225 protein-coding genes, 4 pseudogenes and 1 riboswitch (2 of these 230 cut by a window edge) are annotated in these 226,698 nt (G+C 61.3%); of the genes and pseudogenes, 49 read left to right on the top strand and 180 right to left on the bottom strand.

The features are described 5' to 3' along the window. Nucleotides 1–1,008, top strand: the 3' portion of a protein-coding gene (gene uraA, locus BMZ79_RS22955; protein ID WP_090644333.1) for a uracil permease. 303 nt of this gene lie to the left of the window's left edge; the window shows 1,008 of its 1,311 coding nt (coding positions 304–1,311); its start codon lies off the left edge, out of view; its stop codon occupies nt 1,006–1,008. Nucleotides 1,009–1,084: 76 nt separating this feature from the next. On the opposite strand, the gene BMZ79_RS22950 is transcribed toward uraA, so the two are convergent. The 15 genes from BMZ79_RS22950 to BMZ79_RS22890 all read right to left on the bottom strand — a co-directional run bounded on the left by BMZ79_RS22950 (nt 1,085) and on the right by BMZ79_RS22890 (nt 12,713). Further along, on the bottom strand, nt 1,085–1,567 hold the full coding sequence (locus BMZ79_RS22950) for a hypothetical protein (RefSeq protein ID WP_090644330.1): 483 nt from the start codon (nt 1,565–1,567) through the stop codon (nt 1,085–1,087). A 27-nt stretch (nt 1,568–1,594) separates the two neighbouring features. Next, entirely contained in the window at nt 1,595–2,026 is a 432-nt protein-coding gene (locus BMZ79_RS22945; protein ID WP_090644328.1) for a hypothetical protein, read from the bottom strand. Then, on the bottom strand, nt 2,023–2,169 hold the full coding sequence (locus tag BMZ79_RS34415) for a hypothetical protein (protein ID WP_177222282.1): 147 nt from the start codon (nt 2,167–2,169) through the stop codon (nt 2,023–2,025). Before BMZ79_RS34415 ends, BMZ79_RS22945 begins: the two co-directional genes overlap by 4 nt. A gap of 31 nt (nt 2,170–2,200) precedes the next feature. Beyond that, nucleotides 2,201–2,353, bottom strand: a complete 153-nt coding sequence (locus BMZ79_RS34410) for a hypothetical protein (RefSeq protein WP_177222281.1) — start codon at nt 2,351–2,353, stop codon at nt 2,201–2,203. A gap of 13 nt (nt 2,354–2,366) precedes the next feature. Next, a complete protein-coding gene (locus tag BMZ79_RS22940) occupies nt 2,367–3,257 on the bottom strand; it encodes a hypothetical protein (RefSeq protein WP_090644325.1) in 891 nt (296 codons plus the stop codon). A gap of 18 nt (nt 3,258–3,275) precedes the next feature. Next, complete coding sequence (locus BMZ79_RS22935) at nt 3,276–4,223, bottom strand: type II secretion system F family protein (protein WP_256253026.1); 948 nt, start codon at nt 4,221–4,223, stop codon at nt 3,276–3,278. After that, nucleotides 4,208–5,671, bottom strand: coding sequence for an ATPase, T2SS/T4P/T4SS family (locus BMZ79_RS22930; RefSeq protein WP_090644320.1), 1,464 nt, complete (start codon nt 5,669–5,671; stop codon nt 4,208–4,210). Before BMZ79_RS22930 ends, BMZ79_RS22935 begins: the two co-directional genes overlap by 16 nt. After that, nucleotides 5,671–6,534 (bottom strand): CpaE/TadZ family protein, encoded by an 864-nt coding sequence (locus tag BMZ79_RS22925; protein ID WP_090644318.1) that lies wholly within the window; start codon nt 6,532–6,534, stop codon nt 5,671–5,673. Before BMZ79_RS22925 ends, BMZ79_RS22930 begins: the two co-directional genes overlap by 1 nt. Beyond that, nucleotides 6,531–7,256, bottom strand: a complete 726-nt coding sequence (locus tag BMZ79_RS22920) for a CpaB family protein (RefSeq protein ID WP_090644468.1) — start codon at nt 7,254–7,256, stop codon at nt 6,531–6,533. The genes BMZ79_RS22925 and BMZ79_RS22920 overlap by 4 nt, the downstream gene beginning before the upstream one ends. Nucleotides 7,257–7,429: 173 nt before the next feature. Then, a complete protein-coding gene (locus tag BMZ79_RS22915; RefSeq protein ID WP_090644315.1) occupies nt 7,430–8,101 on the bottom strand; it encodes a hypothetical protein in 672 nt (223 codons plus the stop codon). A 15-nt stretch (nt 8,102–8,116) separates the two neighbouring features. Continuing rightward, nucleotides 8,117–8,809 (bottom strand): hypothetical protein, encoded by a 693-nt coding sequence (locus tag BMZ79_RS22910; RefSeq protein WP_143089048.1) that lies wholly within the window; start codon nt 8,807–8,809, stop codon nt 8,117–8,119. Nucleotides 8,810–9,001: 192 nt separating this feature from the next. Next, nucleotides 9,002–9,352: a type II toxin-antitoxin system PemK/MazF family toxin gene (locus BMZ79_RS22905; protein WP_090644310.1), complete on the bottom strand. Its 351-nt coding sequence runs from the start codon at nt 9,350–9,352 to the stop codon at nt 9,002–9,004. A gap of 2 nt (nt 9,353–9,354) precedes the next feature. Next, complete coding sequence (locus BMZ79_RS22900) at nt 9,355–9,636, bottom strand: CopG family ribbon-helix-helix protein (RefSeq protein ID WP_090644307.1); 282 nt, start codon at nt 9,634–9,636, stop codon at nt 9,355–9,357. A 374-nt stretch (nt 9,637–10,010) separates the two neighbouring features. Further along, on the bottom strand, nt 10,011–11,201 hold the full coding sequence (gene alr / locus BMZ79_RS22895; RefSeq protein WP_090644304.1) for an alanine racemase: 1,191 nt from the start codon (nt 11,199–11,201) through the stop codon (nt 10,011–10,013). A gap of 165 nt (nt 11,202–11,366) precedes the next feature. Beyond that, a complete protein-coding gene (locus tag BMZ79_RS22890) occupies nt 11,367–12,713 on the bottom strand; it encodes an outer membrane lipoprotein-sorting protein (protein WP_090644301.1) in 1,347 nt (448 codons plus the stop codon). Nucleotides 12,714–13,148: 435 nt separating this feature from the next. On the opposite strand from BMZ79_RS22890, the gene BMZ79_RS22885 reads away from it, so the two are divergent. After that, nucleotides 13,149–14,075, top strand: a complete 927-nt coding sequence (locus BMZ79_RS22885) for a Rossmann-fold NAD(P)-binding domain-containing protein (RefSeq protein WP_256253025.1) — start codon at nt 13,149–13,151, stop codon at nt 14,073–14,075. Nucleotides 14,076–14,173: 98 nt separating this feature from the next. On the opposite strand, the gene BMZ79_RS22880 is transcribed toward BMZ79_RS22885, so the two are convergent. Further along, on the bottom strand, nt 14,174–14,593 hold the full coding sequence (locus tag BMZ79_RS22880; RefSeq protein WP_090644296.1) for a DoxX family protein: 420 nt from the start codon (nt 14,591–14,593) through the stop codon (nt 14,174–14,176). Between the two features lie 308 nt (nt 14,594–14,901). Between BMZ79_RS22880 and BMZ79_RS22875 the strand changes: the two genes are divergently transcribed. The 3 genes from BMZ79_RS22875 (at nt 14,902) to BMZ79_RS22865 (ending at nt 17,761) form a co-directional block, all read left to right on the top strand. Continuing rightward, entirely contained in the window at nt 14,902–15,864 is a 963-nt protein-coding gene (locus BMZ79_RS22875) for an MFS transporter (protein ID WP_256253024.1), read from the top strand. A gap of 451 nt (nt 15,865–16,315) precedes the next feature. After that, nucleotides 16,316–17,302, top strand: a complete 987-nt coding sequence (trpS, locus tag BMZ79_RS22870; protein WP_090644463.1) for a tryptophan--tRNA ligase — start codon at nt 16,316–16,318, stop codon at nt 17,300–17,302. A gap of 147 nt (nt 17,303–17,449) precedes the next feature. Then, entirely contained in the window at nt 17,450–17,761 is a 312-nt protein-coding gene (locus BMZ79_RS22865) for a putative quinol monooxygenase (RefSeq protein WP_090644293.1), read from the top strand. Between the two features lie 112 nt (nt 17,762–17,873). On the opposite strand, the gene BMZ79_RS35265 is transcribed toward BMZ79_RS22865, so the two are convergent. From BMZ79_RS35265 to BMZ79_RS22855, 4 genes are all read right to left on the bottom strand, one after another. Next, nucleotides 17,874–18,209: an ABC transporter substrate-binding protein gene (locus BMZ79_RS35265; protein WP_256253023.1), complete on the bottom strand. Its 336-nt coding sequence runs from the start codon at nt 18,207–18,209 to the stop codon at nt 17,874–17,876. After that, nucleotides 18,137–18,538 carry an ABC transporter substrate-binding protein gene (locus BMZ79_RS35260; protein ID WP_256253022.1) on the bottom strand — a complete coding sequence of 134 codons (402 nt, stop codon included), beginning with the start codon at nt 18,536–18,538 and terminating at the stop codon, nt 18,137–18,139. Before BMZ79_RS35260 ends, BMZ79_RS35265 begins: the two co-directional genes overlap by 73 nt. Beyond that, entirely contained in the window at nt 18,523–18,834 is a 312-nt protein-coding gene (locus tag BMZ79_RS35255) for a hypothetical protein (RefSeq protein ID WP_256253021.1), read from the bottom strand. Before BMZ79_RS35255 ends, BMZ79_RS35260 begins: the two co-directional genes overlap by 16 nt. 211 nt (nt 18,835–19,045) lie before the next feature. Beyond that, nucleotides 19,046–19,576 carry an SgcJ/EcaC family oxidoreductase gene (locus BMZ79_RS22855; protein WP_090644291.1) on the bottom strand — a complete coding sequence of 177 codons (531 nt, stop codon included), beginning with the start codon at nt 19,574–19,576 and terminating at the stop codon, nt 19,046–19,048. 74 nt (nt 19,577–19,650) lie between these two features. On the opposite strand from BMZ79_RS22855, the gene BMZ79_RS22850 reads away from it, so the two are divergent. From BMZ79_RS22850 to BMZ79_RS22835, 4 genes are all read left to right on the top strand, one after another. Then, nucleotides 19,651–20,760, top strand: coding sequence for an undecaprenyldiphospho-muramoylpentapeptide beta-N-acetylglucosaminyltransferase (locus BMZ79_RS22850; protein WP_090644289.1), 1,110 nt, complete (start codon nt 19,651–19,653; stop codon nt 20,758–20,760). A gap of 275 nt (nt 20,761–21,035) precedes the next feature. Beyond that, entirely contained in the window at nt 21,036–21,317 is a 282-nt protein-coding gene (locus BMZ79_RS22845) for a chorismate mutase (RefSeq protein ID WP_090644287.1), read from the top strand. Nucleotides 21,318–21,490: 173 nt separating this feature from the next. Next, nucleotides 21,491–22,390, top strand: coding sequence for a helix-turn-helix domain-containing protein (locus BMZ79_RS22840; protein ID WP_090644285.1), 900 nt, complete (start codon nt 21,491–21,493; stop codon nt 22,388–22,390). Between the two features lie 65 nt (nt 22,391–22,455). Continuing rightward, nucleotides 22,456–23,862, top strand: a complete 1,407-nt coding sequence (locus BMZ79_RS22835) for an ADP-ribosylglycohydrolase family protein (RefSeq protein ID WP_090644283.1) — start codon at nt 22,456–22,458, stop codon at nt 23,860–23,862. Between the two features lie 133 nt (nt 23,863–23,995). On the opposite strand, the gene BMZ79_RS22830 is transcribed toward BMZ79_RS22835, so the two are convergent. Further along, nucleotides 23,996–24,511: a hypothetical protein gene (locus tag BMZ79_RS22830; RefSeq protein ID WP_090644281.1), complete on the bottom strand. Its 516-nt coding sequence runs from the start codon at nt 24,509–24,511 to the stop codon at nt 23,996–23,998. Nucleotides 24,512–24,629: 118 nt separating this feature from the next. After that, nucleotides 24,630–25,730, bottom strand: coding sequence for a CobW family GTP-binding protein (locus tag BMZ79_RS22825; protein ID WP_090644278.1), 1,101 nt, complete (start codon nt 25,728–25,730; stop codon nt 24,630–24,632). A 179-nt stretch (nt 25,731–25,909) separates the two neighbouring features. On the opposite strand from BMZ79_RS22825, the gene BMZ79_RS22820 reads away from it, so the two are divergent. Next, nucleotides 25,910–27,055: a CobW family GTP-binding protein gene (locus tag BMZ79_RS22820; RefSeq protein ID WP_177222280.1), complete on the top strand. Its 1,146-nt coding sequence runs from the start codon at nt 25,910–25,912 to the stop codon at nt 27,053–27,055. 278 nt (nt 27,056–27,333) lie between these two features. Further along, the gene (locus BMZ79_RS22815) at nt 27,334–28,515 is read left to right on the top strand and encodes an MFS transporter (RefSeq protein WP_090644273.1); all 1,182 of its coding nucleotides are present in this window, start codon (nt 27,334–27,336) and stop codon (nt 28,513–28,515) included. Nucleotides 28,516–28,758: 243 nt separating this feature from the next. Here the strand turns inward: BMZ79_RS22815 and BMZ79_RS22810 are convergent, their stop codons facing one another. The 3 genes from BMZ79_RS22810 to uxaC all read right to left on the bottom strand — a co-directional run bounded on the left by BMZ79_RS22810 (nt 28,759) and on the right by uxaC (nt 31,310). Beyond that, nucleotides 28,759–29,397, bottom strand: a complete 639-nt coding sequence (locus BMZ79_RS22810; protein WP_371263773.1) for an SdpI family protein — start codon at nt 29,395–29,397, stop codon at nt 28,759–28,761. Then, complete coding sequence (locus tag BMZ79_RS22805) at nt 29,387–29,671, bottom strand: autorepressor SdpR family transcription factor (RefSeq protein ID WP_090644268.1); 285 nt, start codon at nt 29,669–29,671, stop codon at nt 29,387–29,389. The genes BMZ79_RS22810 and BMZ79_RS22805 overlap by 11 nt, the downstream gene beginning before the upstream one ends. Before the next feature lie 229 nt (nt 29,672–29,900). Next, nucleotides 29,901–31,310: a glucuronate isomerase gene (gene uxaC, locus BMZ79_RS22800; RefSeq protein ID WP_090644265.1), complete on the bottom strand. Its 1,410-nt coding sequence runs from the start codon at nt 31,308–31,310 to the stop codon at nt 29,901–29,903. Nucleotides 31,311–31,454: 144 nt separating this feature from the next. Here uxaC and BMZ79_RS22795 point away from each other — a divergent pair, with 144 nt between their 5' ends. Further along, complete coding sequence (locus BMZ79_RS22795; protein ID WP_090644263.1) at nt 31,455–32,312, top strand: helix-turn-helix transcriptional regulator; 858 nt, start codon at nt 31,455–31,457, stop codon at nt 32,310–32,312. Nucleotides 32,313–32,442: 130 nt separating this feature from the next. Beyond that, on the top strand, nt 32,443–32,610 hold the full coding sequence (locus BMZ79_RS34405) for a hypothetical protein (protein ID WP_177222279.1): 168 nt from the start codon (nt 32,443–32,445) through the stop codon (nt 32,608–32,610). Nucleotides 32,611–32,708: 98 nt separating this feature from the next. Here the strand turns inward: BMZ79_RS34405 and BMZ79_RS22790 are convergent, their stop codons facing one another. The 11 genes from BMZ79_RS22790 to BMZ79_RS22740 all read right to left on the bottom strand — a co-directional run bounded on the left by BMZ79_RS22790 (nt 32,709) and on the right by BMZ79_RS22740 (nt 43,371). Further along, the gene (locus BMZ79_RS22790) at nt 32,709–33,578 is read right to left on the bottom strand and encodes a hypothetical protein (protein ID WP_090644260.1); all 870 of its coding nucleotides are present in this window, start codon (nt 33,576–33,578) and stop codon (nt 32,709–32,711) included. A gap of 9 nt (nt 33,579–33,587) precedes the next feature. After that, nucleotides 33,588–33,947 carry a VOC family protein gene (locus tag BMZ79_RS22785; protein ID WP_090644258.1) on the bottom strand — a complete coding sequence of 120 codons (360 nt, stop codon included), beginning with the start codon at nt 33,945–33,947 and terminating at the stop codon, nt 33,588–33,590. Continuing rightward, nucleotides 33,944–34,975, bottom strand: a complete 1,032-nt coding sequence (locus BMZ79_RS22780; protein WP_090644255.1) for an alpha/beta hydrolase family protein — start codon at nt 34,973–34,975, stop codon at nt 33,944–33,946. Before BMZ79_RS22780 ends, BMZ79_RS22785 begins: the two co-directional genes overlap by 4 nt. Before the next feature lie 230 nt (nt 34,976–35,205). After that, the gene (locus BMZ79_RS22775) at nt 35,206–36,651 is read right to left on the bottom strand and encodes an ABC transporter substrate-binding protein (protein WP_090644253.1); all 1,446 of its coding nucleotides are present in this window, start codon (nt 36,649–36,651) and stop codon (nt 35,206–35,208) included. A 91-nt stretch (nt 36,652–36,742) separates the two neighbouring features. Further along, on the bottom strand, nt 36,743–37,555 hold the full coding sequence (locus tag BMZ79_RS22770; protein ID WP_090644460.1) for a carbohydrate ABC transporter permease: 813 nt from the start codon (nt 37,553–37,555) through the stop codon (nt 36,743–36,745). A gap of 23 nt (nt 37,556–37,578) precedes the next feature. Further along, nucleotides 37,579–38,523: a carbohydrate ABC transporter permease gene (locus BMZ79_RS22765; RefSeq protein WP_090644251.1), complete on the bottom strand. Its 945-nt coding sequence runs from the start codon at nt 38,521–38,523 to the stop codon at nt 37,579–37,581. Nucleotides 38,524–38,817: 294 nt separating this feature from the next. After that, nucleotides 38,818–39,651 carry a sugar phosphate isomerase/epimerase family protein gene (locus BMZ79_RS22760; protein ID WP_177222278.1) on the bottom strand — a complete coding sequence of 278 codons (834 nt, stop codon included), beginning with the start codon at nt 39,649–39,651 and terminating at the stop codon, nt 38,818–38,820. Between the two features lie 16 nt (nt 39,652–39,667). Then, nucleotides 39,668–40,747, bottom strand: coding sequence for an oxidoreductase (locus tag BMZ79_RS22755; RefSeq protein ID WP_090644246.1), 1,080 nt, complete (start codon nt 40,745–40,747; stop codon nt 39,668–39,670). Further along, nucleotides 40,744–41,496 carry a sugar phosphate isomerase/epimerase family protein gene (locus BMZ79_RS22750; RefSeq protein ID WP_090644244.1) on the bottom strand — a complete coding sequence of 251 codons (753 nt, stop codon included), beginning with the start codon at nt 41,494–41,496 and terminating at the stop codon, nt 40,744–40,746. Before BMZ79_RS22750 ends, BMZ79_RS22755 begins: the two co-directional genes overlap by 4 nt. A gap of 42 nt (nt 41,497–41,538) precedes the next feature. Next, on the bottom strand, nt 41,539–42,645 hold the full coding sequence (locus BMZ79_RS22745) for a Gfo/Idh/MocA family protein (protein WP_090644242.1): 1,107 nt from the start codon (nt 42,643–42,645) through the stop codon (nt 41,539–41,541). A gap of 153 nt (nt 42,646–42,798) precedes the next feature. Beyond that, entirely contained in the window at nt 42,799–43,371 is a 573-nt protein-coding gene (locus BMZ79_RS22740) for a hypothetical protein (RefSeq protein ID WP_090644239.1), read from the bottom strand. Between the two features lie 434 nt (nt 43,372–43,805). Between BMZ79_RS22740 and BMZ79_RS22735 the strand changes: the two genes are divergently transcribed. Together BMZ79_RS22735 and BMZ79_RS22730 are read left to right on the top strand one after the other, a co-directional pair. Further along, nucleotides 43,806–45,098, top strand: a complete 1,293-nt coding sequence (locus BMZ79_RS22735; RefSeq protein WP_090644457.1) for an arsenic transporter — start codon at nt 43,806–43,808, stop codon at nt 45,096–45,098. A gap of 192 nt (nt 45,099–45,290) precedes the next feature. Beyond that, the gene (locus BMZ79_RS22730; RefSeq protein ID WP_090644237.1) at nt 45,291–45,671 is read left to right on the top strand and encodes a hypothetical protein; all 381 of its coding nucleotides are present in this window, start codon (nt 45,291–45,293) and stop codon (nt 45,669–45,671) included. Nucleotides 45,672–45,927: 256 nt separating this feature from the next. Here BMZ79_RS22730 and BMZ79_RS22725 read toward each other — a convergent pair whose 3' ends face one another. Next, on the bottom strand, nt 45,928–46,971 hold the full coding sequence (locus tag BMZ79_RS22725) for a YheC/YheD family endospore coat-associated protein (RefSeq protein WP_090644235.1): 1,044 nt from the start codon (nt 46,969–46,971) through the stop codon (nt 45,928–45,930). Nucleotides 46,972–47,341: 370 nt separating this feature from the next. Here BMZ79_RS22725 and BMZ79_RS34775 point away from each other — a divergent pair, with 370 nt between their 5' ends. Next, nucleotides 47,342–47,539 carry a hypothetical protein gene (locus BMZ79_RS34775; protein WP_218154759.1) on the top strand — a complete coding sequence of 66 codons (198 nt, stop codon included), beginning with the start codon at nt 47,342–47,344 and terminating at the stop codon, nt 47,537–47,539. Continuing rightward, nucleotides 47,536–48,069 (top strand): hypothetical protein, encoded by a 534-nt coding sequence (locus BMZ79_RS34770; RefSeq protein ID WP_218154758.1) that lies wholly within the window; start codon nt 47,536–47,538, stop codon nt 48,067–48,069. The genes BMZ79_RS34775 and BMZ79_RS34770 overlap by 4 nt, the downstream gene beginning before the upstream one ends. Nucleotides 48,070–48,561: 492 nt before the next feature. On the opposite strand, the gene BMZ79_RS22715 is transcribed toward BMZ79_RS34770, so the two are convergent. The 7 genes from BMZ79_RS22715 to BMZ79_RS22690 all read right to left on the bottom strand — a co-directional run bounded on the left by BMZ79_RS22715 (nt 48,562) and on the right by BMZ79_RS22690 (nt 54,887). Then, nucleotides 48,562–48,846 carry a WGxxGxxG family protein gene (locus BMZ79_RS22715; protein WP_090644230.1) on the bottom strand — a complete coding sequence of 95 codons (285 nt, stop codon included), beginning with the start codon at nt 48,844–48,846 and terminating at the stop codon, nt 48,562–48,564. Between the two features lie 717 nt (nt 48,847–49,563). Then, the gene (locus BMZ79_RS22710; RefSeq protein WP_090644227.1) at nt 49,564–50,265 is read right to left on the bottom strand and encodes a stalk domain-containing protein; all 702 of its coding nucleotides are present in this window, start codon (nt 50,263–50,265) and stop codon (nt 49,564–49,566) included. A gap of 217 nt (nt 50,266–50,482) precedes the next feature. After that, nucleotides 50,483–51,238 carry a hypothetical protein gene (locus tag BMZ79_RS33730; protein ID WP_143089046.1) on the bottom strand — a complete coding sequence of 252 codons (756 nt, stop codon included), beginning with the start codon at nt 51,236–51,238 and terminating at the stop codon, nt 50,483–50,485. A gap of 38 nt (nt 51,239–51,276) precedes the next feature. Beyond that, a complete protein-coding gene (locus BMZ79_RS22705) occupies nt 51,277–51,984 on the bottom strand; it encodes a DUF4179 domain-containing protein (RefSeq protein ID WP_090644224.1) in 708 nt (235 codons plus the stop codon). Then, complete coding sequence (locus tag BMZ79_RS22700; protein ID WP_090644222.1) at nt 51,974–52,516, bottom strand: sigma-70 family RNA polymerase sigma factor; 543 nt, start codon at nt 52,514–52,516, stop codon at nt 51,974–51,976. Before BMZ79_RS22700 ends, BMZ79_RS22705 begins: the two co-directional genes overlap by 11 nt. A gap of 232 nt (nt 52,517–52,748) precedes the next feature. Next, nucleotides 52,749–53,423 carry a hypothetical protein gene (locus tag BMZ79_RS22695; RefSeq protein ID WP_143089045.1) on the bottom strand — a complete coding sequence of 225 codons (675 nt, stop codon included), beginning with the start codon at nt 53,421–53,423 and terminating at the stop codon, nt 52,749–52,751. Between the two features lie 177 nt (nt 53,424–53,600). Further along, nucleotides 53,601–54,887 (bottom strand): adenylosuccinate synthase, encoded by a 1,287-nt coding sequence (locus BMZ79_RS22690; RefSeq protein WP_090644216.1) that lies wholly within the window; start codon nt 54,885–54,887, stop codon nt 53,601–53,603. Between the two features lie 109 nt (nt 54,888–54,996). Between BMZ79_RS22690 and BMZ79_RS22685 the strand changes: the two genes are divergently transcribed. Both BMZ79_RS22685 and BMZ79_RS22680 read left to right on the top strand, forming a co-directional pair. Beyond that, the gene (locus tag BMZ79_RS22685) at nt 54,997–55,872 is read left to right on the top strand and encodes a LysR family transcriptional regulator (protein ID WP_090644454.1); all 876 of its coding nucleotides are present in this window, start codon (nt 54,997–54,999) and stop codon (nt 55,870–55,872) included. A gap of 202 nt (nt 55,873–56,074) precedes the next feature. Beyond that, nucleotides 56,075–56,407, top strand: coding sequence for a hypothetical protein (locus BMZ79_RS22680; protein WP_143089044.1), 333 nt, complete (start codon nt 56,075–56,077; stop codon nt 56,405–56,407). Between the two features lie 115 nt (nt 56,408–56,522). On the opposite strand, the gene BMZ79_RS22675 is transcribed toward BMZ79_RS22680, so the two are convergent. The 32 genes and pseudogenes from BMZ79_RS22675 to BMZ79_RS22525 all read right to left on the bottom strand — a co-directional run bounded on the left by BMZ79_RS22675 (nt 56,523) and on the right by BMZ79_RS22525 (nt 80,229). Further along, nucleotides 56,523–57,452 (bottom strand): GH25 family lysozyme, encoded by a 930-nt coding sequence (locus tag BMZ79_RS22675; protein ID WP_090644211.1) that lies wholly within the window; start codon nt 57,450–57,452, stop codon nt 56,523–56,525. Further along, nucleotides 57,430–57,933, bottom strand: coding sequence for a phage holin family protein (locus tag BMZ79_RS22670; RefSeq protein ID WP_256253005.1), 504 nt, complete (start codon nt 57,931–57,933; stop codon nt 57,430–57,432). The genes BMZ79_RS22675 and BMZ79_RS22670 overlap by 23 nt, the downstream gene beginning before the upstream one ends. A 57-nt stretch (nt 57,934–57,990) precedes the next feature. Continuing rightward, nucleotides 57,991–58,269, bottom strand: a complete 279-nt coding sequence (locus BMZ79_RS22665) for a hypothetical protein (RefSeq protein ID WP_090644206.1) — start codon at nt 58,267–58,269, stop codon at nt 57,991–57,993. 33 nt (nt 58,270–58,302) lie between these two features. Continuing rightward, nucleotides 58,303–58,671, bottom strand: coding sequence for a hypothetical protein (locus BMZ79_RS22660; protein WP_090644203.1), 369 nt, complete (start codon nt 58,669–58,671; stop codon nt 58,303–58,305). Between the two features lie 6 nt (nt 58,672–58,677). Continuing rightward, entirely contained in the window at nt 58,678–60,282 is a 1,605-nt protein-coding gene (locus BMZ79_RS22655) for a hypothetical protein (RefSeq protein ID WP_090644200.1), read from the bottom strand. Next, on the bottom strand, nt 60,283–60,747 hold the full coding sequence (locus tag BMZ79_RS22650; protein WP_143089043.1) for a hypothetical protein: 465 nt from the start codon (nt 60,745–60,747) through the stop codon (nt 60,283–60,285). A gap of 11 nt (nt 60,748–60,758) precedes the next feature. Further along, nucleotides 60,759–61,403 (bottom strand): hypothetical protein, encoded by a 645-nt coding sequence (locus BMZ79_RS22645; RefSeq protein ID WP_256253004.1) that lies wholly within the window; start codon nt 61,401–61,403, stop codon nt 60,759–60,761. After that, complete coding sequence (locus BMZ79_RS22640; protein ID WP_256253003.1) at nt 61,400–62,173, bottom strand: baseplate J/gp47 family protein; 774 nt, start codon at nt 62,171–62,173, stop codon at nt 61,400–61,402. Before BMZ79_RS22640 ends, BMZ79_RS22645 begins: the two co-directional genes overlap by 4 nt. Before the next feature lie 67 nt (nt 62,174–62,240). Next, a pseudogene (locus tag BMZ79_RS35250) lies at nt 62,241–62,468 on the bottom strand (hypothetical protein); the annotation flags it as partial. Between the two features lie 112 nt (nt 62,469–62,580). After that, entirely contained in the window at nt 62,581–62,925 is a 345-nt protein-coding gene (locus BMZ79_RS22635) for a contractile injection system sheath initiator (protein WP_090644195.1), read from the bottom strand. Beyond that, nucleotides 62,913–63,299, bottom strand: a complete 387-nt coding sequence (locus BMZ79_RS22630) for a Gp138 family membrane-puncturing spike protein (protein ID WP_090644193.1) — start codon at nt 63,297–63,299, stop codon at nt 62,913–62,915. Before BMZ79_RS22630 ends, BMZ79_RS22635 begins: the two co-directional genes overlap by 13 nt. Beyond that, complete coding sequence (locus BMZ79_RS22625; protein WP_090644190.1) at nt 63,296–64,081, bottom strand: phage protein; 786 nt, start codon at nt 64,079–64,081, stop codon at nt 63,296–63,298. Before BMZ79_RS22625 ends, BMZ79_RS22630 begins: the two co-directional genes overlap by 4 nt. Then, a complete protein-coding gene (locus BMZ79_RS22620) occupies nt 64,074–64,394 on the bottom strand; it encodes a phage baseplate plug family protein (protein WP_090644188.1) in 321 nt (106 codons plus the stop codon). Before BMZ79_RS22620 ends, BMZ79_RS22625 begins: the two co-directional genes overlap by 8 nt. Further along, a complete protein-coding gene (locus tag BMZ79_RS22615; RefSeq protein ID WP_090644185.1) occupies nt 64,395–64,880 on the bottom strand; it encodes a phage baseplate protein in 486 nt (161 codons plus the stop codon). Next, nucleotides 64,867–66,774, bottom strand: coding sequence for a phage tail tape measure protein (locus tag BMZ79_RS22610; RefSeq protein ID WP_090644183.1), 1,908 nt, complete (start codon nt 66,772–66,774; stop codon nt 64,867–64,869). The genes BMZ79_RS22615 and BMZ79_RS22610 overlap by 14 nt, the downstream gene beginning before the upstream one ends. A gap of 124 nt (nt 66,775–66,898) precedes the next feature. Then, nucleotides 66,899–67,225 carry a hypothetical protein gene (locus tag BMZ79_RS22605; RefSeq protein WP_090644180.1) on the bottom strand — a complete coding sequence of 109 codons (327 nt, stop codon included), beginning with the start codon at nt 67,223–67,225 and terminating at the stop codon, nt 66,899–66,901. 19 nt (nt 67,226–67,244) lie between these two features. Beyond that, nucleotides 67,245–67,637: a phage structural protein gene (locus BMZ79_RS22600; RefSeq protein ID WP_090644177.1), complete on the bottom strand. Its 393-nt coding sequence runs from the start codon at nt 67,635–67,637 to the stop codon at nt 67,245–67,247. Between the two features lie 14 nt (nt 67,638–67,651). Next, entirely contained in the window at nt 67,652–68,665 is a 1,014-nt protein-coding gene (locus tag BMZ79_RS22595; RefSeq protein ID WP_090644175.1) for a DUF3383 family protein, read from the bottom strand. Continuing rightward, entirely contained in the window at nt 68,652–69,128 is a 477-nt protein-coding gene (locus tag BMZ79_RS22590; RefSeq protein ID WP_090644172.1) for a phage neck terminator protein, read from the bottom strand. The genes BMZ79_RS22595 and BMZ79_RS22590 overlap by 14 nt, the downstream gene beginning before the upstream one ends. 13 nt (nt 69,129–69,141) lie before the next feature. After that, entirely contained in the window at nt 69,142–69,483 is a 342-nt protein-coding gene (locus BMZ79_RS22585) for a hypothetical protein (RefSeq protein WP_090644171.1), read from the bottom strand. Then, nucleotides 69,483–70,007, bottom strand: a complete 525-nt coding sequence (locus tag BMZ79_RS22580; RefSeq protein ID WP_090644166.1) for a hypothetical protein — start codon at nt 70,005–70,007, stop codon at nt 69,483–69,485. The genes BMZ79_RS22585 and BMZ79_RS22580 overlap by 1 nt, the downstream gene beginning before the upstream one ends. Continuing rightward, nucleotides 70,004–70,522 (bottom strand): phage gp6-like head-tail connector protein, encoded by a 519-nt coding sequence (locus tag BMZ79_RS22575; RefSeq protein WP_218154757.1) that lies wholly within the window; start codon nt 70,520–70,522, stop codon nt 70,004–70,006. Before BMZ79_RS22575 ends, BMZ79_RS22580 begins: the two co-directional genes overlap by 4 nt. A 49-nt stretch (nt 70,523–70,571) precedes the next feature. Next, nucleotides 70,572–71,768 carry a phage major capsid protein gene (locus BMZ79_RS22570; RefSeq protein WP_177222277.1) on the bottom strand — a complete coding sequence of 399 codons (1,197 nt, stop codon included), beginning with the start codon at nt 71,766–71,768 and terminating at the stop codon, nt 70,572–70,574. Between the two features lie 2 nt (nt 71,769–71,770). After that, entirely contained in the window at nt 71,771–72,349 is a 579-nt protein-coding gene (locus BMZ79_RS22565; RefSeq protein WP_090644159.1) for an HK97 family phage prohead protease, read from the bottom strand. Beyond that, nucleotides 72,336–73,505 carry a phage portal protein gene (locus BMZ79_RS22560; RefSeq protein WP_177222276.1) on the bottom strand — a complete coding sequence of 390 codons (1,170 nt, stop codon included), beginning with the start codon at nt 73,503–73,505 and terminating at the stop codon, nt 72,336–72,338. The genes BMZ79_RS22565 and BMZ79_RS22560 overlap by 14 nt, the downstream gene beginning before the upstream one ends. Nucleotides 73,506–73,621: 116 nt before the next feature. Beyond that, nucleotides 73,622–75,292, bottom strand: a complete 1,671-nt coding sequence (locus tag BMZ79_RS22555) for a terminase large subunit (protein ID WP_256253001.1) — start codon at nt 75,290–75,292, stop codon at nt 73,622–73,624. A gap of 97 nt (nt 75,293–75,389) precedes the next feature. Next, nucleotides 75,390–75,872 (bottom strand): phage terminase small subunit P27 family, encoded by a 483-nt coding sequence (locus BMZ79_RS22550; protein WP_256253000.1) that lies wholly within the window; start codon nt 75,870–75,872, stop codon nt 75,390–75,392. Between the two features lie 145 nt (nt 75,873–76,017). Further along, nucleotides 76,018–76,896, bottom strand: coding sequence for a putative phage abortive infection protein (locus BMZ79_RS22545; RefSeq protein ID WP_090644149.1), 879 nt, complete (start codon nt 76,894–76,896; stop codon nt 76,018–76,020). Nucleotides 76,897–76,949: 53 nt separating this feature from the next. Next, nucleotides 76,950–77,138 carry an HNH endonuclease signature motif containing protein gene (locus BMZ79_RS35635; RefSeq protein ID WP_371263772.1) on the bottom strand — a complete coding sequence of 63 codons (189 nt, stop codon included), beginning with the start codon at nt 77,136–77,138 and terminating at the stop codon, nt 76,950–76,952. 417 nt (nt 77,139–77,555) lie between these two features. Next, nucleotides 77,556–78,104, bottom strand: coding sequence for a site-specific integrase (locus BMZ79_RS22535; RefSeq protein ID WP_090644449.1), 549 nt, complete (start codon nt 78,102–78,104; stop codon nt 77,556–77,558). Nucleotides 78,105–78,699: 595 nt separating this feature from the next. Continuing rightward, nucleotides 78,700–79,074: a hypothetical protein gene (locus BMZ79_RS22530; protein WP_218154756.1), complete on the bottom strand. Its 375-nt coding sequence runs from the start codon at nt 79,072–79,074 to the stop codon at nt 78,700–78,702. A 156-nt stretch (nt 79,075–79,230) separates the two neighbouring features. Continuing rightward, the gene (locus BMZ79_RS22525) at nt 79,231–80,229 is read right to left on the bottom strand and encodes a DNA cytosine methyltransferase (protein WP_090644141.1); all 999 of its coding nucleotides are present in this window, start codon (nt 80,227–80,229) and stop codon (nt 79,231–79,233) included. 88 nt (nt 80,230–80,317) lie between these two features. Between BMZ79_RS22525 and BMZ79_RS22520 the strand changes: the two genes are divergently transcribed. Beyond that, complete coding sequence (locus BMZ79_RS22520) at nt 80,318–80,803, top strand: hypothetical protein (protein ID WP_090644139.1); 486 nt, start codon at nt 80,318–80,320, stop codon at nt 80,801–80,803. Nucleotides 80,804–80,824: 21 nt separating this feature from the next. Here BMZ79_RS22520 and BMZ79_RS22515 read toward each other — a convergent pair whose 3' ends face one another. The 9 genes from BMZ79_RS22515 to BMZ79_RS22480 all read right to left on the bottom strand — a co-directional run bounded on the left by BMZ79_RS22515 (nt 80,825) and on the right by BMZ79_RS22480 (nt 85,663). Beyond that, nucleotides 80,825–81,100, bottom strand: a complete 276-nt coding sequence (locus BMZ79_RS22515) for a hypothetical protein (RefSeq protein ID WP_090644136.1) — start codon at nt 81,098–81,100, stop codon at nt 80,825–80,827. Between the two features lie 12 nt (nt 81,101–81,112). Continuing rightward, nucleotides 81,113–82,441 (bottom strand): replicative DNA helicase, encoded by a 1,329-nt coding sequence (gene dnaB / locus BMZ79_RS22510; RefSeq protein ID WP_090644447.1) that lies wholly within the window; start codon nt 82,439–82,441, stop codon nt 81,113–81,115. Nucleotide 82,442: 1 nt separating this feature from the next. Next, complete coding sequence (locus BMZ79_RS22505; protein WP_090644133.1) at nt 82,443–82,796, bottom strand: hypothetical protein; 354 nt, start codon at nt 82,794–82,796, stop codon at nt 82,443–82,445. Nucleotides 82,797–82,798: 2 nt separating this feature from the next. Next, nucleotides 82,799–83,542 (bottom strand): DnaD domain protein, encoded by a 744-nt coding sequence (locus BMZ79_RS22500; protein WP_090644131.1) that lies wholly within the window; start codon nt 83,540–83,542, stop codon nt 82,799–82,801. 179 nt (nt 83,543–83,721) lie between these two features. Continuing rightward, nucleotides 83,722–84,051, bottom strand: a complete 330-nt coding sequence (locus BMZ79_RS22495) for a hypothetical protein (protein ID WP_090644127.1) — start codon at nt 84,049–84,051, stop codon at nt 83,722–83,724. Nucleotides 84,052–84,053: 2 nt separating this feature from the next. Next, nucleotides 84,054–84,551 carry a helix-turn-helix domain-containing protein gene (locus tag BMZ79_RS22490; protein WP_090644124.1) on the bottom strand — a complete coding sequence of 166 codons (498 nt, stop codon included), beginning with the start codon at nt 84,549–84,551 and terminating at the stop codon, nt 84,054–84,056. A gap of 179 nt (nt 84,552–84,730) precedes the next feature. Continuing rightward, a complete protein-coding gene (locus tag BMZ79_RS22485) occupies nt 84,731–85,048 on the bottom strand; it encodes a hypothetical protein (protein ID WP_090644121.1) in 318 nt (105 codons plus the stop codon). Nucleotides 85,049–85,085: 37 nt separating this feature from the next. Beyond that, nucleotides 85,086–85,415: a DNA-binding protein gene (locus BMZ79_RS33725; RefSeq protein WP_143089040.1), complete on the bottom strand. Its 330-nt coding sequence runs from the start codon at nt 85,413–85,415 to the stop codon at nt 85,086–85,088. Nucleotides 85,416–85,429: 14 nt separating this feature from the next. Next, a complete protein-coding gene (locus BMZ79_RS22480; protein ID WP_256252995.1) occupies nt 85,430–85,663 on the bottom strand; it encodes a helix-turn-helix transcriptional regulator in 234 nt (77 codons plus the stop codon). Between the two features lie 165 nt (nt 85,664–85,828). Here BMZ79_RS22480 and BMZ79_RS22475 point away from each other — a divergent pair, with 165 nt between their 5' ends. From BMZ79_RS22475 to BMZ79_RS22455, 5 genes are all read left to right on the top strand, one after another. Continuing rightward, nucleotides 85,829–86,209, top strand: a complete 381-nt coding sequence (locus BMZ79_RS22475) for a helix-turn-helix domain-containing protein (RefSeq protein ID WP_090644116.1) — start codon at nt 85,829–85,831, stop codon at nt 86,207–86,209. A 47-nt stretch (nt 86,210–86,256) separates the two neighbouring features. Next, nucleotides 86,257–86,451: a hypothetical protein gene (locus BMZ79_RS34765; protein WP_218154755.1), complete on the top strand. Its 195-nt coding sequence runs from the start codon at nt 86,257–86,259 to the stop codon at nt 86,449–86,451. Nucleotides 86,452–86,520: 69 nt separating this feature from the next. Further along, complete coding sequence (locus tag BMZ79_RS22465) at nt 86,521–87,144, top strand: ImmA/IrrE family metallo-endopeptidase (RefSeq protein WP_090644111.1); 624 nt, start codon at nt 86,521–86,523, stop codon at nt 87,142–87,144. After that, the gene (locus BMZ79_RS22460) at nt 87,137–87,553 is read left to right on the top strand and encodes a hypothetical protein (protein ID WP_090644108.1); all 417 of its coding nucleotides are present in this window, start codon (nt 87,137–87,139) and stop codon (nt 87,551–87,553) included. Before BMZ79_RS22465 ends, BMZ79_RS22460 begins: the two co-directional genes overlap by 8 nt. Beyond that, a complete protein-coding gene (locus BMZ79_RS22455; protein WP_090644104.1) occupies nt 87,540–88,763 on the top strand; it encodes a tyrosine-type recombinase/integrase in 1,224 nt (407 codons plus the stop codon). The genes BMZ79_RS22460 and BMZ79_RS22455 overlap by 14 nt, the downstream gene beginning before the upstream one ends. 79 nt (nt 88,764–88,842) lie before the next feature. On the opposite strand, the gene groL is transcribed toward BMZ79_RS22455, so the two are convergent. From groL to BMZ79_RS22415, 8 genes are all read right to left on the bottom strand, one after another. Beyond that, entirely contained in the window at nt 88,843–90,480 is a 1,638-nt protein-coding gene (groL, locus tag BMZ79_RS22450) for a chaperonin GroEL (RefSeq protein WP_090644101.1), read from the bottom strand. Between the two features lie 72 nt (nt 90,481–90,552). Continuing rightward, a complete protein-coding gene (groES, locus tag BMZ79_RS22445; RefSeq protein ID WP_090644098.1) occupies nt 90,553–90,834 on the bottom strand; it encodes a co-chaperone GroES in 282 nt (93 codons plus the stop codon). 207 nt (nt 90,835–91,041) lie between these two features. Beyond that, nucleotides 91,042–91,782, bottom strand: coding sequence for a twin-arginine translocase subunit TatC (gene tatC, locus BMZ79_RS22440; RefSeq protein WP_090644442.1), 741 nt, complete (start codon nt 91,780–91,782; stop codon nt 91,042–91,044). Nucleotides 91,783–91,939: 157 nt separating this feature from the next. Further along, on the bottom strand, nt 91,940–92,176 hold the full coding sequence (tatA, locus tag BMZ79_RS22435) for a twin-arginine translocase TatA/TatE family subunit (protein ID WP_090644096.1): 237 nt from the start codon (nt 92,174–92,176) through the stop codon (nt 91,940–91,942). A 57-nt stretch (nt 92,177–92,233) separates the two neighbouring features. Next, a complete protein-coding gene (locus BMZ79_RS22430) occupies nt 92,234–93,259 on the bottom strand; it encodes a molybdopterin-binding protein (RefSeq protein WP_090644094.1) in 1,026 nt (341 codons plus the stop codon). Next, the gene (locus tag BMZ79_RS22425; protein WP_090644091.1) at nt 93,256–93,750 is read right to left on the bottom strand and encodes a MogA/MoaB family molybdenum cofactor biosynthesis protein; all 495 of its coding nucleotides are present in this window, start codon (nt 93,748–93,750) and stop codon (nt 93,256–93,258) included. The genes BMZ79_RS22430 and BMZ79_RS22425 overlap by 4 nt, the downstream gene beginning before the upstream one ends. Nucleotides 93,751–93,807: 57 nt before the next feature. Continuing rightward, complete coding sequence (gene moaC, locus BMZ79_RS22420; protein WP_090644090.1) at nt 93,808–94,284, bottom strand: cyclic pyranopterin monophosphate synthase MoaC; 477 nt, start codon at nt 94,282–94,284, stop codon at nt 93,808–93,810. Further along, on the bottom strand, nt 94,265–94,960 hold the full coding sequence (locus BMZ79_RS22415) for a 5-formyltetrahydrofolate cyclo-ligase (protein WP_256252994.1): 696 nt from the start codon (nt 94,958–94,960) through the stop codon (nt 94,265–94,267). The genes moaC and BMZ79_RS22415 overlap by 20 nt, the downstream gene beginning before the upstream one ends. A 158-nt stretch (nt 94,961–95,118) precedes the next feature. Between BMZ79_RS22415 and BMZ79_RS22410 the strand changes: the two genes are divergently transcribed. Further along, nucleotides 95,119–97,059 (top strand): ABC-F family ATP-binding cassette domain-containing protein, encoded by a 1,941-nt coding sequence (locus BMZ79_RS22410; protein ID WP_090644087.1) that lies wholly within the window; start codon nt 95,119–95,121, stop codon nt 97,057–97,059. A gap of 274 nt (nt 97,060–97,333) precedes the next feature. On the opposite strand, the gene BMZ79_RS22405 is transcribed toward BMZ79_RS22410, so the two are convergent. The 12 genes from BMZ79_RS22405 to BMZ79_RS22350 all read right to left on the bottom strand — a co-directional run bounded on the left by BMZ79_RS22405 (nt 97,334) and on the right by BMZ79_RS22350 (nt 109,427). Next, nucleotides 97,334–99,580: a YhgE/Pip domain-containing protein gene (locus tag BMZ79_RS22405; RefSeq protein WP_177222275.1), complete on the bottom strand. Its 2,247-nt coding sequence runs from the start codon at nt 99,578–99,580 to the stop codon at nt 97,334–97,336. A 479-nt stretch (nt 99,581–100,059) separates the two neighbouring features. Then, the gene (locus tag BMZ79_RS22400; protein WP_090644082.1) at nt 100,060–101,676 is read right to left on the bottom strand and encodes a 2-isopropylmalate synthase; all 1,617 of its coding nucleotides are present in this window, start codon (nt 101,674–101,676) and stop codon (nt 100,060–100,062) included. Between the two features lie 780 nt (nt 101,677–102,456). Beyond that, entirely contained in the window at nt 102,457–103,248 is a 792-nt protein-coding gene (locus BMZ79_RS22390; RefSeq protein ID WP_090644078.1) for a serine/threonine-protein kinase, read from the bottom strand. A gap of 83 nt (nt 103,249–103,331) precedes the next feature. Further along, entirely contained in the window at nt 103,332–104,369 is a 1,038-nt protein-coding gene (gene tsaD / locus BMZ79_RS22385) for a tRNA (adenosine(37)-N6)-threonylcarbamoyltransferase complex transferase subunit TsaD (RefSeq protein WP_090644076.1), read from the bottom strand. Then, entirely contained in the window at nt 104,359–104,856 is a 498-nt protein-coding gene (rimI, locus tag BMZ79_RS22380; RefSeq protein WP_090644073.1) for a ribosomal protein S18-alanine N-acetyltransferase, read from the bottom strand. Before rimI ends, tsaD begins: the two co-directional genes overlap by 11 nt. After that, entirely contained in the window at nt 104,843–105,706 is an 864-nt protein-coding gene (gene tsaB / locus BMZ79_RS22375; protein ID WP_090644071.1) for a tRNA (adenosine(37)-N6)-threonylcarbamoyltransferase complex dimerization subunit type 1 TsaB, read from the bottom strand. The genes rimI and tsaB overlap by 14 nt, the downstream gene beginning before the upstream one ends. 3 nt (nt 105,707–105,709) lie before the next feature. Further along, on the bottom strand, nt 105,710–106,189 hold the full coding sequence (gene tsaE, locus BMZ79_RS22370) for a tRNA (adenosine(37)-N6)-threonylcarbamoyltransferase complex ATPase subunit type 1 TsaE (RefSeq protein ID WP_256252993.1): 480 nt from the start codon (nt 106,187–106,189) through the stop codon (nt 105,710–105,712). A 12-nt stretch (nt 106,190–106,201) separates the two neighbouring features. Then, nucleotides 106,202–107,311, bottom strand: a complete 1,110-nt coding sequence (gene thiL / locus BMZ79_RS22365; protein WP_090644068.1) for a thiamine-phosphate kinase — start codon at nt 107,309–107,311, stop codon at nt 106,202–106,204. A 167-nt stretch (nt 107,312–107,478) separates the two neighbouring features. Beyond that, nucleotides 107,479–108,345, bottom strand: coding sequence for a YitT family protein (locus BMZ79_RS22360; RefSeq protein WP_090644066.1), 867 nt, complete (start codon nt 108,343–108,345; stop codon nt 107,479–107,481). A 365-nt stretch (nt 108,346–108,710) separates the two neighbouring features. Then, nucleotides 108,711–108,866 carry a hypothetical protein gene (locus tag BMZ79_RS34400; protein ID WP_177222274.1) on the bottom strand — a complete coding sequence of 52 codons (156 nt, stop codon included), beginning with the start codon at nt 108,864–108,866 and terminating at the stop codon, nt 108,711–108,713. A 184-nt stretch (nt 108,867–109,050) separates the two neighbouring features. Then, nucleotides 109,051–109,239: an H-type small acid-soluble spore protein gene (locus BMZ79_RS22355; RefSeq protein WP_090644064.1), complete on the bottom strand. Its 189-nt coding sequence runs from the start codon at nt 109,237–109,239 to the stop codon at nt 109,051–109,053. A 2-nt stretch (nt 109,240–109,241) separates the two neighbouring features. Continuing rightward, the gene (locus BMZ79_RS22350; protein WP_090644062.1) at nt 109,242–109,427 is read right to left on the bottom strand and encodes a hypothetical protein; all 186 of its coding nucleotides are present in this window, start codon (nt 109,425–109,427) and stop codon (nt 109,242–109,244) included. A gap of 168 nt (nt 109,428–109,595) precedes the next feature. On the opposite strand from BMZ79_RS22350, the gene BMZ79_RS22345 reads away from it, so the two are divergent. The 3 genes from BMZ79_RS22345 to ligD are packed head-to-tail and all read left to right on the top strand — an operon-like array spanning nt 109,596 to nt 112,585. Beyond that, entirely contained in the window at nt 109,596–110,522 is a 927-nt protein-coding gene (locus BMZ79_RS22345) for a non-homologous end joining protein Ku (RefSeq protein WP_090644060.1), read from the top strand. Next, nucleotides 110,523–111,695 carry an ATP-dependent DNA ligase gene (locus BMZ79_RS22340; RefSeq protein WP_090644058.1) on the top strand — a complete coding sequence of 391 codons (1,173 nt, stop codon included), beginning with the start codon at nt 110,523–110,525 and terminating at the stop codon, nt 111,693–111,695. After that, nucleotides 111,692–112,585 (top strand): non-homologous end-joining DNA ligase, encoded by an 894-nt coding sequence (gene ligD, locus BMZ79_RS22335; protein ID WP_090644056.1) that lies wholly within the window; start codon nt 111,692–111,694, stop codon nt 112,583–112,585. The genes BMZ79_RS22340 and ligD overlap by 4 nt, the downstream gene beginning before the upstream one ends. A 196-nt stretch (nt 112,586–112,781) precedes the next feature. On the opposite strand, the gene BMZ79_RS22330 is transcribed toward ligD, so the two are convergent. Continuing rightward, complete coding sequence (locus tag BMZ79_RS22330) at nt 112,782–113,720, bottom strand: aldo/keto reductase family protein (RefSeq protein WP_090644054.1); 939 nt, start codon at nt 113,718–113,720, stop codon at nt 112,782–112,784. Between the two features lie 184 nt (nt 113,721–113,904). Between BMZ79_RS22330 and BMZ79_RS22325 the strand changes: the two genes are divergently transcribed. Next, entirely contained in the window at nt 113,905–114,237 is a 333-nt protein-coding gene (locus BMZ79_RS22325; RefSeq protein WP_090644051.1) for a winged helix-turn-helix transcriptional regulator, read from the top strand. Between the two features lie 81 nt (nt 114,238–114,318). Here the strand turns inward: BMZ79_RS22325 and BMZ79_RS22320 are convergent, their stop codons facing one another. The 20 genes from BMZ79_RS22320 to BMZ79_RS22225 all read right to left on the bottom strand — a co-directional run bounded on the left by BMZ79_RS22320 (nt 114,319) and on the right by BMZ79_RS22225 (nt 139,869). After that, nucleotides 114,319–115,323 carry an HD-GYP domain-containing protein gene (locus BMZ79_RS22320; protein ID WP_090644049.1) on the bottom strand — a complete coding sequence of 335 codons (1,005 nt, stop codon included), beginning with the start codon at nt 115,321–115,323 and terminating at the stop codon, nt 114,319–114,321. A 212-nt stretch (nt 115,324–115,535) separates the two neighbouring features. Continuing rightward, nucleotides 115,536–116,114: an RNA polymerase sigma factor gene (locus BMZ79_RS22315; RefSeq protein WP_090644046.1), complete on the bottom strand. Its 579-nt coding sequence runs from the start codon at nt 116,112–116,114 to the stop codon at nt 115,536–115,538. 171 nt (nt 116,115–116,285) lie between these two features. Beyond that, the gene (locus BMZ79_RS22310) at nt 116,286–117,509 is read right to left on the bottom strand and encodes a copper amine oxidase N-terminal domain-containing protein (RefSeq protein WP_090644045.1); all 1,224 of its coding nucleotides are present in this window, start codon (nt 117,507–117,509) and stop codon (nt 116,286–116,288) included. Between the two features lie 114 nt (nt 117,510–117,623). After that, nucleotides 117,624–118,238, bottom strand: a complete 615-nt coding sequence (locus tag BMZ79_RS22305; RefSeq protein ID WP_090644042.1) for a phosphatase PAP2 family protein — start codon at nt 118,236–118,238, stop codon at nt 117,624–117,626. A 198-nt stretch (nt 118,239–118,436) separates the two neighbouring features. Continuing rightward, nucleotides 118,437–124,490 (bottom strand): S-layer homology domain-containing protein, encoded by a 6,054-nt coding sequence (locus BMZ79_RS22300; protein ID WP_143089039.1) that lies wholly within the window; start codon nt 124,488–124,490, stop codon nt 118,437–118,439. Between the two features lie 377 nt (nt 124,491–124,867). Further along, nucleotides 124,868–125,719, bottom strand: coding sequence for a protein phosphatase 2C domain-containing protein (locus BMZ79_RS22295; RefSeq protein WP_090644037.1), 852 nt, complete (start codon nt 125,717–125,719; stop codon nt 124,868–124,870). 134 nt (nt 125,720–125,853) lie between these two features. Next, the gene (locus BMZ79_RS22290; protein ID WP_177222283.1) at nt 125,854–126,858 is read right to left on the bottom strand and encodes an acrylyl-CoA reductase family protein; all 1,005 of its coding nucleotides are present in this window, start codon (nt 126,856–126,858) and stop codon (nt 125,854–125,856) included. Between the two features lie 211 nt (nt 126,859–127,069). Next, nucleotides 127,070–127,348: a hypothetical protein gene (locus tag BMZ79_RS22285; protein ID WP_177222273.1), complete on the bottom strand. Its 279-nt coding sequence runs from the start codon at nt 127,346–127,348 to the stop codon at nt 127,070–127,072. 5 nt (nt 127,349–127,353) lie between these two features. Then, the gene (locus BMZ79_RS22280) at nt 127,354–128,841 is read right to left on the bottom strand and encodes an alpha-N-arabinofuranosidase (protein ID WP_090644032.1); all 1,488 of its coding nucleotides are present in this window, start codon (nt 128,839–128,841) and stop codon (nt 127,354–127,356) included. Between the two features lie 105 nt (nt 128,842–128,946). After that, nucleotides 128,947–129,552: a YfjL-like protein gene (locus tag BMZ79_RS22275; RefSeq protein WP_090644029.1), complete on the bottom strand. Its 606-nt coding sequence runs from the start codon at nt 129,550–129,552 to the stop codon at nt 128,947–128,949. 939 nt (nt 129,553–130,491) lie between these two features. Continuing rightward, nucleotides 130,492–132,168: a class I adenylate-forming enzyme family protein gene (locus BMZ79_RS22270; RefSeq protein WP_256252989.1), complete on the bottom strand. Its 1,677-nt coding sequence runs from the start codon at nt 132,166–132,168 to the stop codon at nt 130,492–130,494. A gap of 48 nt (nt 132,169–132,216) precedes the next feature. Beyond that, nucleotides 132,217–133,461 carry a beta-ketoacyl-ACP synthase II gene (gene fabF, locus BMZ79_RS22265; RefSeq protein ID WP_090644026.1) on the bottom strand — a complete coding sequence of 415 codons (1,245 nt, stop codon included), beginning with the start codon at nt 133,459–133,461 and terminating at the stop codon, nt 132,217–132,219. A 6-nt stretch (nt 133,462–133,467) separates the two neighbouring features. Beyond that, nucleotides 133,468–133,935 carry an acyl-CoA thioesterase gene (locus BMZ79_RS22260; protein ID WP_090644025.1) on the bottom strand — a complete coding sequence of 156 codons (468 nt, stop codon included), beginning with the start codon at nt 133,933–133,935 and terminating at the stop codon, nt 133,468–133,470. 193 nt (nt 133,936–134,128) lie between these two features. Further along, the gene (locus BMZ79_RS22255; protein WP_090644021.1) at nt 134,129–135,202 is read right to left on the bottom strand and encodes an ABC transporter substrate-binding protein; all 1,074 of its coding nucleotides are present in this window, start codon (nt 135,200–135,202) and stop codon (nt 134,129–134,131) included. After that, complete coding sequence (locus BMZ79_RS22250) at nt 135,199–136,041, bottom strand: ABC transporter permease (RefSeq protein WP_090644018.1); 843 nt, start codon at nt 136,039–136,041, stop codon at nt 135,199–135,201. The genes BMZ79_RS22255 and BMZ79_RS22250 overlap by 4 nt, the downstream gene beginning before the upstream one ends. Nucleotides 136,042–136,047: 6 nt before the next feature. Next, complete coding sequence (locus tag BMZ79_RS22245; protein ID WP_090644429.1) at nt 136,048–136,803, bottom strand: ABC transporter permease; 756 nt, start codon at nt 136,801–136,803, stop codon at nt 136,048–136,050. Between the two features lie 80 nt (nt 136,804–136,883). Then, nucleotides 136,884–137,984 carry an ABC transporter ATP-binding protein gene (locus BMZ79_RS22240; protein WP_090644016.1) on the bottom strand — a complete coding sequence of 367 codons (1,101 nt, stop codon included), beginning with the start codon at nt 137,982–137,984 and terminating at the stop codon, nt 136,884–136,886. A 172-nt stretch (nt 137,985–138,156) separates the two neighbouring features. Next, nucleotides 138,157–138,690, bottom strand: coding sequence for a zeta toxin family protein (locus BMZ79_RS22235; RefSeq protein WP_177222271.1), 534 nt, complete (start codon nt 138,688–138,690; stop codon nt 138,157–138,159). 100 nt (nt 138,691–138,790) lie between these two features. Then, entirely contained in the window at nt 138,791–139,363 is a 573-nt protein-coding gene (locus BMZ79_RS22230) for a hypothetical protein (RefSeq protein ID WP_090644011.1), read from the bottom strand. Next, complete coding sequence (locus BMZ79_RS22225; protein WP_090644008.1) at nt 139,360–139,869, bottom strand: GNAT family N-acetyltransferase; 510 nt, start codon at nt 139,867–139,869, stop codon at nt 139,360–139,362. The genes BMZ79_RS22230 and BMZ79_RS22225 overlap by 4 nt, the downstream gene beginning before the upstream one ends. Before the next feature lie 187 nt (nt 139,870–140,056). On the opposite strand from BMZ79_RS22225, the gene BMZ79_RS22220 reads away from it, so the two are divergent. The 3 genes from BMZ79_RS22220 to BMZ79_RS22210 all read left to right on the top strand — a co-directional run bounded on the left by BMZ79_RS22220 (nt 140,057) and on the right by BMZ79_RS22210 (nt 141,785). Next, nucleotides 140,057–140,545 carry a chromate efflux transcriptional regulator ChrS gene (locus BMZ79_RS22220; protein WP_256252982.1) on the top strand — a complete coding sequence of 163 codons (489 nt, stop codon included), beginning with the start codon at nt 140,057–140,059 and terminating at the stop codon, nt 140,543–140,545. Between the two features lie 84 nt (nt 140,546–140,629). Continuing rightward, nucleotides 140,630–141,178: a chromate transporter gene (locus BMZ79_RS22215; protein WP_090644003.1), complete on the top strand. Its 549-nt coding sequence runs from the start codon at nt 140,630–140,632 to the stop codon at nt 141,176–141,178. Between the two features lie 328 nt (nt 141,179–141,506). After that, nucleotides 141,507–141,785 carry a hypothetical protein gene (locus tag BMZ79_RS22210; protein WP_090644000.1) on the top strand — a complete coding sequence of 93 codons (279 nt, stop codon included), beginning with the start codon at nt 141,507–141,509 and terminating at the stop codon, nt 141,783–141,785. Between the two features lie 144 nt (nt 141,786–141,929). Here the strand turns inward: BMZ79_RS22210 and BMZ79_RS22205 are convergent, their stop codons facing one another. Then, nucleotides 141,930–146,429 (bottom strand): M20/M25/M40 family metallo-hydrolase, encoded by a 4,500-nt coding sequence (locus BMZ79_RS22205; protein WP_143089037.1) that lies wholly within the window; start codon nt 146,427–146,429, stop codon nt 141,930–141,932. A gap of 682 nt (nt 146,430–147,111) precedes the next feature. Between BMZ79_RS22205 and BMZ79_RS22200 the strand changes: the two genes are divergently transcribed. Both BMZ79_RS22200 and BMZ79_RS22195 read left to right on the top strand, forming a co-directional pair. Then, on the top strand, nt 147,112–147,750 hold the full coding sequence (locus tag BMZ79_RS22200) for a GntR family transcriptional regulator (RefSeq protein ID WP_256253042.1): 639 nt from the start codon (nt 147,112–147,114) through the stop codon (nt 147,748–147,750). A gap of 240 nt (nt 147,751–147,990) precedes the next feature. After that, complete coding sequence (locus BMZ79_RS22195; RefSeq protein WP_090643993.1) at nt 147,991–148,911, top strand: GH25 family lysozyme; 921 nt, start codon at nt 147,991–147,993, stop codon at nt 148,909–148,911. Between the two features lie 142 nt (nt 148,912–149,053). Here the strand turns inward: BMZ79_RS22195 and BMZ79_RS22190 are convergent, their stop codons facing one another. Next, a complete protein-coding gene (locus BMZ79_RS22190; protein WP_090643990.1) occupies nt 149,054–149,632 on the bottom strand; it encodes a hypothetical protein in 579 nt (192 codons plus the stop codon). A 328-nt stretch (nt 149,633–149,960) separates the two neighbouring features. On the opposite strand from BMZ79_RS22190, the pseudogene BMZ79_RS22180 reads away from it, so the two are divergent. Further along, nucleotides 149,961–150,223: pseudogene (locus BMZ79_RS22180) on the top strand (ATP-binding protein); the annotation flags it as partial. A 170-nt stretch (nt 150,224–150,393) separates the two neighbouring features. Here the strand turns inward: BMZ79_RS22180 and BMZ79_RS22175 are convergent. From BMZ79_RS22175 to BMZ79_RS22165, 3 genes are all read right to left on the bottom strand, one after another. Then, nucleotides 150,394–152,100 (bottom strand): glycerol-3-phosphate dehydrogenase/oxidase, encoded by a 1,707-nt coding sequence (locus tag BMZ79_RS22175; protein WP_090643982.1) that lies wholly within the window; start codon nt 152,098–152,100, stop codon nt 150,394–150,396. A 218-nt stretch (nt 152,101–152,318) separates the two neighbouring features. After that, entirely contained in the window at nt 152,319–153,830 is a 1,512-nt protein-coding gene (gene glpK / locus BMZ79_RS22170; protein WP_090643980.1) for a glycerol kinase GlpK, read from the bottom strand. A gap of 48 nt (nt 153,831–153,878) precedes the next feature. Then, nucleotides 153,879–154,433, bottom strand: a complete 555-nt coding sequence (locus BMZ79_RS22165; protein ID WP_090643977.1) for a glycerol-3-phosphate responsive antiterminator — start codon at nt 154,431–154,433, stop codon at nt 153,879–153,881. Nucleotides 154,434–154,653: 220 nt separating this feature from the next. Between BMZ79_RS22165 and BMZ79_RS22160 the strand changes: the two genes are divergently transcribed. Then, nucleotides 154,654–154,887: an H-type small acid-soluble spore protein gene (locus BMZ79_RS22160; RefSeq protein ID WP_090643974.1), complete on the top strand. Its 234-nt coding sequence runs from the start codon at nt 154,654–154,656 to the stop codon at nt 154,885–154,887. Nucleotides 154,888–155,123: 236 nt separating this feature from the next. Here BMZ79_RS22160 and BMZ79_RS22155 read toward each other — a convergent pair whose 3' ends face one another. Together BMZ79_RS22155 and BMZ79_RS22150 are read right to left on the bottom strand one after the other, a co-directional pair. Continuing rightward, complete coding sequence (locus BMZ79_RS22155; protein WP_090643972.1) at nt 155,124–155,789, bottom strand: hypothetical protein; 666 nt, start codon at nt 155,787–155,789, stop codon at nt 155,124–155,126. Between the two features lie 21 nt (nt 155,790–155,810). Beyond that, nucleotides 155,811–157,145 carry an arsenic transporter gene (locus BMZ79_RS22150; protein WP_090643969.1) on the bottom strand — a complete coding sequence of 445 codons (1,335 nt, stop codon included), beginning with the start codon at nt 157,143–157,145 and terminating at the stop codon, nt 155,811–155,813. A 439-nt stretch (nt 157,146–157,584) separates the two neighbouring features. Between BMZ79_RS22150 and BMZ79_RS22145 the strand changes: the two genes are divergently transcribed. Further along, a complete protein-coding gene (locus BMZ79_RS22145; RefSeq protein ID WP_256252970.1) occupies nt 157,585–158,499 on the top strand; it encodes an alpha/beta hydrolase in 915 nt (304 codons plus the stop codon). Between the two features lie 194 nt (nt 158,500–158,693). Here the strand turns inward: BMZ79_RS22145 and BMZ79_RS22140 are convergent. Further along, nucleotides 158,694–158,967 (bottom strand): annotated as a pseudogene (locus BMZ79_RS22140) (DUF805 domain-containing protein). A gap of 179 nt (nt 158,968–159,146) precedes the next feature. On the opposite strand from BMZ79_RS22140, the gene BMZ79_RS22135 reads away from it, so the two are divergent. Then, the gene (locus BMZ79_RS22135) at nt 159,147–159,707 is read left to right on the top strand and encodes a GNAT family N-acetyltransferase (protein WP_177222270.1); all 561 of its coding nucleotides are present in this window, start codon (nt 159,147–159,149) and stop codon (nt 159,705–159,707) included. On the opposite strand, the gene BMZ79_RS35245 is transcribed toward BMZ79_RS22135, so the two are convergent. Beyond that, complete coding sequence (locus BMZ79_RS35245; protein ID WP_256252969.1) at nt 159,680–159,808, bottom strand: hypothetical protein; 129 nt, start codon at nt 159,806–159,808, stop codon at nt 159,680–159,682. The genes BMZ79_RS22135 and BMZ79_RS35245 overlap by 28 nt on opposite strands. Nucleotides 159,809–159,975: 167 nt before the next feature. Further along, nucleotides 159,976–160,770 carry a phytanoyl-CoA dioxygenase family protein gene (locus BMZ79_RS22130; RefSeq protein WP_090643964.1) on the bottom strand — a complete coding sequence of 265 codons (795 nt, stop codon included), beginning with the start codon at nt 160,768–160,770 and terminating at the stop codon, nt 159,976–159,978. 372 nt (nt 160,771–161,142) lie between these two features. Between BMZ79_RS22130 and BMZ79_RS35240 the strand changes: the two are divergent. After that, nucleotides 161,143–161,355 (top strand): annotated as a pseudogene (locus BMZ79_RS35240) (ATP-binding protein); the annotation flags it as partial. Between the two features lie 258 nt (nt 161,356–161,613). Here BMZ79_RS35240 and uvrA read toward each other — a convergent pair. The 18 genes from uvrA to BMZ79_RS22035 form a co-directional block, all read right to left on the bottom strand. Beyond that, on the bottom strand, nt 161,614–164,538 hold the full coding sequence (gene uvrA, locus BMZ79_RS22120; protein WP_090643961.1) for an excinuclease ABC subunit UvrA: 2,925 nt from the start codon (nt 164,536–164,538) through the stop codon (nt 161,614–161,616). Between the two features lie 18 nt (nt 164,539–164,556). Continuing rightward, nucleotides 164,557–165,495, bottom strand: a complete 939-nt coding sequence (locus tag BMZ79_RS22115; protein ID WP_143089034.1) for a hypothetical protein — start codon at nt 165,493–165,495, stop codon at nt 164,557–164,559. 180 nt (nt 165,496–165,675) lie between these two features. Then, complete coding sequence (locus tag BMZ79_RS22110; protein WP_090643956.1) at nt 165,676–166,671, bottom strand: carbohydrate ABC transporter permease; 996 nt, start codon at nt 166,669–166,671, stop codon at nt 165,676–165,678. Between the two features lie 21 nt (nt 166,672–166,692). After that, complete coding sequence (locus BMZ79_RS22105; protein WP_090643954.1) at nt 166,693–167,562, bottom strand: carbohydrate ABC transporter permease; 870 nt, start codon at nt 167,560–167,562, stop codon at nt 166,693–166,695. 3 nt (nt 167,563–167,565) lie between these two features. Further along, on the bottom strand, nt 167,566–169,851 hold the full coding sequence (locus tag BMZ79_RS22100) for a DUF5696 domain-containing protein (protein ID WP_090643951.1): 2,286 nt from the start codon (nt 169,849–169,851) through the stop codon (nt 167,566–167,568). Between the two features lie 12 nt (nt 169,852–169,863). After that, a complete protein-coding gene (locus BMZ79_RS22095; protein ID WP_177222269.1) occupies nt 169,864–170,511 on the bottom strand; it encodes a Yip1 family protein in 648 nt (215 codons plus the stop codon). Continuing rightward, nucleotides 170,508–171,929 carry an NHL repeat-containing protein gene (locus tag BMZ79_RS22090; protein ID WP_090643946.1) on the bottom strand — a complete coding sequence of 474 codons (1,422 nt, stop codon included), beginning with the start codon at nt 171,927–171,929 and terminating at the stop codon, nt 170,508–170,510. The genes BMZ79_RS22095 and BMZ79_RS22090 overlap by 4 nt, the downstream gene beginning before the upstream one ends. Before the next feature lie 13 nt (nt 171,930–171,942). Then, nucleotides 171,943–172,806, bottom strand: a complete 864-nt coding sequence (locus BMZ79_RS22085; RefSeq protein WP_208851018.1) for a carbohydrate ABC transporter permease — start codon at nt 172,804–172,806, stop codon at nt 171,943–171,945. Between the two features lie 14 nt (nt 172,807–172,820). Next, complete coding sequence (locus BMZ79_RS22080) at nt 172,821–173,774, bottom strand: carbohydrate ABC transporter permease (protein ID WP_090643943.1); 954 nt, start codon at nt 173,772–173,774, stop codon at nt 172,821–172,823. Between the two features lie 24 nt (nt 173,775–173,798). Continuing rightward, complete coding sequence (locus BMZ79_RS22075; RefSeq protein ID WP_256252968.1) at nt 173,799–176,762, bottom strand: extracellular solute-binding protein; 2,964 nt, start codon at nt 176,760–176,762, stop codon at nt 173,799–173,801. Between the two features lie 112 nt (nt 176,763–176,874). Then, nucleotides 176,875–178,326 carry an ABC transporter substrate-binding protein gene (locus tag BMZ79_RS22070; protein WP_090643938.1) on the bottom strand — a complete coding sequence of 484 codons (1,452 nt, stop codon included), beginning with the start codon at nt 178,324–178,326 and terminating at the stop codon, nt 176,875–176,877. 188 nt (nt 178,327–178,514) lie between these two features. Continuing rightward, nucleotides 178,515–179,930 (bottom strand): ABC transporter substrate-binding protein, encoded by a 1,416-nt coding sequence (locus BMZ79_RS22065; protein WP_090643935.1) that lies wholly within the window; start codon nt 179,928–179,930, stop codon nt 178,515–178,517. A 67-nt stretch (nt 179,931–179,997) separates the two neighbouring features. Then, nucleotides 179,998–181,797 carry a cache domain-containing sensor histidine kinase gene (locus tag BMZ79_RS22060; RefSeq protein WP_090643932.1) on the bottom strand — a complete coding sequence of 600 codons (1,800 nt, stop codon included), beginning with the start codon at nt 181,795–181,797 and terminating at the stop codon, nt 179,998–180,000. Nucleotides 181,798–181,815: 18 nt separating this feature from the next. Then, nucleotides 181,816–183,531: a response regulator gene (locus BMZ79_RS22055; RefSeq protein WP_177222268.1), complete on the bottom strand. Its 1,716-nt coding sequence runs from the start codon at nt 183,529–183,531 to the stop codon at nt 181,816–181,818. A gap of 76 nt (nt 183,532–183,607) precedes the next feature. Then, on the bottom strand, nt 183,608–185,836 hold the full coding sequence (locus BMZ79_RS22050) for an ABC transporter ATP-binding protein (protein ID WP_090643927.1): 2,229 nt from the start codon (nt 185,834–185,836) through the stop codon (nt 183,608–183,610). A gap of 34 nt (nt 185,837–185,870) precedes the next feature. Beyond that, on the bottom strand, nt 185,871–186,434 hold the full coding sequence (locus tag BMZ79_RS22045) for a DUF1854 domain-containing protein (RefSeq protein ID WP_090643924.1): 564 nt from the start codon (nt 186,432–186,434) through the stop codon (nt 185,871–185,873). After that, the gene (locus tag BMZ79_RS22040) at nt 186,431–188,701 is read right to left on the bottom strand and encodes an ABC transporter transmembrane domain-containing protein (protein ID WP_090643920.1); all 2,271 of its coding nucleotides are present in this window, start codon (nt 188,699–188,701) and stop codon (nt 186,431–186,433) included. Before BMZ79_RS22040 ends, BMZ79_RS22045 begins: the two co-directional genes overlap by 4 nt. A gap of 611 nt (nt 188,702–189,312) precedes the next feature. Beyond that, nucleotides 189,313–189,807, bottom strand: coding sequence for a cysteine hydrolase family protein (locus tag BMZ79_RS22035; RefSeq protein ID WP_090643919.1), 495 nt, complete (start codon nt 189,805–189,807; stop codon nt 189,313–189,315). Between the two features lie 366 nt (nt 189,808–190,173). Between BMZ79_RS22035 and BMZ79_RS22030 the strand changes: the two genes are divergently transcribed. Next, nucleotides 190,174–191,343, top strand: coding sequence for a hypothetical protein (locus BMZ79_RS22030; RefSeq protein ID WP_090643916.1), 1,170 nt, complete (start codon nt 190,174–190,176; stop codon nt 191,341–191,343). Between the two features lie 67 nt (nt 191,344–191,410). Here the strand turns inward: BMZ79_RS22030 and BMZ79_RS22025 are convergent, their stop codons facing one another. Then, a complete protein-coding gene (locus BMZ79_RS22025) occupies nt 191,411–192,631 on the bottom strand; it encodes a GTP-binding protein (protein WP_090643914.1) in 1,221 nt (406 codons plus the stop codon). A 379-nt stretch (nt 192,632–193,010) separates the two neighbouring features. On the opposite strand from BMZ79_RS22025, the gene BMZ79_RS22020 reads away from it, so the two are divergent. Both BMZ79_RS22020 and BMZ79_RS22015 read left to right on the top strand, forming a co-directional pair. Further along, nucleotides 193,011–193,736: an SDR family NAD(P)-dependent oxidoreductase gene (locus tag BMZ79_RS22020; RefSeq protein WP_090643910.1), complete on the top strand. Its 726-nt coding sequence runs from the start codon at nt 193,011–193,013 to the stop codon at nt 193,734–193,736. 14 nt (nt 193,737–193,750) lie between these two features. Then, complete coding sequence (locus tag BMZ79_RS22015) at nt 193,751–194,383, top strand: ThuA domain-containing protein (RefSeq protein WP_090643909.1); 633 nt, start codon at nt 193,751–193,753, stop codon at nt 194,381–194,383. A gap of 181 nt (nt 194,384–194,564) precedes the next feature. On the opposite strand, the gene BMZ79_RS22010 is transcribed toward BMZ79_RS22015, so the two are convergent. From BMZ79_RS22010 to BMZ79_RS21990, 5 genes are all read right to left on the bottom strand, one after another. Further along, nucleotides 194,565–195,413 carry a bifunctional 5,10-methylenetetrahydrofolate dehydrogenase/5,10-methenyltetrahydrofolate cyclohydrolase gene (locus BMZ79_RS22010; protein WP_090643907.1) on the bottom strand — a complete coding sequence of 283 codons (849 nt, stop codon included), beginning with the start codon at nt 195,411–195,413 and terminating at the stop codon, nt 194,565–194,567. Between the two features lie 63 nt (nt 195,414–195,476). After that, nucleotides 195,477–195,558: riboswitch (ZMP/ZTP riboswitch) on the bottom strand. A gap of 76 nt (nt 195,559–195,634) precedes the next feature. Then, on the bottom strand, nt 195,635–196,111 hold the full coding sequence (coaD, locus tag BMZ79_RS22005) for a pantetheine-phosphate adenylyltransferase (RefSeq protein ID WP_090643904.1): 477 nt from the start codon (nt 196,109–196,111) through the stop codon (nt 195,635–195,637). Beyond that, nucleotides 196,108–196,620, bottom strand: a complete 513-nt coding sequence (locus BMZ79_RS22000; protein ID WP_090643902.1) for a phosphoesterase — start codon at nt 196,618–196,620, stop codon at nt 196,108–196,110. The genes coaD and BMZ79_RS22000 overlap by 4 nt, the downstream gene beginning before the upstream one ends. Nucleotides 196,621–196,643: 23 nt before the next feature. After that, entirely contained in the window at nt 196,644–196,976 is a 333-nt protein-coding gene (locus tag BMZ79_RS21995) for a cupin domain-containing protein (RefSeq protein ID WP_090643899.1), read from the bottom strand. Beyond that, entirely contained in the window at nt 196,976–198,016 is a 1,041-nt protein-coding gene (locus BMZ79_RS21990; RefSeq protein ID WP_090643897.1) for a zinc-dependent alcohol dehydrogenase, read from the bottom strand. Before BMZ79_RS21990 ends, BMZ79_RS21995 begins: the two co-directional genes overlap by 1 nt. A gap of 265 nt (nt 198,017–198,281) precedes the next feature. Here BMZ79_RS21990 and BMZ79_RS21985 point away from each other — a divergent pair, with 265 nt between their 5' ends. Together BMZ79_RS21985 and BMZ79_RS21980 are read left to right on the top strand one after the other, a co-directional pair. Further along, a complete protein-coding gene (locus BMZ79_RS21985; protein WP_090643894.1) occupies nt 198,282–199,025 on the top strand; it encodes a G1 family glutamic endopeptidase in 744 nt (247 codons plus the stop codon). A gap of 110 nt (nt 199,026–199,135) precedes the next feature. Continuing rightward, complete coding sequence (locus BMZ79_RS21980) at nt 199,136–200,719, top strand: phytoene desaturase family protein (protein WP_090644421.1); 1,584 nt, start codon at nt 199,136–199,138, stop codon at nt 200,717–200,719. Nucleotides 200,720–200,866: 147 nt separating this feature from the next. Here the strand turns inward: BMZ79_RS21980 and BMZ79_RS21975 are convergent, their stop codons facing one another. Further along, nucleotides 200,867–202,072, bottom strand: coding sequence for an alpha/beta fold hydrolase (locus BMZ79_RS21975; RefSeq protein ID WP_218154753.1), 1,206 nt, complete (start codon nt 202,070–202,072; stop codon nt 200,867–200,869). Nucleotides 202,073–202,308: 236 nt separating this feature from the next. Here BMZ79_RS21975 and BMZ79_RS21970 point away from each other — a divergent pair, with 236 nt between their 5' ends. Next, a complete protein-coding gene (locus BMZ79_RS21970) occupies nt 202,309–203,271 on the top strand; it encodes an aldo/keto reductase (protein WP_090643892.1) in 963 nt (320 codons plus the stop codon). A 166-nt stretch (nt 203,272–203,437) separates the two neighbouring features. Here BMZ79_RS21970 and BMZ79_RS21965 read toward each other — a convergent pair whose 3' ends face one another. Next, entirely contained in the window at nt 203,438–203,944 is a 507-nt protein-coding gene (locus BMZ79_RS21965; RefSeq protein WP_090643889.1) for a GNAT family N-acetyltransferase, read from the bottom strand. Between the two features lie 159 nt (nt 203,945–204,103). Between BMZ79_RS21965 and BMZ79_RS21960 the strand changes: the two genes are divergently transcribed. After that, nucleotides 204,104–204,427, top strand: a complete 324-nt coding sequence (locus BMZ79_RS21960) for an ArsR/SmtB family transcription factor (protein WP_208850734.1) — start codon at nt 204,104–204,106, stop codon at nt 204,425–204,427. Next, nucleotides 204,420–204,872: an SRPBCC family protein gene (locus tag BMZ79_RS21955; protein WP_090643887.1), complete on the top strand. Its 453-nt coding sequence runs from the start codon at nt 204,420–204,422 to the stop codon at nt 204,870–204,872. Before BMZ79_RS21960 ends, BMZ79_RS21955 begins: the two co-directional genes overlap by 8 nt. An 83-nt stretch (nt 204,873–204,955) precedes the next feature. Here the strand turns inward: BMZ79_RS21955 and BMZ79_RS21950 are convergent, their stop codons facing one another. The 4 genes from BMZ79_RS21950 to BMZ79_RS21935 form a co-directional block, all read right to left on the bottom strand. Continuing rightward, nucleotides 204,956–205,537 (bottom strand): maltose acetyltransferase domain-containing protein, encoded by a 582-nt coding sequence (locus BMZ79_RS21950; protein ID WP_090643885.1) that lies wholly within the window; start codon nt 205,535–205,537, stop codon nt 204,956–204,958. Nucleotides 205,538–205,628: 91 nt separating this feature from the next. After that, on the bottom strand, nt 205,629–206,090 hold the full coding sequence (locus BMZ79_RS21945; protein WP_090643882.1) for a hypothetical protein: 462 nt from the start codon (nt 206,088–206,090) through the stop codon (nt 205,629–205,631). A 223-nt stretch (nt 206,091–206,313) separates the two neighbouring features. Continuing rightward, nucleotides 206,314–206,553, bottom strand: a complete 240-nt coding sequence (locus BMZ79_RS34395; RefSeq protein WP_090643880.1) for a hypothetical protein — start codon at nt 206,551–206,553, stop codon at nt 206,314–206,316. Between the two features lie 17 nt (nt 206,554–206,570). Continuing rightward, the gene (locus tag BMZ79_RS21935; protein WP_090643877.1) at nt 206,571–207,137 is read right to left on the bottom strand and encodes a GNAT family N-acetyltransferase; all 567 of its coding nucleotides are present in this window, start codon (nt 207,135–207,137) and stop codon (nt 206,571–206,573) included. 249 nt (nt 207,138–207,386) lie between these two features. On the opposite strand from BMZ79_RS21935, the gene BMZ79_RS21930 reads away from it, so the two are divergent. Continuing rightward, complete coding sequence (locus BMZ79_RS21930) at nt 207,387–208,238, top strand: alpha/beta hydrolase (protein ID WP_256252966.1); 852 nt, start codon at nt 207,387–207,389, stop codon at nt 208,236–208,238. 148 nt (nt 208,239–208,386) lie between these two features. Here BMZ79_RS21930 and BMZ79_RS21925 read toward each other — a convergent pair whose 3' ends face one another. The 14 genes from BMZ79_RS21925 to BMZ79_RS21860 form a co-directional block, all read right to left on the bottom strand. Beyond that, nucleotides 208,387–208,578, bottom strand: coding sequence for a hypothetical protein (locus BMZ79_RS21925; protein WP_090643875.1), 192 nt, complete (start codon nt 208,576–208,578; stop codon nt 208,387–208,389). Beyond that, entirely contained in the window at nt 208,575–209,549 is a 975-nt protein-coding gene (locus BMZ79_RS21920) for a TIR domain-containing protein (RefSeq protein WP_090643873.1), read from the bottom strand. Before BMZ79_RS21920 ends, BMZ79_RS21925 begins: the two co-directional genes overlap by 4 nt. Nucleotides 209,550–209,864: 315 nt before the next feature. Next, nucleotides 209,865–210,773, bottom strand: a complete 909-nt coding sequence (locus tag BMZ79_RS21915; RefSeq protein ID WP_090643871.1) for a hypothetical protein — start codon at nt 210,771–210,773, stop codon at nt 209,865–209,867. Nucleotides 210,774–210,851: 78 nt separating this feature from the next. Further along, entirely contained in the window at nt 210,852–212,465 is a 1,614-nt protein-coding gene (locus BMZ79_RS21910) for an ABC transporter substrate-binding protein (protein ID WP_090643868.1), read from the bottom strand. A gap of 62 nt (nt 212,466–212,527) precedes the next feature. Beyond that, the gene (locus BMZ79_RS21905; protein WP_090643866.1) at nt 212,528–213,490 is read right to left on the bottom strand and encodes a carbohydrate ABC transporter permease; all 963 of its coding nucleotides are present in this window, start codon (nt 213,488–213,490) and stop codon (nt 212,528–212,530) included. 20 nt (nt 213,491–213,510) lie between these two features. Continuing rightward, nucleotides 213,511–214,458 (bottom strand): ABC transporter permease, encoded by a 948-nt coding sequence (locus BMZ79_RS21900; protein ID WP_256252964.1) that lies wholly within the window; start codon nt 214,456–214,458, stop codon nt 213,511–213,513. 151 nt (nt 214,459–214,609) lie between these two features. Next, nucleotides 214,610–216,235 carry a response regulator transcription factor gene (locus BMZ79_RS21895; RefSeq protein ID WP_090643864.1) on the bottom strand — a complete coding sequence of 542 codons (1,626 nt, stop codon included), beginning with the start codon at nt 216,233–216,235 and terminating at the stop codon, nt 214,610–214,612. Next, nucleotides 216,228–218,003 (bottom strand): sensor histidine kinase, encoded by a 1,776-nt coding sequence (locus tag BMZ79_RS21890; protein WP_177222267.1) that lies wholly within the window; start codon nt 218,001–218,003, stop codon nt 216,228–216,230. The genes BMZ79_RS21895 and BMZ79_RS21890 overlap by 8 nt, the downstream gene beginning before the upstream one ends. Nucleotides 218,004–218,161: 158 nt before the next feature. Then, the gene (locus tag BMZ79_RS21885) at nt 218,162–219,409 is read right to left on the bottom strand and encodes a peptidyl-prolyl cis-trans isomerase (RefSeq protein WP_143089033.1); all 1,248 of its coding nucleotides are present in this window, start codon (nt 219,407–219,409) and stop codon (nt 218,162–218,164) included. Between the two features lie 154 nt (nt 219,410–219,563). Beyond that, entirely contained in the window at nt 219,564–222,509 is a 2,946-nt protein-coding gene (locus BMZ79_RS21880; RefSeq protein WP_090643856.1) for a golvesin C-terminal-like domain-containing protein, read from the bottom strand. A gap of 3 nt (nt 222,510–222,512) precedes the next feature. Then, complete coding sequence (locus BMZ79_RS21875) at nt 222,513–224,240, bottom strand: S-layer homology domain-containing protein (protein ID WP_177222266.1); 1,728 nt, start codon at nt 224,238–224,240, stop codon at nt 222,513–222,515. Between the two features lie 204 nt (nt 224,241–224,444). After that, nucleotides 224,445–225,734 carry a DUF5050 domain-containing protein gene (locus BMZ79_RS21870; protein WP_090643852.1) on the bottom strand — a complete coding sequence of 430 codons (1,290 nt, stop codon included), beginning with the start codon at nt 225,732–225,734 and terminating at the stop codon, nt 224,445–224,447. Between the two features lie 199 nt (nt 225,735–225,933). Continuing rightward, nucleotides 225,934–226,608: a TerC family protein gene (locus tag BMZ79_RS21865; RefSeq protein WP_090643849.1), complete on the bottom strand. Its 675-nt coding sequence runs from the start codon at nt 226,606–226,608 to the stop codon at nt 225,934–225,936. 88 nt (nt 226,609–226,696) lie between these two features. Then, nucleotides 226,697–226,698: a 2-nt sliver of an ABC transporter ATP-binding protein gene (locus tag BMZ79_RS21860; RefSeq protein WP_371263770.1), read on the bottom strand. 1,852 nt of this gene lie beyond the right edge of the window; just 2 of its 1,854 coding nucleotides fall inside the window; the start codon falls outside the window, past its right edge; only part of the stop codon is in view: it crosses the right edge, with 2 bases visible at nt 226,697–226,698.

Genomic DNA, 226,698 nt, shown 5'->3' with positions numbered 1-226,698 from the left:
GCGGCCGGCGTCGTCTTTACGATCGTCGCGCTGATCATCAAGGCGGCGGGCACCGGCTGGATTCACGTCCTCTTCCCGCCGGCCGCGATGGGCGCGATCGTCGCCGTCATCGGCCTCGAACTCATTCCGACCGCCGCGGGGATGGCCGGCTGGATCAAGCCGCCGGGCGCCGCGCCGGCCGACGTCTGGACGCCGGATTCGACGGCCATTACGATCTCGATCGCGACGCTGCTCGTCACCGTGCTCGGATCGGTGCTGTTCCGCGGCTTCATGCGCATCATTCCGATTCTCGTCGGCATCGTCTGCGGCTACGTGCTGGCGTACGCGCTCGGCTATACGTCCTTCGACGCGGTTGCGGATAAAGGTTGGCTGGAAGCGCCGGCCTTCACGCTCCCGACGTTCGAATGGGCCGCCATCCTGACGATCGTGCCGGCCTCGCTCGTCGTCATCGCCGAACATATCGGCCATCTGATCGTAACCGGCAACATCGTCCGCAAGGACTTGTCCAAGGATCCCGGCCTGCATCGCTCCATGCTGGGCAACGGCGTCTCGACGATCCTCTCCGGCTTCCTCGGCTCCACGCCGAACACGACGTACGGCGAGAACATCGGCGTGCTCGCGATCACCCGGGTCTACTCGACCTTCGTCATCGGCGGCGCGGCGGTCTTCGCCATCGTGCTGTCGTTTCTCGGCAAATTCTCCGCGCTCATCTCGGGCATTCCGGGTCCGGTCATGGGCGGGGTCTCGCTGCTGCTGTTCGGCGTCATCGCCGCGTCCGGCCTGCGGATGCTCGTGGAGTCGAAGATCGACTACAGCAAGCCGACGAATCTGTATTTGACGACCGTCGTGCTCGTCACCGGCCTAAGCGGCGCGAAAATCACGATCGGCGACTTCTCGCTCTCCGGCATGGCGCTCGCGACGGTGACGGCCATCGCGCTCAGCCTGCTGTTCAAGCTGTTCGAAATCACGCGCATGTCCAACGACGCCGAGGCGTCCTCCGGGCATTAATCCCTTTCCTCTAGCGCCGCAGCAAACAGGCCGCGCGGGCCCCCGTCCCGCCGGCCTGTTTTTTTGCGCTTCACTTCTACGACGTCAACTCCGCCGTCCCCTTGATCGTCCACGCGATCGGATCAATGACCGAGAACACGCGCGGGTACGCCAAGCGAACGATCAGCACGACGCCCGGACGCTGCAGCGTCACTTCGTAATCGTACGCCTCGTTCCGGTATGTATACGGATACGTCAGATCGTCGTTCAACACTTGAAAATCCACGACCTCGACCCGCTCCTTCCAATAGGTGCCCGGCAGCGGCAGGCCGTTCTCGTCCAGCTGCAAATTGCGCCGCAGGTACTCGCCGGCTTCCGCGCGGGCGGATGCTTCGTCGATATGCAGCCGGCCGTCGGCGAGCGCGGCGGCGTCGATCTGCTGGGCGGCGGCATGGGCGGCCCGGTTGACGGCGTGCTTCCCTTGGAACAACGCGGCCACCGCCATTTCCTCGTCCGTCTGCAGCGCGTGCAGCAGCATCCACACGACCGCCATCAGCATCACCAGCACAAGCTTGTACATGACACTCGGTTCCTTTCGCCGAATCGTCTACCGCAAGGGCACGTATTCGCTCATCTTCGTGCCGGATGCTCTCAGCCTGGCACCGTCCGCGGGCGGCGCGACGCCGATCAGGCGATCGATGTTGAACAGCCCTTCGACGGGATAGCTGGCCGTCACCGTGAGCGGCGCGCCGCGAAGAAGCGGGCGCGACGGATCCGTCGCGGTCGCCCCGCCGTCCGTGGCGATCTCGAAGTCGACGGACGCGGGATCGAGCCCGTACGCGGCCAGCCGCTCCTTCGCCGCCTCCAGCATGGCGGCATCGACATAGCCGTAGTCGCCGCTCGCGCCGACCTCCAGCAAGTAGTCGACTTCCTGTTGAAGCACGGCTTGGCGAACGATAAGCACGTGTTTATAGATGGGACTGAACATGAACCAGCACATCATGGCGGCCAGCAGCACGAACACGAGCAGGCTCTTCACGGACTCATCCTCCGGATGCCGTCGCTCATATGATGGCCGGACCGCTCCAGCTGGCGGTCCATGCCGTCGTCGCCGCCCGTCACCTCGTCGTACACCACGACGGCGACGATGATGAGCAGCAGCGTCATGAGCAGGGATCGCATGGCGTCGCCTCCTTCTTGCGCCGATGCGCGGTTACGGGGTAAGCAGCGTGCTGATCTTCGTATTGGCGTTATCGCCCTGCGTTTGAATCTGGGCCTTCGTGCCCGTCGTGTCCTTCGCGACGATGGCGTTGAACAGCAGGATGACGACGACCAGCATCATGACGGTAATCAAAATATTGCGCATGCGCTCACCTCCTTCAATTCAGCGATTGGAACAGCTTCTGTCCTTCCCGAACCCAGGGATAGATGAAGATCTGGAACGTGTACATGATGGGTAGCCCCGCCAGCACGAACAAAAAGTACGACGTGGATTCCTTGCGGCTGTCCTTCGCGAGCTCCAGCTTCTCTTTGTAATCCTGGATTCGCTCGCGCAGCAGCTCGTAATAATGCTCGCTCTCGTGCAGCCGGAGCGAATCGATCGTCTCGACGAAGCTGAGCCCTTCCTCCGTGCCGAGCCGCAGCTTCAGCCGCCGGAGCGATCCCTCCGCGTCGTGGTACCATTCGCCGAGCAGCGTGTGCAAATCGCCCCGCATCGTGCGGGTGAACGGCAGGCAGCGCATCAGCTTCGTATGGATGTGCAGCGACGATCCCGCCAAATAAAGCAGCTGATTGCTGACGATGTAAATTTCCTTGGTCATGCGCTCCGCCCGCGCCTTGCGGAACGCTTCCAGCCACGGTTGGTCCCAAAATAAAAGCAGCATCAGCATGGCTAACGCGAGCGGCGCGCCCGCGGCAGGCACGGCGCCGAGGCGAAGCAGCGAGATGCCGTAAGCGGCCAGCGCCCACAGCGGCGTGCCGGCGAGCACGAATCTGCGCAGCAGCAAATACATGGCGGCGTCGCCCGTAAATCCGCAGCCGGCCAGCAGCCGCTCGCGCTCCTTGAAGACCGCGGATCCGCGGTCCAGCCGGGCCAGTCGCAGCCAGCGGTCGCCGATCCGGTGCGTCCGCCATCTCAGCAGCGCCAGATGCGCGAAACGCGGACGCTTGAAGGAGGCGGCCTTCAGCAAGGAGACGATCAGCGCGACGCCGAGCGCGTATTGGACGGCGAGCGCCGCCCACAAGAGAAGCTCGCCGAAACGGTCGTTCATCGAGACGGCACGCCCCTTTCACATTTTTTTGCGCGACAGCCACAGCCCCATGACGAAGGACAGGAAGATCATGACCGCCGCGTTCAGCAGCATGTTTCGGCCGCCGGAATCAAGCACGTAATACCGGTATGCGTTCTCCGGATTGTAATGAAAGTTGATGCCCATGAAGAGCGCCAGAAACAAGATCGGAGTGAAGTTGGCCACGCGGATCTCCAGCAGCTTATTGCGTTCCTGCTGGTTGGCTCTGCGCGCCTTGCGCATGTCCGTGATCAGGTCCCTCAGGTTGCCCGCGATGGGATGGCCCTCCGCGAGCCCCGCCCGAACGATGTTGATGAAGTAATCCGCCCAGACGTGGCCCAGCGACGCCGCGAAAACGCGCAAGCTGGCCTCGTCGTCCCCGCGGACGGAGAGATTGCGGTACAGCTGCTCGAATACCTCCTGCATCGGCCCGAGCATCCGCTTCTCCTCCACCGTGCGCTGCAGCGCCGTGCGGATCTGCCGCCCGCCGCTGACGAGGCAGCACTGGTAGAACAGCTCGATCGCCGGCAGGAAATCGATGCGCGTCTTCATCTGGCGGCGCACCTGCATCATGCGCAGCAGCAGGTACGGCAGCGTCCCGAGCACGCCGGCCGTCAGCAGCAGCCCCTTCGGGCTGCGGAAAAACATCGCGCCGAACGCGGCGCCGACGAGCAGCAGCAGCAGGGAGAGCACGACGACCGAACCGGGCCTCAGGCTGACCTGCAGCGATTCCAGCAGCTCGGCGAGATGCCGGTACGCCCGGTCGTAGCGCTGCAAATACCGGGCCAAGCGCTCGCCGAGCCGCTGCTCCCTGCGGTAGCTGAGCCGGCCGATGACCTGCTGGCGCTGCGCCCAGGCATCCAACAGGCCGCGGACGGTCACGAACAGCGTGCAAAAGAGCGCCGCCGCGAACAGCATCGTCGTCAGCCGCATCATGGCGCGTTCCACGCCCCCACCTTGCGAAGACCCGCGGCTCCGGCATGCGCCGGCACGGGAATCTGCGCGGGAGCCGCGCCGAGCTCCGGCCAAGCCGCCGCGCCCGCTAGAGGCGCGCCTAGCTTCAGCCGGGCCGTCGCCGCAGCAGAAGGCGAGCTCGGGTACCGCCAACTGCCCGCCGCTTCGTCGAAAACCGCCCATTCCCGCACGGCCGGCGCGCCGTCGGTCCAATACAGCTCCGCCAGGCGCGCGAGCCGGCGGCGCCCCCCGGCGAACCGCATCTCGATGCCGACCTGGGTCACGTATTCCGTGATCCGCTTGGTCAACCGCTCTGGATTCAAGCCCCGCCCGTCTTGGAGGCACATGTCCGAGATGGCTTCCGGGACGTCCTCGAGCGCGTTGGCATGAAGCGTCGTCATGCTCCCCGCGTGGCCGCGGGTACACGCCCGCACGTAGATGTTGGCGTCCTCGTCCCGAATTTCGGCGTGGATGATCCGCTGCGGCGACTGCCGGAGCGCGAGCTTGAACGCTTGGGCCGAGCGATGCTGCGGATCGTCCTCGTCCACCTCGTACTCGATGACGTTCTTCGCCGGGAAATCCCGCTGCAGCATCAGCTCGTGCCGGCTCTCGATCGTGACGAGCCGTTCCTCGTCCGGCATTTCGCCGATCAGCGCCTTGATCAAATTCGTCTTGCCCGAGTTCGTCGGCCCGATCACGACGACGTTGAACCGGGCGTGCAGCACGGCCAGCAGCATGTGCCGGACGCGGTCGCTGATCGTGGCGTATTCCGGCTTGCTCAGCTGCGCGAGCTCGAACCGCCGTACCGTATAGAACCGCAGCGTGAGCGTAGGCTTGGCCGTAAAGCCGAACCCCGTCATCGTCACCCGCGTGCCGTCGCGGAGCATGACCTCCGCCCACCGCTTCCGCGGATTGATCCGGTCGTTGTTGTACAGGACGAGGTTCTGCTGGATCCGCTCCACTTCGCGCAGCGATTCGAACGCGTAGGCCGACGGTCGGGCGACGCCGTCGCGCACCTCGAACACCGACGTGCCGACGACCTGGATCTCCTCCAGCCCTTCCCGCTTCAGCAGCACGAGCTCCAGCACGTTCATGCCGATGACTTCGGCGAACAACGCTTCCGCCAACGTCGCGTACGGGTGCCGGAAACCGGGCAGCTCGAGGATCCGCTGGCGGAGCAGCCGGTCGGCGATGACGGCCAGAATCCGCTCGCGGTCCGCGCCGTACCCCAGCACGGCGCGGTTCAAGCACTCGTTGTACTCCCGGCGCTCTTCCTCCGTCTCGCCGCGCGGCTGGGCCAGATACGTGCGCACGTCTTCCGCCAGGCGCCGGAAATCGCGCACCGCGTCGTGACCCGCGGCAGACGCCGCCGCCGGCGTCTCTTCATCCGCCCACAGCTTGGCCGAATAAGCGGCCGGCGAAAATCGAACGTCCTTGTTCATTACGAGTTCACCCCGCCGCGATGCGCGAGCAGTTTCTTGTACCAGGGCTGCAGCGCCGGCTTCCGCCTGCCCCGCAGGCCGTAGACGTCGGCGATGGCCTTCGCCGGCGCCTGCATCGTCCGCTTCCCCCGCTCGCTCCCGGCCAGCCATTCGTCCAGCGTTCCGCTGTCCAGCTGGGCCAGCAGCTCCTCCGTCAATGCGAGTTCGCCCAGCAGCGGCACGCCCAGCTCGTTGCAAATGTCTTTCACTTGAAATCCTCCTTTACCCCGCGGGGATTGAATCGCGATGCCTTGGAACGAGTCGGCCGGAATGCCGTAGAGCGGCGCCAGCTGCTTCAGCCAGCGCTGGCCGTCCTCCTGAAAATGGGACAGCGCCCCCGTCGTCGCGACGAGGCGCGTGCTCGCGCGGCGCAAGACGCAAATCGTCGCCGCGTTGTCCCAATATGCGCCGACGTCGGCGACGACGACGTCGAACGTCCGCGCCGCGACGGCGAGCAAATGCTCCATCTCCTCCATCGCGTAAAACTCCGCCTGGTCGCGCAGCAAATTGCCGAACAGCACCCGCAGGCCGGGCACGCCGCGGCACCGATGCGTCGAGCGCAGCAGCTTCTCGGCGTTCAGCGAACGCGTCGCCAGCTCCGGCCGCAGCCCGTCGAGCGTCGTCGACGGCTCGTCGACGCCGAGAAACCGGTGCGTCTTCGCGCTCTTCAGGTTCAAGCAAAGGAAGCCGACGCTGCATTCGCGCTCCGCCGCGAGCCGGCAGGCCGCGGCGAACGCGGCGGTCGTCGTGCCGATGTTCGGCGTGGTGCCCACGAACGCGATAAGCGGCGCCGCCTCCTCGGCGGACGGGCCGGACGCGCTCATGGCGAACCCTCCGCGGGCGGGGAGCCGACGTCGAGCGATTCCGGCGAATACGCGATCACGAGCTTGCTTTGGCCGCCCTTGCACAAGGAATCGAGCTTCAGCCACTCCGCCTCCGTCAGATTGAGATTAATGTAATCGATCATGCCGTTGGCGTCCCGCCTGGAGGCGTACATCGCCTCCTTGTCCCCGCTTGCCATCGACAACAGGCTGGAATTGTCGGCGTCGTCGATCTCCACGTTGCCCGCGGTCTTGACGGACGCGACCGTGACCGCTTCCGGGAACAGCCGCTCGGATCCCGCGGCTTCGCCCGAGACGTATACCATCACCTTGTCCCCGGCCCGAATGCCGTTCGACACGGACAGCACGTAATCGCGCGGGATGCCGAAGGTGGACTGGCTCTGGCTCGGCAGCAGGCGGAATTTATCGACCTTCCAGCGCAGCAAGGGCTCGTTCGCGCCCAGCGGCACGACGACCTCCATGCCGGCAAGCCCGTCGCGGCTGACCGCCATGTCGTCCGTATACGACGCCTTGGCGATCTGCTTCTCGCCCAGCATGTCCGGGGCAAGCCGCTCGCCGGCGGCGACGAAGCGCAGCGGCACGACGACGTTCACCGTTTCCTGGAATTTCACCTGGCGCAGCTGCAGCATGTAAACGCCGTAGACGAGCAAGCCCGACAGCAGCGCGGCCGTCACGGATAGGAGCAAATGTCGTTTTCGGTTCATGGCCATCCCTCCGGCAGCTTCCTTAGCGAAAACAAAAAAAACGCAAGCCGGGCGTATTGCCCGAGCTTGCGTTCTTCGCATAGCGTTCGCTAGTGATCTGCACTAGTAATATTGACCTCATCATAGCAGACATTATTTTGGCTGTCTACCACGAAATTGTCAGTTCTTGTCGTTCATCGTCTGATTTCGGCGTCGATCCGCGCGTCCCCGAGCCGTTTCAGCTGGTCGCGGTATTCGACGAGCCCGATCCGGCAGCCCGGGCCGATCGTCACGTTCGCGCCCCGCACGACGTCGGCGGTCGTGTTTTCCAAGTAGACGTACTCGCCCTCGATCAGCTCGGCCGTCAGGGACAAGGGCCCTTGTCCCGAGAACAGCTGCTTCAGTCCGCCCCACTTGCTCTGGCGCACGACCACGCGCCGGCCGCCGATTTCCTTCGCCCTGCACGGCCCCCAGGTGCGGATGTCGACCTCGCCCGCGTTCAGCAGCCCGCGGATGGCGAAACCGCCCCTCGCTTCGAACCGTTCGGCCTCGCACTCGCCGCGCACGTCGAGCTGGCCCCGCAATCGTACCGAACGTCCGCGCACGCTGCCCTGCACGTCGAGCTGGCCCACGACGTTCAACTGCTCGCCGACCAGATCGCCGTTCACGACGACTTCCCCGATTTGTTTGTAACGCCCGGCGGCCAAGGTGTCCGTCACGTCGAGCGTGCCCATGCAGTGCACGGATTCGCATTCGGTCGGTCCGAGGATCTTCGCCTCTCCCATGACCCGGACGTGACGGAAGCTGCCGCCGTGCATCGTGCCGTTGCCCGTAATGTTAATATTGCGTTTCATCGCCGCATGCATGCCGTTTCCCCCTCCTTAGGACTCGATCCGATAGCTCGCTCGCACCTGCGCCTGCGGATGCACGACGAGGTCGGACGAATAAGCCACGCAGTCGATGCTGCAGCCCGGGCCGACGATGACCGTGCGGCCGCGGACGGTTTCCGCGGTCGTCTCCTCGAGCTCGACGATATCTCCTTCGATGACGCGGGCGCGGAGGCGGGCCTGCCAGGCCGGCAGCAGGGAATCGAGCAGCTTCCGCAGCCCGCCCTTGCCGGAATGCCGGACGGCGATATGCCGCGCGCGGATGCTCTCCGCCTCGAACGGACCTTCCAGCTTCACGTCGAGTTCGTCCCCGGTCAGCCGGCCTTCGATTACCAGCGCGCCGCGCACCTTGGCCTGCAGCGCTTCGCAATCTCCGCGGACCTTCGCGTAGCCGTTCAGGTCCAACCGTTCCGCCTGCATCGGCCCGTTCACCGTTATTTGCCCTTCCAGCTTCATGCCCCCCGACCGCAGGCCGCCGCGGCAGGTGAATTTGCCGTTCGATTCCAGCCGCTGCTCCGCGCGCACGTCCCCGTCGACCGAGGTCATGCCGTTCGCTTCGAAGGTCAGGCAGTCGACGGTGCCGCCGACCTTGCAGACGCCGTCGAGCTTCACGCCGTAATATTCGCCGCCCCCGGCGTGGCCGATGCCCGAAATTTCCAAATCCGGCCGGCTTGTCGTTCTCATCATCGTTCATTCCTCCGCTTATTCGTTCTTATGTTCCCATTATGCGCCGCAAGCGTCGGCGCAGACAGCGGCGGGAGATGGAACTTGCGCTCCGTCCGCAGACGGATGGGCGGCCGGGAGCCGCGAAGCTTGTCCCGCGAACGCAAAAAAGAGCCCGCGCAGGGGCCCTTGTCTCCGTATTATGCGATTGGGAAACTAAAAATCGATGAGACCGACGCTGATCTGGAGCGCTTCGTCCACCTTGCGCATCATTTCGTCGTCGAGATGCGTGATTTTGTCGGTAAGCCGCTGTTTGTCAATCGTTCGAATCTGCTCGAGCAGCAGCACGGAATCCCGGTCGAAGCCATGGGACGCCGCGTCGATTTCGACATGCGTCGGCAGCTTCGCCTTTTGGATCTGGGCGGTGATCGCCGCCACGATGACCGTCGGGCTGAAGCGGTTGCCGATATCATTTTGAATCACCAAAACAGGACGCACGCCGCCCTGTTCGGAACCTACGACAGGTGACAAATCCGCAAAAAACACATCGCCGCGTTTTACGATCAAGCTTACACCCCGCTTACGAGTCGGCCGAGCGTGTCGCCGGCATCTTCCTCCGCTTGAAAAGCTTCCGAAGCCATTACCAGGTTGATCTTCGCCATCTCCAAATAGCCGCGCTGCATGGAATCCCGAATTTGACGCTTCTTTCGTTCAATCAAGTACAGCTTCATAGCCTGACGAATGAATTCGCTTCGGTTCGAGTTTTCTTTGGCGACGATTCCGTCGACTTCCTCCAGCAAATGATCCGGTAAACTGATCATAATCCTTTTGGTATTTTGCAAATTGGCCACCGAACTCGCACCTCCAAAACATTTCCAGCAAGGTGAAACCGCCGTCGCCGTCCCGAAGAAGGCGAGACGCGTTTCATCCCGGAGAAACATAAGCCGCGGACAGGCAAAAAAGGCTTATATTTCAAAAAACAGTAACAGTATGTCATTGTTTGGTCCGTCTTATACACCCTCATATGTATGCAACCCGTATATCAAGTATGCTGCATCCATAGCTGGCGGGACATGCCGGCAAGGAACCGGCGGCCGTCCCGTCGCGGCGCCCGGACCTCCCGGACTAACGATAAACAAAGTCTAACGAAAAGTCTACCCGTTCTTACTATTTCGCGATAAGACGATAAAATCCTCTTGCGACAATCGCATCTAATGCATGAAAATTATTCCTTCGCCCGCAGCAAAGGGTTCGCGACGGCGACGGCGTTCCCGTCCCGCGTATAGACGCGCGGCACCCGCGCGGCGACCATGCACGTCACTTCGTAGTTGAGGGTGCCGAGCTTCGCCGCCACTTCCTCGGCGGTGATGGACGCTCCGCCCTGCGCGCCGATCAGCACGACTTCCTCCCCGTTCCCGACGGGGCTGTCCCCGGCGAAGGCCTCGAGCGAGACCATGCATTGGTCCATGCAAATCGTCCCGAGCACCGGCACGCGGCGCCCGCGGACGAGCACCTCCGCCCGGCCCGTCAGCATCCGGCTGTAGCCGTCGGCGTAGCCGACGGGCAGCGTGCCGATCCGCTCCCCGGCCTTGGCGAAATAACGCGTGCCGTAGCTGATGCCCCAACCCTCCGGAGCTTCCTTGGTCATGACGACCGCCGTCTTGAGCGTCATGACCGGCTTCAAGGCAATCCGGCCGCCGTTCACTTCCGTCGACGGATACAAGCCGTACATGCTGATGCCGAGGCGCAGCATGCCCCCGCCCATCTCCGGCGTGTCGATGCCCGCGGCGCTGTTGGCCGCATGGACGATCGGGATGCGAATCCCTTCCGCCTTCAGCTGCCGCACGACCGTCTTGAACCGGCCGTATTGCAGTTCGGTATAGCCCTTATCGGCTTCGTCGGCCCGCGCGTAATGCGTGAACAAGCCTTCGACGTTCACGTTCGGGGCCGCGACCGCCCGGCGGACGAACGGCACCGCGTCGCCGACCGCGAGGCGGCCGAGCCGGCCCATGCCGGTGTCGACCTTGACGTGGACCGAGAGCCGCTTGCCGTTGTCCGGCAGCGACGCGGCCGCCTCGAGCACGTCGTCGCGGAACAGCGCGATCGCGACGTTCGCGTCGCGCGCCGCGGCGAGCCCTTCCGGGGGCACGTAGCCGAGCACGAGAATGTTCGTCTTCACGCCGGCCTCTCTCAGCTGGATCGCTTCGTCCAGGAACGCGACGCCGAGATAATCGACGCCGCAGCGCTCCGCTTCTCTCGCCACTTCGACGGCGCCGTGGCCGTAAGCGTTCGCTTTTACGGATGCCATCAGCAGCATCCCTTCCGGTATGGCCGCGCGAAAAGCTTGCAAATTATGCTTCAGCGCGTCTAACGATATTTCGGCCCGCGTCGGGCGATAATAGCCAGCCGTAGTCAACCTGCTCCACCTTCGTTTCCAAAAAAGTAAACGCCCCCCACGAATGGGCAGGCGTTTATCTCGTTAACCCGTAACCTTTATGTTATACGGTACGGCTTGGTCGTGTCAATGAATTCGCGGCCGCGCGGCCGGAGCAAGTGTTGGAAATCAAGCTTGCCGCCGGTACTATTTGGACATCTCGCCTTGTACGGACTGGGCGACCTTGATCATCTCTTCCTCCGGCAGGTTCGCGCTCGTGATCCGGAACTCCGTGCCGCCGTACGTCCAGGTCAGCGTGCGCTGTTCGTCTTCCTCGCCGCCGCTCAGCAGACCGTACGTGAAGCCCAAATCCTTCAGCTCGCCCTTCGTCGCGGATACGGCGACGTCCTTCGGCTGCGTCTCGATGAGCGTGTAATCGTACGTGCCCGAATAGCGGATCATGATGCCCGGGTTGCCGCCGAACACGATGCTTTGGTTATCCTTCTCCGACACGCCGTCCGGGAAGTACGCCGGATCCATGCCGGTAAAGGTGCCGTCCGCGTCTCCGCCGCCGGCCGGCGCCATCGCGTCGTCCGAATCGTCGGCCGCGTTGTCGTCCGCCGAATTGCCGTTGTTGTTCGCGCCGGTGCTGGCGTTGTCGTCCGGATTGTTGCCGCTGGCGTCGTTCGTGCCGTTCCCGTTATCGGCATTGCCGTTCGTCGCCGCGTTGTCGGCATTTCCGTTGGTGTCGGCATTGCCGTTCGTCGACGCGTTGTCCGCGTTGCCGTTCGTCGACGCGTTGTTGTCCGGCGAAGCGGACGCGTTGTCGCTGCTCGCGTTCGCATTGCCGTTATTCGAGTTGTCGGCGTTGCTGCCGTTGTCCGGGTACGCCATCGTCGGCTGGTCGCCGCCCGCTGCCGGCGTGCCCATGTTTTTCTGGGTATCGAAGACGCTCTTCTCGAGCTTGGAGCCGAACTTGAACGTATCGAACTTGACGGAAACCATGACCGCGTTGTTGGCGTCGCTGACTTCCACTTTGTTCGGCGCGTAATCCGATTTGTTCAGCCAGATTTTCTGCCGGGCCAGGGAGCCGTTCTGATAGTTCGCCATGACGTCGAACACGTACGCGTCGTTGTCGATCGCGAACTGGCGGGAGTTGTCCAGCAGAATGCTCTGAACGAGCGTTTGGTACAGGTACACTTGGCCTTGGTTCGCCGGCCAGTCGCTTTGGAAGCGGAACACTTTGTTCAGGCGCGGCGTCAAGACGAACACGCCTTCGTCGTTGCGCAGCACGATCTGGGTGATGTCCTTCTTGGCGTTCGTCAGGGCGATGCGGTAATACTGCGGCTTTTGGTAGGAAACGTCCACTTGATATTCCAGCGGTTGCTGGCCCGTGTAGAGCGTCATGACGCCTTTGCCGGTGTAGCTGTCCAAGCTGCTCAACGTTTTGTCCAAATCCTTGACTACCGATTCCGCGTCCTTCGTCCCGCAGCCTGCGAGCACCGCCGTGAGGCATAGCAAGATCGCTGCGAGGAAACTGAATCGACGACGCATGAGATCAACCCCTCATCACAATTTTTAAACGTATCCGGAGTTGTACGGCAGCCCGCGCGGATATCGCGCGCGGGTCGCGTACGGGACAAGAGCCGTTTACGCTTGACTTGTACCATTTGTATGAGGGGACTTGGACGAATATGCAGACAAGTTGCGGCTTGGACGTTTTCGCGTACGAGCCTGCCCACGGCAAACGCGCGCTATAATGAAAGAACGCTTCGGACGGCTCCGGGCGCTTCCCGAAGCCGCGCGGAAGGACGGAACGCGAACCGCGGACCCGCTCTCGCGCCTCCGCTGCATAATCTGAATATTTATTCACGCCGCAAACCCTTGGCGCGATCATCTTTAGGGTAAACGAACGATATTGACAACGGGGACGCAACAGCCTAGTATGAATATTAATTCACATATACGAATTATAATTCAATCCTGGGGGTGCCCGTTTTGAAACACTTGTTATCGTTGAAAGAATTTAACCGCGCCGAGTTGCTCGGCTTGATCCAAAAAGGAATCGCGATCAAGAAGCAGCCCGAGCGCTTCGCGAACGCCTGCGAGCGCAAAGGCGTCCTGATGCTGTTCCAGAAGACGTCCACCCGGACGAACCTCTCCTTCCAGTCGGGCATCAACCAGATGGGCGGTTATGCCGTGCCGATGGACTGGAACGCCAGCAATTTCAGCATTTCGCCCATTCAGTACGAAGCGCGCTACGTCTCGCGCAACATCGACTTCATCGTGGCGCGGCTGAAGAAGCACTCCGATCTGCAGGAGCTGGCCCGTTACGCGACCGTCCCGGTCATCAACGGCTGCTGCGAACGCTATCACCCGTGCCAGGCGCTCGCGGATCTGATGACGATCTACGAGGTATCGGGCTCGTTCGAGAACGTCACCGTCACGTACGTCGGCATCCAGAACAACGTCGCGAATTCGTTGATCGCGGGCTGCCTCGCGCTCGGCGTCCGGCTGCTGCTCGTCACGCCGATCGTGAACGAAGCCTCGTGGGACGGCGAGCTGATGGACGAAGCGTTCGCGAGCGGCCGCATTATGCGCATGGATTCGCTCGAAGCGGCGGCGGCCCAATCCGACTACGTGTACACCGACACGTGGATCGACATGGAGCATTTCCACAGCGCGGATTACGGCGCGGTCAAGGATTTTCGCATGAAGACCATGCTGCCCTTCCAGCTGAACCGCCGCGCGCTGAACGGCCACGCGCCGTACATCATGCACGACATGCCGATTCACCCCGGCTTCGAGATCGAAGAGGAGCTGATCGAATCGGCGAGCTCGATCATTTACCAGCAGGCGGAGAACCGGATGCACGCGCAGAAGGCGCTGCTGCTCCATCTCATGGAGCAGGCCTGACGCGATTCGGCGCGCTGCGAAAGCCCCGGCTTCGGACGACGAAGCCCGGGGCTTTTCGGCATGCGCGATCCGCCGGACCTCCGTATGACAGTAAGGAGTTAATAGCCTTGAAGTTCGCCGTTGGCTTTATTCACGCGCTGCGTTTCGCTCGATAAGCCCGATTTCGATCTTCGATGATAATAATAATAGGAGCCTGCGATCATGATGTATCCGATCAGGAAAATCAATCCGCTCGCAAGGCCGTCCACGGCGATCGTCGAAAACGTCGCGCCCGATAAATCGAAAAACAGTCCGGCATATGCCCATTCTTTGATTCGCGGGAAGACGGGAACAAGAATCGCCGCGACCCCCAACAACTTGGCGATTCCGAGAAACGGAAGGAGATAATCGGGGTACCCCAAATGCTTGAAGAGTTCAACCGCATCGCCGGACGACATAATATCGGGAATCGCTCCGATACCCATGAATGCCGCAAGCAACCCGGTGAAAATCCAGTAGGGAATCAACACTTTTTTCATTGAATTAGCCTCCTTAGATTCCTCATTGATTGGTTGACGCCTATTCAAACCTCGAATCAGCGCCTTCTAGCGAGCCGCGCTTCAAGGATGACCGCTTTTCTCCCTCGTTCACATCCCTTCATCGCAAATTCCCGCAGACAAGCTTCCGCTTGATCGGATCTCTTCCCGGCAATGACGATAGGGCTCCATGCTTCGGTGTCTAAGTCGCAGCAGCCGATCCGGTTAAGCCAGCACGCCATGCCAATTGCGCATGCCAAATATACCCTATAAGGAATATTCCCGTCAAGGAATATTTAAAACCAGGCATCTTGTTTGCATGTTGGCGAAGTTGGACCGGCGCCGCGACGCTCGTCGCCGCCCTGCTGTCCCTGCTGATGGCGCCGGTGCTGATCGACAACCTGGGCCTATCCTGGTCGTCGCCGCTCATCGTCGGCCTTCTGGCGCTGTCCGCCGCGCTGACGGCGCTGTTCGTCTTCATCGAGCGCCGCGCGAAGGAGCCGATCATTCCGCTGCGGCTGTTCCGGCACCGTTCGGTCGTCGTGCTGTCCTGCATCGTGCTCATCCTCATGCTCGGCATTATGGGCGGCATCGCCACGTTCCCGTTTTTCGCGCAGAACGTCATGGGGCTGACGCCGACGGCGGCCGGCTACCTGATGCTCGCGTTCATGGCCGGCGCGATTCCGTCCAGCATCGCGAACGGCTTCCTGATCACGAAAGTGCCGTACCGCAATTTGTTCATCGCCTGCTTCACGCTGCCGATCGTCGGCTTCTACTTGCTGACGCGCATCGGCCTCGACACGAGCGTCCTCTATGTCATCGTCACGTTCTTCATCCTCGGCCTCGGCATCGGCGTCCTGTTCGGCAGCGACAACCTGATCGTCCAGGAGTCCGTCGACAAGGCCGACAGCGGCGCCGCCCTCGGCACCGTGCAGCTGTTCCAGTCGCTCGGGGCGACGATCGGCCTCAGCGTCTTCGGCAGCCTGCTGGCCCGCCACATCAACCAAGGCGTATCTGGGATAGCCGACCGGCTACCGGCGGGCACGGCGAACACCATCGCGACCGGCGGCATTCCGAAAGGGCTCCCGCACGACCTGCTGATCAAGGTGCAAACCGTGTTCGCGGACGCGTTCCAAGGCATTTTCGGCATCTCGTTCGTCTTCGTCATCGCGGCGTTCGCCGTCTGCTGGTTCCTGAAGAAGGAAGTGCTGCGCAAGCGCGAGGAAACGCCGGGAACCGAGACGGTCGGGGCGACGGCGGCTTCCGCGGAATAAGCGGATGGGCTGCCGGACGGTTCCGGCGCGGCCGCGGCGCGGAGCGGTCGTTCGCATGGGGCGAAGCGCCCTTGACACCTCGCCGCTTTCCCGCTAGAGTTAGGGCTAACCATCACCAAAAACAGATACGCGACAGCTATGAACGGAAAGAGTACCCGCGACCATCGATGGTCCCAGCGAGCCGGCGGACGGTGCAAGGTCCGGCACGATCGAGCGCGGCGAATGGCTCCGTTCGCTTCAATCCGAACGCCGTTTCCGCGAAACGGCAAGTAGGCGTTGACGGCAGGTCCCTCCGTTATCCCGGGACGCATGTTAGTCGTTTTGACATGCGAGAGTCGCGGCGCGCTTGCGCCGAATTCGGGTGGTACCGCGGAGTCCAACACTTCGTCCCTTTGGGGACGGGGTGTTTTTTGTTTTGAAACGCGATGATATCGACCGGGGAGGAATGAACGTGAACCGAATCATTTCGGGCATCAAACCGAGCGGGGAGCTCAATATCGGCGGCTACGGCGGCGCGCTGCATCAGTTTCTCAAGCTGCAGGACGACTGCGAGTGCTATTTCTTCGTGCCGGATCTGCACGCCGTTACCGTGTACCAGGATCCGCGTCTGCTGCTGCGCCGCTCCAAGGAGATCGCCGCGTATTACGTCGCGGCCGGCGTCGATCCGAAGAAAGCCGCCATCTTCATGCAGTCGCAGGTGCCGGCGCATGCCGAGCTGAGCTGGCTGCTGGAGACGCAGGCGCATTTTGGCGAGCTCGGGCGGATGACGCAGTTCAAGGACAAGTCGCACGGGAAGGACGCCGTCAGCTCGGCCTTGTTCACCTATCCGGTGCTGATGGCCGCGGACATCCTGCTGTACCGGGCGACGCACGTGCCCGTCGGCGACGACCAGAAGCAGCATCTGGAGCTGACGCGCGACCTCGCCGAGCGGTTCAACAACCGGTTCGCGCCGGTGTTCGCCGTGCCCGAGCCGGTCATCCCGGAGATCGGCTCGCGCATCATGGGCCTCGACGATCCGTCCAAGAAGATGAGCAAGAGCAACCCGAATCCGAACGGCTGCGTGCTGCTGCAGGACGACCCGGACCTGATCCGCAAAAAATTCGCCAAGGCCGTCACCGATTCCGAAGGCGAGGTGCGCTACGACTGGGAGCGGAAGCCGGAGATCAGCAACCTGATCGAGATCTACGCGGTGTTCGCCGGCGTCGGCGTTCCGGAGATCGAGCGCCGCTTCGCCGGCGTCGGCTACGGGGCGTTCAAGCGCGAAATCGCGGAAGCGGTCATCGCCAAGCTGGCGCCGATCCAGCGGCGGTTCGCCGACATCGTCGATTCCGAGGAGCTGCCGGCGATGCTGCGGGACGGCGCGGAGCGGGCTGCGGCGACCGCGAACGCGACGCTTCGGAAGGCGAAGCAGGCGATGGGACTGCTCGCGTTCGGATAAGCGGCGAGGCTCGACGAGCTTCATGATCGATCTGAACGGCATAGCTTCAGGAGCGCTTCGGAAGGCGATTGCTCCCTTCGCTGACTGGTTTTGTCAGCCAGCGTTCGGTATGATGGAGGCAAGTCCAAGAGAACAGGATGTGTGGATATGAGCAAATTCGGCTTATCCGGCAAAATGATCGCGCAGCCCGGCAAACGCGACGAGCTGGCCGCGATTCTGATGGAGGCGGCCGCCGGCATGGATGCCGTTCCCGACTGCCAAATCTACGTCGTCAGCCTGCTGCCCGACGAACCGGACGCGATCTGGATTACCGAGGTGTGGGACAATGCCGAGGCGCACCGCGCCTCGCTCGCCCTCGAGGAGACGCAGGCGATGATCGCGCGCGCCAAGCCGCTCATCGCGGGCTTCGATCAGCAGGTGAAGCACGTGCCGCTCGGCGGCAAAGGCATGCGCGCGTAGCGGCCGCCTCGCCCTGCATTTGAAACGCCAAAAACCGCCCTGCCTCCGAACGGAGGCAGGGCGGTTTTTCATGCGATCATGAAGACCGCTTACTTGGACTGCGTCAAATCCTTCACCGCTTCGTCCATGATTTGCTCGCCGGCGATCCTACGGAATAGAGCCAGCTGCTCGTGCTCGGAATTTCGAACACATGTCCGTTCTTCACGGCCGGAATGCCCTGCCATACCGGATCCTTGAGCGAATCCTCGCCCGCGTTCTTGTCGCTGTTCACGAGGAAGACGTAATCCGCGTTCAGCGTCGCGAGCTTCTCGAGGGAGATCGGGTTCCACACGGCTTTGGATCCCTCCGGTAGGTCGCTGAGGAGATTCGGCGGCTTCAACCCGAGATCCTTGTAAAGCATCGCGCCGCTCGATCGCGTCTCGTCGACGAGGTAGAAGTTCTTGGACACGAGCCACAGCACCGCCGCCGTCTTGCCGCCGATAACCGCGGACAGCTTCGCTTGGCTTCCGCCGCTTTCGCGTCGTAATCCTGAAGCGCCTTGGCCGCTTCGTCCTGCTTGCCGAGGAGATCGCCGATCGTCGTCAGCGCCGCGCGCCAGTCCTTGTTGACTTTATCCCCGAGCACGTAGGTCGGCGCGATCTTCGCGTGCTGCTCGTAAAGCCCTTTCTGCACCGCCGACTCCGAGCCGATGATGATGAGGTCCGGCGAGAAGCTGAGCACGGATTCGACCGGCAGATCGTAGGCGATCGTCGGCACGTCCTTCAGCTGCGGCGCCAATCATCCTGAGTGCCGTTCGCGACGGACCACTGCGCGACGGGCTTCTCGCCCAGCGTCACGACCGGATCCTCCAAATACGACGCGAGAATGCGCCGCGGATGCGCCGGAATCGTCACTTGATGCCCCATGCCGTCCGTGACCGTCCGCTCCGGCGCCGCTTCGCCGCCCGCGTTCGCGCTATCGTTGGCGCCGCCGTTCGATTGCCCGGCGTTCGCGCCGTTGTTCGCTTGATTGCCGGCGTTAGCCCCGCCGTTGTTGCCGTTGTTGCCGTTGCCGCATGCCGACAAAACCAGCATGACCGCCAGCAAGCCGGCGAGAAGAACTCCCAATTTCCACCGTTCGAGCGTTGCGGATATTCGATGTTGCCCTCCCGGTTGATGGACAAAGTCCTTTTCTAAATAATAATGAATCTCATTATCAAATTTAGGGGGCAACTATTGAGAGCGGCGCGTTCCGGAAGGCACTTGCCTCCCGCGAACGCGCCGCTGCCGTTCGGACGATGCGCCTTCAGCGAAGGCCCGCGATCGGGAGCAGCGCGCGCAGCGCCGCGGTGATCTCGGCCCCCCGCTCCGGTTCCATGTGGAACTGCGCCGGCGTGTTCTGGAAGAGCGCGATCTCCCATCGGCCTTCCCGCTTCGCCGCGGTCAGCGCATGCTGCGCATTCAGCTTCGGGTCGATGTCGGCCGCGCCGTCCGCCACGAGACCGGAATAGGCGCGAAGGACGGCGGCGTCCGGGGCGATCAGCTTGACGGATGCCACGATGACGCAGTATCGGGGCGTCTTGTGATGCGCGAAGATCGGCGCCAGGTGCGCGAGAATGCCGGCTCTGCCCGACGCCTCGCTGCCGTCGAAACCGATGAGCTCGCCGTCCTCCGCGAACGGAGCCGCCATCGCTTCCGCGCTGCGATCGTTCCAGCCCGCGAGCATCGCCGCGTACAAGCGAACGATTTCGAGCTCGTCCGGCCGCGGCGTTCGGTCATGCGCGGCGCGGCTCTCCGCATATTGTTGAAGGACGTAATCGAATGACGATGCGGACATTTACCTTCCCTCCCGGACTCCATGCGGATTTTGTGTTACGCTGTTCATAACGATTGTAACAAGGAGAGCCGACTATGCCAAATGCAACCTCGCCTCGTCCGCCGGACGAGAAACCGCGCCGGATCCTCTTCACCGGAGGCGGATCGGCGGGACACGTGACCGTCAACCTGGCGCTGATCCCGCTTCTGCAGGACCAAGGCTGGGACGCCGCCTACATGGGTTCCAGCGGCGGCATCGAGAAGCAGCTGATCGCCCGGCTGCGCGATGTCGACTATTATCCGATTTCGACGGGCAAGCTGCGCCGCTACCTCGACGTGCAGAACGTCAAGGACCCGTTCCGCGTCGTGAAAGGCGTGTTTCAGGCGTACCGGACGATCCGGAAGCTGCGCCCCGACGTCGTCTTCTCCAAGGGCGGGTTCGTCTCCGTTCCCGTCGTGCTCGGCGCCTGGCTGAACCGCGTGCCGGTCATCATCCACGAATCCGATCTGACGCCGGGCCTCGCCAACCGGATCGCCAACCCGTTCGCCCGGAAAGTATGCGTCACGTTCGGCGAGACCGCCGCCCATATCAAAGGAGGCAAAGCGGTTCACGTCGGGCCGATCGTCCGCCGCGAGCTGCTGCGCGGCAGCGCCGTGAAGGGGCTGCAGTGGAGCAGGCTGCTTCCCGGCAAGCCGGTGCTGCTCGTCATGGGCGGCAGCCTGGGCTCGAAGCGGATCAACGACGCGATTCGCCGCAACCTGCCGGAGCTCACGAAGACGTTCCAGCTCATCCACCTGTGCGGCAAAGGCGAGCTGGACGACAGATGCGCCAAGGTAAAAGGGTATCGTCAGTACGAGTACGTCCACGACGAGCTGCCCGACCTGCTCGCCTGCTCGGAGCTCGTCGTCTCGCGCGCCGGTTCCAACTCGATCTTCGAATTCCTGGCCCTGCGCAAGCCGATGCTGCTGATCCCGTTGTCCAAGGAGGCAAGCCGCGGCGACCAGATCCTGAACGCGGAGTCGTTCCGCAAAGCCGGCTTCTGCGAAGTGCTGCAGGAGGAAGAACTGACGGACGAAGCGTTCCTTGCCGCCCTCGGCCGGCTGTACGCCGAACGCGACGCCGTCCGCGCGCGCATGCGGCAGCGCGATGCCGGGGACCCCGCGGGCAGCATCGCCGCGCTCATCGCGTCGACGAGCCGGCGCTAACGACCGGGCCCGCGCCAAGACCGGGCGGGAGCAGCGCCGCATCCAAGGATCCGCCGTTTCCGCCTCTCGGGACGGCGGCTTTTTTCGCTCCCGGCGTCCGTCGGCCCCCGTTCCGTCTCGCCGGCGTGCGGCGCGCAAGCCGGACGAGCCGCGCAACATTTTTGCCGGATTGGAAACGGAACCCGTTTACAGCTCTCGGCGGTCTATGGTAATGTGGTGTTGAACTTTATTGCGTAGAAGCGTCTACGTGCGAAAACTTGCGAGGAGTGCATCAGATGGCAGATTTGGCTGAACTGAGAGCGAACATCGACGAAATCGACCGGCAGATGATCGCCTTGCTGGCAGACCGTTTCAAATTTACCGAAGAGGTCGGCGTCTATAAAGAGCGGCACGGCCTGAACGCCCAGGACCCCGACCGCGAAGCGCAGCAGTTTCGGAAGCTCGCGACGTACGCGGAGCAGTGCGGTCTCAATCCGGCGTACGCGGAGAGCGTTTACCGGCATATCATGGATCTCGTCATCGCGCGCCACGTGGAGCTGCGGACGATCAAGAAGTAACGCATCGCCGCGGCGCGGACGACGCGGGCCGTTTCCGAACCTGTTCGGAGGCGGCTTTTTTCATGCCTTGGCAAGCGCCCCGACGAATTGTTGAAAGCGCCGTCATGGTGTATTCTAGTGGCAACGCGACGCGGCGAGCCCTCGCCGCATCCCGCAAGGAGGTCCTGCCGCGCATGAAGCTGACCATCACGTACGAGCACGACGTGCCCATCAACGCGTTCCGCTGGACGCCGCAGGCATACCGGCAGCCGCTCCATGCCCATGCCAGCCTGGAGATCGGGCTTTGCCTGTCGGGCACGGGACGGTTTTATTTCGGGCGCAAGGCGTACCGGGTGAACCGGGGAGACGTATTCCTCGTCAACAACGAGGAGCTGCATATCGCCCAATCCGACCCGGACGACCCGAGCCGCTTCCTCTTCCTGAATTTCGACGGCGCCCTGCTCCTGGCCGAAGACCCCGGCCTGCTGCTGCCGTTCGCCTACCGCTCGTCCCGCTTCCATAACCTGATCCCCGCGGGATCCGCGCTCGCGGAGGCTGTCACCCCGTGGATGCTGGCGGTCGAGCGGGAGCTGCGTGACCGCGAGCCCGGCTGCCTGGCGATGGCCAAGAGCGCCCTGATCCAGCTGTGCGGCCTGCTGCTGCGCCACTATACCCGCGAGCTGTCCGCCGAGCAGCAGCTGTCCGCCGCGCGGTCGGCGAACCAGACGAAGGCGCTCGCGCAGCTGGTCGAGCAGCGCTACCGCGAGCCGATCGGCCTGCGCGACGTGGCGGAGGAGCTCGGCATCAGCATGTCCCGCGCGAGCCGCGTGTTCCGCGAGACCACGGGCCGGCGCTTCGCCGATTACGTCGCGCTGCTGCGCGTGCAGGAAGCCAAGCGGCTGCTCGCCGGCAGCGACCGGCAAGTCGCGCATATCGGCTTCGATTGCGGCTTCCAGAGCCTCGCGACGTTTTACCGCGCCTTCAAGGACGCGACGGGCCTATCGCCGGTCCAGTTCCGCCAGACGTTCGGCCTCGGCGCGCCGGATGCCGCTCCCGCGCGCGCAAATAGTGAGAAGTCCGCGCCGCCTTCCTGAGAAGAACGCCGTCCGCCCATCCCGTACAATGAAAGCATCACGGACAAGAGAGGACGGTCGAAAACATGGCAGGTTGGGATACGCTTCAAGCGCTGGTGAAGGAAGAAGTGAAGCAGCGCGGGGAGGAAGGCTGCGACGTCGCGGGATTCGCGGAGCGCGCGGAAGCGGCGGGCGCGGACGAGGCGGAGCTGATGCAGCTGTACCGGGAGCTGGCGGCGCTGCCGGTCGCGGCGGATTTCCCGTACGACGAGCCGTCGGAGCTCGAGGAGATTCGGGCGAAGCGCCCGAAGGCGGCGGCCCCGGTCGCTTCGCCGACGCATACCGACGCGGAATGGCTGGATAAATTCCAAGGCGCGTGGCTTGGACGCGCCGCGGGCTGCGCGCTCGGCAAGCCGCTGGAATCATGGCCGTTCATGAACGGCTCCGGCGGACGGTCGGGCACCGCGAACGTGAAGCTCTGGTTCGAAGGCGCGGACGCATGGCCGATCGCCGGCTACACGCCGCTGGAGTCGGACGCCGCGCGGCGGTACCCGGACCTCCATATCGCCCAGTGGTGCAAGGCGAGCACGCGCGAGAACATCCGCTTCATGGAAACCGACGACGACATCCGCTACACCGTGCTCGGCCTCGTCATGCTGGAGGAACGCGGCCTCGGCTTCGACTCCTGGGACGTCGGCAAGCTGTGGCACGAGCGGCTCAGCTACGCCCAGGTCTGCACCGCCGAAACCCAGGCGTACCTGAATTTCGCGCAAATCACGTCGCACGTGCGCGGCGGCGAACGCGAAGGGCTGACGCCGGAAGCCAAGGACTGGGTCCGCACGCATCTGAACCCGTACCGGGAATGGATCGGCGCCCAAATCCGCGTCGACGGCTACGCCTACGGCGCGGCGGGGAACCCGGGGTTGGCCGCGGAGCTGGCCTGGCGGGACGCGTCGTTCTCCCACGTCAAGAACGGCATCTACGGCGCCATGTTCTGCGCCGCCATGATCGCCGCCGCGTTCGCGGAGACCGACGTCCGCCGCATCGTCGAGATCGGCCTCGAAGCGATTCCGGCGAGCAGCCGGCTGGCCGCCGACATCAAGCACGCGGTCGCCATCGCCGACGGGACGGACGACCAGGTCGAGCTGACCCGGCGCATCTGGGACGCGTTCTGCCACTACCACCCCGTGCACACCAACAACAACGCGGCGTTGTGCGCGGCGGCGCTCATCCACTCCGGCGGCGACTTCGAGAAGGGGATCGCGACCGCGGTGCTCGGCGGCTGGGACACGGACTGCAACGGCGCGACCGTCGGCTCCGTCCTCGGGGCGATGCTCGGGAGCGACGCCCTGCCGGCCTCGTGGACCGCGCCGCTGAACGACCGGCTGTACGCCGCCGTGAACGGCTTCCATCCGATCGCGATCTCGGCGTGCGCGCGCCGCAGCTACGAGACGTTCCGCAAGCTGCAGGCCGCGTCGGCCGCGAACGTCTGAACCGCAAACAGGGCCGTCATCCCGCGATGACGGCCCTGCTTGTCGTATTCGATCGATCGTGATGCGCGCCCCTCGCCGAAACGGCGATGCGCCCGGCTGCTCCAGGCTCGGCTGCCCTTGCGCTTGCGCCCGGCTATGCGCCCGGCTTGGCTTCCGGCTTCACGTCCGCGGACGGCTTGCCGCCCTTCTCCTTGATCATGCGGTTCTTGCAGGCTTCGCGGATTTCGTCGTGCAGCTGCTTCGCGGTTTTGCCCTCGGTCGAAATGCCGAGCCGCTTGGCCGTGTCCTGCAAACGGGCCAGGCGCTGCGCCTTCTTCGCCGCGATGAACTTGTCCCATTTGGCCGGATTCGCGTCCTTGGCCGCCTTCAATTCTTTCTTCAGTTGCTCGGCCGTCTTGCCTTCCGTGGAAATGCCGAAATATTGCGCGGCTTCCTTCATGAATTCCAGCTTGCGGGCTTCGCGCTCGCCGTGCTTATGGCCATGGCCGTGACCGCCGCCGAAGCGCCAGTGGTCGCGTTCCTGCTCGTGCTGCGCCTGCAGCTGTTCCGACGGCGGCGTCGCCGCCTGCGCGTATACGGACGTCGCGGCCAGCAGCAGCGCCGCCGTGCCGAGCGCAGCGATTTGCTTGCGCCAGGATGGTGTTTTCATCTCAAGTCAGCTCCCTTCGCGGGCCATGGTTCGACCCATTCTGTGGTAGCTTGTCCATCGGCGAACGCTTTTATCCAACAAAACCCAATTTATTTCGACGCTGCATCGCGGTTTCGTCCTACGATTCGAGCCCGGCCAGCTCGGCCAGCAGCGCGTCCTTGTCGAAGTGCTCCCCGATGAACACGGCCACGTCGTGCACGTCCCCCTGCGGCGTGATGCGGATGAACTCCGTTTCGCGGTACGCGAATTGGAACAGGAAGCGGCTGTTCGTGTCGCTGAACGTCACGATGCCTTTCGCCCGGTAGACGTCCTGCGGCAGGCGGTTCAGCAGCGCTTCGAACGCGTAGCTGTCGATCGGCCCGGCCAAATAATGCGTCAGCGTCATGACGTGCGCATGCGAGTCATGCGCGTGCGCCTCATGGACGTGTGACTCGTGCGCGTGCTCGTGCCCGTGCCCATGCCCATGATCGTGCTCGCCGTGCCGGCAGTCCGCCCCGCATACGTGGCTGCCGGCCGCCTCCGCCCGGCCGGCTCCCGCGGCGGCCTCCGGACGCGGCTTCGGATCCGCGCCGTCCGCGAGGTCGAAGATCGCGAGGTCGATCGCGCTGCGGACCGTGACCGTGAGCGGCGCGTACGCATTAAGCCCGCGCACGAGCTGCTGCGCCTCGACGAGCTCCTCCGGCGCCAGCTTGTCCGCCTTGTTCACGATCAGGTCCGTCGCGCAGCGGATCTGCTCCTGCATCAGCTTGAACGTGCGCCCGCCGCGCTTGCCGCGCGCGAGCAGTTCCGGCCCGTCGACGACGGTCGCGATCGTGCGCAAGTCGATGCGCAGGAGCAGCGCCGCTTCCGTCACGGCGTCGATGATCTCCATCGGATTCGCCGCCCCGGTCGATTCGATGAGCACCACGTCCGGCGCGTGCTCGTCGATCAGCGTCTTCAGCTCGAGGCTTAAGTCGCCGCGGATCGTGCAGCAGATGCAGCCCCCGAGCATTTCGGCCATCGGCACCTCGCCGCCGAGCAGCTGCCCGTCCAGATTGACGTCGCCGAGCTCGTTCATGACGACCGCGACGTTGATGTCCTGCGCTTTATAGTAATCGACGACCTGGTTGAGGAGCGTCGTTTTGCCGCTGCCGAGAAAGCCGGACAGCAGGTGCACGGTGACCGCGCGCCCTTGCGGCCCGTTCGCGGCCCGGTTCGGTCCGCCGTCTGTCGTTGCCATTGCGATTCCTCCCGCCTGTAAGCTGGCCTCATTATACCGCTCCCGCCGCGTTTTTAACAGCTTCGCCGAAATCGGTGTTAATTCCGGGCGCGGCCGCATACAGTTCTGGAATGTGGCGGCGTAACGGCGTTCAATGAATGCCGGCGCGCCGCCTTGACCTGGAAGGAGGACGTGGCCAAATGGAGCAACGTGCAATACCGGTGATCGTCTTGAGCGGCTTTCTGGGCAGCGGCAAAACCACTTTGCTGCTCAGGCTGCTGCGGCATGCCCACGCGAGCGGACTGCGCGCATCCGTTCTCATGAACGAAATCGGCGCCGTCGACGTCGACGGCACGCAGGTGAGCCGCGAATCCGCCTACGCCCTGATGGAGCGCATCACGGAGGGCTGCCTCTGCTGCAGCAAGAAGAGCGAGCTCGCGGGCTGCCTCGAGCGGCTCGCGTTGATGCGGCCGGACGTGATCGTCATGGAACTGACGGGCGTCGCGAATCCCGAGGAAATCGTCGAGGCGATGACCGAGCCCGAAGCGATCGGCAAAGTCGCGCTGCACCGCATCGTGACCGTGCTGGATGCCGAGCATGCGCTTGATTATAACAGCATCTTCTCGGCGGACCGGGAGCTGATCCGCACGCTACGGCGTCAGCTCGAGGTGGCCGACGTCATCGTCGCGAACAAGTTCGACCTGATCTCCGACCGCACCGCCGACAAGGTGCGGTCGCTCGCGCGGGACCGCAACCCGGCCGCCGCGTTCGTCGGCGCGGTGCGCTGCGACTTCGATCCCGCCAACGTGTTCGCGGGCATCGCCCCCGCGGGCGAGCTGCGGCCGCCCGGGATTCCGGCCGCGCGGCCGTCCGGCGCCGGCGTCCGGCCGGCCGGGGCTTCCGCGGCCGGAGGCTCGCCGGCGCGCCTCTCGTTCCGGCCGGCCGGCGGCCCGCCGGCGCCGGCATCGCCGCCGGGAGCGGCCGCGGCGCAGGCGCCGGGCAAAGCGGCCGCCGCCGGCCGCGCGGCGGGCACGGCGGCCGTCGCGAGCCCGGCCGGCTCGTTCGCGCGCATCCGGACGACGGCGATCTATCCCGGCGCCGAGACCGCGGGCATCGGCCGGCGCGAATTCGAGGCGTTCGTCGGCGGCCGCGGCAACGGCTGCCTGCGCGCCAAGGGCTACATGCCGTACGGCAAGGACGGGGCCATGATGCTGTTCCAGCTGGCGGGCAAGCGGATGGAATGGTCGCCGAGCACGTACGACGGCGCGCCGTACTTCGTCATGATCGGCATCGACCTGGACGAAGCCAAGATCCGGCAGGAATGGGAGCGGCTCGCGCGCAAATAACGCGGGTCCGTACCGCGTCACAAGCCCCTTTCGCCGCCCGCTTCCCGTTAGCCCGGCAACGCGCCGCGCCCGTTATCGACATTGCGCCGCGGTTGGCCGCGGTCGCTCCCGGGACCCTTCGCCTATCGTCCAAGGCCAGCCGCCGGCTGGCCTTTTCCCCCATGCCGGGACTGCCGCGCCGAATCAATTGCGCGTACGGGGGAGGAAATCGCGGCCGCGCATGGAACTACTTAAAAAAGCTCACATCCAGCGACGCACGAAGGAAGGTAACGCAAGCCATGCCGGTCAATCTCGCTTATTTTCTGTTTTTCTACGCGTTTTTCTACATGGGCAACGCCGTTTACGGCACGTTCATCCCGCTGTACTTCCAGCACGTCGGCTTCACGCAATCGCAAATCGGCACGCTGCTCGGCCTCGGCCCGCTCATCGCGATTCTCGCCCAGCCGATCTGGGGCCTGTTCAGCGACCGCGCGAAAACCAAGAACAGCATCCTGCTCCTGCTGCTCGCCTGCACCGGGCTGTCGGTGCTGCTGTACCCGCTGACGAACCAGTTCGCGCTGCTGCTCGCGTTCATCTGCGTGTTCACGTTTTTCCAATCCTCGATCTTCGCGCTCAGCGACGCCGTGACGCTGGAGGCGCTGGACAAGCGGGGACGGGGCAACTTCAGCCTCATCCGGCTCGGCGGCACGGTCGGCTTCGCGATCATGTCGATCCTCTTCGGGATCATCGCCGATAAGCGGATCGATCTTCTGTTCGGCGTTTATGCCGCGATCATCGCGATCTGCTTCCTCCTCGCGCTGCGGTTCCCCACGATCGAAGGGCATCAGGCCGGGAGCAAAAAAATGTCGGTCCGGGTGCTGTTCAAAAACCGCAAGCTGATGCTCTACATCGGCGCGAACTTCGTCTTCCAGGTCACACTGGGCTATTACTACGCGTTCTTCCCGCTCTACTTCAAGGAAATGGGCGGCGACAGCGCCTGGCTCGGCTGGTCGATGGTCATCTCGTCCCTCAGCGAAGTGCCGTTCCTGCTGCTCTCGAGCCGCATCTTCCAGCGGATCCGGACATGGCATATCCTGCTCGGCGCCGGCGCGGCCGCGGCGCTGCGGTGGTACCTGTTCTCGGCGATCCACGATCCGTTCTGGCTGCTGCCGTCCCAAGCGCTGCACGGCCTGATCTTCATCGTGCTGACCGTGACGCTGGCGAACGTCATCAACAAGGAAGTGCCAAGCGAGCTGAAGGCCAGCGGACAGACGCTGAACGGACTGCTGACCCTCGGCGTCGCGCGCATCATCGGCAGCCTGGTCGGCGGCGTGGCGAGCGAGGCGTATGGCATGCGCAGCGTGTTCCTGTACAATTCGGTGCTCGCCGTCGTCTGCATTATCGTGTTCGCGATCGTCTTCACGGTGCAGCAAAACAAAGAGGCCGCCCTGCTGAAGCGCGGCGTCAAGGCGGGCAGTTGAGGCAGGCGGTCGAGGCAGCGGCTGAAGCAGCCCGCTAAGGCAAGCAGCAGGCAAACTTGCCAAGCTGGCCAAGCCGCGCCCGACGCGCTGTCCGAGCAGCGCGCCCGCCGGGCGTCGCCGTCCGGGCGTGCCCCGCCTAATCCGCCACCAGGCTTAACCCGTCAATAAACGCCAAAAACCTCCGTGCCCCGTTAGGGCGTCCGGAGGTTTTTTGAATGACAACCGCTTGCTTCCGCGCATGCCTTAGCCTCTCAGCCGGCGGTAAAGGACGTACGAATACGCGACCGGAACGAGCGACGTCGCGAGGATGGCCGCCAGGAACAGGACGATCGGCGCCGTCCCTTCGAAGAACGCGGCGACGAGCGCGACGAGGCCGCCGAGCATCATGAGCGGCCCGCCGATCCGATGGGTCTTCCGCCACACTTCCTCGTTCGCGAGCGTCCACGGCGTGCGGATGCCGAACATGTAATTGTGCCGCACCTGCGTCACGTAATTGCCCATGACGGCGAACAGCAAGCCGACGGCCGCGAGGACGATCTTGCGCATGTCGACGTCGTAGCCGAGGTTGTAGGCGACCATCGCCCACCCCGCCGCGCCGAGCAGCAGCGTAATGCCGAAGCGGCTCGCCTCGAACGCCTTGCCGAAGCTTTGGAAGTTCGCCCGCTTCGGATCGAGGCTCCGCCGGATGCGCAGCAACAGCGGCACGAAGCCGAGCAGCGCCAGCACGAGGATGGCCGCGCCTTTGCCCATCGTGCCGTTCACTTCGTTGCCCGGCCCGAAATGCGTCGCCATCGTGTCCGGAAGCCGGTTATACAGCAGCAGCGCGCCGACCGCCGGCGACAGCCCGATCAGCAAATACAGCGCTTCGCGTTTATTTCTCATCGTCATGCCCCTTCCCTTCTTTCCCCAGTATGCCGAACATCCATCCGATCACGTCCTCCACGACGGTCGTATGCAGCGAATAAATGATGTTCTGGCCCTGCCGTTCGTCCAGCACGAGAGCCGCCTGCTTCAACAGATTCAGATGGTGCGAAATGCTGGGCTTGCTGATATGGAAATGGCCGGCCACCTCGCCGGCGCTCATGCTCCGGTCCCGCAGCAGCCGCAGGATTTGCCGCCGGGTCGGGTCGGCCAGCGCCTTGAACGCGTCGTTCAACGGATCGTCCTCCTTCGCGCTTCCTCGCTCGCGCGCGCTTCCAAGCCAAGCGCTTTAATTAAAAATTTAGAACATTATCTAAATATCTAATACCATAGTACCGCCCGCCGGCCGCCGCTGTCAACGGGCATTCGCCCGAACCGGAAGCGGGCGAGCCCGGCGCGCAGTCGGCAAACGCCAAAGAACCGCAGCCCCGTCCGGCGACGGAACTGCGGCCCTTGGCCCCGGCTTAGAAGCCGAAATACGTCTTCGCGTTCGCGTAGCTGACGCCCTGCACGAGCTCCCGCAGCAGCTCGGGATCGTCCGGCGCTTCGCCTTGCTCGACCCACTCGCCGACCAAGTTGCAGAAGATGCGGCGGAAATATTCGTGCCGCGTGTAGGACAGGAAGCTTCGCGAGTCCGTCAGCATGCCGACGAAGCGCGGCAGCAGCCCCATGTTGCCGAGCGACCGCAGCTGCGCCAGCATCCCGTCCTTCGTGTCGTTGAACCACCAGGCGGAGCCGAGCTGGATTTTGCCGGGGATGCCGCCGCCCTGGAAGCTGCCGATGAGCGCCGCCAGCACGTCGTTGTCCGTCGGGTTGATGGAATACAGAATCGTGCGGGGCAGCCGGTCGTGCTCGTCCAGCCGGTCGAGCAGGCGCGCGAGCGGCACCGCCACCGCGCCGTCGCCGATGGAATCGAAGCCCGTGTCCGGCCCGAGCTCCGCGAACCGGCGCGCATTGTTGTTGCGGTGCGCGTTGATGTGGTACTGCATCGCCCAGCCGAGCTCCGCGTAAAGCCGGCCTAGGAACAGCAGCGTGTACGTCTTGTACTTCCGCTCTTCCTCCGGCGTCACCCCGCCGCCGCTCAGCGCCTTCTCGTAGATCAGCGCCGCTTCCTCGTGCGTCGTCTCGGCCCACGGCACGTAATCGAGCGCATGGTCGGACACGCGGCCGCCGACGGCATGGAAGTACCGCGCCCGCGACTCCAGCGCGTGCAGCAGATCGTCGTAGGACGACAGCTTGCGCCCCGCCGCCTCGCCGAGCTTCTCGAGGTAGCCGAGGAACGCCGGGCGGTTGATCTCGAGCGCCTTGTCCGGGCGGAAGGAAGGCAGCACGCGGAAGCCGAGCTCCGGCGCCTGCGCCGCGAGCAGGACGTGATGCTCCAGCGAATCCGCCGGATCGTCCGTCGTGCAGATGACCTCGACGCCCGCGCCGCGGATGAGATCCTGCACGGAGAAGCCGCCGCCCCGCAGCTTGGCGTTCGCCTTCTCCCAGATGACCGGGGCGTTCCGTTCGTTGATCAGCTCGTCGATGCCGAACAGGCGCCGCAGCTCCAGATGCGACCAATGGTACAGCGGATTGCCGAGCGTCATCGGCACGGTGCGGGCATAAGCCAGGAACCGGTCGTAATCGCCGACGCCTTCGCCGCCGGTGATGTATTTCTCCTCCACGCCGTTCGCGCGCATCGCCCGCCATTTGTAATGGTCGCCGTAGAGCCAGACCTCCGTCAGGTTGTCGTAGCGGCGGTTCTCGTAGATCTCCTGCTGGCTCAGGTGGCAGTGGTAATCGATGATCGGCATGGCGGCCGCGTAGTCGCGGTACAGCCGTTTGGCGGTTTCGGTTTGCAGCAAAAAGTCATCGTCCATAAACGCTTTCATAAACAGGCGGACACCGTCCTTTATGAGGGATTCCCTTCCAGCATAGCGCAACATTTGCGCGGAAGCGCGGCTTTTCTTGCCGAATCCGTTCCGCTTTCGCTTATCTTGCGCTACAATCGAGTTAACCAGATCGGAGGCGGAGCCATGAAGCTCATCCCGGACAAGCCGTTCACGTACGGCGACGAAGACGGCGACTTCTACATCCAGCAGGTTCGCCGGACGAAGCCGTTCGGGCGGACGAATCACGATCATCCCACGTATGAAATCTATTATTTGGCCGCGGGCGAACGGGTCCACTTCCTCGACCGGCGGACCGTCCGGCTGACGGCCGGCGACCTTGTGCTCGTCAACAAGCACGTCGTCCATAACGCGTCGGATCTCGGCCCGCCGGAGCATGAGCGGATCGTCGTCAATTTCAGCGACGCCTTCCTCGGCGCGGGCCACCCGCTTCACGATCCGCTGCTGCTCGCGCCGTTCGCGCGGCAGGCCGCCGTGCTGCGGCTGGGCGCGCAGGAACGCGCCTTCGCGGAGCAGCTGTTCGCCAAAATGGTCGCGGAAGCCGCGCACGAACGCCCCGGCCGCGAGGTGTACCTCCGGCTGCTGCTCGCCGAGCTGCTGCTGCTCGCCGCCCGGCATCCCGCGGACGAGCCGAAGGACGTGGCCGCCGCGCAAAGCCCGCTCCAGCGGAAGATCGCCGAGGTCGTCGCGCACGTGAACGCCAGCTACGAGACGAAGCTGACGCTCGCCGGGCTCGCCGGGCGGTTCTTCGTCAGCCCGTATTACCTGAGCCGGTCCTTCCGGGCGGTGACCGGCTTCACGCTCATCGAATACGTGAACCTGACGCGCATCCGCGAAGCCCGGCGGCTCCTTCGGGAGACGGACCTCAAAATCATCGCGGTCGCCGAGCGGACCGGCTTCGATAGCGCCGGCCATTTCGACCGCGTGTTCAAGAAGCTGACGGGCACGACGCCGCACCTGTACCGGAAGCTGAACCGGCTGTAGGCCGAAGGGGCATCGGCAAGGGAGCGGCGCGGTTCATTGATGTCAGATTAGATGACATTGGAACTAGCCAAGGGGAACGGATTGCGCTATACTGCTTACAAAAGCCAATCGAAAACGAGGTGCGTCTCCCGTGAATCCGCGTCTGCTCGTCATCGTCAGCCTCTTCTTCATCGGCTACGGCATCATCGATATCCTGTTCGTAAACTCCCTGCTCGGCGTCCTGCTCCTGCTGGTCGGCGCCTGGATGAACTTCGGTGCCTACAAGAAGCGCAAGGCCGCCCGGGCGGCGAAGGAATAACGCCGCGCCAGCGAGCGCGAATAAAGAAGCAGCCTCCGTCATCGGGGGCTGCTTCTTTCGGCTTCGGCGCGCGTCTCGCTCCGCCCGTCCGCGCGCCGTTATTGCAGCAGCCGCAGCATCTGCACGACCGGCCGCCCGTCGCCGGACAACCGGATTTCCCGGCTGCGCAGCTGGGACGAGCCGTCGCCGTCGAGGAAGATGCCGCCCGCGAGCCGGCCCGCTCCGACGGTCTCGACGATCGCGGAGCGGAACTCGGCCAGCGTGCCCTTCGTCGTGCTGACGACGAGGTACAGCGTGCCGGCGTCGTCGTACACCGCCGCCGAACGAAGCCGGGCGTCGTCGATATTCGGCGCCCGCTCGGCCTCCGCCCGCGCCCGCCATTCGCCGTCCCGGCCCAGGCTCATGCCGATGCCGCCCTGGGCCCAGAAGCGGGAGCGGTCGCTGACGCGAAGCTCCGCCATGCGGCCGACGGTCTGCACGCTCAGCCGATCGGCCGCGCCGTCCCAGACGAGCGTGCCGCGGGCGTATTTGGCGTTGACGTCGCCCGCGCCGTAGCTGCCCGGCGCCGCGTTGACGGGCACGCCGTCGGCGACCGCGATGCTGAGCAGCGCCTCCTCGTAGAAGAACCCGCCGTTCACGCCGTAATACGGGCCGGCCGCCACGTTGGCATGGACCGCGGCCGGGCGGACGTTGCCCGGCCGCGTCGCCATGTAATGCAGCGCCATGCCGTTCGAGGCGGCCGCCTCGCCGTAAGCATAGCCGCGCGGCATGTTCGTTTCGTCGTCCTTCGGCTGCCCGCCGAACGGGGCGATGAACAGGAACAGCGCGGCCCCGAGCAGGAAAGCAAGCGCCAGTCCGCCGCAGAGCAGCGGCAGAAGCAGCGCTTGGCGATTCTTGCGGGCGGGCTCGAGGCCCTGGCCGCTGCCGGTGCCGGCGCCGGTCGTCCCATCACGGAGGCCGTCGTTCATGCCATCCGCTTAAACCGGCGCCGACAAATGCCAGCACACGCCCGCGGGATCGATCAGGTGCAGCTCGCGCTTGCCCCACGGATACGCCTGCGGCGCCTTCGCCCGCATCGGATAGTCCCCGCTCCGCTGCAGCCCGTCGATGCGCGCCCACCACGCGTCCAGATCGTCGACCGCCAGCTCCAGCATGTAATTCTCTTGAAACGCCTGATCATGAAAGTTCTGCAGGAAAAACTCCTGGTCCCCGATCCGGTAGACGGCGAGCGATTCGTCGCCGTACCGCTTCTCGAAGCCCAGCGCCTCGAAGAAGCGCTGCGCGAGCCCGAAGTCGGCGCCCGACGGCACGAACGGCCGCAGCTTGAACGCGCTCACGGCGCCACCTCCTCGCGGGACGCCCACAAACCGGCGAACCAGTCGAACGACAGCTCGCCCGAAATCTCGTGGTCGCCCTCGAAGCGGTCGTACGCGAGGGCCGGACCGGCGCCCAGCAGCGCGTACGCCGCCTTCAGCTTGCCGTGCGCCTCGTCGACGGCGCGCAGCGGGAAGATCGGATCCCGCGAGCCCGCTTCGATCAAGAGCGGCCGCGGCGCGATCAGCGCGAGCAAGTCGGGCATCTCCGCGAGCCGCGCCAGCCCCGGCACGAAATTATCGATGCAGTGCGGGATGGCCAGGATGCTTGCTTGAAACGTATTGGCGTAGCCGCTGACGACGACGGCTCCGAACCGCTCGTCGATCGCCGCCGCGAACGAAGCGACCAGTCCGCCGCCGGAGATGCCCATGGCGCCGATCCGCGCCGGGTCGACGTCGCCGCGCGCCAAGACGTAGTCCAAGCACCGCAGCGTCTCGTATACGCGATGGCCCGCCATCGTCTGCCCCAGCATGAGCAGGTTCGTGGACAGCCGGTGGCATGAGTCGCCCCGGTCGGCGTCCTCGGCGAGCTTGCGGTCGCCGAAGCCGAGCAGCTCCGGCACGACGACGAGATGGCCGCGGCGGACGAGCTCGACCGCGAAATTCTTCTGGTAGCCGGGATCCCCGGTCTTCGCCGTGCCGTCGGGATTCAGCCCGACGAGGTCGCGGCTCCCGTACCCGTGGCCGTGCAGCGCGATGACCGCCCCCCGCTCCCGGCGATACGCCTTCGGCTTCAGCACGTACATCGGCATCGCGAGATTGCCGTACGTGGCGATGCCGATTCGCTCGCGCGTGTAATCGCCGCAATCCGCGGCTTCAAGCAGGACCGGCGCCGGTTCGCGCCGGTTCGCCGGCTCGGCCAGCAGCTCCGCGAACTTGGCGCGCAGCCGCGCCTGCCACCCCCGCCACTCCTCCGTCGTCCGGGCCTCGAATGCCTCGGCCGGCCGGACATCGTCCAGCAGTTGCTTCAAATAATCGTCCGGATACCACATGTCCCGTCTCCTCCTCTGCCTTTGAAAACGCTGTAACGCGCTCAGAACCTTGTTCGCCTCCGGCCGCCGATCTCCTTCCGTGCCGCAAAATAAAACGACCCGTCCCGGACGCATTGCGCGCGCCGGAACGGGCCGTGATGATTCCACCCTGTTTATCCTATCCTATTTACCGAGCCTATTTGAGACGAGCCTATCCCATCCTATCCGAGCTTACCCGACCCAAAACCCGCTTATTTCACGGTCTTGTTGTACGTGTCGATCTTCTCCGTGATGGCCTTCGCCGCGTCGTCGAGCGCCTTCTTCGGATCCTTCTGGCCGCCGAACGCTTCTTCGATCGCGCCTTCCACCGTTTGGCGCGCTTCCGGGAATACGCCCATGACCGCGCCTTGCGTCGCCGGGATCAGCTTCGTGGCGTGCAGCTGGTCGACGGCCGTTTGGAATTGCGGGTACGCCGCCATGTTGTCCTTGACGATTTGCTCGTCGTACGCCTTCTTCGTGATCGGGAAGTAGCCCGTGTTGATGTGCCATTTCGCTTGCGTGTCCGGCTGCGCCAGGAACTTGATGAACTCCCAAGCGGCTTTTTGCTCTTCGGCCGGCTTGTTGTTCATGATCCACAGGCTCGCGCCGCCGACGACGACGCCGCCTTCCGTCGCGCCGTCCGGCTTCGGCAGGAACGACGTGCCGACTTCGAACTTGCCTTTCGCGCCGTCGACGATGCCGCGCAGCGAGGCCGTGGAATCGAGCGTCATGCCGATTTGGCCCGCCAGGAACGCCTTCTTCGTGTCGTCCGTCTTGCGGCCGAGGTTCAGCGCGACCTTGCTGTCGATCAGATCCTTCCACCAGGACAGCGTCTTCACGCCCGCGTCGCTCGCCACGAGCGATTCGGTCGCCGTGTCCGTGCGGCCGTTGCCGTTATTGACGTATTCCGCCCCTTGGTTCGCGAAGAACTGCTCCATGAACCAGCCGTAGATGGCGAACGAAGCGCCCGTCTTGCCGTCCTTCGTCAGCGCTTTGGCGGCGTTCTTCACTTCTTCGTACGTCTTCGGCGGGTTCTCCGGATCGAGGCCGGCCGCTTTGAACATGTCCTTGTTGTAGTAGAGGATCGGGTTCGACGTGTTGAACGGCATGGAGTACAGCTTGTCGTTGAACGTATAGTAGCCGAGAATGTTCTCTTCCAAGTTCGACACGTCGTAGTTCTCCGCGTCGATGAAGTCTTGGACCGGCGTGATGGCTTTCGAGTCGACCATGAATTTGGAGCCGATTTCGTAGACTTGGATCAGCGACGGGCCCGACTTGGAATCGAGGGACGCTTTCATCTTGTTCAGGCTGTCGTCGTACGTGCCTTGGTAGACGGCTTCGACTTTAATGTCGGGATGCGATGCGTTGAAATCGGACACGAGCTGGTTGACCGCGTCGCCGAGCTCGCCGCTCATGGAATGCCACCACGTAACCTTGATCGGCTCCTTCTGCTGGTTCGCGGACGCGTTGGCGTTCGCGCCGTTCGCCGCGCCGTCCGTGCCGGCCGCGGCGTTCGCGTTCGTTTGGTTCGCGGCGTTCGTCTGGTTGGCCGTATTCGCGTTCGCGTTATTGCCGGCATTGTTGCTGCCGCAGGCGGCCAGCACGGCCATCAGGCCGGCCATTGCCAGCGGTACCCCCGCTTGTTTCCATGCTTTCATTCTCGTTTCTCACTCCCGTAGTTTACTTTTTATATGGATGCACGTCCGAAGACGATTCCCCCGATGAAAGAACGCTTGAGGCCGGTCGGCCTCAGCCTTTGACGGCGCCGGCGGTCAAGCCGCGCACGAGCTGCTTCAAGCCCAGCACGAGCAGCAGCAGCGACGGCAGCAGCACGAGCGTGACGCCCGCGAGCACCAGGTTCCACACGGTGACTTCCTGGAACTGCAGCATGCTGATGCCGATCTGCACCGTCCGCTTCGCGTCGCTGTTCGTGATCAGCAGCGGCCACAGGTACATGTTCCACGCGCCGAGGAAGGCGTAGACCGACAGGGAGGCCAGCGCCGGACGCGACAGCGGCAGCACGACGATCAGAAAATGCCGGACGTGGCCGCAGCCGTCGATCCGCGCCGCCTCGAACAGCTCGCGGGGCAGCTGCATGAAAAACTGCCGCAGCAGAAACACGCCGAAGCCGGAAGCGACGAAGGGGATGATCAGCCCCTGGTACGTATCGAGCCAGCCCCAGGATTTGATCGTGAGGTAGTTCGGAATGATCGTCACTTCCCAAGGAATCATCATCGTCGAGACGAAGGCCGCGAACCAGAACGACCGGCCGCGGAACGCCACGTAGACGAACGCGTAGGCCGCCATGCTGGCGGTCAGGACCTGACCGATCATGACGAGCACCGAGATGCCGAAGCTGTTGAGCAGGAACGTGTCGAGCGGCACGAGCTCCAGCACCTTTTGGAAGCTGCCGAGGTACAGATGGGACGGGAACATTTTCGGCGGATATTGCGCCGATTCGTCCGACGTCATGAACGAAGCGAGCACGGTATACACGACGGGATACACCACGGCGATGGCGAGAACGATCAAAATCGCGTACTGCGCCAGGCGGCGAAGCATCCGGGGAGCCAGCGTCATCGTCGTCAATGGTAGTGCACCTTCCTCTCGAAGCGGAATTGCAGGAACGTCAGCAGCATGATGATGGCGAAGAGCACCAGCGACATCGCGCTGCCCGTGCCGAACTGGTAATTGATGAACGCTTCCTTGTAGATCGAGTAGACGAACACTTCCGTGGAGCCCGCCGGGCCGCCCTTGGTCAGGATGTTCATCTGGCCGAAGGACTGGAACGCGCTCATCACGGACACGACGGACAGGAAGAACAGCGTCGGCGACACGAGCGGCATGATGATCTGGAAGAACGTGCGGAACGGGCCGGACCCGTCGATGCGCGCGCTGTCGAAGATATCGTCGGCGATGCCCTGCAGGCCGCTCAGCAGCACGATATACTGAAAGCCGGAATTCATCCATACGGTCATGATCGAGACGGAGACGAGCGCCCAGGCCGGATCGGTCAGCCACTGCACCGGAGAAAGGCCGATTTTCGTCAGAAAATAGTTCAGCGTGCCGGTCGTCGGGTGGAACAGCATCATCCAGATGACGGAGGACGTGCTGACCGAGAGCGCCACCGGCAAGGAGAACACGAACCGGAACGCGCGCATCCCGCGCAGCTTGCCGAAGGTCAGCGCCGCGAGCAGCAGCGCCAGCAGGAGGCCGGTCGGCACCGTCAGCGCCGTGAATTTCAGCGTGACGAGCAGGCTGTTCCAGAAGGCGTCCGAGCGGAACAGCGAGCCGAAATTATCCAGTCCGACGAAGGCGGCCACCCGGCCGCGCGGATCCGTCAGAAAGAAGCTCAAGTAGATCGATTTCAGGAGCGGATAAAACAAAAAGATCGCGAACAGCACCAGCGACGGCGAGATGAACAAGTAGCCGACCGCGTTTTCTTTCGCCATGGCCGAGAACAGGCGCCCCGCCCGGCGCGTTCGGACGTCCGGGCGCGCGGCCACAAGACCCGCTTCCGTCGAATTCATCAACCATCCACCCTTTCAACTGTATTTCCCCTGATTAGGATAAGCCCCCCGTATTAGAACGGTGTTTTCCGAATTTAAAGAATTAGTAACCCAAAACCGCTATGGATGGAATGTGGCAAATAAAATGCAAACGTTCATGAAAATTTGAACAATGCGCTTTCATTTCAAATGCGCCGGTTCTTCTAGCAGCCTAAATAAACGCAAAAAAGCAGCCAGCATAATGCCGGCTGCTTTTTTCTCCCATCGTACGGATGAAGGCCTTATTCATAATCATTCAATTTTTCTAGAATTTACTTATTCAGCTTCCACGCGATAAGCGGCCTTCAGGTCCGCCAATCCTTTGGCGGCCACCTCCGCCGCCGTCTGTCCGCCGAAATCGGCGATGAACAGCTCCAGGGACAGGAAGCCGCGGTAGCCCGCGTCGTACAGCAGCCGCGCCAGCTCGGACGTCGGCGCCACGCCTTCGCCCGGGAATACGCGGTCCGCGTCCGTAATCGTCTCCCGCGGCGGCTCGGCCGGGTAGTCGTTGACGTGGTAGATGCCGATTTGGCTGCCATCCAGCCGCTTCAGATCGTCCAGGCTGCTGCCGCCCGTGTACATGTGGAACGGGTCGAGCAGCAGCTTCGCGCCTTCCGCGCCGCTCTCCTCGGCCACCTCGATCGCCTGGTCGAGCCGGAACAGCGCGCGGGCGCGGCCCCAAAATTCCAAATACACGTCGATGCCGATTTCGCGGCCCAGCGCGGCCAAGCGGGCGTAGTGGCGCGCCATGTCGGCCGGCGGCACGTCCGCCACGTCGCCGAACGGCGGCGCCGCCACGGCAACGCAGCCGGTCTCGGCCAGCATGCGCATCTCGCGCTCGGCCTGGGCGAAGCCTTCCTCCCGGACCGCTTCGTCGCGGTCGGCCCATTTGAAGAACGCGATGGCGTTCGCGAAGACGATGCCGGCGCGCTCCAGGCATGCGCGGAGCTCGGCGGCCGTGCCGCCGTTTTGCAAGTAGGCTTCGATGTCCTTGACCCATAATTCGATGCCCTCGTAGCCGGCCTCGGCCGCGACGCGCACCTGCTCCGTCACGTCCAGCCCGAACGGAAACAGCGTCGATGCGTTGAGCGATGCTTTGAATGGAAACACGATGTCTTCTCCTCCTCTAGCTAATCGGCGAGGCTTCCGCGAACGGCACGGGCAGCGCCCGGCCGTCCCGGCTGCTCTGCAGCGCCAGCTCGATCAATTGAATGGCCAGCCGCGCTTCCTCCGGCTTCACTTCCAGCTCCGCCTGGCCGTTGATATGCTCCATCACGTTGCGGTAATAGTCCATGTAAGAGCCGGGGATCGTCTCGACGACGCCTTCCACGCGGAGTCCGCCGACCGCGGTGTTCAGCTTGCCCCACTGCTCGCGCGGCTCCTTGCCCCAGCCGCGGACCGTCGACGGCTGCGCGCCGCCGATGAGCGCCTGCTCCTGCGGATCGATGCCGTATTTGACGAACGCGCCCTTCGTGCCGTACAGCGCGTAGCGCGGCAGCGGCTCGCGGATGAACTTGGACGATTTCAGCCGCAGCTTGAACCCGCTGTCGTACTGCAGCACGACGTCGAAATAATCGTGCGCCGTCGCGTTCGCCCGCTGCATCCGGACGTCGCCCGCGATCGAGGCCGGCGCGCCGAACAGGCGCAGCGCCTGATCCAGCAGGTGGACGCCGAGGTCGTAGAACACGCCCGTGCCCGGCTCGCTGCCTTCGCGCCAATTCGTGGAGCGCAGCACGGGATCGAAGCCGTCCCATCGGAATTCGGCTTCCATCAGCTCGCCGAGCAGCTCCTGGCGCAGCAGCTCGCGCAGCGTCAGGAAGTCGCCGTCGAAGCGGCGGTTATGGAAGACCGACAACACCTTGCCCTGCTCCCGGGCCAGCCGGATGAGCTCGTCCGCCTCCTTGGCGGTCGGCGTGAACGGCTTCTCGACGACGACGTGCTTGCCGGCGAGCAGCGCGTCCCGCACGAACGTGAAATGATCCGTGCTCGGCGTCGTGACGACCACGAGGTCGATCGCGTCGTCCGCGTACAGATCGGCTACGTCGTGGACGACTTCCACCCACGGGTAGCGCGCCTTGGACTTCGCGCTGCGGCGCTCGACGACCTTCGTCAGCTCCAGGCCCGGCACGGACGTGATCACCGGCGCGTGAAAGACGCTGCCGGCAAAGCCGTAGCCGACCAGGCCCACGCGTACGGCTCCGCTCATGGCGCGACGACCCCCATTCCGATCAGATTGCGGTAGCTGATCGCGATGCTTTCGAACGCCGGCCGGCGGCAGGCGTCCTGCTCCACGACGAGCCACTCCGTGCCGATCTCCTCCGCCGCCTTCAGAATCTCCGCGAAATTCAGGACGCCTTCGCCCACTTCCGCGAAGAACCGCTCTTCGCCCGGCTCCATGTCCTTCACGTGCAGCACCGGGCAGCGGCCTTTCAGCTTGCGCAAGAATTGCGCCGGATCCTCGCCGCCCTTCTGCGCCCAGTACACGTCCAGCTCCAGCTTGACGAGCTCGGGATCGGTCGCCGCCAGCAAAATATCGAGCGCCGACTCGCCGTCGAACTGCCGGAACTCCCAGTCGTGGTTATGGTACAGAAACTGCACGCCGCGCGCCTTCGCCGCCGCGCCGACGGCGTTGAACTTCTCCGCCGCTTCCAGGACGGCCTCGCGGGATTCGAAGCGGTACGACATCGCCACGTACTTGGCGCCGAACAGCGCCAGGAAATCGATCAGCTCGTCCAGCCCGTCCGTCAGCTGCTCCAGGCCGGCATGGCAGCCCATGACCTGCAGGCCGATGCGGTCGAAATGCGCCTTCATCTCGTCGATCGTGATGCCTTCCGGCGGCGGTCCCGCCTCGACGGCCCGGTAGCCGATCTCGGCCACCTTCGTGAAGCTGCCGAGGAAATCTTGCTTCAGTTCTTCGCGAATCGTGTAGGGCTGCAGCGCAATCGGAAATTTCATGACTCTCGCAACCTTTCGGATTGGAATGGGAAATGAGTTACCTTAATCCAACAAGCCGTACTTCAAATGCAGCGGAAGCGCCGCCGGACGTTCGCTGCGCGGCTCGACCTGGACGCGCCGGCCTTCCTTGGACGACGCCAGAATCGCGAGCTGGAGGTCCAGCACGTCGCTGGCCAGCGCGCCGCTGGCGCGGTGCGGGCGGCCCGTGCGGATGGCGTACGCCATGTCGGCGATGCCGATGCCGCGGCTGTTCTCCGCGAAGCCGTGCGAATACGGGAACGCATGCGTCTCGCCGTTGCGCTGCTGGATCGTGACGGCACCGTTGAACGCGTTCGGATCCGGCACGATCAGAATGCCCTCCGTGCCGTAAATCTCCAGCCGCGGCGTATAGCCGAAGCTCTCCTTGGCGGCCTGCAGCGTCGCCGTGGCGCCGCTTTCAAAATCGATCAGCGCGCTCGCGTGCATCGGCGCGCCGATCGGCACCGTCTCGCCGAACCGCGGCGAACGCGGATTGGTGACGGTATGCTCCGGCTTCACCTGGCCAACGGAACCGCTGACGCCGCGCGCCGGGCCGAGCAGATGGATGAAAGCGGTTAAATAATAAGGCGTCATATCGAACAGCGGATCCCACCCGAACTGCAGGTAATTATGAAAATTCGGATGCATGCCGTCGTACGCGTTGCCCATGAGAATCAGGCCGCTTGCCGCGTAAGGCGTACCGATCCAGCCGTCGTCGATGACCTTCCGGCTCGTCTGCAAGCCCGCCCCCAGGAACGTGTCCGGCGCGCAGCCGACGCGCAGCCCCTTCTCCTCCGCCAGCGCCAATACGCGGTCCGCGTCCTCGCGATTCATCGCGAACGGCTTCTCCGTATACGCATGCTTGCCCGCGTTCAAGATCTGCAGGTTCACGTCCGCGTGCACCTGCGGCGCCGTTAAATTGACGACGATCTCGATCTCCGGGTCGTCCAGCAGCTCCTGCACGGTGCAGGCTTTCGGAATGCCGTATTCCTCCGCGCGCTTGCGCGCCATCTCCTGCACCAGGTCCGCGACCGCGGCGACCTCGAGGTTGCCGAACGTTTTCGTGCAGTTTTCCAGATAGATGCCGCTGATGACGCCGCAGCCGATGATGCCGATTTTCGTCTTCTGCATTACCCTCACCTTTCATCTGCGTATTCGTATTACCTATTCCGCCTCCGTTCGCGTATTCCTCCCCGCGGCGCGAAAGTCTTTTGCCGAAACCTGCCGGCCCATTGCCGCATTTCGTCCCGTATAGCCGCATGCGTCTTTCCCCCCGCGCGATCGTTACGTCTTCGCGTAGGCGTAAGCGACGATTCCGTCAAACTCGACGACCAAGCCTTGCGCGTACCAAGGCTCCGTCTCTTCCTTGCTCAGCGTGAAGGAAAATTGCCGGTCGCCCTGCCCGGCCGCGATCACGTCCATGTCGAGCTTTCGCCCGTTCCGGTCGTAGATCTGCCATAACGGCGCCCGGGCGTAGTAATGATAGCCGCCGCCTTCCTCGAACACCTTATTGGACAAGAACATGCCCGCCGAACGGTCCATAGCCGGTCGAATCGAAACGGTAAACGTCATGCCCCCGTTCAGGAACGCCGTGCGTTCGAGAATAAAGGCCGTTTGTTGCGATTCCGCCAGCCGAATCCCCCACGCTTTCGCTTCGCGCATCCACGCCGGCTCGAGCGTCAGGCGAATCGGGACGGACCGCTGTACCAGGTCTAATTCGTAGCCCTGCCCGTTCACGACTTGCCGGTATAGGCCGTCATCCGCGTGACGGCGATCATGAAACGCCAACGCCGCCGCGCAGCCCAGCAGGATGAGGCAAGCGCCTAATGCCGTTGCGATGGCGAATTTTCTTTTCATTCGCGAACGCCTACTTTCTTCGGGATCGATTGAGCCCCCATATAAGCAGGAGCACGGCGCCGACGGCCGCCGCGACGAACAGAACCCCGACCGCGCTTACCCCGGACATCGTCACCCTCTCCTTCCCGCACGTTCATACGCGCCGAGAGCCGCAAGCGTTGCTATTCGCTTCCGAATTCCGGCTTTCGGCCTATGATGATCCTCTCGAAGATACTCTCGAAGATACTCTAATAGAAGCGATAGATCGTGATTTACTTCCAGGAACGAACGTGTATAATACAACTTGTCGAATTTGTGCGGGCCTGTCGGATTTTTCGGGGAACGATGCGGCCGGACGCCGGACGGGCATGCGGCATGAACCGGGGGCCGGCAGCCGGTCCGCACGAATCGATACGTTGCATTTTATCGGGCTGCTGCTCATTTCGGGAGGCTTTATGCTGGCGCTTGCTTCGCTTATTTTCATCGTTACCCTCGTCTTCGTCATCTGGCAGCCGAAGGGACTGAACATCGGATGGTCCGCCTGCGGCGGAGCGGTCATCGCCCTGCTATGCGGCGTCGTGGATGTCCATGACGTCTGGACCGTCACGCAAATCGTCTGGAACGCGACGCTTACGTTCGTCGCCGTCATCTTGATCTCGCTGATCTTGGACGAGGCCGGCTTCTTCGAATGGGCGGCGCTGCACATGGCCCGGTCGGCCAAAGGGAACGGCAAGCGCATGTTCGTCTTCGTCGTCCTCCTCGGGGCGGCGGTCTCGGCGTTCTTCGCGAACGACGGGGCGGCGCTTATCCTGACGCCGATCGTGCTGGCCATGGTCCGGGCGCTGAAGTTCGACGAACGGCTTATCCTCCCTTTCGTCATGGCCAGCGGTTTCATATCGGATACGGCGTCGACGCCGCTTGTCATCAGCAACCTCGTGAATATCGTGTCGGCCGATTATTTCGGCATCGGCTTCGCCGAGTACGCGGGCAAAATGATCGTGCCGACCTTGTTCTCCGTCGCGGCCAGCCTGGTGATGTTGTTTCAGCTGTATGGACGAAGCATTCCGGCCCGCTACGAGCTGACGCAGCTCAGACCCCCGAAAGAAGCCATCAAGGACCTGCGATTGTTCAAGGCATCGTGGATTATTCTGGCGGTGCTGCTGATCGCTTATCTGTCGAGCGAATGGATCGGCGTCCCGGTCTGCCTGATCGCGGGCGCCGCGGCGGCCGTCTTCCTGCAGCTTGCCCGCCGGAGCCGCGTCATTCACACCCGGAAGCTCGTCAAAGAAGCGCCGTGGGCCGTCGTCGCGTTCTCCATCGGAATGTACGTCGTCGTGTACGGGCTCCGCAACGTGGGCTTGACGGACGAGCTCGGCAAGCTGTTCGACTGGGCCGGCGAACAGGGTCTGTTCGCGGCGACGATCGCCTCCGGGTTCATGGCGGCCTTCCTCTCTTCCGTCATGAACAATTTGCCGACCGTCATGATCGACGCGCTGGCCATCGAAGGCGCCCACCCGACGGGAATCATTCGCGAGGCCCTGATCTACGCGAATGTCATCGGGTCCGACCTCGGTCCGAAGATCACCCCGATCGGGTCGCTCGCGACCTTGCTGTGGCTGCACGTGCTGTCCGGCAAGGGCGTGAAGATCACCTGGGGCGCATATTTCAAAACGGGCATCGTGCTGACGCTCCCGGTCCTGTTCCTTACGCTGGCCGGCCTGTACCTCTGGCTGAAGCTCGTCGGATAACCGGGCGGCAAGCAACCGGAGGATGACCATATTACGAAGTACGTCAAACGACCAAACGGGGCCGAATACGGCCCCGTTTTTTTGCGCGATCCGGATGCCGGATAGCCGCTCTTGCATGGGGCCTTGTCCAATCATGCGAGAACCGTTTTTCATAGAATAGAGCATGTCGGACAACAAAGGAGATGATTATCCATGCCTGCCTATTCGACGGGCGTCGTGACCAATACCCGCGACATCGGCACGGCCGCTGCCACGATCGTATTGAACGTCAGCAATATTGATCCTACGGCGACGTCCGTGACGGTCAAAATCGTGGCTTCGGTCGACTCGGATTTCTTTTATACGGCTTACGTCTCCGGATTTGTCGTCCCTGCCGGCGGCTACGAGGTCATGACGTTCAACATTGCCGGCAACGTGGCGTACGAAGTGCAAGTGTCCACGTTATCGTCCAGCCAAGGTCCGTTCGCCCTCGTGTCGGTTTACGGTCTCGATGAATTCGGCAATCTGGTCGCCAATCAACGCTTTGCGCCGGAAGAGCTGAGCAGCATTCCCGGCATCGATCTGGGGGCTTAAGAAAGAATGAAAGGCTGCCGAATTCAAAGAGACTGCCGGTTCGGCAGCGTCTTTTTTCCGGGCGCCGTTGCGGAGACAGTGGAATGAATCTACGCTCAACGCGAGGATTCCGAGGCACGAAAAATAAAGACGGGGTCCACAAGCCCCCGTCTTCCTTGCTATGACTTTGATGCTAAACAGGTGGTCCCCAAAAATAGCATCCTGTTGCACTGGACCGACCCCTATCTCCTGTACCGAAAGCAATCGAAAAAACCTATTATCTCGCAATTCGAGACAGATAATAAGCATATTCCAATGGCCTAATATAGATCAGATTTTTGAATGTACACCCAGTAAGCTCTTTGTATAGATCTTTTTGAGGTTTTCCGTTAAGTTCAATAATCCATAGCTTCCTTTGTTCATCCAACACAAAATCAACACTCAGTTCGCCCAATGAACCTAGATGCGTTTCTGCGTCTTTTGCAGCTTGCACGCTTACCTCAACCAGAGAGCGGAAAATGTCTTTCATTTTATCCGGCGAAAAAAATCGCGGAAGAATGTCTGCAGCATCATAAATGGTATCGCACATGCTCGTATTATAATATTTCTTATACGCGACTCTACATGTTTTGGCGGTCACCATCCATTCTCCGAGAAAGCCTTTTTGAACAAGAACCCGAATATCAAAAAACTGATGCTCAAGCTGACTCGAGCGAACCCCCTGCTGAACCACGTAATTTTTTTGGCCGAAACGTTCATCCAATTTTTCCCGAATGCTTTCATGCCTTCTGCAAATATATTTTGGCGTCAAGGTGTGCAAGGCGATATGAACGTCTCCATTTTCCTTTAACTCCACCCGATGCACGGATTCCCCCTTAGATCCGTATGCAGGCTTCAGGTAAACGACCTTATATTTCTCTAGCAGCTCCGATACATTCGTTTCGTCATATAAAAATGTGTCCGGTACATAGGATTTAAGATCCGACTGTTTAAACTGGTTATAGAGCTCCCATTTATTAAAAAAATTGATGTGGTTAAAGCATTTGTTCCTGCCGATCGCCTTCTCAAGACGGTGAATGGTCGTCCCTTTTTTGTTGTAACAACGATTATAGACGACCTGAGGGAAAGGAACCACACTTTGTTTCCAAATGCCCTTATTCAGACTAAGACCGATAATCCGCTTTTCTTTCCAAAGGATATCTGCCGGAGTAAAGGCGAAAAGTTTCATATTCAGATGATTGTAACGTTGCAATAGCTTTAAAATTCCTTTCCTACTGCTTCTGCGACTTACAAGAATACCAACAGATGAGCGCTTTTCCATCCCGTCACTCCCCGGCTTTCAATCTCTCTATTGTCATATGCCGATAGAGACACAATGGAAGGGAGAAATAACATAGATCAATAGAAAATCAGCGAATATAGCACTCTATTAGCCTATTTTAAGATTACTAGGTAATTGCTGTGTTTCTATGAGTAGGCTTTTAATATGCTGGATTAGTTTAATAAACAAGGAGCTGACAGAATGGGTAGATGCAATTGTCCGCCTGGACCTCCAGGACCGGAAGGACCTCAAGGCCCTCCAGGACCATTAGCGGAGGGACCGCAATTGCTGCAAGGCCTTGCGGGAGCAATCGGAGCAGCCGGGCCCGCCGGACTTGCGGGAGCACTTGGGCCGGCTGGATTAGCGGGACTTGCGGGAGCAATCGGAGCAGCAGGACCCGCTGGACTTGCTGGACTTGCGGGAGCGCTTGGAGAAGCTGGATTGGCAGGAGCAACAGGACCGGCAGGACCGGCAGGACCGGCAGGACCGGCAGGGCCGGTTGGAGCAGTTGGACCAACGGGCGCAGTTGGCCCCCAGGGTCCGGCAGGACCAGCAGGGGGAGGATTGATTCCATTTTCAACGGGAATTATCCTTAGCGGCGCAGCAGTTGTATCGGCCGCCCCGATATTGATGGGTTTTGGCAGCAGCACGGTTGAAGTGATTGACGGTTCTGGAGAATCGACCATGCCGCCCGAAGCGGGCGGGTTTGCGTTCCCCATTCCTTTTGCGGGTACGGTTCAAAATTTGCAAATCAGCGCAGATCTATTGGTTGCCTCCGTAGTTTCCATCAATACGCTCGGACTGCAATATGATTTTACCGTATTCCGTTCACCGTCTGCTCCTAACAATGGGATCGACCATCTCTCTTCGCCTTACCTGACAACTCCGTTAACGAGTTCGGTCAGATTCGGGTTTCCGAATAATATCGTTACAGCGGGTACCTTCCGATCCGCGACGAATATTAATTTGGGCTCTCTAGTAGTTGCGCCTGGCGACCGTATCGGTATTCGTGTAAGGACGCTTGCGTCGACGGATCCTTCGGCAGCAGACATCACCCAGCTCTCTTTTAGCGCCAGTCTCTCTTATACTCCTTTTTAATAGCCGCGTTTTACTGCTTTACGCCGTCTATGCCCATTAACTTCATGATGCTGCCGATGTATTTTCGGCAGCTCTTTTGTTATCTTTTGACAGTGCGGGCACTCTTTTTGAACCGATAACCGGTTCCAAAAATCGTCTCTATGAATCTCTTTGCTATACTATATGTTTGTTTTAAACCATGGTGACCAAATCCGGAGAAATTATGACTGTCTTTGTGACCTTATTCCTTTCAGTGACCTTCCCTCGCGGAATATCCATATTATCCCTCATCCATAGGCTTCGAATTTCGCGATTTTTTGGGGATTTAGCAGTCCAGCGCATGCATGCCCACCATCGGTTGCCGACCGTACGGCAGGTCTCCCTTTTCTTGGAGGGAAGGGGAAAAGCCCCAGCGAGTGTTCGCCGGAGCTCTTCCATGTCTATAATCAAGCAATGGACCGATTGTTCGGTCTTGGTTATTATCTTCGCTCAAGCTCACGATCATGATTACGACTAATCATGATTACGACTTCTCATGCCGGCCAGGCCGATCAATCCCAACAAGCCAAGCCAACCCCAGTCAAAATCATTATCATCGTTAACTGCATTAGTTCGATAGTTCCCTCCCGTTGCTGAGGCAGCGTTATAGCTATTCGTCGAACGGTTGTCATACGATTGGTTGCTTAGGGAATTAGTTGCAGGCCCACCGCTAGTTGCTGAGCCCGCAGCATTTAAAATACCGGCGCCCAGCATTAATGCAAAGCAGCTGGAGTAAGAAACCGTCAATAGATATTTCACTTTCCAACTCCTTGGCTGTTTTGGTATATCACCATTGGGTTACCCATTACGAAATTAAAATATGCGTGGCATGCATAATAAAGTTTTCGATATGTCCATTATCGCTGGCCAATTCTTTAGTACTTTCGTTTGAATATAAGGGTGCATTGCTCACAGCTCTGAAATCTGCCGAAGAATTGGTTGGAGAAACCAGAACCACACACAAGCGCGTCCGGAGGTTCCAGCTAATCATTGTTATAATCAGGAAAATTATCGACCAAGCCAGCTCCCAAAGACGAAAAAAGAAACCCGACGTTTTAAAAAACGTGGGTTTCTCTACAAGCTGACGGGGCCCAAAAGGCCCCGTTTTCCTTGCTATGACTGGGTTTTGGCCAGCGGCTTACATCATGCCGCCCATCTCGCAAACATATTTGAATGCCTTCAATGATGTTCGTTCACGCTTAAAAAACTTTATTATTACCTATTTAAATAAGATGTTCTTCGCGTTATTTCGGCTTTGACCGGAAAAACTGTGACTTTCTTTGTGACCTTATTCATTTCTTGTGACCTTTTTCGTTTTATGTGACCTTCCTAACCCTACATTCTGGATTGACACCAGCCAGCCAAGCTAACCAAGGTGAATGCCAGTGATAAACTCTTCGACGTGGGTCCGGTTAATGACCTTCTGTCAGTCCATGACCGGATGCAGACTGTGTACCGCGAACCGAGCACTTGACACTATGTTAAGACTGGATTGATCAAATCGATAACAGCCGATCCGATTTGAGTGCTTGAAATCTCTATATCAAGACGGAGTACCCCTTTTACGTTTAACTCTAATCCCTCTTGTACGCTTCCTTTTCCAATTGTAACTTGTTTAATTACCGAACCATCCTGATCCTTAAAAGTGAGCGTTCGAGTAGCATCGTAACTCTCATCATCCATGCCAACTCCTAAGATCAGCTTTGAATATTGTGCGTTGAGATCGTATGAAATTGTCGCCGGCGCATCTTCAACACCTGGGTTATCTGCAGTCAATACCTGTCCTTTATTTCCATAAGATTTGTTGTTTATATTCATTTTTTGATTCTGAGCTGTTGTGACCATCAGAATACTTCCTGATTTCTTTATGTTCGATGGAACCGGCAGAGAAGTCCCAACTACTTTTTTTCCGATGATTACGGAAGAGTTTTTCCCATCCCAGGTTATATCAACCCCTGTCAATTCACTTGCTGTCCTCAAGGGAACATAAGTCGTGCCATTCACAATAAATGGCATGTTATTAGTTGGTGTTTTATCAATACCGTTTTGAATCAACTTAACACCGAAAAAGGCATTAATTTGTTTAGCATTACTAGATGCATACGAAACCCCACTAAAGAATAAGGCCCCTACAATAAAACCTCCAGTTATCAACCTAAATTTCTTGCTTTTGCTCATGCGACTAAACTCCTCCTGTCTTTTTACCTACCTATTACTATTCGGTTATCGAATCACTACTTTTAACATCTATTTCCAATGTTTTTACTTAAGACAAAAAAAGCCGCCTTCACTTGAGGCGGCAATTATTGAACTATGGTGTCCCGTTAGTTTAAAGCCGTTTTTGATAATACTCTTCTTTCTGGTGTTCTTGACTATGGGGTACCTTCTTTTTGGTTCAAAGTTTTTGCTCCATTATTGCTATCGCCCAATCGACATTCGTGTATCGGTGATTTACAACCGTGCGCGTCAATGTCAAAATATCTGGTATATTATTTAATTTTTCTGCACGCAGCTGGAACCATTTTTCTGTAACTCCCCCTCCTTCTAATAAAAGCAACCCGCTTTTCCAGTCCATAACGTTGGATTGCGAAACGCTGATTCCACCTCTGGGAGTGAGTGAATATACTTTTCCCATACTGTCTTTTAATTGCCAATCTGATCCATCGAACTCATTTAACAGTTTCCCTGTAATGTGAAGGGTACCTTCATTATTGCTCACATCTTTCCCTTGTGAAGACTCAATCGTAAAATCCTTTAATTTAATTGCATCTCCGTAAGACTGGAACAAAACCGGTTTGGTCTTTAATTTCGATGGTTGGAAGGTTACAGAAGTTCCATCTGTCTCATCTACTGAATAACCGTCTAAGATGAATCGATACGGTTCATTTTGAGGTAAATATTCAAATGTGTAACTCCAATGCATTTGTCCTGGTTTGGCTCCTGGAACAGAGCTTTTGGAGAGCAAGCTCTCCATGTGAGGTGCTTTTCTTGTATTTACGCTGTGAATTTCTTTGCCATTCTTATCTTCGAAATGGAATGAAAGAGCCTGTTTCTGCCATAACCCATTAGGAGATCGGCGTAGTGCCTCATCACTAAGCTCTGTATCAAGTTCGATACGAACGCCTTGTACCATTCTCGTCAATTGTTTCATTCGAATAGTCATACCATCGGGAGAGGTATAGCTACCAACTAACGGCATGAAACTCGTATTTTTTTCGCTTCCTTTAAATCCATTGTGAAATGAAAACTCCAATCCCCATGCATGTTCGGGATATGTTGAACCTCATTACCTAACTGCTCAATATGTGCATCAATTGTGACAATATCTGTCTTTAGTGGTTCGGGAAAGTAAGCGACCATATAATAGAAATCACTTGTCATTCCTTGATCGTACATGCTCCCGATAATTCGACCTTGTTCATCTTTAATAACAATCTCATTTGGCTTTGCAAAGACAAGCCGATTGCGATCCAGTTGGTCTTGTGAATTGACTAACTGAAGTGCCATTATGACACGAGTTGGATCGACAACTGCTTCATTGACTTTGACAGTGTATCCTTTATCTGAAATTTTTATATGAGGATTCTGTATTAAACCTAGTTCCTGAGCATTTAGCAATCCAATATCCACGTTTCCTCGAGAGAATAATGATCGCATTGCCTCGGCAAAGGCTGGAATAGTGTAAAAAGCTGCAGAAGTAAATATAATAAGCAAGCTCGCAGCAATTGCAGTAAGACGCCATTTACCCTTTTTGTTCTTCTTATTTTTGCGTTGGACAATAGTGGGCAACTCTGGCAGCTTCGCTAATGTGTGATCAATTCGATTTCGAATCAGCTCAGGAAGCTCGGGTTGGTTCTCTTTGAGTAACCTCAGCTCATTCTCCATTTTAGTAATCATAGCCTGGGCTCCTTTCTTCTGCTGGCAATCTCAGCATTTCGGAGAGAAGATACCTTGATCTATGTAGACGTGATTTGACTGTACCTTGAGATAGGCCCAAGCAGTCGGCAATACTTTTTACAGGCATGTCTTCAAAATAAAACAAAGTAACAACAAGCCTCAAGGAATCCTCCAGCTGGTTAATAGCATCTTGTAGAATTATACGCTCTACCGCCTTAGTCTCTACAGCATTGGAAGGGAAATGATTATTCATGCCAGCCTCGACGGGACGTTTTCGTTTTCTTAATATGCTGTTGCATTCGTTAATTAGGATCCTTATCAGCCAGGTTTTGAAATAAGCAGGACTCTTAAGGGATCCGATTGACCCGTATGCTTTAAGGATCGTTTCCTGTATGGCGTCCGCGCAATCTTCTTCACCCTTGAGTATAGAACGAGCAACGGTGTATTGGCTTAGTTCGGTTTCTTTTATAAGCTTGATAAAAGCATCTCTATCGCCATTTTGCGCAAGCATGACATTCTGTTCTATATCCACATTTGCTAGCCTCCCAATCTAAGTTTTGCTAGTTCAACTATTAGATGTTTGAAAGACTCCGTCGGTTCATAGTCACAAAATATTAATCAAGTTAAAATTGTAACTGGAACTAAAGTTTTGTTGTCCACTTAACTTTAGATTATTGGTAGATTTCTTTAACGGCCAGTATATAAACAAAGCTGCCGTTCTTGCCGGCAGCCTTGTTTAATGTTTATTGAGCTATCGTGTCCCGTTAGTTCAACAGACTTTCACTTGCAAATGATTGCTTTTTGCCCCATTTTTTCAAATTAACATCAATCCATTCGATTAATTTCCGCAGATTCTCCTCGGCTTCATCTTCAGACCACTGTAGCATATAAACTTGCCCTTTCATGCCTACATGATAATAAAACTTTCTCATGTTGTTTCCATTAATTAGGTCCAATCCATTTAAAAATTTTGTAGCTTTATGAAAATCCTCATCAGTAAGTAACAAATCGAATACAAGCTTTTCCTTTTTCTGATACAACTCTTCATCAAAGAGAATTTTCTCTAAATCGTTTGTTGGTGAATAATCTATTTTCCAATCGACTTCAATCTCTTCTTTTTCACAATTGGTACACTTTGAACCAATATATACCCAAGATATCTCTCCTCCTATTTCTCGATATTGCAACCCTGCAAAGATTTTAAACTCATCATTCTTGCATTGTTTGCATTTTATTTTTGGCGGATTTTTTTCATAAACATCATACCAATGTTCTCCACTATCAAATAAAAAGAATCCATTCATACAAGATGTACATTTTATTTTGGCTACACCTTCCGTTTTATGTCTTTGTAGATGGAACGCATTTTTATTACATCTTATGCAAACCACCTCATTAACCATAATTTTGTCCGGCTGAATTGATTCTATTAAACGCATTTTCTCGACATCCTCATTTATGTTTTCTTCAAGTCACATATAGCACTAAAGCAATGCCTTACATTCAGGTATTTAATTCGTGAAGTCTGTTCTACAAACCTGCCCGTTAACGCAAAGACGGCAGCCTATCGTTCTGGGTCCGGCCGCCGTCATGTCATGATTGAACTATCGTGCCCGTTAGCGTAATCTTTCTATTAACTGATCTCGTCTTGGACCTATTGATACGTATGTTATTCTCACATTGATTGCTGATTCAATGAACTCAACGTACTGCTTTGCGGTTTCTGGTAGCTCGTCAAAGGACCGAACGTTTGAAATATCACATTTCCAGCCTTGAAAGTGATGCAGTATCGGTTTTGCTTTATGTAGCTTCGCACTCACTGGAAATTGGTCAGTTATCGTTCCATCTTGTAACTCATAACCCGTGCAAACTGGAATTGTATTCAAATATCCAAGTACATCAAGATTCGTCAGGGCGACTTCCGTTGCACCTTGTACCATACAGCCGTAACGAGTCGCAACGGCATCAAACCAGCCAACACGGCGTGGGCGGCCAGTCGTTGCGCCATACTCTCCCGCATCCCCTCCACGCCGCCTTAATTCATCCGCATCTACAGCATTCAATTCGGATATAAAGGGACCCGCACCAACGCAGCTTGAGTACGATTTTACTACTGCAATCACCTTCATAATCGCAAATGGAGGCAGACCCGCACCGACGGGAGCAAACCCTGCAAGAGTTGAGGAAGAAGTGGAAAAAGGATAAATACCGTGATCTGGATCTCGAAGTGCACCAAGCTGGCCTTCTAGCAAAATCGATTCGCCATTATTATAGGCTTCGTGAAGCATTGAAGTGGTGTTGCAAACAAATGGACGAAGTTTCTCTGCTTGACTTAGCAAGTCCGACATCATGTCCTCTGGTTGAATCGGTTGCCGACCGTACATATGCACAAGCAGAACATTTTTAGTCTCCAGAGATTGTTGTAAGCGTGCATAGAGCCGCTCTTCATTATACAAGTCCGACACTTGAATCCCAAGCTTTGCGTATTTATCAGCGTAAAAGGGCGCAATCCCGCGTTTTGTCGATCCAAAATTGCGAGAACCTAGCCGCTCCTCTTCCAACTCATCAAAAAAACGGTGTATTGGAAGAACGATTTGTGCACGATCAGATACGCGTAAATGGGGTTCTGGGACACCTCGTCCAAGCAATTCTTCCCGTTCTCTCATGAAGGATTCCACATCAAGCGCTGCTCCAGGGCCAATCACGTTTATAACGTTTGGATAGAAAACCCCCGAAGGCAGCATGTGCAATGCAAATTTCCCATAACTGTTAATAATCGTATGCCCCGCATTGCTTCCGCCTTGATAACGCACCACATAAGAGGAATTAGCGGAAAGAACATCCGTCATTTTACCCTTTCCTTCATCACCCCAATTTGCACCTACAATTGCCGTAATTGTCAATTTACTCGCCTCCGCCCTTGTAATCCCTTACAGCGATTATTATAATTTAAGAAATAGGCATTAGTATAATTGATTATAATAATAACAGGCATAAGTTGAGGTAATGTCAGTGGAACTCAATTTGGAAAGATATCGTGTATTTTATTGGACCGCAAAACTAGGAAGTTTAACAAAGGCGGCAGATAAGCTTCATATCACGCAACCTGCGGTCAGCCACACACTTAAACAGCTAGAAGGTGTTCTCGGCGGGCAACTGTTTTTCCGTACGACAAAAGGGGTTACGCTAACTGCTGAAGGTGAAGTACTGTTTAATTTTGTGGAGCAAGCAATGCATTACATCGAAATTGGTGAGAAGAAAATTGCTGAAATGCAAGAATTGTCTTACGGGGAAATCAGCATCGGAGCGAGCGATACACTGTGCAAACACTTCCTGTTGCCGCATCTTGAACAATTCCATAAACAATACCCAGAAATCAAGATCCGCGTTACAAATCGAACAACACCCGAGACCATCTCACTTTTGAAGGAAGGAAAAATTGACTTCGGTGTTGTGAACTTACCCGCGTTTGATTTGAAAATCGATTTTCGCATCAGTTCTACGCTTCAAGATTGCCTTGTTGGCAATCAAGAGTATGCAGTATTAGCAGAAAACCCATTACCTCTAGAGGATCTTCATCAATATCCTTTATTGCTACTTGAAGGAGGCAATACACGAAATTTTCTCGATGAATATGCAGCATCTAGTGGCATCACACTTAAACCTGAGTTAGAACTTGGAAGCCTTGATCTCCTTACACAGTTTGCACAAAGTGGGTTTGGCCTTACATTTATCGCACGTGAATACATTTCTGACGAATTAAGTACTGGTAAGCTCATTGAAATTCCTTTAATACCTTCGATTCCAAAACGCCACATCGGTTTTGCAACACTTAAGGCTGTCCCCCTTTCAGCAGCTTCGAGACGTTTCCTTGAATTCTTGCTATAAATTTTGGACTCTATTATGCTCAAAGGCTGCCGATTCTTTCGGCAGCCTTTGCACGTTATTGAACTAATCTGTTGAGATAATGTAGGTTTTGGTTGAACAATTCTGCCCGTTAGCTTAGGGACAATAAATTTCAAGAGAATTGATTAGGGAACATTTGTTCGCATATAATAAGAAAAAGATTACGTGAATAGGGATGATTATCATGAATGGATTCGATCCAATCATTTTGCTAAATCTCCGAATAGCATTGCTTACGGCTTTGGAGAGTGCAGAAGAGTTCGTCGGAGAGACTAAAGGCCTCACGCAAGCAATCGGTAAAATCGTTGGAAAGTGCATTCTTTCTGAATTGGAGAAGTCCAACCAAGTCATGAAGGAAAATAAAATGTGGGTTAATGATATTCCTTTAAGGGGTTATCGGTATAGGTACCTGCTTCAAGGAAGGCGCGGCGAACATGAGGCGACGGAGGCAGATATAAATTTGCATTTGGGGATTGTTCAGCGGACATTAGAGCACAAGATTAGTAAGTGTAAGTAATCTAAATTTATAGCTAAACCCCGCCGGCTAAGCCTGCGGTGAACCTGCATCATAGTGTGGAAAGACAAAATCCCCCGAACCTGTCCTTATAATCAAAGGATGGTTCGGGGCCTGATTATTTGTAAAGGTAAATCTTTTGCGTTAATCCATCCCACGACACTTGGCCGCCTAAGAGTTCTGCAGCTGAACGAATACCGACATAGGTCCGCTCATTAATCAACTTGAACGCGGCAACGGCTTTTCCTTCGGCATAAGGCTTCCCTTCTGCAGCGGTCCACTCGACAATTACACCGAGCGCTTTGCCGAGATCCCGCAAAGGAAGGAAGACGTGTCCATCAATCATTCGGCCATATGAAACCAGCTTGTCGTTAACGACGACCTTGATCGTATCTTCGGCAGTCGGCTGCGGGATGCCGGGAATCCCGGTGTACTTATCAAAAAACTCCTTCTCCATGGCGTTAATGTCGACGTTCCCTTTGATACCATCCACCGTCCCCGACGACGTGTATTGAAACGCCGCCCACTGTGACCAGGTGTTATTGGCCATCGGCGTCGTCGCGCCATAATGTGCGATCCATAGCGACCATTTGCCGAGCGCTTTCCCGAGATAGGTACGCGCAAAGCTCCCGCCTGAATAGATCATAGCTGCATGCCCGGTCAATCGCTCGACCTCCTGAAGCCATGCCACACACCATGCGGTCAGCGCCTCCGCACCGATCTTTGAAGCCTGTCCTTCGACGTCCAGCGCATGCGGAAAATCCGCCTTGATGCCTTTAACTACACTCACAAAATGAGCGGCCTCTGTGACGGCACTGTTAAGCTCTGGATGTGCGTAATGATAAAAACCCACCTCGAGCCCTGCCGCGGCCGCTCCTGACGCATTAGCGGCGAAGGTGGGGTCTTTACTCGCCCCGCCCTCCGTGGCCTTGATAAACGCGCCTGCGACGCCGCCAGCCTTGACGGCTTTCCAATCAATCGGCCTCCGATCGTTTTGATGATGCGAGACATCGATGACCTTAATATCACTTGCCGACCTTGCTTGCATCTTCACTTCCTCCTTGATTTGGATTTGTCGTCGTCAAACGACCCGTCGCCCGTTGAATTTTTTGTTCCAGCTCGCTTCGGACCCATTTAAGGACGGGCTCAATGATCCATTCCGGGAAGTAGTCCGCCCACCCCGCGCGCAGGGCGTTTGCGGTCATGCTTTGCAGCGTATGGTACAAGACGCCGAACGAGAAGATCCCGAAGATGATGCCATCCGCGCCAAGCACCTGGTCCAGCAGATGGCCGCCGGCGGGAAGCAGTAAAATGAAAAAGGTCCGAAACAAACCGTCCAGACCGTACTTGCTGGCGTACGTCATGTCTTTCTTTGCGGCTCGCGTGCCGGAAAGCCAGTCCATGGCGATAAAGAACACCAGCGCGACCACGATCGTTGTAACCGCCCGCCCTGTCCCATACAAAAATTCAAATGCCGGCACGCCTAGCGCACCAACAAATGCAGCCAAGCCATTTTGAAATTTAATCACCGGTGTCATCCCCTTAAAATTGATAGAGGCCCCGATTTCAGGGCCTCTTACGTCTCTTTATTCTGCGGTTTGCGCTTGTGGACGATGTGGCATATCCGGATTCAGGTTCAGAATCTCGGCGTGTTGGTCAAGCGAAATGGTCCCCGCGACGAGGGCATCGTCAATCGTCTCCACATACAAGCCCGACGGTTGAAGTACGCCGCCGACCTCCAAGGTTCCAGCGGCGTACGCTTTGACGTCCGGCTGATAGCCGGCCGGTGCTGTGGAAAGCTGTCGGGTCTGGTCCAGAAAAATCGCCTTGCTGTACTGCTTCACGATACTGAAAATGGTTGCCATGATGGGTATCTCCTCTTTTTATAGGTGCTCCGCTTAGGCGGGCAAAGATGTTGCGACGGTTTCGAACAAATCAAGAAGCGCTTGCGTAGTATCGGCGCTCGCTTGCTCCAGTTCACTGACTTTCGTATCGGTATCGTCAAGTCTCTCGGTCAGCTTTGCTACTGTATCTGCTGGCGGAGGAGGCGGTTGATAGGCCACCGGGTCTTCCCTTGGGTAATTGATTGACACTCCGGAAGCGTAGCATTCAGCGAAATATTGCGCTTCTTCCTGGGTCATGGGCACGAACCCGCTGCGAAAGGGGTTGTTCTCGGCGCTCATGCTAACGTCTGACCCTGTTACCAGGAAGCCGTACCCGCCGTTCTCCAGCTCGTAGACTTCAACCGTTGGCGCTTGTTTCGGCATCCTTCCTTACCTCCTCGCATATGCAGCGTCCGCCGTGAGAGTCGGCGCGCTATAGTACCAGTTGCTAGCGGACGCATCGATAAGTGCAACGACCGCGCCATCGTCGAAGCAGGCAAACCGGGCCGAGGACGAGCTTGCCGTCGGAATCGTGACGCCCGTGGAATATCGGCCCGTCAGGACATGGGGGTCGATGCCCCGAAGGTCGAAGCGCGCCATGCTGTTTACCGTGTAGCGGTAGATGTATGGGCCGCCCGCGTACAGCAGACAGGAGCCGCAGTTGTAGGACGCATTGTTCGCTAAACTCGGCGCCTGGAACGCTTGCGCAATGAACTGATTCCCGGAAATGCTGAACTGCGCGTCAAAGGTAACGGGCTGGGCCGAATCGTTCGAGAGGAATACCCTGTCGCCGCCGAAGTAATGCAGCTCCCCGACGTGCAGGCTCGCGCTGGTCAGGACCTGCGTCCGAAGCGTGGTCCAGGTGTTGCTGGAAATGGTGTATTTCAGCATGGACCATTCGTTATTGATACCCGTGATAACGACCGCGTAGATCGTATTGCTGTCGATCGCGCAGATCCGCATGTCCGGGTTGGAGTAGATCCCGGACGGGTACGCGCGGGCGGTCCAGGTGTTGTTCGTCAGGTCCAAGTACCCGAACGTGTTTTTCGTGTTCCCCAGCTGTAGGTATAGCTTGGTGCCGATAACGCAGCCGCTCGGGTACCCGCCAGCTGCTGCAGGCAGGACGCTATTCAGGACCGTGACGGACCCGTTCGTCTTGTCCAGGCGCTGGATCGAACTCGATCCGTTTTGAATCAAGTAGGCGTACCGCACGCGGTCGCTGACCAGGGCGATGCTTGGGCCCGGGCTATTCCCCGATATCGTTTGGGTTAGCGATCCGCTATTGAAGTCGATATTTGGGCCGCGGACGGCAGCTAGGGCGCTTAACTGGGCCTGCATGTAGTTCAGCCGCTCGATCACGCTCGCGCCAGGGCTCGCACTTGCGGTGGTCAGGTCAGGGTCGCCGATATTCCCCGGCAGGTCTGCCGTCGAAAGGCCGATGCTCTTCAGCTGCGCGAACAAGGTCGTCGTGCCGGCGGCATCCGATGCCGTGCCGATCAGGTCCGTCTTTGCCTTGACGGCCGCTTCCGTGGTCTCCAGCGTGTCTGTCTGTGCGATGATCTGCGCCAGGCGGGCCATGACCGATCCAGTCGCGGACGCTGCGTCACCGGTGGCGCCGAGCAGCGTGACGATCTGCGCGAAGCGCGCGAAGACGGTAGTCGTCCCAGCGGCGTCCGTATTGATGCCGAGCTGGTTGGAAAGGGATACCAAGCGCGAGAAGAGCGTCAGCGGCCCCGCGCTGTCCGTGTTGGCACCGATCCGCTGCGCGAAGGCTTCTGCATTCTTTAGATGAGCGAAGAGCGTCGACGCATTGAGCGCATCCCCGTTTGTTCCGATGGCCGTCTTTACTGTTCCGACTTCCGATTCCAGCGTGTCCACCGCCGCATAGTTTCGGGCAAGCTCAGCGAACACGCTTTGCGTACCGGCCGCGTCGCCGGGTTTCCCCAGCTTGTTCAGCAGATCGATCAGCTGGACCAGCGCTGTCACGTCAAACATTTAGGTAACCCCCTTCGAATAACCCGTCAATGCGCCGTTTCCGTCATAATTCAAAATGATCGCGACCGTCTTCCCGCCAGCGGTCTCCGTCACGGAAAGCAAACGCCCCGACGAGCTGTCGTAGTTGTATTGCGTGGTTTTCACTACGGTCGACCCGGACTTCTCTTCGGCCTTCGTCACCAGTCCGCTCGTATATGTCAGCACGACACTTCGCGTGTCGGTCTCGAGCAAGACGCCCTTGACCTCCACCACGTCCGTATTGGCCGTCCCTAGGACAGCCCCAAGCTCCGAGCTCTCGAGCGCCTTTTGCTGCAGCTCTTCCAGCGCTTTGAACGTCAGATGCATCTGCCAGTTCCAGTAATCCGCCGGCGGCTTCTCGTTCGGCAGCCAGCCCGCGTTCTTCTTGTCGCTCGGCGGTTCGACTCCCGGCGCATTCCAGACGGGCAACGGTTGTGTAAACGACATCGTATCCCTCCTTAAATCGGTAAATCATTGTCTTCCGCCGGGACATACACCGCACTAAGCGTGCCTCCGGTCGTGCCCGCGAGATCCGAGAAGCCCGCCGCCGGATCGCTTTCGCTCGTGCCTGCCGATGCAAAGGCGAACGTCCCCGTAAACTCAATCTTGCTTACCTGCACGCCGGCCGCGACGGTGCGCTGCACGATCCTCGAGAACTGCAGCGGCGACATCCCCACCGCATTGATTTTGTCGATGGGCAGCTGCACGATCGAGATGGCGGCCGGCTCCGGGGAAACGGGATCTTGATAGAGCTCGCGGATTTGGATTTCCGAAGGGTCTGCGTTCAGCGCAATGGCCAGCACGCTGATGATCGTATTGATGTCGCCTTTGCTGAAGTTACGTGCAATTTTGGACTTAATGAGGACGCGGTAAATGTCGTCGGAAGCCACGCCCCGCGGCTGCGCGACGTTCTCGCCGATCCGCTCGAGCGTCGTCCCTTGCGCCTGGTTAATGTCACGCCAGTCGCGAATGCGGTTCTGCGTTGCCTCCAGCTTGGCCAACTGGTCCGCGATGATGCCCATCAGCTTCCCGATGTTGCTTTCCGGATGCTTGGCGAAATAGTCAGCCAGCTTTTGCAGCATCGCTTGGGCCGTCATTTTCATGCGGCATGCACCTCAATGAGCGAAAAGGATGTCTGCGCAACCTCTTGCGGCGCAATCGCTGCGTTTCCGCTCGTCCAGGTGCTTCCGTTCTGCGAAAGCTCGATCGTGACATCATCGATCCCACTGACGGAATAAGCGGCGGCGATCAGGCGGGAGAGGATGACGTCCTCGCCCATATTCAGCCCGGTATACAGCTGGCCGCTCGCATCTTCGCCGCCGATGTAACGCACGATGGCGCTCGCAATGTCCGCATTCCCCGTTGCCGGGAAGGCGCTGTTTTTGGTAAGGGTGACACGGACATGCTGCGGTTTCTCGACCGCCCGGCTGAAGCGCATGACATGCGCTTGGCCGGAAATATCCGTGATCGGCACGCTCGTGCTCCCGAACGGTTCAATGCCGGCTGCCTTGGTGTTTAAGATGGTTTGACCAATTACGGCGTCTTCGCCGCCGAGAACGAACGCCTCGAAGGACGACGGCGGCCGCCCGCCGGCATCCACGGTCTTGGTGTAGTTCTCGATGACGATCGCGGCCCGGACGCCTTCGGTGCGAAGCAGCGCGCTTCGAATGCTGTCTATGGTAGCCGCGCCACCGCTGGCGACGGACAGGTCCCAGCGTTCCCGGTACTCCACATCCGTTTCCTTCTCCCGGCCGCCGGTCAAGGCAGCCGTGTTCGTGACCGACACAAGGTCCGGGTCCGGATTGACGATGACCGTTACAGTCCCCGCCCCGACGTTCCCTAATAGCCCGGCATCCACGGCCTGAACGGGCACGCACCGTGACCGAACCGCCGGCAGTAATCGCCGCGGCCTGCGTCGTCTTCACGTAAATGCCAGCAGACGTTGCCACCCGCCAGCCGGCCGGAATCGATTTTGCCGGCGTGCCGGTTATCGTGACAGCCCCTGCCGCACGCCGCTCCGAGATCCGGCGTGTGCCGATATACGGTCCGAGCCGGTCCAGGCTCGCGCCTTCAGCCGTGTTTTTATAGGCGCTGTAATACACCGTCTCCGTGTTTTGCCACAGGATGGCCAGAAACCAGGCGACGAGTCGCAGCAGAATGCCCAGCATCGAGCGCTGGGACGTGTTCACTTGTTCCCCGAACACTTCCCTCGCCTTGATTTCCATGTCGTCGAACAGGTCCGCGAACCGGGCTCGCTTAAACCCGGTGCGGTCCAAGCCACTAGTTGCCACTGGTGCTCACCTCCGTGCTGCCCATCTCGCTTGTGATGACGATCGTCGCCGTCAGTTGGCGCTGATTGCGCGCAAATGCGATGCTTTCCACGCCCTGAATCCGCGGTTCTTGCTGCAGGGCGGCGCGGATCGCCTCCGCAGCCGTCTCGTCTTCGACCGCCTTCCCGGTCAAGGCGCTGAAATTAAGCCCCATTTCCGGATCGAGAAACCATTCTCCTTGGTTTGTGCCAAGCAAGATTTCCGCGCTTTGCGCCAGCTCCTCTTTGTCCGTGACTGTAGCGAAATCCCCGTTTTCTAGGACTAAATCACCGCCGCTGACCTTCAGCGAGAACATGGGAACACCCCCACAATCACTGCATCGTTTAAGCTGTGCCGGCGGCCGGTGTCTGGGCGGCTGGCCTTGCCCGCCAAAACGTTTTTAATTTCGCGGTCCGCGCAAACCACGAGGACGACATCGCCGGGCTCGACGATGACCGCGGCGCTTTGAATCGTGCCGTCCGCTCCCTTGATCTTGTAGCCGAGCAGCGGCACGTTTTGAATGACGGCCGGCTCCGCGTCCGACTCTTTAACCAGCGGCTTGATTGTCGCCAGGCCGGCCGCTTCATCAAACGCCGTCACCTGCGCCGGAATGGCGACCCGGACCTGTTGCAGCGCGCGGCCGATAAAGGCGCCAAGCACGCTGTTCAGGCTTACATCTTTCATGGTCATAGGACGCATTCCACCTCCGTCACGAAATCTCCGCTCATGCTGAATTTGTGCGATCCGCTGCGAACATAGCACCGGGTCGTCTTCCCCTTGCTGACCACATCAAGGACCGAAGCCGTCGTGATGCGGTATTGCAGCTGACTGGTCACATTAAGACCGGCCACGTGGCCGTCATCGAAGGACTTCGGCGTACCGATTAGGCCCGTCTCCGGAGACAACGTGAACAGCTCGCGGCCAGCGCGAATGCTTTGCGCAAAGATCCGGCCCTTATTGATGTACACGGCGGTCTGACAGTCTTCCGCGACCTTTTGCACGATGTCGGTGACGAGCCCGTCCGCCGTGTACCCTTCCTCATAGCGATAATCTCGGACCAGCGTCATGTTCGCAAGCGGCAGTCCCAGCTGCCCAATCATCTGCCTGAGGATGTAGCTCGCCAGCGTCTTCGGCGCATAGGCGATGGATTTCACCTCACGCTTGCTGATGTCGTCGCTGTCCAGTACATGAATGGTGGTCACCCAATCCGCCCCGTCGTCCTCGGTCAACACGTTCGAGATAAACCCGTGCAGGATGGTCCCCGTGTCGCCCACGTAACCGGCATTCACGATCAGCGTCCCGTTCCGCTTAAACCGGGAGATCGTTTGCGGGCTTAGGTTCCAGATTTTGATTTCGGCTTCGTTTGGCACGGCGTCCGCGTCAAAGGGCACGGTGCCTTCGATCGTGAAGTCTTGGCTAGAAAAGGCAGCCCCGTCAATCATGACCGTGACGCTGCGCCCGAAATTACGCATCTTCCTCAGCTCCTATATAGAGAAATACCGTTCCGGATAGCGTCGCCATCGAAACGGTATCGGTTGCTCTGGATGAATCCAGCGGCGTGATGCTGATGGCCGGAAACCGGCTGTCCGCCACGTCCACGAATAAGGGCAAGCCATACACGATTTTTTCACCAGTGACGAGCACGCCTTGATCGCGTTCGAGGTCCACCGTGAAATAATCGTCTTCAGCGTTGTAGTTAATTTCAAACGTAAACAGCACGCCAGCCAAGGAGACATCAAACCGATACGGGATAAGCTCCTTTTCAATGTCAATGTAGGCGTCCATTTATTCCAACTCCCATGGATCGACGTTCGGCTTTGTGACTTTTCCTTTGCCCTTGCCGTTGCTCTTGCTCTTGGTTTGCTTATAGCCGGATGAAATGACGGGGGCCACCTGGGCCTTGATCGGAGCCGGCAGCTTCCCAACAGCCGAGAAGGCCGCGAAGCGCGCTTCTTTCAGCTCCAACGTGAAGCTGAAGCCGTTCCCGATGTCAACCGTGTGCGCTGGCGCAAACGAACCGATCAGGCCGCTGAAGAATGTTCGCCCCTGAAATGAGACGACTTTCCCGCCTTTCATGCAGCTGAGGATGTATTTTCGGATTTTGTCCGCATCCGCCCCGACCACCCAGCCGGAGAGGTTGAGGGTCTGCGGACTCTCCCGGACATGATCCGTCACGTCAATCCCATCTTCGACCGGCTGCTGCGGCAATACGACTTCATAGCCCGGCGTTTCCGTTTCGACCGTGATGGTGTAGCTGTCAAGTTTGGCCACTGACTTCAAGCCCCTCCCGGCGCATCGCGCTGCTGAAAATATCTTGGACTACCTTTTTAACGGCCGTTGCGATGTCGGCCGCCGTGGCATTGGTGCCCGCGACATGCACATGCACTTCAACGGGCGGCTGTTTGCCGTAGTGCTCGTTCTCTCGTTTCGTGAGCACGCGTTCTCCTTTATGCAATTCGGCGCGGTACCCGTCAAAGGGCACGTTATCGAGGCCCGACCGATGCGAGCCGTCCGGTTTGTCGCCGCCAATCAGCGGGATCGTCGAAATCTGCAGCGCACCGCCGCCGAGCGCTTTCGGCAGCTTGGACGTGACCTTGTTGACGCTTTTGATGACGGAATTGACCTTGCCGAGAACCCAGTTAATGCCGGATATGACGCCCGACTTGACCGCGCCCCAGGCTTCGGAAACCGCATTGCCGACGATGGATACACCTTTTTTCAGGCCGTCCCATAAGCTGTTGACGGCGTCCCGGAACCAGCCGACCTTTTTATAGGCGATAATAATGCCCGCGACGAGCGCCGCAATGCCGAGAACAATCAGCACGATCGGATTGGCCGCCATCGCGGCATTCAGTAGCCATTGCACGGCCGTCCACGCTTTCGTAACAACCGAGGCGACCTTGGTCACCGTGTTCCAGCCGGCGACCGCCATGGATGCGATCCCCTGCACGGCCGCGACCGTGTACGTCACCGCGACCAGCGCGCCGAGCCCGAGCGCCAGCCCGCCGATGACCATCGTCATTGTTTTGACCGTTGAAGGATGCTTCTGCAGCCAGCCGGAAAACTGCTGCAGCTTCGGCGCGAGCTTCGTGCCGATCGGCGCGATCAAATTCACCTGAATGGTCCGGCCAAGCCCCTGGAGCGACTGCATAAAGCCCGGTTTTGCCGCCTCGTCCATCGACTGCTTCAGCACGTCAAACTGCTTCGGCACATCGGCGAAGGCGGCGATGACATCCTTACCGAGGTCTTCATACTGCGTGCCGAAGAGCTGCGTGGATAGGTAGTTCTTTTCCGACGCGTTCTGCACCTTCCCCAGCTGCTGGACGACTTCGGTGAAGGCGGTTTTTGCGCCAGCACCGCCTTTCGCAAAGGCGCTCATGTATTCCTGCGCCTTCTTCTTGCCGAGCCACTTGCTCATCGCCTGCGCGCCCTGGCCGCTACCGTCTTTCACCCGGAGGCCGAATTCCTTGACCGCATCCCCGACCTTGTCCAAATTAAAAGCGCCCTTTTGGGCGCCTGCAGCAAGTGTATCCATCATGTCGCTGGCCGAAAAGCCGAGCTGCTTAAACTGCGGGGCGTATTCGTTCAAGGTGTCCAGCATGTCCCCGGCCTTGTTCAGCCCCTTTTGCTGGCCCTGGACGAACAGGTTATATGCCTGGTCCGCCGTGATGCCGAAGTTCTTCATCAAGGTGTCGGCTGTCCGAATGGAATCTTCCGGATCGATGTGGAAGTGATCGCGCAGCGCGATGGCATCCCGCGTCGCGACCTTCAGCGCGTCGCCGACCAGGTTGGTGCTTTGCTTGATGCTGGCCATGGTGTTCGTGATGTCGTCCCAGCCCTCGCCAAAGCCTTTCTTATAAAGCTCCGTAGTGGACTGCTTCATGCTGTCCAGCTCCGCGCCCGTCGCCCCGGTTTGAATTTGCAGCTCCTTAAACGCATTCGTTTGGTTGAAGAAGGAATCGGCCAGCCCGTCGACCATCTGGCCGAGGTTCCCGCCGATCCCGATAAACCCGACGACGCGCCCTTTCAGGTCATCAAAGCCCCCGCCGGCCTCGAGCGCCTTGTCTTTCATGGTCTTCAGCTTGTCATTGACCGAGGCAAGGGGCTTGATGGGCACTTTGAAGATGACACCAATTTTCAGGTTGCTTAAAATGCCGCCCGACATGGTTCACCCGCCCTTCTTCCGCATGTTGTCGTACAGCTTCAGCGCGGCATTCGCCGTGTGCAGCTCGTCCCAATCCATAGCCATGACTTCCGTATAGGTCACGTTCATGTCCGAGAAGAGCAGCCTAAATGCCGGCCACAGTATCTCCGCTTGGTTCAGGTGGAACGTCTCGTTCACGGCTTTTCCTGGCAAACAGAAAGTCGCTCGCCGCGTCGGCGACCTCCGTTAGCTCTCCGAGGTCTTCGAAATCTTCCATGGTCATTTTCGGTTGCACGATGACATGCCGAAGCAGCTCGTCGACGAGGGCTTCCCCGTTCACTTGGCCATGCTTGTCCGAAATTTTGTCTTGAATCTGCACCGCTTTGCGAATGCCGGGGAACTGGAAGACGTACTCCGTGCCGCTGCTGGATATGAAGGTTTTTTGCTTAAAAGGCTTTGCTGGCTGACTCATGTTGATTCATCCTTTCCGTTTAGTTAATCGTGAGATCCAGGCACTTAAATTCGTATTCGCGGTCATCCGCCTGTTTGCCGTACTTCCGGGCGGACGGTTTCGTGAGAAACGCTTGGGAGGCCGTCGAGGTCTCCTTGTTAGCGCCGCTTGAGATGACCGAGACCGGCACTAGCGTGCCGGCATTGGCTAGCTTATCCAGCATCGGCACCTGCGGGCTGCTCGCCTGCAGCGTCACCTTGATCGTGCCGAGCGGATTGTTGTTTCGCGTCCGGACGACGTCGCCCTGCGCTCCGACTTTGACGTCATAAGTGTCTTCGTCCTTCTCGATTTCAACGATGTCTTCCGAGAAGCCGGTCAAATAGACGTTATTGACGATGACGGACACGTTTTTGGCATCATACGTTTGAATCACGGCGGTTCGCCTCCTTAAAACTTAATTTCGCCTTGAATGGCGGCCGAATGGATGGCACCGGCCAGGTTGAACCAGAAGGTGCCGCGTGTATAGCGGCGTGCGGCGCGATCCGCGGCGTCCGTGTCGATGCGCGGCGCGAAATCGGTGCCGTATAGGCCGACGCCGTCCGCGTCCCTGGCGATAATGCCCTGCGTCAAGCAGCGCTGCAGCACCGTCCGCACGACGCTTTCCACCTGGGCGATCCCGCCATCATCGTACGGGACCTTATCGGTGCTATTCAGCAGCTTTTGCACGCCTAGCGCAATGTTAGCTTTGACGTAATCTTCCGCATGCACGAGGTCGATGTACGTGCCGTTCACCGTGATCCCTTCGCTGGTTTGGTCGTCGCCGGCTTTCGTGACATACGTGTTGGCGTTCAGGGCATGAATGCTCGCGAGCTCCGTCGCATCGACGGCGACCGGCGAGATACCGACCAGCTTCTTGAACTTCCACGTAATGGACCCGACGTCTTTCGAGGCGCACGCGCCGAGCCAAGCCGCATCCATGAATTCGGTTGCCGCGTTCGGATGATAGGCTGCCGTCGTGCGCTTGTACTTCTTCGCCTTGATCGTGGCCAGATCCACCTTGCTGTCCGTCCGGGCAACATATTGCCGGCCGTCGTCCGCCTCGACCGCGTCGCCCAATGTCTGGATGTCCGTGGGCACCATGCTCGTGCTGAGCAGGAAATACCAGTCTTTCAGCAGCAGCTTCGTGATGGCTTGCGCCATCGTCTCCGGGCCGGAGCCTGTTTTACGGCCGTAGATGGCGATTTCGGGCGGGGCAAAGTCGCCCTGCCCAAAGATAGCCGCCGCCATCTTGTATTCGCTCGTCGTGATGCCGTAGTCCGCCGCAACGCCGGATAAATTCGAATAGGTGGTATAGTCCTTCCCCGCGTCGCTTGCGCCGAGGATCAGGATTTTCCCGAAGCCGATTTTCGGCGTCGGCTGCTGCACGGTAATGCTGACGGTTACGTCGTTAATGCCGGACATGTAAAAACACTCCTTTCACATCGGCCGTCTCGATCGTCTCGATGGCCGTCTTCGCTGTCATGGTATGGGTCATCCGGAAATCCGCATCGAACAGGGTGCGCCGTTCCCAGGTATCGCCCAGCTTCAAATCATTCGCGGTCATCTCGCCGAGCTCCACGAGCACAATGCCGGCGTCCTTCAACGCCCGGTAGCCGTCCGTCTGGAGGCATTCCGCTGCCTTCACCGCTAGCTCAATGCATTCGCCCTTGTCCTCCCCGTACATGGTGAAGGTCATGGTCATGACGATGTCCTGCTGCACGATCTTGCGGCGGTCGACGGACAAGGTTTCGATTGGCTGGCCGAGCGCCCGCCCCATCGGCTGCAGGCTTTTAAACGTGATGAAGCTGCCCGGCGGCGGCTCGCCTTCGCTGTTCGCCTCAATGACCGGCACGCCCAGAACTTGGTTCAGGATCGGAATAAGCACAGCTCGCAGGCGTTTATACAGCACGGCCGCTCACCTGCTTCATCCGGTAGGTGGTAAAATCCGCATACCCGCTCCGGTCATCGATCTCCTCAATTCGGTACACCTGTCCGGCGTACTGGACCTTGTCGCCGATGACGTGCGGCTCGCCGCTCAGCAGCAAGCGGTCATCGCTCGTAAACCGCGCATTATCCATGCTGAGCGTCCGCGCGGACAGCGGCTGTATAACGCCGTAGCAGGTCCGCGGGGGCTTTGCAGCCGGCACATACACGCCCTCTTGGTTGTACACGCCTCCGCCTTCGCTGTACGTGCTGTAGGCGACGGCGAACCGCGCAAGCGTGCCGGAAAAGCGAATCATCAGCCTCGCCTGCCTTTCTTGGGCAGCTTGCCCCATGATTTGGACTTGAAGGTCGCCCGCTTTTGCACCTCGAACGAAATGGCTTCGCGCAATTTGTCCGTGTCCACGAGCAATTTGGTGCCCTGCTTCCGCTTCGCGTAGATCGGCGAGAGGGCCGGTCCGTTTACTTTATCGAAGTTGGCCAGCATCTTGGCCGTTCCCAACGCGCCAATTTCCTGCAGCATGGCGTGAACGTTAAGCGAGCCGGTTGCCAGGCGCTTCAAGTGTTCCTTCGCGACCTTGGTGACCGCCAGATTGACTTTGTTTGCGCTCGAGCGGATGAACGGACGGGCCGGGATGCCCTGCTTTTCGGAGCCGAATTCATTGACTGCGCCTGCGATTGCCGTTTCCGGGTCGTCCGCCTTCATCCCGATCAGCACTTCGTAACTGACGAGCTCTTCCAGCTGCTTCATAATGGCCGGCAGGTAACTGGTTTCCTCGATGTCCACCGAGGCGCGCTTCATGCGCGTCTTCTTCCCTTTCATGCAAACCTCCGGTAGCCGTCAAGCAGGCTTCGGCTTGCGCTGCTCATCTTTTCCGTCGCATACGTGACGGAAATTTCGCCAACACGCTCCGACGTGACGCCTGGTGTGCGCATCAGCTGCTGGACTTCCAAGATGCAGGCCAGCTCGATGTTATCCGGCAGGTTTGAGTCATCGTTGCCCGGCAGGATGTACCCGCCGGTATAGGTAACGCGGACATTCCCGATCCCGCTTGGCCAGCCGCCCTTGCGGTACAGCCGGCCAAGCTCTGGATTCAGGACGTCAACATCATCTAACGGTTCGCCGCACACTTCGGCCGTGACCTCGCCGACGATCGGGTACCGCGAGAGATGCAAATACGGGGATGCCTCGCTGCCGTTCTTGCGCTCGGTGACTTCCTGCAGCGCCAGCTTGCGGTTCAAATACGCCTCAATCTGCGCGCTGGCCGCGGCGATCAGCAGCGTCAAATAATCGGCATCGTACATAGCGAAGCCGGGCATCCCTTTCAATCGTTCCAAGGTTGTCAGCATGCCGCACCTCACAAGAAGAGAGCGCCGAAGCGCCCCCTTAAGGAATCGTGATTTGTCCGTTTACGACGGCCGCGTCGTCGATTTTCTTCATGTCATCGCGGTAAATGGCCCGCGCTTCCGTGGAGTTTTTGCGCCATGCGTCGCCGCCTTCGGTCGTCGTGTCGATCCGGTAGCCCGCACGGTCGAAGATGGCCACGTAATCCGCGAACGAACCGATGTAACACGGCGCTTTCTTCGTCGTCGTGCCCGTCGTCGGCAGGATCGCGTTTGGCACGACTTCGACCGGCTTGCCGAGCAGCATTTTCTTCGTCGGCTGGGACGGATCGGGCTGCAGCAGCGGACGACCTTGTCCGTCCACGAGCCCGTCGAAGTAATTGAAGCCATCTTGGTTCGTGATGATCGATGCCAGCGCGGCAATCGCCGGGTCAAGCGTCAGATTCAGGATCTTCTTCAGGTCCGGAATACCGGCAATCGTGACCGGGTTCACAATGGCCGCAAGCAGCGTCAGGATACCGTCATTGCGTGTGCCAACGACGCCGCGGGCAATCCATTCGGCTAGGTACGCCATGATTTCAGCTTCGCTTCCATCCTCCAGCAGGTCATTCGGAATTTGGATGAAGCCGGCTTTATCCGTGATGGCATACGAGATTTGCGCGAATTTCGGCGTCGCCAGCTCAGTCATCGCGGTCAGTTCGGCGACGGTCTGGAACTTCGTATAGTTGGAGCCCGTCTCGATATTGCGCGTTCCCGAGAGCGACTTCACATCTATCACCCGGCACAGCGTTTCCAGCTTCGGCAATGCCCGCTTCAGCCGAATGATTTCGAGGTCGATATCCTTCGGTACGAGGAAGCCGCCATCCGCCCCCGTGAGCGCCGAAAGCGCCCGCGCCTCGTTCAAGACGCCGAAATCTTGCCGGTCGGCCCGTTTGCGAAGATGGTTGATGAAGGCGCTCCGGTATTCCTTCGACTCGAGCAGGGCCATTACGCGCTGCGCATTGCGCATTTCCTGCGGGTTGACGGGATCGGGAATCGGATCGGCCGGGTTCGGCGCAGGCGGTTCGTTCTCGAGCGCGTCCAAGTCCTCCAGCGTCTTGACTTCATCGGTCAAGGTCCGCATTTCCACGGTCAGCGTACGGACTTCCTCGAGCTTGTTTTCACTGGCCAGCTGGTGTGCTTGGGCGCGTTTTTCGGCGATTTTCTGCTTCTTCTCGTTTATCAGCTTCAGATATTTCAAGGTTATACCCCCATGAGTTCAATTTGGCATAGCAAGCTGCGCATTTCTTCGTTCCGGGCGGAGACCGGCTGAATGCCGAAGTCCGCCTGGACATTGCGTTGTTCCGCCCCGAGCTCGGTGTCCCGGTATGCCGGAAAACCGGTCGGCGATACCTCATACAAGTCGATGGCGATCAGTGTGCGAAGGTAATAGCCCTCGTCGGGCAAATAGATGAAGTCCGAACCGCCTTCCGGAATGGAAAACCCGAACGAAACGCCGTCCACGTCGCCGCGCTGCACCGCATCAAACGCAAAACGGCCCCATTCGTTGTCCGGCAGATCGACATCCATGCGCAAACCGATGTCATCTTCCGCCAAACGAAGGGTGCCGCTCTTGGTCGATCCCAGTACAATGTCGAAATTATGATTCCATAGCGCCTTCACGGTATTGTCCTGCAAGCTACGGGCGAACGCACCCGGCGAAATGACCTCGTAAAACTCCCCATAGAGCAGCTGCGATCGGGTGTTAAACTTGGCCGCGTAGCCGGAAATCTGCAGCTTTTTACCGTCATCGCCGGTTGCCCGGGTTTCAAGCTGCGTCATCCGGAGGAATCGTGTTTCCCTCTTGATTGTCCTCACCCCCTTTCATGCCGGCCTTTGCGTTCTGGTACGCGTCCATGTTAGCCAGGTTCACGAAGTTCAGCGAAACGAAGTGCTTGTCGCCGTCCGGTCCGATGCTGTCTTCCTCTTCCATCGCCCGCACCTCGTTTATGCTGTACACGCCCGCTTCCAACATCGTTTTGTAATAGTTGGCCCGCGTCGCCATGTCACCGCGCAGTTCGCTCGTCATGTTCGCCTTGATGTAATACTTCTCTTGCTCCGGAGCCGTGAACAGCTTGTCATCCATCTCCTGTTCCCAGTTCGTAACCAGCGGCTGCAGCGTATTCTTGACGTATTCCAGCGACTGGTTTTCCATGTTGCTGTACTTCACGTCCGCGATCCCGAGCTTGTACCCCGGCACTTTGTAGATTTTGGCCACTTCCGCAATCCCAAACTTGGTCGTTGCGATGAATTCGGCGTCCTTCAGCGGCATGCCGAGCGGCGTGTACTTCATCGTCTTGTCCATGACGGCCACGCGGGCGGCATTGTCCATGCCCGACGTCGCTTTCTCAAACTCCGTCCGGATGATTTCTTTCGCATCCGGGGACAGGGGCACGTCGCTTTCCACATCCAAAATGCCGCTGACGTTCGTCCCTTTGTTGTAAAAGCGGCTCAGGAACGACTTTTGCGCCTTCTGAACGCCCAGCTCTTCCCGAATAACCTCAATCGGCGTAATGCCCTTTAAGCCGTTCCCGATGGCTTTGAAATGCAGCACTTCATCCGGCCACAACTTGCGCAGGGTACCGTTCGGCAGCTGCGTGATGTAATAGACCTCACCGGATAGCGTCAAATAGACGTCGGTGCGTGCCGGATCAAGCGGCCACAGCGCCTTCGGGTACCCGTCGCGGTCAAATTCAATGTTCGCGTAGGCATTGCCCCATACGATCATGTTGACCATCATCGTCTCCTTGAACGTGTAGGCCGTCATAAAGGGATTCGCCTTTTTGCTCACGAGCTTGGCGACGGGATGCTTGCTGTCGCGCTTGATGCTGCTGCCCTGCCGCTTGTATACCTGGAAGGGGAACTTGCCGACATCCCCGCCCAAAACGGACGCTACGGTGTAGACGTTGCTGTTTAAGACGGCGCGGTCCGTGGCCACGTAAGTCGTGCCATCGTCCCTCGGCCGCCGCCAGTAGGAACGCCACGGGTCATCCGCTGATCGCCGCTCCCAAAACCGCCACTTCCTTCGCTTTGCGATACTCTCACCCCCTTTCGTTAGAACGTGAAGCCGTTCATGATGTGTTTGTTCATGTCGACCTTCACATCAAGCAGCATCGCCCGCGTCATGGCGTTAATGACTGCCGCAATCAAGTCGATGCGCTGGCTGTCGTCCTTATGCTTCTTGGATAGCTTGATGTTGCCATTCGTATCGACGAGCTCGACCGCATTGGACAAGCACCAGGTTAACAGAGGGCTGCCGTCATGGACGATTTGCCCTTTCAAAACGAGCTCGCGGAAGAACTTCGTTGGCGCGGACAGCACCTTCATCAGCTGCGGAATTTTCACCATCTCATAGCCTTCAATCTCCAGCTCCTGCACGAAATGCGTAGCGTTGTAATCATCGAAGCAGACTTCTTTGATCCTCCAGTCTTCCGCTTCCTTCAGGTCCTCGAAATGCTGCCGGATGTACCGATAGTCCGTCACCGCGCCTTCGGTCAGCGTACACCAGCCGTCGCGCGCCCAATCTTTGTACGGGACACGATCGGAGTGCTCATGCTTGGTTGCAGTCTCCTGCGGCATAAACCCATGCGCGGTAATCGCAAAGCGGCCATCATCGAGGCGAAAGACAAAGCCGTCCCCCGTCAAGTCGGTCGTCTTGGATAAGTCGAGGCCAGCCGTTCCTTCTCGGCCGCGGACCAACGCCAAAAAAGCGCTGCGGGAGATCCCGAGCGCCTTCCATTTGTCCATGATGCCGGACATGTATTTGTTCTCGCTGTCCGTCTGCCATAAGTTTACCCGCTTCGTCAGCCATTCGCGGATTTTCGCCGGGTCGCCGGTGTTGTACGCCTCGTCATGCTCGGCACGGATTTGCCCCCGCAGCTCGGTGGCGTATTCATTGTCCTCCTGCAAGATGGGGTTCGCCTTGACCCAGGCGGATTCATCGTGCGGATCATCGTCCTTCTCGAGCTCGCGAATCATCACGAAGTAGGTATCATTCATTGGCGTCTCGCCGGCGAGCATCTTGCACAGTGCATCGTATTCCTTTTTGCATGGGCTGTTTTCGGCATCCTTCCCGGCTGTCGTGATAATCAGCATCAAGGACTGAAGCCGTTTACCGAAGCCCGAATACAAAACGTCTACGATTTCGCTTGTCGCGTGGGCGTGGTATTCGTCGATGATGACGATGCAAGGTGCCCCGGAATCCTTGTTCTTGGTGTCCTTGGACAATGGCCGCAGCCAGCCACCGCGGGTGGCATGTTCGATATAGGTCCGCTTAATTCGCAATCGCTTGAGAATATCCGGACTCGCTTCGCCCATCTTCTGAGCATCGAGCCATACCCGCTTCGCTTGTTGCTTATCGACGGCAGCGCATTCGACTTCCGGGCTCTCTTCGAAGCGTTTGAACTCCGGCATTCCGGGCGGATACACGCAGTCCCCGCACATTGCATAGAGGGCAAGGCCGCTCATTTCGGTGGACTTGACGTTGCCGCGGGCACGCTGGTTATATGCTTTCTTGAACCGCCGCTTCCCCGAATCCATGTGCACCCAGCCGAAGATACAGCCCAGGTCAAACTTTTGAAACGGAAGCAGCTCGATCAACTCGCCAGAGAACGGGCCTCGGACATGCCGGCAGCAGCGCTCGAACCAATCATAAAGGCGATCGGCCCTGCTCTCGTCGAAAACATACGGAAAGCCCTCCGTCGCCTGTCTCTGCAGGTCGTCCAAGTGACGCTTACAGGCCAGCCATTCCATCCTACCGCTGGGGCGGACGCCAGTCACGATCTCCGCGGCGTATCGATTAACGGGGTGAACATCCTCCCAATTATCCGAAGAGGTCGTCATTATTGTCCTTCCCGCCTTCCGCCATCCGCTTGGCCAGACGAGCCCGCGCCCCTGCTGTGATGCCGAGCTTCTCCGCGAATTGAAGAATTAACCGAGCATAGTTCTGAGCCATGGTGACGTGAGGGCTGATAATTTCCTGGCCGCCCTTGCCTTCCGCGGTGAAGCCCAGCGTATCGATCAGCTCGTTCATGGCTTGGTGTTTGGCGACGGCGTCGCAGTATGCAGCCAGCACGTCTTCGTCGACGGCATCGAAGATCTCGAACTCCTCCATGTCCCGGACGATTTTCCGCCAGATCTTCCGAGCGTTGTCGTCCAGCCAAGATGGAATCTTCAAATTCCGCTTCTTCTTCCTTTCAAACACCTTCGCCGCGTCTTCCCGCGATTGAACTTCTTCCTTCGTCCAATGCTTCCCGCCGCCCTTTTGGCCAACACGCATATGATCGAATCGAACGATCTGATTCACTTCCAATTTCCTCCTTTCAAAACGACCTCGTTTCTCAAACTGTTTTGGGGACATTTTTTCACGTTAGAGGGGGGCGCGGTCTACGAGTATTTCAAATAGCTTTTTCCATCCCAGGGGGGTAAAAAAAAGACGCTATTAGCGCCTTTTAAGCTTGTTTCATCTCCAAAAAAAATGGCCTAACGGATTCAGGTAAGACTTCTGACCTTAAGTTATTTAACAATTGATATTTAACAATTAAGTCATAAAAATTTTTACCAACGTCGGTACGACTATTGTAAAACAACAATATTAACTCATTTGATGAAAGCTGTGCTCTAATAATTCTTATATAACTCTTTCTCTTTTCAAAAGTTTTCTCCTCATCAATTTTATGAGAAGCATTATATATCTCGAGATCGGCACTAGTATCAATAAAACTAATAATATGAAACAAATTTCTAAAATAATGACCTAATTTATCTTCAGAAGTTCTATACAAACTATCATAGCCATTTTGAAGTTCTGATGAAGAGGAACGAAGATTAAGAATACCCCATCTATTAATTACCAATGTAAAAAAGTTACGCCCATTATGTGGAACAGTATACTTCTGAGATGTTTGATAATTTACAAAATGAGTCTCTTCTTCAATATGTTGAATTGAATTTACAATTTCATAGTGTAAAGTAAGCATTCGGAAAAATGTACCTTCAAAACTTTCTAATCTAATAGCCCTTTCTTGCCTTCTACTTTCTTGTTTGGAGATTTTCAGTTCTTCTTTCTGGCTTAAAAAAGTAGAATATGCGATGATAAATGCCCCCAATGTTAAAAATGGCGTAATTGAGCCACCGAACCAGTCTCCAACAGGTCCCACAAGGGCAAAGTTCGTATCATGTTTGTACAGAAGGTATGAAATTACGGGACTAATAACAGCTAATAAAACCACAATAATAGCTAGTTTCTCTAGAATCCCGCCTATAATTTTTTTACTCCTTATTAGAAAATAAAATGCTAAAAGCACCACTATAATAATAAGTTCGAACACAAGTACACCTTCTTCTAAGATTTAAAAAGAGAAATAAACTCTTACTTAGTTTATCATAAATTTCCAAACCCGCCATCCTCTCTAACTGTTTTAGTATCATGGCATGACTTACAAAGCGGTTGCCAGTTGTTACGATCCCAGAAGAGAGCTTTGTCGCCTTTATGCGGCCGGATATGATCGACAATTGTGGCAGCTGTAATGCGGTTCTCCTTTATGCATCGAGTACATAACGGATGTTTCATGAGGAAGAATACCCTGACCTTCCTCCATTTGCTGTCATAGCCCCGCTGAGCCGCCGTACCCCGCTGTAAATCGGTAGAGGACTTATGCTCTTGGCAGAAGCGCTCCGCAGACAGGTTCCGGCATCCCTGCTGCCCACACGGTCGCTTGGATTTGGCCGGCATCAGCGATGCACCTTCATTGGATCCCGTCTCTTCCGCCACATTCCCGATGCATCTTCTTGTATCCTCGCTGACCTCACTCTTCGCAATAAGTTCTTTAACATTTTGATCCCCTCCAACTTACCTTTTATGTATGTCCCGAATTACACATATCTTATATTTTGTGAAATTCGACTAAGCCTCGAAACCCTTGATTTTACGGGTGCTACGGTCAATTCTGAAAACGAGTTTCACCTACCCTAAATATGAGTAATTGAGCTATGCACGATGGCGTTTTAGGGCCTTGTCCATGGTGTCTTGAGACATACCAATGTACCGCAGCGTGATCTGCGGAGAAGCATGATTGAAATAGGCCATAAGCATACCAATGTCCTTGTTCGTCGTGTCATTATAAAAAATATACCCGAATGTCTTCCGAAGGCTGTGACATCCCAGGTTGGACAGCTTGAAAACAGTCCCGATCTCCCGAATGATCTTGTATGCCTGTTCTCGCGTAATGGGCCGATTTTCACCTTCGCGGCTCTTTATTAAATACTCATTGCTGGGCTTTCCCTGAATATAGCCATCAAGCTCTCGTTTCAACTCAGGTGTAATCAAGGCCCGTTTTTCCTTACGTGTCTTCTTTTCACGTATGGAAATATGCGAGCCCAGGACATCTCGTACACGGAGACGCAGGATATCGCTGATCCGGAAACCGGTATTGATGCCGATTAGGAACATGATGTAGTTCCTTGCATTCGTCGCTTTAAGGTAATCCTTGATGTCAGCTAAGACCTCGTTATCCCGTATAGGTTCAACGGTATTCATGATCACCACCCCAAACTTGTCATATCCTGGAGATCGTGTTAAATTAATAATGACTCGTGGGTAAGCATCCCCGAGTCATTTCTTCTTTCTGAGTCGTTTGTAGAGCAGCACGCATATAGCTACAATCACTTCACTTTCCCTCCTTTCACGCATGGGCGCCTACTACATAACTGCTTCACCCCATCCCAGCTACCCCATACGCAGCCGCGGCAGACGTCCGGTTGCTTCTTTAATTCGGTAATCGACTTCTTCAATTTCGAATAGCGCACCGATTGACCCCCTTTACATGCAAAAAAGCCGCACTTGGCGGCAATATGGATACACTATGCATAAGTCGCTCATAACAGCCCACGATTCCACTCATGAACTGTTATAAAAAACTTATGGGGTTTCGAACCCCGCCCCATCTCCACACGCCTGACGATCAACGTCTAAGGTCAGATGACCCACCGCATAGCCGAGTCCTACATGTAATAAGGGTACAGTAGGTATCACCCGAAGCCTTCTTGCATTGGCTCCTTTGTGATTCCACTGTACCCCTCGTCCACTCTTGTTTTTGAAGTCATTTTCAAGCTATCTACACGCAGTTTATCGACTAGCTCCATAAAATCAATGTGTTGGCAACTGCCTCGATTCCTTTTTTGATTTTACGGTCAACCGTCGAGGGGTGCCATAATTCAAACCGCGCTACGGTTACATGATGTGGCTGGCCTTTAATGTATCGAAGCTCAACCATACGCCGGATCTCATCGTCAGGTATTAAATTTACGGCTCGTTCTATCTTATCCAGTTGCCCCCTGTAGGCGCTGTAAATACTTTGTTGCTTTAAGGCTAGTTGATCCGCTCCATGCCTGTCGAAATCATCGATAATTGTCTTCATGCGCCGATAACGAGATAGAAGCGACTTCGCGGCCTTTAAATCTTCCTTGGTTGCTATCGGAAACAATTCCATCTGATCAATATCTGCCATTACCAACATTCCCCTCATCCCCTCGTTGTGATATATTTAGGTGAGGTTTGAGTGTAATACCCCGGAGGCCGTTCCCCAACAGAGTCCGGGGTATTTCTATGCCTGTCAGATGGTCCCTAGTTACCTGTTGTTACATTCATATTACGGCCTGTTCCCTCAGCGAATATTTACCGATTCAATCTCCATTATCGCTGCTAGTATCGGATAAATCTGTTGTGGCACTACCGCGTTTCCAAGTGATTTAAGTCTGTCGACCCTTTTGAGAACCCCATTAGCCACTCTACCCACGTTGGGTTCAATTGCCCAGTGATCCCACCCCGAAGAAGTGCCCCTGGTAAAGAGTCTCGATTTTCTTGTGATGGAGGAAGAGTGCTGTTCTTTGAATCCTGCGCCGTCGGAGTGGGAAACAACTTCACTACATCGTTTAGATTCAGACTCCATCCTTGATTTTGTTTCCGCTGAGATCTCGGCCCATTCGGATTGTCTCCCGATCGATAGTCCCTTGCTTGAGGGGTCGGAAATAGCTTCACTGCTGCCGGAAGCCCGTTCCTTTTTTCGTTCGGATTGATATTTCCACGCTTCTCCGCGTCGTTTGCCCTTGGAGTTGGCCACAAATTTGGAGAAAAAGTCATCCATTCCAACCGACAACCCCCTATTAGATCCTCCTTCATTGTGGGCAACGACGAATACCCTTTCTCTTCTGTGCGGGGCATTGACGCCGCAAGCTGGAATAATAAACGACCTTGCGGTGTACCCTTCACTTTCCAAGTCAGCAAGCACGATGTCGAGGCCCAATGAGACATGTCCAGCAACATTCTCCCCAACAACCCAACGTGGTCGTATTTCTTGAACCAAGCGGAAATATTCCGGCCAGAGGTGACGGTCATCTTCCTTGCCTTTTCGTTTCCCGGCAGTACTAAAAGGTTGGCAAGGGTATCCTCCGTGAATAAGGTCAATTGTTCTGATTCCATCTGCATCTAACCTCTCTTTCGTTAACGTACATACGTCATCGTATATAGGAACACTCGGCCAATGCTTTCTCAACACCCTCTGAGGGAAAGGTTCCTTTTCACAAAAAGCAACGGTCTCAATTCCAGCCCATTCGCAGGCTAGATCAATTCCTCCGATTCCACTGAACAAACTGAGTGCCTTCATACATTCACCTCGATATTAAATAAATTACTCGACAAAAATATGCAATGGATTCAAAATGTTATTACAATGCTTGAGGAGATGTTTACGTATGGAAATTTCAGATCTATCGAACAGTGAACTCATAGCCTCTTATGGAAGAGTAATCAAAGAGTTGAAAGACAGAAAAATTATTCGCTCTAAAAATGTTGTTGGCGATTTGGGTGAGTATCTTGCAGTCGATTTCTACAATAAAACCTCTGGTCTCCCAAGACTCCAATTCGCGCCACCTGGCACTAAAAATATTGATGCAATCAGTATCAATGGTGAGCGATATAGTATTAAAGCATCCACAAGCACTACAACAAGCGTATTCTATGGACTGAATCAACCTGGGATTGAAGAACCGGATCAACAAAAGTTTGAATATGTCATTCTTGTGCTTTTTGATGAGGACTTGAATCTTCAAAGAATTAATGAAATAACTTGGATTCAATTTTTAGAGCATAAACGCTGGCATAGCAGAATGTCTGCATGGAACCTTTCCGTTAATAGAAATTTGCTCGAGAACACTAGAACAATATACATTCGTCAGTAAGTTATCTTAATTCATAACCAATTAGAAGTTCAGTTCCAGCTGCCCGCCGATCACATCGTCAACAAATTGAAATGGCTCAGATATATTTTCTAGGCTACCGCGGTCCAGAATACTCCCCGCCGAACTGCTCCAAGTATATGCCTTATTGCAAAATGGAGAGACGACAAAAGATTTAAGTCGCCCGTCGTGCATTCCAGCAAAGCGATTGTCCTCGGTTAGTGCAACAAGCTCTATCCCTGCTTGACAGTTCTGAATGGCTTTTTGAATTAGGGTATGTTTTTGCTCATATTGTGTCATTACATTATCCTCCTAACTGGCATGGTGCCGATCCAACGACACGAACTTGCTGAAGTTCTTCAGGAACGCCAGCTCCACCGTCCCAACCGGCCCGTTCCGATGCTTCGCAATAATGATTTCAATGATGTTCTTCTTCTCCGACTCCTTGTCGTAGTAATCGTCCCGGTACAGGAATGCCACGATGTCGGCGTCCTGTTCAATGGAACCAGACTCCCGCAGATCGGACATCATCGGCCGCTTATCCTGGCGTTGCTCAACGGCCCGGCTCAACTGCGAGAGTGCCACGACGGGAACATCAAGCTCACGAGCGATCTGCTTCAGGATCCGCGAGATCTCGGCCACTTCCTGCTGGCGGTTCTCCTTCCTTCGCCCTTTTAGCGTGATAAGCTGCAGGTAATCAATCAGAATCAAGTCTAAGCGGCCCAAGCGCTTCTTCAGACGGCGGCACTTCGCACGAATCTCGGATATCGAGATGCCCGGTGTATCGTCCAGGTAAATCTGCGACTCCGACAGTGGGCCGGCTCCAAAGGTGAGCTTGTCCCAATCCTCAGATTCCAGCTTCCCGGTCCGCAAGCGCGTCGCGTCGATATTACTCTCTGCGCTTAGGAACCGCTGGCCAAGCTGCGTATCCGACATCTCTAGGCTGAACACGGCAACGTTCGCCTTCGCTCGAACGCCGGCATGCTGCGCAATGTTCAGCGCCAAAGCCGTCTTCCCGACCGATGGCCGCGCGGCGACAATGATTAGGTCCTGCCGTTGGAATCCTGCCGTCATCTTATCCAGGTCCCCATAGCCCGAGGGAACGCCTGTCAACCCATCAGCCTGCGGGCTCATAGCCCGGCTTTCAATTTGCTCGTAGGTGTCCATCATGACTTCGGACATTGGCTTGAAATCATTGCCCTTCGCCGTATGATCAAGCATGATGGCGGCCGCCTGATCCAGCTGAGCGGCGATCATTTCGGGGGCTGCACCTTCAAGCAATGAACCGTGTAGATCTCGAATCAGCTTATACCCCAGACGCTGCAGGCTCGTCTTCTTGACCTCGTTCGCATAGTACGCTGCATTCTTTTCGCTCGGCACGCTGGAAGCAAGCTTGGATAAGTAGCCGATGCCCCCGATCTCAGCCAAGTCAGCGCTCCCCAGCCTGCCCGCCAAGAGGACGAAGTCGATCGGCTCTCCCTCTTCGCGCAGCTCACGGATGGCAGCATAGATTTTCTCGTTCGCTTGATCGTAAAACGCATCAGACGGCAGAATCGCATCGACTACATCGAACACGTCATTTTCGATTAATACCGATCCGATGACCGCCCGCTCTGCCTCCAAGTTGTAGAACAAGGGCATGTCAGCGAAGTCGATGTGCAAGCAGTTCACGCACCTTTCGACGTTGTTCCGCGGTCGGCGGAACCCCGGTATTCTGGAATTGGCCGTTCTCCTCGACGGCTGCCTGCCCGGCCGTGCGCATGAATGCGTGGTAAAGCTCACTCTCGCCGGACTCGGTCGCGACCAATGCGCCCGGATGCGGCGGAAATTTGCTATCTAGCTTTGCCGCGTAACGCACCAGGCTCTTCATCGCCTGTTCACAGGGCGTCTCCCCCAGCACTTCGTGCCAAGCCCGCATCTTAGCTAGGTCTCCGGCAAACTGCGGATAGAAGCCCGCAATCTTGTCGAACAACATGCCGACTTCCTCGAGCGTCATGATTATCCCTCCCTCGCCAGTTCTGCAAAGCTCTTTCTCGGCTTCATCGGCGTGCGCGTAGCCTGCAACGGGGCCGCATTTAACTTCCGAGCCTCGAACTGATCATCAATGGCCTTGGCCTGGTCGACCGTCCGAGCGCCCGAATGGTAATAGTCATCAAGAATACGGGTGATGAACTTGAAGTTATATCCCGTCGAAGCCGCCCCAGCTCGTTCAAGCGCTCGAATGACGACGGCCTCCTCAAGCCCATCCTCGTCGATGTACTTCCCCAACATCTGCGCTTGAAACGGATTGCATACAAACCCGAATATCCGGTTATGAGCGGCGTAAAACGACTCGTATGCAGAAGATGAAGCAGAAGAAGAAAGAGTATTTAATAATGCCGCACCTTTTACCTCATGGTTTACCGCATACTTTGCCTCATGGCTTACCTCAGGATTTACCTCACGACTTACCTCATTATTTGATGTAAAACCGATGATTTGATATTTCCCCGCCTTCTGCTTCCCTTGCGGCTTATAGTCGATTCGCCTTTTCTGAATCAGATAATTGCGATGCTTGATCAATGTGTTTTCGGAAATGCCTACCTTCGCCTGTAACAGGGGATTGGCCACGGCAAACCACTCTGGATATCCGCTCTTATTTGCAATCATCATGAGATGCAGCCACAAAGTTTGTGCGGATGGTTCCAACGGATTTGTTTCGAGCCAATCCGTGAAGGCAAGCAGCTCTTTAGTTAAATCCACGTGCTCACCCTCTCGCCATCGTCGGGATCCCGTTCACATCGAATCCCCGACGACAAGGGCAATGCCCTTGTCGCCTTCCTAGTCCCCAACCACGTTGGCTGTGGGCCGGCCAGTGTCCTTGCGCGGTACGACGGGAACAATGTCCCCTTGCCGAGGCGCCTCTTCCCGCACGCCAATAATCACACCGTTGCTGTTGCGCTGCACCCACAAAAGTTCTTGCGTCCACGCTTGCTTATCCAAATTGACATGTCCCCCTTTGACAAATGCTTGCAGAATGATAAAATAGAGAACATAAGTTCCCTTACCCGGGATCTTACCGATGTCCGCCCTGGCCGGCGGGCATTTTCTATTTCATAACGAGCAAACTGGATCATCATCAGCAGATAAGCCTCCATCTCCGCCCGCTTGTCCGGTTCGTAGCGATCCGGATACTTCCGCGTCCAATTCAAGTTGTGCACGGCGTTCTTGCCGGCGCGCCGAGCCTCAGCGGCCAATTGTTCCCGCGTCATGCCTACCGCTCCCCTTTCTTGACTTCCATCTCGTGCCGCTTAATAAGCTGCTTGCGATCAAGCCCAAATTCCTCTTCCAGCACGCCCTGCATGACGGCCGCCTTTTGGCTGACATCCCGTAACTCCAGGTATACGCGTTCCGCCGATTTCCGGCGTCTCTCAGGGTCCATGTGCTTTGCCATAATGAGCGCCTCCAATGCTGACTCCGCTTCATCGAGCTCTTTCAGCAAGATGTCTTTCAACGCTGCCGGATGCAAGTCGAGGTTCGGGACGTCCTTCAGAATGTTGCTGATAAAGCCGTCCGTCTCCTCGTCTGCGATCGTAAGGGCCATCCGCCAGGAAGATCGCGATAGATGCTGTCGCATCTGGATCGTCGCCTCCCGCTCGTCGTTCTCCACGCGTGAAAGTTGCGTGCGATCTAGCGCATACGTAGATGCGAACTGCGCTTGAGTCATGTTCTTAGTGAGGCGATACGCCTTCAAGGCCTGTCCGAATGACATGGCTTCCTCTCCCGTCACATATGTAGTGGATTCTGTGCCAGATTGGCCACATGAACGACTGGCTTTGTGACAAATTGGCACAAGAAGCGAACGATATGTGACATTCCAATTTGCTACAATGTAGGTGCCAACAACATTTCTCTTGGCCCGTCGTCCTCGTTGGCGGCGGGCCCTCTTTTTTAGCCGAAGCGCAGCCTAAGTGCTTCAAAGGCCAACGCCTTGTTGTGAGGATCCAAGTAGTCCATGTCCGAAAGATTTACTTTATGCCGTTCATTGAAAAGATGGAGCGCCAGATTCAACAGAAACTTTTCGCTTTGCGACCATGGGGCGGATATGCGCTTCAGCTTATCTCCCGCAATGCGAGCGGATTGGAGGTCGATAAAGTCGTCAGTCAAGAAGCGGCTCAGCTTCCCGTGGTTCAAGAACAAATGCAGGGTCCCTTTCCAGTAACGATCATTGATGAGATGCGAAGGAATTGCTTGTGGTGCTTGATTCATGGTTATACACCCCTTTGATATTTAAGCTAGAACACCATTACAGCGCTCGACGAAGTTTCTTTACTTGCTCCGTTGTATAAGCCGATCGCCCAGCGTTATCTTTGATCCATTCTGTGTGTTCCTCGCACCATTGAAGTAATAAATGAGTTAGAATTCTTGGATGCCCCAGTTCGCGAATAACCGGGAAATCTTCACGATTCAAAAGTTCGGCAGCCTTTGTAGCACCGATATCAAGAAGTTCCATGAATTGAGTCCTATTAAGAATTGGTGGTAAAGTGTTCATAAGCGAATGCCGTTCTAGAGCAGAATCTACTGCCGAGTTAATAATGCCCTGTAATTGTTCATAGTCGAATTCGAATTTCAGCATACTGTCACTACCTTTCACGCAGTTAATGTATGAGATTCTTGGACTTTATGTCGTGAGAATAGTGTGCAAACATCCACGCCAAACAAGTCAGCTAGCTCAAGTGCAACATCTAACGGTGGTTGAGAAACGAAGTTCTCCCAGTTACTGATCGTCGATTTAGTACATTTTAATCTCAGCGCCATATCTTCTTGGGTCCAGCCTTTTGCTTTGCGAGCAGCAATTAGTTCTTTGTTTTTCTTATCAGTCACTTTCTCGCCCCTCATATCCAAGTTATTTGAACTTATGATCCGATTATATATCCAAGTATTTTGGACGTCAATATAAATGTTTGATTATCTTGGACTTTATTTAATTAGAGTTTGGCTTGAAGTACAATATAATTGAACTTTATTAGGACGGGTGGGATGGAATGAATGTTATCCCAAAGATTGAGAAGCAGGCGTAAAGAATTGAAGCTAACTCAAGAAAAGCTTGCGGAGATGGTTAATACCAAAAAAACTACAATATCCAATTATGAAACTGGGTACAGTACTCCAAATAACGAAATGCTGAGTGACTTAGCTGATGTGTTAAAAACTACATCTGACTATCTACTTGGGAGAACCGATGATCCTGCACCCGGGGTACCTGAAATTGCTACCGAGAAGACTAAGCAAGATCACGCAAAGGAAGGCAGTGCTTTTTTTGGCGGAGCTGATAAATATACAGAGGAAGAACTTGCAATAGCTGATGCAGCCGCCAGAGCCGCAGTTGAAGCTTATCGACTAGGTAAAAAGAAACGCGAGGAGAAATAGTGACCTCTATAGTCATTGGGCTGGTAATTGTGGTATTGATCGCTTACTTGAAGGTATCAGGGATTAAAAGTAAGCAGCGTGCCATAAATGATGCTTTCATAAATAAACTTCACGTTGAGGTCTGGCAAGATGGTAAACTTCATGATACAGGTGGAGTAATTGAAAGCCACAATCAATTTGAGGTAGTAATCAATGGCATGCACTACATGAAACATGCGTTTCAATTTAGAATAAAAAAATAGCCCTGCAGTCTAGGGCTATTAATTTTCACCATAAAACAGAACATACGTTCCTGTAATGGAGGATTACGAATGGACTACATCGACTTAACGCTATATAAAGAAACAGATCTTGAAAAGTGGATTAATAAGTCTTACCGTGAGAACGGTATTTTTTACGCCGATGATATTGATATTGAACGAATTGCAGCTATCTGGGGAATAGAGGTTCGCACATATTTAGGTCCATCCTTCGCACGTTGGGAAGATGGAGAGTTCGGATTTATATTTCTAAATGACTACCTCAGTGAAGAGCATCGACGTGAGGTGTTTTTCCATGAACTCTGTCACCCATTGCAGCACTCCGGTAACCAGGAACATATGCCCCAAATGTTCATGGAGCTGCAGGAAGCTCAAGCAAGCCTATTTCAGCTTTACGCATCTATGCCCGTATTCATGTTAGAGCAATTTACTTCGATTCAGCATCGTGATTATTTACTAAAAACCATATCAGAAGAATTCGTTCTTCCACTACGAGTCGTTGAGAGGCGCATGGATCAAATTAATCGGCGCATTCAACAAGAACGTTACGATCGGCGCCTCATTCATCACTCACGTTCTATGGCACATTCAACATACAGCGCTTCAACGATGGTCATCCTGGAGCAGTTGAACCGGCAGTTACAGACAAAGAAGCAGATGACGGCAAATGGCTAAAATAGGAGTCATTTATACGGAAAGTGGTTATTACGGTGAGCTAACGCCTGTGTGGATGATTTTTGATTGGTCCGACTTAACTAATGATATATGGCAAAAGACGCTCTATATTCCGCTCAGCGGTCCTTTTGAACAATTGGAGCTTGATGATACCTATGATGAATTGACGGCCATTACAGTGCCGCTCAGTGCTTTTACACGTCGTACAGATAAGGAACATTATATAGGCGTACATATGCCCACAGTGGCTGCATTTGCCAAAGAACATAGTTTGCATCAAGCCGGAAGAAGCATCGACATTGAATTAATCAATCGCCTGGTAATGCGAATCTCAGATATTGAAGATGCCCTTCTTCTTGATGTCCGATTTCATATCCAGAATGGAGGTTTCACCGATGGCATCATTTAAAAAGGTTCAAGCACAAAACAAGCAAGGGTATATGTGGACTTGTATCAAAGATGGTCCACCCGATCCTGTAACTGGCAAACGGAATCAAATAAAACGGCGTGGAGAAACCAAGAAGGAGGCAGAAGCTCGAGTCGATCAAGCTCTCCTTTCCCTTAAGGACGATGGAATTGACGTAAAACGAATCAAAAACATGACATTTCAAAAAGTTGCTGAAGAATGGCTTGCAGCTTATTCGCGCGAAAAGGTTAAAAAAAGTACGATTCGAGTTCGCAGAATTTCTCTGGCAATACTTAATCAATTTATATCCGCGGTTACCATTGATAAAATTACGCACCGTATGCATCAACAAATTCTCGATGATTTGTTTGAACTCAAAGGATACTCACGGCCACATATTGAAGGAGTACACGTTGCCGCGAATCTGATTTATAAATATGCGATTCGAGAAAAATACCGTAAAGACAATCCAGCTACGGGGGCCAGAATCCCAACTAGATCCGTGACTGTCGAGGAAATTGAAAGAAATCCGATTGAGGAAAAGTACTTTGATAAAAGTGAATTAACGGAACTGCTTAAAGCGGTCGATAAATACGGACTCCCGTATGACAGAGAGATGTTTTACCTATTGGCATTTTCGGGCATGCGCAGTGGTGAATTAATTGCTCTCAAGGAAACAGATTTTGATTTTGAAATAAACGAAGTGCGTATTACCAAAACACTTTATAATCCCGACAATAATGCAAAAAAATATGAGCTTACACCACCAAAGACAAAAGGATCCATTCGTTCAATCCAACTTGATCCGAGCATAAGCGCCTTGATGAGAGAGCACATTAAAAAACTCAAGAAAATTCAGATGGCAGTTATGAATTTCAATCCTGAATATCATGCAGAAAAATTCGTTTTCTGTAACGAAGAAGGCTATCCATTCATTCAGAAGACCGTTAACCGTCGATTACAACGAATAATATCCAAAGCCAAAATCAGCAAGGAAGCCACATCGCATATATTTCGCCACACTCATATTAGTATGCTTACTGAAGCTGGAATCGATCTCCCTACAATCATGCAACGGGTCGGCCATGATGATCCCAAAACAACTTTACAAATTTACACGCATATCACTGAGAAAATGAAAAAGACAGCTGGCGACAAAGTGAATATCCACTTTAAAGACATCCTTCCAAGCAGTCTTGCGCAAGAAATGTGACCTTTTCGTGACCTTATAAAGGAAAACGGAGCCCAAGAGGCCCCGTTTTCCTTGCTATTGCTGGGTTTTGGCCAGCGGCTTACATCATGCCGCCCATGCCGCCCATTCCGCCCATGCCGCCCATATCAGGCATGCCTGGTTTGTCTTTTTCCGGTTTGTCCGCGACAACCGCTTCGGTCGTCAGGAACATCGCCGCGACGGAAGCCGCGTTTTGCAGCGCCGAACGCGTTACTTTCGCAGGGTCGACGATGCCGGCTTGGAACATGTTGACCCATTCGCCGGTAGCGGCGTTGTAGCCGATGCCGATGTCTTCTTTTTTCAGACGCTCGACGATGACGGAGCCTTCTTGGCCCGCGTTCGCCGCGATCGTGCGAACCGGCTCTTCCAGCGCGCGAAGCACGATGTTGACTCCCGTTTGCTCGTCGCCGGCCGCGTTAACGGCCGATACGGCTGCGTATACGTTCACGAGCGCGGTGCCGCCGCCCGATACGATGCCTTCTTCCACGGCTGCGCGCGTGGAGTTCAGGGCGTCTTCGATGCGGAGCTTGCGCTCTTTCAGTTCGGTTTCCGTTGCCGCGCCGACCTTGATGACAGCGACGCCGCCGGCCAGTTTAGCCAGACGCTCTTGCAGCTTCTCGCGGTCGAAGTCGGACGTCGTTTCTTCCAGCTGCGCGCGGATTTGGTTGATGCGCACGTCGATATCGGATTTCACGCCTGCGCCGTCGACGACGATCGTGTTTTCTTTCGTTACGCGGATTTGACGAGCGGAACCGAGTTGATCCACGGTCGTCGCTTTGAGCTCGAGGCCCAGCTCTTCCGTGATCACTTGGCCGCCGGTCAGAGCGGCGATGTCGCCCAGCATGGCTTTGCGGCGGTCGCCGAAGCCAGGAGCTTTAACGGCTACGCACGTGAACGTGCCGCGCAGACGGTTAACGAGCAGCGTAGCGAGCGCTTCGCCTTCGACGTCTTCCGCGATGATCAGCAATTGCTTGCCGGATTGCACGACTTTCTCCAGCACCGGCAGGATCTCTTGGATGTTGGAGATCTTCTTGTCGGTAATCAGGATGTACGGGTTGTCGAGCACGGCTTCCATTTTGTCCGTGTCCGTGATCATGTACGGGGACAGGTAGCCGCGGTCGAACTGCATGCCTTCCACGACTTCCAGCTCCGTGATGAAGCCTTTGGATTCTTCGACGGTGATAACGCCGTCGTTGCCGACTTTCTCCATCGCTTCCGCGATCAGCTGGCCGACTTCTTCGTCAGCGGAGGAAATCGAAGCGACTTGCGCGATCGATTGCTTGCCTTCGATCGGCTTCGCGATGACTTTCAGCTCTTCGACGGCCGCGCGAACGGCTTTCTCGATGCCTTTGCGGATCACCATCGGGTTAGCGCCGGCCGTCACGTTCTTCAGGCCTTCGCGGATCATCGCTTGCGCCAGTACCGTAGCGGTCGTCGTGCCGTCGCCCGCAACGTCGTTCGTTTTCGTCGCGACTTCTTTAACCAGCTGCGCGCCCATGTTTTCGAACGCGTCTTCCAGTTCGATTTCTTTCGCGATGGACACGCCGTCGTTCGTGATCAGCGGGCTGCCGAATTTCTTCTCGAGCACCACGTTGCGGCCTTTAGGACCGAGGGTAACTTTTACTGCGTTCGCCAGGGCGTCTACCCCGCGCAGCATCGCGCGGCGCGCGTCTTCGCCGAATTTAATGTCTTTCGCCATCGTTGATAACCTCCTGATTGGTTGATTTAAGTAAAACGAAGCTTACCATGTATGTGGAGCCAAAGCCGCGGCTTAGCCCAAAATCGCGTGGATGTCGCTTTCTTTCATAATCAACAGCTCTTTGCCTTCGTACTTCACTTCGGTGCCGGCGTATTTGGAGAACAGGACGCGGTCGCCTTCCTTGACTTCAAGCGCAATGCGCGCGCCGTCTTTAACCGCGCCGCTGCCGACGGCGATAACTTTGCCTTCTTGCGGCTTTTCTTTAGCCGTGTCAGGCAGCAAAATGCCGCTTGCAGTCGTTTCTTCCTTCGCGATTGGTTCGATCAATACGCGTTCACCCAAAGGTCTGATCATGAAAATAGCCTCCTTGTTTAATTGTTGGACAACAACATTGTTAGCACTCGCACTCGTTAAGTGCTAATAACCATTTCTAATAATACCGAAGTCCTTCGGGGATTTCAAGTCCTTCGCGGCCGATTTCATAGGAATTTTACAAGTCCTCCCCTCGCCCGCGGCGGCGGTTGCCGCGCAACGAAAAAAACCGGCTTTCGCCGGTTTCGGTTACGTTCCGTATTCTTCTTCCCACGCCTTGTCGGCGATCAGCTGTTTCTTGTACACGATGCTCGACAGCATGACGCTGATCTCGTACAGCAGGATGAGCGGCGCGGCCACCAGAGAGTCCGAGATGAAATCAGGCGGCGTCACGACGACCCCGACGATGATGAGCACGAAATACGCGAGCTTGCGCATTTTCTTCAGCCGCATCGGGTTCAGGATGCGCAGCTTCGTCAGGAACATGATGACGATCGGCAGCTCGAACAGCAGCGAGATCGGAATGAGAATATTGAACAGGAACGAGAAATATTGAATGACCCCGTACGTCTCCTCGAGGTTCAAATGCTTCGCGACGTCCGTCGTAAAATTAAACGCCATCGGGAAGACCACGTAGTACGAGAAAGCCAGTCCGACGAGGAACATGAGGAGGACGAACGGCACGAACAGGAGCGTCGCCCGCTGTTCCCTCCGTCCGAGCGCCGGCTTGACGAACGCCCACAGCTGGTACGCCGAGGCCGGCAGGGCGAAGACGAGCGCGATGACGAGAGCGAACTTCATGTAGAGGCCGATGCCGTCCCAGAGGGAGAAGGCGTTCAGCTTCATGCCCTTCACCGGATCCTGGCTCACCAGGTAGTTGTAGACCGGGTCCGCGAGGAACAACCCGAGGATCATCCCGGCGACCAGGAAGACGAGCACGAAGATGATTCTCCGCCGCAGCTCGCCGATGTGGTCGAAGAGCGTCATCATTTTATCGCCGCGCAGGGTTTCCTTCGCATCGGCCGAATCCAGATTGGCCACCGTTAACCGTCACCTCTCTTATCGCGCTTCGTCCGGCACCGCCAATTCCAGGCGACGCGGTCCGCGCATGCTAAACGCCCCGGTCAAGAAAAAAAGCGGGCCCCACTCACTCTGGGAGCCGCTTGTCGTCGACGCGATCTTCCGTACGGTTCACTTCCACCCGCTTGCCCGCATCCTTTCGGTCCTGTTGGTCGTCGTCCATCATATCTCTTGCGCCGGCCTTGAATTCCTTAAGCGTCCGTCCGAACGCCCGGCCGAGCTCCGGCAGCTTGTTGGGTCCGAACAGCAGCAGCGCCACGAGCGCGATCAGCAGAAAGCCGGTAACGCCGATTCCGCTAAACATAGCTTTTAACCTCCTTCATGTTCAACTACACGAATGCTTCATGCTCCGAATCGGACTTCAGCGGACGTGCAGGCCGCCGTAGCCCATCGATACGATATCCGCTCGCGTAATGGTCTCTCCCGCGAGCACGCGGGGCAGCAACACGTCGAACGAGGTATAGGGATCATGCATCACGCAGCCCGGAAGACCCATGACGGGCATTCCGTCCAGGTAGCCCATGAGCAGCATGGACCCCGGCAGCATCGGCGTGCCGTAACTGACGATCTCCGCGCCCGCTTCCGCGATGGCGGCGGGCGTACGGTCGTCGGGGTCTACGGACATTCCGCCGGTTACGATAATCATATCATAGGACTGCCGATGGAAGTAGTGTATTTCCTTGACAATTGTTTGTCGGTCGTCCGGCGAGAAGCGCTGCTCGGCGACCTCGGAGCCGAGCGCCTCGACGATGCGCCGGACCGCCGGGCCGAACTTGTCCTCGATGCGCCCCGAGTACACTTCTCCGCCCGTCGTCAACAGTCCGATCCGGAACTTGCGCAGCGGCTTCAGGCCGAGCGGCCCCTTGCCGCCGCCGCGCGCCCGGTAATCGGCCACGATCGTCTCGACGGCCGCCGCCTTCGCCTCCGGCACGACGAGCGGAATGACGCGCGTCGCCGCCAATTGGCCGCCCGGCTTGACGACGGCGTCCGTCCGCAGCGTCGCCAGCGCGATGTCCCCGAGCTCGTTAATGGCGTAAACGACGTCCGGATCGATGACGGCCAGCGCGGGCACGGCAAGCGCCGACTTGATCGCCACCTTGCCTTCGTGCGGCTCCGTCAGCAGCAGCCCGTCGTCCATAAACGCCCGGGCCATCCGCCCCGCGGCGTCGTCCTCGTGCAGCTCGCCCTCGGCAAGCTCCATAATATAGATGTGCTCCTTGCCGATGTCGAGCAGCTTCGGAATATCCGCCTCCGCGACGACGTGCCCTTTCTTGAAGAGGCGTCCCTTGAACTGTCCCGGGATGATCTGGGTCAAGTCATGCGCGAGCACGAGCCCGACCGCTTCCCGTACCGGCACTTCCTTCAGCCGCGTCCGCAGCCCGCTCATTCCGCGTGCTCTCCCGTCCGTCCGGACAAGATGTTGAGCGCGTGCGGCAGCTGGTCCATGATGGCCATCAGGTTCTCGTGCACGCCCTTCGGGCTGCCCGGCAGGTTGATGATCAGCGAGCGCCCGCGGATGCCGCACACGCCGCGCGAGAGCATGGCCCGGCGGGTCCGCTGCATGGCGCCGAGGCGCATCGCTTCGGCGAGTCCCGGCACGATCCGGTCGACGACCTTCAGCGTCGCCTCGGGGGTCAAATCCCTGGGGGCGAGCCCGGTGCCGCCCGTCGTAATGACCAGGTCCGCTTGAAAATAGTCCGTCATTTCAATCAAAGCCGCCATGATTTCGTCCTGCTCGTCGGGCACGATCCGGTAATCGACGATTTCGCCGCTCAGCTCTTCCTCGACGAGCTCGCGGATCACCTGCGCGCTCGTATCCTCGCGCTCGCCGCGCGAGCCCTTGTCGCTTGCCGTGAGCAAGGCCACTTTCCACCGCATTCGCATCTCCCCCAATCGCAATATGTTCGCCTTCCCATGCCGTACGGCACATGAAAGTTAAACGCCGTTAACGCGATAATCGCCGTTCTTGCCGCCGCTCTTCGACACGAGCAGCGTCGGCCCGATGACCATGTCCTTCTGCAGCGCCTTGCACATGTCGTACACCGTCAGCGCGGCCGCGGACACCGCCGTCAGGGCTTCCATCTCCACGCCGGTCTTGCCGGTCGTCTTGACCGTTCCTTCTATATAAAGTTCGTTCGCGCCGTTATCGCCGAACGCCAGGTTGACGCCGGTCAGCGGCAGCGGATGGCACATCGGAATCCAATCCGACGTCTTCTTCGCCGCCATGATGCCCGCCACCTGCGCCACGGCGAGCACGTCGCCCTTGCCGATCGTGCCGGCCTTGATCCGCCGCAGCGTCTCCTCGGCCATCGTCACCGTCGTCCGCGCCACCGCGGTCCGGGCCGTGACGTCCTTGTCCGACACGTCCACCATGCGCGCGCGTCCCTGGTCGTTAAAATGCGTCAAATCCATGCTGCGTTCCTCCCGTAAATCCGCGTTCCGTCAAGACGGCGTCGACGCGGACGTCGTGCGCGTCCATCGGCACCTCGTCCACGAGCTGCGCCCCGTACCCGAGGGCGATCCACGGCGGCAAGGCATCGCCCGCCTGCCGCGTCTGCGCTTCGAGCCGGTCGCGGAACCGGTCGTAGTAACCGCCGCCGTAACCCAGGCGCCCGCCATTCCGGTCGAAAGCGAGCCCCGGCACGAACACGACGTCCGGGACGTACGACGCCTTGCAGCGCCGCGCGGTGGCCGGATCCGGCTCGCGGATGCCGTAGGCCCCCGGCGCCAGCTCGTCCCACGCCTCGATGGTATACAGCTCCATCGAGCGGTCCCCGCGCACGACGCGCGGCACGACGACCTGCAAGCCCGTGCGCCAACACCATTCGATCAAGAGCGTCGTGTCGAGCTCGGAGCGGAACGGCACGTACGCCATGACGGTCGATACCGGCCGGCCCCGTTCGTTCCGCCGGCGGATCCAATCCACGGCGAGCTGGCACACCGTGTCCGCCCAAGCCATTCGCCCGTTCTCGGAAAGCCCGTCGCGCAGCTCCCTTGCCGCGAGGCGCGCCGCCTGCTTCAGTTCCGTCCGGTTCATCCCATTCCCCTTCGCTTCGTGGTTTTCCGTCCCCGTCTGCGGTCCGTCCATAGTTGTAATTTAGTTTACCACTGTTGCCCATATTTCGCCAACACGCCCAAAGCGGGATACGGCATGGGCTTCCGGTCGCGAAACGGTCGCGCGGCGGCCCGATTTCATGTACACTGGTACAAAGGCATTTTTCTTCAGGTTGGAGGTAAACGGGAACCATGCTTCTTCAAGTATCCGATGTATCCAAAAGCTACGGCGTCAGCAGCGTGCTCGCGAACGTGACGTTCCAGGTGCTGCCCCGAGAGCGGGTCGGCCTCGTGGGCGTGAACGGCGCGGGCAAATCGACGCTGCTCCGGATTATCGCCGGCGAACTGAACGCCGATTCCGGCACCGTCTATAAATCGAAAGAAACGACGATCGGCTACCTGGCGCAATCCAGCGGCCTGCAGTCGGACAAGACCATCGAAGCCGAGATGCGCGCGGTATTCGCGCATCTGACCGACGCCGAGCGCGAGCTCCGCGCGCTGGAGCAGCAAATCGCGGACCCGGCGCTGCACGCCGACGAGAAGCAGTACCAGGCGGTGCTCGACCGGTACGCCAAGCACTCGGACTGGTTCCGGGCCAAGGGCGGCTTCGAGATGGAGACGCGCATCCGCAGCGTGGTGCACGGCATGGGCTTCGGCAGCTTCCCGCCGGAGACGGTCATCTCCACGCTGAGCGGCGGCCAGAAGACGCGGCTCGCGCTCGCCCGCATTCTGCTGCAGGCGCCCGACCTGCTCATGCTCGACGAACCGACGAACTACCTCGACATCGAGACGCTGACCTGGCTCGAGGATTATTTGCGCGGCTATGAGGGCGGCATCCTCGTCGTCTCCCACGACCGCTACTTCCTCGACGCCGTCGTCGGCACGATCGTGGAGATCGAGCGGCACCAGGCGAAGCGGTATACCGGCAATTACAGCCGCTTCATCGACATCAAGGCGGCCGAGTACGAGTCGCAGATGAAGCAGTACGAGAAGCAGCAGGAGGAGATCGCCAAGCTCGAGGACTTCGTGCAGCGGAACATCGTCCGCGCCTCCACGACGAAGCGCGCGCAGAGCCGGCGCAAGACGCTGGAGAAGATGGATCGCCTCGACAAGCCGCTCGGCGACTTGAAGAAGGCGCATTTCTCCTTCGAGATCGAGCGCCAAAGCGGCAACGACGTGCTCGACGTCCGCGACCTGTCGATCCGCTTCCCCGAGAAGGACGCGGCGCTGTTCCGCGACGTGACGTTCCGGCTCGAACGGGGGGAGAACGTCGCGCTCATCGGCCCGAACGGCATCGGCAAATCGACGCTGCTGAAGGCGCTCGTCGGCCAGCAGCCGCACGAGGCCGGCTCGATCCGCTGGGGCACGAACGTGAAGATCGGCTACTACGACCAAGAGCATACGGGCCTGAACCGCAACAACACGGTGCTCGAAGAGCTGTGGAGCGCGTATCCGGGCATCGAGGAAGCGCGCATCCGCACCATACTCGGCAATTTTCTCTTCAGCGGCGACGACGTGAAGAAGAAGATCGGCACTTTGAGCGGCGGCGAACGCGCGCGCGTATCGCTGTCGAAGCTGATGCTGGCGCAGGCGAACATGCTGATTCTCGACGAACCGACGAACCATTTGGACCTGTACAGCAAGGAAGTGCTCGAAGGCGCGCTGATGGATTACGACGGCACGCTGCTGTTCATCTCCCATGACCGGTATTTCTTGAATAAGATGGCGGAGCGCATTGTCGAACTGAATCCGAAGGGCACGGAGCATTTCCTGGGAAATTATGACGAAATGATCCAGAAAAAGCGGGAAATCGAAGAGCTGAAGCTGGAATTGCAGACGGCCGCGCAAGGAAAACAGAGCAAATCCGCGCAGACGCCGGAACCCCAGCCCGTCTCCTCGTACGAAGCCGACAAACAAGCGAAGCGTGACGAACGGAACCGGCAGCGCAAGCAGGAACAGCTGGAATCCGACATCGCGCGGCTGGAGGGCGAAATCGCGGAGCTCGAAGCGCTGCTCACGGACCCTGAAGTCTTCAATGATTACGTGCGGGTCGGCGATATTCAAGCCGACGCGGACAAACGCAAAGCGGAGCTTCAGGCCGTGTACGATGCCTGGGAGGAATTGCTCGCGTAAGCGATCGGAATCGATCGGCTTGGCGCGGTGCGGTCCACGTGGTTTCGCGATCGGCTTCGCCCGATACGCAATTCGCGTCGCCCCGAGACGCGTTCGGCCCGCTCCGGCAATAGCTTCAACCAACCACAACCGGCTCAACACCGGTCGGTATCGCGATAATGGCCGTAAATGCCTGCCCGTAGGCAGACATTTACGGTCTTTTTGCGCATTTGCGGCACCGGTCCCGTCCGTCCCGCGCCCTCCCGCGGCGTCGCCGCTTCTGACCGCGCCTTGCTTAAGCCGCTCCTTCGGCCAGCTTGATTTCCGACATGATCCGGCGGCGCTTGACGGCGTAAAGCAGCAGAATCGCCGCGATGCCGAAGCCCGCCAGCACGGCCGCGGTGCGGACGATCGCCGTCCCTTCGCCGATGGAGATGAGCTGGCGCAGCCCCTCGACGGCGTACGTCATCGGAAGGTACGGATGGATGAACCGGAAGAAGCCCGGCTCGAGCACGACGGGATACGATCCCGAGCTCGACGTCAGCTGAAGCATCAGAATAAGCACCGCGACGAACCGTCCCGTATCGCTCCCCAGCACCGCGATCAGCATGAACAGGATCGCCGTGAAGACGAGCCCGACCGCGACCGCGTACGCGTACATCGCGATCGGCGGGACGACGGTCGGAATGCCGAGTCCCGTATGGAGGACGAATACCGACACGAGCGACTGGCAGACGCTGACCGACGCGAGCGCGAGGTACTTGCTGCCGACGTACGACAGCGGCCCGTGCGGCCGCTCCGGCACCCGCCGGACGTCGATGACGAAAAACAGCACGAGCGAGCCGACCCACAACGAAAGCGCGATGAAATACGGCGCGAAGCCGACGCCGTTGCTCGGCACGGGGTGCCGGTTCGTCTCCGTCATGCGCACGGGATCGCCGATGACGGCCTGCCGCTGGTCGGCCTTTCCGTCCTGCGCGGCCACGCCCGCGGCGTCCGCCAGCTTGTCGGCCAGCTGCGCCTGCCCCTGATGAATGGCCGCGAGCCCGTCCCGGAGCGCGTCCGCGCCGTCCGCCAGCTTCGCGTTGCCGACGCGCAGCGCCTCCGCGCCGCCGCCGAGCCGCAGCAGGCCGTTCATCAGCTTCGTGCTGCCCGTCTGCAGGCCGTTCACCCCGCTCGCGACGTCCTTGACCCGATCGCCGACGGACGCGAAGGACAGCCGCTGCCGGTCCAACGCGGCGGAGACGGCGTCCGCGTCCCCGCGCAGCGCGTCCAGCCGCGAGCCGAGCTCATCCAGCCGCGGCTGGATGGCGCCGGCCAGCTTCGCCGCGCCGCCGGCGGCGCCCTGCACCGACGCGGCCCGCGCATCCAGCTGGCCCAGCGTATCCGAGACGCCGCCGTCGGCGTCGGCACGCGCCGTCTCCGCGCCGGCAAGCCGGTCGGCAAGCCGCTTGTAGTCCGCGTCCAACCGCAGCTCCGGGAAGCGGCCGCCGAGTCCGTCCAGCAGCGCGCGCCCCTGCCGCAGGGCATCCCCGGCGTCCTCGAGACGCGCCTGCGCCGGCCGCAGCGCGCCGCTCAAATTCGACAAGCCGGCCGCGGCATCGTTAACGGCTTTAAGTCCGTTCGACAGCGCGGATAATTCGCCGCGCAAATCGTTAATGGCGGCAAGCAGCGACGTCCGGGCGCCGCTCAGCCGGGCGGCCGGGTCCGCGGCGCCGCCGTTCGACGCGGCCTGCATGCCGTTCGCATCGGCGGCGATGCCGTTCAGGTCGCGCAAGCCCGACGCGACGATGCCGGCCATCGCGTTCAGCTTCACGAGTCCGTTTTCCAGCTCGTTCGCGCCGCTCGCGATCGCGCCGAGCCCTTCCGACAGCTTCGCCATGCCGCCCCCGCTGTCCGCGAGGCCCGCCGATAGCTTCGCCGCGCCCTCGCGCGCCTGCTCCGAGGCGGCCGACAGCTTCGAGGCTCCGTCCGACGCCTCCTTCAAGCCTTTGCCCCCGTTCAGCACCTGCTCGAAGATGACGCCCAAATAATTCGCCTGCAGTTCCTTGCGCAAGCGCTCGTTCACGGAATCCGCGACGGAGCGGACGATCTTCGCGTTCAGCAGGTTGGCCCCTTCGTTCAGCTCGATCCGCAGCGATGTCGGCTCCGGCCGGTCTCCGCTCACGCTGAACGCCCGCTCCGAGAAATCGGCCGGCAAGTACAACGCCATCGCGTACGTGAGGTCCTTCACGCCGCGCTCGGCTTCCGCCCGGCTCGCCGGCCGCCAATCGGTCGACCGGTCCGCGGTCAGCTTGGCCGTCAGCTCCCGGCCCAAGTTCCGTTCGCCGCCGCCCCGCGAACTGCCCGCGTCCTCGTTCACGACCGCGAGGCGGAGCCGCTCGACGTGCGCCGTCGGATCCCAGAACGCCCATAGATAGATGAAGCTGTACATCAGCGGCAGAACCATCAGGCCGAGCAGCGATTTGCGCACCGACCGAATCATCCACATGGACCTGATATCCAGCATGGCCAGCCTGAAGCCGCCCGAGCTTTCCCGCATGCGGGGTCCTCCTTCCAAACGCGTGGTGCTTGTGCACAGCCGCCGCAGCCGCGGCGGACAAGCCGTCCCCGTAGGATTTCCCAGACGTGCGAAAAGGAACCATGCGCGCCAGGTCATCCTTCCGGTCTTCGCGCCTCTATCCCCCCTTTCCACAGCTCTATCCACAGCCGTGGACAAATTGCGCGGCAATTCTGGCATTGATTTTGTCGAATAACCTCGCTAAATTTACCGTAATTTTAATATTTCTCATCAAGCGTTTACGATTGCTTCATTTTTATTCCCATTATCCACATTATCCACAACCAGCCTGTGAAAAACTTATTCGACTTTTATGCACACTGTAAACGCCCGGATTTTGCGGCTTTCCAGCAATTGTGCACAAGCGAGCTGCCTGCTGTGGGTAACGTTGTGGATAACAAAAAAGCAGGGGGCGCCCCCTGCTTTTTGAATCGCTATTCACCGAATCGCCCGGCTCGCCGTCAGCTCGATTTCGCTTCCCGATCCGTTTCGTCGCCGCCCTCGTCCGCGCTCGCGCTCATCAGCAGCTGGTTGCACGCCGCCACGTACGCCTGGGCCGACGCCAGAATGATGTCGTTATGCACCGCCGTGCCGCTGTAGCGCTTGCCGCCGCGCACGACGCTGACGGCCGCTTCGCCGCGGGCATCCTCGCCCGTGGACAGCGAATGCAGCTCCAGATCGTCGAACGCCGCGCCGACCGGGATGGCCTGCCGCAGGCAATGGATGACCGCTTCGAGCGGCCCGGTCCCCGTGCCCGTATACGTGCGCTCCTCCTGCGATTCCCGTTCGCGGACCGTTACCGACGCGATGCGGGAGCGCTGCGTGCCGGCCAGCACCTGCAGGTCGACCAGCACGTACGGATCGTGCTGCGTCTCGGTCGACTCGCTCGCGAGGCGCACCAGCACGTCGTCCGGGACGATTTTGAGCTCGTCGGCTTTCTCCTTGAAGCGGTCGTACACGTCCTGCAGCTGCTCCTCGTTCAGGACGATGCCGAACTCCGCGAGGCGGTGCTTGATGGCATGGCGGCCGGAATGCTTGCCGAGCACGATCATGCTGCGCGGGATGCCCATCGCTTCGGGATCCATGATCTCGTACGTGCTGCGGTTCTTGAGCAGGCCGTCCTGATGGATGCCGGACTCGTGCTGGAACGCGTTCCGGCCGACGATCGGCTTGTTGTAGGCGATCGGGAAGTTCATCGCCCGGCTCACCATCCGCGACGTCTCGTAAATCTCGCCGACGTTGATGCCCGTCTCCGCGCCGATCGCGGCCTTGCGCGTCTCGATCGCCATGACCAGCTCCTCGAGCGAGCAGTTGCCGGCGCGTTCGCCGATGCCGTTCACCGTGACCTCGATCTGCGTCGCGCCGCCGGCGATCGCCGCCAGGCTGTTCGCTACCGCGAGGCCGAGGTCGTTATGGCAATGCGCGCTGAACTGCACCTTGTCGGCGCCCCGCGCGCCCGCCCGCACGGCGCGGAACATGGCGCCGTACTCCTCCGGAAGCGCGAAGCCGAGCGTATCCGGCAGGTTGATGACCGTCGCGCCCTCCGCGATGACCGCCTCGACCATCTCGATGACGAATTCGCGGCCCGTGCGGCTCGCGTCCATCGCCGAGAATTCGATCTCGTCCACGAACTGCTTGCCGTAGGCGACCATGGCGCGGGCGATGTTCACGACTTCATCCCGGGACTTCTTCAGCTGGAAGTCCAGGTGGATGTCCGACGAGGAGATGAACAGGTGCAGGCGCCGGCGCGCGGCGTCCGTCGTCGCCTTGACCGCGGCGTCGATATCGCCCTTGATGGCGCGGGCGAAGCCGGCGATCTCGACGTTCTGCAGCTCGCGCGAAATCTGCTGCACCGCGGCGAACTCGCCCGGGCTCGAGATCGGGAAGCCCGGCTCGATGACGTCGATGCCGAGCTTCGCCAGCTGGCGGGCGATGACGATCTTCTGCTCGGGACGCAGCGTCGCGCCCGGCGACTGTTCGCCGTCGCGAAGCGTCGTGTCGAAGATGCGGATCCGCTTGCCGGCGGACGAAGCGGCTTGCGTATCGGCGTTAACGCGCGTTTCACGGGATGGGGTCATGGTTGGTTCCTCCTGTATATTGGGTTTGGGATCGGATGGAGACGCCGGGCCGCGGCCGCGACAACGACAGAAGCCCGCCGTCTCTCGAAGATTCAAGAGACGACAGGCTTCTTGAGCATGCCGCGGTACCACTCTCGTTGCCCGGACGCTCCCGTCCGGACCCGCTCGCGCAGGGACCCGGCCGGTTCGGCCGCGAGTCCGCCGCACCCGATGACGGGGGTCAGCCGTAACGAAGTACCCGGCGGCCGGCCGTCCTTGCGGACGCCGCCCCGTTTTCCCCCGTTCCGCTCCCAGGCGAGTTCGGATCCCCCTTCGGCTGCGTCGCACCGTCCCGCAGCTCTCTGATTCCCGGTCGTGATCCTACTGCTCCTGTTCAACGCGTTGTGTTCGTTATATGCGTACGTTCAAGCTTGACGGTTCATGCGTGCCTCTTCAGACAAGATGGTTCAGGCTCTTCGACGATCGTTGCGGGCGATTCTCGGCTGTTCGACACTTCGTGACGCGAAACCCGCGGGGTTCCGCCGCATCCGGAGCAATCCAAAAAGCCCGCCGTCTCTTGAGAATCAAGAGACGACGGACTGTGAAATCCGGCGCGGTACCACCCTTGTTGACGACGCGCGAAGCGCGGTCGTCCACCTTACGCACGGCGACCGACTCTAGAAATCGATGGCCATGCACCCGATCACGGCGGTTAACCGTAACGGCGTACGCGGGCTTCCTTCAGCCTTGGCCTTCGGCCGACACTGAAACCCTCTCCGCCATTCCGCTCCCAGGCGAGGTTCAAGCTGCCTTCGGCTGCGTCGCACCATCCCGCAGCTCTCTGTTCCCGGCGTTCGCTCTACTGCTCCTGTTCGTCGCGTTTCGTCGATTGAAGTGTTGTTGCCTATTATAGGCATAACGGAAATCGTCTGTCAATTCCGAAACGAGAAAAAGTTTTGAAAAGGGAGCGGTTCTTCGCCTCTTACCGCGTCGCGCCTTCGCTGCGAAGCGCCTCCAGCCAAGCCCGGCGGAACTCGGCCACGCTGCCGAAGCGGTCGGCCCTGTCGGGGGATGCGCCTTCAGCGCCGTGCGGTGCAGCGCCCCGGACGCCCGCCAGCCCGCGGACTCGCGGCTGCCTTCCTCCTCCGCCAGGAAGACGAAGGCGGAGGCTCCCAAGTTGAAGACGTTCGTCACCCCGTCGATCCGGCTTCCCTTGACGAACTCCTCGGGCGCCATGTAGCGGCTCGACCCGTAGTTGCGGTCCGTCGCGAGCGTAAACGCGCCTTTGGCATACAAATCGAAATCGCACAGAGGCAGCGCGTTCCGGGCGAAATCGTAAATCAGGCTGCCGCCGTACAGATCGACCGCGACGTAGCCTAGCCGCTCCAACTGCTCGTGCAGCTCGCAGACGTCGCCGAGCGCGCGCACGATCGTCTCCGCCGGGAGGCGCCGGAACCGGAAATGCGGCGAGTCCGGATGGCTGCGGCCTTCCTTCCCCGAGAATTCCGGCGAACCGGGCACCTCGCCGTCGACCCATTCGAAGACGAGCGCGTAGCCGTCGCCGGCCGGAAAATGGTTGAGCAGCCGGGGCACGCAAGGATGGCTGACCTTCGCATGGAACGCGGCGGCGTTCTTCAGATAGCCGACGTTCTCCGGCTGCGCCGCGTATTGTCGCGCTACGACACGACCGACCAGTCTTCCAGCGACTGGCCGGGCTCCGCCTTCATGTCGAGCGGCGTGAATTCGCCGCGCGCGTACTTCAAGTGCGCCGCGGCGCCGATCATCGCCGCGTTGTCGGTGCAGAGCCGAAGCGGCGGGACGAGCAGCGGGATGCCCGCTTCCTCGCAGCGGGAAGCCAGCGCCGCGCGCAGGCCGCCGTTCGCCGCGACGCCGCCGCACAGCAGCAGCTGCTTGGCGCCGAATTCGCGGACGGCGCGGACCGCCTTCGTCGTCAGCACGTCGATGACCGACGCCTGGAAACCGCGGGCGAGCGCGGCCTCGCGGATCGGCTCGCCTTTCATCGCGGCGGTGTTGATGGCGGCGAGCACGGCGGACTTCAGGCCGCTGAAGCTGAAGTCGTACGACTCCGGCTCGAGCCACGCCCGGGGCAGCGGAATTTCGTCGTCCGCGCCCTGCGCGAGGCGGTCGACATGCGGCCCGCCGGGATACGGGAACTTCAGCGTCCGCGCCACCTTGTCGTACGCTTCGCCGACGGCGTCGTCGCGCGTGCGCCCGATGATGCGGAAGCGACCTTCGCTCTCGAGCAGGACAAGCTCCGTATGGCCGCCCGAGGCGACGAGCGCGAGGCACGGATAGACCAGCTCGTGCACGAGCTCGTTGGCATAGATGTGCCCGGCGATATGATGCGTGCCGATCAGCGGCAGGCCGAGGGCCATCGCCAGGCTTTTGGCCGCGACGATGCCGACGAGCAGCGCGCCGACGAGCCCCGGCCCCTGCGTCACCGCGATCGCGGACAGGTCGCGGAACGAGACGCCGGCCTCGGCCAGCGCCTGCTGCATGATGACCGTAATCGATTCGGCGTGCTTGCGCGAGGCGATTTCCGGCACGACGCCGCCGAACCGGCGGTGCGTGTCGATTTGGCTCGAGACGATATTGGATAAGATCCGTTTGCCGCCGCGGACGACGGCCGCCGACGTTTCGTCGCAGCTCGTCTCCACGGCCAGGATGAGTTCATGGCTTGCGTTAGTCGTCATACGATTGCTCCACTTCGGCGGACTCCGGCAGCTCCGCCCACATGATCAGGGCATCCTCCATATTGTCCGAATAATAGCCGGGCCGGATGCCCGACGGTTCGAAGCCCAGCTTGGCATACAGCCGCCGGGCGACCGAATTGCTCACGCGCACTTCCAGCGTCATGCGGCGCGCGCCGAACAGGACGGCGGTCCGCATCAGCTCCGTCATCAGCAGCTCCCCGAGCCCTTGTCCGCGGTAAGCCTCGCGCACCGCGACGTTCGTTACGTGCGCCTCGTCCATGATCGTCCACATGCCCGCGTAGCCGATCGCCGCGCCTTCATAATCCATAACCATGTAGCGCGCGAAATGATTGTTCGTCAGCTCGTTCACGAACGCGTCCTTCGTCCAGGGCGTCGCGAAGCTTTCTTCCTCGATCGCGGCGATCGTCGGCACGTCGTCCAGCGTCATCGAACGGAAGACGAGCCGGTTCCGGTCAATTGGCGTCATGTCCGACAGCTCCTTCCGCGGCCGCTTGCTTCTCCTGCAGCTTGACCTCCGCTTCGGTCAGCTGCGTGTAATTCGGGGCGAACGCGTGCACGTCGTCCCGCTCCCCCGCGGCGAGCCGCTTCGCGCCGAGCGCGGCGACCGCCCGGCCCTCCAGCCAGAGCGGGAGCGCATGCACCCGCACGGCGGGGCACAGCGCCTGCAGCCGGCCGGCTTCGGCCTCGTGCTGCGCCAGCTCGCCGACGAGCCAGACGGCGTCCGGCCGCGAAGCGTCGTCCGCCGCGCCGAGCGCCGCCGCCAGCTCGTCCGTCCAGTCGCGCATGAGCCGGATCGCGTCCGGCGCCTCGCGCGTCCACGCGCCGTCCGCGGGCGGATTCGCCGCTTCCGGCGCGGCGCCTATGGCCGCGAAGCGCGCCGTGTACGCCTGGCCGCGCCGGGCGTCCATGACCGGCACGATCCAAGCGCGCCCCGCGGGTGCGCCGTCCGCGCCGGCGGATGCCGCCGGCCACGCGCCGTAGGCCAGCGCCTCCAGGCTCGACACGCCGACGAGCGGCTTGTCCCAGGCCCAGGCGAGCGTCTTGCCGAGCGATACGGCGATGCGCATGCCCGTGTACGAGCCCGGACCTCGCCCGATCGCGAGGCCGTCCAGCGCCTCCGGCTTCACGCCGCATGCCTCCAGCATCGTCTGAACCGCGGATACCGTATGCACGGAATGATTGCGTTCCGCGAGCGACTGCACCTCCCGCAGCACCTCGCCGCCGCGGACGAGCGCGGCCGCCAAGGCGGCCGTCGACGTATCCACGGCCAGCACGAGCCGTCCGTCGCGGCTCCCCTGCGTTGTCTGTTCACCCATCTGTTACCTAGCTCCCATTCGCTGTAAGTCTCGCACCCAGGCCGCATACCGCGGACCGATGCCCTTGATCGCGATCCGGCGCGCGTCTCCGCCCAGATGCGCGATGTACATCTCCAGCCGCTCCGGCGGCAGCAGCGCCTCGATCAGACTGGCCCATTCCACGATCGTCACGCCGTCGCCGAAGAAATACTCGTCCAGCCCGAGCTCGTCCGCTTCCGGCTCCGACAGCCGATAGACGTCCATATGATAGAGCGGCAGCGCGCCCTGATATTCCTTGATGATCGTAAACGTCGGACTGTTCACGACGTCCTTCACGCCGATGCCTCTCGCATAGGCCTGCGAGAACCGGGTCTTCCCCGCGCCGAGATCGCCGTCCAAGGCCAGCACCGTGCCCGGCGCGGCCCATCCGGCCAGCGTCTCCGCGAGCCGGACCGTGCCGGACTCGTCGTCCGCCGTCCATTCGATTGCCATGACCTCGCTCATCCGTTCACGCTCCTACTCGCCAAAATGATTGTAGCCCCGCTTCGCGAGCGGCTCCCGCCGGGGCGCGGAGCCGGCGCGCCGGCCCCGTCCGCGAACATCCAGATCGCGCACCAGCGCGACGCCCGCGGGGCCTTCCTCCGCCTCGCCGACGATGTACATCGGCAGGCCGGCCGCTTCCAGCGCGGCCTTGGCCGCCTCCGCGTCGCCGGCCGCGATCGTGCCGAGCAGCACGTAGTCTTCGCCGCCGTAGAGGATCCACGCCAGCGGATCCGCCCCGGCGCGGCTCGCGTACGCGGCCAGGCTGCCGCTCTTCGGGAGCCGCGACTCGCGCAGCGCGAGCGCGACGCCCGAAGCCTCGGCGATCTCCCAGGCTTCGCTCGCCAAGCCGTCGCTGACGTCGTTCAGCGACGTGACCGTGCCGCGCGCGGCCAGCAGCGCCGCCGCGCGCACGGACGGCGCCGGCCGGCGGTGCGCCCGCACGAGCGCCGCCGTGCCGGCCGCCTCCGCCGCGGCCAGGGGCACCGGCCCCGGCGCGGCGCCTTCGTCCGCCGCCGGGACCGCCCCCGCGGCCGCGGCGAGCAAAAAATGCAGACCGGCCGCGGCCAGCCCCGCGGCGCCGGTCACGAACACGGCGTCGCCGGGCCGCGCGCCCGCCCGGCGGATGGCCTTGCCGGCCGCGACCGTCCCCGCGACCGTCACGGCCACGACCAAATCCCGCGGCGACGACGTCGTGTCGCCGCCGATGACCGCGACGCCGTACTGCGCGGCGCACGCGTACAGCCCGTCGTAGAGCCGGCGCACCCGCTCCGGCCCCCAAGCCTTCGGCACGCTGACCGACACCAGCGCGTGCCGGGGCGTGCCGCCCATCGCCGCGATGTCGCTCACGTTCGCGGCAAGCGCCTTCCAGCCGACGTCCTCCGGCGCCATCGTCGCGTCGTTGAAGTGGACGGTCTCCACCATCGTGTCGACCGCCAGCAGCCATTCCACCGGGCCGCCGGCATCCGGCGGCGGCCCCACGACCGCGGCGTCGTCGCCGATGCCGAGCACGACGCCCTGCGCAGCCAGCAGGGACGCCGGCTGCCGCCGATCCGTCCAATGGCGGATTCGCGCAAATTCATCCACGTCCGACCCTCCAATGGCAGCGTTCGCGATTCCGAGTAATTGTCCTTATTATATCGGCCCGTCCGCGGCCCCGCAACAAAAGCGGGCAAGGCCGCGCGTCGCCCGCGCGGCCTTGCCCTGATCGAGGCGCTTGCATGCCGGCCGGTCCCCCGCATGCAAGCGCGTCGCTAGTGAATGTCCCGCTTCTTGAAGCGGCCGCCTTTGACGTCGTGAATGTTGCCGACCGCGAGGAACGCGCTCGGATCCAGCTCCTGGACGATCGACTTCATCTTCGCTTCCTCCAGGCGCGTAATGACGCAGAAGATGACCCGCTTCATGCCGCCGGAGAAGGCGCCTTCGCCCTGCAGGTACGTGACGCCGCGGCCGAGGCGGCTCATGATGGCGTCGCCGATTTCCTTCGCTTCGTCGCTGATGATCCAGACCGACTTCGACTGGTCGAAGCCCTCCAAGGTGACGTCGATCATCTTGAAGGCGATGTAATAGGCAATGAGCGAGTACATCGCGCTGTCCCACGAGAAGACGAAGCCCGCGCTGCCGAGGATGAACAGATTGAAAAACATGACGATCTCGCCGACCGAGAACGGCGTCTTCTTCGTGAACAGGATCGCGATGATCTCCGTGCCGTCGAGCGAGCCGCCGAAGCGGATGACGAGGCCGACGCCGATGCCGAGAATGACGCCGCCGATGACCGGCGCGAGGAACGTGCTGTAGGTGAGCGCCTTGACCGGATGCAGCAGCGTGGTGCCGATGGACATGACCGTGACGCCGTAGAGCGTCGAGAGCGCGAACGTTTTGCCGATCTGCTTATACCCGATGATAAGAAAGGGCAAATTGATCAAGAATAGAAAGATACCGAGAGACACGCCCGTGATATGAGACAAAATGATGGATATGCCAACGATGCCGCCGTCGATGATGTTATTCGGCACGAGAAAAATCTCGAGCGCGACCGATACGAGCGCCGCTCCGATCGTGATGAACACGATCCGCCGAAGCAATTCGAGCTTGGTAAGCTTGTAATGCTGTTTCGCCATCTCTTCTCCCCCTGTCGCATGGATCCCGAAAAATCCATCTTCTTCTTCCATTATAACGCGTTTTCCTGCGATTTCAAAATCAAAAGCCGCTTTATCGCGATTTATATATCGTCTAAATCCGTCTATCTTCGTATTTCGCACATTTAATGTGACCTTTCACCATACTAAAGCAAGCATTTCGCTCGGAATTGTTCCTGGCCCGGACGACGCCTTGCATTCCCGTATCCGGCTTTGCGATCGCCCCCGGCTCCGCCGCCGCAAGCAGGCTGCGTTCCCGCGCCGGCGCTCCGCGGACGCGCGAAAAAGCCCGGGCCGACTGGCCCGGGCTTTCTCGCCGTACTGCGTTTCGTACGCGGAATTGCCGATTAGAACTTGTCGAAGACGTAATGCACGATGAAGTACAGCGCCCCGAAAAAAATGATGAGGTAGGCCGCGTACTTGATGAACGTCGAGGCAACCAGACTGGAGTCCGATTTCTGTTCGATATGACGCTCCTCGACATCGATATCGCGATGTGCCATTCGGATCAGCTCCTCTTCGTGTTACGGCTTATTGCCGCTGATAGGACTGATTTACCCCGCTTTCGGACCTGTCAATCAGCCCCGGCTTCCTCTTTTCGCGCGAACAGGCCGGCGCTCCTCGAGCCCGGCCTTGGTTCCATGCTTGTCGTATTCCGTTTTTGCGGTCAGGCGCAGGCGCCCTCTCCTACGCTTCGCCTTCTTCTTTCAGGCGGTCGCAGGAAACGGTGTGGGTATTGAGCGGGTCGGTGCCGATCCGCACCGTCGCCATGCCGTTCGTTTCGTCGACGTTCTCGATCCAGACGGACTTGTCGCCTAAGTGCACGGCAAAATTATCCTTCGAATTGTAAATTTCCATCGCGCGTTTCGTGTCCATGGTTACTCCTTCGATTCGATGACCATCGTATCCGTGGTGGATTCTTCGATCAGCCCGTTATTCAGCGTTACCGTGCCGCCGCCCAACCCCTCGTTAATCATCCGGTCGATGTCCATGAAATAATCTTCGCGTCCTTCGTGCTTCTTATCGTTGCTCGACCCCGTAGGGGAGTTGCCCGCTTCGCTCATCCCTTCCGCCTCCTTCAGATGATTGATGGCCGTGCTAACGAAAATATGCCCGAATCGGCTTAGCTTCATGCATTCGGGGGAAGACTTAGGACTAGAGGAAGCTTGGCGCAATACGGCATCCGGGCGCTTGGCCGCCCGCACCCACAATCCGCGAGGAGGAACGCCTTTATGCATACCGTTTGGAAAGGGGCCATCAGCTTCGGCCTCGTCCACGTGCCCGTCAAAATGTTTTCCGCGACGGAGGACAAGGACATCTCGATGAAGCTGATCCACCGCGTCTGCGGCAGCAACGTCTCCTATATCCGCAAATGCCCGACCTGCGAGGTCGAGGTGGAGTGGGACGACATCGTCAAAGGCTACGAATACGAGAAAGGCCGCTACGTGCTGTTCGAGAAGGACGAGCTCGAGCAGCTGTCCGGCGAGGCGACGAAGACGATCAACATCCTGGATTTCGTCGCGCTGGAAGAGATCGATCCGATTTATTTCCAGAAAACGTACTACCTCTCGCCCGACCAGGCCGGGGGCAACGCCTATAACCTGCTGCTCGAAGCGATGCGGCAATCCGGGCGGATCGGCATCGCCAAGGTGGCCATCCGGTCCAAAAGCTCGCTCGCGGCGATCCGCATCATCGGCGACTGCCTGGCGATGGAGACGATCTTCTATCCCGACGAGATCCGCTCCGTGAATCAGGTGCCGGGCCTGCCCGACGCGGTGAACGTCAACGAGAAGGAGCTCGCGATGGCCCGGATGCTCATCGAGCAGCTGTCCACGCCGTTCGAGCCCGCCAAATACACGGACGACTACCGCGCGCGGCTAATGGACCTGATCCAGCATAAAATCGCCGGCGAAGAGGTGTCCGTCGCGCCGGAAGCGCAGAAGACAAACGTGCTCGACCTCATGGCCGCGCTGCAGGCGAGCCTCGAGGCCGTGAAGCTGCCGCCGAACGCGCCGGGCGGCCTGGATACGAGCACGGCCGGCGCCGCCGCGCCGGCCGCCGCGGGACAGCCGGCCGCGGCCGACGGCAGCGAGGTCGTGGCCAAGGTGAAGAAGCCGCGCGCCCCGCGCAAGACGAAGAAGGAAGATACGGTGTCGTAGATGGAACAGACCTGGCCGCAGCCGTTGCCCGACGACCCGTCTCCCTTCGCCGGACCGGACGGCGGCCGGTCCGGCCTGCCGCTTCCGATCCCGCTTCCGGCCGAGCCGATGGCCCCTCTCTCCGCGGCCGAGCTGCCGTCCGGCGACGGCTGGGGCTATCAGCTGAAGTGGGACGGCGTGCGCATCCTGGCCCGATTGGACGGGAACGGCGGCGTGGAGCTGTTCTCGCGGAAGCTGTATTTGAAGAACGGCGTATACCCCGAGATCGCCCTCCTGCTGGAAGCGAAAGCCGGCGCGCTCGGCCGCTGCCTGCTGGACGGCGAGGTCGTCTGGTGGGACGGCATCCGGCCGAATTTCCAGCAGGTGCTCAAGCGGGAGCGCTCGCGCGGGCTGGCGCGCCAGCCGTTGGCCGCTGACGCCGCCCAGCCGGCGCCGGATGCGGCGGCAAGGACGGCCGTTGACACGGCGGCCGCCCAGCCGGCGGACGCCGGCCCGGCGGCGCGGCCGAACGCGGTCCGCGCGGCCGCAATGAAGCCGTTTCCGGCCGATGCCGGCGGCCGGAGCTCGTCCGGCGGACTCGTGTACGTGCTGTTCGACCTGCTGGCCGACGAGAGCGGCGATCTTCGCTCGCTTCCTTACGAGGAGCGGCACCGCCGGCTGGCCGCGCTGTGCGGCGACGGCGACCCCCGCCTGTTCGTCACCGACTTGTTCCCTGACGGCGAAGCGCTCTGGTCCTGGGTGGAAGCGAACCGGTGGGAGGGCGTCGTCGGCAAGCGGCTGTCAAGCCCTTACCGCGAAGGCAAGAAGCACCGCGATTGGCTGAAGAAGAAGACGGAGCTCGTGCTGGACGTCGACATCGTGGGGCTGAAATGGCGGGGCGGCATCGTGGCGAGCCTCGTCATGGAGCTGGAGGGCGAGTATCTCGGAAGCGTCTCGCTCGGCCTGAACGAAGCGCTTCGCAGCGTGCTCGCTTCCACGTTCCGGCCGCAGCGGTCTCATTTGGCCGTCGTCGCCTGCCCGTTTCCCGCGCTGCCGGACGATCTGAAGCACGAGGACGTGCAGTGGCTGTCGCTGCCGTTCCGCTGCCGGGTGACCGGGCTCGAGCTGACGTCCGCGGGGCAGCTGCGCCATCCGAAGCTCGTGACGTTCCTGCCCAAGGAGCCGCTCGCATGAGCCGGGCCGTCAAAGGCACGATCGTGGTGGAGGGGCAGGAGCTGACGGTCAGCAATCCCGACAAGCTGCTGTGGCCGGAGATGGGCATCACGAAGGCGATGTTCCTGCAGCGCCTCGCCGGTCTGGCCCCGTGGCTGCTGAAGCATTGCCAGGACCGGCTGCTGACGACGATCCGATTCCCGGACGGCGTGAACGGCAAGTCGTTCTACCAAAAGAACAGTCCGACGCCCGCGCCGGACTTCGTGGAGACGGAGCGGCGCGAAGGCATCGACTACGTGAAGCTGACGTCGCTGCCGGTGCTGCTGTGGCTCGGCAATCTGGCCTGCCTGGAATATCACGCCTCGTTCGACCGCGTCAGCGACCCGCTCCGCCCGACGGAGTGGGTGCTCGATCTCGATCCGTCGCTCGAGGAGGAGCCGCGCATCATGGAGGCGGCGCTGCTGGCCGGCGACCTGCTCCGGTCGCTCGGCATCGCCTCGACGCCCAAGACGTCCGGGGCGACCGGCGTTCAGATCATCGTGCCGCTCGTCAAGGACCTTACCTTCGACGAGCTCCGGCGCATCGGCGAATTCGTCGGGTCATACCTTGCGGACAAGCATCCGCGGCTGTTCACGGTGGAACGGCTGAAGAAGCACCGCGGGGACCTGATCTACGTCGATTATTTGCAGCATTATCAGGGCAAAACGATCATCGCGCCCTACTCTCCGCGGGCGCGCGCGGCGGCGAGCGTCTCCACCCCGCTGCACTGGGACGAGGTGCGCCGCGGCGCCGCGATCGCGGACTACCACCTGCTCAACATCGAAGAGCGGCTTCACCGCGAGGGCGATCTGCTGGACCGCATCCCCGCCCAGTCGCTGCGGCCGATCTTGACGTTCATCGGGAAACGGTGAGACGCCGGTTCGGCGCCGGTTTGTTCGCGACGCGTCAAGGCCGCCATTCGACGAATGGCGGCCTTGACGATTTTTGTTATGAATTCAAGGCGCGGCGGTGCCGATCGGGCTGCAGGTACCGTACCCGGTACCGCTCTTTCGGCCAATCGGCCGGTTTCATTTCATGCTCCGGTACCGCACCAGCTATCCGCCTTCCCTACTTCAAAATCTCTTCGATCCGCGCCAGCACGTCCTCGCTCAGCACGACGCCGGACGCTTTCGCGTTCTCGACCACCTGCTCCGGACGGCTTGCGCCGACGAGCGCGCTCGCCACGTTCGGCTGGCGGAGAATCCAGGCCAGCGCCAGCTGCCCCGTGGAGATCTCGAGCTCCGACGCGATCTCGGACAGCGCCCGCACTTTCGCGAGCTTCTCTTCCGTGATGCCCTTGCGCACCCATTCCAGCTTGTTCGCGCGGCTGTCGGCCGGAATGTCCGCGAGGGACGTATATTTGCCCGTCAGCAAGCCTTGGGCCAGCGGGGAGAACACGACTTGTCCGATGCCGTTCTTCTCGCCGTACGGGATGACTTCCTTCTCGATGTAACGTTCGAACATGTTGTAGACCGGCTGGCTGACGACGATGCGGTCCAGCAGGTAACGGTCCGCCGTGCCCAGCGCGTCCGCCATCTGGGACGCCGTCCATTCGCTCACGCCGGCGTACAGGACCTTGCCCTGCCGGATCAGGTCGTCGATCGCGCGCAGCGTTTCCGTCAGCGGCGTCTCCGGATCGTACCGGTGGCAGTAGAAAATGTCCACGTATTCGGCGCCGAGCCGCTTCAGGCTCGCGTTGGCCTGCTCGATGACGTGCTTGCGGGACAGCCCGCGGTCGTTCGGCCCGTCGCCCATCGGCCAGAACGCTTTCGTCGCCAGAACGTAGGAGTCCCGTTTATAAGCTTTCAGCGTCTCGCCGAGCAGCGTCTCCGCCGCGCCCCGCTCGTACACGTTCGCCGTATCGAAAAAGTTGATGCCCAGGTCGTAAGCTTGCTCGATCGCCTTGACCGCGTTCTGCTTCTCGACGTAACCGCCGTAGGTCAGCCAGCTGCCGAGGCTGATTTCGCTCACTTTCACGCCGCTTCCGCCAAGTCTTCTGTATTGCACCGCAATCCCTCCAAGCCTGATTTTGTGGATCGTGACGGGCCTTCGATTCCAGCCCTTATGCCAGCCCTTCTATTCTATCAGCGGCCGCTGGCAAATAGAAAGTAGTGAAATAAATCTCATTATATTATACCGATTATATCTGCTATACTTAAGGTAACTATGTTCAAGGGAGGCTGAAACCCGCATGACCCTAAGCAATTACGTCCCGAAAGAACCTGCCGTGATCGAGTGCAACATCGAGAAAACGTTGGATGTCATCGGAGGCAAATGGGCCTTCCTCGTGCTTCGCGAGCTGTTCTGCGAGAAGCGCCGCTTCGGCGAGCTGCAGCGGCTCATTCCGGACGTCAGCCCGCGCGCGCTGACGAGCACGCTCCGCCATCTGGAAACCCAGGGCGTGCTGGAGCGCCACGTCTTCCCGACCGTCCCCGTGACGGTCGAATATTCGCTCACCCCGAAGGGCATGGACCTGCACTGCATTTTGCACGAGATGAAGCTGTGGGCCGCCAAGTGGACCTAATCGCCCCGTCGCCTCGGATCATACATGAAAGAGCAGGCGGAACGCGTCGTTCCGGCCTGCTCTTCTTCGTTGGCGGGGCGGCTACAGACCGACGATCCGCCGAATCATCAGGCTGCGCTTGCAGGAGAGGTCGACGAATTCGCCGCCGATCCGGACGAGCGGCGCCTCTTCGTCGTGCGGATTGATATAGACGACCTCGCCGATCCGGCCGTCGGTCAGGAGCACCTGCTGCCCGACCAGCCGGGTCGTGACGTTCTCCAGGAACACCGAGATGATCTGGGGATCCAATTGACCGAAATAGCCTTCGCGCAGCTGGCGGAGCACCTCGTAGAAGGGCAGCGCTTTATGGTAGGGACGGTCGGACGACATCGCATGGAAAATGTCCGCCGCCGCCACGATTTTGCTGAACGGGTCGATGTGGTCGGCGGTCAACCCGAGCGGGTAGCCGGATCCGTCCTCGCGCTCGTGGTGCTGCAGGGCGGCGAGCGCGGCGCGGTAGCTGACGCCCTCGGTCTTCTTCAGCATCTCGTAGCCGTAAAGCGTGTGCTTCTTGACGAGCTCGTACTCGTCCGGCGTCAGCTTGCCCGGCTTGTTCAGGATGTCGTCCGGGATCTTCACTTTGCCGATATCGTGCAGCGTGGCGGCGACGGTAAGCGTTGTCAAATCCGCTTCGCCCAAATCCAGCCACCGGCCGATCATCGCGGCGAGGACGCCCACGCCGATGTTGTGCTCGTACGTGTAGTCGCCCTGCGCCTTGACCGCTTCGAACAGCTCGAACACGTTCGGATGGCTCGCCGCCCGCATAACCGCCGGCGCGACCTCCGCCTGCAGCTCCAGAATCGGCACCCGGCCCGTGCCCCGGGCGTCTTCGAACAGCGACTTGGCGCGCGCGACGGCGGCGCCGACCGCTTCGCGGGGCGGCGTCGCGGGCTCCGCCGGATCGTGCACGACGGATACGTCCTCGATTCCGTGCCTCTCGAGCAGCGCCAGATGTTCTTCGCGCAGCCGCACGCCGGCCGGCAGCACGGTCACCCCGAAGGCGTTGACCAGATCGTGTTTTGCGATTTTTCCCAAATAATGCCGCATGGCAATGGCGCCTCCACCGATTCGTGATTGTCGATCATTCCCAAGGTAAATCTTGGTCGATATGCTTACAATACCACGGGATCGCGCCTATTGTCCTATGGTATTGTTTTACAGTTTCGAAATAAAAGGCCTTAAGACCCTTTTCGCAGCAGCAAGCGGAAGAGCAAACCATGCAAAAAAGCCCCCTCGGCGAGAGGGGACTTCGGACCTCCTTAGATTTCGCCGGCCATCAACGCCAGCGTCCAGCGCTCGATCTTGTACGGCAGCGGCTTGTACTTGCGGCGCACCGGCTTGCTCCGCGCGTAATCGGCGATATCCGGACGGCCGCGCTTGCGCAGCGCGTTTTTCGAGCGGTGCAGCACCATCTTGACCGCGGGCACGGTGCACTGCAGCCGGTCCGCGATATCCTGGTACGTGTAATCGAAGACCTCCGCCAGCAGCAGCATCTCCGTTTCGCGTTCGGACAGCAGCTCCGTCAGCCACTCCACCATCCCCCGTACGGACGCGTAATCGGGGTCGTGATGCGGCTGCTGCATCGCCTCTTCGATCGGAACGGTCAAGCCGCGGCGCCTGCGGTGCGCGTCGATCTGCAAATTGCGGGCGATCTTGTATAACAACGAACGCGGGTGACGCAGCCTCCCCGTATCCCGGTACTGCTTGAACGCCCGAAGCAGCGCCTCCTGCATCAAATCCTCCGCCTCCCATTTCGAAGACGTCAAATAGCTGCAATACGCCCGCACGTGCTTCAGGTGCGGCCTCACGGCTTCTTCGAACTCGGTCCACGGCTGCATGCTTTCGCCCCCTTGCTTGTAATGATGTTCGGCTTATCCCGCTCTAAGTCTAGCAGGCCATTATGAACCTCATGTGAAAAAAGGGAGCAGAACGGCGCATCAAAAAACCTCATGCCCGCCTGGCGGCGGACATGAGGTTTCGTCGGGCATGGAGTGCGCCCGCACGCCTGCCTATTCGTCGATCGTATCGAAGGACAGCTCGTTGGCGTTGGAGCCCGGCGTCACGTACCATTTGCCGTCTTTCTTCTCCATGCCGTAGAGCGTCACGGTCTTCACGGCGAAGTTATCTTCCGTCGTGCCGTCCTTCGCGGTCATATCGTAGCGGAAGGCCACGAGCACGAGCGCATGGTCCGCGTCCAGCTCGACGACTGCGCTGCGCGTAACGGCCGCCTTCAGCGCGTAGTCGGGATCCGTGATCAAGCCCTCCACTTCGCCGGCGTCGTCTTCGACGCCTTGGTCGCCCGGCAGCAGCGTCGCCTTGTACGCGTTGAGATCGGCTGCGTTGATGGCGGCCGTCTGCGCGTTCACCAGGTCGTTCAACGCGGTCTTGTCCGCGTCGGGCGCTTGAATTTCCTGCGCCCAAAGACTGTTCTCGTCGAGCACCGTCGACGAATCCCAGTCGACCAGGTAGATTGCCCACTTGCCGTTCGCCTCGCGGTGCAGCGTGTAATAGATTTCGTACTCCATGTTCGGGAAGAAGCCGTCGCCGCTCACCTTCGTCGCGTCCTCTACCGTGTACACGACCGCCTCCGAAGGCGAGTACGAATCGAGCGCCATGTCCACGAACTCCGTCTTGCTATGAATCTTCGCGAACTGCTCGCGAATGCTGTCCGAGAGCGCGTCCTTCAGCGGGGATTGGGAATGGAACAGCGCCAGGTACGCGTCCGCGTCCTGCTTGTCCTCGGCGGCCGCCAGCCCTCTCACCGCGGCGAACGCCTCTTCCTGCTGCGCGGCGGTCGGCTTCTTGTCCGCGATCGTGACGATCTTCTTGACGCCGTCCCATGCGACGTCCTTGTCGGACAGCGTCGCGATGAAGCGGACGCCGACCATCGTCCGGCCGTTCAGCAGCTTCATCTCGCCGTTGACCGGCAACTTGGCGCCGTCCACGAGCGCCGTCGTGCCCGTCGGCGTCATCTGGATCGTGCGGGCGTCCGATTTCGCCTTGATCGTTTTGGTCGAGGCGTTGTAATCGATCGCATATCCGAGCTTCGTGAAGAGCGTGCGGAACTCCACGAAGGTTTTGCCGTTCAGCAGAACGGGCGGCGCCGGGAAAATGACCCATTCCCCGTTCAATTTGACCTTGATGTTCGTCGGCGCGGTCGCCGCGGAAGCCGTTCCGGCGAATGCCGCGAGCGCGATCATAAGGGATAATGCCAGTCCAAGCCAACGTTTCATAGTAAACCTCTCTCTCGTCTAATGACAAATCATAGCTGAATCTACCTAAAGCGTACTTGAACTTACAGCCATTGGCAATACGCCAATAGTTGCAAGCCGCGCGTCCGCCCGCCGTTACCGCCTCGCCCGCGCCCAGCGCCGGAACAGCCGGACGCACAGCGTCACCCAGCAGGCGCTGACCCAGTAGCCCGCCAGAATATCCGTCGGATAGTGCACGCCGAGATAGACGCGGCTCAGGCCGATGCTCACGATCATGATGCCGCTGAAGACGAGCAGCGCCGCGCGCCAGCCGCGGTTCGGCAGATGGCGCCACAGCAGGTAGGTCGCGAGGAAGTAGAACGTGAACGCCGCCATGGAATGGCCGCTCGGAAAGCCGTAGCCCTGCTCCTCGACGATCCGGTGAATGTCCGGGCGGGCCCGCTTGTAGATCGGCTTCAGCGCGTCGTTCAGCAGCGTCGAGCCGAGCATGCCGCCGATGAGCAGCACGAGCTCCTTGCGGTGCCGGAGCACGACGGCCAGGAAGACCGCGAGGACGAGCACCGCCGGGATGACGACGCTCGACGAGCCGATCTTGCTCAGCGTCTTGGCGACGGACGTCAGCGCGTCGCTCTCCCAGCCTTGGACCGTGCGGATGATCGAGGTATCGAACTGCTCGAGCTTGTTGCGCGATACGAGCATCGATAAGCCTTGAAAGCCCGCTACGGCAAGGATAAGCAAGATAATCCACATCGTGGAGCAGCCTCCGTTTTTAGCATGATTCGTCTATTATAGCGGCTGCCGGGGACTGTCGGCTACGGTTAATTTCCCGCAAATCGGGGCGGGAAAAGCAAATGCCGGGAAGTCTCGTTGACTTCCCGGCATTCCGCGGACGGGCAAGGGCCTCAGACCTTGACCGGCCGGTTTGCGCTTCGCGCCGAACGGATCGGCTTACAGGCTGCCGTTCTTCTGCAGCAGCAGATAGAGACGGTAAATCATTTGCGCGGTTTCCGCTCTCGTCGCCTGGCCCGTCGGGTTCAGCGCCGAGCCGCTGCCTTGGACGACGCCTGCTTTCACCATGTCCGCCGCGGCGTCGACCGCGTACGGCGCCAGCTTCGCCGTATCCTTGAAGCCGCTCAAATCCGCCGGCGCGCCGCTCAGATCCAGTTTGCCGGTCACGTCCATCGCCCGGCTCATGAGCACCATCATGTCCTGACGCGAAATGAAATCGCGCGGGTTGAACTTGTTGTCGCCCGTGCCGTTCGCGATGCCGAGCGCTTTGACGATTCCAAGCGCCTTATAGTAGTAGTCGTTCGCGCTTACGTCGCTGAAGTTGGACGTCGCGTCCGCCTTCAGGTCCAGCATCCGGACGAGCATCTCCATGAAGTCGGCGCGCGTAATGCGTTTGCCCGGCTCGAAGGTCGTGGACGACGTGCCGTTGATGATGCCCTTGTCGGCCAGCACCGCGATCGCGTCCGTCGCCCAATCGTAATGGGCGTCGACGTCCCTGAACGGGTTGGCCGGGATGACCGGGTTGCCGCCGTTGCCGTTGTTGCCGTTGTTGCCGTTGTTGCCGTTGCCCGGATTTGCCGCAGTCGTTTCGCTCGACGTGAAGCTCCAAACATCGGAGCGCGTCAGGCCGCTGTAAGCGTCCTTCGCCACGGCGTACCACTGATAATAGTTCCCCTTCGTAACGCCGTTCCATTTTACGAAAGCCGTACCGCCGCTAGCGACGTTCTCCTGCTTGCCGATCGATTGATCCGTGTATACCTTGACGCCGAAGTAATCCGTCGCGACCTGCTTGTGCATCGGCTGCAGATCGACGTCCAGGTCGAACTCGTCCTTGCCCGGATACGTGGTCGGGTCATAGTAGTTGTAATCGTCCAGATAAGGCGAGTACGTCTTCACGTGAATCTGGTTGTTCTTCGTATCGAACTGGAGCAGGCGGATATAGCCGAGGCCGCCCTTCTCCGCGCCCTGGTAGTCGGCCAGCAGCTGGTACACCTTGCGGTCCGGCACGCCGTCGCCGTTGTCGTCGATTTCGTCGACCAATTTCTCGGCGTCGTGGTAGTGGCCGCAGAGCACCGCGATGACGTTCTTGTTCGGCACGACGACGCGTTCGTGGATTTTCTCCGAGATCGGCGCGCGGTTGTCGGACACGAGCAGATACTCGTGGAAGTCGAGAATCGCCTTGCGGTCCGGATACGCCTTGACCACGTCGTCCATCCATTGGATGTCCTCGTCGCGGATATCCCAGCCCATGTAAATGACGATAAAGTCGTTGCCGCCGGCCGAGATCAAATCGTAGTGGCCGCGGTTGTTCTGGTAGGAGCCGCCGTACGTCGGCTGCTTCTTGAAGCGGTTCTCGCCGAAATATTGATAGAATTTCGTGTAATCGGCGAATTGATGCGACACGTCATGGTTGCCCGCGAGCACGCCGTAAGGCACGTTCGCATCCTCAAGGACCTTCATGTCCTTGTCGGCTTCTTCCCATTGGTATTCCTTGTCCGCCTCGTCGACGATGTCGCCGGTGTGGATGACGTACTTGATGTTCATGTCGTCCTTATGGTCGACGATCCACTGCACGTTGCCCTCGTAGATCTCCGGATAGCTTTCGGAATAGTACTGGGTGTCGGACATCCAGACGATGCTGAAGTCGTAGTCGTCCTGCTTGACCGGCAGCTCGTCCTGCACCATGACATGAATCGTGCCGTCGATGGCATAATCGCCGGCTTTCACTTCCGAGGACAGCGCGAACGCTTCGCTGCCCGCGACCTTGCTGTCGAGCATCTTCCACGCCTTGTCCGCGGCGCTCCACGCGTACAGGCTGACTTTACGGCCCTCCAGCGACTTGCCCTTCCAATCGATTTCCACGCTGTCCGTTGCTTTGACGGACTTATCGAGGTTCACCTCGAAGCGGTGGTACGGGAATTTCTCGTCGGCATTATTCACCAGGAATTGACCGTCATCCTTGCTGATCAAGCCGTAATCTTCGTCCGTGAACGCCGTCTCGCCCTCCGGCTTCAGCGTCTTCGGCGGTTCAACGTCCGACGCGTTCCCGAAGGCCGAGAAGCCCGCGCGATGGTCGGCGTCGTACAGATAGCCTTTCAGGAAGTCGACGTTCATGGCGTCATTCGACGGATCCGTCACGTTCACGGACAGGTTCGGCGCTCCGTTCTCTCCATCCGCCGGCGAGACCAGTTCGGGCTTCAGCGGGTTCTCGTCCGGCACGTCGAACGTAATCGTCTTCTCGACTTTGTTGCCGACATTGTCCTCGGCGTCGATGACGAGCTTATGCTCGCCGGGGGTCAGCTTCCCGGAAGACGTCGCGTACGGCAGCGCGATCGCTTTGCCGTCCAGCGTCGTCTTGGACGACTTGACGCCCGATACGGCATCCGTAATCCCCGCGTTAATCGAGAATGCTCCGCGGTACGTCTTGCCGTCTTCCAGGCTCGGCGTGACGGCCGGCGCGGTGTTGTCGACCTTGATCGTCGCCTTCACCTGCTCGTGCGCGGCGTTCTCCACCGTGACGGTATGCTCGCCGTCCGCGAGCTTGGTCGTATCCAGATCGTACGCCTGCGATTTCAGATCGCTTGCCGCGAGCGAAAGCTTGAAGTCCACGACCGGATTTTTGCCCGCGCTGTCGCCCATTTTGATTTCCGTCGCCGGATTCGCGCGGTCCTTATCGTAGATCACGGTGCCGTCGGCCAGCACGAGGCGGACGTTCTTGACCGTGAAGTCGTCTTTGTTCTCTTCCGGACGATCGTCGAACGGCGAAGACTTCGTGCCCGCCCGGATCGAGAGGACGTTGTCGCCTTCCGTCAGCCGGCTCGCTTCGATCGGCACGGTCAGCGTCTGGTACGTGTTGATCGGATCCATGAACGTGTACAGAATCTCTTGGCCCATCGTCACGCCGTTCTTGAAGTAATAGTTGACCGAGTTCGCTTCGAACGCGAAGGACGGATCCTTCTCGAGCGCATGGTACGTATCCGTCGTCTGCGCTTTGCCGTCGATGCTCAGCCGCAGCGTGTCCGGAGCGGCGCTCTCCGCCGTCCCCTTCACGACCTTCGTGCCGCCGATAATATCGCCGTTCTTCAGGTTCAGGCGAAGCGGGGAGCGGTCCGGGCCGCCGGTAATCGCGACCGTGGCCGGATCCGTCGTCACGGTATTCGTGCCGTCGGACACTTGGAAGTAGTATTGCAGCGCCGTCTTGCCGATCAAGTCCGGCGAATACAGCTTGAAGTGGTACAGCGCGTCGTTATAGTCGCGGTACAGGTACCGGCTCGTATAACCCGCGTCCTTGTTCGTCTTGTAGAACAGCTTCACGGACTTCACGCTCAGATCGTCCTGCGCGTCCGCTTCGATCGCCAGGTCCTTGGACTGGTCGATGCTCGTTACGCCCGTCAGATCGGTCACCGTCGGCTTCGCTTGGTCGGCCGGGGTCGCGACCGGGATCGCCGGAACTTGCTCCGGGGTAACGCTGCCCGGCGTCGGCGTCGCGGTGCCGGCGCTCAGCTTGATCATCGTCGAGCTGCCGTTCGTCGGATAGCCGAAGACGATCGCCTTGTCCGTCGCCGTTTCCGTGGCGGAACCTTCATAATAGGCGGCGGACACGTCCACGTGCGTATTCGTGCCGATGACGAGTCCCCGTTTGCCGGAATTGGCCATGCCGTCGGAATGGATTTTGAAAATGTCTTTGTTTTCCGTCAGGTTGGCATGATAGAAGCCGTTGAAATCGGCCACCGTTTTGGCGCCGTTGGCCGCGTTGATGATCCAGAACACGACCGTCTTGCCCGGCTCGATCATGACGTCCTCGCCCGGACTCTCGAACGGCCAGACGAGGTCGGCGTCCGGACCGGAGTCCGTGTACCGGTAGTACAGCTTGTAATCCTTCAGGTTGACGGCCTTGTCGGAGTTGTTGTACAGCTCCGCGAACTCGTAGCCGTCCGAGCTGCCGACGTTCGTGCTGTTCGGCACGAGCTCCGTCACGAGCAGCGGCGGAACCTTCTGCGGATCGAAATCCGGCACGTTCACGTCGACGGTATAGGTATCCGTCTTGACCGTGTTCTTCGCGTCCTTGACCTCGATGTAATACTCGAATTTCGCTTCCTTCAGCTCGCCGCGCGGGATGTCCGCCAGGTACGTATGGCCGGACGCGACCGTCATCGGCATGGACGCAAACGTGGATTGCGATTGCGTTTTGTAATAGACCGTCGCCGTCACGGGATCGAAATCGCCGTTGTCGCTCTCTTTGTTCGTGATGTCCGCGGTGATCTGCAGGTTGACGTTCGTCTCCGCGCGCGTCACCGGCGTATGCGCGATGACCGGCGGCTCGTTCGTGCCTTCTTCCGGCAGGGAAACCGGCTGCTTCGGAACTTGGTTCGCGCTCACCGCGCCCGGCGTCGGGCTGGCAACGCCCGCGGAGTCGAGCAGCATGGCCATCGTGCCGTCGTCCGGATACTTGTATTGGATCGGCTTGTCTTCGATGTTGCTCACTTGGCCTTCATAGTGAGCCGATACGATCTCCTGGTTCGCGGAATTGCGGAACACGATGCTTCTGGCGCCGCCGTTCGCCATGCCGTTATTCTCGATTTTGAACAAGTTCTGTCCCAGCGCAAGATTCGAATGGAAGTGGCCGTTAAAGTCGTTCTGGGTTAACGTTTTACTTGCTGCATTGGCAATCCAGAGGACGACCGATTGCTGGGACGGAATGACGACATCGCCCGTTTCCCATTGAGTCTCCGTATTCGGCGTTGCGTCCGTATATCGGTACATAAGCTTATAATCTTTCAAATTGAGCGTACGATTGGAGTTGTTGTACACCTCGATGAACTCGTAAGCGTCGTATTCCTTGGCGTCTGGTCCTGTAATGTTCGTCGAGTTCGGGTTCAGCTCCGTGACGAGCAGCGCCGGCACGTAGTTGTAGTTCATGCTCGCGCGGACGTTCACCGTGTACACTTCCGTATCCTTGGATGCCGTACCGTCGGCCGCTTCGATGTAATATTGCAGCTTGCTCTCGGTGAGCTTCTCCTTCGGAATCGCCGCTTCGTACGCGAACTCGTCGGCCGTCGAGCGGTCCTCGTTCTTCGTCATCGGCAGCGCCGTGTACGATATTTCCGAATTGAGCTTGTAGTAGACCGTCGCGCCGACTTTCGCCGCGTCCGCGCCGTTCGGGGACAGCTTCGCCATCAGCTCCAGGTCGCTGTCGTCGATCGCGTCCGTCACCGGCGTATGCGCGATCGTGACCGGCGTCTGCGGCAGCTGCGGTTCTTGCCCGCCGTCGTCCGGCGTCTGCGTCGGCACGAGGAAGCTCTCAACCGTGCCCGGGGTGGCAGGGTGCTTGCCAGCCGCATATGTACCGTCCGCGACCATGGCCATATTCGTGCTGCCGTCGGTCGGGTAGGAGAAGAAGATGCCCTGGTCTTTCTGCGTTTGGGCATCGGTCTGGTACGAAGCCGTCACCACGACATTGCCGCTCTTGTCCTTAATTATCAAGTCGCGCGGCGCGCTGTTAATCATCCCGCCGGTCGTCGACAGTCGGAACAGGTCTTTGCCTTCTTCAAACGAAGTGCCATAATTCCCGTTAAACTGCGCTGACGTCAGCGCAGTGTTATCCTGATTCATGACCCAGAAAACAATGGATCCTTTGGCAGGGATGACTGGTTTCTCGGCCGGGTTGACAAGACCCCAGGTTGTATCCACATCCGCATTACTGCCATTCAAATAGTGATAATCGATGGTATAATTATCAAAAAACGTGACTGGCGCATTGGAATTGTTGTACACTTCTATGAATTCGTATGCATCTGAAGATACGCCGGCCACATTCGTGCTGTCCGGCACAAGCTCCGTAATCAACAGCTTCGGGACCTTCGTAAAATCGAATCCCGCCTGCGCGCCGTCCGCGCGGACGATGCTCGAGCCGTAAGGGCTCATGATTCCCAACAACAAACTTGCCGTCGTCAACGCGCCGAGTGCCGGCTTGACGAGCTTTCTTCTACCCACGAGATGTGCACGCTCCGTTTCAAGTTGTGTGCCGTCATCGCTGCGAGGCGCCCCCCTCCGCTAGACTGCCAAAAGATAAAAAACGCGTTTTTTTATTTTATAAAGCATTTGTGTGCCGGAAGTTAATGCCATGTTGAAATCTCGTAAATGATTCCATCGGCCGTAAAATCTGCAGGCAATTGGTCGAATAGGAGCGGGCGTCGACTGCAACGGCCCGAACGAGGAAGGGTCGACTTTGTTTACGAAGCGGCGGTCGGGGAACTTCCTTCGCTGAAATCGAAAGCGCAAGACATAGGTTCCATAACAAAAAAAACCGCCCGCCGCGCTCCGTTCAGGAGGCGGCTGGGCGACATGCGCGAAGCGGTCATGCAAGGGTGCTAAGGGGCGAGCGAGATCCAAACGGCCGTTTTGTCGTCGGACTTCTTCACCCGCGGGAATCGCGTGCAGTCCGGGTCGGTTTCTTCGAGCTCCGCGACCCAATTCATGTACGGACGCAAGCCCTTCTCCCGGACGAGCGCCGCGATCTCGATGGCGCTGTCTTTGTCCGATTCGCCCGGCGGCTTCGGCATGTACAGGCCGTCCGTGAACAGCAGCAGCGCGGCGACGTTGGAGGTGCTGATCCGGCCGGTTTCCACGAAATCCGCGCACGCGGGATCGCCGTTCAGCGAGCCGTAGCCGCCCCGGCGATTCGCGAGAGCGCGGCCGGCGATGATTTGGCCCTTCGTATGGTCCCACAGCTCCGCTTTCGTGCGAAGACCCGCTTGGACGCCCTGCAGCCAGACGGCCTTCGTCCGGTCGTCCACGTGCGCCAGCTGGTCATGCGTCAGGATGCGGATGGTGCCGTCTTCGTAATAGACGGCGATCATGCAGTCCCCGAGCTGCGCGTATTCGATCCAAGTCGGCCCGACGCGCACGATCGCGGCGCAGGCGCTCCAGAGCGCTTCCGGCACGTCCGGCGAAATGCCGGCCTCCGCCATCGCCGTCCGCAGCCGCGCGTTCGCGAACGTCAACAGCTCGTGCAAGCTCGCGCCGGCGAGCTCATCGCTTCGGCACGCTTCCGCCGCATGCCGCGCGGCCAAATACCCGCCGGTCTCCCCGCCCGGTCCTCGGTAAGGGGCGAGCGACGTCGCCCCGTCGAGCACGCCGAACAGCCCGAGGCGCTCCTCGCGGACGACCGCGTCCTCGTTCCAGGCCCCGACGCCCTGGATCGTTTCCACCGTAATGCGCATGTTCCGATTCCTCCTCGTTGCGGCGCCAAGCCGCGCGTTCTCGTTCCAGCTTAAGCCGGCTTCCGCCGGCTTGGCAAGCCGCGGTGCCGGCCGGAACAGGGACGGCAGGGTACGACCCGATCCCGTCCGGTACCTTAATCCCGCGCGACCTTGACGATCGTTCGGCCTCTCACGCCGCCCTTCAATATCGCGGGCAGCGCCTCGGGCAGCCGGTCGAGCGCAAGCTCGTCCGCCTCCATCGACTCCAGCCGCTCCGGCTTCCAGTCGGTGCCGATGCGCCGCCACAGCGCCTCGCGCAGCGGCGCGGGACATAGCACGGAATCGATCCCGAGCAGGTTGACGCCGCGCAGAATGAACGGGAATACCGTCGCGGGGAACTCGCCGCCGCCCGTCAGTCCGCTCAGCGCGACGGAACCGCCGTAGCGGATCGTGCTCAGCACGTACGGCAGCGAAGAGCCGCCGACGGGATCGACCGCCGCCGCCCACCGCTCGGCGCGAAGCGGTTTGCGCTCCCCTTCCGGCGCCTGGAGCGCCTCGCGCCCGATAACGTCGCGCGCCCCGAGCAGACGCAAGTAGTCGTGCTCGGACGCCTTGCCCGTGCTGGCGGTCACGTCGTACCCCGCGCGGGCCAGCATCGCGACCGCATGACTTCCGACCCCGCCCGTGGCGCCCAGCACGAGCACCGGGCCCGCGCCGGGCGCAAGGCCGTTCGCTTCGAGCCGATGCAGCGACAGCGCGGCGGTAAAGCCGGCCGTGCCGACGAGCATCGCTTCGCGAAGCGACAGGCCCGGCGGCCGGGCCGTCAGCCAGTCGCCCGGCACGCGGGCGTACTCGCTGTAGCCGCCGAAACGGCCGGTGCCGAGCTCGTAACCGGTCGCGACGACTTCGTCGCCTTCGCGCCAGCGCGGATGCGACGAAGCGACGACCGTACCCGCCAGATCGATGCCCGGAATCATCGGATAGGCGCGCAGGACGCGTCCCCCCGGCGTGGCCGCCAAGCCGTCCTTGTAATTGATGCCGGAGTAGGCGACGCGGATCGTCACGTCCCCTTCGGGCAAGTCCGAGAGACGCAGCTCGCGGACGCCGATCTCGAACCGGTCGTCCTGCTTATCGACTACGACCGCTTTGAACGTCTTCATCTCCATGGCAGAACCCTTCCCTTCTCTTGCCTTCGCTTTTGCTTTCGCTTTCGCTTTCGAATCGAATAGCGCTCCCCTAAGCATACCGCTACCGGGCGCGATTACAAAATACCGCAATGGTACCGCCATCCGGTACCGCCATCCGCAATTGGACGCGAATCAAAAAACCGCCCCGCCGCCAGGAAGGCGACGGGACGGCAGATTCGTGCGCTTATCCCCATAACGAGCCGCCGGGCCGCGGACAATCCTTCGCCGCCAGCTTGGCCCGGACGCGGACGAAACAGCCGCAGTGGGCGCAGGTCGTGCCGTACTGCAGCGACGGACAAGAGGCGCACTGATCCAGCCTCGCGCCGTATCGCCCGTCGTCGACGCAGTCGCCGGGATGCAGCGCCAGCTTGCCGAGCACCCGCTCGATCTGCTCCTCGGTCGCATGCACGGAGGCGCCGCAGCCTTTGCAGAGCTCCCGCTCCCCCGCCCTTGTCGCCGGCATGCGCCTTACCCGATCCGCAGCATCGCGACGGAAGCGGCGGGCAGCGTCACGCGAATCGTGCCATCGGCTCCGCGTTCCGCGCCCGCGAACGGCACCGGACGCACGCGGTCCGGCTGCTCCGGCGTATTGTGCGCGTTCAGCGCGTCGCCCTGCAGCAGCGTGCCGGCGATCGGGGCGTCCGGGGCGGACAGTCCCCGCAGCTCGAGCGACAGCGCGGCCGCTTCGTCGTGGCTGAGGTTGCACAAGCTGACGTGCAGCGCGCCGTCCTTGCCGCGGGAAGCGGATACGCTCGTCTGCGGGATGGAGACGCCGCCGACCGTGTACGGCGCGGCCGCGAAGTCCAGATCCAGCAGCTCCGCGTCGTGATGCGCCTTGAACATGTCGAAGACGTGATAGGTCGGCGTCAGCGCCATCCGGTCGCCCTCCGTCAGGACGACGGCCTGCAGCACGTTGACCGTCTGGGCGATGTTCGCCATCCGGACGCGGTCGGCGTGCTTGTGGAAAATATGCAGCGTCGCGGCGGCGACGAGCGCGTCCCGCATCGTGTTTTGCTGATAGAGGAAGCCCGGATTCGTGCCCGGTTCGACGTCGTACCAGGTGCCCCATTCGTCGACGATCAAGCTGATGCGCTTGGCGGGATCGTACCGGTCCATGATCGTCTTGTGCTTCCCGATCAGCTCGTCCATGACGAGCGCCTTGCGCAGCGTGCCGAACCAGGCCTCCGCGCCGAAGTCCGTAGCCGACCCTTTCTCCGCCCAAACGCCGGGAATCGTATAATAGTGAAGCGTCAGCCCGTCCATGAAGCGTCCTGCTTCGCGCATGAGCACGTCCGTCCATGCGAAGTCGAAATCGCTCGCGCCGCACGCGATCCGGAAGATCCGGTTGTCGCCGTAATTGCGCACGTACGTCTGGTAGCGCCGGTATTCGTCGGCGTAATATTCCGGGCGCATGTTGCCGCCGCAGCCCCAATTCTCGTTGCCCACGCCGAAATACGCGACTTTCCACGGCTGCGCCCGGCCGTTCTCCGCGCGAAGCGACGCCATCGGCGATTCGCCGCCGAACGTCAGGTACTCCACCCATTCCTGCATTTCCTGCACCGTGCCGCTGCCGAGGTTGCCGTTGATGTACGGCTCGCAGCCGAGCAGCTCGCAGAGCAGCATGAATTCGTGCGTGCCGAAATGGTTGTTTTCGACGACCCCGCCCCAATGCGTGTTGACCATCCGCTTGCGGGACGCGCGGGGACCGATGCCGTCCTTCCAGTGGTATTCGTCGGCGAAGCAGCCCCCGGGCCAGCGCAGCACCGGGATGTTCAGTCCTTGAAGCGCTTGCAATACGTCGTTGCGGATGCCCTTCGTGTTCGGAATCGCGGAATCCTCGCCGACCCAAATGCCTTCGTAGATGCAGCGTCCGAGATGCTCGGCGAAATGCCCGTATACGTTGCGGTTGATGGTGCCGATCGGACGATCGGCGTTAATGACGGCGCGATTGGTCATGAATGTTGTCAGCCTCCATGATTAATAATTTTGTTAATCAATAAACAAAACATTAACTCCCGTTCTCATTAAACCTCATGTCGCGCCGTTTTTCAATGCTTTCGCCTAATAAATCAGCTTGCGGTCCGACAAAATCTTCGCGAAATCCCGCTGCCGGATCGTCACGTCGGTTCGGCCGAGCGTAATGTCCAAATCCAGGCGATAGCGGGCCAAGGCCCCGACCAGCGCCAGGAGCGCGTCCCCGCTGTCTTCGACGCTTCGCTCCTCGGGGCCAGGCCCGACGTAGATGCCAAATCGCGAACCGGACGCGATGACGGACGGGTCGTAGCGGTAAGGCGGGAAAGGCAGCGCGTGCAGGAGCGGGCCGCCCGCCTCGGCTTGCTCCGTGAAGACGATCTCGGGGAAGCAGTCCGACCCCGGGAAGAGCTTGAAGAGCGCCGCCTCGCACGCTTGCTTCGTCTCGCGCTCCCACGTCGCGCCCAAATAATCGTCCGCCAGCCCGCCGCCCGCCTTCCTGCGGACCTCGAACCGGATCCCCGCATTCCCTTCGGGACGGACGGCCGCCCAATAGTCGCCCTCCTGGATCCCGTATTCGATGGCCTCCACATGGAAGTCCGCCTGCGGATACGTCGCGTTCAAATAACGGACCACGTCGCGCCGGAACACATATTTTTCGATCGGATCCCCGCTGCCCTTCAGGAAAAAGACCAATTTCCAAACAAGTACTACAATTCCAATAATTACTAAAATTAGGATGATTCTTACTAGATTCTTTCGCAATACGTCCATCCTGCCGCCTCATTTCTTGCCCGATCCTATAAAAGTAGTGTAAGTTTATTTGCCTGTTCTACCAAGTCCCTATTTTTGCTGGCACCCGCACGGGACTTGCGGCACGCCAAAAAGCCGCTCCGGAGAGCGGCGCCGGGCGGCGGGCCTTACGGGATGGCGGCGCGGCCGGAGCCGGGGGCGACAGAGGATGGGCCCTCCCGTGGCGGCACGACGGGAGTGGCCGGGGCTCGTCGTCGCGAGAGGCGACAGCGGCTCGCCTGATGCGGGGCGCCGTGGGCTGGGCTTGCCCATCGGGATCGGCCCGTGTGCGGCGCGGAGCCGCCTTGCCCCGCCGTGGCGCAGGCGGCCGTTTGCCCGGCACGCGGCGCCGGTGCTTGCCCGTTGGTCCGACGGTTCGGCAGGCTGGCGAATCGACCAGCCATCCGCCTGTCCGCAAACCTTCATGTTGGCGAGCTCCAAACCTGACAACCCGCCGTCGCGAAGGTCGAACGCCGAAGGCGGCACGGTCGCTGCTCGGCGAAAACCCGTCCACCGCTCAAAAAAAGGCACCCCCAAAGCCAATTAATCGGCTTCGGGAGCGCCATGAAATGTTATTGAGGCTGCTTTCCGTACTAACCGCTGACCGCACGGCGCGGGAGAGCCGCTTCGACTTGCCATCCCCCGATCGATTGGCGCGAGACGGTCGCTTCGCCTTGTCTGTCGCCCGATCACCGGCTCGGAACGCCCGTTCCGTCTCCACGGTCGCCCCACCGCCACCGCGGGGCGGCCGCTTCCCCTCGGCCATCGACCCGGCCGTCGCCGATGGACGCCTGCTTCGCCCTAGCCATCGCCCCGACCGCCGCCCAAACCGAGGTCTCCGCCCTACACCCGCTCGAACAACCCCTGCTTCTGATCCTCGACCGCCATCGCGCGGACCTCGAAATGCTTCTTCTTGCCCGTGGCCGTGTACGGCAGCTCGTCGATGAACCGGTAGAAGCGCGGCCGCTTGTACGTGGCCAGCATGAGGTGCTCGCTGCAGTACTTGCCGAGCTCCTTCGCCGTCAGCGACGGGTCCGACTTGATGACGTACGCGACGACGGATTCGCCGCGCAGCTCGTCCGGCACGCCGACGACGACCGCTTCCTGCACCTTCGGATGCTGGTTCAGGATTTCCTCGACCTGGACCGGATGGATGTTCTCGCCGGAGGAGAGGATCATGTCGTTCTTGCGGCCGACGACCGTGACGAATTCGTTCTCGTCCCACGTGCCCATGTCGCCGATATAGATCCAGCCTTTATAGAACACCTTGCGGCTCTCGGCTTCCTTGTTGACGTACGTGTACGCCGTCTTGCCGACGGACCGCACGATGATCTCGCCGACCTCCTTGCCGTCCCGCGCGACGACGTCGTCCGGCTCCGCTTTGCGGTCGGGATAAATCTTCACCACCGCCACGTCGTCGTCCGTGCAGGAGCGGCCCGCCGTGCCGGCCATGTCCGGCAGGTCGAACGGGCGCAGGAACGTGTTCCAGAACGCCTCCGTCGTGCCGTAGCCGTTGAAAATATTCGGCGTCAGCGTCTGCTGGTACCGGATGCAGTCTTCCTTCTCGAGCGGCGCCCCCATCGTGACGATGCCCTTCAGCCCGCTCAGGTCGGCCGGATGCTTCAGCTGCTGCTGGTACAGCATCTTCAGCATCGGCGGCGCGCCGATCACGAACGTCAGCCCGTAGTCCGGGATGTACTCCAGCACGGTCTTCGGGTTGAAGTGGCGCATGATCACGACCTCGCCCCCGACGAACAGCGTCGGGTTCGGGCCCCCGGAGTGCAGGCCGCCGCGGTGGAACCACGGGCTCATGTTCATCGTCCGGTCCATCGGCGTCAGCGGGAAATGCATTGCGACGTCGTGGGCCGACAGCACGTCGTTCACGTTATTGAGCGGCACGCCCTTCGGCTGCCCCGTCGTGCCGGACGTGTACAGCCGCGTATTTTCCTCGTAGATGTGCTTCGGCGCGAGCGGCGGATCGTCCTCGGAACGGTCCCGGACATAGTCCGCATACGTCACGTGGCCCTCCGGCGCCTCGTTCTGCCCGGTAAAATCCGCCATGACGACCCGCTTCGGCCGGTGCTCGGCCATGGCGAGCGCCTGCAGCGCCGTCTCGCGAAACTCGCCGTCGTAGACGAACACCGCCGGCTTGCTGTCGTCGAGGATGAACGCCGTCTCCCCCGGGGAGAGGCGGAAATTGATCGGATTGTTGATCGCGCCGATCTTCTGCGGAGCCAAGAAGCTGAAAACGAACTCGGCCGAGTTCGGCAGCTGGTACGTGACGACCTCGCCCCGTCCGACGCCGTCCGCCAAGAGCGCGTGGGCGAACCGGTTCGCCTCGCGGTTCAGCTCCGCGTACGTCCACCGAAGCCCCCGCAGCGGGTCCGTCAGCGCGGGACGATTCCCGAACCGGCGGGTATTGCGCATAAATCCGTTCAAATACGTAAACGAATGCTCGAACGTCTCCTTGAACATCCCTACGTCGTAGGTTAAATCGTGCTCCATCTCCATGCGGTCCATGTCTCCTACACCCTTTCGATAACGCATATGATTGGCGATCGTCCCCGCCTATCGTCCGTCGTACGCCCCGACGATCAAGGAAGCGTTTTGCCCGCCGAAGCCGAAGGAATTGGACATCGCGCGCCGCACGGTCGCCTGCCGCGCCGCGTTCGGCACATAGTCCAAATCGCATTCCGGATCGGGGGTCTCGTAGTTCAGCGTCGGCGGCAGCACGCCTTCGCGGATCGCCTGGATGCAGGCGATCAGCTCCGTCACGCCGCCGGCGCCCATCAGATGCCCGGTCGCGCCCTTGATTGAGCTGACGGGCACGCCGCCGGCGCGCTCGCCGAACACGGTCTTGAGCGCCTTCGTCTCGATGCGGTCGCCGAGCGGCGTGGACGTGCCGTGCGCGCTGACGTAATCGATGTCCGCCGGCGTCAGCCCGGCGCGTTCGAGCGCGAGCCGCATGCAGTCGATCTCGCCGCGGCCGTTCGGTTCGGACGACGTGACGTGGTACGCGTCCGTCGTGTTCGCGTAGCCGAGCAGCTCGGCGAAGACGGCCGCGCCCCGGCGTTCCGCGGACGCCAGCGTCTCCAGCACGACCGCGCCGCCGCCCTCGCCCATGACGAAGCCGTCGCGGTTCAGGTCGAACGGCCGGCTCGCCCGCGCCGGATCCGCGTTGCGCGTCGACAGCGCGCGGCTGGCCGCGAGGCCCGCGTCCATGAGGGCGCACAGGATCGACTCCGCGCCCACGGCCACCACGGCGTCGGCTTGTCCCGACCGCAGCAGCATGGCGCCGAGGCCGATCGCGTCCGCGCCCGAGGAGCAGGCCGTGTTCAGCGTGTAGCCCGGCCCGCGAAAATCATGCGTAATCCCGATATGCGCGGCCGCGATGTTGCCGAGCATCTTGGTCACGAGATGCGGGCTCACCCGGTAGCTGCCGCTCCGCGTGGCCGCCTCCTGCGCCTGCGTCGCCGTGAAGATGCCCGCGAGCGCGGTGCCGAGCACGACGGCGACCCGTTCCGGCCGCGCCTGGATGCGGCTCTGCGCCAGCGCCTCCTCGGCGGCGATCAGCGCGAACTGCATGAAAATATCGGTCTGCTGCGCCAGCTTGCGCGGCATGTAGTCGGCCGGGTCGAACGGCTTCACCTCGGCCGCGATCCGGACCGGAAGCTTCTCCGCGTCGAAGCGCTCGATGGCGCCGATGCCGCTGCGGCCTTCCTTCAGGCCCTTCCAATACGCGCCGACGCCGATGCCGAGCGGCGTGACGGCTCCCATGCCCGTCACGGCAATGCGTGCTTGATTGCCTGTCATCCTACGTCACTGTCCCTTCTCCGCCCGGGCGTCCGCTTCGCCCATGGCCGGCCAGTTGGCCGTCAGTCGATCCCACAGCCGCGGATGGCGCCGCTTCAGGTTGAACGGGGCGCCGTCGTCGCCGACGTACGCGTGCGCCGTGGCGCCCTCCGCCGCCAGCGTGCCGTCCCGCTTGAAGACGCGGTACCCGAACGCGAGCCGGGCACGCGTCAGCTCCGTCAAGGACGCGTGCACCGCGATCCGCTCCTCGGGCTTCAGCATTTTTTTGTAGACGCAGTCCGCCTTCAGGCAGACGAGCGAGATGCCCGCGCGATGAAAAACGTCCATATAGGGAAACCCATGCTCCGCCATCAGCTGCATGCGCGCATTCGTGAACCAGTCGAACGTCTTGGCGTAATAGGAGATTCCGGCTGCGTCGCAGTCCCCCCAAGTCACCGTCATGTCGTACACGTAATCAGGACGGAATTCGGTCATGCCATGCCCTCCGATCTAAGATGTAATCCTTACCAGCTTGCCCGTCCGATCGGCCGTTCAAGCGCCCGCGCGCCGGCCGAATCGTCCGGAAGGACGACAAAAAAGCGCACAAAGCGCTTTTTGCCCGTCCTATTTACCTAATTCGCAGGCGGATCGCGGAATCCTGCCATCGTCCTAAATTTTTTATAGTGTCTTACTTTTTATGCATCTTAAACTCCAGGAACAGCTCGTTGTAGTGCGACAGCATCTTCTTCCCTAGATTCCGGTAAACCTCCAGCTTGGAGGTCAGCTCCGGATCCGGGTAAAACCGCTTGTCCCCCGAGATATCCTCCGGCAAATACCCCATGGCGCCTTTGTTCGGCGTGGCGTAGCCGACGTACTCGGCGTTCTGCGCGGCATGCTTCGGATCGAGCATGAAGTTGATGAACGCGTGCGCGCCTTCGACGTTCCTGGCCGTCTTCGGGATGACCATGTTGTCGAACCACAGGTTGGAGCCTTCCTCCGGCACGACGTAGTCGAGCTTGTCGTTGGCGTCCATGATTTCCGAAGCGTCCCCGGACCAAACGACCCCGACCGCCGCTTCCTCGTTCGCGAGCAGCATCTTGATCTCGTCGCCGACGATCGCCTTCACGTTCGGCGTCAGCTCGCCGAGCTTCGCCTTCGCCTGCTGGAGATGGTCCTCGTCCGTGTCGTTCAGCGAGTCATGCAGGCTGTTCAGCCCGAAGCCGATCACCTCGCGCGCGCCGTCGACGAGCAGAATCTGGTTGCGCAGGCCTTTGTCCCACAGGTCGTTCCAGCTCTTGAACGTCCGCCCGCCGAGCATGTCCGAATTGTAGACGATGCCGACCGTGCCCCAGAAGTACGGGATGGAATATTCGTTGTTCGGATCGAACGGCAGGTTCATGAACCGCGGGTCGACGTATTTCAGATTGGGCAGCTTCGACTTGTCGATCGGCAGCAGCAGATGCTCTTGCTTCATCTTGTCGATCGCGTATTCGGAAGGCACGCTGACGTCGAAGGTCGTGCCGCCCTGCTCGATCTTGGTCATCATCGCCTCGTTGGAGTCGAACGTCTGGTAGATGACCTTGAGCCCGGATTCCTTCTCGAATTCGGCGATCAGGCCGGGGTCGATGTAATCGCCCCAGTTGTAGATCGTCAGCGTGTTCGCGCCGGAGAAGCCTTGGGACGAATTGAGCGCCGAAGCGCCGTACAGGAGCGCGAAACCGAGCGCGACCACGAGGATCAGCATGCGCAGCAGCTGGTTCATTTGTTCGGCAGCCCCCATTCCGCGTTCCGGCCGCGCCGGCCGGCCGCCCCCGCTTGCCCGCGGCGGCTGATGAAGTAGTAGCCGACGACGAGCGCCAGCGTGAACAGGAAGATAAGCGTCGACAGCGCATTGATGGACAGCGACACGCCTTGTCTAGCTCTCGAATAGATCTCGACAGACAACGTCGTGAAGCCATTGCCCGTGACGAAGAACGTCACCGCGAAATCGTCGAGCGAGTAGGTCAGCGCCATGAAGAAGCCGGCGAAGATGCCCGACTTGATGACCGGCAGCACGACCTTCGTCAGCACGTCCCATTCCGTCGCGCCGAGGTCGCGGGCGGCGTCGAGCAGCGTCGGGCTCATTTCCTTCAGCCGCGGCAGCACCATGATGACGACGATCGGCACGCTGAACGCGATGTGCGAGATGAGCACGGACGCGAAGCCGAGCTTGATGCCGAGCATCGTGAAGAAGATTAGGAACGACGCGCCGATGATGACGTCCGGGCTGACGATCAGCACGTTGTTCAGCGACAGCAGCGCGTTCTGCCGCCGCACCCGGCGCGTCCGGTGAATCGCGATGGCGCCGATGACGCCGAGAATCGTCGAGATCGCCGACGAGAACAGCGCGATGACGACCGTGTTCAGCACGATGACGAGCAGCCGCGCGTCCGCGAACACCTCCCGGTACCAGTGCCAGGCGAAGCCTTCGAAGCCGTGCATCGTCTCCCCGCTGTTGAAGGAGTAGTAGCCCAAGTACAGAATCGGCGCGTACAGGACGAGGAACACGAACCACAGATACAGGTTGGACGGTTTGAATCTCCGGTTGAAGGGATTCCGCATGGCCCGTTACCTCCTCGTCCGGACGCGGTTGCCGGTCAGCAGCATGATGACCGCCATCGCGATGATGAGAAAGACCGCGATCGTCGCCCCCATGCCCCAGTCCTGCGTCACGAGAAAATGCTGCTCGATCGCCGTGCCGAGCGTGATGACCCGGCTGCCCGCGATGAGCCGCGTGATCATGAAGAGCGACAGCGCCGGGATGAACACCGCCTGGCAGCCGGACTTCACGCCGCTCAGCGTGAGCGGGAACACGACGCGCCGGAACGTCGTCCACGTCGAAGCGCCGAGATCGCGCGAGGCGTCGAGCAGCGACGGGTTCAGTTCCTCGAGCGCGTTGAACACGGGCAGAATCATGAACGGGATGAAAATATAGACCGACACGAACACGAAGCTGAAATCCGTGAACAAAATTTGTTGCCGCCCGATGCCGAGCGTCTCCAAAATCGCGTTCGCCGCGCCGTACGTGCCGAACAGCCCGATGAACGCGTACGTTTTGAGCAGCAGGTTGATCCAGCTCGGCAGAATCAGCAGCAGCACCCACAGCTGCTTGTGCTTCGTTCTGGTGAGCAGGTACGCCGCCGGATAGCCGACGAGCAGCGAGAACGCCGTGATGAGGAAGGCGTACCAGAACGAGCTGAACGTCATCCGCATGTAGACGGGCGTGAAGAAATGAGCGTAGTTCGAGAACGTGAAGGCGCCCTCCACGTCGAACAGCGAATCGTAGACGATCAGCGCGATCGGCGCGAAGACGAACAGCAGCATCCAGAGCAGGTACGGGACAAGGTAGACATTGCGCGCGCGGGACGCCGCGGCGCCTTGCGCCCGCGTTTCCGCCGCCGCCCTCACGAGTACGCCTCCAGCCGCTTGTCGAATTCCTCTTCCGTCTCGTTAAAGCGCATGACGTGGATCGCCTTAGGGTCGAACGTCAGGCCGATCGCCTCGCCGACCTCCGCCTTGCGGGTGGAGTGCACGAGCCAGCGGTTGCCCGCGCCGTCGGCGCATTGGATTTCGTAGTGCACGCCGCGGAACAGCCGCGTCTCGACGCGCACCTCCAGCTTGCCTTCGCCGGGACGCGTGATCTCCAGGTCCTCCGGGCGGATGACGATGTCGACCGGTTCGTTCGGCTGCAGCCCTTGGTCCACGCAGGCGAACGATTTGCCCGCGAACTCCACGAGGAAGTCCTTCGTCATCCGGCCGGCCACGATGTTGGATTCCCCGATGAAGTCGGCCACGAACCGGTTGATCGGCTCGTCGTAGATGTCCGTCGGCGTGCCGCTCTGCTGGATGATGCCGTTGTTCAGGACGAAGATCTCGTCCGACATCGCGAGCGCTTCCTCCTGATCGTGCGTGACGAAGATGAACGTGATGCCGAGGCGGCGCTGCAGCTCGCGCAGCTCGACCTGCATTTCGGTCCGGAGCTTCAGGTCGAGCGCCGACAGCGGCTCGTCGAGCAGGATGATTTCCGGCCGGTTGACGATGGCCCGGGCGATGGCGACGCGCTGCCGCTGCCCGCCGGACATCTCGTGAATCTCGCGGTTCTCATAGCCGGCCAGGTTGACGAAGCGCAGCGCTTCCAGCACCTTCTCCTTGATTTCCGCCTGCTTGAGCCTCTTGATGCGCAGGCCGAAGGCTACGTTCTCGAACACGTTCAGATGCGGGAACAGCGCGTAATCCTGGAATACCGTATTCACCTGCCGCTTGTTGGCGGGCACGTGGTTGATCACCTTGCCGTGAAAATAAATGTCCCCCCGCGTCGGCTCCGTGAAGCCCGCGATCAGCCGCAGGATCGTCGTCTTGCCGCAGCCCGACGGGCCCAGCAGCGTGTAAAACTTGCCGCGCTCCATGTCGAAGCTGACGTTCTTGAGGACGGCTTCGTCGCCCTCGTATTGCTTCGTGACGCCCCGGAACGAAATGATCGTTCCCGGGTTGTCTGGTCCGTTCATGCTCGCGATCCCTCCTCTAGGCTCTCCTATCATGTCGAATCAGGCCGTTAACGCTATCTTGAATCGCAACGCAATCGCCCCCCGGGCATTGAAGCGTTGCCTTGTAAAGGCGACTGTAAAGGCGACCGGCCGCGCCTTGCCGGGGGCCGTCCCGCCGGACGGCCGGTCGGCGTCACTCGACGACGAAGCGGTCCTCGCGCAAAATCGCCTCGACCGCTTGGCCCAGCGTCAGCGTCGTCGTATCGAGCGCGTGCGCGGTGCCGGCATGGTCGGCGAGCAGCTCGCGCAGCACGACGCCGCACCGTTCGCCCATGCGCAGCTCGGGCGGCCGCTCCGCGTCCCTCCGGCGCAGCTCGCCTTCCTCGGCGACCAGCAGCGCGAACTTCAGCGCCGCGAGGCCGGCCGTCTCGCCGAGCGCCGCGCGGAACAGCGCGATATCCTCGCGGAACGCGACGTAATTGACGACGACGTCATGGCCGGTTTCCGCGAAATTCCGGGCCAGCGCGCCGATGTTCCGCCACATCAAGCCGACGTGGAACGGACTTTCCCACGGCGCGCGGTTGCCCCCGGCGACCATATGGTACACGTCGTCGCCGTCGATCAGCGCGCTGCGTTCGAGCCGCTCCGCGATCGCTCGCGACGTCGTCGATTTGCCCGCGCCCGGCGGTCCGGACAATAAATAAATGACCGGCTTGCGATCCTTCATGGCGATCCGCTCCTCTCCTTTCATCCATCCATGATATTCGGCATGGTGCCGGCCGGCGCGAAAGCATAGAGCCGACCGACCGATGCCGTGCAGGTGCCTCTTAAGCCCCCGTCAGAATCTTCCCGTTCGCGTCCGCCGCGCGCACGACGAAGCTGCCGACGTCCTGCCCGCCCAGCTCCTTCGTCGCGATGGCGTACTTCTCTCCGACCTCCAGCTCGACATAGACCGTGGACGCTTGCTTCACGTCCGCGGCGCCGGCGGGATCGGCCAGCGTATCGTTGCTGACGATGACGGTCTTGACCGCCGGATCGAAGGATTCCGCCGCGAAGACGACGGCGATCTTGCCGTCCGCCTCGCCCGCGCCGGCCGAGAACCAGGCGTACCTGACCGACTCGCGTCCCTGCAGCGCCGCCATCTCGACCGACGTGCCCGGCTCGTACAGCAGCCCCCACTTGCGGTGCACGATCTGCGCCTTGCTTTGGCTGCCGTTCGTCAAAATGGCGATCTTGTCGCTGCCGAGCGCGCGCTCGTAAGCGACGCTCTGGCCGGCATAGGACGCGGAATGCGCGAAGGCGCTCCGCGCGCTGAAGTAGCTCCCGGACTGGTCGTACGCAAAATAAAGCACCGCGACCGCGATCAACGCGACCGCGAGGATCGTGTTTCGTCTTCTCATTCGGCGATCATCCTCTCGTAGCGCAGCTGCACGAATTCCTCGCCCCGGGTGACGACGCGGCGCGCCCCGTCGGCCCGGAAGCCCTGCCGTTCGTAGAAGCGTCTCGCGCCTTCGTTGCGTTCGAGCACCCACAGGCCGGCCAGCGCGCAGCCCTTCTCCCGAAGCCGCTCGAGGCCCCAGGCCATCAGCCGCTGCCCGAGCCCGCGCCCCCAATATTCCCGCAGCAGATAGAGGGCGGTCACTTCCCCGTCCGACTGCCGCGCATCCGTCGGAAAGCGCAGGCTGATATAGCCGACGGCCCGGTGGCCGATCAGCAGCATGCCGGTATGCTCGGGCTCCCGGAGCCGCTCGCGGCACTCGGACTGCCGGCTTTCCGCGGTCACGCGGTTCAGGAAATCGTTCGGCAGCAGCTTCCGGTAAGCGTCGTGATAGCTTCTCGCCTGCAGCTCGCCGAGCTTGTCCCAATCCTCCGGCACCGCCCACCGGATCAAAGCGGCTTTCAACACGTTGTACGCAGCTCCTTCGGCTCAGATTGTTCGTATGCGCATGTGAAAGTATTATACCAACGGGCCGTCCATTTGAGAATGCGCCAATTGCTTTCGCTGACATAACGAAAACAAATTCACATATCCTCTTTCGTAACGCAAACCAATATGCTACGATGATTTCAAAATGACAGCAAGGAGTGGAGACGTGACCGCCAAACCGCCGCAAGATTTCGCGCTGCCCGCCGTCGACCTGGACGAAACCGACCGCAAAATCCTGACGTCGCTGCACGAGAACGCGCGCATCTCCTATACGGAGCTCGGCAAGCTCGTCGGCCTGTCCCGCGTCGCGGTGCAGACGCGCATCGCCGCGCTCATGGACGAAGGCGTCATCGAACGGTTCACGGCCGTCATCAACCCGGCCCGGATCGGCATCGACATCTCGGCCTTCTTCAACGTCGAGGTCGAGCCGCAATTTCTGGAGGACGTCTCCGTCAAGCTCGCGGAAGAGCCGGAAGTGACCAGCCTCTATCATATGAGCGGGCCGAGCAAGCTGCACATGCACGGGATCTTCGCATCGATCCGGGAGATGGAACGGTTTCTCGTCGAGAAAGTGTACGCCATGCCGGGCATCGTCAGCGTCGACAGCCAGCTGCTGCTGAAGCGCTACAAGAGCCGCATGGGCATGAAGCTCTAAGGCGGTCAGGATGCCGCAGGCCGGAAGAAGCCGCAAGCCGTAACCAGAGAAGATAGATGAAGGATACGAGAGGACGGAGAGCCCATGTGGACTGAATTATGGAAACTGTTTATTTCGTTCGGACGCGCGACGATGCTCGGCTACGGAGGCGGGCCTTCGATCATTCCGCTGTACGAGAACGAGGTCGTGAGCCGGATGTCGTGGATGACGACGGAGGACTTCGGGCACGCGCTCGCGTTCGGCAACTCGCTGCCCGGACCGATCGCGACCAAGCTGGCCGCGTATATCGGCTTCAAGGTCGCCGGCTGGGCAGGCGCCTGCGTCGCGCTGGCCGCCGTCGTCCTGCCGACCGCGCTGCTCATGATCGTGCTCGTCGGCGTCATGTCGAAGCTGCAGAACAATCCTTACATTAAAGGCATGATCCGCGGCATTCAGCCCGTCATCTTCGTCATGATGGCGATGCTTGCCTACGACTTCGCCAAGTACGCGATGAAGACATCGCCCGGCTTCATTACGTTCATCCCGTTTCTGCTCGCGGCGGCTTTTTTCGTCTCCGTGTACTACCTGAACCTGAGCGCGGTCTGGGGCATCGTCGGGTCGCTCGTCATCGGCGCGCTGTTCCTGCGGGGGTAGCCTCCGATCGGAACGCCGTGCCCGGCGGAACAGGACCCGGCGGAAGGCATATCGCCCGTCCGCCGGGTCCCTTTTGTTGTCCTCCCGTTCCCGCCGCCGCCGCGATTTTCCCTTCCCGCCGATCCGCTCTGCTTTCCTTTCCTTTCCTTTCCTTCCTTTCCTTCCTTTCCTTCCCGCTCCCCCGCCGCCCATACACCGGACGCCCGGCGAGCGCATAATTTAAGGTAGCCCTGTTGAACTCGGGTACCGTTCCGTCCGCCTCGCCGGCGGGGCCGTTCCCGCATTACTGCCGCACGCTCGCTTGCTGGCCGGGAAGGAGGCTTGCCGAATGAAGAAACGGAATGCAAACGCGGCCGCAAGCGCCGCCGGCAACAACCAGATCGCCGAGTCGGAGAAGCTCTCCGACAAGCTCGCCGTCATCGGCGGCGCCTTCGCAACCCTCGGCGACTTCCTCGGAACTCTCGCGGCCATTATCGCGATCGAGGAGACCGCCGCGGACGAACGGCAGGCCGAGCAGGAGAAGAACGAGCAGCAGGCGAAGATGGCCGACATGCAGCGGCAAATCGATGCCCTTCAGCAGAAGCTCGAACGCCTGAGCAAGTCCTGAGCGTCCGGGAACGGACCGGCGTCGGCATTGACTATCGTTCGTGCACGCACCCGGGACCTCTCCCGGCATCCGCCATAAGAAAAAGGAACCGCCGACGCATCGGCAGTTCCTTTTTTTATGATACCGCTATGTCTCGCGGGCGAGTTAAGCAAGCTCCAGCATGCGGCTAATGATGACCGCCGCTTGGGCGCGATTCGCGACGCCCTTCGGAGAGAACGCATCCGGCGACGTGCCGGTGATGACGCCAACTCCCGTCAGCAGCGCGATCGCGTCCTTCGCGTAGGCAGCGATGCTGCCTTGGTCCTTGAACTTGGACAGCTGAGCCGGATCCGCGGCAGGAAGCTCCTTGACGAGCTTCAGCAGATTCGCGGCCATAACCGCCATTTCTTCGCGCGTGATCGGACGGTTCGGGTCGAACTTGCCGTTGCCGACGCCTTGGGCGATGCCCGCGCCGACGGCTGCCGCCACCGCGTCGTAATACCAGGAGCCCGGCTTCACGTCTCCGAAGACGAGCGTCGGACCGTCCGCCTTCAGGTTGAAGGCCCGGACGAGCATGGTCAGGAATTCCGCCCGCGTCACTTGCTTGAGCGGCGCGAAATTCCCTTTGTCGTCCACGCCCTTGACGATGCCTTTGGCTGCCAGGGATTCGATGGCCTCCCGTGCCCAGCCGGCGATTGGCCCAAGGTCACCGAACTGCGGAAGGTTACCCGGTTCGGACGGATTGCTCGGTCCGGTCGGATCGACCGGTCCGGTCGTACCGCCGCCATTACCGCCGCCGTTGCCACCGCCGTTGCCACCGCCGTTGCCGCCGTCACCCGGCGTCGTCGGCGGTACCTCGCCGTTGCCGTCGTCCGGCGCCGGATCGTCGGCAGCGCGCTCCGGCGAGGCCGCATAGATCGCGTTCGCCAGCAGGCGGAATTGGAACTGCGGATGCGCGCGGTTCGTCAATTCGTTGGCGAATACGGTCACGTTGACCGCGTCCGTCTTATACGTGAACGCGATTGTGCTGCCTTTCGCGCGGTCGTGGTTCGGCCACCAGCCGGCGAGATAGAAATCGTCGTCCGTGCTCGCCGTCGCGATGACGTTCGCGCCTTCCGGAACGGCCGTGATGTAGGAGCCGGACACCGTGTACAGATACTCGGTTTCCTTATACGGCGCCGTAATCAGGCTGTCCTGCGACAGATTCGTCTTGAACAGGCCCTCGTGCGCGTTGCCCGTCGTCGTAAAATTGAAGCCCGGCAGCAAATTCGAGCTCTTGAGCGCGTTCATTACGCTCCGGCCGAAGCCGATGTACGGTTTGCCCGCGCCGATGTAATCATTGCTGTTGCCCGTGTTAACGAGCACGTCGCTCGCCGCCGGATCGGCCGCGACGTCGAAGCCGAGACCTTTCAGGACGAAGGCCGGCACGCCCGTTGCGGCGACCTTGATCGGTTTCAGCAGCTTGCCTTCCTTGCTGCCGCTCTCGTCGAACGGCACGACGTCCAGCAGGTAGTTGTCCATAACGGTCTTCAGATTGGCGTACGAGACGAGGAAATCGCCTTTTTCGTAGCCATTGCCGCCCTCGCTCAGCAGCGTGACCGCTTTGCCCGCCTTCACCAGCTCGTTGACCGCCTTCAGCGCGTCGTTATTCGTGCCGCGAATGACGTAATGCACGGCGGATCCCGCAAGCGTGGTCGTAGGGATCTCTACCGATGTGACCGGCGTCGTCTTGCCCGCGAAAGCGCCGGCTTCACGCACGATGTACCGGTCGAAGCCCCTCATATAGGAGAAGCTTTGGATAATGTCGGCGTACATCTCGCTGAAATCGGAGACGTCGATGCCGTCGTACAGCACCAGGTTCGCGTAGCCGCGCTTGGCTTGGTGCATGTTGACGATGTAGCTGCCCGCCGGATGGACCGTTTCGCCGACGGTGACCGGAACGGTCGATTTCTCGATTTTCACGCTGTTCCGGAGCAGGTACCGCACCATGTTGTACGCTTCGAGCTCGTTCTCCTGCACGGACGGATCGACCGGCAGCACGTAATACTCAGGGAAGAAGTTATCTGCGCCGTGGCGCGGTCTGCCGATGACTTCATTGTTCGCGTTGATCAGATACTTGTCGACCGTGCGGCTGTCCACGTTCTCGACCCCGCGCTTGTACACTTCGAGTTGATTCAGGAATAATTGATCTTTATGGTCCATGACGTATTTGGTCGATGCCATGGCGGTATAGAAGAGCGCGTTTACCGAATCCTCGTTCAGTTCCGGGATCTCGACGGTATGGCCGAGCGCGCCCTGATGCATGGCGAAGACGGCTGTGTATGCCGGGGACGCGTCGTCCCAGCCCGTCGCGTTGGCGATCGGCTTGTAATTCGGGTCCTCCGCCTTCTTGCGGGCTTCTTCGTACGGAATATGGAAGACGTCGTACTTCGTGTTCGCGACGCCCGCGCGGCCCATCGCATTCGCTTGATCGACCATGTTGTCGATGAGCAGGTCATATTCGAAGTTCGGATCGTGCGGCGGCGTGCACGGCTCGATCAGGAACTGCTTAACGAAGCCGTGGAAATCCAGGAACGACAGCGGCGACCACTTCGTGATTTCGCTCGCGACGATTTGCGTTTCCGGCTGCGTTTGGTACGAGTTGTCGCGATTCAGGTCGAAGCTGTTGGCATTGGCGCGCGTGTTCAGATAGCGGCCGTCCGGGTTCTCCGTGTAGTTCATGAGGAAGATGACGTTGTCGAGCGCCTTGTCGACGTCGATGGACACTTTCTGCGGATTGCCTGCGGCGTCGGTCGTATCGTACGTGACCGCGTCTTGGCTCGACATCGCGTCGAACACGTCCAGAATCGCGTCGATGCCCGGTGCCTCGTCCGGATGGATGTTGTTCAGCCAGATCGGCACCTTGTAATCCGCCAGCTCGCCGTTCTTGATCTTCGCCTGCAAGCCTGCCGGGTCGTTGATCATCGCAGGGAGCGTCTCGTTCACGTATTGATCGACGGACGCCTTGTCCTTCGCCAGAATCGTGAAGTAGATGTTGCGCCCTTGCACCGATTGGCCGAGGACGCGCGTCTCGATGTAACGGCCTTCCTTCGCTTTCGCCGTGATGGCGTCGATCGCCGGCTTAAGCTCGTCGTACGTGTGATAGGAATCGTACGGGTTCAGCTTGACTGCGGCGGAAGCGATGACGTTGTCCGATTTGCCGGTAACGGCCAGGTCGCGCGTGCCGATCATCTCCGGATAACGCGAACGGAAGGAGCCGGACAGATCGCTCGTGCCGTAAATCAAATCGAACGTGACTTTCGCCTTGACCCTCGTGCCGTCGAGCACCGGCGGCTCCGCCAAGTAGATGAACGGCTCGCCGTTGTAGCCGGCCGGGCTCGCCGTGCTCCATTTCTTCCATTCGGTCAGCGGCTTGCCGCCGTACGTCCATTGCAGATCGTCCAGCGTCGAAGTCGACGGCAGCTCGAACTCGACGTCGATCGTACGCTTCTCCGTCATGGACGCCTTGTCGTCGCTTAAGGTCAGCGCCTGCGGCTCCGGAGCCTTCAGCTCCAGCAGCAGCGTCGACAGCACCTTGGTGAAGGCCGTCAGATGCTCTTCGATCCGACCCGGGTAATTCTCCGTGATATACGCGAGCTTGTCCTTGCCCGTATGCCAGATTTCCCCGTCCTTGACCGTCTGCGTATAGCCGTCCAGGTCGCCGAGCGCCCAGTTCGTCGCTTCCAGATAGCCGTACGGAATGCCGGCCTTCCGGAACGCCGCGTGGTCGCTCCAGTCGCCGGTCGTGCCGGCCGGGTAGCTCGGATTCAAGCCCGGGTTCGTCTTCAGGTCGATGCCGAGACGCTGCGCGATTGCCAAGCCCTGGTCGCGCACGAAGCCTTCGTTGCCTGCGCTGCCGTAAATATTGATGTCGTCGCCGACGGCGAGGCTGTCCAGGTTAATCATGGCAACCGTGTTCTTGATGTCTTCGGGCGTCATTTGGGAGACGTAGTACTGCGAGCCGCGCGTACCCGCTTCCTCCGCGCCGAACGCGATGAACTTGATCGTGTACGGCGTCGTCAGCTTGGATACCGTCAATGCGGCTTCCATCATGACCGCGACGCCGGAGGCGTTGTCGTCCGCGCCCATGCTGCCGCCGCTGCTGACGGAGTCGTAATGCGCGCCGACGATGACGGTCTTGTCGGACGTGCCCGGTTTGGCCGTCGCAATGATGTTATTCGTCGAGACCGTTTTGCCGGACCGGGTATAGGTGAACGGCTGTTTCTCGACGGACAAGCCCATTTTCTCGAATTCGTCCTTGATGTAGTCGCCGGCGGCGGCATCTTGATCGCTTCCCGCGGTCCGCGTGCCGATGTTCGTCGCCAGGTAAGTCAGATACTGCGAAGCGGCGTAGCCGACATCGCCTTCCTTCAGGCTCAGCAGCGGCGCGTCGAGCGTGGACGCCGCAGTTCCTTCGTCAGCCGGCGTGCCGGCTTCCGGTTCGGTCGCTGGCGGTTCCGCTGCCGGCGGTTCAGTCGCAGGCGGTTCCGCTGCCGGCGGTTCAACGACCGGCGTCGCTGCTCCGGCGGACGCGTCTTCCGCGTATGCGGCCGGCACGACGGCCGCGACGGCCATCATGAAGACGAGCAGAAGCGAAAGCAACCTTCGGGCTATCTTTGTTTTCAATAGATTCTCCTCCTCGTGAACACAATGAATGAATAATAGATTCATAGCTTCCAAACAGGCATCGCGAATAACGACTTCCCGATAGCGGCGACGGGCGTGATCCGTTCCCTCGTCTGCTCGGGAAAGCCCCCCGAACAACGGCTTCCTTCCTCAATCCGCTAAGCATCACTCCGTTCCGTGCTGTCGTGCTCTTCGCTATCGACCGGCAGGAAATCCGGCTTGGCCGGACTTTCGCGCCGGTTCGTAATTGCGGCCGCGCGCCGGAGCGCGCGCAGGACGCAAGATGCGATACCGTTTGAAGTTTCGGCGGCGGCATGCTGCTCGGCCGCTGCGCACCGCCGCCTATAAGATACGCTAGCAAGTCAACAAATCTCCTGGTAATGACCATTTGTTGATTTGTATACAAAATACACGTCTCCGATGTGATGGATTATAACATCGGCATTTTCTTCCTTCAATGCAAAACTTCAAAAATATGGCTGACAACCTTCGAAAATATCATTCTTTAGCGAAATATGTAACTTTAAATGTTAATAATATGTCAGATCCCTGTCTTTTCTCGTATAAGACAGCTTGTCTCTTCTGCTTGCGCAATGTTAAAATTAACTATTATACCTAACGTCGCAGCACTCGCGAAACGGGAGTCTTCCATCCTCGGCCGAAAGGAGAACGATTCTTGCAGATGCCCAAATATCGGTCTCTGAAGGACCATGTCTATGACTACATCGCACAGAAGATTCAAGACGGCACGCTGCTTCCGAACGATAAAATCAACGAAGCGGAAATTTGCAAGCAATTGGAGATCAGCCGGACGCCCACGCGGGAAGCGCTGTTTCAGCTCACGTCGGACAACCTGCTGGACTATTTGCCGCGGCGGGGCTTCACAGTCAAGGTCTTCGACGCCAAGGAGAAATACGACTACTCCCGCATTATCGGCACGCTGGACGCGCTCGCGGCCGTATTGGCGGTCGACTTCCTCGACGCGAACGATCTCGCGGCGCTGGACGCGCTCGTCGTCCGCATGGACCGCGACATCGAAACGATGAATTTCAAAGGCTATCATGCCAATCAATACGAATTCCATGCCCTGTATATCCGCAAGTCGGACAATCCGGTCCTGATCGACATGATCGCCTCGCTCAAAAACAGCTTCGTCCGCCAATCCTATTCCAGCGCGGACAAACAAAGGCTGACGACCGTTCTTCGCGAGGTCAACGCCGAGCACCGCAACATCCTGGAGCTGCTGCGGCTGAAAGACAAGCCGAAGCTTGAATGCGCCTTGAGGCACCACTGGCGCATCATCGATACCGAGATGCTGTGACCGGCACGGCGCCCTCCCCCGAACGGAGGGCTTGGCCGCCCCGGACGCGAAGCGAATGCCCCCTCTGGGGGTTTTTTATTTTCCGGGCACGCGCGAGCAGCCGTCCCCCCGAACGGGGACGGCGGACCGGGGATGAACGCCCCGATTATCCCGATTTCGGGCGCTTGTACCGGAACGGCCTTCCTCGCAGCCTCATAATCTATTAAGAGAGAGAATACGAGGCGAAGGAGCCGTGATGGCATGCAAGCGAGAAGCGCAAGCAACGTGAACGTCATCGATGTCTCGCATCATCAAGGCATCGTGGACTGGGACAAGGTACGAGCCGCCGGCGTTGCCGGGGCATTCATAAAAGCGACGGAGGGCACGGGCTTCAAGGACCCGGCGATGGCGACCAACGCGGCGAACGCGGCCGCCGCGGGGCTGAAAATCGGGTTCTATCATTACGCCCATCCGGAGACGAACGACGCCGAGGCGGAGGCGCAGTTCTTCGTCGCGCGGATCTCCGGCTACAAGGCCGACTTCCCGCACGTCCTCGACGTCGAGGGCGACGCGTCCAAGGTGCCGTCGGCGCAGTTGACGGATTGGTGCGCCGCGTGGCTGCAGGAGGTCGAACGGCTGACGGGGCACGATACGATGATCTACACCGGCGCGAGCTTCGCCAAGTCTTATCTGGGCAAGAGGCTCGGCGCGTGGCCGCTCTGGATCGCCCATTACGGCGTGAACAACCCGATGGATAATCCGACGTGGGACGAATGGGCGGTCTTCCAGTACACGTCGACGGGCTCCGTCAGCGGCATCGCCGGCAGCGTCGACCTGGACGTCATGGAAGAAGCGTTCTACCAGAAATATTCCGGCGCCGACGCGGTGAAGCCGTACGACGACGAAGATACGATCAAGGTGGTCGTCAACGACAAACTGGCCGCCTACGGCCGCAACCGGAACGGCACGGTGTACGCGCCGCTGCGGCAGATCGGCGAATCGCTCGGCGCCGTCGTGACGTGGGACGCGGCGACCCGGATGCCGTACGTCAACGGCGTGCCGGTCGCCCAGTTCACGCTGATCGACGGGTCGGCCTACGTCAGCGTCCGCGCCGTGGGCAGCTTCCTCGGCGGCACGGTGTCGTGGGACGGCAAGAACCAGAAGGTGTACATCTACTATTGATGGCGGCGGCACGGCGGCAAGCCCCGCAAGCCGCGCGCGAAAAAACGGGACGGTGCCGCGCCGACGCGCTGCCCGTCCCGTTCTCGTTCCGTTGGCGCCGCGATGCGATTCGCGCCCGCCTCGTCCCAGCTCGCCAGGCTCCCTAGCCCCTTCGTTCGCCGTCAAGCCCCTCCAGCGCGGCGTCGACCTGGGCGAGAATCAAGTCGGCGTATTCCGCCTTGTGAAGCTCGACGAGCCCCGGCTTCACGACGCCGACGAGCTCGCGGATCGTCTCCAGCGCGGTCCGAACCTCGCCCTGCGCGCCGGAGCGCGAGGCGGGCGCGGCCGTACCCCCGCCGCGGACAAGCCCGGGGCCGAGAACGAAGTCGGTCCCGCCCCGCTCCAGCCGTTCGCGGAGCGCGCGCAGCTGGCCGGCGCCGGCGTCGAAGCCGGACTGCCGGCAGATGCAGACGAGCTGCCCGGTGCCGGACGCCTCGTCCCACCGCTGGTACACGTCGAACAGCGCCGCCGGCTGCTCCGCCGTCCGCAGGTTCAGCTCCACGCGCATGCCCGAATGCGCCGGCGTCACGAACCGGTCCGCCTTGGCCAGCGACCCGCCGTCCACAAGCTCCCGCCAATCCTCGGCCGGCGGGAACGCGGCGGCCGCTTCCATGGATGCGTTCCGAATCCGGTAATCCGCGCCGATCTCGAAGTGCGGCACCGGCAGTTCCGTGCGCTTCATCGTCCGCTCAGCTCCCTGCTTGTCCGTCTTGCGCCGCGCTCCATATCGGCGGCCAGCCATTCGCTCAGCTCCAGCAAGCCGGGCGTCGGCACGACGCGCTCCGCCGCCCAGCCGTGCGCGAGGTACGGCTCCGTCAGCCGCCCGCCGAGCAGAATCGCCGGCTCGCGGGGCAGCCGGCCGAAGGCGTCGACGTAGCCGCGCAGCCGCGGCAGATGATAGACGACGGAGACCGACAGCCCGATCGCGTCCGGCTTCCAGGACAGCGCGCTCGCGAGCGCGTACTCGAGCGGCAGATCGGCGCCGTAGAACCGCGCGTCCCAGCCGTGCTCCGAACGGCGGGCGCATCCACGTCCGGTCCGCTTCGGGACCGGACGGCCGCGTCGGCGTCCGGTTAAGCGACAACGGCCTGGCATTCCCGAAAGCAAGCTGGCCAAGCTCGGGGAGCCGTTCTACTCCACGAAGGAGAAAGGCACCGGCCTCGGGCTGATGGTCAGCTACAAGATCATCGAAAACCATCAGGGCGGCATTCAGTTCCAGAGCAAGGAAGGCGTCGGCACGACCGTGACGATCGACCTTCCGGCCGAGGCGTAAGCGGCGCTTAGGGCGGTCCGGCCGCGCGGCCGAGGAACGGCAGGCCGCGCGACGAGCGGCGCGCAGCCGGCAAGCCGCGCCGAACGAGCAAAGCCTCCGCACCGCACCCTTCGAGGTGTTGGTGCGGAGGCTTTGTTGCGATCGATTCCGCCTTCGGCGCGCCCGTGGCGTCACACCGGCTGCGGCTGCGGCTGCAGATCCGGCTGCGGCTCCACGGCTTCGGCCAGCAGCCGGTCCACGTCCGAGGCGTACGCCTCCCGCTGCCCGGCGGTCCAGCCGAGCCGGTCCGCCATCGCCGCGACGACGGCCGCCTTCCGCGCCCGCACCTCCGCGATGCGGAAGAACAGGCCGCCGCTCCGGCGGACGAGGAAGTCCGCGGGCTTCGCCGCCATCTCTTCGTCCATCGCGTAGCGGAGCTGCACGGCCAAGGCGAGCGGCAGCCCGTGCTTCGAAGCCCACGGCTTCGCCGCCTCCCCGAGCTCGAACAGCCGCGGCGCGTTGGCGCCGTAGCGACGGGCGAGGAACGCGGCCTCGTCCGCGGAGAAGCCGCGGCGCATCCCTTCGCCCGTCTTCGTGCGGACGTACGCCTCGAAGTTCCTGGAGCCGCCGAGGTCGCCGCCGGAGATCGGAATCGTCTTCGTGCCGCTCGCCGGCAGCTTGCGCTTGCCTTCCGCCAGCATCAGCTCCGCGACCTTGTCGACGACCGTCTCCGCCATCTTGCGGTAGCCCGTCAGCTTGCCGCCGGCGATGGAGACGAGCCCGGACGGCGAGACGAAGATTTCGTCCCGGCGCGAAATCTCCGACGGCGATTTGCCTTCCTGCTGGATGAGCGGCCGCAGGCCCGCCCAGCTCGACTCCACGTCGGCCGTCGTCAGCGCGAGATCCGGGAACATGAAATTCGCCGCTTCGAGCAGATACGTCCGGTCCGCTTCCGTCATCGTCGGATGCGCGGTGTCGCCGGTATAGTTGGTGTCCGTCGTGCCGAAATACGCCTTGCCCTCGCGCGGAATCGCGAACACCATCCGTCCGTCCGGCGTGTCGAAATACACGGCTTGCCGCAGCGGGAAGCGCGCGCCGTCGAACACGAGATGCACGCCCTTCGTCAGCCGCAGCGTCTTGCCCTGCTTCGAGCCGTCCAGCTCGCGCACCCGGTCGACCCACGGACCGGCGGCGTTCACGATGCGGTCGGCCGCGACCGTGTACGACTCGCCGCCGATCAAGTCGCGAACGACCGCGCCGGTCAGCTTGCCGCCGGCGTCGTACTTCAGCTCCTCGACCTTGGCGTAATTGACGGCGCGGGCGCCCCGCTCGACCGCCTTCTTCATCACTTCGATCGTAAGGCGCGCGTCGTCGGTCCGGTATTCGACGTAATAGCCTCCGCCCTTCATCCCGTCGCGTTTCAGCAGCGGCTCCTTATCCAGCGTCTGCCGCGCGCTCAGCATGACGCGCCGTTCACCCCGCTTGACGCCGGCCAGGAAATCATAGACGCGCAGGCCGATGCTCGTCGAGAATTTCCCGAACGTGCCGCCGGCATACAGCGGCAGCAGCATCCATTCCGGCGTCGTCACGTGCGGCCCGTTCTCGTAGACGACGGCCCGCTCCTTGCCGACCTCGGCCACGACGCCGATCTCCAGCTGCTTCAAATACCGCAGGCCGCCGTGGACCAGCTTCGTCGAGCGGCTCGACGTCCCCGCCGCGAAATCCTGCATCTCCACGACCGCCGTTCGCAGCCCGCGCGACGCCGCGTCCAGCGCGATGCCCGCCCCCGTGATGCCGCCGCCGATGACGAGCAGCTCCGGCGGCTTCTCCTGCAGCTCGCGCAACACGGCCGTGCGGTCCTCCGCCGCGAACCGTCCGTTCTTCGTCGTCCTTGTCATGATGAGTACGCCTGCCTTTCCCCTGTTCAGTGTACGCCGGAAACCTTCGGCCCGCGCGCGGACGAACCTGCCCTAAGCATCATTACCCGAAAGGCCGCCTGCCGCATGCAAAAAACCACGAAAAATCGCCGCCCGCGCGCTGTTAAACGCCCCGGCCGCAATCTTCGTGGTTTCTCCGTGTCTCCAACCGTTATTAACTTACCGCTACTATACCACGCCTACTCGCAAAAAGCCATGGCCGCTTTTACCGCGCGCAGCCAGCCGTCGTACAAGGCCGTCCGCCGCGCCTCGTCCATGGACGGCGCGAACGTCCGCTCGACCCGCCGCAGCGCGCGAATCTCGTCGCGGCCGCTCCAATAGCCGACGGCAAGGCCGGCCAGGAACGCCGCGCCGAGCGCCGTCGATTCGTTCGCCGCCGGCCGTTCGACCGGCACGCCGAGCAGATCGCTCTGGAACTGCATGAGCGGATCGTTCGCCACCGCGCCGCCGTCGACGGCAAGCGCGCGGAGGGCGATGCCCGACTCCGCTTCCATGACCTTCAGGACGTCCTTCGTCTGGTAGGCGAGCGATTCCAGTACCGCCCGGACGAGATGCGCCTTCGTCGTGCCGCGCGTCAGGCCGAACATCGCCCCGCGCACGTCGCTGTTCCAGTACGGCGTGCCCAGTCCCACGAACGCGGGCACCACGTAGACGCCCTCCGCCGACGGGGCCGCGAGCTCGGCGGTTTCCGCGGCCGAGGCGATCAGGCCAAGCCCGTCGCGCAGCCACTGGACCGCGGCGCCGGCGACGAAGACGCTGCCCTCGAGCGCGTACTCGACGCGGCCGTCCGCCTGCCAGGCGATCGTCGTCAGCAGCCCGCTGCCGCTCTTGACCGGCCGCTCGCCGGTGTTCATCAGCATGAAGCAGCCGGTGCCGTACGTGTTCTTCACGCTGCCCGTATCGAAGCACGCTTGCCCGAACAAGGCCGCCTGCTGGTCGCCGGCCGCGCCGGCGATCGGAATCGCGCGTCCGCCGAACAGGGAAGGCTCCGTGTAGCCGTACACCTCCGACGAGGAACGCACCTCCGGGAGCATCGCCTTCGGCACCTTAAGCAGCGCCAGCAGCTCGTCGTCCCATGCGAGCTCGTAGATGTTGTACATCAGCGTCCGCGAGGCGTTCGTCGCGTCCGTCACGTGCGCCGCCCCGCCGGTCAGCTTCCAAACGAGCCACGCGTCGACGGTGCCGAACAGCAGCCCGCCCGCCTCCGCCCGCTCGCGCGCGCCGTCCACGTTCGCCAGAATCCAAGCGACTTTCGTGCCGGAGAAGTACGGATCGATCAGCAGCCCCGTCCGCTCCCTGACGGCGTCCCCGTGCCCGTCCGCCGCGAGCCGCGCGCAAATGTCCGCGGACTGGCGGGACTGCCAGACGATCGCCGGGCAGACCGGCTCGCCCGTCTCGCGGTCCCAGACGATCGTCGTTTCCCGCTGGTTCGTGATGCCGAGTCCGGCGATCCGTTCCGCCGGCACGCCCGTCTCCGCGAGCACCCGCCGCATGACGCGAAGCGCGGAAGCCCAGATGAATGCGGCGTCCGCCTCGACCCAGCCCGGGTGCGGATAGCTTAGCGGCAGTTCTTCCCTCGCCATGCCCGCGATCGCGCCGGACCGGTCCACGAGCAGCGCGCGCGTGCTCGTCGTGCCTTGATCAAGCGCCAATATATAGCCGTCCTCGAATTTGTTGGCTTCGTTGTTCACCGTTTCTCCCCCTTCAATGCGGCCGCGGCCCCCTACGCCGCCGGCCCGTTACGCCTCCCACAGCTCGCGGCGCGACGTCGTCACCGCGGCGGCGCCGGCCTCCAGCGCCTGGCGGACATGCGCCTCCGTGCGGATCAGCCCGCCCGCGATGACGGGCACCCCGGTGCGCGCCTTGACCTCCGCGATGATTTCCGGCATGATGCCCGGCAAGACCTCCACGTAGTCCGGCTGCGTCTTCTCGACGAGCGCGTAGCTGCGCTCCAACGCGTCCGAATCCAGCAGGAACAGCCGCTGGATGGCGATCAGCCCGTTCTGCTTCGTCCGCTGGATGACGCCGGCCCGCGTCGAGATCAGACCCGCCGGCCGCACGGACTGGCATAGAAACTCCGCCGCGTATTCGTCGTTGCGCAGGCCGTCGATCAGATCGGCGTGCAGCAGCACGTCCTTCCCGTTCGCCCGGGCCAAATCCGCGATCGGCTTCATTTGGCCCACGTGGCCGCCGAGCAGCACGAAGCCCGGGAACGGCGCGGATAGAAGCGCTTCCACTTCCTTCAGCTTGCGCACGGCCGGCAGGACGCGCCCGCCCGGCTGAAACAGCTTCATTCGCCATAACTCCTTTCGCCGCCGCTGGCCGAAGCCTCTTAAGCCCGTCGCGGCGTCGTTCGTCATGATTCAATATGCCAGATTTCACTCGCGTTGACAATCGAAGGCGGACGGCGTTTTTTGCCAGCGCGCGTTCTTTTTCGGGCGTCATGCATAAACCCGCCCGCGAAAGCGGCATATTGAGGGGGAAGTCCAACTCGCCGAACAAGGAGGCCGCCGCATGAACAAGCTGCGCGCGCAAGAAATCGCCGAATCGCCGGTCATGGCCGACGTCGTCTGCGACGGGGTCCCGATCTACATCCAGCACGTCGACGAAGAAAACGACACGGCCCGCGTCTACCCGCTGGGCAAGCCCGACGAGGAGCGGACCGTGCCGCTAAGCAGCCTGAGCGAACCGTCGCCGTTCCAATCGGACGGCATCCAGATGATGTGCCCGCCGTCGCGGGAGACCTGATCCCCGGCACAAAAAAAGAGACCCGCGGCAACGGGCTGCGGGTCTGAAGTCTTGCTATATAATAGGGGGTTGAGACTTATTATAGGGACCGAAGATTAAAAGAAGATGAAAATGGCGTTGCAGTTCCGTTACAAATGCGTGTCAATCCGGTGGACGATCGGCCATCGGCGAGGGACGCTGCCGTAAGCCGGGGCTTCGGCGTCTTTTGGCGTCCGCGCCGGATCGCCCGTCCGCCGTTATAAGGGAGGCATGTAGAGCGACTTCAGATGGTCGAGCAGGTAGTACGCGCTTTCCCCGTTCGCGTCTCCGATTTCGACCATGCCCCCTCCGGCTTGCCGGACCATGCCGACGATTTCGGCAGGCCCGCCGACGTTGAGGAGCGCGAGGCGCCCCTCCGCCAGCTTGACCTGCCCCCGGAACGATTCCGCGAGCCGCTGCCGGCGGGCGGCGTCCTTCGCGGATGCGCCGACCTCGGCGCTTGGATACGGCTCGTACGCCATCGGGTACGGGACGAGCCACTTCAGATGCTTCAGCGCGACGCTGAGCCCGGGATAGAGCGGCGTATAGATCTGCAGGTAATCCGGCTTGACGGCCGTTACGAACCCTTCGAGCACGGAGCCGCCGACCTGCAATTCGACATAACGTCCTTCCGCCGCCTTCAACATCCCTTCCATGCTCGCAACCTCGCCCCCGTACGCCGGCGCCGACGCTTCCGCTTCGCCGCCGCCGAGGCTCTCCCGCACTCGCTGCACGTGCGCGAGCGGCATATAGACGAACCGCTCCCGGTCTTGCATGACGAGCAGGTCGGCGCCCGCCTCGATGACGATGCCCTCGATGCTCCGCTTGCCCGCCATGTCCGCCAGCACCTGCTTTCCGATCCACTTCTCCAATGATGTCTCCATGCTTATCCACTCCTTTCGCAGTTAGAATAGCCACTTCACCCAATACGCGAGCACGATCAAGGTAAACACGACCGTGACCGGAATCGCGACGATCGTGACCCGCAAATAATGCAGCCAGCTGATTTTCACGCCGCCCTTGTTGACGATGTGCATCCACATGAGCGTCGCGAGCGTGCCGATCGGCAGCAGCAGCGACCCGATATCGCTTCCGATGACGCTGGCGAGGTACGAGATCTTGATCGTCAGCGGATCCAGGCCCATATGGGTCAAGGTCAGCGTGCCGACCATGAGCGCCGGATGGTTGTTGAACAAGTTGGACAGCAGGCTGAGCATCGCGCCCATCAGGACGCTGGCGTTCAGCAGGCCGCTCGAGACGATCGGCTGCAGCACGCGGATCAGGTAGTCGGTCAGGCCGATATTGTTCAGGCCGTAGATGATGACGTACATGCCGAACGCGAAGACGAGAATGTACCACGGCGTTTTTTTGAGCATATCCATCGGGGTAACCTTCAGGTGCAGCCAGCGCCAAGCCAGCAGCACGGCCGATCCGATCACCGCCATGAGCGATACGGGAATGCCGACGTAGGACGCGACGAACAGGCTGACCCGCACGCAGAACACGAAGATGAGCACGTTGCGCATGAATTTGGCCCGGTTGCCGTTGTCGCTGTACACCTCCTTCAGCGGGTGGCTGCCCGGCATGAAGCCGTGCTTGGGCGCCATCGGGATCCGCTTCGGCAGCGTCTTGTAGAAGATCGCGTACAGCATGCCCGCGAGCACGCATAGACCGAGCGATGCCGGCACGAACATCATCGCGGTATGCATATAGAGGCTCATATGGACGATTTTGAGCGCGATCAGGTTGACGATGTTGCTCACGCCGATCGGGGCGCTCGACGCCGTGGCGATGATGGCGCCGGAGATGAGGTACGGTATTTTCTGATGGGGCTTCAGCCCCATGTTCTTCAGCAGCATCAGCAGAATCGGCGTCGTGATGAGGATGCTTCCGTCGTTGTTGACGAACAGCGTCATGAGGAAGCAGAACAGGTTCGTCAGCCAGAACAGCCGGATGCCGGAGCCGTTCGCCTTCTTCGCCAGCAGGTCCGCCGCCCAGTAGAAGAACCCGAAGCTCTCGAGCACGATGGCCATGACGATGGTCGCCATGATCGTGATCGCCGCGCCGCCGATCGTTTCGAGAATGCTTCCGAGATCGGACAGCGAGACGCTGCCGCTCAGCAGCACGAACGCCGCCCCGATCGAGGCCGGGATCGCCTCGTTCACGTTGGGCCGCCAGAAGATGAACCCAATGGTCAACAAGAAGGCGCATACCGTCGTGAGGACCATTAAATCATGCATGTCTCCACCTCTCTTTCCATGGGGGATGTAGGATCCTGTGCTGTGGCGTTGCCGCTCCTACCGGAAATCGGGAGCCGCGGGAGACGATGCGGTTTTCATAGATTCGTGCCGCCGGGAGGCGATCTACAGCAAGGATGTACTGTATTTATACGTCCGAGACAGATAGCTCGTACTGGTCGATGAACCCGACTCTATGAAAACCATCGTCTATCAATTGTTGACGTTTGCCCGCGGGTGACGTTTGCTGGCCATGGACGGCGGCCCGGCCCGCGGAGGACGAACCGGGCGCGCGCCGGCCGGACGCGGCGAGCCGGGCCTGGGCGCATGCCCGCGCGGCGGCCCGGGACCGCGCCGCCGAAATTGCGCCGGGCGGGTCACGCGCCCGCCGTGCCGGGCGTATAGTAAAGTATCCAAACGACGGAAAGGAACATCGAATGCCATGACGTTTTATTTGTCCAGCCCGAACGGCGCGACGCATTACGCCAGCTACGGCCCTTACGGGAGAAACGGCTCGTACGGCTCGTACGGCAACGTCCAGCCGCCGGCGACGTTCTACTATGTCACGCCCGCCACGCAGTGGGCCGCCCATAACGATCCCGGCATGCGCCAAAAAGCGCAGCCGCTCACCTTCGTCCTCGTTCACGGCTCCTGGGCGGACGCCGGCTTCTGGGACGGCGTCGCCGCCGAGCTCCGCAAGCAGGGCCACACCGTCTACGCTCCCGAATACCCCGGCCACGGAGCCGATTACAAAAACACGACCGCGACCCATGCCATGATGTCGAAGGCCGTCGCCGACTACATCCAGAACCATGACCTGCGCGACGTCGTGCTCGTCGGCCACAGCTTCGGCGGTTCCGTCGTGCAGAAGGCGGCGGAGTACGTGCCGGACCGGCTGAAGCGGATCGTGTTCATCGACGGCTTCGTCGCGAAGGACGGCTCCAGCCTCGCGGACGAACTGCCGCCCCAAGGCAAAGCGTTCTTCAGCGGGCTCGCGGAGCAATCGGGCAACAACACGATCATGCTGCCGTTCCCGTTCTTCCGGGACGCCTTCGTCAACCTGGCGCCGCTCGAACTCGCGCAGAAGCTCTACGCCGGCATCAAGCCGGAGCCGGCCGGACCGCTGTTCGAGAAGCTCGATCTGAAGAAGTTCTACGAGCTGCAAACGCCGAAGAGCTACGTCTACTTGTACCAGGACAACGTGCTGCCCCAAGGCGAAGGCTACGGCTGGCATCCGCACATGTCGAGCCGGCTCGGCCAGTTCCGGCTTATCGTAGGCAATGCCGACCATATGACGTATTTCAAGACGGAGCCGAAGAAGATCGCCGAGCTGCTGTACATGGCGGGGCGCGATTGACGCGCTGAAGCGGGGCTGGGCGCGGGGCCGAGGCGCATGGCCGAGCCGGACGCGCCCGTCTTATGCCTGCGCCAAGCCAAGCCTGGCGCTCGGCGCAAAAAAAAAAGCGGAGCCGCCGTCTTGGCTGCTCCGCTTTTTTGCCGATTCCCTCGGGCCCAAAGGCCGCTCGGCTGTCTGATCCTATTCGCCTGCTTTTACTCGTATTTCGGATTCGGACCATACCGGTTGTCGCCCGGCTCGCCGTCGAGGCAGACGAAGACGAGCAGGACGATCGCGCCGACGAACGGGATGAGGATGATGAAATACCACCAGCCCGAACGGCCGGTATCGTGAAGCCGCCGGACCGTGACCGCGAGCGTCGGCAGGAGAACGGCCAGCGAGTACAGGCCCGCGAGCAGCCGGTTCCTTGCGTCTGGCCCGTCCCGTGAAGCCGACGTAATTTTGCAGCACCTTCAAGTACCATTCCATGTCCGCATCCCTCCGCATGAAAATTTCGCGCCTGCCTTTTAGCGTATTTTCTTCGTACGTCGACAATGCCATTCCGATTGGGTATCGTTAAACTTATCGCGCGAGGAGATCGGAGCGCCGGATGGAACCGCCTCCGATCAGCCATAATAGCGGTAAATTGCGGAAACGGAGGGTTGCCTATGAGCACGCGAATCGCGACGGCCGACGATGCGCCGCAAGTTATCCCGCTGCTGCTGGACGCGATCGGGACGATCGCCTATTGGCTGACGGGCGCTTCGGACGAAGCGGACGCGGCGGAGCGGCTGGCCGATTTTTTCAAGCGGCCAGGCAACCGGATCAGCTACGGGCATGTGCTCGTGGCGGAGCGGGACGGGCAGGTGGCCGGCATGCTCGTCGCGTACCCCGGCGACGATGCCGGGCGGCTGGACGAGCCGTACCTGGCGCGAATGCGGCGCGACTTCGGGGACGCCGAGCGCGTCATCGTCCGGGAAGCGCGGGACGGCGAGTACTATTTGGACGCGCTGGCGGTGGCGGAAGCCTTCCGCGGCCAAGGCGTCGCGAAGACGCTGATGGAAGTCGCCGAACGGCGGGCGGCGGAGCTCGGCTTCGGCCGCACGGCGCTCATCGTGGAGGCGGACAACGAGCGGGCGTACGGCATCTATGCGCGCGGCGGCTACGTCGAGGACGGCATGCTGCGCATCGGCGGGAGCGATTACCGGCGGATGGTGAAGCGGCTGTAGGTGCCGGCACCTCCGCGGCTCGCCTGGCTCCGCGCCGCGTCCCAGCCGAGCGTGCGCACGCACACCCGCACCTGCACGCAAATTCGCACGCTCCCTGCCACGCCCGCACGCACACCCGCACGCGCCCTGCCACGCCGCCCGCGCGCGCACCCGTCAGCCGCTCCTCGCCCCCGCCGCGCAGCCGCCAAACGCAAAAACGGACCGTCCCCAAGGACCGGTCCGTTCCCTTCACATCCGCGGGCCGCAGCCCCGCGCCGACAGCCGCGGATTACGCCAGCTTCGGCATCAAACCGCCCTGCAGCTTCGCGCCGGCCTCGAGCCCGAGACCGTCCGTGATAACGTGGCCCGCGCCGCTGTACGTCGTGCCGTCTTCCATGAAGACGATCGCGAGCGCCCGGCGCGGACGGTCCGTCATGTTGGCATGCGCGTAATGAAACGTCATGCCGTCGTGGAACGTGCAGCTGCCCGCTTTCATCCGGCAGATGACCGCGGTGTTGCGGTCGACGACGTCCTTCGCGCCCTCCTGCTCGAAAATGTCCTCCGGCGTCACCAGGCTGACGCCTTTCAGGTTGCGGATGCGCTGCGATTTCGGCACGAACATCATGCAGCCGTTATGCTCGTCGACGTCGTCGAGCGCGACCCAAATCGAGAACGCGTTTTGCGGCTTCATCTCGTTCATCGGCCAGTACGGCCGGTCTTGGTGCCACGGCGTCGACTTGGAGTCGCCCGGCATCTTGAGCAGCGCGTGGTCGTGGAAGAGCCGCACGCCCGCGAAGCCTGTCAGCTGCTTGCCGAGATCGGCGAACCGCTCGCCGAGCACGAACCGCGCCATGCCGCCGTGATCGCGCCATGTGTTGACGCGCTGGTTCAGCACCTTGTAATACGCGCCGCCGGCCTTGTCGGTCTGCACGCCGCGCCCGCCTTCGCCGTACATCGTCTCGTCCATGTATTGCCGCAGCTCCGCCAGCTCCTCCGGCGACAGCACGTCGTCGATTTGCACGAAGCCGTTTTCCCGGTAAAACGCCACCTGCTCGGCGGTCAGCCGTCGATTCGCTCTCAACATGTCCCTCAATCCCCTTTGCGTTCGGATACCTTCACTGTACACCCGAAGCGCGCGGGCCTTCTTGGACGATACGCGGAAAAACACGGACGATCTGCCAAAGTTGAAAACGCTATCCCGTCACCGCCCGCCGCTCGCCCGCCAGCTCGAGGAGGTACGGGAGCAGCGCGTCTCGCAGTTCCTCCCGCTGCAGGCCGATCTCGATGATCGCCTTCATGTAGCCGATCTAGTCGCCGATGGAGGGGTCATGAGGCATCTCGCTCCTTTGCTCCGGTAATCGGGCCGCGGGCGCCGAAGACCCAGAATCGGCTGCCCGCGTAATTGAATCAGCATGCCGGCGCGCGAGCGAAACGTCCAGCTGCGGTTCAGCAGATAGCTGTTCAGCATGCCGCAGCCGAGCTCGCCGTGCGCGACAACGGCGCGGGCATCGGCGCGGAACACCTGCCCCGCCTGTTCGAGCGGTTCTACCGCAGCGACGCCTCGCGCGCCCGCAAGTACGGCGGCTCCGGCCTCGGCCTCGCGATCACGAAGTCGATCGCCGTGGCGAGCGCGCCCGGCGAAGGCAGCGCCTTTACGGTCCGGCTGCCGATGCAGCCGGGCCGCCGGTCCGGCGCATGCCGGCCACCCTGCCGTGAACCGATGCAATTCGCGCCGTGCTCGCCGGCCCAAGCGCCGGCTTCGCCTCTCGGATGCGTCGGGCGAGAAGCCCTAAACGCAAAATAAAGGAGCCCCGCAAACACGCGGGGCTCCTTTTCCGCTTACTGGTTTGATATTAGCTTTGATTCTAGCTTTTCCGGCATTCATTCTAGCTTTAACCCGTTTAATTTAACCCTTCGATTCCACCATTCAAGCGTTCGTCCGCGCGAGCGGCTCCGTCCAATACCGGTTGTCCGCGGCCAGCACGGCCCTCAAAAACGTCCCCGTATGCGACGCGTCCGACGCCGCCACCTGCTCCGGCGTCCCCTGCGCGACGACCGTGCCGCCGTCCCTGCCGCCGTCCGGCCCCATGTCGATGACGTAATCGGCGACTTTGACGACGTCCAGATGATGCTCGATGACCAGGACCGAATGGCCGTTGTCCACCAGCTGGTTCAGGCAGTCGATCAGCTTCTGGATATCGTGCAGATGCAAGCCGGTCGTCGGCTCGTCGAGGATATACAGGTTATGCGAGCCGCGCTTCAGCTTGCCGATCTCGGTCGCCAGCTTGATCCGCTGCGCCTCGCCGCCCGAGAGCGTCGCGGACGATTGGCCGAGCTTGAGGTACCCCAGCCCCAGCTGGAGCAGCACGTTCAATTTGTGCACGACGAGCGGCTGGTCGCCGAAGAAGGACGCCGCCTCTTCGATGCTCATGTCGAGCACCTGCGCGATGTTCTTCCCGCGCAGCGCGACCTCCAGCACCTCGCCGTTGAACCGCGCCCCTTTGCAGGACGGGCACACCGCTTCGACGTCGGGCATGAATTGCAGCGGCGTCGTGACGACGCCTTCGCCCTGGCAATGCTCGCACCGGCCGCTCTTCTGGTTGAAGCTGAATTCGGACTTGCCGATGCCGCGCGCGGCGGCCTCCTCCGTGTCCGCGAAGAGCTCGCGGATCCGGTCGAAGAACCCGGCGTACGTCGCCGGATTGGAGCGCGCGCTCCGGCCGATCGGCGATTGATCGATGTTGATGACGCCCGTCAGGTGCTCGGCGCCTTCGATCGCGTCGTGCTCGCCCGGCACGATGCGGTGGTCGTAAAACCGGGCCGACAGCTGCTTGAACAGCACTTCGTTGATGAGCGTGCTCTTGCCGGAGCCGGATACGCCGGTGACGCAGGTCATGACGCCGAGCGGGATGTCGACGCTGACATGGCGCAGATTGTTCGCTCGCGCGCCCAGGATGCGGAGGGACGGGCCCGAGAGCGCGCGCCTGCCGGAAGGCACCTCGATTCGCCGGGCGCCGGACAGGAAGGCGCCGGTCAGCGAATCGCCCGCTTGCCGCAGCTGCGCCGCCGTGCCCTGCGCGATGACGCGCCCGCCCCGCTCGCCGGGTCCCGGCCCGATCTCGATAATATGGTCCGCGCTGAGCATGGTTTCGATATCATGCTCCACGACGATGATCGTGTTGCCGATATCGCGCAGCTTCTGGAGCGTCTGCACGATCCGCCTGCCGTCCCGGGCGTGCAGCCCGATGCTCGGCTCGTCCAGCACGTAGAGCATCCCCATGAGGCCGGAGCTGATCTGCGTGGACAGGCGGATGCGCTGCGCCTCGCCGCCCGAGATCGTATCGGAGCGGCGGCCCAAGTTCAAGTATTCGAGTCCGATGTCGATCAGCAGGCCCAGCCTCGAACGGATTTCGGCGACGATTTGCCCGGCTGCCTGCCGCTTCGCTTCCGGAAACGCGGCCTCGGCCAGCAAGGCCTGCAGCTCCTTCAGCGGCACGCTGCACAGCTCGTGGATATCCCTGCCGCCGATGCGGACGCAGAACCGTTGGGGCTTCAGCTTCTTCCCGTCGCAGTCCGGACACGCGTGCTCCGCCATCACCCGCTTGAAGAAGTCGTTGTCCCCGAGGCCGCTGCCGCCGCGCCGCGTCACGTGCTGCTTGTACCACCGGTTCACCTCGTGCACGAGTCCGCCGTATTTTCGAAGCTTGCCGGCCTGGCTATGGGCATGGCGCGGATGATCGTCCGTCACGACGATCGGAAACGATTCGCCCCGGGTCCCGTGGAACAACCGGTCGACGAAGTCCTCCGGCAGCTCGCAAAACGGCGTGTCCATGCTTTGCCCGTAGTGCAGGAACAAGCTGTGGAACAGCATGCCGCGATACGATTTCTTCGTGCTCGGACCGTAGAGGTTGTGATCGAGCGCGCCCTTGGCGACGCTCTTCTCCGGGCTCTTGACCAGGAACCGCTTCTCGGTCCGCATGTAGGTCCCGATTCCGCCGCAGGTCCGGCACGCGCTGCCCGGGTCGTTGAAGGAGAAGTACGACGGATGCAGCTCGCCGATCGCGAGATGATGGGCCGGACAGCCGAAGTCCCGGTAGAACGCGTCCATGTCGGCCGGCTTGCCGTCGCCCGGGCGCGCGATTTCGAACCGGATGAAGCCTTCGCCGACCAGCTCCAGGCTGTTCTCGATCGTTTTGGCCAGCGACTTGAAGAGCGACGGCGCGACGACGACTTGATCGACGATGACCTCCATCCGGTACTCCGTCTCCTCGTCCAGCTCGATCGGGTCGCTCAGGTTGCGGGTCTCGCCGTCGATGCGCACGTAGCGGAAGCCCTTGCCCCGGATCTCGTCGAACAGCGTCGCGTAATCTTCGTCGTACAGCTTGAAGACGGGCGCGAGCACCTCGAGCTCCGTCCCCGCGGGCAAGGTCAGCACGTGGTCGATCATCTGCTGCACCGTCTTCGCCGCGATCGGATGCCCGCAGAAGGGACAATGCGCTTCGCCCGACGACGCGAACAGCAGACGGAGAAAATCGTACACGTCCGTCATCGTCCCCACCGTGGAGCGCGGGTTCGCGCTGCCCTTCTTCTGCTCGATCGCGATGACCGGCGACAAGCCGAACACGAAATCGACGTCCGGCTTCTTCAGCTGGCTCATCCGGCTCTTGGCGAACGTGGACAGCGATTCGAGGAAGCGGCGCTGCCCTTCGCCGTAGATGACTTCAAAGGCGAGCGACGACTTGCCGGAGCCGCTGACGCCCGTAATGACCGTCAGTTGATCGCGGGGAATGTCGACGTCGATGTTCTTCAAATTGTTTTGCCGGGCGCCTCTTACTTCGATCTTCGTTTTCATCGCGCAGCAGCCGCTCCTTTACCGGACGTTCCCGTCCGCATCTTCGAGCATGTAAGCCGGTTCTTCCAAGCGCACCCTGCTCTTGGGCGTCGCCTTCGCTTCGGCGGGGAACGGCGCCAGATGCCCGCGCTCCGCGAGCCAGCGGCAGGCCGGCTCCAGCGTTGCCGCGTCCAGCCGGACGACCGTCCCCAGCTTGTCCGCCATCTCGGAGAGCGACCGGACATCCCGCTCCTGCCTCAAATAATCGAGCACCGGGCGGAAGAGCTCCAACTCCCGCTCCTCCACGAACCGGACGATCCGATCGAGCGCCGTCCGCGCTTTCGCAGGGTCCACGGATCCGCCGACGAGCCCCTCGTATACGTCCCGGAAGAAAGCCGGATTCAGCGCGGACGCCTGCTGCACGGCCTCGCGCATCGGCACCTCGCCGTGCCGGACGACTTCGATTTGGGCGAGCGTGTCGATCAGCTTGATCATCCAGAACGCGCTGTACAACGCGTCTTCCTTGACGTACAGCCACTTCTCCGCTTTCGCGAGCCCGCCGAGCGCGAAGCAGCCCAGCTGCAGCAGCCGATGCTGCCGGTCCCGCTCGCCGACGTGGCGGATAGTCGCGAAGACGGCCTCCAGCGACGGATCCTTCGTGAACAGGATCTTCCCCCGCAGCAGATAGGAATGCTCGAACGAGGCGGACGCCGATTTCTCCACCCACCGTTTGAATTCGTCGCGGGTCTGGATGCCCGCGTTAATGGCGATGCCGTTCTCGGTGAAGCACATAAAGGACCGCGTTAACTTCTGATCGTGCACGATCAGCTTCATGTCGATATCGGACTTCTCCCATACCCGGTCGTAAGAGAGACTTCCGAGCAGTATCGCCGCGATGACCTGCTCGTCGTCCCGGACCTTCCGCACGAAGGCTTCCAGCGCCTCCGCGTACCGGGCCTCGATTCCGGATCGATCCATGCGCATGCTCCTCCTCTCGCCGCCTTGCGCCGCCTTGTGCCGCTTTCCTCCCTGGCGGCGCGGCATTTCGTTCTCCGTGGAGTATTCGCCGGCTCCGCGGCCTTTCCTGCCGCGCATGGCCCGCTACGCAAAAACCGCCGCGGGCGGCGGCGGTCTTTCGCGAAGCTGAACGTAACCTTCTTATTCCACCAAGCCGGAGCGCTCCACGCCTTGAATGAAATACCGCTGCAGGAACAAATACACGAGCAGCATCGGCACGAGCGAGACGAACGTGGCGGCCATGACCACCGGCAGGCTGAATACCTCGAATTTGCTGCCCGTCAGCTGGTCCAGCGACTGGTAGAGCCGCGGCAGCATCATCGGGAGCGTGAATTTCTCCTCGCTCGTCAGGTAGATCGACGGCTCGAAGTAGTCGTTCCAGTGCCACACGAGCGACAGCAGCGTCGTGACGACGATGGCCGGCGGCGTCAGCGGCAGGATGATCTTCCAGTAGACGCGGAAGCTGCCGCAGCCGTCCACCCGCGCGGCGTCCTCCAGCTCCCACGGCAAGCCGCGGAACAGCTGGCGGAAGATGAAGATGAAGAGCGCCCCGCGCAGCCCGTTGCCGAAGAAGGACGGGATGATGAGCGGCAGCACGCTGTCGATCCAGCCGATCGTCTTGTACTGCATGAACAGCGGCACGATGATCGTCTGCGGCGGCACGATCATCGTGAACATGCAGAGCACGAACAGCGTCTCGCGTCCCGGAAACTTGATCCGCGAGAAGCCGTAGGCGATGAACGAGCAGGACAGCACCTGCCCGATCACGCTCAGGACGGCGATCAGCGCCGAGCTTTTGAAGTGCGTCCAGAACTGGAGCCCTTGCATGCCGTAATAGAAATTTTCCCAGGCGAGGCTCGTCGGAATCCATTTGATCGTGAAATCCATCAAATCCGCGGGCTGCTTGAGCGAGGTCGTGACCATGTAAATGAACGGATACAAAAAGACGAACGCCAGGTCGATCAGAATCAGGTAGACGAACAGGCGGTAGATGAATCCGATCCAGCGGCTCTTGCTGCCGAACCGGCTGACGAGCACGCTGTTCCGGATCGCCGCGGCCCTGCCGCGGGTCTTCTCCGGCACGGCCACGCGCGCGGTCGAGGCCGTCTTCGTCTTCGCTACGGGGATCGACTTCATGCTGGGGCACCTCCTTGCGGCTTATTTTTCACCCGTGTAGACGATCAAGCGCCGGGTCGACACGAAGACGAGCACGAGCAGCAGGAAGATGAACAGGAAGTAGATCCAGCCCATGCTCGAGGCATAGCCCATCTGGATGTTGGTGAAGGCGGTGTCCTTGATGTACACCATCATCCGGTTGTTGATGTCCGTGAAGGAATCCACGAACGTATAAACGGTATTGAGCAGGATGATCGGCGTCATGAGCGGGAGCGTGATCTTCCAGAACATCTCCCATTCCGTCGCCCCGTCGCATCTCGCCGACTCGTACAGCGAGACCGAGATGCCCTGCAGGCCGGCCAGGAAGAGCAGGATCTGCACGCCGGTCTTCCAGAAGATGATCGTCAGCCGGCTCAGCATGTCGAAGACGATCTGCGAGAACGTCGGGCCCATGTAGAGGAACACCTCGTCGGGGACGCCGATGCCGTTGACCAGCGTATCCTTCCCGACTCCGGCGTACAGCAGCTGCTGCATCGCAAGGCCCGAGCCGATCAGCACCGGCAGGAAGAACGCGGCGCGGAAGAACGCCCGTCCGCGGATGTTATGGTTCAGCAGGATCGAGATGATCAGCGAGAACACGAGAATGAGCGGCGTGTTGATCAGCGCGTCCTGGATGACCGAGATGAACAGCGGGATGAACTTCGTGTCCAGCACGAACGCGTTGTTGAAGTTGCCCCAGCCCACGGCTTTCAGCTGAAAATCGCCGACGCCCTCGACCTCGTGGAAGCTGAGCCACAGGGAATACACGAGCGGATACAGCATGAACAGCGCGAAGCCGAGCGCCCACGGCGCGATATAGACGTAACCCGCGAGCATTTTCTTGCGCTCGAGCCCGATTCCTTTGCCTCTCACGGCTTACCCTCCCTTCGGCACGACGATGAAGTTTTTGCCCGGCACGACGTTGCCGTCCTCCGTGCGGGCCTCGGCGGACGCGTAGTTGACGATGACGCGGGTGCCGTCCTCGTAACCGACCTCGTACAGGTCCTTCGCCAGCTTCCGGTGCGACGTCATCGCTTGCGACCAAACCGTCCGCAGCTTCTCGTTCATTTCCTTGTACCGCTCGATCGCCTGCGGCGCCCAGCTCTTGTAGTCGGAGCTGAACAGATCGCTGTAATACGTGTCCTTCAAATCATCGGCATTGTTCATCGTGAATTGGTAATACGGCATGTAGCCGTATTCCACCATCTTGAGATATTGCAGCTGCGGATCGTAGAACAGGTTCTGCGGGTCCCCGGAATACGGGATGAGCCCGTGCACGACCATCTGGTACAGCGGGATCGTCTCGTCGGTGAAGAAGTAGCCGCTGTCCTCCATCGGAATGCCGAACAGGCGCGACGAGTATTTCAAGGTGTAGCCGTTGCCGCCGATCGAGGCCGCGCCGCCGAACTGCTTCGCGGACTTCGCCATCATCTCCGTCCAATGCGCGGCCGTCCCTTCCCGCGTCGACGGATAATCCTTGTTGTAATCGTAGTAATCCTGGTAGCCGATGCCGTCGAAGTTGATCCCGGAGATCGGCAGCTTGCCCAGCGGATCCAGCACGTTGGACTGGAAATGCCGGTTCTGCTTGCCGGCGCTCAGAAGGAACGTCTCGCTGTACCGGTCGGTCGCGGCGAAATGGTTCGCCCCGACGACGACGTCGCCCCGCGTGGAGAACCCGTCGACGCCTTTAAAGGCATCCACGTAGTCGTCCTGCAGGTACAGCTGAATGCCCTGCTTCTTCGCGTAGTCGCCCAGCGCCTTCAGCCCGCTCATGCCGCCGAGCTTCGAAGACGGCTCGTTCCCGGACGGGTAGGCCAGGTAGCCTTTGTCCGTCCAGCCGAGCAGGTTCGCGGAGATCGCGCCGACGCCCTGCTTGCGGAGTTCCTCCATGATCCCCTTCGCTTCGTCGTAGTTCGTCGTCGCGATGAACCGGTCGAACAGGATCCGGTTCTCCTTGATGCCCATCAGCAGATCCAGCCCGAACGGAACGGGATCGCCCTTCTTGATCCGCGGCTGGACGCCTTCCTCGTTCACGAGGTAATTCCGGTACGCGGCGGCCATGTGCCCGTAATCCGCGTCGTCCCCGCTCAGGAAGACGTAGCGGACCGTATGGTCTTCGCGGAGCAGGTTCTTCTCCGGCTTCTTCGCCAGGTTGCCGTCCTTCTTGACCGCTTCGTACTCCCGGCGGTACACGAGCTCCGAGGCGACGCGGTTCAGGTTGATCAGATAGCCGCTCGGCGAGAACAGAATCCGCGCGTCGTACTCGCCCTTCGTGATCATGCCGAGGAAGGCGTTGTCGCCCACCTTCTGCCCGAAGATCGGCAGCATGGCGTTCATGTCCCGGCTGAAGCTGTTGAAATTGATCATATCCGGCCCGTACACGCTCGCCCGGTACGGATTCAAGTATTCGGGGTGAATGGTCTTGAACGTCGACAGCGCCCCGGAGCCGTCCGGATAGACCGAATAGCCTTTGTCGTGATCCGTCGCGGCGCCGAAGAACGGCAGCGGCGAGATCGCCATCAGCCAGTTGTTCTCGGATTCCTTCACCGACTGCCCCGGCACCGTCACTTCGAGGGCGTCGTCCTTCAGCCGGAATTGCATCTCGAAGCCGATGCCGAGCCGTTCCAGCTCGTAGCTCACCGACACTCCGTCTTCCAGCGGCGTCGCCTTCATCTTGGGCTTCTCCAGCGCGGAGTTCGTCTCCTGCGTCTCGAGCGCCGGCAGACGGGGATCCGTGAAGGTCAGGTGGAAGATCGATTGGCTGCTCGCCGTCCACAGCTCGTTGCCTTCGGCGTTCACCTCGCCCAGCGGAACCGCCGATTTCCAGAGGTGGCCGTTGCGCTTATCCTTGACCGCGATGGCGGAGTCCGAAGCGCGGAACATCAGCTCGAGGCGGTCGGTCTCCGCGACCTTCTCGTACGGATCCTGGTTCGGCGCCTGCGCGTCGCCGGACGGCGCGTCCGCCGGCGGCGCCGCATCCGCGGCATCGCCGCCCGCCTCCGCGTCGTCCGTCGCTTCGGCCGCGTCCGCCGTCGCCGGCTTCAACTCCTGCTGCGCCCGGGTCACGGCCCGCTGGATGGAAGGCAGCGCCAGGAGAACGAGCCCGGCGAGAACGACGGCGACGGTCGCGTAATAGAGCCAGCGTTTGGCTTTCGTCGACATGGGTTCCCCTCCTCAGTTCTCCAAGAGATAGCGGGCCTCTACGATGACCTCGCGCACGAATTGCAGCACATGGTTCGTCAGGGCGAACGTCAGCCCCACCGTGCCCCAGAAGATCAGGAAGGCGACGATGGTGAGCAGCATGACCCCGACCGACTTCTTGAAGGTGTAGTCGTTCAGCACCTTCAGCTGAATGAAGATCAAGAGGGCGACCCACGCCCAGATGATCGTACTGATGCTGTTGTACAGCCCGAGCTCGCCCCGCGACATGATCGTCGAGAGCGCGGCGAGCGGGATCGAGAACACGACGTAAGGAATGAGCGCGTACGACATCGCCGTGAAGATTTGGCTGAAGTGCGCCTCGCCGTCCATGATGGCCGTGATCAGGTAGCACGCGATGACGCCGGACACGAGCGGCACCACGAAACGGATGATTTCCAGGTTCAGGTCCGCGTTCTCGGGCTGCAGGGACGTCATGTGGAAGCTCGTCATGTAGATCGTCACGATCCGGACGGCCAGCGTCAGCAGGATAATGACGCACGCCGCGATCAGATTGCGCGTCTTCTGCAGTTCCTCGAAGCCGTCCGCGGGATGGAAGAGAATGGCGATGCCGAGCCGCACCGCGTGCAGCCCGGGCGCTTTCGCCGCCGCCGTCTTGTTCAATAGCCGTACCTCCTTATGACGGTGTTCGTGACGCGGATCAGCCCTTTGACCAGCAGGTAGGCCGCGTACACGATCAGCGCCGCGGCGACGATCAGCCATCCCAGGTACTTGCGCATCATCTCATGCCGGTACTCGGCGAACGCCTTGGAATAACCGTCCTGATCCTCGCCCAGCTTGAATTCCTTCATCGCGTCCTTCCACTTCTCTTCCTTCATCAGCGCCTTCGCCACGCCGCGGTGCGCGAGCGGATAGTTCTCGTCGATCGCGAGCACCTGCTTCCACGGCCCGAGCGCCTCCTGGTACCGGCCGTTGTAATGCAGCTGGCTGGCCTGATGAATGAGATCCGCGAAGCGCGTCGGCTTGAAGATCTGGATATTGCCCCGGTCCCGATCCAGCACGTATACCTTGCCCGTCTTGTCGGTCACGATGCTGATCGGGTATTCGAACCGGCTCTTCACGTCGCCCTGGCCCCCGAACACGGCCAGCAGGTTGCCCTCCTGGTCGTACTGGTAGATCTTGCGGGACATCGCGTCGAGCGCGTTGATGACGCCGAATTGATCGACCGCCAGATCGACGAAATACGGCTGCTCCAGCGTCCCGCTCTCGATGGACGACTGGCCGAAGGCGGCCTTCTTGTAGATGTTCTCGCCCATGGCGTTGAACTTCTTGATCTGGTCCGCGTCGATGAGCACGGTCGGGGTGTAGATGAACCCCTTCTCGTCGAGCGTCAGATTCGCGTTTTGCGGCGGCACCGCGTTGTTCAGCTGCTCCCGCTGCTCCGGCGTCGCCAGCACCCGGATCAGCAGCTTCTTCCAGTCGAACGGGACGCGGTTCGCGCCGATGTAGCCGCGGAACCGGTTCATCGCGTCGATCATCATGAAGCCGCTGAAGTCGTTCTTGTTCAGCACGTAGATGTAGCCGCGGCGGTCGAGAATGACCTTGTCCGGGGCGAACTCCAGGTCCGGGCTCAGCAGGCTCGATTCCGGTTTGACGAACTCCTCGATCAGCTTCCCGTCCGGCCCGAGGTGGATGACCTTCCCGCTGCCCGTATCCGCGACGAACATATCGCCCGTCTCGTCGACGAAGATGCCGTTCGGCTTGTTCAGCTTGACGCCCTGCTCCTTGCCGAAGATGCCGAGCACCTTCCCGTCGCCGCTCAGCTTGACGATCCGGTTGTTGTCCGTATCCGCGACGTAGAGGTTGCCGCTGCCGTCGATGAACAGGTCGTTCGGCTTGTTCAGGCCCGGCTCGCCGACGTCCAGCACGACGGTGTCGACCGTGTAGGTCAGCGGAATCGGAATGCGGTACCCGTACATGGGATCGATCGTGTACGACATTTGCGGGAGGGCGTAGGCGGGAAGCCCGCCGGCCAGCAGCAGCAGACAGCCGAGGACGACCGCCGCGATTCGTTTGTGCATCCTGTCCGTCCCCCTAAGATTTGATCCCCGAATGGACCATCGTATTCATGATAAGCCGCTGAAACAGCATGAAGATCAGAATCGGCGGCAGCGTGACGAGGAACGTGCCGGCGGCGAGCGCCCCCGACCGCGCCACGACGCCCGGCCCGCCGGCCAGCGTCTGGATGGCCAGCGGCAGCGTCTTCATCGTCTCGCTCGTCGTGAACACGAGCGCCGAGAAGTAATCGTTCCAGTTGCCGATGAAGGAGAAGATGATCAGCGTCGCCCACGCCGGCTTGCTCACCGCCATGATGACCCGCCAGAAAATCTTCCATTCCGAGGCGCCGTCGATGTAGGCCGCTTCGATGAGCGCGTCCGGAATCTGATCGAAGAACTGCTTCATCAGGAAGATGTTGAACGCGACGGCGATCTTCGGCAGGATGAGCGCCCAGTAGGTGTTCACGAGGCCGAGGCTGGAGACGATCATGTAGGTCGGAATTTGCGTGACCTGCGGCGCGAACATCAGCGCGGACAGGATGAAGGTGAAGATCAGGCCGGCTCCCGGCGGTTTGAATTTGGACAGCACGTACGCGCCGAGGCTGCAGACGAACAGGCTGGCCGCCACGATCGAGCCGGAGACGAACAGGCTGTTGAAGATATACCGCGTGAACGGCACGACCGAGCTGTCCGTCGCCGTCAGCAGATCGAAGAAGCTGCGCAGCGTCGGCTTCTGGACGAAGAACGTCGGCGGATACAGGAACAGCTCGTCGAGCGGCTTGAACGCCGTCGACACCATGTAGACGATCGGCAGCGCAGTGAAGCCGACCAGCGCGATCATGAACGCGTACAGCAACCCCCGATTGAAGCGGGCGACAAATTTCGTATAGTTGAACGTCACGTCCTTTGGCCCCCTTATAGATCTTTGGACGACAGCAGCTTCATTACGATGCGTCCCAAGCCGAACGTCAGGAAGAACAGGAATACCGCGATCGCCGACGCGTAGCCGAGCTCGAACCGAATGAAGGCGTAGTCGAACAAGTGAGAAATGATCGTATGCCCCGCGTAGTTGGGGCTCGGCATGCCGGAGATCGCCACGGCGATGTCGAACACCCCGAACGCCCCGACGATGGAGTTGACCGCGCCGAACAGCAGCTGCGGCTTCATCAGGGGCAGCGTGACGTACCACAGCTCCTGGAACTTGCTCGAGATGCCGTCGATCGCGCCGGCCTCGTACAGCTCGGGCGACACGTTCTGCAAGCCCGCGAGGAAGACCAGGAAGCCCGTGCCCATGCTCATCCAGAGCGATACGATGATGATGACCGGCATGATCGTGTCGGGGTCGGTCGTCCATAGAATCGGCTCGCTGATCATGCCCCAGCTCAGCAGCCAGTTGTTCAGCAGGCCGTACCGGTCCCCGGAGAAAATGTACAGCCAAACGATGGACAGCGCGATGCCGCTCGTGATCGACGGCACGTAGAAGGCCAGCGAGAACAGCATCTTCGCCCGCAGCGAGTTGATGACCCACGCGAGCAGGAACGACAGGCAGTAGCTTAACGGGCCGCCGATCACGGCGAACACGAACGTGTTCTTGATCGACTTGAGGAAGATGTCGTCCTCCAGGAACAGCACGCTGTAGTTGGACAGGCCGACCCACTTGGCCGGCTGCAGCATATTGTAATAAGTGAAGCTCAAGTACACGGACTGCACGACCGGTACGACGGTAAAGACGATGAAGAGAATGAGGAAGGGACTGAGAAACAAGTACCCGAGCGCCGCCTTCCTCCCCGCCTGCGACAATTTGAACCGCCTTGCCTTCTCGGCCGACAGCTGAAGCGGGTTGTTCGCGACTTCCACGCTGCTATTCATGTGCCGCTCCTCCTTCCGCGAAATCTAATCCGGGGCGAACCCGAATTCCTTTTGCTTCGCCGCCAGCTCTTTGTTGATATCCTTGATGCCCTGCTCCAGCGATTCGCGCACGTTCGTCCCGCCCAGCACGACGCGGTTCCAGGCGTTGTCGATATTCCGCGACGTGAAGTACCCGCCGAGCACGTACGGCTGCTCCTTGTAATACTTCCATTGGTCGGTGAGCGCCTTCAGGTCGTCCTCCGGCCACGGCAGCTGCGTGAACGCTTCGACGTTGGCCGTGTTCCACCGGGCTTCGACGCCGAGCAGCGCTTCCAGCTCCTGGCCGAACTGCACCTGGCTCTCCGTGCTGGTCCACCATTTCAGGAATTCCCAGGCTTCCTTCTGGTGCTGCGACTGCTTGAAGATCGCCACGGACTGCACGTTGCCGCCGGCGGTCCGGTCGATCGAGCCGTCCGCCTTCTTATGCCCCGGCGACGGCGCTACGCCCCAGCGGCCCACGAGCTCGGGCGCGGCGGTCGACAGCTGCACGTACGTCAGGTAATCGGCGATCCCGACCGGCATCTCCCCGGTGCGGAACCGGTTGAAGAAGTTGGCGTTGACCGGGAATTTATAGTTCGTGTACAGCTCCGTCCATTCCGTGAACGCCTTGAACGCCTCCGGCGAATCCAAGCCCGACTTGCGGCCGCCGTCCTTGTAGAACTCGCCGCCGTTCTGGTAGAGGAACGGCATGAAGCCGAGCGACGTCGGCGGGTAGTACATCTGCATCCCGTTCTGCTGCAGCACCGGCAGCAGCGCGTACGCGTCGTCCCACGTCTGCGGCACGTTGACGCCGAGCTCGCCGAGGACGTCCTTGCGGTACACCAGGACGTTGAAATCCTGCGTCTCCGGCAGGGCGTAATTGCCGCCGTTGTACTGGAACGGGATCAGCGCGCCCTGGAGGAACCGCTTGCTGACCTCCTGGTAGTCCGGGAACTGCGACAGGTCGACGGCGGCGTCCCGAATCGCGAATTCGACCGGCAGGTGCGCGTCGACGCCGGTGGCCACGTCCGGCGCTTTGCCGGAGCTGGCCGCGAGCAGCAGCGTGTTGACGGAGCCCGAGTTCAGCTGGCCGGCGGGGAGCGTGTTGACGTTGATGCGGATGCCCGTCTCCGGCGTGAACTCCTCCTCCGCCATCTCCTTCATGATCTCCGCCCATTCCTTGCCCCGCGATACCCAGACTTCCAGTACCGGGCCTTCGCCCTCCCCGGCGTCGGACGCGGTCTTGCCGTCCTTGCCGTAGACGCTGCCGACGCCCGTGTAATCCTTCGTGAAGGACGCCGCGAAATTCTTCAGCGTGCTGACCGACTTCTGCCACATGTTCGACTTGACCTTCGGATCGCGCGAATCCGGCGCGCCGATCAGCACGTAATCGAGCACGAGCGGCACGTTCTGCAGGCCCGTCAGCAGCGTGCTGAGCGACGTCTGGCTGTTGCTCAGCTCGGAGAGCTGCCGGGGGATGCTGTCGGGATTGGCGACCATCCGCTCGAACGTATGGTTCATCATCCGGAGGCTGCTGACCGTGCTGGGATCCTTCTTCGACAGTCCCCGCAGGGCGTTCATCTGCACCGCCAGGTCGTCGGCGATCGCCTTCAGGTCCGTGACGAGCTCCGGCACCTTCTTCCCGAGCTCGTATTCGAAGTTCGGGTCCGGCGTCGGGCCCGTCACCATGATGATGCGCCGGTACAGGTCGGACAGCTTCTGCGTATCCGCCGTCAGCGCCTCGGCGACCGCCTGGTACGGCCCGACCTCGGCGACGAGCGTGATCGCGTGCGCGCCCGCCTTCAGCGGCACGAGCATCGGCTCCTCCTTGCCCGTTCCGGGATCGGTCGTATGCAGCGTCTCCAGCTGCCAGCTGCGGGAATAGCCGAACGGATACAGCTCCATTTCCTTGTACGGCACCCGGCCGTCGATCAGGATCTGACGGTAGGACGGCAGTCCGTCGCCCCACCATTGCCCGACCTTGAGGCCGATCTTGTACAGGCCGTCCTTCGGCACCTCGAACGTCCACGTCGCCTTCTGGCCGCCCTTCCGCCAGCGCCAATCGCCGAAAGCGTTCAGCCGGATGCGGCCGTTGCTCGCCGGCTCCATCAGCGGATCGCCGTTCGCTTCCCGGCGGATCGTCGGGTCGGACTTGTTCGGGTTGTTCTCGGCCTGCACTTTCACGCTGACGTCTTCGGCCGGCGCGAAGCCCTGGCCTTCGAAGGTCTGCTTCGCCTCCGCGTAGCCGGGCGTCGTCGCCGGCGACGTCAGCGCCAGCCGGCCGATCGCCATCGTCTCCGCCAGGAAATTCATGCGGAAGACGTGCTTGCCCGCCGTCAGATGGAATTGGAACGGCTCCGGATACAGCCCGTTGCCGTCGGCGATCGGCTGCTCCATCCAAAGCGGCTGCTCCACCTGCTTCGGCCGGACGTCGTCGCCCTGGTTGTTCTTCTCGGGTTCTCCCCGGTCGACCCAGTTGCGGAAGAAATACAGGCGCTGCGCCTCGCGGAACGGGCTCTTGCCGTCGATCAGCAGGTCGCGCTGCATCGGCAGCCGCTTGCCCGCCAATGGATAATAGCGCGCGCTCAGGTTATACAGTCCGTCCTCCGGGACCTCGGCCGTCCACTCGATCCAGGTCGTCGCCTTGTCCCACACCAGCGCGGCTTGGCCGTCCACCGTGTCCGTCGCCGGCTTCGCGCCGCCGAACGCCGTGTAGCGGCCCGCGTCGATGACGATGTCCGGCTGCGAAGCCGGCTTCAGCCCCTGCTCGCGGTACCCGGCCAGCGCGCTGGCGTAGTTCGGCTCCAGGATCGCGTCGATGGACAGGTCGCCCGCGTCTCCCAGCGGCACGCCCTGGTTCGTGTTGCGGTCCCGCAGCCGCTCGCTGGCGTACGAGCGGGCGTGATCGCCGCACACGGTCGTGATGACGAGGCAGGCGAGCGTGAACAGTACGACTCTCTTCCCCTTCAATGCCTGTTTCCATAGCCGGTTCAAGCGCTTCACCTCGTTTGTCGTTCGTTTCGGGCAGGACGCGCAGGACAAGGAAGGGAGCGGCGCCTTCCCGCCCCCTTCCTGCGCATCGCTATTTGGCCTGCAGCTTCTTCAGCTCCGCGTCCACGTTCTTCTTGACCTCGTCCAGCAGCTTCTTCGGCTCGCCCTTGCCGTTCAGCGCGAGATCCTGCACGCGGAACGTTTCGTCCCACATCTTCTGGCCGGCCGGCGTGACGGGGCGGAAGTGCGCCGACGGCATCATATCGACGAATACTTTGAGCTGCGGATTCTCCGTGATCTTGATTTCCTCGTTGACCTTCGGCATCGCCGTAATGTCGTTGCCCGCGTTCGGGCGCTTCGCCCAGAGCAGCGTGCCTTTGTAGCCCGCGATGAATTTCAGCAGCTCCCACGCTTCCTGCTGGTGCTTGCCGCCCTTCGGCAGCGTGAAGGAGAAGCCGCCGGCCCACGTCGTCTGCGGGTAGCCGTCCGCGGACGGCATCGGCGTGACGCCCCATTCGAAGGTCGGCTTGACCTTCGCGTTGCTCTTCAGGTCGTTCAGGATCCAGTTGCCGTCGACCATGAAGCCGACTTTGCCGGTCCAGAACGGGTTGATGCCGGTCTTGCCCATGACGTCGTTGAACTTGTTGATTTGGGCCATGTCGTACTTCTTGGCGTAGCCCGCCATCCATTCGAGCGCCTTCACGATTTGCGGGTCGTTCGGCGTCAATTCCCCGTCCTTCGTCCATTCGCCGCCGAAGTTCCAGCTTTGCGTGTACAGGTAGCTCTGGCCCATCCACGGGATGAAGCCCACCTGCTCGTAGCCGCCGCTCGTCGATTTCTTGAACATCTTCTCCGCCATCGCGTCCAGCTCGTCGATCGTCTTCGGCGGCGTGTTCGCGTCGAGGCCCGCTTCCTTCATCAGCGTCTTGTTGTAATAGAGGCCGCGGTTGTCCGTGCCCCACGGCAGGGCGTAGACTTGGTCGTTGTAGGTCGTTTCCGCCCACACGCCGGGGTAGTAATCGTTGGAGCTGACTTCGCTGTCCATCTCCAGGAACGGCGTCAGGCTTTCCAGCGAGCCCTTCGCCGCCCAGGACCCGGTCAGGAAGCGGTCGAGAATGGCGACGTCGGGCGGCGTGCCGCCGGCGATGAGCGTGGTCAGCTTATCCGTGCCGCCTTGGTCGGGAATGTACTTGATCTTGATGTTCGGGTGCTGCTTCTCGAACTCGCTCAGGACGAGCTTCGTGAAATCGGTCTGGAACGTGCCGCTCCAGCCCCATAGGCTGAGCGTGACCTGCTCGCCCGTGCTTTTGCCGGCGCCGTCGTCCGCCGCTTCCGCGTTGGCCGCCTTCCCGCCGTTCGCGCCCCCGGCGTTATCCGCCTTCGCCCCGTTGCCGCTGCCGTTGCCGCCGCCGTTGTCGGACGCGTCCGAACCGCCGCCCGATGCCCCGCAGCCCGTCAATGCCAGACTGACCGCCAGCACCGCCGCGAAAATCTTGATCCTTGCCGGCTTTCCATGCAAGATGCCGCTGTTCCCGACTGCCATCCGCAAGCCCCCTCGACCAGTAAAATTGAAATCGCTTACCTTTACCAAGTGTAGCGGCAATTCGTTCGCGCGGTAACGGGAGCGGCTTTAGGTTTGGTGTAGTATTTTGACCAAGATGGAAGCCGCGGCAAAAAACCGCCCCCGGGTCATGACCATGACCGGGAGCGGCTCTTCAAGCGGACCTTTATTTATTCATGCTTGGCGTCGCCGAGCGGGCCGCCGGAGCCGGATCCGCCTTCCTCCACGCCGGAGAGCCTCGCGTCAAGACGCTTCTTCACGTCGTCGAGCAAGGCCTGCGGCTCTCCTTGCCCCTTGACGGCCAGGTTCTGCGCGCGGACGAGCTCGTCCCACATATAGCCGCCCACGGGCGTCACCGGCCGGATGCGGGCATGCTTCAGCAGCTTGACGAACACGTTCAGCGGCTCCTGCTTGTCGAGGCCCAGCTGCGCGTTCACTTCCGGGATGCACGTCAGGTCGTTCTTGCCCGCCGCCCGCCCGGCCCACAGCAGCGAGCCTTCCTTGCCCGCGACGAAGCGCATGAAGCGCCAGGCCTGTTCCCGGTGCTTCGCGCCCTTCGGCATGACGAACGACCAGCCGCCGGCCCAGGACACCCGGGATCCGCCGTCGATCGTCGGCATCGGCGCCACGCCCCACTCGAAATTCGCCGACGCGATGTCGTTCAGCAGCCAATTGCCTTCGATCGCGAAGCCGACCCTGCCGGACAGGAACGGATTGAGATTGGCCTGCCGAAGCTCGTCCGCGAAGGCGGCCAGCTTCCCGGCGCCGTATTTCTTGCCGTAGCCCTGCATCCACTCCAGCGCCTTCACGTTGCGGGGGTCATTGGGCGTCAGCTTCCCGCCGCGTTCCCATTCTCCGCCGAACGCCCAGCCGTACGTGTACAGAAACCCTTGCGCCTGCCACGGAATGAAGCCGACCTGATCGAACTTCCCCACGGCGCCCGTCTTGAACATGCGCGCCGCCATGGCGTCCAGCTCGGCGATGGTCCGCGGCGGCTTCCCGGGATCGAGCCCCGCCTGCTTCATCAGCGTCTTGTTATAGAACATCGCCCGGGCGTCGACGTTCCACGGGAGCGCGTACGTCCTTCCGGCGTATTGCGTCTCCGACCAGACGCCGGGGTAGTAGATCCCGGCCATCCCGTCTGCGCGCGCCTCCTCCGTCACGTCCTCCAGCGCGTCCTTGGCCGCCCATTCGCTGACGATGAACCGGTCGACCATCGCGACGTCCGGCCCCGAGCCGCCCGCGACGGCGGTCAGCAGCTTCTCCGAGGACTGCGAATTGTTCGAATTCTCCACGAAGGACAGCTCGACCTTGATGTCGGGGTTCGCGTCCTCGAACGGCTTGACGACCGTGTCGTAGAACTCCTGCTTGAATCCGCCGCCCCACGGAAACCAAAAGCTGATCGTCACCGGGCCGCCGCTTCCGTTCGCGCCTTCCTCCGAAGGCGTCGCGTCCGCCGGCAAGCCCGCCGCCGAGCCGCCGTACAGTCCCTTGTCGCACGCTTCCAGCAGCAGTCCGGCCGCGAAGAGAACCAGCAGCAGAAGCAGCATCGCCGCCTTGCCGCGCGTCAACAGCTTCTTCACCATCGTATCCCTCCTTCGTAGCGACCCGCGTTCCCGGCCGCGCCTCCGCCGTTCTTCCCGCTTGGGCGCGTCAGCCCGTCCGCTTGGCCGGACTGTCCGTCAAGAGCGGAATCGTCAAGACGACGCTGGTGCCTTGTCCGTAGCTGCTGTCGATCTCGATGCCGTATTGCGCCCCGTAGGCGATCCGGATCTGGGCGTTGATGTTGCGCAGCGCGAAGTGGCTGCCCTGGATGTCCGCGTCGCCGCGCAGCAGGCGCCGCAGCTCGGCGAGCTTCTCCGGCGTCATGCCCTGCCCGTCGTCGACGACCTTGAACTTCAGGCAGCCGTCCTCGCGGAGAAACGAGACGTCGAGCCGCCCTTTCCCCGGCTTCTTCTCCAGCCCGTGATAGATGGCGTTCTCGACGAGCGGCTGGAAGATCGACTTCAGCACCCGGTAATCGGCCAGCGACTCGTCCGCGTGCAGGTGAAGCGAGAACTTGTCCCGGTAGCGGATCTTCTGGATCAGAATATAGCTGTCGATCAGCTGCACGATCTGGCCGATATGGACCTCGTCCATGCCCTCGCTCAGGCTGAGCCGCAAATATTTGGACAGGCCGAACACCATCGTGCTGATGTCGTCCACCTTATGGATGCGGGCGATCCAATGCACGGAGTCGAGCGTGTTGTACAGGAAGTGGGCGTTGATCTGGGAGCCGAGCATCTTCAGCTGCAGCTCCTGCTCCAGCAGCTTCTGCACGTACAGCTCGTTGATCAGCGCCTTGATGCGGGCGACCATGTCGTTGAAGTGCAGGAACAAGTAGCCGAATTCGTCTTCGCGCTTGCCCTCGATGCGCGCGTCGAAGTCGCCGTTCTTGGCTTTGCGCATGGCGCGGATCATCCGGTGCAGCGGCCGGTGCACCGAGGAGGCGATCAGCACGGCGAGCAGAATCCCGATCGACAGGCAGAACACGCCGAGCGTCACCATGTACCAGCGGATATTGCGCGCTTCCTTGTCCAGGTCCGTGCCCCGCATCATGCCGACGAGCGTCCAGTCCGCGGCGTCCAGCCGGTCGTAGACGAAGAGCTTCTTCTCCCCGCTCACGGTGCGGCTGAACATGCCCTGATGCGAACGGTTCGCGGGCATGTCGAACTGGATCGCGTTCAGGATGCCGTCCTTGTCGCCCACGATGCCGCCGTCCTTGTCGATCAGGATGTTGATGCCCGAGCCGTCGTAGTCGATTTCCGACAGCAGGCTCGTGATCTCCTTGGCATCCATCTCGTACAGCAGCACGCCGACGATCTCGCCGTTATCGACGTCCCGCTCGGCCCGGCCGAAGGAGAAGACGGGCGTGGCGTCCTCTTCGCGGATCATGGATTGCCCGATGCCGAAATAAACCAGCCCGCCGTCGGCCTCGCGGATGCGCTGGTACCAGGAGGTATTGGAGAAGTCGGACGCGTACGGATTGTAGACCGGAAGGGAGTCCCGCGGCGAATACCGGAAGGAAACGCCCCGCTCGCCGAGCAGGTAAATATTGACGATGTCGTTCCGGGCGTTGATCAGATTGGCGAGAAACGCGGCGTTGGCATTGTTCGTTTCGATCCGGTCGAGCTCGCTGCCGAACCGCCGGGCGAGCTGCCGCTGGACGTCCCGGCTGCCGAGCACGAGCATCGAGCGCTCGGCGTAGCCCTTCAGGATCGCGTCGATCCGCTTGCTCATTTGCTGCACGTTTTGCAGCGCCATCCCGCCGACCTTGGATTCGATGATGTCCGCGGATTTGTCGTAGGACAGGTAGCCCATGACGGTGATGATGACCAGCATGCTGACCACGTAGAAGCCGAACACCTTGACGCCGACCGAAGCGAAATTGGACCTCCGGAAGATCTTCAGCATGATGCGTCCCCCCGCTTCTTAAGCGCCGTAGTTGCGAAATTGGGCGGGGGTCATCCCTTCCCATTCCTTGAAGGTTTTCACGAAGTGCCGGAAATCCTTGTAGCCGACGAGGTCCGCGATCTCGTACACTTTCAGCGGCGTCTGCTCGAGCAGCTCCTTGGCCTTCGACATCCGCATCCGAATGAGATACTTGCTGAGCGGCTCCCCGACTTCCGCGTGGAACATCCGGCTGAAGTACGAGGGATTCAAATAGATGGCTTCGGCCACGTCGCCCAGGCTGATGCCCCGGTGGAAGTTGTCGTGGATGTAGCGCAGCGCCTTGTCGATGGCGCGCTTCGTCGACGGACCGGCGGCCGCTTCCCCGGCGCGATGCGGAAGAAACGCCGCCAGAACCGTCGCCTTCCAATCCTGCAGCGGGCAGCGGTACAGCTGCAGCTTGAGCAGGCGCAAGGCCTCGTCGGACTTGCAGTGCTCCCGCCACTTCGAGAGCAGCAGGTCGATGAACAGGTTCAGCTCGCTGCGGACGCTCATGGCGGGGCAATGCTTCGCCGACTCCCGGAGCCGCTCCAGCTGTTCGTCCAGCAGGGCCGCGAGCCGGCAGCCGTCCGAGAGCTGCAGGGCATGGATCATCCGGTTGGACAAGGACGTATCGAGCAGCTCCGTCCGGTTCGCGGCTTGAACGGGCTCGTCGCGCGGCGCTTCCGGCTCCTTGGGCGCGGCCGCCTGCGCCTCGCCTTTGCGGCAATCGGAGCCGCCGCCGTTCGCGCCGCAGCGACCGGCGGGCGCGAGCCCGCCGTCGGCCGCCGCAAAGACGCGGTCGCCGCCGTGCACGAAATAGCCCATGTTGTTCGTAAGCGCCTCCCTAAAGGCGGTGGAAAGCTGTCTGCGGTCGACCGTCCCGCTGGCGCCGATGCTGATGCGGATCCCCAGCACCTGCTGCGCCCGCAGCGCGGCCCGTTCGGCGCCCCGCCGCACGGCGGCGCATTCCCCGGGCGAGGCCGCCGCGCCGGGATCGGCCAAGACCGCCGCGTCCGCGTACGCATGCTCCTGCAGCGGGCAAGCGAGGGCGCGTCCGCCTTCCTCGGCGAGCGTCTCCTCCATGAGCTTCCCCAGGGCATAGCGCATGAGCGCGCAGCCCTGCTCGCTCAGCCCGCGCTCGCCCCAATCGTGGACGACCGCGGACAGGACGACGAGCCGGTCGGGATTCAAATCGATGTCGAGCGCCCGCCAGATCGGCTGCAGCTCATGCTCGGCCATCGGCCGGGACAAGCACAGCTCCAGATGTTTCTGCCTCGCCAGCGGGACGCTCTCCCGGGCCAGCTCCGTCAGCTTCGTGAGCCGCGAGGACAGCTTGCGCTTTTGCAGGATTTCGGCGGTGCAGCGGTCGATGATGCGAAGCAGCACGTCTTCTTCGATCGGCTTCAGCATGTAGTCGAACGCGCCCAGCTGGACGGCCCGCTGCGCATAGGCGAAGTCGCTGAAGCCGCTGATCAGGATCACCTTCGCGTCGATGCCCTGCCGCTTCGCCTCCTCCATGAGCGCCATCCCGTCCATGCCGGGCATCCGGATATCCGACAGGATGATATCGGGCGCTTCCGAAGCGGCCAGCTCCAGCGCCTGCTTCCCGTTCTCGGCTTCGCCGATCAGGCGGATGCCGTGCGCCGGCCAATCCACGGTCTGCTTCAACCCTTCCCGGATCCAGAGCTCGTCGTCGACAATCATCAGTTTCAGCATAGCCATCGCTCCTTCGCGCTTCCGCTTGTCGTTATCGTCCGCTTTACGCCGTCCCCGCGTAAACCGCAACGGCCGGTTAAGCCGTAATTTCCACGGGCTCGCCGTTCCCCTGCTCCTGCTTCTTCATCATGTTGCGCTGGGCGTGGATGAGGCCGTGATAGATTCCTTGCTTCTCGAGCAGCTCCGCGTGCGTGCCGACCTCGGCTACTTCGCCTTTCTCCAGCACGAGCAGGCGGTCGGCGTGGCGGAGGGTGGACAGCCGGTGCGCGATCGCGATCGTCGTCCGGTTCTTGGTCACCCGCCGCAGCGCTTCCTGAATCGCCGTCTCCGTATCGATATCGAGGGAGGCGGTCGCTTCGTCCAGGATCAGGATGCGCGGATTGTGGAGCACCGCCCGCGCGATGGCCAGCCGCTGCCGCTCGCCGCCGGACAGGTTGTTGCCGTTCTCGTCGAGCATCGTGTCGTACCCGTCCGGGAAGTTGATGATGAAGCCGTGCGCGTTCGCGACCCTCGCCGCCTGAATGATCTCCTCGTACGTCGCGTCCGGCTTGGAATAGCGGATGTTGTCCATGATCGTGCCGGTGAAGAGGAACGTCTCCTGCAGCACGACGCCGATCTGCGATCGCAGCTCCTCCTGCTTGATCGAACGGATATCGACGCCGTCGATCAGCACCGCGCCGTCCGTCACGTCGTAGAACCGGGAGACGAGGTTGATCAGCGTCGACTTGCCGGAGCCCGAGTGGCCGACGAGGCCGATCATCTCGCCCTGCTTCACCTCGAAGCTGATCCCCTTCAGCACGGGCTCGTAAGTCTTGTAGCCGAAGACGACGTCGCGGAACGCGATATGCCCCTGAATCGCGTGCTTGCCGCTGTGCTCCGTATCCTGCACCTCCGGCTGCTCGTCGATGACCGAGAAGACGCGGTCGACCGCGATGGCCGCGTTCGCGACCCACCGCGGCAGGAACATCATCCAGGCGATCGGCCCGAAGATCATCGAGGCGTACGCGCTGAACTGAATCAGCTCGCCGATGTCCATCTGCTTGTCGAGAATCATCCCGCAGCCGATCAGCAGGACGAAGTATTGCCCCAGCTCGATGAGATAGTTCGTGATCGGCGACAGGATGCTGAACAGCTTCTCGCTCTTCACCGACGCCGCCGCGAATTCGCCGTTATAGTCGCGGAACCGCTTGATCTCTCGCTCTTCTTTCCCGAACGCCTTCACGACGCGAATGCCGCTCAGCACGTCGTGAAGGAACGAATTCGCCTTGTCGTACACCCGCCATTGCAGCGAGAAGAGCCGCCACAGCACCGTCTTCCAGATGTACCGGTGAAGAAGCGCGACGAGCGGCGCGGGAATCAGCACGACGACCGCCAGCCGCCAATCGGCGTGGAACAGCAGATAACTCGCGCAGACCAGCATGATGAGCTGGAAGATCGCCGTCGTGAACAGTTCCTGGATGAGATGCCGGATCCGGTCGGTATCGGACGTGATCCGGTTCATCACGTCGCCGGCCCGCTGCGAGGACAGGAAGCCGAGCGAGAGCTGCTGCGTCTTGTCGAACACCATCTTGCGCAAATCCGCCGCGATGCCCGAGCTGACGCCGGCCATGATCCGGCTCTTCGAGATGGCCAGCAGCTCGCCGAAGACGAGCACGGCCAGCATGCCCGCGATCCCGAGGAAGAACATCCCCTTGTCCGCGCTCTCGCCCGGCGGCGGCTGCAGGGCGGCGTTGACGAGCAGCTTCTGGAAATGCGGACCGGCCAGCGCGATCCCCGACGACGCGAACAAGACGGCGAGGCCGAGCGTCAGCATCTTCCAGTGCCCGCCCGATACCGCGAGCAGCCGCTTGAGCGCGGCCGCTTTGTTCGTGCAGGTCGGGCAGACGCGCGTGCCGGCGATGAGCGGTCCGCCGCACTTGGCGCAGACCGCCTCCTCCTCGTTGTTGAAGATCCGGATCGGCCGCTTGGCCGACAGGTCGTTCAGGATTTGCGCGATGAAGCCGTACCGCGCCGCATGCTGCATCGTGACGCGGACGAGAATCCGCTTGGCCCCGTCGATCTCGGCTTCGAGCACCGCGCTGCCGATCAGCGGCACGATCTTATAGGCGGTTCCGTCCGCGATCGGGCGGCGCTCCAACGCGCGCCCGTTCTCGACGTACGCCCAGCTCTCGTCCCCGATGGCCAGGAAGCCCGGCATCCGTCGGCCGGACAACGATAAGTCGGCGGGCACGCAGTACCGGACGTCTCCGACGGCTTCTTGCGCCGCGGCCAGATCCGCTCCGGCCAGCTTGAAATTGAGATTCATGCGGAAGCTACTCCCCTTTGTCCAGCCGCTTGGCTTACATGCTCGTTTCGACCATCCTATATTCCTTGTCGCTCAGGCGGGCGAGGTCCGGGATGACGAACCGGTTGCCGTCCACGTCGGTGACGAGCAGGCGGCCCGGGCCGATCAGCTTCGTATGGCCGCCCCCGCCGCGCACCGTGAACCGGCACAAGCCCGCCGTCGTCTCCGCCTCCCAATAGGCGTAGCCGAACTCTTCCTTCACGGCGACCACCCGCGTGATCTCGGGCGCGAAATACCGGATTTGAATCTGCTCCTCCAGCAGACGGGCCGTCTCCGCCGGAAAATCGTCCAGATCGCGGATCATGCCGATCTCCTTGTTCTCGATGGTCCGGATCGACAGATAGATCCGCCGGTTCGTGTGCGGAAAGGAACAATGGACGTACACCGCCGGATGCGCCTCGCCGTCCGCGAGGACGGAGAGCATCCGGCCTTCGGTCTTCTCGAACGACGCGTTGTCGTCCGTCAGGTACTTGATATTCGCGGCGTCCGACAGTTCGGCGGACGCCTCCTTCTTCGCGGCTTCCGCTTCCCGGCCGGAAGCGCCGGCATTGGCCGTCATGCAGAGATCACCTCGTTCATTTTTAGCGCCTCGTCATGCTTCTTCACGAGGTCGAAGTACGCGCCCTTGCGCTCCATGAGCTCTTCGTGGGTTCCGCTCTCCGCCACTTTCCCGTTGTCCATGACGAGGAGATAATCCGCGTTGCGGAGCGTCGACAGCCGGTGCGCGATGGCGATCGTCGTCCGGCCTTTGACGAGCGCGTCCAGCGCCGCCTGAATGTGCAGCTCCGTCTCGGTATCGAGCGAAGCGGTCGCCTCGTCGAGGATGAGGATGCGCGGATTGTGCAGCACCGCCCGCGCGATGGACAGCCGCTGCTTCTCGCCGCCGGACAGGTTGTGCCCGCCGGTGCCGACGATCGTGTCGTATCCGTCCGGCAGCTTCATAATGAAGTCGTGCGCGTGCGCGACGCTTGCCGCGTAGATGATATCTTCGAGGCTGCAGTCCGGATCGGCGTAGGCGATGTTCTCCGCGATGCTGCCGGAGAACACGTACACGTCCTGCGAGACGATGCCGATGTTGCCGCGCAGCGTCGCCGCGGACAGCTCCTTGACGTTGATGCCGTCGATGCGCACCTCGCCCTCGGATACGTCGTACAGGCGCGAGATCAGATTGACGAGCGTCGATTTGCCGGCACCCGAGTGGCCGACGACGCCGATCATCTGGCCCGGCTTCGCGCGCATCGAGACCTGCTTCAGGATGGCCTTGTTCGGCTCGTACCCGAAGACGACGTTCGCGACCTCGATGTCGCCGCGCATGCGGTCCAGGTGCACGGCGTCCGGCTTCTCGGACACCTCGGGCACCGCGTCCTGGATCTCGAAGATGCGCTGCGCGGCGGACATGCAGTACGACCACCAGCTGACGATGTTGTTCATGAACTGAATCGGCCCGTACAGCATGTGCATGTAGCTGACGAAGGTCAGCACCTTGCCGAAGGAGATCGTGCCCCCCATGACCATCCAGCCGCCGAACGCCCAGATCAGAATGCCGCCAGTCTGCGTCAAGATGTTCAGCACCGGGAACACGGTGCCGCCGAACTTGTTGAACGATTGATCCGCGTGGGAATACGCCTGGTTGGCCGCATGGAACCGTTCGATCTCCTTCTGCTCCTTGCCGAACGCCTTGACGACCCGCGTGCCGCGGATGGTGTCGCTGATGATGGCGTTCATCCGGCTGATCGTCCGGTGCCTGCGCCACGACAGCCGCCACAGCCGCGGAAACGACTTGCGGACGAGCACGACGACGACCGGCAGCAGGATGTAGCAAAGCAGCGTCAGCTTCCAGTCCAGCGCGAGGAGGACGACGGTGATGCCGATGATGTTCATCGCGTTGACGATGAAGTAGGACATGCCGTCGACGAAGAAGTACTGCAGCTCCGTCGCGTCGTTGTTCACGCGGGTCATCAGCTGGCCGGTCTGCTTGCGCTGGAAGAAGCTGAGCGACAGCCGCTGCATCGCCGAGAACACGCTCGCCTTCAGGTCGAAGGCGATGTTCGCCGACATCTTCGCGTTGATGACGCCGTACAGCACGCCGAACAGGAGCGCCAGCGTCCGGAACCCGATGATGAGCGCGACGATCAGGCCGATGCGGTGCGCGAACGGGCCTTCCCCGCCGAGCCCCTGGTCGATCAGGACGGTGCCCTGCAGGTACGGGATGACGAGGCTGGTGCCCGAGTTGAGCAGCATGAACAGAATGATCAGAACGATGGAGCTCCTGTACTGCCCCGCGAAGGAGAGCAGCCGGGCGAAGATCGCGTGCTTCTTCATGCATTTCGGGCAAATTTGCCGGCCTTCCTCCGGATAAATCATGCCGCAATTCGGGCACGCCGCCTGGCCGTGCTCCTCGTGCAGCTGCAGCTCGTCGAGCGGCTCGCCCTTCTTCAGCTTCTCGAAGGCGGAGGCGAAGCGCGACGCCCGGCCCATCTCGCCGTTCGTGAAGGCCGCGACGACGCGTTCCTCCTCCGCCCGGACGACGATCATGCCGGAGGCGACGAGATTGACGACGGCGAGCGATTCGATCCGGCCCAGGCCGATCTCCTCCAGCGACCACCCGGCGCCGCCGCCCGGACGGGAGTCGCCGTGCCGGCCCGGCTTGCCCGCCGCGTAGCCCTTGTACGTTTTTTCCGTCGCCGGTTCTTCCAAGCTCGTCGCGATCAGAAGCCGATCGCCGGTCAAGATCAGATGCGTGTCCAGAAACTTGCCGTCCGTCGTCCGGTCGCAAACCATCGCGTAGACGATATCGTCCCGGCCGACGCCGCGCCGGTTCAGCATGGCGTTCAATTCAGAGGTCAGAATAGCGATCAGCTCTTTCGGAAATAAAATTTGAAAGCGATTTCACTACTGAAAAACGGAATACGTTGCCGCCGTCGTTCGCCGTGGCCGGTCCATGCTTCTCCGCCGCGGCAAGCGCCTGATCCTGCCATCGCCCCCATTAATATTCATTATATTCAATATATACAAAATACCGCATCACCACCACGAATTTTTTAAAGAATGGCTAAAAATCACGGGGATTCGATTGAGGGAGGGAATGACCGCTCTTGTCCGCGCGGCCGCTTCGCGCCCTTCCCTTCATCTTACCGAAGCGGGAGACGGGGCGACATGAGGCTCGTTTTGGTTTTGGTGGGGTTTTTTTACTTTTCCAGCTGTTCCCAATCGCAGGCGGACCGTGCCGAGGGGGCGCTTTCGGATGCTTCGCGCGTGCTTGCGGGCGGTTTCCGGTTGCCGCCCGGACAAAAAAAGGGACCCGCTGCAACGGGCAGCGGGTCCAAATCTATATTCTAAAAGGGGGGTCGAGATTGATTATAGGCGCCGTAGATTAAAACAAGCTGAAATTCGGATTGCATTCGCGTTACAATTGCGTGTTGGAAGATTACGGCGCGTCACGAGCGGCGCGTCATATGGGCGATGACGGGATGCGAGATCAGGTTGCGATCCCGAACGGCGGAAGCGATCGCGTCCGGATACGCGCTCAGCAGCCCGTTCTGCAGCAGGACGGGCGTAAAGCCCCGCTCGGCCGCGCCGTTGTAGGTGAACAGCACGCACTGCTCCGCCGCGAAGCCGGCGATGACGACGAGCTCCGCGCCCCGTTCCGTCAGCCGCGCCTCCAGCTCCGTGCGCCAGAACGCATTCCCGCTCTCCTTGGGTACCTTCAGGTCGCCGTCCTTGACCACGATGCCCGGAATCGGGTCAAAGTCGCCGCGGTTCGCTTCCTCCATGCCTTCGACGTCCAGCACGTGGACGACGGGATGCCCGCCGCCGCGGAGCCGGTCGGCCGCGAAATTGATGTGCTCGCACGCGCGCTCCACCGCTTCTTCCCCCACGCGCCCGCGCAAATGCACGGGCTGCATGTCTACGATCAGTAATGCGATTTGCATCGAATGGCCTCCTTATGCGCAACCGGAGCCGCCGGCCTTGCCGGCCGCGCTCCGCGTTTCTTCCGGTACTTCATTCGGCGGCGGCAAGCCGTTTCCTCCCGGTTCCGGCAATCAGCGGCGGCCGGTCAGCCAGGCGGAAGACATCCGCCCCCGGAACGGAGCGGGCGGCGGACGTTAAGTTTCTATAAAATTTTGGCAATTCGCCAAGAAATCCGAAAGCGCTCTCGAATAGTATCCTTTAGGCTTCCAAGCATCGACTATGCCATCAACGGCCGGCACCCGGCGATCGGCATCCCAAGGAGGTGGCAGGGCGCTTTGCAGGTGCCGGTCCCGGTCCCATTCCAACGAAAAGCGAGGAGAATTCTTATGAAACGACGATCGAACCCGTTCGTTCGGGTCCTGCTGCTGTCAGCCCTCTGCCTGCTGCCCGCGCAAGCCGCGGCCGCCGCGCAAGCGCATGCCGCCTCGTCCGAGCAGCTCCTGAACGCCTTCGACGGCACCATCCGCGATTTCGACGCCGCCCGGATTCTGTGGGCTGCGAACGACGGCAGCGCGCTCTGGCTGCACGACCGCCTGAACGGCGGCGACGCCAAGATCTACGACGCCTCCGGCACCGATACGCTCGTCGGGCCGGCGAAGCTGTCCGCCTCCGGCGTCGTCTATAACGTCAACACCCGCACGGGCGTATGGCCGCCCGCGAGCACGGTCTACGCCTGGGCGAACGGCGTCGCCGCGCCGATCGGAAACGGCGAGGACGTGAAGCGCGTGACGGACGGCGGCACGGTCGCGGTCCTCACGAAGCATACGGTGGACCTCGCGACGGGACAAGCCCGCGAGCCCGGCTACGACAAGGCCGATTCCGCCGGCGGAACCGCCGTGTATACGGCGCCGAGCGGGCCGCTGCAGACGCTGGCGCTCTTCCGGGCGCTGCCGGGCGGGGGCGCCGAGCAGCTCGCGGCGCCCTCCGCGAAGGTGACGCAGTGGTTCGGCTGGACGCTCGGCTACTACGGACCGCTGACGGACGGCGGGAGCATCCTCTACCGCGAGCTTGTCGTGCTGAACAATTACCAGGACATGAAGTGGGCGCTGCGCCTGCGCGGGGCCGACGGCGCCGTGACGACGCTGGCCTTGAACCCGTGGGCGAAGGGCAACTATTACGTCCCGAACGACGATTACCGGCTGAACGGCGGCTGGATCGCCTATACGGCGTACCATAAGGAGCCGAACAGCTGGAGCCTGTACGTCCGTTCGCCGCAAGGGACGGAGAAGACGGTGTTCGAGGCCCCGGCGGGCTGGTCCTTCTCCGCCACGCAGCTGCGCATCGACGAGCTGGCTCCCGACGGCACCGTCGCGTTCACGTTCAACGGCAAGTCGGAGCTGTACGATACCAAGACGGACATGATCGTCGGCACGGCCGGAGGCTCGTCCGCCTATCAGTACCGGGAGCATGCCTTCGCCGGCAGCGGCGATGCTTCCGCCCGGTACGGCGTCTGGTACCGCGTCGGCGGCGGATCGCTGTACGCGGTGCGTCCGTAAGCGTCGAGAGACCGCCACCCCATCTGAAAGAGCCGGCCCGCCGACGATCGGCGGGCCGGCTCTTGTCTTAATGCAAGCCGGGCTGCTCCGGCGCCGCGTTCGGCAGCCGGTCCGCGAACCGGCTCCAATCCCGCTTCATCTCCGCGTCGGTCAGCAGGCACGCGTCGAGCCCGCCTACGATGCCGGCCCGGTCCATGCCGATGCCGATGAAGACGAGCTTGTTGATCCGGTCGCCGTGCTCGGCGTGCCACCGCGCGGCAGCTTCCGGCTCCTCCCGCAGGATCGCCCGGCGCTCCGCTTCGGGCAGCGCCGCGATCCAGCAGCCCGACGGGCCGAAATGAATGGACGGCCCCGCCTGGCTCAAGCTTTGGCCCATCGCGTTCCGGGTGGCGAGCCACACGATGCCCTTCGCCCGCACGATCTCCTCCGGCCAGCGGCCCATCCAGCGGTAGAGGCGCGCGGGATGGAACGGCCGGACGCGCTCGTAGACGAACGACGCGATGCCGTATTCCTCCGTCTCCGGCACGTGCTGCGGCTTCTCCATTTCGCGGATCCAGCCGGCCGACAGGCTGGCCGCCTCGAAGTCGAACAGCCCCGTGTCCAGGATGTCCGAGGGGGCCACGCGTCCATGGCTGGCGCGGATCAGCTTCGCCCGCGGCTGCAGCTTCCGCAGCACGCCCTCCAGCTCCGCCAGGTCCGCATCGTTCATCAGGTCGCATTTGTTCAGGACGAGCACGTCGCAAAATTCGATCTGGTCGATCAGCAGGTCGACCACCTCCCGCGCATCGTCTTCGCCGACGTGCTGGCCGCGGGCGAGCAGCGATTCGCCGGAGGAATAATCGTGCCAGAAGCGGAACGCGTCCACGACCGTCACCATGCAGTCGAGCCGGCAATAGCGGGACAAGTCGATGCCTTGTTCCTCGTCCGCGTACGTGAAGGTTTGCGCGACGGGAACCGGTTCGCCGACGCCCGTCGACTCGATCAGGATATAGTCGAAGCGCCCGTCCTTCGCGAGCTGCTCCACCTCCCGCAGCAAGTCCTCGCGCAGCGTGCAGCAGATGCAGCCGTTGGACATCTCCACCAGCTTCTCGTCCGTCCGCGACAGCCCGCCGCCGTCCTTGACGAGCGCGGCGTCGATGTTCACCTCGCTCAAATCGTTGACGATGACGGCCACGCGGAGACCGTCGCGGTTTTGCAGCACATGGTTCAGCAGCGTCGTCTTGCCGGAGCCGAGGTAGCCGCTCAGGACGGTGACCGGAATTCGGCGTTCGAGGGTCGGTTGGTTCATGGATTCTCCCTGCTTTCGTATGTAAATTTTACGATCCGGAGTCATGCAGCCGCCAAGGCAACTGCATGCGCGTCATTACTCGATCCGGGCGGCGGGCAAAGACCGAATGGAACGACATTCCTCGCCCATCACCTTAATCGTAATAATTACTATTAAATCCTAACAGGCACCGCCTTTCGCGTCAACCTTAAGCTGGCTGCTGCCGAATTTTGGCGTCCGGAGCGGGGGAAGATGCGCCGCGACACGCCCGATGCGCCGAAGCTTGTTCGTCCGGACGGATTGCCGCCTCGCCGCCTCGCCTCTATAATGGGGCTTAGACAACGAAGCGATCGCGCGAGAAGCACGGCATCCTTAATTCCAACCTTTGGAGGGACCGCTTATGCCGCACTACCGGCACGTTTGCATTACCGGCACCGACCGCGGAATCGGACTGGAACTGGCGATTGCCCTGCTGGAATCCGGCTGCACCGTCTACGCGGGCGGTATCGTCCATCCCAATCCCGAACTGGAGCGGCTGTCGGCGAGCTATCCGAATCAGCTGCACGCCTCCCGCCTGGACGTCGGAAGCGACGACAGCGTGAAAGCGTTTGCGGAATGGCTCGCCGCCCTGACGCCCGAGCTGGACCTGCTGATCAACAACGCCGCGCTGCTCGGCGACACCGTCGGCACCGTCGCGGACGCGCTCGATTTCGCCGACATGCAGCGGGTGTACAACGTCACCGCGCTCGGCGCGATCCGCATGGCGAACGCGCTTCTCGCGCCCGTCATGAACGGCGGCAAGCTGATCGTAAACGTCTCGTCCGAAGCGGGCAGCCTCGGCCAGAGCCACCGCGACGCCTGGTTCGGCTACTGCATGGCCAAGGCCGCGCTCAACATGGGCTCGACCATCGTCCACAACAAGATCCGCCGGGAAGGCGGCCGCGTGCTGCTGCTCCACCCCGGCTGGGTGAAGACGTCGATGAGCGGCACGTGGAACGACGCCGGCACGTACACGCCGCGGGAAGCGGCCGCGCAGCTGCTCGCCCGCGTCGCGGAACGCGGCGGCGAGCTGCGCGAGCTGCCCCTGTACCTCGAAGCGGATACCGGCCGCGAACTGCCATGGTGAGGAGGACGACGAACATGAACGAACCCGTACGCGCGCTGCTGCTCGGCGACTTCGCGGCGGCGCCGTGGCATCCGCTGGAGCCGGCGCGCGCCGAGCTAAACGCCGCGCTCGGCCCCGAATTCGCGCTGGAGCCGACCGAGAATTACGACGCCCTGAGCCGGCTCGAGCACGCGGAGCATCCGCTGTGCATCTCCTACGCGGACTGCTGGGACCGGACGCCGACGGCGGCGCAGGCGGCGGGCCTGCTGCGCTACGTCGCGGGCGGCGGCGGGCTGCTCGTCGTGCATAACGGCATCTCGCTCCAGCGCAGCCCGGAGCTGCGGCAGCTGATCGGCGCCCGGTTCACCGGGCATCCGCCTTATCAGCCGCTTCTCTATCGCCCCGCCGAGGAGCACCCGATACTGAGCGGCGCCGGCGAATTCCCGCTCGAGGAGGAGCCGTACCGGTTCGAGCTCGATCCGCTGGCCGAGCTGAACGTGTTCCTCGCCTTCGACTTCGAGGGCGAGCGCTGTCCGGCGGGCTGGGCGCGAAGCTACGGCCTCGGCCGGGTCGTCTACCTGCAGCCGGGCCACCACGCCCCGTCCTTCCGGCCCGCGCCGTACCGCCGGTTGCTGCTGAACGGCGCGCGGTGGGCGTGCGGGCGGTAAGCCGGCGCGGGCGGTAGGCCGGCGCGGGCGGCAAGCCGCCTCGGAAAGAACCGGATGCTTCGGCGCGGCGGTACCGCCCGACGGCTCCCGAACGCGGCGTTTCATCCAAAAAAGGGCCGTCCCGCAAGCGGATTCGCTTGCGGGACGGCCCTTCGTTTGCCGCGCGGCCCCGAGGAGCGCGCTACGCGCCGAACTTCTCCGCCGCGTCCACCGTATGCTTCAGCAACGTCGCGATCGTGACCGGCCCGACGCCCGCCGGCACCGGCGTAATGGCGGAGGCATGGGCGGCGCACGCCGCGTAATCGACGTCCCCGACGTTGCCGGGATTGTAGCCGGCGTCGAGCACGACGGCGCCCGGCTTGATCCAGTTTCCCTGCACGAACTTCGGCTTGCCGACGGCGGCGACCACGATGTCCGCGAGCCGGACGATCGCCGGCAGGTCCGCCGTGCGCGAATGACAGGTCGTCACCGTCGCGTCCGCGTTCAGCAGCATCGCCGAGACGGGCTTGCCGAGGATCGGGCTGCGGCCGATGACGACGGCATGGCGGCCGCTTACGGGCAGCTCGTAGTGCGCCAGAATCGCCATGATCGCCGCCGGCGTGCAGCAGGGAAAGTCCGCCAGGCCGAACGCGGTCCGCGCGTAGCCGAGCGTCGTCACGCCGTCGACGTCCTTCTGGGCGGCGATCGCTTCGAACGCCGCCCGCCCGTCGATGTGCGGCGGCACGGGATGCTGCAGCAGAATGCCGTGCACCGCGGCATCGCCGTTCAATCCCCGGATGGCCGCGACCAGCTCTTCCGTCGTCGTCGCCGCGGGCAGCTCCACGCGGATCGACGCGATGCCGAGCCGCTTGCACGCGTTGCCTTTCATCCGCACGTACGTGGCGGATGCCGGGTCGTCCCCGACCAGCACGGTCGCGAGACACGGGACGATGCCCCGCTCCTTCAGCCGCGCGATGCGCGGCACGAGTCCTTCCTTGATGCGGTCCGCGACCGCGCCGCCGTCCAATACCAACGTTTCCGAATGCGTCATGCTCCCTCATCCTCTCGAATAATGATCCCCGAAAACAGAAAGAGGCAAGGGGACGAATCCCCTTACCTCTGCCCAGGCGTACGGCCGTATAAGCGTTCCGTGCTCCCCCGCGGTTCGCCGCGTTACGCCAGTCACACGCGCTTTTGAATCGATGGTTGTATTATACCGTCCGGGGCGGGCCGCAGGCAACCCGCATCGGGATATTCGGACAGCCGCTTCGCCTACTTCGCGAACGTCACCATTTTCGCGTACGCGTCCGGATGCATGAAGGTCTGCGCCAGCTCGGTCTTGTTCGACTGGATGAACATCCGCACGAGCGAGCTGCTGGTCTGGATGTCCTTGAGATACGGCGACAGGTAGACGGTGTCCGCCGTCGTCGTGGTGCGCATGTACTGCTCCAGCTGCAGCTCGTACTCGAGGTCCGTGGAGTTGCGGATGCCCCGGATGACGGCCTTCACGGCGTTCGCGTTGACGTAGTCCGCCACGATGCCTTCGAACGGCACGACGATCGCGTTCGTCACGTGGGCGGTCGACAGCTCCGCGAGCCCCGTGCGCTGCGCGAGGTCGAAGTAGTGCTTCTTGCTCCGGTTGTTCGCGATGAGGACATGCACCTCGTCGAACAGCGTGCCGGCCCGTTCGATGACCGAGATATGCCCGAGCGTAATGGGGTCGAAGCTGCCCGCGTACACGACTCTCATGCCTGCTCCTCGCCCGGCACGACGGCGTCGCGGATCTGCTCGAACGTCAGCGGCGTGTAATCCCAGTGCTCCACGCTGACGTTGAAGTGCTGCGCGCCCTCGTATTTCTGCCCGTGGATGTGGCCGTGGACGTTCACGTACGGCATATGCCGGTTCATGTACATCGGCTCGTGCGAGAGGAAGAAGAAGTCTTTATAGATGATCGGATGCTCGCTCGCCTCGTCGAAGCCGGCGTCCAGCCACCACTGCCGTCCCCGACCCCGGTCGTGATTGCCGAGGATGAGATGCTTGTACCCGTTCAGCCGCTCCACGATCGCTTGGGTCCGCGCCCGGTTCAGGAACGAGAAGTCCCCGAGGTGGAATACCTTGTCCCCTTCCCCGACGACCGCGTTCCACTTCGCGATCATGGTCTCATCCATCTCCTCGGCGTTCGCGAACGGCCGCGATTCGAAATCGATGATGTGCGTATGGCCGAAGTGATGGTCCGAGATGAAAAACGTCTTGCCCATGCGGTTCACGCTCCTTGTCCGCCTTACTCGTCGTCCGCAATCGTCGCGAGCAGATCCGCCCGAAGCGGCGTGAACGTCTCGACGACGACCGTGTCCGCGAGCGCCGTCACTTCATGCACCGCGCCGCCGGGAATGACGAACTGCTCGCCCGCCTCGGCGACCGACAGCGCCCCGTTCATCTCCAGCCGCAGCCGCCCGCTGACGACGAACGTCAGCTGCTCGTGCGGATGCGAATGCGCCGCGCCGACCGCGCCGGCGCGCAGCTTCGCCATCATGCTCATGATCGTCTCGCCCGGGGGGAAGATCTTCCGCTCGATCCCCGGCCCGGACGCGTGCCATTCGTCAAAACGCGGCATCAGGCTTCGCCTCCCGGCACCAGCAAGACTTTCGATACGTGGCCCGGCGCCTTCAGCAGCGTCTCGAACCAGCGCCCGCCTTCGCGGAGCGGCGCTTCGACCACGCCGTCGGCCAGGCCGATGCGGCCTTCTTCGATCCACCGGAGCGCCGTCCGGAAGTTCGCCGCGGAATACGCGAACGCGCCGGTCATCGTCACTTCGTTCCGGATCGCGACGTTCACCGGCAGCGCCGATTCCTCTTCGTGCAGTCCCGTGAACACCGTGCGGCCGCCGCCCTTGCACGCGAGCACGCACTGCCGGCGCGTCAGGCTCGCGCCGACCGCGTCGATCGCGGCGTCAACGCCGGCGCCGCCGGTCAGCCGCTTCACTTCCTCCAGCGTATCCGCGCCGGACGCCGGGCATACGGCATGCGCCGCCCCGAGCTTGGCGGCGATCGCCAGCCGCTCCGCGTTCATGTCGACGGCGATGACGCTGCGCGCGCCATGCTGCCGGACCGCCTGCAGCGTAAGCAGCCCGATCGGCCCCATCCCGACGATGAGCACCGTATCCGACGGCTTCGGCGCGGCCAGCTCCGCCGCGCGGATCGCGCAGGCGGCGGGCTCCGTCATCGCCGCCTGCCGCAGCGTCACCGAGTCCGGCACGGGATAGACGAACGCGGCCGGCAGCTTCACGTACTCCGCGTTGCTGCCGGGCAGCGCGGCGGACAGCAGCTTCCGCGACGCGCACAGCTGCTGCCGGCCGGTGACGCACGGCTCGCAATGCCCGCACGTGACGAGCGGGTTGGCCGTGACGCGCTGGCCGAACGCCCAGCGGCCTTCCGCCGCGGCCCGGCTGCCGATGGCGGCGATCGTGCCGGAGAATTCATGGCCGAAAATCATCGGCGGCTTGCGGAGCGAATTTTTGCCCAGATACCCGCTGAGCTCCGATCCGCAAATGCCGGAGTACGCCACGCGTACGAGCAGCTCGTCCTCGCCCGGGACCGGCTCGTCCGTCTCCCGGAGCACCATCTCCTGCGGTCCTTCGTAAATCAATGCCTGCATGCGCGATTTCCCCTCTCCACGATCGATTCGGTTTCGTAAAGGTTTGGCAAATGTCGGCTTCATTCCTCTACATGGTAGCATTCCGCCCGCGAAGGCGAAAGCCCCAATCGGGCATCGGTCCGGTTCGGATAAGGTTCGGTTCGGCAAGCGTCCCGCGGCGGACGCGTCTCCCGTCCGCCCGCTCGGGCGTTAGCGGCCGTGACAACCCGCGGCGCGCGGGAATACGCTGGACGTAATAACAACGTACGTAGAGGAGGTTCGGCGATTGAACAACATCCGAAGAGGATCCGCGCCGCGAAAACGATCGGCCTTCCTCCGGCCGCGCCCGGTGAAGATTCCGCCGGGGTGGCGGGCGGAGAACTGGTCGGGCTACGCGGTCAGCGGGAAACGAGGCGCGTACCGCCGCGTTTCGGGCTATTGGGTGGTGCCCCGCGTGAAAGCGGCCAAAGGAAACCGCTATTCGTCCGCTTGGATCGGAATCGACGGCTTCGACAATCCGTTCTTGATCCAAACGGGAACCGCGCACGCCTTCGAGAACGGCAAGGCGAGCTACTATCCGTGGTGGGAGATCCTGCCCGCCTACGAGACGCGGATCCCCCGGCCGGTCGCGCCGGGCGATGCGATGTTTGCCCAAATCACGAAACTCCGCGGCGGCAAGTGGCGGATTCTGCTCCGGAACCGGACGAAAGGCTGGACGTTCAGGACGGTTCAAGCCTATGCCGGCCCGGCTTCTTCGGCGGAATGGATTTTGGAGGCGCCCACGGTCGGGTTCGCGACGGCGCCGCTGGCGAATTACGGACGGACCGCCTTCTTCGGCTGCAGGCTGAGCGGCAAGCGGCCCTGTCTCAAGCGGCGCGACCGGGGCGTCATGGTGCAGAACGGCCGCATCGTCTCCACGCCTTCCCTGCCGAACAAAGCCAGAGACGGCTTCCGCGTCGCCTACGGCCCCGACATGCCCTCTCCGCCTTGCCGACCCGCGAATGAACCCATTCGCGCGGGCGATCGGTAACGCCCATCGCCTTTAGGAAACATTTGGAATGCTCGACAGGAAACGCCACCTCTCGCCGACGGCTTGCCTTACACTGAAGCTAGCTTTTATAACGCGGGAGGGAAACGATGATGACTACGTACGATGTCATCCTGATCGGAAGCGGCCATAACGCGTTGATCGCGGCCGCTTATTTGACGCGCGCGGGGCGAAGCGTCCTCGTGCTGGAGAAGAACGACCGTCCCGGCGGATTTCTGCGCACGGAGGAGCTGACGCTTCCCGGCTTCAAGCACGACGTCTATGCCGCCGCCCACCCGCTGTTCCTGACCGGTCCCGTCTACGCGGACTTCAAAGAGGCGCTCGAGGCCCGCGGCTTGCGTTACGTTAACACGGAGCTGCCGACCGGCGTCTCGATGGAGAACGGCGACACGGCCGTCTTCGCCCGTTCGGGGGAAGACTTGGCCGCCGAAGCCGAGCGGCTCGCCCCCGGCGACGGCGCCGCGCTGGGGCGCATGTTCGAGGCCTTCGCTCCCTATGCGGGGCAGGTGTTCGAGCTGTTCAATCTGGATCTGTCGGGCCCTCGGGCGACCGAAATCATCCGGGAGCTGCTGGCGGCTCCCGGCGCCAAAGGCTACTCGCCGTTCGCCGCCTCCCTGTTCTCAACCGCCCGCCAGGCGGTGAGCGAGTTCCGCTCCCCGGTGACGCGCGCCATGCTGGCCTCCTGGGTCACGCATCTCGGCCGCACGCCGGACGAGGCCGGCAGCGGCGTCTGGGTGCCGCTGACGGCGATGGCGCTCATGGGCGGAGGGATGCCGATCCCCGAAGGCGGCAGCGAGCGCCTCGCCCAAGCGTTGGCCCGGCTGGTGCAGGACCAGGGCGGCGCGATTCTGTTCGGCGCGCACGCGCAGCGGATCGTCGTCCGCGACGGCAAAGCCGTCGGCGTGCGCACGGCGGACGGCGAGGAATACCGGGCGGCGCAGGCGGTCGTCGCTTCCACCGGCCCGGATCAGCTCTACTTGTCGCTCCTCGCGGACGCGCCGGTCGGCGCCGACCTCCGCGCCCAAGCCCGGCGCTTCCGGTACGGAAGAGGCTGCGTGCAGATCCATCTGGCGCTGAGCGAACCGCCCCGATGGCCGGACGCCCGGTTCGCCCGCGTCGGCCAGCCGCATCTGACCGACGGGCTCGACGGCTTCACCCAAGCCATCGCGCAGGGCATGTCCGATCTGCTGCCCGCGAAGCCGACCTTCACGGTCGACTGCCCGACCAACCTCGATCCGGGCCGCGCGCCGGCCGGCAAGGCAATCATGCGGCTCCAGGTGCTGGAGGTGCCGTGCCGCCCGCGCGGCGACGCGGCCGGCGAGATCGAGGTCGGCGACGGCGCCTGGACGGCCGAATTGACCGAACGCTTCGCGGAGCGCGTCATCGGCGTCGTCGGCAAGCATATTCCGAACGTCCCGGACGCGATCGTCGGCAAGTTCGTGGTCACGCCCGACGTCATCGCCCGCTTCAATCCGAATTCCGGCCCCGGCGACCCGTACGGCGGCGCGCACGATTTGGCGCAGAGCTACTTGTTCCGCCCGCTGCCATCCCAGCCAAGCCACCGGACGGAAATCCCGAATCTCTACATGCTGGGCGCGGCCACTTGGCCGGGGCACGGCATCAACGGCGGATCGGGCTACATCGTGGCGCGGCAGCTGCTGGCCGGAGACCGGTAGCCGGCTTCTCCCGGGTTCCGGGCACGGTTCTGCCCTTCCCTAAAAAGTTCCCCTCCATGCAGCGCGCCGCTTGCGGCGCATCGTCTGCGCGGAGGGGATTTTCGCATGCCGGCATGCGACGGGCATGAATCGATTGTCCCGCCGCGGTCAGCCCATGAACCGGCGAAGCAGCCCGGCCAGCCGTTCGGGCCGTTCCAAGGCGAGACAATGTCCGCAATCGAGCGTTTCCGGCGTGACGCGCTCCGCGACCAAGCCGGCCACGCGGTGGACGTCGGCGCCCATGAAATACGCGCCGGCGATCGCGATGACGGGCATCGGCAGTTTGCGCTGCATGTGCCTGCGCACGAACGCGACGTTCTCGAAGTCGCTCCGGTAGACGTCGAAGATCGGGCGCAGCCCGCCGGGATCCGCGCTGCCGCGCACGACCGCGTCGAGGAGCGGCTCCGAAATCGCGCTCGGGTCCTGGCACTCGTCCCGCATCAGCTTCCCCCAAAACTCGCGTTCCTTCCCCGTGATCAGAAACTCGGGAACGTCCGGCACCGCGAAAAACACGATATGCCAAAACCAATGATGGGAAAGGACGTTTTTCGGCGTTAACGCGGACCAGTCCTCCAGTCCGAGCCCCGGCAGCAGCATTTCGGAGAAGGAGAGCTTCTTGACCCTGTCCGGATGCTTGGCCGCGAGCGCGTACCCGAATGCCGCCCCCCAGTCTTCGCCGTGCACGTAATACGCGTCGCAGCCCAAGTTAGCCATTAGCTGAGCCAGATCCTCCGCGATCGTCTCCATGCCGTAACCGCTCCGCGGTTTGTCTGAATCCCCGAACCCGCGAATATCCGGCGCAATGACCGCGAAACGATCGGTTAGCAGGGGGAACAGCTTATGCCAATAGAAGGACGTTTTCGGCGCGCCGTGCAGAAGAAGCAGCGGCTCGCCGCGGCCGGCGGCCACGAAGTGCAGGCGCACGCCATTGACCGTTTCCCGCCAATGGACGGCCTTCTGTCCGGCATGATCATAGATTTGGCCGGGGTCGAACGGCTCCGCAGACTGCTCGATGACGCCCTCAAACGTCTGCGTTCGCATAAAGCGCCGAAACGCTTCCTGAATCGCCTCGCTCTCGAGGCGAAGCCGCTCCCATGCCGAGGGCGGGTGAGCGGCAGCCATAAGGCGCCTCGCTTGATTCGCCAATCGGCGAAACGCCTCTTCCCAGGCGTCCAGCGACTCCGCGCGTTCTTCCGGCAGTCCGTCCGCGCGGCGGAGCGTCGCGATTTGCCGGAAGCCGTCCGAGCAGCCGTCCAGAACGCCGAGACCGATTTGAACGGGATCCCGGTCGGAATAGCGGTTCTGATCCTTCAACGCCGTGTCTCCTTTCGCGAACGATGCTGTCTTTACCCTATGCGGCGAACAGCCGGGAAATGTAGGAGGCGGCGGCTTCCGGATACGCGCGGGAGCGGACGCGGGGCGCGATGATGATGCGAACGGGGCGCCCCGGCGCAAATTCGGACGCGTTCCGGTATAATGGTCTCTGGGGATGCGTCGCGCCCCGGAACGCCGCGCATCCCAGTTGAAGCAGAAGAAGGAGCGGTGATCGAATGCATTATACGTATTTGGGAAAATCGGGATTGAAGGTCAGCCGGCTGTGCCTCGGCACGATGAATTTCGGATGGACGACGGAGGAGCCGGAAGCGTTCCGCATCATGGACGCGGCGCTCGACGCGGGCATCAACTTCTTCGACACGGCGAACCAGTACGCCTTGGGCCGCACGGAGGAAATCATCGGCCGCTGGTTCAAGCAGGGCGGCGGCCGCCGCGAGCGTACCGTGCTCGCCACGAAAGTGTACAACGATATGCACGACGACCACGACGGGCCGAACCGCGAAGCGGGCTTGTCCGCGTATAAGATCCGCCGGCACCTGGAAGGCTCGCTGCGCCGTCTGCAAACGGACCATATCGAGCTGTACCAGATGCATCATATCGACCGGAACGCAAGCTGGGCCGAGCTGTGGAACGCCTTCGAAATCGCCGCGGCTCAAGGCAAGATCGGATACGTCGGCTCGAGCAATTTCGCCGGCTGGGACATCGCGGTCGCGCAGGGCGAGGCGAAAGCGCGCGGGCTGCTCGGCCTCGTATCCGAGCAGCACAAGTACAATTTGCTCTGCCGCCTGCCCGAACTGGAGGTGCTGCCGGCGTCGCGAAGCCTTGGCCTCGGCATCCTGCCTTGGAGTCCGCTGGACGGCGGCCTGCTGGCCGGCGCGCCGAGCGGCGGCACCGCCAGACGCAGCGGCGATGCCGAACGGGTCGAGCGGCACCGGCCGCAGCTCGAAGCGTTCGCCGAGCTGTGCGGCGAGCTCGGGGAGCGCGAAGACGTCGTGGCGCTGGCCTGGCTGCTTGCCAATCCGGCCGTGACCGCGCCGGTAATCGGCGTCCGGACGCTGGAGCAATTCGAGCGCTCGCTTCGCGCGGCCGAGCTGAAGCTGGGCGAGCCGGCGCTGAAGCGGCTGGACGAGATCTTTCCCGGTCCGGGCGGAGATGCGCCGCGCGCTTACGCGTGGTAAACGCCGCAATCGGAAAAGTCCCGCAGGCTTAGCCTGCGGGACTTTTTTTGCCGTATTTCCGCATCTGCGGCCTTCCTGCCATTCGCAAACCGGTCGCGCTCGCCGGTTCGGCTGCCGGCTCCGACTGCCGTCCCGCCGTTCCCGCCGTCCGCGTAACGCCCCTCGTTCAGGACGCCGCCACGATTTTCTCCATGATAAAGTCGTCCATGACGTAGCCGTTTCCGATTTCCGCGACGAGCTCCCGCTCGATCCGGAAGCCCATCTTCTCGTAGACCGCGATGCTGCCGGCGTTGTGCCGGTTGACCGTCAGCCAGACCGCGCCCAAGGACCGGTCGCCGCAGAGCCGTTCCAGGAACGCCATCGCGCGGCTGGCATAGCCCCTCCCCCGGTGCTCCTTGGCGATATAGAACTTGCTCAGGAAGAGCTTGTCTTCTTCCGGTCTGACGGCCATATAGCCGACTGGCGTCCCTTCGTGCCGGATCATGTAATATTCGTAGCCTTGATGATGGATCTGTTCCGTGATCGCCGGAACGGATTGGAATTTCCCGAGCATGTATTCGATCTGCTCCATCGTGATGATGGACACGTAATATTCGCGCCAAATCCGCGCGCCCAATCGAACCGTTTCGGCGATTTCCTCCGCCGTATTCACAAGGGTAAAGCTAACCTCCATCTGTCCTGACCGCCTTTTCTAAGATTGTCGCTTGCCGTGCCCGCCGGCCCTCTCTATTCTCGCACTTCGCGCTTCCGATGGCCAGCATCGCGAACGAGACGCGCGAACGCAAATAAATATTAAGTTGACACTTAATTTAGTTAATGCTAAATTATTGGCATGATCGATAAAGCGCTAACCGCCCTGACGGAACCTCGGCGCAGAGAGATTTTACATCTCATCCGTCATGGAGAGCTGCCCTCCAGCGCCATCGCCTCGCACTTCGACATTACCGCGCCGGCGATCTCGCAGCACTTGAAGGTTCTTGAAGAAGCCGGGCTGGTCGTCGTAAGGCGCGCTGGCACCAAACGTTATTACGGGGTAAGGAGGGAAGGTTTCGCCGAGTTGATGACCTATATCGGAAGCTTCTGGGACGACAGCCTGCTGCGTTTGAAGGAAGCGGCCGAAGAAGAAGAGAGGAGAATCCAAGAATCCGATGACTGACAACACCTTGACGAAGCAAATCTTTATCGAGTGCCGGCCCGAAACGCTGTTCGCGTTCTTCACCGACCCGGACAAAATGATTCGCTGGATGGGCCGCCAGGTGCTGCTGGAGACGAGAATCGGCGGCAAATTCCGCATCGACCTCAATGGCAGCGACATCGCGATGGGCGAGTACAAAGAGCTGGTTCCGAACGAGCGAATCGTGATGACGTGGGGCTGGGAGCGGTCCAAGTTGGTCCCTCCGGGCTCCAGCACCGTCGAATTCAGGCTCGCGCCGCAGGACAACGGCACCTTGCTGACGCTCACGCACTACGACCTGCCGTCCGCCGAGGAAATCGCGTCGCACGCGAAGGGTTGGACGCATTTCATGGGCCGGCTGCGAACCCTTGCGCAAGGGCTGGGCTCCCGGCCGAACGGCGCCCTGTCCGACCCGGCAGCGATTTAGGAAGGTTTCCCGATCGATGCGATGACAAAAGGCCGCCGGTTCGCCGGCGGCCCTTGCTTGCGGAAGGCGATCGAGGAGCCGGTTCAAACCGAGCCGGCGCCGTTGTCGATCGGCTTGATGACGCGGGCCGGATTGCCGCCGACCACCGCGTTATCGGGTACGTCCTTGGTCACGACCGCCCCGGAAGCGATCACCGCGTTGTCGCCGATCTTGACGCCCGGATTAACGACCGCGCGCCCGCCGATCCATACGTTGCGGCCGATGGTCACCGGCTTCCCGAATTCCGCGCCGGAGACGCGGGGTTCGGCTTCCAAGGGATGCGTCGCGGTGTAGATATGCACGCCGGGCGCAAGGAAGCAATTGTCCCCGATGCGGATCTCGCAAACGTCCAGGAACACGCAATCGAAATTGGCATAGAAGTTCTCCCCGACGTGCAGGTTATAGCCGTAATCGCAGCGAATCGTCGGTTCGACATAGAGGCTGCGCCCCGTCGAGCCGAACAGCTCCCGCAGAATCGCCTGCCGCTCTTCGTGCTCCGTCTCCAGCGTTTGGTTGTAGAGCCGCGTCAACCGGCGCGCGTTCAGCCGCTCCTTCGTCAGTACCGGGTCGGCGGCCTGGTACAGCTCGCCGCTCAACATTTTTTCCTTCTCGCTTTTCGGTTGCATGAGGGAACTCCTTTCGTCGTCTAAGCACGTTCGACCGGTCGGCCGGTCTACCGCTCGGCCGTTGCGCGTTCCGATAGCGTCAGCATGCCCATTACAACCAGCTCGCAAAAGGCCTGCGGGCCACCTTCACCCGATTCTCTTCCGCCCATTTTACGATCGTCGCCATGCCCCTGTCCTCGTCGTCCGCGAAGCGGAAACACAGATGCACCGGCACAAGCCATGTCCCGTACGGTTTGATTCCGATGACCGGTCTAAAATAGCCCGCCTTCATGATGCGATGAATGTCCTTCGCCAGAATCTCGCGTCCGTTGAGGCGGATGGCTCCGTCGCAGAGCTGCATCGCCGTCGGCTGCTGCATCGCCCTGAAGAACGTTCCTAGTAAGACCGTCGCGCTCACAACGATCAGGACAATCCAAGGCACGATACGCATCGAATCGGATTGATCTTGTATGGAATCGATAAGCCTCGGCGGCGTTATCAAGCAAATGACCGCCATGCCGATGATGGTTCTGGATCTGGCCGGCTTCTTAATCGAAAGCGTCATGACCTTCACGGCGCCGAGCCTCCTTCCTGCACAGCGGAACCCGGTATTTTAAGCGGTTCAGCGATGCTTATCCTCCGTTCAACGGTTGCCGGTCTAAATAAAATTACGCCAAATCGAAACCGAGCTCCGACCGGCTCGGTTCTTCCCGAACCCGGCAAGGGTACCCGCAGGTACCGATAAGCTCCGATTCCCGCCCGATTTCTGTCAGCGCCATACCGCGTTGCCGGCACCGCTACCCCCAGCTCTGCACGATCACGGTCACGACCAGCGCGATCGCGAACAACGCGAACGCCCCCAAGAAAAAATAGCCGAACATCCGCAGCGGCTTCGGCATGCCGTTCAGGTCGACCGGTTTGTCGGGCACGCCCATGACGGTGCGGTAATGCTCGGTCACGTCGTTGAACGATTCGCCCGGCTTCGTTTGCGCGATCGTTTCCTCGCGCCGCTCGCGTTGATCCGGCTCATCCGGCATCCGGATTCCTCCTCGCCTTACGCTTCGCCTTCCCGGCGAAACCGTTTGTAATGAAGATACGTCTCGCCGTCGATGTCGATGCCGCCTTGTTCGCGAAAGCCGCACTTCTCGATGACCCGGCGCGACGGCTCGTTCCCGGTCAGCGCGAGGGCGTTCAACTCCTCCGCAAGCTCGCGCCCGAACAAGTATCGGACGAGGCCGTTCGCCGCCATTGTCGCGTAGCCCTTGCCGCGATGGGCGGCGGTCAAGCCGTAGACGATTTCCCGGTTGGGCGGCGGGAGCTCTTCTTTCATGCCCGTGCACGCCCAGCCGATGAAACCGCCCGTCGTCTTCAGCACGACCGCCAGCCGCAGACGAAGCTCGCCGATGGGCCTGCCTTCCTCGACGGCTTGCAGGAATCGCTCGTTTTCCGGGATTTCGTAGTTCAGCAGCCAATCGGCGCGGCGCTCCTTGGGGACGTTCCATCCCGGCAGGTAGCGGACGATCTCGGGCTCATGCGTGATGGCATGAAAATCGTCCAGATCCTCCGGACGAAACGGCCGCAGCGCGATCGGGCCGCAGTCGATTATATATTCGTCGTGCATCGTCGTCCTCCATGAATCCGTCGTGTTCACCTTGCAACCCGGCGATCCGCGCACTCGAAACCGCCTGTTTGGCGGACCAAGCCATCCCGGTCGGCCGTGCACGGCCCTTACTCTCCTTTCTCCTCCGCCAGCCGAATATCCTCCATTTTCCATTTATTTTTTGGAAGCGTCACCCTCTCATTTCATAATCCCGGGTCCGGTGTGGTAAAGTTGAAGGAGGAGTGTATTGAACGAGGAGGCTGCTGGATCATGAAGGAGCGACTATTCGAGCTGCGCTGCCGGGACGGCTCTATGCGCCATGCGGCGGAATGGGAACCGGACGGAGAGGAGCGCGGCGGCATCCGCGGCGTGATCGCGCTCGTGCACGGCATGGGCGAGCACGTCGGCCGCTACGAGCACGTTGCGGAAATGTTCACCGATGCCGGCTACGCCGTCTTGGGCTTCGATCAGGTCGGCCATGGACGGACGACGGGCAAGCGCGGCCATACCAAATCCTACCCGGCCCTGCTCGACGGCGTCGATGCGCTGCTGGCCGAGGCGAAGAAGCGTTATCCCGGCACGCCGGTTTTCTTGTACGGACACAGCATGGGCGGGAATGTCGCGCTCAACTACGTGCTGCGGCGCAAGCCCGGCATCTGCGGCGCCATCGTGACCGGACCGTGGCTGAGGCTCGCCTTCAACCCGCCGCCGCTGCAGCTGATCGTCGCGCGCGTGGTGAACCGGCTGTTTCCCGCCTATACGAACGAACGGCCGATGGTCGGCGACCATTTGACTTCCGACCCGGCGATGATCAAGCGCTACCAGGAGGACCCGCTCGGCCATGGTTCCATCACGGCGCGCTTCTTCCTGAGCGTGCAGGGCGCCGGCCTCTGGGCGCTGAAGCACGCCTCGGAATGGCGCTTGCCGCTGCTGCTCATGCACGGCGGCTCGGACAAAGTCACCTCGATCCAAGCGAGCCGCCAGTTCGCCGATGAGGCCGGCGCTCTCTGCACGTTCATGGAGTGGCCCGGCTACAAGCACGAGCTGCACAACGAGCTGGACCGCGAGGAAGTGTTCGACGTCATGCGGGACTGGCTGGACGAGCGGCTGAAGGCGCTCTGAGCGGGACCTCGTACCGTACATTGGCCAAAAAGCCGCCACCGGCACCGATGTACCGTACCGCGTACGTTACATCCGCCAATCCCCCCGCGGCAGGCAAAAAAAACCGCCCGGCTCGCAGCGAGCCGGGCGGTTTTATCATGCCGCGCCATCAATGCGCGAACAGCGGTTTCTTATACTCGGCTTTCCGTTTCAACAGGACGAAGCCGTTCTCCTCCCGTCCGGTGCCGATGACAGGGGCGAGGACCATGGCGTTCATGTCGACCACGACGACCTTGCCCGTTCTCGCGCGCGTAACCGGTATGCGCGTCCGCGCATTCTTCTTCGCTTCTTTGCCGTTCATGCCGGATCGCCTCCAAATACGTAGTGGACCGTGCTCATCAGCTCGTCGTTCTCGTCCATCAGCTGCTCCAGCTGCTCCCGCGTCGAGACGTTCCCCGTCAAGTGCACGGTCACGACCAGCTCCTTACCCACAGGATAGCACAGCAAATAAATTTTGCCAACGCCGTGTCCCTTGTACAAGATCGCCTGCTCCGTGCTCGTCCGGAAGACGTCGACGACGAGCGGCACCTGCTCGCCCGCGTCCTGATAGGCCGAGAAGGAATAGAACTTGCCCCGCCCGACGTTGCCGGCGACCTGCCGGATGCCGTCGTTCCCTTCTGCGCGCCACACCGCCGCGCCGGACACCCGGCCGACCGAGCCGCCGTCGTAGGCGGTGCGGACCGCTTCGTAGAGATGCTCGTACTTGCGCGCGCCGTCGCGCACGATATCCGCGCTGAACTGGATTAGAAATTGCAGCAGCGAGGCGTGGGCCGGACTGCGGTACGGACCGAGCTCCGCGATGCGGTCCGCGATCGCGCCGCACGCCGTGCTGACGGCGGCGTCGAGGTTTGTCCGGTCCGGATCGTAGGTCAAGTAGGTCAGCCCGTTCAAGTCCGACGGGATGTGGAATTCGCTGACGACGCTGCCGTCCCCGCGCGCCTTGGCGACCGACCGCGGCACGACGAAGAACACCCGCTCCCGCTTCAGCCGTCCCCAGAACAGCCCCAGCTCGAAGACGACGTTGTCGCGCGGAATCATCATGATCTGGTCGCGCAGCTCCACGACGTCGTGCGGCGTGAACAGGAACACCGCGAAGTCGCTCGCGTCCGCCTGCACTTCCAAATCGGTCATGGCGTCGTGATTCGCCTGAAACGTTCCCGCGAACCACGGCGTCACCTCCGCGATCCGTTCGAGCTCCCGCGTGACGGCCAGCGCCAGCCGCTTGGCTTCGCTCGTCGAGCCCAAAAACACTTTCGGCCTGCTATCCGACATGGCGTCCCCTCTTCCCGATAGACATGCTGCGCCTGCTAGTTGTCATCATTCTACCATACGCCGCCCGCGGGCACGGCATGAAATTTCCATCTTGAAAGTTTTCCGCTCACGCTGCTTCTTTCTCTTGCTCTTGCTCTTGCTCTTTCTCTCTTTCGCATTCTTCTTCTCCCACCCCTGCCCTCTATTACCCGCTGCCCGGCGCATGCGAAAGAGGCAGCCCCCGCGGAGCCGCCTGTATGCCTACCTCTATTCTATCGGTCTACGAACCCGAAGCGCGGCCGCCGTTCGCCGCGAACGGCCAACAACCGCAACCGCTTATCCCCGCCCCAGCGCCCGGCGAATGCTCTTCTCAACCGGGGAATACGCCGCCGGGTCGGCGCGGTCGAAGTTCATCCGCTCCTTCAGCGGCGTCTTCTGGTTGCACATGAAGCGCGGCACGCCGGAGTGGTTCTGCGACGGCGTATGGTAGAGGAACGGATGGCACAGGATGACGTCGCCCGGCGAAGCCGTCGTCTCGGCCACCCGCAGCCGGAAACCGTCGCCGTCGGCATGCCACGCCCCCATGAACCGCTCGACCCGGCCGGGATCGTCCTCGCGCTCGCCGTTTTGCCCGGTCAGCGCCGCCAAGTACGGATGCTCCAAATTCAGCTTATCGATGCCCTCCTGCGGCTCAAGGCCCTCGGGATGGCGCTCCAGGAAGCGCGCGACGACGTGATGCGAGCCTTCCACGATCAAGGTCCCGCCGCCTTGCGGGCCGATCTCCGAGAAGATGCACAGGCACAGCAGCCCTTGATCCGGACTGTCCACGTAATGGCGGAAATGGCCGCCGTCCCAATGCCAGCCCTTCGTCGGCACGGTCCAGGGCCGCTCGGCGCCGAGGGAGAAATTCACCGGCCACCAGCCCCACGTGCTGACGACCTTCTCCTTCCCGTACACGCCGCGGTCGATCCAGCGGCCGTGCCCGACCAGATCCTCGATCGCGTCGGCCATCCGCTCCGTGTTGCAGCGGTCGAACGCGCCGCCGCTGTAGGCCTCGCGCAAATAATGCATCGGTTTGTCCCACGTCGCGCGGTCGTTCGCGTCGATGCCGGCCGGCCGCAGCTTCTCCCACACGAACTGCTGGCATTCCAGCGCCAGCTCCCGCGGGAAGGCCTCCTTCACCTTCACCCAGCCGCGCGCCATGAAATGGTCGATCTCTTCCTTCGTCAACGCTTTGTTCTCCATAGGTCTTCACTCGCTTTCCTTCATGCGGAATAAGAAAGCCGGTGCCCGACTTGCGCACCGGCCGTATGGCTCCGACGATTATTTCGACTGCGCCGCGCGCCACGCGTCGAGCTGCTTCTGCTCTTCGGCGATGACCTTCTCGATGCCGGCCGCCTTCAGCTTGTCGATGTACTTCGGTACGTACACGTTCGGATCGAGCGTGCCCGTGCCGAGGCCGGAGTTGAACTCCTTGCCCACGTTCGTGATGGCGGCGACTTCCGTCTTCACGTTCGACGGGTCGAAGACGAAGCCGAGCAGCGGCGAATTCTTGGCGGCCTTGTTGAACGTCTTGAATTTCTCCCACTTCTGCGGGTCCTCGTTCTTCCACAGGTAGTCGTTGAACTGGTTGCCGAACAGCCACGCCTGGTTCAGGTTATAGCCCGAGGTTTGCGCCGTGACGCCGTCCGCGAAATCGATCGTGTTGTCGTCGACCTTCTTGTAGTGCTTGCCTTCGATGCCGAAGGCGATCAGGTTGACGAGGTATTTGTCCGTGTACAGCAGGTTCAGGAACATCATCGCCCGCGCCGGATCCTTGGACGTGCGGGAGATCGAGGCCATGGAGCCCTGCGTGTCGCCCGTGCCGATGATCGGCTGCGTCAGCTCCACCTGCACCCATTGCACGCCGGTCGCCGTGCTGACCTCGGCGTCTTTGCCCGGCTTCAGCTGCTCCGGATACGCGAACGCCTTGCCGGCCTTCAGACCGCCGCTCAGATCCTGCAGCGTCGCGGCGTCCTTGTTGACGTAGCCCTTCTGGTACCACTGATGAATGAGATCGTAACCGGCTTTCGCCTCCGGCGTCTCGAGCCCCATGACCAGCTTGAAGTCGGTCGAGCCCTTCGGCAGCGTGCCCGCGCCGCCGTCGTAGTAGTCGAAGTTGTTGTTGTTCCATACGTTCAGCAGCGAGATGTCCTTGTTCAGGTAGAACGGCGTGACGCCCGGCTCCTTGTCCTTGATCATGTCGAAGTACGGCTCGAGGTCCTGCAGCGTCTTGATCGTGGTGAGGTCGATCGCGTATTTGTCCACGAGGTCCTTGCGGAGCATGACGCCGAATTGGGTCGCCATCTCCTTGTTGACCGGCATGCCGTAGTTCTTGCCGTTCACCTTGGAGCCTTCGAGCAGCGCGGGCTCGATGACGGCTTTCGCTTCCGGCGCGTACTGGTCGATCAGGCTCGTGATGTCGATGATGTTGCCTTGGGCGATCTTCGTCGCGAAGCCGTCCCAGTTCGCCGTGTACATAAGGTCGAACGGTTCGCTCGAAGCGAATTTCAGGTTCATTTTATCCGCCCAGCTGCCCCAGTCGATGACCTCCAGGTCGAAGGACGCGTTGATCTTATCCTTCAAATACTTGCTGACTTCCTCGTTGACGAGCGCTTGGTCCTTCTGCGCCGCGGCGCCCGGAACGAACCATTTGATCGTGTACGGCTCGAGCTTCGAGGCGTCGGAGCCGCCGTTTGCCGCCCCGGCATTCGCGTTCGTGCCGCCGCCGTTATCGGCGGTGGCGGCCGCGTTATCGCCGCCCCCGTTGCCGCCGTTCGCGCCGCTGCCGTTGCTGCCGTCGTTGCCGTTGCTGCCGCAGCCGGACAGCATCAATGTCACGGCGAACGCCGCCGTCAATGCGGTAAGTCCCTTGCGCTGGATCCCCTTGACCTTCATATGAACCCTCCTATATCGAATATGAACGCCTAGCTCTGTATGCTAACCGGCCTCGGCCGGGATTAGCCCTTCACCGCGCCGACCGTCAGGCCGGCGACGAAATACCGCTGGAAGAACGGATACGCGAGCACGATCGGGCCCATGCCCACGATGCACATCGCCATGCGGACCGTCTCGTTCGGGATTTTGGCGATTTCCGCGGCGCCCACCGCCGTGTTGCTCTGGGCGTTCGCCTGCAGGAATTGCAGGTTGCGCATGACCCGGTACATCATGTACTGGAGGTTGACCATGTTGTCCTTGTTAATGAAGACCAGGCTGTTGAACCAGTCGTTCCAGTACGCCAGCGTGTAAAACAACCCGATCGTCGCCATGACCGGCAGCGACAGCGGCAGCACGATGCCGAAGAAGATGCGGAACTCGCCGGCGCCGTCGATCTGCGCGGATTCGAGGATCGACGGATGGATCGTCTGCTGGAAGAACGTCCGCGTCGTCAGCACGAGGAACGCGTTCATGAGCAGCCCCGGCACGATCAGCGCGAACAGCGTATCCTTCAGGTGGAACAAGTTCGTGTAAACGAGGTACCAGGGCACGAGCCCGCCGCCGAAGATCATCGTGAAGAAGATGAAGAAGGAGAAGAAGCCCCGGAAGGCGAAGTCGCCGCGCGACAGCGGATAGGCGTACAGCGCCGTGATCATCATGCCGACCAGGCTGCCGATGACCGTCGTCGCGATGGAGATGCCGTAGCCGACCGCGATTTTGTGGAAATCGTACATCAGGTAATGATAGGCCGCCGTGCTCCAGACCCGCGGGATGATGGAATAGCCGTGCAGCGCGATGGCGTTCTCGTCGCTGAAGGACGCGGAGAGCACGAGCAGGACCGGGAACAGGCACAGGCAGCAGTAGACGATGAAGAAGACGTTGATGACCAGATTGGAGCCGGGCGAAATGGCGTTGATCGGCTTTGCCGCTCGCGGTCTGGATACGGCCGCCGCGGCTGCCGGCGATTGGGCGGTGGTGGTGTTCATGCGCGGTAGTCGCTCCTTCCCTAAAATAGCGCGTTTTCCTTATTGATCCGGCGGACGATGAAGTTGACCGACAGCACGAGCACGAAGCCGACCGCCGACTGGTACAGCCCCGCCGCCGAGGACATCCCGACGTCGCCCAGCGTAAGCAGCGCGCGGTACACGTACGTATCGATGACGTTCGTCGTCGGATACAGGGCGCCCGCGTCGAGCGGAACCTGGTAGAACAAGCCGAAATCGGCATTAAGGATATGCCCGACGGCCATCAGCATCAGGATGATGATGATCGGCTTGATCTGGGGCAGCGTAATGCTCATCGCCTGCCGCCATTTGGACGCGCCGTCCATGAGCGCCGCCTCGTAGTATTCGTTGTCGATGCCGATGACGGCCGCCAGGTAGATGACCGTGGAGTAGCCGATGTTCTTCCAGATGTACACGAGCGGGAGAATGTACGGCCAATAGTTCGGTTCGCTGTACCACGCGACCGCGTCGAAGCCGAGCGGGACGAGCACATGCGTATTGATAAAGCCGAATTCCGTGCTCAGCAGGGAGTAGCCCAGGTACCCGACGACGACGGCCGAGAGGAAGTACGGCAGGAACATGACGCTCTGGTAGAATCGGGCCGCGAGCCGCGCGCGCACCTCGTTCAGCAGAATCGCGAACGTGACAGCGATGATCGGCGTAATCGTAATGAACAGCGCGTTGTAGAGCAGCGTGTTGCGGGTAATCGTCCAGGCGTCGGACGTTTTGAAGAGAAATTTGAAGTTGTCGAAGCCCACCCATGGACTGTGGAAGATGCCTTTGCTCCAATCCACGCTCTTGAAGGCGATGACCGTGCCGAACATCGGCAGGTAATTGTTGACGAGCAAATAGATCGTGCCGGGAAGCATCATCAGCAGCAGGTAGCGGTTCTTCATCACCTTGCGGCCGAACGATTGGCGGGGCCTTCTTAATTCCGTGTTCAGATTCATCACCTCGTATCCTCGCAATGTCGTATCCGTGCTTAAGAATATTGTAAAAGAGCGGCGCGCCCGCCGATACGAACGGAGATGACCAAGATAACGTTATTATGACAAACCCCCGCCGGGCGGCGGGGGTTGAAGGGATGATGGGGCGGCCGGCTCAGCCCGCGAAGCCCTGGTAGCGCTTGCGGTACTCCTGCGGGGAGAGGCCGACGGTTTTTTTGAACACCTTGCCGAAGTACGAGAAGTTCTCGTACCCCAAGGCGTCGCCGATATCGCTGATCTTCTGGTTCGATTCGGTGAGCAGGATCTTCGCCTGGTTGATCTTCGCCGAGATGATGAAATCCATGAGCGACTGCCCCGTTTCTTTCTTGAACAGGCGGGAGAGATAAGCGGAATTGAGATACACGTGCGACGCCAGCTCCTCGCGGTTCACGTCGCGGATATGCTCCTGCACGTAGCGCTTGACCTTCTCGATGTTGGCGCGGTGATCGCCCTCGTGCTGGCTGAAGTAGTCCATGCCGGCCGTCAGCAGCCGTTCCGCCCAGCTCTTCAGCCGCGCGAGCGACCGCGTGGCCGTTCCGTCGCCGGCGAGCAGCTTGGCGCCGACGACCTCCTTCGCCGGCCAGCCCTTCCGGTGGGACACGTGGTAGACCATATGCAGCAGCAAGTGGTACACGCCTTCCAGCGTCTCGGGCGTGACGGCCGTGCCCGCCAGCTCCTTGCACGCGGCGTTCAGGCGTTCCAGCAGCTCCGCCTTCTTGCCGGATTCGAACAGCACGGTCCATTCCGCCCAGTCGATATGCGCCGGCGCCTGCGCCTGCCGCGCCGCCGCGCGCGCGAAGCCGCGGTCCCGCAGGAACAGCACCGCCGCCGTCTCGCCGACGTTGCCCTGCTCCATCTCGAGCAGCGCGTGGTACGTCTCCGGCAGGTCGGCGATGGCGGCGGGCTCGCCGACGTAGCAGGACAGCTTGCAGTAGAAATAGTCGGACGACGCTTTCATGTAGCGCCGGCAGACGGCCTCGAGCCCGGCCTCGTCCCCGCGCGGCCCCTCATCCTCGTACAGCAGGGCGAACAGGATGCCGCCCGCGTCCCGGACGACGGCGCCGCCGCGCTCGCCGAGGAACATCTCCTCCGCGCTCTTCAGCAGGGCGTACTCGAGAATCTCTTCGTCCCGCTTGCTGAACGCTTCCCGAAACTCCTCCACGCTGAGCAGGATGGGCCGGACCCGCGCGTCCGGCGAGATCGGCAAGCCGTAGCTTCCGATCGCCTGCGCCAGCCGCTCGCCGCTCATGGCGACGCGCGCGCCGAGCACGTCCTGCCAGAACTTCTCCCACAGCAGCGGCTTCTGCGTCTCCCACAGCCGGGCGTACTTCTCGTACCGCTCCGCGTACTGCCGCTTGTCCCGCTCCTGGCGCAGCTTCTCGCACGCCCGCGCGACGACCTCCGCGATCTGCTTATGCTTGACGGGCTTCAGCAGGTAGTCGAAGCCGCCGAGCTGCAGCGCCTGCTGCGCGTAGGCGAAGTTGGCGTGGCCGGTGAAGAAGATCGTCAGCGTATCGGGGTAATGCTCGTTCACCCATTCCAGCAGCTCGAGCCCGTTGCTGCCGGGCATCTCGATATCGCACACGATGATATCGATCGGATGCGCGCGCAGCGCCTCCTTCGCGGTGCCGACGCCGTAGGCGCTGTAGACGCCGCCGATGCCGACGGACGGCCAGTCGATGCAGGCGAGAATCGCTTCGACGGCGTATTTCTCGTCATCGACGACAAGCAAGTTATACATCGCTGTCTCCTCCTTCGTGGTCCCGCTCGCGGGGTATCCGGATGCGTACGACGGTGCCCGCCGGTTCGCCGGCGGAGAACCGGATCTCCGCCCGGCTGCCGTACATCATGCCGAGCCGGCGCCGGACGTTCCAGATGCCGAGCCCGCCGGCGCCCTGACCGTCCGGCTCGGAAGCGCTTTCGCTTTGCAGCAGACGCAGCTTCTCCGGATCCATGCCGCGTCCGTCGTCGGACAGCCGGATCTCGCAATCGCCGCTGCCGTCCGGCGCCGCCTTGGCGGCGATGCGGATCCGGTACGGGCGTTCGCCCTCCGGCATGCCGTGGATGACGGCGTTTTCGACGAACGGCTGCACGGTGAGCGGCGGCACGTTCCGGTCCTTCAGCTCCATCGGCAGGTCGATCTCGTACGTCAGCTTGTCGGGAAACCGCAGCTTCTGGATTTCCAGGTAGTTCGCGATATGGTCGATTTCCTCCGCGAGCGTGATCGTTTCGCGGTGCGCGCGCGTAATGAAGCGGAAGTAATCCGCCAGATGCTCGGTCATCTGCTCGACCAGGTCGTTCTTGCGCAGCGCCGACAAGCTGTAAATGATGTTCAGGGAATTCAAATAAAAATGCGGGTTGATCTGCGCCTGCAGGTGCTTGAACTCCGCCTCCTGCTTCTTCAGCATCCCTTCGTAGACGTCGATCTTCAGCTTGCTGATCTGCCCGGCCATGCCGTTGAACGTGTCGATGAGGAACGCGAACTCGAAGGACGAGCCTTCCTTCAACCGCACGCTGAGGTCGCCGTGCATGATCCGCCGCATCCCCGACATGAGCGCCTGCATCGGCTTCAGCAGCGTCCGCTTCAGGAAGATCGAATAGAGCAGGATCACGACGAGCCCGAGCACCGGAATGAGATAGATCGCGCCTTGAAAATAAAACAGCTGCTTCAGCAGGTTCTTCTCCGGCACGATCGCGACCATATGGATCGGCGCCTGGGCGAAAGGCGCGCCGACCGCCAGGTAGCCGAGCCCGTCGGAAGCGCTGCGGAACTTGCCGTACGCTTCGTTGCCCGGCGTCTTCAGGCTCCGCTCGATCCGCGAGACGTCGCCGCTCGTCAGCGCCGTGGCCGTCAGCGGCACGCCTTCGTTCGACACGATCAGCTCCTCCAGATCCTGATCGGAGGGCGCCGCGTTCAGCTCGTCGATCAGCTGCTCGGCCTTGATCAGCGCGCCGACGTACACGTTGGCGCTGGGATCGGCCACCTGCTCGAGGCGGACGAGGTAATTGACGCCTTCGGACGAGACGACGTCCCAGCTATGGACCTGACGCGTCTCCTTATCCGCAAGATAGCGGTCCAGCACGAGATGGTACCGCTCGATCTCCGGATAGGACCGCTGGCTCGTGATGAGCCGCTTGGCCGTGTCCAGGTAGACGAAGAACGTGTCCACTTCCTTGTAGGCGGCCTGATCCTGATCGAACGACGTCAGCACGGACTGCTTCGCGAAGAAGTAGTCGCCGCTCTCCTCCGGATACGATGAGAGCGTTAACAAATTCGTGTACGACGGATTGTTCGTCGCCTGCCGCAGCAGGTAGCTGACCGTCTGGCCGAGCGCCATGTCCTTCTTCGCCGCCTGCGTGGAGATCAGGTTGGAATTCGATTGGGACACCTGCTCCCGCACGACGTTCATCGCATAATAATTGTTGTAGAACAAAAACACGATCAGCGGCACCGTGACGGCGATGAAGCCGACGATGAATTTATAGCGAAGCGTACGCTTGCCCCGCATGATAACGACCACCCCGCACCCCCGTCTTGACCTGCCGCGACAACCTAAAAAAACGCTTAAAATTGAACAAGTAGCTATAGCGTAGCACACGCCGCAAAAAAAAACAGCCCGTTTCCGATTGGAAACGGGCCGCTTCTGTTGGGAATTATTTACTATCATTATTCATCGACAGCGAGACGGTCATACACGTCATGCTGAACGACGACCTTAACGTCCTTGACGGCCTCGTCGACGAGCGCGGCGTACGCCTCGTCCGCCAGCCGGGCGCGGATCCCGTCCCGCACGTCCCCGAAGGGATGCGCCGCGCCGGGCACCCGCTCCGTGACGACGCCGACGACGTACGCGTCGTTCTCGCGGAGGACCGCCGTCCGCTCGCCGGGCCGCAGCTCCTGCACGCCGGACGCGAGCCGCGGCGTCTGCAGGGCCGCCGCCCGCGCGGTCTTCGCGTCGAGCGCGAAAGCCGTCACCTTCGCCGCGTCCGCGTAGCCGCTCGCCGCTTCGGCGGCCGTCAGGCCGCGGTCCAGCTTCGCCGCGATGGCTTGCGCCGCCTCTTCCGCCTCGCGCTCGGACAGCGAAGCGCCCGGCGCGAAGGAAACGGCGACGACGTCCGCTTGCACGGCGGCTTGGTCCGCGAACTCCTCCGCGTGCGCGTCGTAGTAAGCGCGGAGGCGTTCGTCGGTCCAGGTCATTCCGCCTTCGAGCTTTTCCTTCAAGGCGCCGAGGAGGTCGGAATTTTGCAGGCTGTAGTAGGCCGCTTCGGTATACTGCGCGGGCCCGTATACGCCGGGGCCGTCCGCGCCCGCCTTCGCCCGCCGCGCGTTCTCGGCCTTCAGCCGCTTCAGGAACGCGCCGTACGAGATGTCGTCCGCCAGCCCCTCGCGTACCGCCAGCAGCTGCTGCGCCTTCAGCCGGACGGTCTCCGCAAGCGCGTCCCGCTTCAGCTTGGCGAGCGGCGTCTCCCCGCCGAGCGGCGTCGTCCAGAAGCCCGGACCGTCTTCGGCGCCGTACGTCGTCCGGTAATACGCCGCCGTCTTCGCCTTCTGCGCCGCCATCGCCTGCGCCAGCTCGGCCGCCGCGATCGGCGCGCCGTCGACGGTCGCGGCGGCGCGGAGCGGATCGCCGCCCAGTCCGTGCCGCGGCAGCAGGACGGCGGCGGCGAGCGCCAGCGCCAGGGCGGCGGCGACGGCCAGGACCGCCGGACGCCGCATGCGGGAGGCGAAGAGCCCGCGCCCGGACGGCCGAGAGGCAGGCGCCATTGAAGCGCGGGACGCCCTCGAAGCATGCGGCGCCTTCGATGCTTGCGGCGCCTTCGATGCTTCCGGCGCCTTCGATGCTTCCGGCGCTTTCGCCGCCTGCGGCGTCTGCGACGGTTTGGACGCGTTCGGCTTTAAGGCTGCGTTTCTCATGGCGGACTCTCTCCTCTCGCGAGCGGCTCCGGGCCGGTTCGGCTGAATGGTAAGGGTAACGGCAACTGGCCGACAAAGGCTTAAGGCTTACGGTTTACGGCTTACGGCTTACGGCTTACGGCTTACGGCTTACGGCCGGCGAACGGCCGCTTGCTTAGCCCGGGAACACGGTCTTCGCCGCCAGCGGATGCAGGGTGCCCGTGCCGTCCCACACGAAGACGCGGATGCTGCCGCTTCGCTTGATCGTCTCCGGCAGGTCGAGCGCGGCCGTCAGCGTGGCGCTCGCGCCGCTCTTGACGGTCGCGACGTCGGAGAAGCTCCGCACGAGCCCGTTGTTGTCGTAGTACCCGGCGATCAGCGTGAAGGGCCGGTCATAGCTCGTGAAGTTGACGACCGTCGCCTTGATCTTCACGGTGCTGCCGGCTTGCAGCGCCGTCACCGGCCTGCCGTCGGCATCGGCGAACGACGGCGGCAGCACGGTCACCCCGCTGCCGACGTAGACGGTGACGCTGTTCGTCGCGATCGTCCGGCCGCCGAGGGTTACGCTCGCCTGCAGATGCGCCGCGCCCGTCTTGATCGCGGTGACGACGCCGTCGGCCGATACCGAGACGACGGAAGGCGCGTCGTTGTCATAGCGGATGGCGAGACCGTCCGCCTTCAGGTCGAGCGACCGGCCCGCGGCGTCCGTGCCGGTCACGTTCAGCGCCGCCGTCTTGCCCGGCTCGAGCTGCGCGGCGTCCGACGTCAGCGCCGCGGCCGTCATGTTGTCCGGCCCGAACGCGTCCAGGTACTGGAACCGGACCGCGTCCCCGGCGATCCGGTCCGCGGAGCCGTCGCTCAGCGTGACGGAGCCCGCCGAGCCGGCTTTGAACTTCAGGTTGCCGAGCGGCACCCACTCGCCCTTCGGCGCGTTGTATTCGTTCACGGCGAACGTCTTGGCGCCGCCGTCGAACGCGACCTTGAAGGACGCGTCGGTCGCCCACACCTCGCCGGACGGACGCTGCGGCAGCCGGTAATACACGGCGTAATAGCCGTCCGCCGGCAGGTCCGGCGTCCAGACGATCGTGCCGTCGCCGCTGCCGCCGTCGCTGTAGCGGTAGCCGGAGCCGTTCGCCGACGGGCTGCCGCCCGCCGTCCAATCGCCCGTGACGGCGGCGTCCGCGTCGTCCACGACGACGGCCGCGAACGTCGTCCGGACGGACAGCGCGTCGCTGCGCGGCGATTCGTTGCCCGAGAGGTCGCGGGCGACGACGTAGAAGGAATAGTCCGTGTCGGGCTGCAGCCCCGTCAGCGTGGCGCTGTTCTTCATGACGACCGACGCCAACTTCGCGTCCGTCGCCGCGTCGTAGATGTCCGCGTCCAGCGGCACGCCGTCTTCGGCGGCCGTCCACGACAGCGTGATTTCCGCGTCGGTCCGGCCTTCCGCCTTCAATCCGGCCGGCGCCGCCGGCGCCGTCGCGTCCGCTTTCGTGCTCGCCGGATCCTCGAACAGGCCGATATCCGGGGAACCCGTATAGAGCGCGTTGCCGAACAGATCCTGGCCGCCGTTGTTCGGCACGGCCCGGCCTTCGCCGATCAGCGGCGAGGACGGCTGCAGCTTGAAGCCTTCGGCCTTGGCGATGCCGTCGCCGCCGGAAGGATCGACGAACTGCGGGTCGGCGTTCAGATTGCGGATGCCTTGGCCAGGCGGCTCCGCGCCGAAGAAGTCGTTGTTGTAGAACGCCGGCGCGGCCGGATACGCCGGATTGCCTTGCGGCGTGTAGAAAATATTGTTGACGTAAGTCGACTCCGGGTTATTGGCCAGAATGAGGCCTTCGCCGTTGTCGTTGTAGAACACGTTGTTGTAGAACACGCCGGGGTCGCTCACTTCCACCGTCCGGCCGGACGCGCGGCGGTTCTGGTCGTTGCGGCTGACGTTGTACCGGTAAACGTTCGTGCCGTTCGTCAGCTGGCCCATGTCCATCACGAAGCCGCCGGCGTTGTCGTGCGAGTAGTTGTACTCGAAGTAGTGGTCGCCCTGCGCCAGGATGTCCGTATCGAACGCCGTGGAATCGGCGGTCAGCGAATCCTTGTAATGCACGCGCGCCACTTCGTTGTGCCGGATCGTCGCGCCGTTCGTCTTCCACACCCAGACGCCGGCGATCCATTTGAAGTCGTACGAATTGATGCCGACGTCGTATACGGCGTTGTTCTCGATGACCGGATTCTCCGCGACGCCGACGACGATGCCGTCGGAGCCCGTCTTGTCGATCGTGTTGCCCCGGATGACGACGTACTTGTGGTACATCGACAGGTCGTTCATGTAGCCGTCCATGTTGATGCCGATCGTCCGGATGTCGTGGATGCGGTTGTTCTCGATCAGCAGATCCTTGTAATAACCGTGCTTATCGGGCGCGACGTTCTTCTCCCATTCCCACGCGTTGATCATGATCGCGGCGTTCGCGTTCTTGTTGATTTTGGCATTCGGGTCCGGATTGTCCGGGTCGTCGACCCAATCCTCGCCGCTGACCGATAGGCCCGCGACGTCGTGGATGTCGAGGCCCTTCAGCCGAATGCCGCTCATCGGGCCGTTATGATAGGCCATGAGCCATACGCCCGACCGTTTGTGGAACACCGTCTTGTAGTCGTCCGGGTTCGCCGCGTTGAAATTCGTGATCTCGATATCCTGCAGCGTGACGTACTGCTGGTTCTCGATCTTGACCGCGGCGTCGAGGCCGCCGCCGTTGATGACCGGCTTGGCGTCGCCGCCGTACGCGCCGACCGTGATCTGCCCCTCGGGGCTGCCGGAAAATTTCATCTCGAACCGTTCGTTCCAGACGCTGCCCGACTTCAGCAGGATCCGGTCGCCGGGGTGAAACGCGCCCGCGACGCCTGCATCGGTCACGTGCCGGAGCGTCTTCCACGGGTGGTCCTCATCCGTGCCGGCGTTCGCGTCGTCCCCGGCCGCGGCATCCACGTAATACGCCGCGCCCGCCGCCGCATCCGGCGCCGCGTCCGCCAGCGCCCGGTGCGGCGCCCACGCGCCGGCGCCCGCCAGCTGCAGCGTCACGGCGGCCAAGGCCGCCGCGAGGCCGACTCTCCATCGCTTGCTCGTCTTCATCGCTTATCCTCCCTCGGTCGTCTTGGCGTCCAGCATGCGGGTCAAGAGCTGCGCCGCTTCCGCGCGCGTCGTGATGCCGCCCGGTACGAACAGATTGCCGCCTCTTCCGTTCATCAAGCCCTTCTCCGCGGCGAGCGCCGCGTACGGGCGCGCCCACGGCGCGATCGCGGCGGCATCGGCGAACGCCGGCACCGCCGACGACTCCGGCGTCCAGCCCATCGCGCGGACCGCCATCGCCGCCAATTCGGCGCGCGTGATCGGCTGGCCGGCACGGAACGTGCCGTCTTCGTAGCCGCCGATCCAGCCGGCTCCCGCCGCGCGCCCCACCGCGTCGGCCGCCCAGGCCGGAACGGCGTCCGCGTCCTTGAAGCCGAGCAGGTCGGCCGCGGCCGCCGGCTTGAACGCCCGGCTCAGCATGACCGCGAATTCGCCGCGCGTCACGGCCCGGTCCGGCCGGAACGTCTCGTCCTCGTAGCCGGTCACGATGCCGAGCGCCACGGCCCGCTTGATGGCGTCCGCCGCCCAATGGCCGGCGATGTCGGTCAGCGCCGGCTTGTCGCCTTGATCGCCGCCGCCCGTCTGACCGCCGCTGCCGTCGTCGCCCGTGCCCGATCCGCCGGTCGCGGACCCGCCTCCGCCGCCCGGGTAGACGATCGGCGGATCGTCCGGCGCCGGGGAGCCCGGCGTGAAGTCGAACGTCACGCTGACCGGGCGCGCGACGCCGTCGCCGCCGACGGTCGCCGTGTAGGTGCCGGCGTCCGCGCCGGCGACGCTGGCGCTCGTCATCGGGAAGCGGAACGAATAGCGGCCCTGCGCGTCGCTCGTCGTCTGATCGGCGTAGACCGGCGATCCCGTTCCGCCGGGACCGGTCACGAGCAGCGCGACGTCCTTGCCGGCGACGCCCTGCGTCTGTCCGGTTACCGTCACCATGTTGGAATCGCTTACGCTAACGTCGGCGGAAATGTTCTGCGCCGGCGCCGGGCCGAGCTCCAGGCTCGCGAGGCCCCATTGACTGCGAAACTTCTTCTTCGTTTCGCCCGTCGTCGTCCAGCCCCATTGCCCCCGGCCCGAAGAACCGCCGTCGTTCAGGACCGCGTTCATGAGCATCCGCTTGCCGTCCCACGGCTCGGTCAATCCAAGCTCGCTAAGCGGAATCGCCGCTTCCAGCGTATAGCCCTTCTTGTCCGACGCGCGCTTGGCCGCGAGCGGAAAGGCCGGGAACGCGAAATTGCCGTTCGTGAACGCGTACGACTGCGCGCCGTTGCTGACGCTGCCGCTGATGACGACCTGCACGTCGCCCGGCAGCATGCCGTCCGGCTTGTTCGCGAGGTCCGCCGTGCCGAAGAACAGCTCCAGGTTGTCCCCGTTCCAAATATTGCTGCCCGTGTTCTCGTTGATCATCGGCGTGGGATCCTGGATGACCGCGCCGACATACAGATTGTCCGCGTCGTATTTCACGTAAATCGCGGCGCCGTGGGCGTTGCCGCCGCCGTCGGTGACGCCGGCGATCTTGAGGGCGTCCGCTCCCTGCCATTCGCCGGCGGGCGCGCCGCCTTCGTCCGTCTCGACGACGCCGTCGATCGAGAGCGCGCCGCTCGCCTGCTTGACGGTCGCCGTCCCCGCGCCGTCCGCGGCGAACGCCTGTCCCGGTCCCGCGAACGCGCCGCCCGCGCTGCCGAGCAGCAGGCTCAGGACGCCGAGCGTCTTCAGCCTCTTGAACGTTCTGCTCATTCCTTCATCTCCTTTGTTCGCTGATCTGACATGCCATGCAAGTTCAGGATACGCTTGCCCGGATGGACTGACTATGAAGGAATGTGCCGTTGTTAGCGTTTTTGTGACCTGATGCCGGGGCATGGCGAAACAAGCCTTCCGGCGATGCCGGAAGGCTTGCGCTCACAAACCTATTCGGTGGTACGAAATTCTCTTCCCTGCCATCTAGCCGCAGGCCGGGTCGTTCGTCGGCCAGCCCTGCGGCCTGCACTTGGGCGGATACCGCTTTAAGGCAACGTTCCGGCTGCCGTCCAGCTTCACCCGGTAGTCATCGTCGTCTCCGAGCGAATAGACGAACCAGTCTCCGACAAGCTTCGTGCCGAACCAATGATCTTCCAAGCTCATGATCCGCTGCTTAAGCCCGGACCCGTCCGCCTTTTTGCGCTCCAGAACGCCGGTGCCTTCGACAGCGTCGTATTCGTAATAGATCCAGCCGTCCTTGGCCGTCACGAAATTCGCGCGAATGCCCGTCAGTTTGACGGGTTTCCCGCCGCCAAGCTTGACTCGATAGATCGGACCGGTATAGGATAAGCCGCCTTCCTCGTCGACGGCTTCCGTATTGTAGTACATCCACCCGCCGTCTACGATATAATGCGCGGTTCCCTTGCCGGCCAGCTTCGTTTTTTTGCCGTCCGCGCCGATCCGATAGACCGCATGGTCGGTCGAACGATAGAAAACGGTACCGTTAATCGCAAGCACGGGTCCGCTCTTGTCGCCGAATAACGCCTCGCAGCGAAGTCCGCCGGGCACGTTGCCGGCGTTCGAAGCTACCGAATCGGCGTAATCGCCGGCGATTTTCTTACGCCCCTTGCCATCGAGCCCGACCCGGTACAGATCGCCCCCGTAGCCGTCCTCATGCGTAAGCACGTAATACAAATATCCGTCGTGCACGGACATGGTATAGTAATCGAGCCGTCCGGCGTCCGCGAACAAGGTTTTGATTCCGCTGCCGTCCACGTTGCCGACATTCACGTTTTCTTGGGTGTACGGCTCGATTTCCTCGTCCCCGAACGAAACGCTCTCCTTGCCCGTTCCGTGCCAATAGACGACCGACGAACCCGATTTGAATAAAAACCGATCCTGAAAATCATGCTCGTACAACCGCTTCAACAGCGGCTGATCGTCCCTTACGTGCACGACGGCCATGTTTCGATTGTCGCGAAGCGAATACGAGCCCGGAGGAGTAAAATACAACAGCTTCTCCCCGTCGGCGGGCTCATCTTGGGTGCCGTCCGAATACCGTTTGCGCGTCATCCAATCTGAATCTTGGTAATAAATCCATCCCGATTCATCTACGCCCAGCAACTGATTCTCGTCGGCATCCGCCAACGTCTGCGCCATCGCGTCCTTTTGCGCCCCGGTCAGTCCGGCTTGCTGCGCGGTAGCGGCTCCTACTTGGCCCGTCAGCAGCGAAAGCGCGGCCGCGACGGCAATAAATCCCTTCCAAATCTTCATGCTCGCTCTCCCTCTAGCAGGCTATTTTTCCTAGTCCCGTTTAGTAGATTACCATAGACCGGATAATAGCGGAAAATAATCATGTCAGAGGGAGCGTGACATTCTGCGCCGTAACGTTTGCCGCCGCGCAAAAAAAGCGACCCGCCAAGCCCCCTTCCGGGAGCTTGCCGAATCGCCTTTCGCCCGCTTGACTCCGCGCCTACGCTTCCTGCACGTGCCGCGAACGCCCGCGGCGCTGCAGCACGTAGCCGATCGCGATGACGAGCAGGCCGCAGACGAACGGGAACACGTCGTCCGCCCAGCCGGCCACCTTGAGAATGAACGACGCCAGCGTCTCGTTCTCTTCCAGCATCTCGCCGGCGGTGTAGCCGAGGATGCCCGCGCCGAGATAGATGAAGATCGGAAACTTATGCAGCACCACCATGATCAGCTGGCTGCCCCATACGATGATGGGAATGCTGAGCGCGACGCCGATCGCCATGATCCAGATCTGATTGTTGGCGATGGACGCGATCGCGAGCACGTTGTCGAGGCTCATGATGAAGTCGGCGACGACGATCGTGCGCACCGCCTTCCACAGCGATTGCGCGCCTTCGATGTCTTTGCTTTCCCCGTCGTCCTTCAGCAGCGATACCGCCACCCAGAACAGCAGCAGCGCGCCCGCGACTTGAATGAACGGCAGCTTCAGCAGGTACACGGCCACCACGGTGAGCACGATCCGCAGTCCGACCGCGGCCAGCGCGCCCCACCAGACCGCCTTCTTGCGGTTGTCCGGCGGCAGGTTGCGGCTCGCGAGCGCGATGACGACGGCGTTGTCGCCGCTCAGCACGAGGTTGACGAGCAAAATTTCCAAGATCAGCAACAGAAAATCCATTTCACTGCCCCTAACCTATACCAGGATACGGTATTCTTCCCTCCATTATCGCACAGTTGAATCAGGATTGTCTAATGAGGCATCGCCGTC

Source organism: Paenibacillus sp. UNC496MF (genome assembly GCF_900113915.1).
GTDB classification, from domain to species: Bacteria; Bacillota; Bacilli; order Paenibacillales; family Paenibacillaceae; genus Paenibacillus_Z; species Paenibacillus_Z artemisiicola.
Note: the sequence above shows the minus strand (reverse complement) of the source record. Positions and strands in the feature narration are given on the sequence as shown.

Excerpts from the sequence above, each read along its gene's own strand:
- BMZ79_RS22530 (WP_218154756.1), bottom strand. The coding sequence starts at position 79,074 with ATGGCAGATATTGATCAGATGGAATTGTTTCCGATAGCAACCAAGGAA.
- BMZ79_RS34400 (WP_177222274.1), bottom strand. The coding sequence starts at position 108,866 with ATGGCACATCGCGATATCGATGTCGAGGAGCGTCATATCGAACAGAAA.
- BMZ79_RS22920 (WP_090644468.1), bottom strand. The coding sequence starts at position 7,256 with ATGAACCGAAAACGACATTTGCTCCTATCCGTGACGGCCGCGCTGCTG.
- uvrA (WP_090643961.1), bottom strand. The coding sequence starts at position 164,538 with ATGAAAACGAAGATCGAAGTAAGAGGCGCCCGGCAAAACAATTTGAAG.
- BMZ79_RS22815 (WP_090644273.1), top strand. The coding sequence starts at position 27,334 with ATGCCGGTCAATCTCGCTTATTTTCTGTTTTTCTACGCGTTTTTCTAC.
- BMZ79_RS22340 (WP_090644058.1), top strand. The coding sequence starts at position 110,523 with ATGGAACAGACCTGGCCGCAGCCGTTGCCCGACGACCCGTCTCCCTTC.
- BMZ79_RS21865 (WP_090643849.1), bottom strand. The coding sequence starts at position 226,608 with ATGGATTTTCTGTTGCTGATCTTGGAAATTTTGCTCGTCAACCTCGTG.
- tatA (WP_090644096.1), bottom strand. The coding sequence starts at position 92,176 with ATGTTTAGCGGAATCGGCGTTACCGGCTTTCTGCTGATCGCGCTCGTG.
- BMZ79_RS22145 (WP_256252970.1), top strand. The coding sequence starts at position 157,585 with ATGACGTTTTATTTGTCCAGCCCGAACGGCGCGACGCATTACGCCAGC.
- BMZ79_RS22200 (WP_256253042.1), top strand. The coding sequence starts at position 147,112 with ATGCCCAAATATCGGTCTCTGAAGGACCATGTCTATGACTACATCGCA.
- BMZ79_RS22260 (WP_090644025.1), bottom strand. The coding sequence starts at position 133,935 with ATGACCGAATTCCGTCCTGATTACGTGTACGACATGACGGTGACTTGG.
- BMZ79_RS22060 (WP_090643932.1), bottom strand. The coding sequence starts at position 181,797 with ATGCTGAAGATCTTCCGGAGGTCCAATTTCGCTTCGGTCGGCGTCAAG.
- BMZ79_RS22190 (WP_090643990.1), bottom strand. The coding sequence starts at position 149,632 with ATGAAGCGCACGGAACTGCCGGTGCCGCACTTCGAGATCGGCGCGGAT.
- BMZ79_RS22535 (WP_090644449.1), bottom strand. The coding sequence starts at position 78,104 with ATGAATACCGTTGAACCTATACGGGATAACGAGGTCTTAGCTGACATC.
- BMZ79_RS22240 (WP_090644016.1), bottom strand. The coding sequence starts at position 137,984 with ATGAACGGACCAGACAACCCGGGAACGATCATTTCGTTCCGGGGCGTC.
- BMZ79_RS22585 (WP_090644171.1), bottom strand. The coding sequence starts at position 69,483 with ATGATTCGCTTTTCCGGCACGCTTGCGCGGTTCGCCGTCGCCTACAGC.
- BMZ79_RS21955 (WP_090643887.1), top strand. The coding sequence starts at position 204,420 with ATGACTGACAACACCTTGACGAAGCAAATCTTTATCGAGTGCCGGCCC.
- BMZ79_RS22525 (WP_090644141.1), bottom strand. The coding sequence starts at position 80,229 with ATGAAGGCACTCAGTTTGTTCAGTGGAATCGGAGGAATTGATCTAGCC.
- BMZ79_RS21990 (WP_090643897.1), bottom strand. The coding sequence starts at position 198,016 with ATGCAGGCATTGATTTACGAAGGACCGCAGGAGATGGTGCTCCGGGAG.
- BMZ79_RS22845 (WP_090644287.1), top strand. The coding sequence starts at position 21,036 with ATGGCAGATTTGGCTGAACTGAGAGCGAACATCGACGAAATCGACCGG.
- BMZ79_RS22065 (WP_090643935.1), bottom strand. The coding sequence starts at position 179,930 with ATGGTGAAGAAGCTGTTGACGCGCGGCAAGGCGGCGATGCTGCTTCTG.
- BMZ79_RS21925 (WP_090643875.1), bottom strand. The coding sequence starts at position 208,578 with ATGAACGGCAAAGAAGCGAAGAAGAATGCGCGGACGCGCATACCGGTT.
- BMZ79_RS22765 (WP_090644251.1), bottom strand. The coding sequence starts at position 38,523 with ATGAATTCGACGGAAGCGGGTCTTGTGGCCGCGCGCCCGGACGTCCGA.
- BMZ79_RS22595 (WP_090644175.1), bottom strand. The coding sequence starts at position 68,665 with ATGTCCGGCATTAACGACGTAACCGTCAGCATTACCGTGCAGCAGCCG.
- BMZ79_RS22150 (WP_090643969.1), bottom strand. The coding sequence starts at position 157,145 with ATGCATGATTTAATGGTCCTCACGACGGTATGCGCCTTCTTGTTGACC.
- BMZ79_RS22790 (WP_090644260.1), bottom strand. The coding sequence starts at position 33,578 with ATGAACGACGGCCTCCGTGATGGGACGACCGGCGCCGGCACCGGCAGC.
- BMZ79_RS22840 (WP_090644285.1), top strand. The coding sequence starts at position 21,491 with ATGAAGCTGACCATCACGTACGAGCACGACGTGCCCATCAACGCGTTC.
- BMZ79_RS22835 (WP_090644283.1), top strand. The coding sequence starts at position 22,456 with ATGGCAGGTTGGGATACGCTTCAAGCGCTGGTGAAGGAAGAAGTGAAG.
- BMZ79_RS22630 (WP_090644193.1), bottom strand. The coding sequence starts at position 63,299 with ATGACCATGAAAGATGTAAGCCTGAACAGCGTGCTTGGCGCCTTTATC.
- BMZ79_RS22750 (WP_090644244.1), bottom strand. The coding sequence starts at position 41,496 with ATGAAATTTCCGATTGCGCTGCAGCCCTACACGATTCGCGAAGAACTG.
- moaC (WP_090644090.1), bottom strand. The coding sequence starts at position 94,284 with ATGGATTTGACGCATTTTAACGACCAGGGACGCGCGCGCATGGTGGAC.
- BMZ79_RS22820 (WP_177222280.1), top strand. The coding sequence starts at position 25,910 with ATGGAGCAACGTGCAATACCGGTGATCGTCTTGAGCGGCTTTCTGGGC.
- BMZ79_RS21900 (WP_256252964.1), bottom strand. The coding sequence starts at position 214,458 with ATGAATCTGAACACGGAATTAAGAAGGCCCCGCCAATCGTTCGGCCGC.
- BMZ79_RS22705 (WP_090644224.1), bottom strand. The coding sequence starts at position 51,984 with ATGATTACTAAAATGGAGAATGAGCTGAGGTTACTCAAAGAGAACCAA.
- BMZ79_RS22295 (WP_090644037.1), bottom strand. The coding sequence starts at position 125,719 with ATGCGCATTACGGTGGAAACGATCCAGGGCGTCGGGGCCTGGAACGAG.
- BMZ79_RS22020 (WP_090643910.1), top strand. The coding sequence starts at position 193,011 with ATGCCGCACTACCGGCACGTTTGCATTACCGGCACCGACCGCGGAATC.
- BMZ79_RS22135 (WP_177222270.1), top strand. The coding sequence starts at position 159,147 with ATGAGCACGCGAATCGCGACGGCCGACGATGCGCCGCAAGTTATCCCG.
- BMZ79_RS22160 (WP_090643974.1), top strand. The coding sequence starts at position 154,654 with ATGAACAAGCTGCGCGCGCAAGAAATCGCCGAATCGCCGGTCATGGCC.
- BMZ79_RS22515 (WP_090644136.1), bottom strand. The coding sequence starts at position 81,100 with ATGACACAATATGAGCAAAAACATACCCTAATTCAAAAAGCCATTCAG.
- BMZ79_RS22490 (WP_090644124.1), bottom strand. The coding sequence starts at position 84,551 with ATGTCATTCGGACAGGCCTTGAAGGCGTATCGCCTCACTAAGAACATG.
- BMZ79_RS22110 (WP_090643956.1), bottom strand. The coding sequence starts at position 166,671 with ATGAAGTCGATCCCCGTAGCGAAGACGAAGACGGCCTCGACCGCGCGC.
- BMZ79_RS22320 (WP_090644049.1), bottom strand. The coding sequence starts at position 115,323 with ATGCGGCATTATTTGGGAAAAATCGCAAAACACGATCTGGTCAACGCC.
- BMZ79_RS22055 (WP_177222268.1), bottom strand. The coding sequence starts at position 183,531 with ATGCTGAAACTGATGATTGTCGACGACGAGCTCTGGATCCGGGAAGGG.
- BMZ79_RS22465 (WP_090644111.1), top strand. The coding sequence starts at position 86,521 with ATGGACTACATCGACTTAACGCTATATAAAGAAACAGATCTTGAAAAG.
- BMZ79_RS22040 (WP_090643920.1), bottom strand. The coding sequence starts at position 188,701 with ATGCTGAACCGGCGCGGCGTCGGCCGGGACGATATCGTCTACGCGATG.
- BMZ79_RS22890 (WP_090644301.1), bottom strand. The coding sequence starts at position 12,713 with ATGCGTCGTCGATTCAGTTTCCTCGCAGCGATCTTGCTATGCCTCACG.
- BMZ79_RS35255 (WP_256253021.1), bottom strand. The coding sequence starts at position 18,834 with ATGCTGGTTTTGTCGGCATGCGGCAACGGCAACAACGGCAACAACGGC.
- BMZ79_RS22605 (WP_090644180.1), bottom strand. The coding sequence starts at position 67,225 with ATGAGTCAGCCAGCAAAGCCTTTTAAGCAAAAAACCTTCATATCCAGC.
- BMZ79_RS22485 (WP_090644121.1), bottom strand. The coding sequence starts at position 85,048 with ATGAATCAAGCACCACAAGCAATTCCTTCGCATCTCATCAATGATCGT.
- tatC (WP_090644442.1), bottom strand. The coding sequence starts at position 91,782 with ATGATGACGCTCTTCGACCACATCGGCGAGCTGCGGCGGAGAATCATC.
- BMZ79_RS22250 (WP_090644018.1), bottom strand. The coding sequence starts at position 136,041 with ATGCGGAATCCCTTCAACCGGAGATTCAAACCGTCCAACCTGTATCTG.
- BMZ79_RS33725 (WP_143089040.1), bottom strand. The coding sequence starts at position 85,415 with ATGCTGAAATTCGAATTCGACTATGAACAATTACAGGGCATTATTAAC.
- BMZ79_RS22325 (WP_090644051.1), top strand. The coding sequence starts at position 113,905 with ATGACCCTAAGCAATTACGTCCCGAAAGAACCTGCCGTGATCGAGTGC.
- BMZ79_RS22880 (WP_090644296.1), bottom strand. The coding sequence starts at position 14,593 with ATGAAAAAAGTGTTGATTCCCTACTGGATTTTCACCGGGTTGCTTGCG.
- BMZ79_RS22725 (WP_090644235.1), bottom strand. The coding sequence starts at position 46,971 with ATGGAAAAGCGCTCATCTGTTGGTATTCTTGTAAGTCGCAGAAGCAGT.
- uxaC (WP_090644265.1), bottom strand. The coding sequence starts at position 31,310 with ATGAAAGCGTTTATGGACGATGACTTTTTGCTGCAAACCGAAACCGCC.
- tsaE (WP_256252993.1), bottom strand. The coding sequence starts at position 106,189 with ATGAGCGAGGTCATGGCAATCGAATGGACGGCGGACGACGAGTCCGGC.
- groL (WP_090644101.1), bottom strand. The coding sequence starts at position 90,480 with ATGGCGAAAGACATTAAATTCGGCGAAGACGCGCGCCGCGCGATGCTG.
- BMZ79_RS22810 (WP_371263773.1), bottom strand. The coding sequence starts at position 29,397 with ATGAGAAATAAACGCGAAGCGCTGTATTTGCTGATCGGGCTGTCGCCG.
- BMZ79_RS22235 (WP_177222271.1), bottom strand. The coding sequence starts at position 138,690 with ATGAAGGATCGCAAGCCGGTCATTTATTTATTGTCCGGACCGCCGGGC.
- BMZ79_RS22795 (WP_090644263.1), top strand. The coding sequence starts at position 31,455 with ATGAAGCTCATCCCGGACAAGCCGTTCACGTACGGCGACGAAGACGGC.
- BMZ79_RS22620 (WP_090644188.1), bottom strand. The coding sequence starts at position 64,394 with ATGGACGCCTACATTGACATTGAAAAGGAGCTTATCCCGTATCGGTTT.
- BMZ79_RS22710 (WP_090644227.1), bottom strand. The coding sequence starts at position 50,265 with ATGAGCAAAAGCAAGAAATTTAGGTTGATAACTGGAGGTTTTATTGTA.
- groES (WP_090644098.1), bottom strand. The coding sequence starts at position 90,834 with ATGATCAGACCTTTGGGTGAACGCGTATTGATCGAACCAATCGCGAAG.
- BMZ79_RS22740 (WP_090644239.1), bottom strand. The coding sequence starts at position 43,371 with ATGAAAAGAAAATTCGCCATCGCAACGGCATTAGGCGCTTGCCTCATC.
- BMZ79_RS22950 (WP_090644330.1), bottom strand. The coding sequence starts at position 1,567 with ATGTACAAGCTTGTGCTGGTGATGCTGATGGCGGTCGTGTGGATGCTG.
- BMZ79_RS22100 (WP_090643951.1), bottom strand. The coding sequence starts at position 169,851 with ATGTCGACGAAAGCCAAACGCTGGCTCTATTACGCGACCGTCGCCGTC.
- BMZ79_RS22915 (WP_090644315.1), bottom strand. The coding sequence starts at position 8,101 with ATGCATGCGGCGATGAAACGCAATATTAACATTACGGGCAACGGCACG.
- BMZ79_RS22735 (WP_090644457.1), top strand. The coding sequence starts at position 43,806 with ATGCTGGCGCTTGCTTCGCTTATTTTCATCGTTACCCTCGTCTTCGTC.
- BMZ79_RS22610 (WP_090644183.1), bottom strand. The coding sequence starts at position 66,774 with ATGTCGGGCGGCATTTTAAGCAACCTGAAAATTGGTGTCATCTTCAAA.
- BMZ79_RS34410 (WP_177222281.1), bottom strand. The coding sequence starts at position 2,353 with ATGCGCAATATTTTGATTACCGTCATGATGCTGGTCGTCGTCATCCTG.
- BMZ79_RS21960 (WP_208850734.1), top strand. The coding sequence starts at position 204,104 with ATGATCGATAAAGCGCTAACCGCCCTGACGGAACCTCGGCGCAGAGAG.
- coaD (WP_090643904.1), bottom strand. The coding sequence starts at position 196,111 with ATGAGAGTCGTGTACGCGGGCAGCTTCGACCCCATTACGCTCGGGCAT.
- tsaB (WP_090644071.1), bottom strand. The coding sequence starts at position 105,706 with ATGGGTGAACAGACAACGCAGGGGAGCCGCGACGGACGGCTCGTGCTG.
- fabF (WP_090644026.1), bottom strand. The coding sequence starts at position 133,461 with ATGACAGGCAATCAAGCACGCATTGCCGTGACGGGCATGGGAGCCGTC.
- BMZ79_RS22635 (WP_090644195.1), bottom strand. The coding sequence starts at position 62,925 with ATGTTCTCGCTGAAGGTCAGCGGCGGTGATTTAGTCCTAGAAAACGGG.
- BMZ79_RS22680 (WP_143089044.1), top strand. The coding sequence starts at position 56,075 with ATGAATGGATTCGATCCAATCATTTTGCTAAATCTCCGAATAGCATTG.
- BMZ79_RS22770 (WP_090644460.1), bottom strand. The coding sequence starts at position 37,555 with ATGCTTCGCCGCCTGGCGCAGTACGCGATTTTGATCGTTCTCGCCATC.
- BMZ79_RS22665 (WP_090644206.1), bottom strand. The coding sequence starts at position 58,269 with ATGGCAACCATTTTCAGTATCGTGAAGCAGTACAGCAAGGCGATTTTT.
- BMZ79_RS22675 (WP_090644211.1), bottom strand. The coding sequence starts at position 57,452 with ATGCAAGCAAGGTCGGCAAGTGATATTAAGGTCATCGATGTCTCGCAT.
- BMZ79_RS33730 (WP_143089046.1), bottom strand. The coding sequence starts at position 51,238 with ATGAAACAATTGACGAGAATGGTACAAGGCGTTCGTATCGAACTTGAT.
- BMZ79_RS22350 (WP_090644062.1), bottom strand. The coding sequence starts at position 109,427 with ATGAGCGAAGCGGGCAACTCCCCTACGGGGTCGAGCAACGATAAGAAG.
- BMZ79_RS22495 (WP_090644127.1), bottom strand. The coding sequence starts at position 84,051 with ATGACGCGGGAACAATTGGCCGCTGAGGCTCGGCGCGCCGGCAAGAAC.
- BMZ79_RS21895 (WP_090643864.1), bottom strand. The coding sequence starts at position 216,235 with ATGTATAACTTGCTTGTCGTCGATGACGAGAAATACGCCGTCGAAGCG.
- BMZ79_RS34395 (WP_090643880.1), bottom strand. The coding sequence starts at position 206,553 with ATGCCGGATGAGCCGGATCAACGCGAGCGGCGCGAGGAAACGATCGCG.
- BMZ79_RS22650 (WP_143089043.1), bottom strand. The coding sequence starts at position 60,747 with ATGTCGTTTACACAACCGTTGCCCGTCTGGAATGCGCCGGGAGTCGAA.
- BMZ79_RS22355 (WP_090644064.1), bottom strand. The coding sequence starts at position 109,239 with ATGGACACGAAACGCGCGATGGAAATTTACAATTCGAAGGATAATTTT.
- BMZ79_RS22925 (WP_090644318.1), bottom strand. The coding sequence starts at position 6,534 with ATGAGCGCGTCCGGCCCGTCCGCCGAGGAGGCGGCGCCGCTTATCGCG.
- BMZ79_RS22755 (WP_090644246.1), bottom strand. The coding sequence starts at position 40,747 with ATGAGCGGAGCCGTACGCGTGGGCCTGGTCGGCTACGGCTTTGCCGGC.
- BMZ79_RS22130 (WP_090643964.1), bottom strand. The coding sequence starts at position 160,770 with ATGTTGAGAGCGAATCGACGGCTGACCGCCGAGCAGGTGGCGTTTTAC.
- ligD (WP_090644056.1), top strand. The coding sequence starts at position 111,692 with ATGAGCCGGGCCGTCAAAGGCACGATCGTGGTGGAGGGGCAGGAGCTG.
- BMZ79_RS22210 (WP_090644000.1), top strand. The coding sequence starts at position 141,507 with ATGAAGAAACGGAATGCAAACGCGGCCGCAAGCGCCGCCGGCAACAAC.
- BMZ79_RS21885 (WP_143089033.1), bottom strand. The coding sequence starts at position 219,409 with ATGAGAAACGCAGCCTTAAAGCCGAACGCGTCCAAACCGTCGCAGACG.
- BMZ79_RS22045 (WP_090643924.1), bottom strand. The coding sequence starts at position 186,434 with ATGACGGCCAATGCCGGCGCTTCCGGCCGGGAAGCGGAAGCCGCGAAG.
- BMZ79_RS21875 (WP_177222266.1), bottom strand. The coding sequence starts at position 224,240 with ATGAGCAGAACGTTCAAGAGGCTGAAGACGCTCGGCGTCCTGAGCCTG.
- BMZ79_RS22270 (WP_256252989.1), bottom strand. The coding sequence starts at position 132,168 with ATGGACCGCATGGAGATGGAGCACGATTTAACCTACGACGTAGGGATG.
- BMZ79_RS22460 (WP_090644108.1), top strand. The coding sequence starts at position 87,137 with ATGGCTAAAATAGGAGTCATTTATACGGAAAGTGGTTATTACGGTGAG.
- BMZ79_RS22475 (WP_090644116.1), top strand. The coding sequence starts at position 85,829 with ATGTTATCCCAAAGATTGAGAAGCAGGCGTAAAGAATTGAAGCTAACT.
- BMZ79_RS22745 (WP_090644242.1), bottom strand. The coding sequence starts at position 42,645 with ATGCAGAAGACGAAAATCGGCATCATCGGCTGCGGCGTCATCAGCGGC.
- BMZ79_RS22290 (WP_177222283.1), bottom strand. The coding sequence starts at position 126,858 with ATGAAGACGTTCAAAGCGGTCGTAGTCGATAAGCAGGACGACCGGTTC.
- BMZ79_RS22655 (WP_090644200.1), bottom strand. The coding sequence starts at position 60,282 with ATGTTTGACGTGACAGCGCTGGTCCAGCTGATCGATCTGCTGAACAAG.
- BMZ79_RS22070 (WP_090643938.1), bottom strand. The coding sequence starts at position 178,326 with ATGGCAGTCGGGAACAGCGGCATCTTGCATGGAAAGCCGGCAAGGATC.
- BMZ79_RS22580 (WP_090644166.1), bottom strand. The coding sequence starts at position 70,007 with ATGAAAGGGAAGAAGACGCGCATGAAGCGCGCCTCGGTGGACATCGAG.
- BMZ79_RS21995 (WP_090643899.1), bottom strand. The coding sequence starts at position 196,976 with ATGCCGCGTTTTGACGAATGGCACGCGTCCGGGCCGGGGATCGAGCGG.
- BMZ79_RS22115 (WP_143089034.1), bottom strand. The coding sequence starts at position 165,495 with ATGGATCGATCCGGAATCGAGGCCCGGTACGCGGAGGCGCTGGAAGCC.
- BMZ79_RS22425 (WP_090644091.1), bottom strand. The coding sequence starts at position 93,750 with ATGCGGTGGAAAGTGGCCTTGCTCACGGCAAGCGACAAGGGCTCGCGC.
- rimI (WP_090644073.1), bottom strand. The coding sequence starts at position 104,856 with ATGACGCCAATTGACCGGAACCGGCTCGTCTTCCGTTCGATGACGCTG.
- BMZ79_RS21965 (WP_090643889.1), bottom strand. The coding sequence starts at position 203,944 with ATGGAGGTTAGCTTTACCCTTGTGAATACGGCGGAGGAAATCGCCGAA.
- BMZ79_RS22165 (WP_090643977.1), bottom strand. The coding sequence starts at position 154,433 with ATGAAGCTGTTTCAGCCGGGCGGGCGCGTCCTGCCGGCCGTGCGCAAG.
- BMZ79_RS22830 (WP_090644281.1), bottom strand. The coding sequence starts at position 24,511 with ATGAAAACACCATCCTGGCGCAAGCAAATCGCTGCGCTCGGCACGGCG.
- BMZ79_RS22415 (WP_256252994.1), bottom strand. The coding sequence starts at position 94,960 with ATGGACGGACCGCAGACGGGGACGGAAAACCACGAAGCGAAGGGGAAT.
- BMZ79_RS22565 (WP_090644159.1), bottom strand. The coding sequence starts at position 72,349 with ATGACGCAGCTTGAAACCCGGGCAACCGGCGATGACGGTAAAAAGCTG.
- BMZ79_RS21910 (WP_090643868.1), bottom strand. The coding sequence starts at position 212,465 with ATGAAGGTCAAGGGGATCCAGCGCAAGGGACTTACCGCATTGACGGCG.
- BMZ79_RS22400 (WP_090644082.1), bottom strand. The coding sequence starts at position 101,676 with ATGACCCCATCCCGTGAAACGCGCGTTAACGCCGATACGCAAGCCGCT.
- BMZ79_RS22030 (WP_090643916.1), top strand. The coding sequence starts at position 190,174 with ATGAAACGACGATCGAACCCGTTCGTTCGGGTCCTGCTGCTGTCAGCC.
- BMZ79_RS22215 (WP_090644003.1), top strand. The coding sequence starts at position 140,630 with ATGTGGACTGAATTATGGAAACTGTTTATTTCGTTCGGACGCGCGACG.
- BMZ79_RS22050 (WP_090643927.1), bottom strand. The coding sequence starts at position 185,836 with ATGAATCTCAATTTCAAGCTGGCCGGAGCGGATCTGGCCGCGGCGCAA.
- BMZ79_RS22305 (WP_090644042.1), bottom strand. The coding sequence starts at position 118,238 with ATGTGGATTATCTTGCTTATCCTTGCCGTAGCGGGCTTTCAAGGCTTA.
- BMZ79_RS21915 (WP_090643871.1), bottom strand. The coding sequence starts at position 210,773 with ATGGAGAACAAAGCGTTGACGAAGGAAGAGATCGACCATTTCATGGCG.
- BMZ79_RS22280 (WP_090644032.1), bottom strand. The coding sequence starts at position 128,841 with ATGACCAATCGCGCCGTCATTAACGCCGATCGTCCGATCGGCACCATC.
- BMZ79_RS22455 (WP_090644104.1), top strand. The coding sequence starts at position 87,540 with ATGGCATCATTTAAAAAGGTTCAAGCACAAAACAAGCAAGGGTATATG.
- BMZ79_RS21905 (WP_090643866.1), bottom strand. The coding sequence starts at position 213,490 with ATGAACACCACCACCGCCCAATCGCCGGCAGCCGCGGCGGCCGTATCC.
- BMZ79_RS22780 (WP_090644255.1), bottom strand. The coding sequence starts at position 34,975 with ATGTGGTATCCGGACGATTATTTGAAGCAACTGCTGGACGATGTCCGG.
- BMZ79_RS22930 (WP_090644320.1), bottom strand. The coding sequence starts at position 5,671 with ATGAACAAGGACGTTCGATTTTCGCCGGCCGCTTATTCGGCCAAGCTG.
- BMZ79_RS22080 (WP_090643943.1), bottom strand. The coding sequence starts at position 173,774 with ATGAATAGCAGCGTGGAAGTCGCGAACAACCCGCTTCAGCTGTCGGCC.
- BMZ79_RS22855 (WP_090644291.1), bottom strand. The coding sequence starts at position 19,576 with ATGTCCGCATCGTCATTCGATTACGTCCTTCAACAATATGCGGAGAGC.
- BMZ79_RS22505 (WP_090644133.1), bottom strand. The coding sequence starts at position 82,796 with ATGACGCTCGAGGAAGTCGGCATGTTGTTCGACAAGATTGCGGGCTTC.
- BMZ79_RS22645 (WP_256253004.1), bottom strand. The coding sequence starts at position 61,403 with ATGAAAATGACGGCCCAAGCGATGCTGCAAAAGCTGGCTGACTATTTC.
- BMZ79_RS22730 (WP_090644237.1), top strand. The coding sequence starts at position 45,291 with ATGCCTGCCTATTCGACGGGCGTCGTGACCAATACCCGCGACATCGGC.
- BMZ79_RS21935 (WP_090643877.1), bottom strand. The coding sequence starts at position 207,137 with ATGCACGACGAATATATAATCGACTGCGGCCCGATCGCGCTGCGGCCG.
- BMZ79_RS22940 (WP_090644325.1), bottom strand. The coding sequence starts at position 3,257 with ATGAACGACCGTTTCGGCGAGCTTCTCTTGTGGGCGGCGCTCGCCGTC.
- BMZ79_RS21930 (WP_256252966.1), top strand. The coding sequence starts at position 207,387 with ATGAAGGAGCGACTATTCGAGCTGCGCTGCCGGGACGGCTCTATGCGC.
- BMZ79_RS21920 (WP_090643873.1), bottom strand. The coding sequence starts at position 209,549 with ATGTCGGATAGCAGGCCGAAAGTGTTTTTGGGCTCGACGAGCGAAGCC.
- BMZ79_RS21970 (WP_090643892.1), top strand. The coding sequence starts at position 202,309 with ATGCATTATACGTATTTGGGAAAATCGGGATTGAAGGTCAGCCGGCTG.
- BMZ79_RS22195 (WP_090643993.1), top strand. The coding sequence starts at position 147,991 with ATGCAAGCGAGAAGCGCAAGCAACGTGAACGTCATCGATGTCTCGCAT.
- BMZ79_RS22000 (WP_090643902.1), bottom strand. The coding sequence starts at position 196,620 with ATGGGCAAGACGTTTTTCATCTCGGACCATCACTTCGGCCATACGCAC.
- BMZ79_RS22625 (WP_090644190.1), bottom strand. The coding sequence starts at position 64,081 with ATGCGTAATTTCGGGCGCAGCGTCACGGTCATGATTGACGGGGCTGCC.
- BMZ79_RS22410 (WP_090644087.1), top strand. The coding sequence starts at position 95,119 with ATGCTTCTTCAAGTATCCGATGTATCCAAAAGCTACGGCGTCAGCAGC.
- tsaD (WP_090644076.1), bottom strand. The coding sequence starts at position 104,369 with ATGACGACTAACGCAAGCCATGAACTCATCCTGGCCGTGGAGACGAGC.
- BMZ79_RS21870 (WP_090643852.1), bottom strand. The coding sequence starts at position 225,734 with ATGAAGATTTGGAAGGGATTTATTGCCGTCGCGGCCGCGCTTTCGCTG.
- BMZ79_RS22520 (WP_090644139.1), top strand. The coding sequence starts at position 80,318 with ATGGAAATTTCAGATCTATCGAACAGTGAACTCATAGCCTCTTATGGA.
- BMZ79_RS22695 (WP_143089045.1), bottom strand. The coding sequence starts at position 53,423 with ATGCGTTTAATAGAATCAATTCAGCCGGACAAAATTATGGTTAATGAG.
- BMZ79_RS22255 (WP_090644021.1), bottom strand. The coding sequence starts at position 135,202 with ATGAACCAGCTGCTGCGCATGCTGATCCTCGTGGTCGCGCTCGGTTTC.
- dnaB (WP_090644447.1), bottom strand. The coding sequence starts at position 82,441 with ATGCCCTTGTTCTACAACTTGGAGGCAGAGCGGGCGGTCATCGGATCG.
- BMZ79_RS22310 (WP_090644045.1), bottom strand. The coding sequence starts at position 117,509 with ATGAAACGTTGGCTTGGACTGGCATTATCCCTTATGATCGCGCTCGCG.
- BMZ79_RS21890 (WP_177222267.1), bottom strand. The coding sequence starts at position 218,003 with ATGCGGGGCAAGCGTACGCTTCGCTATAAATTCATCGTCGGCTTCATC.
- BMZ79_RS35635 (WP_371263772.1), bottom strand. The coding sequence starts at position 77,138 with ATGAAACATCCGTTATGTACTCGATGCATAAAGGAGAACCGCATTACA.
- BMZ79_RS22315 (WP_090644046.1), bottom strand. The coding sequence starts at position 116,114 with ATGCAGCCGTGGACCGAGTTCGAAGAAGCCGTGAGGCCGCACCTGAAG.
- BMZ79_RS22245 (WP_090644429.1), bottom strand. The coding sequence starts at position 136,803 with ATGCTGCTGTTCGTCTTCGCGCCGATCGCGCTGATCGTCTACGATTCG.
- BMZ79_RS22230 (WP_090644011.1), bottom strand. The coding sequence starts at position 139,363 with ATGAGAAGACGAAACACGATCCTCGCGGTCGCGTTGATCGCGGTCGCG.
- BMZ79_RS22175 (WP_090643982.1), bottom strand. The coding sequence starts at position 152,100 with ATGACAAGGACGACGAAGAACGGACGGTTCGCGGCGGAGGACCGCACG.
- BMZ79_RS22430 (WP_090644094.1), bottom strand. The coding sequence starts at position 93,259 with ATGAGCGGGCTGCGGACGCGGCTGAAGGAAGTGCCGGTACGGGAAGCG.
- BMZ79_RS22405 (WP_177222275.1), bottom strand. The coding sequence starts at position 99,580 with ATGCGGGAAAGCTCGGGCGGCTTCAGGCTGGCCATGCTGGATATCAGG.
- BMZ79_RS22910 (WP_143089048.1), bottom strand. The coding sequence starts at position 8,809 with ATGATGAGAACGACAAGCCGGCCGGATTTGGAAATTTCGGGCATCGGC.
- BMZ79_RS22025 (WP_090643914.1), bottom strand. The coding sequence starts at position 192,631 with ATGAACCAACCGACCCTCGAACGCCGAATTCCGGTCACCGTCCTGAGC.
- BMZ79_RS22285 (WP_177222273.1), bottom strand. The coding sequence starts at position 127,348 with ATGCCGGCGACAAGGGCGGGGGAGCGGGAGCTCTGCAAAGGCTGCGGC.
- BMZ79_RS21950 (WP_090643885.1), bottom strand. The coding sequence starts at position 205,537 with ATGCAACCGAAAAGCGAGAAGGAAAAAATGTTGAGCGGCGAGCTGTAC.
- BMZ79_RS22360 (WP_090644066.1), bottom strand. The coding sequence starts at position 108,345 with ATGGCGAAACAGCATTACAAGCTTACCAAGCTCGAATTGCTTCGGCGG.
- BMZ79_RS22090 (WP_090643946.1), bottom strand. The coding sequence starts at position 171,929 with ATGCACAAACGAATCGCGGCGGTCGTCCTCGGCTGTCTGCTGCTGCTG.
- BMZ79_RS21980 (WP_090644421.1), top strand. The coding sequence starts at position 199,136 with ATGACTACGTACGATGTCATCCTGATCGGAAGCGGCCATAACGCGTTG.
- BMZ79_RS22015 (WP_090643909.1), top strand. The coding sequence starts at position 193,751 with ATGAACGAACCCGTACGCGCGCTGCTGCTCGGCGACTTCGCGGCGGCG.
- BMZ79_RS22775 (WP_090644253.1), bottom strand. The coding sequence starts at position 36,651 with ATGAAAGCATGGAAACAAGCGGGGGTACCGCTGGCAATGGCCGGCCTG.
- BMZ79_RS22035 (WP_090643919.1), bottom strand. The coding sequence starts at position 189,807 with ATGCAAATCGCATTACTGATCGTAGACATGCAGCCCGTGCATTTGCGC.
- BMZ79_RS22010 (WP_090643907.1), bottom strand. The coding sequence starts at position 195,413 with ATGACGCATTCGGAAACGTTGGTATTGGACGGCGGCGCGGTCGCGGAC.
- BMZ79_RS22825 (WP_090644278.1), bottom strand. The coding sequence starts at position 25,730 with ATGGCAACGACAGACGGCGGACCGAACCGGGCCGCGAACGGGCCGCAA.
- BMZ79_RS22865 (WP_090644293.1), top strand. The coding sequence starts at position 17,450 with ATGAGCAAATTCGGCTTATCCGGCAAAATGATCGCGCAGCCCGGCAAA.
- BMZ79_RS22155 (WP_090643972.1), bottom strand. The coding sequence starts at position 155,789 with ATGGAGACATCATTGGAGAAGTGGATCGGAAAGCAGGTGCTGGCGGAC.
- BMZ79_RS34415 (WP_177222282.1), bottom strand. The coding sequence starts at position 2,169 with ATGCGATCCCTGCTCATGACGCTGCTGCTCATCATCGTCGCCGTCGTG.
- BMZ79_RS22660 (WP_090644203.1), bottom strand. The coding sequence starts at position 58,671 with ATGCCGAAACAAGCGCCAACGGTTGAAGTCTACGAGCTGGAGAACGGC.
- BMZ79_RS22850 (WP_090644289.1), top strand. The coding sequence starts at position 19,651 with ATGCCAAATGCAACCTCGCCTCGTCCGCCGGACGAGAAACCGCGCCGG.
- BMZ79_RS21880 (WP_090643856.1), bottom strand. The coding sequence starts at position 222,509 with ATGAAGACGAGCAAGCGATGGAGAGTCGGCCTCGCGGCGGCCTTGGCC.
- BMZ79_RS22345 (WP_090644060.1), top strand. The coding sequence starts at position 109,596 with ATGCATACCGTTTGGAAAGGGGCCATCAGCTTCGGCCTCGTCCACGTG.